The organism is Serratia sp. 4542, from assembly GCF_016805595.1.
Lineage (GTDB): Bacteria > Pseudomonadota > Gammaproteobacteria > Enterobacterales > Enterobacteriaceae > Serratia > Serratia nevei.
Genome location: NZ_RXKV01000010.1, coordinates 229,321 through 457,979, shown reverse-complemented (window position 1 = coordinate 457,979; position 228,659 = coordinate 229,321). Strand labels below are relative to the sequence as shown.

The 228,659-nt window shown below is 60.3% G+C and carries 215 protein-coding genes and 4 pseudogenes (1 of these 219 running past the window's edge); 101 read left to right on the top strand and 118 right to left on the bottom strand.

The annotated features are described in order from the left end of the window. Positions 1-33 precede the first annotated feature (33 nt). From astD to EKL15_RS14350, 3 genes are read right to left on the bottom strand one after another with little or no spacing between them, the layout of a single operon-like run. A complete protein-coding gene (astD, locus tag EKL15_RS14360) occupies positions 34-1,506 on the bottom strand; it encodes a succinylglutamate-semialdehyde dehydrogenase (RefSeq protein WP_203090074.1) in 1,473 nt (490 codons plus the stop codon). Beyond that, complete coding sequence (gene astA / locus EKL15_RS14355; protein WP_038877029.1) at positions 1,506-2,540, bottom strand: arginine N-succinyltransferase; 1,035 nt, start codon at positions 2,538-2,540, stop codon at positions 1,506-1,508. The genes astD and astA overlap by 1 nt, the downstream gene beginning before the upstream one ends. Positions 2,541-2,592: 52 nt before the next feature. Beyond that, positions 2,593-3,807, bottom strand: coding sequence for an aspartate aminotransferase family protein (locus EKL15_RS14350; RefSeq protein WP_070914693.1), 1,215 nt, complete (start codon positions 3,805-3,807; stop codon positions 2,593-2,595). 665 nt (positions 3,808-4,472) lie between these two features. Here EKL15_RS14350 and EKL15_RS14345 point away from each other — a divergent pair. Then, complete coding sequence (locus EKL15_RS14345; RefSeq protein WP_203089839.1) at positions 4,473-5,447, top strand: alpha/beta hydrolase; 975 nt, start codon at positions 4,473-4,475, stop codon at positions 5,445-5,447. A 2-nt stretch (positions 5,448-5,449) separates the two neighbouring features. On the opposite strand, the gene EKL15_RS14340 is transcribed toward EKL15_RS14345, so the two are convergent. The 6 genes from EKL15_RS14340 to EKL15_RS14315 form a co-directional block, all read right to left on the bottom strand. Further along, a complete protein-coding gene (locus EKL15_RS14340) occupies positions 5,450-6,418 on the bottom strand; it encodes an ABC transporter ATP-binding protein (protein WP_060424011.1) in 969 nt (322 codons plus the stop codon). Further along, positions 6,408-7,394 (bottom strand): ABC transporter ATP-binding protein, encoded by a 987-nt coding sequence (locus EKL15_RS14335; protein WP_203089836.1) that lies wholly within the window; start codon positions 7,392-7,394, stop codon positions 6,408-6,410. The genes EKL15_RS14340 and EKL15_RS14335 overlap by 11 nt, the downstream gene beginning before the upstream one ends. Beyond that, positions 7,391-8,341, bottom strand: coding sequence for an oligopeptide ABC transporter permease (gene opp4C / locus EKL15_RS14330; RefSeq protein ID WP_203089833.1), 951 nt, complete (start codon positions 8,339-8,341; stop codon positions 7,391-7,393). Before opp4C ends, EKL15_RS14335 begins: the two co-directional genes overlap by 4 nt. A 4-nt stretch (positions 8,342-8,345) precedes the next feature. Beyond that, complete coding sequence (locus EKL15_RS14325; protein ID WP_048234726.1) at positions 8,346-9,302, bottom strand: ABC transporter permease; 957 nt, start codon at positions 9,300-9,302, stop codon at positions 8,346-8,348. A 48-nt stretch (positions 9,303-9,350) separates the two neighbouring features. Next, the gene (locus tag EKL15_RS14320) at positions 9,351-11,006 is read right to left on the bottom strand and encodes an ABC transporter substrate-binding protein (protein WP_238423719.1); all 1,656 of its coding nucleotides are present in this window, start codon (positions 11,004-11,006) and stop codon (positions 9,351-9,353) included. A gap of 187 nt (positions 11,007-11,193) precedes the next feature. Beyond that, positions 11,194-12,612: a PLP-dependent aminotransferase family protein gene (locus tag EKL15_RS14315; RefSeq protein ID WP_060424120.1), complete on the bottom strand. Its 1,419-nt coding sequence runs from the start codon at positions 12,610-12,612 to the stop codon at positions 11,194-11,196. Between the two features lie 144 nt (positions 12,613-12,756). Here EKL15_RS14315 and EKL15_RS14310 point away from each other — a divergent pair, with 144 nt between their 5' ends. From EKL15_RS14310 to EKL15_RS14300, 3 genes are read left to right on the top strand one after another with little or no spacing between them, the layout of a single operon-like run. After that, positions 12,757-14,157 (top strand): cytochrome ubiquinol oxidase subunit I, encoded by a 1,401-nt coding sequence (locus EKL15_RS14310; protein WP_004934615.1) that lies wholly within the window; start codon positions 12,757-12,759, stop codon positions 14,155-14,157. 2 nt (positions 14,158-14,159) lie between these two features. Next, entirely contained in the window at positions 14,160-15,167 is a 1,008-nt protein-coding gene (gene cydB, locus EKL15_RS14305) for a cytochrome d ubiquinol oxidase subunit II (protein ID WP_049202081.1), read from the top strand. Positions 15,168-15,181: 14 nt separating this feature from the next. Continuing rightward, positions 15,182-15,334, top strand: a complete 153-nt coding sequence (locus tag EKL15_RS14300) for a DUF2474 domain-containing protein (RefSeq protein WP_071605360.1) — start codon at positions 15,182-15,184, stop codon at positions 15,332-15,334. Between the two features lie 9 nt (positions 15,335-15,343). Here the strand turns inward: EKL15_RS14300 and EKL15_RS14295 are convergent, their stop codons facing one another. From EKL15_RS14295 to EKL15_RS14165, 27 genes are all read right to left on the bottom strand, one after another. Beyond that, the gene (locus EKL15_RS14295; protein ID WP_060424021.1) at positions 15,344-15,610 is read right to left on the bottom strand and encodes a hypothetical protein; all 267 of its coding nucleotides are present in this window, start codon (positions 15,608-15,610) and stop codon (positions 15,344-15,346) included. Beyond that, positions 15,607-15,831, bottom strand: coding sequence for a hypothetical protein (locus EKL15_RS14290; protein WP_004934623.1), 225 nt, complete (start codon positions 15,829-15,831; stop codon positions 15,607-15,609). The genes EKL15_RS14295 and EKL15_RS14290 overlap by 4 nt, the downstream gene beginning before the upstream one ends. Positions 15,832-15,937: 106 nt before the next feature. Beyond that, positions 15,938-17,023 (bottom strand): acyl-CoA desaturase, encoded by a 1,086-nt coding sequence (locus EKL15_RS14285; protein ID WP_100395662.1) that lies wholly within the window; start codon positions 17,021-17,023, stop codon positions 15,938-15,940. Continuing rightward, a complete protein-coding gene (locus EKL15_RS14280; protein WP_203089830.1) occupies positions 17,020-18,102 on the bottom strand; it encodes an acyl-CoA desaturase in 1,083 nt (360 codons plus the stop codon). The genes EKL15_RS14285 and EKL15_RS14280 overlap by 4 nt, the downstream gene beginning before the upstream one ends. Then, a complete protein-coding gene (locus EKL15_RS14275) occupies positions 18,095-19,228 on the bottom strand; it encodes a sterol desaturase family protein (protein WP_100395661.1) in 1,134 nt (377 codons plus the stop codon). The genes EKL15_RS14280 and EKL15_RS14275 overlap by 8 nt, the downstream gene beginning before the upstream one ends. Then, entirely contained in the window at positions 19,225-19,842 is a 618-nt protein-coding gene (locus EKL15_RS14270; RefSeq protein WP_084827675.1) for a phosphatase PAP2 family protein, read from the bottom strand. Before EKL15_RS14270 ends, EKL15_RS14275 begins: the two co-directional genes overlap by 4 nt. Further along, complete coding sequence (locus EKL15_RS14265; RefSeq protein ID WP_203089827.1) at positions 19,839-21,125, bottom strand: F390 synthetase-related protein; 1,287 nt, start codon at positions 21,123-21,125, stop codon at positions 19,839-19,841. The genes EKL15_RS14270 and EKL15_RS14265 overlap by 4 nt, the downstream gene beginning before the upstream one ends. After that, positions 21,122-21,928: an MBL fold metallo-hydrolase gene (locus EKL15_RS14260; protein ID WP_100395659.1), complete on the bottom strand. Its 807-nt coding sequence runs from the start codon at positions 21,926-21,928 to the stop codon at positions 21,122-21,124. Before EKL15_RS14260 ends, EKL15_RS14265 begins: the two co-directional genes overlap by 4 nt. Next, on the bottom strand, positions 21,921-22,937 hold the full coding sequence (locus tag EKL15_RS14255; protein WP_060439745.1) for an NAD(P)-dependent oxidoreductase: 1,017 nt from the start codon (positions 22,935-22,937) through the stop codon (positions 21,921-21,923). Before EKL15_RS14255 ends, EKL15_RS14260 begins: the two co-directional genes overlap by 8 nt. Then, on the bottom strand, positions 22,934-23,941 hold the full coding sequence (locus EKL15_RS14250) for a 3-oxoacyl-[acyl-carrier-protein] synthase III C-terminal domain-containing protein (RefSeq protein WP_074026772.1): 1,008 nt from the start codon (positions 23,939-23,941) through the stop codon (positions 22,934-22,936). Before EKL15_RS14250 ends, EKL15_RS14255 begins: the two co-directional genes overlap by 4 nt. Before the next feature lie 273 nt (positions 23,942-24,214). Then, the gene (gene narI / locus EKL15_RS14245) at positions 24,215-24,892 is read right to left on the bottom strand and encodes a respiratory nitrate reductase subunit gamma (protein WP_049194698.1); all 678 of its coding nucleotides are present in this window, start codon (positions 24,890-24,892) and stop codon (positions 24,215-24,217) included. A gap of 2 nt (positions 24,893-24,894) precedes the next feature. After that, positions 24,895-25,617 carry a nitrate reductase molybdenum cofactor assembly chaperone gene (gene narJ / locus EKL15_RS14240; protein ID WP_060439744.1) on the bottom strand — a complete coding sequence of 241 codons (723 nt, stop codon included), beginning with the start codon at positions 25,615-25,617 and terminating at the stop codon, positions 24,895-24,897. Continuing rightward, the gene (gene narH / locus EKL15_RS14235; protein WP_100395656.1) at positions 25,614-27,158 is read right to left on the bottom strand and encodes a nitrate reductase subunit beta; all 1,545 of its coding nucleotides are present in this window, start codon (positions 27,156-27,158) and stop codon (positions 25,614-25,616) included. Before narH ends, narJ begins: the two co-directional genes overlap by 4 nt. Beyond that, positions 27,155-30,916 (bottom strand): nitrate reductase subunit alpha, encoded by a 3,762-nt coding sequence (locus EKL15_RS14230; protein WP_203089824.1) that lies wholly within the window; start codon positions 30,914-30,916, stop codon positions 27,155-27,157. The genes narH and EKL15_RS14230 overlap by 4 nt, the downstream gene beginning before the upstream one ends. A gap of 292 nt (positions 30,917-31,208) precedes the next feature. After that, positions 31,209-33,068, bottom strand: coding sequence for a carbohydrate binding domain-containing protein (locus tag EKL15_RS14225; protein ID WP_100395847.1), 1,860 nt, complete (start codon positions 33,066-33,068; stop codon positions 31,209-31,211). 11 nt (positions 33,069-33,079) lie between these two features. Continuing rightward, on the bottom strand, positions 33,080-33,823 hold the full coding sequence (locus EKL15_RS14220) for a glycosyltransferase family 2 protein (RefSeq protein ID WP_060424048.1): 744 nt from the start codon (positions 33,821-33,823) through the stop codon (positions 33,080-33,082). A 7-nt stretch (positions 33,824-33,830) separates the two neighbouring features. Beyond that, on the bottom strand, positions 33,831-34,886 hold the full coding sequence (locus EKL15_RS14215; protein ID WP_060424051.1) for a glycosyltransferase family 4 protein: 1,056 nt from the start codon (positions 34,884-34,886) through the stop codon (positions 33,831-33,833). Position 34,887: 1 nt separating this feature from the next. Further along, positions 34,888-35,793: a glycosyltransferase family A protein gene (locus tag EKL15_RS14210; RefSeq protein ID WP_038876980.1), complete on the bottom strand. Its 906-nt coding sequence runs from the start codon at positions 35,791-35,793 to the stop codon at positions 34,888-34,890. A gap of 3 nt (positions 35,794-35,796) precedes the next feature. Further along, positions 35,797-36,951, bottom strand: a complete 1,155-nt coding sequence (locus EKL15_RS14205; RefSeq protein WP_100395654.1) for a hypothetical protein — start codon at positions 36,949-36,951, stop codon at positions 35,797-35,799. Positions 36,952-36,957: 6 nt separating this feature from the next. Further along, the gene (locus EKL15_RS14200; protein WP_060440674.1) at positions 36,958-37,806 is read right to left on the bottom strand and encodes an ATP-grasp fold amidoligase family protein; all 849 of its coding nucleotides are present in this window, start codon (positions 37,804-37,806) and stop codon (positions 36,958-36,960) included. Then, positions 37,787-39,085 carry a flippase gene (locus tag EKL15_RS14195; protein ID WP_038876976.1) on the bottom strand — a complete coding sequence of 433 codons (1,299 nt, stop codon included), beginning with the start codon at positions 39,083-39,085 and terminating at the stop codon, positions 37,787-37,789. The genes EKL15_RS14200 and EKL15_RS14195 overlap by 20 nt, the downstream gene beginning before the upstream one ends. Positions 39,086-39,089: 4 nt before the next feature. Next, positions 39,090-41,270 (bottom strand): polysaccharide biosynthesis tyrosine autokinase, encoded by a 2,181-nt coding sequence (locus EKL15_RS14190; RefSeq protein ID WP_089186089.1) that lies wholly within the window; start codon positions 41,268-41,270, stop codon positions 39,090-39,092. A gap of 27 nt (positions 41,271-41,297) precedes the next feature. Then, positions 41,298-42,431: a polysaccharide export protein gene (locus tag EKL15_RS14185; RefSeq protein ID WP_060424060.1), complete on the bottom strand. Its 1,134-nt coding sequence runs from the start codon at positions 42,429-42,431 to the stop codon at positions 41,298-41,300. A gap of 45 nt (positions 42,432-42,476) precedes the next feature. Then, entirely contained in the window at positions 42,477-43,526 is a 1,050-nt protein-coding gene (wecA, locus tag EKL15_RS14180) for a UDP-N-acetylglucosamine--undecaprenyl-phosphate N-acetylglucosaminephosphotransferase (RefSeq protein WP_060424063.1), read from the bottom strand. A gap of 174 nt (positions 43,527-43,700) precedes the next feature. Then, positions 43,701-44,663, bottom strand: a complete 963-nt coding sequence (locus tag EKL15_RS14175; protein WP_060424066.1) for an NAD(P)-dependent oxidoreductase — start codon at positions 44,661-44,663, stop codon at positions 43,701-43,703. Between the two features lie 181 nt (positions 44,664-44,844). After that, positions 44,845-45,744, bottom strand: coding sequence for a transcriptional regulator (locus EKL15_RS14170; protein ID WP_060424069.1), 900 nt, complete (start codon positions 45,742-45,744; stop codon positions 44,845-44,847). Between the two features lie 773 nt (positions 45,745-46,517). Continuing rightward, entirely contained in the window at positions 46,518-47,912 is a 1,395-nt protein-coding gene (locus EKL15_RS14165; protein WP_060424071.1) for a NarK family nitrate/nitrite MFS transporter, read from the bottom strand. 351 nt (positions 47,913-48,263) lie between these two features. Here EKL15_RS14165 and narX point away from each other — a divergent pair, with 351 nt between their 5' ends. Both narX and narL read left to right on the top strand, forming a co-directional pair. Further along, positions 48,264-50,048, top strand: a complete 1,785-nt coding sequence (gene narX / locus EKL15_RS14160; protein WP_047730492.1) for a nitrate/nitrite two-component system sensor histidine kinase NarX — start codon at positions 48,264-48,266, stop codon at positions 50,046-50,048. Between the two features lie 10 nt (positions 50,049-50,058). Beyond that, the gene (gene narL / locus EKL15_RS14155) at positions 50,059-50,709 is read left to right on the top strand and encodes a two-component system response regulator NarL (RefSeq protein WP_016927346.1); all 651 of its coding nucleotides are present in this window, start codon (positions 50,059-50,061) and stop codon (positions 50,707-50,709) included. On the opposite strand, the gene EKL15_RS14150 is transcribed toward narL, so the two are convergent. After that, positions 50,706-52,217 (bottom strand): YchO/YchP family invasin, encoded by a 1,512-nt coding sequence (locus tag EKL15_RS14150; RefSeq protein ID WP_203089821.1) that lies wholly within the window; start codon positions 52,215-52,217, stop codon positions 50,706-50,708. The genes narL and EKL15_RS14150 overlap by 4 nt on opposite strands. Positions 52,218-52,642: 425 nt before the next feature. On the opposite strand from EKL15_RS14150, the gene EKL15_RS14145 reads away from it, so the two are divergent. After that, positions 52,643-53,311 (top strand): A24 family peptidase, encoded by a 669-nt coding sequence (locus EKL15_RS14145; RefSeq protein ID WP_197826964.1) that lies wholly within the window; start codon positions 52,643-52,645, stop codon positions 53,309-53,311. Here EKL15_RS14145 and EKL15_RS14140 read toward each other — a convergent pair. The 7 genes from EKL15_RS14140 to EKL15_RS14110 all read right to left on the bottom strand — a co-directional run bounded on the left by EKL15_RS14140 (position 53,308) and on the right by EKL15_RS14110 (position 61,845). Then, complete coding sequence (locus tag EKL15_RS14140; RefSeq protein ID WP_100395650.1) at positions 53,308-54,918, bottom strand: hypothetical protein; 1,611 nt, start codon at positions 54,916-54,918, stop codon at positions 53,308-53,310. The two genes, EKL15_RS14145 and EKL15_RS14140, sit on opposite strands and share 4 nt — an antisense overlap. 230 nt (positions 54,919-55,148) lie before the next feature. Then, positions 55,149-56,723 (bottom strand): ABC transporter substrate-binding protein, encoded by a 1,575-nt coding sequence (locus EKL15_RS14135; RefSeq protein WP_100395649.1) that lies wholly within the window; start codon positions 56,721-56,723, stop codon positions 55,149-55,151. Positions 56,724-56,855: 132 nt separating this feature from the next. Beyond that, the gene (locus EKL15_RS14130; RefSeq protein WP_070914674.1) at positions 56,856-57,527 is read right to left on the bottom strand and encodes an ABC transporter ATP-binding protein; all 672 of its coding nucleotides are present in this window, start codon (positions 57,525-57,527) and stop codon (positions 56,856-56,858) included. Beyond that, positions 57,524-58,366 (bottom strand): ABC transporter ATP-binding protein, encoded by an 843-nt coding sequence (locus EKL15_RS14125; protein ID WP_060439734.1) that lies wholly within the window; start codon positions 58,364-58,366, stop codon positions 57,524-57,526. The genes EKL15_RS14130 and EKL15_RS14125 overlap by 4 nt, the downstream gene beginning before the upstream one ends. After that, entirely contained in the window at positions 58,356-59,225 is an 870-nt protein-coding gene (locus tag EKL15_RS14120; protein ID WP_100395648.1) for an ABC transporter permease, read from the bottom strand. The genes EKL15_RS14125 and EKL15_RS14120 overlap by 11 nt, the downstream gene beginning before the upstream one ends. Then, positions 59,222-60,277: an ABC transporter permease gene (locus EKL15_RS14115; protein WP_060439732.1), complete on the bottom strand. Its 1,056-nt coding sequence runs from the start codon at positions 60,275-60,277 to the stop codon at positions 59,222-59,224. Before EKL15_RS14115 ends, EKL15_RS14120 begins: the two co-directional genes overlap by 4 nt. Beyond that, a complete protein-coding gene (locus EKL15_RS14110; protein ID WP_049271726.1) occupies positions 60,277-61,845 on the bottom strand; it encodes an ABC transporter substrate-binding protein in 1,569 nt (522 codons plus the stop codon). The genes EKL15_RS14115 and EKL15_RS14110 overlap by 1 nt, the downstream gene beginning before the upstream one ends. Before the next feature lie 279 nt (positions 61,846-62,124). On the opposite strand from EKL15_RS14110, the gene EKL15_RS14105 reads away from it, so the two are divergent. Then, complete coding sequence (locus EKL15_RS14105; protein WP_100395647.1) at positions 62,125-62,772, top strand: hypothetical protein; 648 nt, start codon at positions 62,125-62,127, stop codon at positions 62,770-62,772. After that, positions 62,762-62,953: a hypothetical protein gene (locus EKL15_RS14100; RefSeq protein ID WP_033634949.1), complete on the top strand. Its 192-nt coding sequence runs from the start codon at positions 62,762-62,764 to the stop codon at positions 62,951-62,953. Before EKL15_RS14105 ends, EKL15_RS14100 begins: the two co-directional genes overlap by 11 nt. A 42-nt stretch (positions 62,954-62,995) precedes the next feature. Here EKL15_RS14100 and cbl read toward each other — a convergent pair whose 3' ends face one another. The 3 genes from cbl to chaB form a co-directional block, all read right to left on the bottom strand. Then, positions 62,996-63,949, bottom strand: coding sequence for an HTH-type transcriptional regulator Cbl (cbl, locus tag EKL15_RS14095; RefSeq protein ID WP_100395646.1), 954 nt, complete (start codon positions 63,947-63,949; stop codon positions 62,996-62,998). A gap of 302 nt (positions 63,950-64,251) precedes the next feature. Next, a complete protein-coding gene (locus EKL15_RS14090) occupies positions 64,252-64,947 on the bottom strand; it encodes a gamma-glutamylcyclotransferase (RefSeq protein ID WP_049202018.1) in 696 nt (231 codons plus the stop codon). Between the two features lie 249 nt (positions 64,948-65,196). Beyond that, a complete protein-coding gene (chaB, locus tag EKL15_RS14085) occupies positions 65,197-65,424 on the bottom strand; it encodes a putative cation transport regulator ChaB (RefSeq protein ID WP_049202016.1) in 228 nt (75 codons plus the stop codon). A 130-nt stretch (positions 65,425-65,554) separates the two neighbouring features. On the opposite strand from chaB, the gene EKL15_RS14080 reads away from it, so the two are divergent. Beyond that, positions 65,555-66,373: a siderophore-interacting protein gene (locus EKL15_RS14080; protein WP_203089817.1), complete on the top strand. Its 819-nt coding sequence runs from the start codon at positions 65,555-65,557 to the stop codon at positions 66,371-66,373. Positions 66,374-66,667: 294 nt separating this feature from the next. Then, positions 66,668-67,771, top strand: coding sequence for a sodium-potassium/proton antiporter ChaA (gene chaA / locus EKL15_RS14075; protein WP_060424093.1), 1,104 nt, complete (start codon positions 66,668-66,670; stop codon positions 67,769-67,771). 36 nt (positions 67,772-67,807) lie between these two features. On the opposite strand, the gene lpxO is transcribed toward chaA, so the two are convergent. The 6 genes from lpxO to putP all read right to left on the bottom strand — a co-directional run bounded on the left by lpxO (position 67,808) and on the right by putP (position 75,493). After that, positions 67,808-68,710, bottom strand: a complete 903-nt coding sequence (lpxO, locus tag EKL15_RS14070; protein WP_025303230.1) for a lipid A hydroxylase LpxO — start codon at positions 68,708-68,710, stop codon at positions 67,808-67,810. Between the two features lie 234 nt (positions 68,711-68,944). Further along, positions 68,945-69,733, bottom strand: coding sequence for a phosphate starvation-inducible protein PhoH (gene phoH / locus EKL15_RS14065; RefSeq protein WP_015378226.1), 789 nt, complete (start codon positions 69,731-69,733; stop codon positions 68,945-68,947). A 718-nt stretch (positions 69,734-70,451) separates the two neighbouring features. Continuing rightward, positions 70,452-71,750: an iron uptake transporter deferrochelatase/peroxidase subunit gene (efeB, locus tag EKL15_RS14060; protein ID WP_100395645.1), complete on the bottom strand. Its 1,299-nt coding sequence runs from the start codon at positions 71,748-71,750 to the stop codon at positions 70,452-70,454. Between the two features lie 11 nt (positions 71,751-71,761). Next, on the bottom strand, positions 71,762-72,898 hold the full coding sequence (gene efeO, locus EKL15_RS14055) for an iron uptake system protein EfeO (protein WP_100395644.1): 1,137 nt from the start codon (positions 72,896-72,898) through the stop codon (positions 71,762-71,764). Positions 72,899-72,918: 20 nt separating this feature from the next. Then, positions 72,919-73,764, bottom strand: coding sequence for an iron uptake transporter permease EfeU (gene efeU, locus EKL15_RS14050; RefSeq protein ID WP_060423658.1), 846 nt, complete (start codon positions 73,762-73,764; stop codon positions 72,919-72,921). 244 nt (positions 73,765-74,008) lie between these two features. Beyond that, on the bottom strand, positions 74,009-75,493 hold the full coding sequence (gene putP, locus EKL15_RS14045) for a sodium/proline symporter PutP (RefSeq protein WP_203089814.1): 1,485 nt from the start codon (positions 75,491-75,493) through the stop codon (positions 74,009-74,011). 571 nt (positions 75,494-76,064) lie between these two features. Between putP and putA the strand changes: the two genes are divergently transcribed. Next, positions 76,065-80,036, top strand: a complete 3,972-nt coding sequence (gene putA, locus EKL15_RS14040; RefSeq protein WP_055312424.1) for a trifunctional transcriptional regulator/proline dehydrogenase/L-glutamate gamma-semialdehyde dehydrogenase — start codon at positions 76,065-76,067, stop codon at positions 80,034-80,036. Between the two features lie 211 nt (positions 80,037-80,247). Beyond that, positions 80,248-80,343: pseudogene (locus tag EKL15_RS24685) on the top strand (type II toxin-antitoxin system HicB family antitoxin); the annotation flags it as partial. 29 nt (positions 80,344-80,372) lie between these two features. Here the strand turns inward: EKL15_RS24685 and tcyN are convergent. The 7 genes from tcyN to EKL15_RS14005 all read right to left on the bottom strand — a co-directional run bounded on the left by tcyN (position 80,373) and on the right by EKL15_RS14005 (position 86,530). Beyond that, positions 80,373-81,125, bottom strand: a complete 753-nt coding sequence (tcyN, locus tag EKL15_RS14035; RefSeq protein WP_060424097.1) for an L-cystine ABC transporter ATP-binding protein TcyN — start codon at positions 81,123-81,125, stop codon at positions 80,373-80,375. Between the two features lie 3 nt (positions 81,126-81,128). Then, positions 81,129-81,791: a cystine ABC transporter permease gene (gene tcyL / locus EKL15_RS14030; protein WP_025303237.1), complete on the bottom strand. Its 663-nt coding sequence runs from the start codon at positions 81,789-81,791 to the stop codon at positions 81,129-81,131. After that, positions 81,791-82,591: a cystine ABC transporter substrate-binding protein gene (gene tcyJ, locus EKL15_RS14025; protein WP_100395643.1), complete on the bottom strand. Its 801-nt coding sequence runs from the start codon at positions 82,589-82,591 to the stop codon at positions 81,791-81,793. Before tcyJ ends, tcyL begins: the two co-directional genes overlap by 1 nt. Before the next feature lie 115 nt (positions 82,592-82,706). Continuing rightward, positions 82,707-83,699 (bottom strand): D-cysteine desulfhydrase, encoded by a 993-nt coding sequence (locus tag EKL15_RS14020; RefSeq protein WP_025303239.1) that lies wholly within the window; start codon positions 83,697-83,699, stop codon positions 82,707-82,709. A gap of 125 nt (positions 83,700-83,824) precedes the next feature. Further along, entirely contained in the window at positions 83,825-84,334 is a 510-nt protein-coding gene (gene fliZ / locus EKL15_RS14015; protein WP_025303240.1) for a flagella biosynthesis regulatory protein FliZ, read from the bottom strand. A gap of 55 nt (positions 84,335-84,389) precedes the next feature. Next, positions 84,390-85,112: an RNA polymerase sigma factor FliA gene (locus tag EKL15_RS14010; RefSeq protein ID WP_004934752.1), complete on the bottom strand. Its 723-nt coding sequence runs from the start codon at positions 85,110-85,112 to the stop codon at positions 84,390-84,392. Positions 85,113-85,294: 182 nt separating this feature from the next. Beyond that, positions 85,295-86,530 (bottom strand): flagellin FliC, encoded by a 1,236-nt coding sequence (locus tag EKL15_RS14005; RefSeq protein ID WP_060420830.1) that lies wholly within the window; start codon positions 86,528-86,530, stop codon positions 85,295-85,297. Between the two features lie 281 nt (positions 86,531-86,811). Between EKL15_RS14005 and fliD the strand changes: the two genes are divergently transcribed. The 4 genes from fliD (at position 86,812) to EKL15_RS13985 (ending at position 90,207) form a co-directional block, all read left to right on the top strand. Then, on the top strand, positions 86,812-88,227 hold the full coding sequence (fliD, locus tag EKL15_RS14000) for a flagellar filament capping protein FliD (protein WP_187322516.1): 1,416 nt from the start codon (positions 86,812-86,814) through the stop codon (positions 88,225-88,227). Between the two features lie 32 nt (positions 88,228-88,259). Next, entirely contained in the window at positions 88,260-88,670 is a 411-nt protein-coding gene (fliS, locus tag EKL15_RS13995; RefSeq protein ID WP_038876901.1) for a flagellar export chaperone FliS, read from the top strand. Beyond that, entirely contained in the window at positions 88,670-89,038 is a 369-nt protein-coding gene (gene fliT / locus EKL15_RS13990) for a flagella biosynthesis regulatory protein FliT (protein ID WP_038876898.1), read from the top strand. The genes fliS and fliT overlap by 1 nt, the downstream gene beginning before the upstream one ends. Positions 89,039-89,346: 308 nt before the next feature. After that, positions 89,347-90,207 (top strand): helix-turn-helix transcriptional regulator, encoded by an 861-nt coding sequence (locus EKL15_RS13985; protein WP_060420825.1) that lies wholly within the window; start codon positions 89,347-89,349, stop codon positions 90,205-90,207. A 478-nt stretch (positions 90,208-90,685) separates the two neighbouring features. Here the strand turns inward: EKL15_RS13985 and EKL15_RS13980 are convergent, their stop codons facing one another. Further along, positions 90,686-91,615, bottom strand: a complete 930-nt coding sequence (locus tag EKL15_RS13980; RefSeq protein ID WP_197808697.1) for a LysR family transcriptional regulator — start codon at positions 91,613-91,615, stop codon at positions 90,686-90,688. A 129-nt stretch (positions 91,616-91,744) separates the two neighbouring features. Between EKL15_RS13980 and EKL15_RS13975 the strand changes: the two genes are divergently transcribed. Next, positions 91,745-92,344, top strand: coding sequence for an FMN-dependent NADH-azoreductase (locus EKL15_RS13975; RefSeq protein ID WP_087763073.1), 600 nt, complete (start codon positions 91,745-91,747; stop codon positions 92,342-92,344). Between the two features lie 117 nt (positions 92,345-92,461). Here the strand turns inward: EKL15_RS13975 and fliE are convergent, their stop codons facing one another. After that, positions 92,462-92,776 carry a flagellar hook-basal body complex protein FliE gene (gene fliE / locus EKL15_RS13970; RefSeq protein ID WP_060440673.1) on the bottom strand — a complete coding sequence of 105 codons (315 nt, stop codon included), beginning with the start codon at positions 92,774-92,776 and terminating at the stop codon, positions 92,462-92,464. 314 nt (positions 92,777-93,090) lie between these two features. Here fliE and fliF point away from each other — a divergent pair, with 314 nt between their 5' ends. From fliF to sra, 14 genes are all read left to right on the top strand, one after another. Continuing rightward, positions 93,091-94,797, top strand: coding sequence for a flagellar basal-body MS-ring/collar protein FliF (gene fliF, locus EKL15_RS13965; RefSeq protein ID WP_203089811.1), 1,707 nt, complete (start codon positions 93,091-93,093; stop codon positions 94,795-94,797). Further along, a complete protein-coding gene (gene fliG / locus EKL15_RS13960; protein ID WP_060420814.1) occupies positions 94,794-95,786 on the top strand; it encodes a flagellar motor switch protein FliG in 993 nt (330 codons plus the stop codon). Before fliF ends, fliG begins: the two co-directional genes overlap by 4 nt. After that, a complete protein-coding gene (fliH, locus tag EKL15_RS13955; RefSeq protein WP_038876881.1) occupies positions 95,779-96,483 on the top strand; it encodes a flagellar assembly protein FliH in 705 nt (234 codons plus the stop codon). Before fliG ends, fliH begins: the two co-directional genes overlap by 8 nt. Then, positions 96,483-97,844: a flagellar protein export ATPase FliI gene (gene fliI, locus EKL15_RS13950; protein WP_203089808.1), complete on the top strand. Its 1,362-nt coding sequence runs from the start codon at positions 96,483-96,485 to the stop codon at positions 97,842-97,844. The genes fliH and fliI overlap by 1 nt, the downstream gene beginning before the upstream one ends. Before the next feature lie 21 nt (positions 97,845-97,865). Next, the gene (fliJ, locus tag EKL15_RS13945; protein WP_033647768.1) at positions 97,866-98,312 is read left to right on the top strand and encodes a flagellar export protein FliJ; all 447 of its coding nucleotides are present in this window, start codon (positions 97,866-97,868) and stop codon (positions 98,310-98,312) included. Beyond that, positions 98,309-99,541, top strand: a complete 1,233-nt coding sequence (locus EKL15_RS13940) for a flagellar hook-length control protein FliK (protein WP_100395640.1) — start codon at positions 98,309-98,311, stop codon at positions 99,539-99,541. The genes fliJ and EKL15_RS13940 overlap by 4 nt, the downstream gene beginning before the upstream one ends. A gap of 165 nt (positions 99,542-99,706) precedes the next feature. Next, complete coding sequence (gene fliL / locus EKL15_RS13935; protein ID WP_004934797.1) at positions 99,707-100,192, top strand: flagellar basal body-associated protein FliL; 486 nt, start codon at positions 99,707-99,709, stop codon at positions 100,190-100,192. 5 nt (positions 100,193-100,197) lie between these two features. Continuing rightward, complete coding sequence (gene fliM, locus EKL15_RS13930; RefSeq protein WP_025303254.1) at positions 100,198-101,202, top strand: flagellar motor switch protein FliM; 1,005 nt, start codon at positions 100,198-100,200, stop codon at positions 101,200-101,202. Further along, entirely contained in the window at positions 101,195-101,611 is a 417-nt protein-coding gene (gene fliN, locus EKL15_RS13925) for a flagellar motor switch protein FliN (protein ID WP_038876868.1), read from the top strand. Before fliM ends, fliN begins: the two co-directional genes overlap by 8 nt. Continuing rightward, positions 101,611-102,015: a flagellar biosynthetic protein FliO gene (gene fliO / locus EKL15_RS13920; RefSeq protein WP_060425879.1), complete on the top strand. Its 405-nt coding sequence runs from the start codon at positions 101,611-101,613 to the stop codon at positions 102,013-102,015. Before fliN ends, fliO begins: the two co-directional genes overlap by 1 nt. After that, positions 102,012-102,773 (top strand): flagellar type III secretion system pore protein FliP, encoded by a 762-nt coding sequence (fliP, locus tag EKL15_RS13915; protein ID WP_100395639.1) that lies wholly within the window; start codon positions 102,012-102,014, stop codon positions 102,771-102,773. Before fliO ends, fliP begins: the two co-directional genes overlap by 4 nt. A 22-nt stretch (positions 102,774-102,795) precedes the next feature. Beyond that, on the top strand, positions 102,796-103,065 hold the full coding sequence (gene fliQ, locus EKL15_RS13910) for a flagellar biosynthesis protein FliQ (RefSeq protein ID WP_004934803.1): 270 nt from the start codon (positions 102,796-102,798) through the stop codon (positions 103,063-103,065). A gap of 2 nt (positions 103,066-103,067) precedes the next feature. Continuing rightward, positions 103,068-103,850 (top strand): flagellar biosynthetic protein FliR, encoded by a 783-nt coding sequence (fliR, locus tag EKL15_RS13905; RefSeq protein ID WP_033632754.1) that lies wholly within the window; start codon positions 103,068-103,070, stop codon positions 103,848-103,850. A gap of 360 nt (positions 103,851-104,210) precedes the next feature. After that, entirely contained in the window at positions 104,211-104,345 is a 135-nt protein-coding gene (gene sra, locus EKL15_RS13900; protein WP_087763075.1) for a stationary-phase-induced ribosome-associated protein, read from the top strand. A gap of 272 nt (positions 104,346-104,617) precedes the next feature. Here sra and flgL read toward each other — a convergent pair whose 3' ends face one another. Both flgL and flgK read right to left on the bottom strand, forming a co-directional pair. After that, a complete protein-coding gene (gene flgL / locus EKL15_RS13895; RefSeq protein WP_060420803.1) occupies positions 104,618-105,577 on the bottom strand; it encodes a flagellar hook-associated protein FlgL in 960 nt (319 codons plus the stop codon). 59 nt (positions 105,578-105,636) lie between these two features. Further along, a complete protein-coding gene (gene flgK, locus EKL15_RS13890; protein WP_070914637.1) occupies positions 105,637-107,286 on the bottom strand; it encodes a flagellar hook-associated protein FlgK in 1,650 nt (549 codons plus the stop codon). Between flgK and EKL15_RS13885 the strand changes: the two genes are divergently transcribed. Then, positions 107,279-107,563, top strand: a complete 285-nt coding sequence (locus EKL15_RS13885; RefSeq protein ID WP_038876852.1) for a hypothetical protein — start codon at positions 107,279-107,281, stop codon at positions 107,561-107,563. The genes flgK and EKL15_RS13885 overlap by 8 nt on opposite strands. A 7-nt stretch (positions 107,564-107,570) precedes the next feature. On the opposite strand, the gene flgJ is transcribed toward EKL15_RS13885, so the two are convergent. The 9 genes from flgJ to flgB form a co-directional block, all read right to left on the bottom strand. Continuing rightward, a complete protein-coding gene (flgJ, locus tag EKL15_RS13880; protein WP_049200258.1) occupies positions 107,571-108,515 on the bottom strand; it encodes a flagellar assembly peptidoglycan hydrolase FlgJ in 945 nt (314 codons plus the stop codon). Next, on the bottom strand, positions 108,515-109,615 hold the full coding sequence (locus EKL15_RS13875) for a flagellar basal body P-ring protein FlgI (protein WP_004934816.1): 1,101 nt from the start codon (positions 109,613-109,615) through the stop codon (positions 108,515-108,517). The genes flgJ and EKL15_RS13875 overlap by 1 nt, the downstream gene beginning before the upstream one ends. Before the next feature lie 10 nt (positions 109,616-109,625). Beyond that, positions 109,626-110,327: a flagellar basal body L-ring protein FlgH gene (gene flgH, locus EKL15_RS13870; protein WP_004934817.1), complete on the bottom strand. Its 702-nt coding sequence runs from the start codon at positions 110,325-110,327 to the stop codon at positions 109,626-109,628. A gap of 83 nt (positions 110,328-110,410) precedes the next feature. Beyond that, positions 110,411-111,193 (bottom strand): flagellar basal-body rod protein FlgG, encoded by a 783-nt coding sequence (gene flgG, locus EKL15_RS13865; protein WP_004934819.1) that lies wholly within the window; start codon positions 111,191-111,193, stop codon positions 110,411-110,413. A gap of 18 nt (positions 111,194-111,211) precedes the next feature. Then, complete coding sequence (locus EKL15_RS13860) at positions 111,212-111,967, bottom strand: flagellar basal body rod protein FlgF (RefSeq protein WP_060420794.1); 756 nt, start codon at positions 111,965-111,967, stop codon at positions 111,212-111,214. A gap of 12 nt (positions 111,968-111,979) precedes the next feature. Further along, positions 111,980-113,203, bottom strand: coding sequence for a flagellar hook protein FlgE (gene flgE, locus EKL15_RS13855; protein WP_004934822.1), 1,224 nt, complete (start codon positions 113,201-113,203; stop codon positions 111,980-111,982). A gap of 54 nt (positions 113,204-113,257) precedes the next feature. After that, positions 113,258-113,935 carry a flagellar hook assembly protein FlgD gene (flgD, locus tag EKL15_RS13850; protein ID WP_016927297.1) on the bottom strand — a complete coding sequence of 226 codons (678 nt, stop codon included), beginning with the start codon at positions 113,933-113,935 and terminating at the stop codon, positions 113,258-113,260. 12 nt (positions 113,936-113,947) lie between these two features. Further along, positions 113,948-114,352 (bottom strand): flagellar basal body rod protein FlgC, encoded by a 405-nt coding sequence (gene flgC / locus EKL15_RS13845; protein ID WP_004934826.1) that lies wholly within the window; start codon positions 114,350-114,352, stop codon positions 113,948-113,950. Positions 114,353-114,357: 5 nt separating this feature from the next. Next, positions 114,358-114,771, bottom strand: a complete 414-nt coding sequence (gene flgB, locus EKL15_RS13840) for a flagellar basal body rod protein FlgB (protein ID WP_033634995.1) — start codon at positions 114,769-114,771, stop codon at positions 114,358-114,360. 160 nt (positions 114,772-114,931) lie between these two features. Between flgB and flgA the strand changes: the two genes are divergently transcribed. The 5 genes from flgA to EKL15_RS13815 all read left to right on the top strand — a co-directional run bounded on the left by flgA (position 114,932) and on the right by EKL15_RS13815 (position 117,401). Beyond that, a complete protein-coding gene (gene flgA / locus EKL15_RS13835) occupies positions 114,932-115,585 on the top strand; it encodes a flagellar basal body P-ring formation chaperone FlgA (RefSeq protein ID WP_060420907.1) in 654 nt (217 codons plus the stop codon). A gap of 129 nt (positions 115,586-115,714) precedes the next feature. Next, positions 115,715-116,026, top strand: a complete 312-nt coding sequence (flgM, locus tag EKL15_RS13830; RefSeq protein WP_019452957.1) for a flagellar biosynthesis anti-sigma factor FlgM — start codon at positions 115,715-115,717, stop codon at positions 116,024-116,026. Between the two features lie 40 nt (positions 116,027-116,066). Further along, a complete protein-coding gene (locus EKL15_RS13825) occupies positions 116,067-116,501 on the top strand; it encodes a flagella synthesis protein FlgN (RefSeq protein WP_033634998.1) in 435 nt (144 codons plus the stop codon). Positions 116,502-116,730: 229 nt separating this feature from the next. Then, entirely contained in the window at positions 116,731-117,102 is a 372-nt protein-coding gene (locus EKL15_RS13820) for a type II toxin-antitoxin system RelE/ParE family toxin (protein WP_033647787.1), read from the top strand. Next, positions 117,099-117,401, top strand: coding sequence for a DNA-binding transcriptional regulator (locus EKL15_RS13815; RefSeq protein WP_038876832.1), 303 nt, complete (start codon positions 117,099-117,101; stop codon positions 117,399-117,401). Before EKL15_RS13820 ends, EKL15_RS13815 begins: the two co-directional genes overlap by 4 nt. A 2-nt stretch (positions 117,402-117,403) precedes the next feature. Here the strand turns inward: EKL15_RS13815 and EKL15_RS13810 are convergent, their stop codons facing one another. The 17 genes from EKL15_RS13810 to flhD all read right to left on the bottom strand — a co-directional run bounded on the left by EKL15_RS13810 (position 117,404) and on the right by flhD (position 134,176). Continuing rightward, entirely contained in the window at positions 117,404-117,808 is a 405-nt protein-coding gene (locus tag EKL15_RS13810) for a flagellar protein FlhE (RefSeq protein ID WP_060420791.1), read from the bottom strand. After that, on the bottom strand, positions 117,808-119,886 hold the full coding sequence (flhA, locus tag EKL15_RS13805; RefSeq protein WP_038876828.1) for a flagellar biosynthesis protein FlhA: 2,079 nt from the start codon (positions 119,884-119,886) through the stop codon (positions 117,808-117,810). The genes EKL15_RS13810 and flhA overlap by 1 nt, the downstream gene beginning before the upstream one ends. Continuing rightward, on the bottom strand, positions 119,879-121,030 hold the full coding sequence (gene flhB / locus EKL15_RS13800; protein ID WP_047730459.1) for a flagellar biosynthesis protein FlhB: 1,152 nt from the start codon (positions 121,028-121,030) through the stop codon (positions 119,879-119,881). Before flhB ends, flhA begins: the two co-directional genes overlap by 8 nt. A 126-nt stretch (positions 121,031-121,156) precedes the next feature. After that, positions 121,157-121,555: a type II toxin-antitoxin system VapC family toxin gene (locus tag EKL15_RS13795; RefSeq protein WP_033640020.1), complete on the bottom strand. Its 399-nt coding sequence runs from the start codon at positions 121,553-121,555 to the stop codon at positions 121,157-121,159. Then, positions 121,555-121,788, bottom strand: a complete 234-nt coding sequence (vapB, locus tag EKL15_RS13790) for a type II toxin-antitoxin system VapB family antitoxin (RefSeq protein ID WP_084827643.1) — start codon at positions 121,786-121,788, stop codon at positions 121,555-121,557. Before vapB ends, EKL15_RS13795 begins: the two co-directional genes overlap by 1 nt. 125 nt (positions 121,789-121,913) lie before the next feature. Continuing rightward, complete coding sequence (gene cheZ, locus EKL15_RS13785) at positions 121,914-122,558, bottom strand: protein phosphatase CheZ (protein ID WP_004934858.1); 645 nt, start codon at positions 122,556-122,558, stop codon at positions 121,914-121,916. 10 nt (positions 122,559-122,568) lie between these two features. Continuing rightward, positions 122,569-122,958 carry a chemotaxis response regulator CheY gene (gene cheY / locus EKL15_RS13780; protein WP_004934862.1) on the bottom strand — a complete coding sequence of 130 codons (390 nt, stop codon included), beginning with the start codon at positions 122,956-122,958 and terminating at the stop codon, positions 122,569-122,571. A 102-nt stretch (positions 122,959-123,060) separates the two neighbouring features. Next, positions 123,061-124,110: a chemotaxis response regulator protein-glutamate methylesterase gene (locus EKL15_RS13775; protein ID WP_015378262.1), complete on the bottom strand. Its 1,050-nt coding sequence runs from the start codon at positions 124,108-124,110 to the stop codon at positions 123,061-123,063. Then, entirely contained in the window at positions 124,110-124,982 is an 873-nt protein-coding gene (gene cheR, locus EKL15_RS13770; protein WP_025159837.1) for a protein-glutamate O-methyltransferase CheR, read from the bottom strand. Before cheR ends, EKL15_RS13775 begins: the two co-directional genes overlap by 1 nt. Positions 124,983-125,019: 37 nt before the next feature. Further along, positions 125,020-126,636: a methyl-accepting chemotaxis protein gene (locus EKL15_RS13765; protein WP_047730456.1), complete on the bottom strand. Its 1,617-nt coding sequence runs from the start codon at positions 126,634-126,636 to the stop codon at positions 125,020-125,022. 76 nt (positions 126,637-126,712) lie between these two features. Continuing rightward, positions 126,713-128,383: a methyl-accepting chemotaxis protein gene (locus EKL15_RS13760; RefSeq protein WP_070914636.1), complete on the bottom strand. Its 1,671-nt coding sequence runs from the start codon at positions 128,381-128,383 to the stop codon at positions 126,713-126,715. A gap of 195 nt (positions 128,384-128,578) precedes the next feature. Beyond that, positions 128,579-129,079 carry a chemotaxis protein CheW gene (cheW, locus tag EKL15_RS13755; RefSeq protein ID WP_025303271.1) on the bottom strand — a complete coding sequence of 167 codons (501 nt, stop codon included), beginning with the start codon at positions 129,077-129,079 and terminating at the stop codon, positions 128,579-128,581. 32 nt (positions 129,080-129,111) lie between these two features. Next, on the bottom strand, positions 129,112-131,133 hold the full coding sequence (cheA, locus tag EKL15_RS13750) for a chemotaxis protein CheA (RefSeq protein WP_100395637.1): 2,022 nt from the start codon (positions 131,131-131,133) through the stop codon (positions 129,112-129,114). Continuing rightward, positions 131,130-132,209, bottom strand: a complete 1,080-nt coding sequence (gene motB / locus EKL15_RS13745; RefSeq protein WP_100395636.1) for a flagellar motor protein MotB — start codon at positions 132,207-132,209, stop codon at positions 131,130-131,132. The genes cheA and motB overlap by 4 nt, the downstream gene beginning before the upstream one ends. After that, positions 132,206-133,096: a flagellar motor stator protein MotA gene (gene motA / locus EKL15_RS13740; RefSeq protein WP_015378266.1), complete on the bottom strand. Its 891-nt coding sequence runs from the start codon at positions 133,094-133,096 to the stop codon at positions 132,206-132,208. Before motA ends, motB begins: the two co-directional genes overlap by 4 nt. A 145-nt stretch (positions 133,097-133,241) precedes the next feature. Beyond that, the gene (gene flhC / locus EKL15_RS13735; RefSeq protein ID WP_019452971.1) at positions 133,242-133,826 is read right to left on the bottom strand and encodes a flagellar transcriptional regulator FlhC; all 585 of its coding nucleotides are present in this window, start codon (positions 133,824-133,826) and stop codon (positions 133,242-133,244) included. Then, on the bottom strand, positions 133,826-134,176 hold the full coding sequence (gene flhD, locus EKL15_RS13730) for a flagellar transcriptional regulator FlhD (RefSeq protein ID WP_033643537.1): 351 nt from the start codon (positions 134,174-134,176) through the stop codon (positions 133,826-133,828). Before flhD ends, flhC begins: the two co-directional genes overlap by 1 nt. Before the next feature lie 1,348 nt (positions 134,177-135,524). On the opposite strand from flhD, the gene ydgT reads away from it, so the two are divergent. The 3 genes from ydgT to EKL15_RS13715 all read left to right on the top strand — a co-directional run bounded on the left by ydgT (position 135,525) and on the right by EKL15_RS13715 (position 137,474). Beyond that, complete coding sequence (gene ydgT, locus EKL15_RS13725; RefSeq protein ID WP_004934895.1) at positions 135,525-135,740, top strand: transcription modulator YdgT; 216 nt, start codon at positions 135,525-135,527, stop codon at positions 135,738-135,740. A 197-nt stretch (positions 135,741-135,937) separates the two neighbouring features. Then, positions 135,938-136,357 carry a universal stress protein UspC gene (gene uspC / locus EKL15_RS13720; RefSeq protein ID WP_060420775.1) on the top strand — a complete coding sequence of 140 codons (420 nt, stop codon included), beginning with the start codon at positions 135,938-135,940 and terminating at the stop codon, positions 136,355-136,357. 85 nt (positions 136,358-136,442) lie between these two features. Further along, on the top strand, positions 136,443-137,474 hold the full coding sequence (locus tag EKL15_RS13715) for an NADP-dependent oxidoreductase (protein ID WP_060420772.1): 1,032 nt from the start codon (positions 136,443-136,445) through the stop codon (positions 137,472-137,474). A 34-nt stretch (positions 137,475-137,508) separates the two neighbouring features. Here the strand turns inward: EKL15_RS13715 and pcp are convergent, their stop codons facing one another. Then, positions 137,509-138,156 carry a pyroglutamyl-peptidase I gene (gene pcp / locus EKL15_RS13710; protein WP_060420769.1) on the bottom strand — a complete coding sequence of 216 codons (648 nt, stop codon included), beginning with the start codon at positions 138,154-138,156 and terminating at the stop codon, positions 137,509-137,511. 97 nt (positions 138,157-138,253) lie between these two features. On the opposite strand from pcp, the gene EKL15_RS13705 reads away from it, so the two are divergent. From EKL15_RS13705 to EKL15_RS13540, 34 genes are all read left to right on the top strand, one after another. After that, positions 138,254-139,186 carry a LysR family transcriptional regulator gene (locus EKL15_RS13705; RefSeq protein ID WP_100395635.1) on the top strand — a complete coding sequence of 311 codons (933 nt, stop codon included), beginning with the start codon at positions 138,254-138,256 and terminating at the stop codon, positions 139,184-139,186. 512 nt (positions 139,187-139,698) lie between these two features. After that, on the top strand, positions 139,699-142,071 hold the full coding sequence (locus EKL15_RS13700; protein ID WP_232734393.1) for a type VI secretion system Vgr family protein: 2,373 nt from the start codon (positions 139,699-139,701) through the stop codon (positions 142,069-142,071). 12 nt (positions 142,072-142,083) lie between these two features. Then, positions 142,084-142,569, top strand: a complete 486-nt coding sequence (locus tag EKL15_RS13695) for a hypothetical protein (RefSeq protein WP_100395634.1) — start codon at positions 142,084-142,086, stop codon at positions 142,567-142,569. Positions 142,570-142,767: 198 nt separating this feature from the next. Continuing rightward, positions 142,768-145,296 (top strand): DUF2169 domain-containing protein, encoded by a 2,529-nt coding sequence (locus EKL15_RS13690; protein WP_203089805.1) that lies wholly within the window; start codon positions 142,768-142,770, stop codon positions 145,294-145,296. Then, positions 145,293-146,360 carry a pentapeptide repeat-containing protein gene (locus EKL15_RS13685; protein WP_060439706.1) on the top strand — a complete coding sequence of 356 codons (1,068 nt, stop codon included), beginning with the start codon at positions 145,293-145,295 and terminating at the stop codon, positions 146,358-146,360. The genes EKL15_RS13690 and EKL15_RS13685 overlap by 4 nt, the downstream gene beginning before the upstream one ends. A 30-nt stretch (positions 146,361-146,390) precedes the next feature. Then, a complete protein-coding gene (locus tag EKL15_RS13680) occupies positions 146,391-147,026 on the top strand; it encodes a DUF3540 domain-containing protein (RefSeq protein ID WP_060420752.1) in 636 nt (211 codons plus the stop codon). A gap of 16 nt (positions 147,027-147,042) precedes the next feature. Next, on the top strand, positions 147,043-147,435 hold the full coding sequence (locus EKL15_RS13675) for a DUF4150 domain-containing protein (protein WP_004934933.1): 393 nt from the start codon (positions 147,043-147,045) through the stop codon (positions 147,433-147,435). Positions 147,436-147,482: 47 nt separating this feature from the next. Continuing rightward, the gene (gene tagV / locus EKL15_RS13670) at positions 147,483-147,983 is read left to right on the top strand and encodes a type VI secretion system accessory protein TagV (protein WP_019452982.1); all 501 of its coding nucleotides are present in this window, start codon (positions 147,483-147,485) and stop codon (positions 147,981-147,983) included. Positions 147,984-148,012: 29 nt separating this feature from the next. Further along, positions 148,013-148,543, top strand: a complete 531-nt coding sequence (tssJ, locus tag EKL15_RS13665; protein ID WP_060439705.1) for a type VI secretion system lipoprotein TssJ — start codon at positions 148,013-148,015, stop codon at positions 148,541-148,543. Positions 148,544-148,583: 40 nt separating this feature from the next. After that, entirely contained in the window at positions 148,584-149,930 is a 1,347-nt protein-coding gene (gene tssK / locus EKL15_RS13660) for a type VI secretion system baseplate subunit TssK (RefSeq protein ID WP_033638522.1), read from the top strand. Positions 149,931-149,951: 21 nt separating this feature from the next. Then, positions 149,952-151,154 (top strand): DotU family type VI secretion system protein, encoded by a 1,203-nt coding sequence (locus tag EKL15_RS13655; RefSeq protein WP_077791459.1) that lies wholly within the window; start codon positions 149,952-149,954, stop codon positions 151,152-151,154. Further along, positions 151,154-154,789, top strand: coding sequence for a type VI secretion system membrane subunit TssM (tssM, locus tag EKL15_RS13650; protein WP_197785812.1), 3,636 nt, complete (start codon positions 151,154-151,156; stop codon positions 154,787-154,789). The genes EKL15_RS13655 and tssM overlap by 1 nt, the downstream gene beginning before the upstream one ends. A gap of 18 nt (positions 154,790-154,807) precedes the next feature. After that, entirely contained in the window at positions 154,808-155,527 is a 720-nt protein-coding gene (tagF, locus tag EKL15_RS13645; RefSeq protein WP_038876781.1) for a type VI secretion system-associated protein TagF, read from the top strand. Positions 155,528-155,550: 23 nt separating this feature from the next. Continuing rightward, a complete protein-coding gene (gene tssA / locus EKL15_RS13640; protein ID WP_060420740.1) occupies positions 155,551-156,582 on the top strand; it encodes a type VI secretion system protein TssA in 1,032 nt (343 codons plus the stop codon). A 121-nt stretch (positions 156,583-156,703) separates the two neighbouring features. Then, complete coding sequence (gene tssB / locus EKL15_RS13635) at positions 156,704-157,240, top strand: type VI secretion system contractile sheath small subunit (RefSeq protein WP_047730442.1); 537 nt, start codon at positions 156,704-156,706, stop codon at positions 157,238-157,240. A 3-nt stretch (positions 157,241-157,243) separates the two neighbouring features. Beyond that, complete coding sequence (gene tssC / locus EKL15_RS13630) at positions 157,244-158,749, top strand: type VI secretion system contractile sheath large subunit (RefSeq protein WP_019452990.1); 1,506 nt, start codon at positions 157,244-157,246, stop codon at positions 158,747-158,749. Between the two features lie 67 nt (positions 158,750-158,816). After that, complete coding sequence (locus EKL15_RS13625) at positions 158,817-159,200, top strand: Rap1a/Tai family immunity protein (protein WP_025303292.1); 384 nt, start codon at positions 158,817-158,819, stop codon at positions 159,198-159,200. Continuing rightward, the gene (locus EKL15_RS13620) at positions 159,197-159,688 is read left to right on the top strand and encodes a T6SS effector amidase Tae4 family protein (protein WP_060420731.1); all 492 of its coding nucleotides are present in this window, start codon (positions 159,197-159,199) and stop codon (positions 159,686-159,688) included. The genes EKL15_RS13625 and EKL15_RS13620 overlap by 4 nt, the downstream gene beginning before the upstream one ends. A 26-nt stretch (positions 159,689-159,714) precedes the next feature. Beyond that, positions 159,715-160,143, top strand: a complete 429-nt coding sequence (locus tag EKL15_RS13615) for a T6SS amidase immunity protein Tai4 family protein (protein ID WP_060420904.1) — start codon at positions 159,715-159,717, stop codon at positions 160,141-160,143. A 195-nt stretch (positions 160,144-160,338) separates the two neighbouring features. Then, positions 160,339-160,821: a type VI secretion system tube protein Hcp gene (locus tag EKL15_RS13610; protein WP_038876771.1), complete on the top strand. Its 483-nt coding sequence runs from the start codon at positions 160,339-160,341 to the stop codon at positions 160,819-160,821. A gap of 60 nt (positions 160,822-160,881) precedes the next feature. Then, positions 160,882-161,367: a type VI secretion system amidase effector protein Tae4 gene (locus EKL15_RS13605; RefSeq protein ID WP_072265414.1), complete on the top strand. Its 486-nt coding sequence runs from the start codon at positions 160,882-160,884 to the stop codon at positions 161,365-161,367. Then, complete coding sequence (locus EKL15_RS13600) at positions 161,364-161,723, top strand: T6SS amidase immunity protein Tai4 family protein (RefSeq protein ID WP_060420730.1); 360 nt, start codon at positions 161,364-161,366, stop codon at positions 161,721-161,723. The genes EKL15_RS13605 and EKL15_RS13600 overlap by 4 nt, the downstream gene beginning before the upstream one ends. A gap of 105 nt (positions 161,724-161,828) precedes the next feature. Further along, on the top strand, positions 161,829-162,341 hold the full coding sequence (locus EKL15_RS13595; protein WP_230201186.1) for a T6SS amidase immunity protein Tai4 family protein: 513 nt from the start codon (positions 161,829-161,831) through the stop codon (positions 162,339-162,341). Positions 162,342-162,359: 18 nt separating this feature from the next. After that, positions 162,360-162,707, top strand: a complete 348-nt coding sequence (locus tag EKL15_RS13590; RefSeq protein ID WP_238423716.1) for a T6SS amidase immunity protein Tai4 family protein — start codon at positions 162,360-162,362, stop codon at positions 162,705-162,707. 243 nt (positions 162,708-162,950) lie between these two features. Further along, entirely contained in the window at positions 162,951-164,687 is a 1,737-nt protein-coding gene (gene tagH, locus EKL15_RS13585; RefSeq protein WP_100395629.1) for a type VI secretion system-associated FHA domain protein TagH, read from the top strand. Continuing rightward, positions 164,687-165,460 carry a PP2C family serine/threonine-protein phosphatase gene (locus EKL15_RS13580; protein ID WP_038876757.1) on the top strand — a complete coding sequence of 258 codons (774 nt, stop codon included), beginning with the start codon at positions 164,687-164,689 and terminating at the stop codon, positions 165,458-165,460. Before tagH ends, EKL15_RS13580 begins: the two co-directional genes overlap by 1 nt. A 28-nt stretch (positions 165,461-165,488) precedes the next feature. Further along, positions 165,489-166,475, top strand: a complete 987-nt coding sequence (locus EKL15_RS13575; RefSeq protein WP_084827629.1) for a type VI secretion system-associated protein — start codon at positions 165,489-165,491, stop codon at positions 166,473-166,475. Between the two features lie 15 nt (positions 166,476-166,490). Next, the gene (locus EKL15_RS13570; RefSeq protein ID WP_072271002.1) at positions 166,491-167,312 is read left to right on the top strand and encodes a type VI secretion system accessory protein TagJ; all 822 of its coding nucleotides are present in this window, start codon (positions 166,491-166,493) and stop codon (positions 167,310-167,312) included. 2 nt (positions 167,313-167,314) lie between these two features. Next, positions 167,315-167,890, top strand: a complete 576-nt coding sequence (locus tag EKL15_RS13565; protein WP_038876749.1) for a type VI secretion system baseplate subunit TssE — start codon at positions 167,315-167,317, stop codon at positions 167,888-167,890. Positions 167,891-167,894: 4 nt separating this feature from the next. Next, positions 167,895-169,781, top strand: a complete 1,887-nt coding sequence (tssF, locus tag EKL15_RS13560; protein ID WP_203089802.1) for a type VI secretion system baseplate subunit TssF — start codon at positions 167,895-167,897, stop codon at positions 169,779-169,781. Then, positions 169,778-170,848, top strand: a complete 1,071-nt coding sequence (tssG, locus tag EKL15_RS13555; protein ID WP_048234377.1) for a type VI secretion system baseplate subunit TssG — start codon at positions 169,778-169,780, stop codon at positions 170,846-170,848. The genes tssF and tssG overlap by 4 nt, the downstream gene beginning before the upstream one ends. Positions 170,849-170,904: 56 nt before the next feature. Then, the gene (gene tssH / locus EKL15_RS13550) at positions 170,905-173,559 is read left to right on the top strand and encodes a type VI secretion system ATPase TssH (protein WP_203089792.1); all 2,655 of its coding nucleotides are present in this window, start codon (positions 170,905-170,907) and stop codon (positions 173,557-173,559) included. A gap of 49 nt (positions 173,560-173,608) precedes the next feature. After that, positions 173,609-175,054 carry a serine/threonine protein kinase gene (locus EKL15_RS13545; protein WP_203089776.1) on the top strand — a complete coding sequence of 482 codons (1,446 nt, stop codon included), beginning with the start codon at positions 173,609-173,611 and terminating at the stop codon, positions 175,052-175,054. A gap of 143 nt (positions 175,055-175,197) precedes the next feature. Further along, positions 175,198-177,126 carry a type VI secretion system Vgr family protein gene (locus EKL15_RS13540; protein WP_060439699.1) on the top strand — a complete coding sequence of 643 codons (1,929 nt, stop codon included), beginning with the start codon at positions 175,198-175,200 and terminating at the stop codon, positions 177,124-177,126. Positions 177,127-177,323: 197 nt separating this feature from the next. Here the strand turns inward: EKL15_RS13540 and sbmC are convergent, their stop codons facing one another. The 5 genes from sbmC to rclC form a co-directional block, all read right to left on the bottom strand. Continuing rightward, a complete protein-coding gene (gene sbmC, locus EKL15_RS13535; RefSeq protein ID WP_060420699.1) occupies positions 177,324-177,791 on the bottom strand; it encodes a DNA gyrase inhibitor SbmC in 468 nt (155 codons plus the stop codon). A 23-nt stretch (positions 177,792-177,814) separates the two neighbouring features. Next, positions 177,815-178,657, bottom strand: a complete 843-nt coding sequence (gene kynA / locus EKL15_RS13530) for a tryptophan 2,3-dioxygenase (RefSeq protein WP_025303311.1) — start codon at positions 178,655-178,657, stop codon at positions 177,815-177,817. 147 nt (positions 178,658-178,804) lie between these two features. Then, a complete protein-coding gene (gene rclA, locus EKL15_RS13525) occupies positions 178,805-180,142 on the bottom strand; it encodes a reactive chlorine resistance oxidoreductase RclA (RefSeq protein WP_102984473.1) in 1,338 nt (445 codons plus the stop codon). Positions 180,143-180,179: 37 nt separating this feature from the next. Next, a complete protein-coding gene (locus tag EKL15_RS13520) occupies positions 180,180-180,635 on the bottom strand; it encodes a DUF302 domain-containing protein (RefSeq protein ID WP_141959568.1) in 456 nt (151 codons plus the stop codon). Next, positions 180,632-181,204: a reactive chlorine resistance membrane protein RclC gene (gene rclC, locus EKL15_RS13515; protein ID WP_089186115.1), complete on the bottom strand. Its 573-nt coding sequence runs from the start codon at positions 181,202-181,204 to the stop codon at positions 180,632-180,634. The genes EKL15_RS13520 and rclC overlap by 4 nt, the downstream gene beginning before the upstream one ends. 137 nt (positions 181,205-181,341) lie before the next feature. Here rclC and EKL15_RS13510 point away from each other — a divergent pair, with 137 nt between their 5' ends. From EKL15_RS13510 to EKL15_RS13490, 5 genes are all read left to right on the top strand, one after another. Then, on the top strand, positions 181,342-182,217 hold the full coding sequence (locus EKL15_RS13510; RefSeq protein WP_159318139.1) for a cupin domain-containing protein: 876 nt from the start codon (positions 181,342-181,344) through the stop codon (positions 182,215-182,217). Between the two features lie 159 nt (positions 182,218-182,376). Then, positions 182,377-183,414, top strand: coding sequence for a LacI family DNA-binding transcriptional regulator (locus tag EKL15_RS13505; RefSeq protein ID WP_060420687.1), 1,038 nt, complete (start codon positions 182,377-182,379; stop codon positions 183,412-183,414). Positions 183,415-183,684: 270 nt separating this feature from the next. Beyond that, positions 183,685-184,920, top strand: a complete 1,236-nt coding sequence (locus EKL15_RS13500) for an MFS transporter (RefSeq protein ID WP_170310536.1) — start codon at positions 183,685-183,687, stop codon at positions 184,918-184,920. A gap of 20 nt (positions 184,921-184,940) precedes the next feature. After that, positions 184,941-185,702, top strand: coding sequence for an SDR family NAD(P)-dependent oxidoreductase (locus tag EKL15_RS13495; protein WP_060420684.1), 762 nt, complete (start codon positions 184,941-184,943; stop codon positions 185,700-185,702). 49 nt (positions 185,703-185,751) lie between these two features. Beyond that, complete coding sequence (locus EKL15_RS13490) at positions 185,752-186,168, top strand: RbsD/FucU domain-containing protein (protein ID WP_060420681.1); 417 nt, start codon at positions 185,752-185,754, stop codon at positions 186,166-186,168. An 8-nt stretch (positions 186,169-186,176) separates the two neighbouring features. Here the strand turns inward: EKL15_RS13490 and umuC are convergent, their stop codons facing one another. The 7 genes and pseudogenes from umuC to EKL15_RS24830 all read right to left on the bottom strand — a co-directional run. Beyond that, complete coding sequence (gene umuC, locus EKL15_RS13485; RefSeq protein ID WP_060439694.1) at positions 186,177-187,463, bottom strand: translesion error-prone DNA polymerase V subunit UmuC; 1,287 nt, start codon at positions 187,461-187,463, stop codon at positions 186,177-186,179. A gap of 180 nt (positions 187,464-187,643) precedes the next feature. Further along, positions 187,644-188,354, bottom strand: a complete 711-nt coding sequence (locus tag EKL15_RS13480) for an energy transducer TonB (RefSeq protein ID WP_203089760.1) — start codon at positions 188,352-188,354, stop codon at positions 187,644-187,646. Between the two features lie 270 nt (positions 188,355-188,624). Further along, positions 188,625-189,542 (bottom strand): FecR domain-containing protein, encoded by a 918-nt coding sequence (locus tag EKL15_RS13475; protein WP_100395622.1) that lies wholly within the window; start codon positions 189,540-189,542, stop codon positions 188,625-188,627. A gap of 17 nt (positions 189,543-189,559) precedes the next feature. Next, the gene (locus tag EKL15_RS13470) at positions 189,560-190,072 is read right to left on the bottom strand and encodes a sigma-70 family RNA polymerase sigma factor (RefSeq protein WP_047571520.1); all 513 of its coding nucleotides are present in this window, start codon (positions 190,070-190,072) and stop codon (positions 189,560-189,562) included. Positions 190,073-190,239: 167 nt separating this feature from the next. After that, positions 190,240-192,777 carry a TonB-dependent hemoglobin/transferrin/lactoferrin family receptor gene (locus EKL15_RS13465; protein WP_370592993.1) on the bottom strand — a complete coding sequence of 846 codons (2,538 nt, stop codon included), beginning with the start codon at positions 192,775-192,777 and terminating at the stop codon, positions 190,240-190,242. Positions 192,778-192,872: 95 nt separating this feature from the next. Continuing rightward, positions 192,873-193,307, bottom strand: a complete 435-nt coding sequence (umuD, locus tag EKL15_RS13460) for a translesion error-prone DNA polymerase V autoproteolytic subunit (RefSeq protein WP_203089756.1) — start codon at positions 193,305-193,307, stop codon at positions 192,873-192,875. A gap of 188 nt (positions 193,308-193,495) precedes the next feature. Beyond that, positions 193,496-193,675, bottom strand: a pseudogene (locus EKL15_RS24830) (hypothetical protein); the annotation flags it as partial. A gap of 49 nt (positions 193,676-193,724) precedes the next feature. On the opposite strand from EKL15_RS24830, the pseudogene EKL15_RS24680 reads away from it, so the two are divergent. Then, positions 193,725-193,920, top strand: a pseudogene (locus tag EKL15_RS24680) (HTH domain-containing protein); the annotation flags it as partial. Positions 193,921-193,978: 58 nt separating this feature from the next. On the opposite strand, the gene EKL15_RS13455 reads toward EKL15_RS24680, so the two are convergent. The 3 genes and pseudogenes from EKL15_RS13455 to EKL15_RS13440 form a co-directional block, all read right to left on the bottom strand. After that, positions 193,979-194,350, bottom strand: coding sequence for a hypothetical protein (locus tag EKL15_RS13455; RefSeq protein ID WP_126171699.1), 372 nt, complete (start codon positions 194,348-194,350; stop codon positions 193,979-193,981). 213 nt (positions 194,351-194,563) lie between these two features. After that, positions 194,564-194,755, bottom strand: a pseudogene (locus EKL15_RS13445) (DNA polymerase V); the annotation flags it as partial. A gap of 224 nt (positions 194,756-194,979) precedes the next feature. Next, positions 194,980-195,930 carry an alpha/beta hydrolase gene (locus tag EKL15_RS13440; protein WP_203089753.1) on the bottom strand — a complete coding sequence of 317 codons (951 nt, stop codon included), beginning with the start codon at positions 195,928-195,930 and terminating at the stop codon, positions 194,980-194,982. An 80-nt stretch (positions 195,931-196,010) separates the two neighbouring features. Between EKL15_RS13440 and EKL15_RS13435 the strand changes: the two genes are divergently transcribed. From EKL15_RS13435 to EKL15_RS13400, 8 genes are all read left to right on the top strand, one after another. After that, complete coding sequence (locus tag EKL15_RS13435) at positions 196,011-196,643, top strand: TetR/AcrR family transcriptional regulator (protein WP_060420660.1); 633 nt, start codon at positions 196,011-196,013, stop codon at positions 196,641-196,643. Positions 196,644-196,765: 122 nt separating this feature from the next. Beyond that, positions 196,766-197,608: a formate dehydrogenase accessory sulfurtransferase FdhD gene (gene fdhD / locus EKL15_RS13430; protein WP_060420657.1), complete on the top strand. Its 843-nt coding sequence runs from the start codon at positions 196,766-196,768 to the stop codon at positions 197,606-197,608. Positions 197,609-197,665: 57 nt separating this feature from the next. Continuing rightward, a complete protein-coding gene (locus tag EKL15_RS13425) occupies positions 197,666-198,583 on the top strand; it encodes a bestrophin family protein (protein WP_060420654.1) in 918 nt (305 codons plus the stop codon). 34 nt (positions 198,584-198,617) lie between these two features. Beyond that, positions 198,618-199,580, top strand: a complete 963-nt coding sequence (locus EKL15_RS13420; protein WP_047730421.1) for a Dyp-type peroxidase — start codon at positions 198,618-198,620, stop codon at positions 199,578-199,580. 72 nt (positions 199,581-199,652) lie between these two features. Then, positions 199,653-200,762: a YbdK family carboxylate-amine ligase gene (locus EKL15_RS13415; protein ID WP_203089750.1), complete on the top strand. Its 1,110-nt coding sequence runs from the start codon at positions 199,653-199,655 to the stop codon at positions 200,760-200,762. 95 nt (positions 200,763-200,857) lie between these two features. Continuing rightward, complete coding sequence (locus tag EKL15_RS13410; RefSeq protein WP_019453520.1) at positions 200,858-201,037, top strand: hypothetical protein; 180 nt, start codon at positions 200,858-200,860, stop codon at positions 201,035-201,037. Between the two features lie 206 nt (positions 201,038-201,243). Further along, positions 201,244-201,840 carry a hypothetical protein gene (locus EKL15_RS13405; RefSeq protein WP_087763101.1) on the top strand — a complete coding sequence of 199 codons (597 nt, stop codon included), beginning with the start codon at positions 201,244-201,246 and terminating at the stop codon, positions 201,838-201,840. Positions 201,841-201,842: 2 nt separating this feature from the next. Next, the gene (locus EKL15_RS13400) at positions 201,843-202,616 is read left to right on the top strand and encodes a DUF3307 domain-containing protein (RefSeq protein ID WP_060420642.1); all 774 of its coding nucleotides are present in this window, start codon (positions 201,843-201,845) and stop codon (positions 202,614-202,616) included. 48 nt (positions 202,617-202,664) lie between these two features. On the opposite strand, the gene mgtA is transcribed toward EKL15_RS13400, so the two are convergent. Together mgtA and EKL15_RS13390 are read right to left on the bottom strand one after the other, a co-directional pair. Continuing rightward, positions 202,665-205,364: a magnesium-translocating P-type ATPase gene (mgtA, locus tag EKL15_RS13395; RefSeq protein WP_060439685.1), complete on the bottom strand. Its 2,700-nt coding sequence runs from the start codon at positions 205,362-205,364 to the stop codon at positions 202,665-202,667. A gap of 243 nt (positions 205,365-205,607) precedes the next feature. Next, entirely contained in the window at positions 205,608-206,306 is a 699-nt protein-coding gene (locus EKL15_RS13390) for an MgtC family protein (protein ID WP_025303346.1), read from the bottom strand. A gap of 501 nt (positions 206,307-206,807) precedes the next feature. Here EKL15_RS13390 and EKL15_RS13385 point away from each other — a divergent pair. Together EKL15_RS13385 and EKL15_RS13380 are read left to right on the top strand one after the other, a co-directional pair. Then, a complete protein-coding gene (locus tag EKL15_RS13385) occupies positions 206,808-208,991 on the top strand; it encodes a glycoside hydrolase (protein WP_203089747.1) in 2,184 nt (727 codons plus the stop codon). A 61-nt stretch (positions 208,992-209,052) separates the two neighbouring features. After that, the gene (locus tag EKL15_RS13380) at positions 209,053-210,438 is read left to right on the top strand and encodes a CoA transferase (RefSeq protein WP_203089744.1); all 1,386 of its coding nucleotides are present in this window, start codon (positions 209,053-209,055) and stop codon (positions 210,436-210,438) included. On the opposite strand, the gene EKL15_RS13375 is transcribed toward EKL15_RS13380, so the two are convergent. Continuing rightward, positions 210,435-211,310, bottom strand: a complete 876-nt coding sequence (locus tag EKL15_RS13375; protein ID WP_089186122.1) for a LysR substrate-binding domain-containing protein — start codon at positions 211,308-211,310, stop codon at positions 210,435-210,437. The two genes, EKL15_RS13380 and EKL15_RS13375, sit on opposite strands and share 4 nt — an antisense overlap. Positions 211,311-211,411: 101 nt before the next feature. Here EKL15_RS13375 and EKL15_RS13370 point away from each other — a divergent pair, with 101 nt between their 5' ends. Further along, on the top strand, positions 211,412-212,827 hold the full coding sequence (locus EKL15_RS13370; protein ID WP_147839787.1) for a pyridoxal-dependent decarboxylase: 1,416 nt from the start codon (positions 211,412-211,414) through the stop codon (positions 212,825-212,827). A gap of 11 nt (positions 212,828-212,838) precedes the next feature. Here EKL15_RS13370 and EKL15_RS13365 read toward each other — a convergent pair whose 3' ends face one another. After that, positions 212,839-213,480 carry a GNAT family N-acetyltransferase gene (locus tag EKL15_RS13365; protein WP_147840038.1) on the bottom strand — a complete coding sequence of 214 codons (642 nt, stop codon included), beginning with the start codon at positions 213,478-213,480 and terminating at the stop codon, positions 212,839-212,841. A gap of 794 nt (positions 213,481-214,274) precedes the next feature. Here EKL15_RS13365 and rcsA point away from each other — a divergent pair. Next, a complete protein-coding gene (rcsA, locus tag EKL15_RS13360; protein ID WP_033635078.1) occupies positions 214,275-214,904 on the top strand; it encodes a transcriptional regulator RcsA in 630 nt (209 codons plus the stop codon). Between the two features lie 219 nt (positions 214,905-215,123). On the opposite strand, the gene dsrB is transcribed toward rcsA, so the two are convergent. Together dsrB and cspE are read right to left on the bottom strand one after the other, a co-directional pair. Next, positions 215,124-215,324 (bottom strand): protein DsrB, encoded by a 201-nt coding sequence (dsrB, locus tag EKL15_RS13355; protein WP_038877309.1) that lies wholly within the window; start codon positions 215,322-215,324, stop codon positions 215,124-215,126. 320 nt (positions 215,325-215,644) lie between these two features. Continuing rightward, positions 215,645-215,857, bottom strand: coding sequence for a transcription antiterminator/RNA stability regulator CspE (gene cspE / locus EKL15_RS13350; protein ID WP_049201327.1), 213 nt, complete (start codon positions 215,855-215,857; stop codon positions 215,645-215,647). Between the two features lie 378 nt (positions 215,858-216,235). On the opposite strand from cspE, the gene EKL15_RS13345 reads away from it, so the two are divergent. The 3 genes from EKL15_RS13345 (at position 216,236) to EKL15_RS13335 (ending at position 218,494) form a co-directional block, all read left to right on the top strand. Next, positions 216,236-216,613, top strand: a complete 378-nt coding sequence (locus EKL15_RS13345) for a hypothetical protein (protein ID WP_060420619.1) — start codon at positions 216,236-216,238, stop codon at positions 216,611-216,613. Positions 216,614-217,122: 509 nt separating this feature from the next. Further along, the gene (locus tag EKL15_RS13340; RefSeq protein WP_004935132.1) at positions 217,123-217,332 is read left to right on the top strand and encodes a hypothetical protein; all 210 of its coding nucleotides are present in this window, start codon (positions 217,123-217,125) and stop codon (positions 217,330-217,332) included. A gap of 154 nt (positions 217,333-217,486) precedes the next feature. Continuing rightward, positions 217,487-218,494, top strand: a complete 1,008-nt coding sequence (locus EKL15_RS13335) for an NAD(P)H-quinone oxidoreductase (protein ID WP_070914609.1) — start codon at positions 217,487-217,489, stop codon at positions 218,492-218,494. Positions 218,495-218,538: 44 nt separating this feature from the next. Here EKL15_RS13335 and EKL15_RS13330 read toward each other — a convergent pair whose 3' ends face one another. Then, positions 218,539-219,591 carry an SDR family oxidoreductase gene (locus tag EKL15_RS13330; protein ID WP_203089741.1) on the bottom strand — a complete coding sequence of 351 codons (1,053 nt, stop codon included), beginning with the start codon at positions 219,589-219,591 and terminating at the stop codon, positions 218,539-218,541. A 110-nt stretch (positions 219,592-219,701) separates the two neighbouring features. On the opposite strand from EKL15_RS13330, the gene EKL15_RS13325 reads away from it, so the two are divergent. Beyond that, a complete protein-coding gene (locus EKL15_RS13325; protein WP_084827612.1) occupies positions 219,702-220,634 on the top strand; it encodes a LysR family transcriptional regulator in 933 nt (310 codons plus the stop codon). A 3-nt stretch (positions 220,635-220,637) separates the two neighbouring features. Here EKL15_RS13325 and EKL15_RS13320 read toward each other — a convergent pair whose 3' ends face one another. The 3 genes from EKL15_RS13320 to EKL15_RS13310 form a co-directional block, all read right to left on the bottom strand. Continuing rightward, positions 220,638-221,030 (bottom strand): YidB family protein, encoded by a 393-nt coding sequence (locus tag EKL15_RS13320; RefSeq protein WP_049201337.1) that lies wholly within the window; start codon positions 221,028-221,030, stop codon positions 220,638-220,640. Positions 221,031-221,125: 95 nt separating this feature from the next. Continuing rightward, positions 221,126-221,374, bottom strand: coding sequence for a GlsB/YeaQ/YmgE family stress response membrane protein (locus tag EKL15_RS13315; RefSeq protein ID WP_019453501.1), 249 nt, complete (start codon positions 221,372-221,374; stop codon positions 221,126-221,128). A 14-nt stretch (positions 221,375-221,388) separates the two neighbouring features. Then, positions 221,389-221,586, bottom strand: a complete 198-nt coding sequence (locus EKL15_RS13310; protein WP_033635087.1) for a YqjD family protein — start codon at positions 221,584-221,586, stop codon at positions 221,389-221,391. Between the two features lie 627 nt (positions 221,587-222,213). Here EKL15_RS13310 and EKL15_RS13305 point away from each other — a divergent pair. Next, the gene (locus tag EKL15_RS13305; RefSeq protein ID WP_060420607.1) at positions 222,214-223,134 is read left to right on the top strand and encodes a Kdo(2)-lipid IV(A) acyltransferase; all 921 of its coding nucleotides are present in this window, start codon (positions 222,214-222,216) and stop codon (positions 223,132-223,134) included. 177 nt (positions 223,135-223,311) lie between these two features. After that, on the top strand, positions 223,312-223,731 hold the full coding sequence (locus EKL15_RS13300; protein ID WP_047730371.1) for a VOC family protein: 420 nt from the start codon (positions 223,312-223,314) through the stop codon (positions 223,729-223,731). Positions 223,732-223,746: 15 nt separating this feature from the next. Here the strand turns inward: EKL15_RS13300 and EKL15_RS13295 are convergent, their stop codons facing one another. Next, positions 223,747-223,941, bottom strand: coding sequence for a hypothetical protein (locus EKL15_RS13295; RefSeq protein ID WP_060420604.1), 195 nt, complete (start codon positions 223,939-223,941; stop codon positions 223,747-223,749). 161 nt (positions 223,942-224,102) lie between these two features. Between EKL15_RS13295 and EKL15_RS13290 the strand changes: the two genes are divergently transcribed. Beyond that, entirely contained in the window at positions 224,103-225,656 is a 1,554-nt protein-coding gene (locus tag EKL15_RS13290; RefSeq protein ID WP_100395611.1) for a sensor domain-containing diguanylate cyclase, read from the top strand. A 494-nt stretch (positions 225,657-226,150) separates the two neighbouring features. Then, on the top strand, positions 226,151-227,044 hold the full coding sequence (locus EKL15_RS13285; RefSeq protein WP_169318554.1) for a Kdo hydroxylase family protein: 894 nt from the start codon (positions 226,151-226,153) through the stop codon (positions 227,042-227,044). 43 nt (positions 227,045-227,087) lie between these two features. On the opposite strand, the gene paaZ is transcribed toward EKL15_RS13285, so the two are convergent. Beyond that, positions 227,088-228,659, bottom strand: partial view of a phenylacetic acid degradation bifunctional protein PaaZ gene (gene paaZ / locus EKL15_RS13280; protein ID WP_038872147.1) — the 3' portion only. It continues 495 nt past the right edge of the window; 1,572 of the gene's 2,067 nt are visible here — the last part of the coding sequence; its start codon lies beyond the right edge, outside the window; its stop codon occupies positions 227,088-227,090.

Sequence of the window (228,659 nt, the reverse complement as noted above, 5' to 3'; positions counted from 1 at the left end):
CGTGCGGCGACGCCGGCGCGCCGCCGCAGACGATTAACGGAACGCCAAGCCCGGCGAGAGCGTCGTCGGCAGCGACAGGCTTTCACTTTCCAGCGAAGCCATCGGCCAGGCGCAATAGTCCGCCGCATAGAAGGCGCTTGGGCGATGGTTGCCGGAGGCCCCCACGCCACCGAACGGCGCCGCGCTGGACGCCCCGGTCAGCGGCTTGTTCCAGTTGACGATGCCGGCGCGCGCTTCCAGCAGCAATCGCTCGAACAGCTCGCGCTGCGGCGATACCAGCCCCACCGACAGGCCGTAGCGCGTCCGGTTGGCCAGCTGCAGCGCCTCGTCGAAATCGCGGTAACGCACGATGGTGGTCAACGGCCCGAAATACTCTTCGTCCGGTACGCCGGCCACGCCGGTCAGATCGACGATGCCCGGGCTGAGCAGCGAGCTGCCCGGCTCCAGCAGGCGCATGGTCAGCAGCGATTTGCCGCCTAGCGCCAGCAAGTGCTGCTGCGCTTTCAGCATGTTTTCCGCTGCGGCTGCCGACACCACCCCGCCCATGAACGGCTGCGGTTCGGCATCCCAGCGGCCGACCCGCAGTTCGCCCGCCACCTGGACCAGACGCGCGATAAAGGCATCGCCTTCGGCCCCCTGCTTCACCAGAATACGGCGTGAACAGGTGCAGCGTTGGCCGGCGGAGATAAACGCCGATTGGATAGCCAGGTTGACCGCCGCATCGCGATCGTCGAAAGCGTCGACGATCAGCGCGTTGTTGCCGCCCATCTCCAGCGCCAGGATCTTCTCCGGCTGCCCCGCCAGTTGGCGATGCAGGTGATAGCCGGTGCCGGCGCTGCCGGTGAACAGCAGGCCGTCGATATCCGCGCTGGCCGCCAGCGCTTCGCCGGTCTCGCGGCCGCCTTGCACCAGGTTGATCACCCCGTCCGGCAGACCGGCCTGCAGCCACAGCTTGAGGGTCTCCTCGGCGGTCAGGGGCGTCAGCTCGCTCGGTTTGAATACCACGCAGTTACCGGCCAACAGCGCCGGCACGATATGGCCGTTCGGCAGATGGCCGGGGAAGTTGTAAGGCCCGAACACCGCCAGCACGCCGTGCGGACGATGGCGCAGCACCGAAGCGCCGTCGGCCATCGCCGTCTGGCTAAAGCCGGTGCGCGTCTGATAGGCCTGCAGCGAAATGCCCACCTTGCCGATCATCGCCTGAATTTCGGTCAGCGTTTCCCAGCGCGGTTTGCCGGTCTCGCGGCTGATGGTTTCCGCCAGCGACTGCTTGTGTTCTTCCAGCAAGGCGGCGAAGCGTTTTACCAGCTGTTCACGCTGCTCGAACGGCGTACGTGCCCAGGCCGGGAACGCGGCACGCGCGGCTTCGCAGGCGGCGGCAACGTCATCGCCGTCGGCGGCGTTGGCTCGCCACAGCGGCTGGTTGCCGACCGGATCGGCTTTGCCGAACTCGGCGCCGCGGCCCTGCCGCCAGACGCCGTTAATCAACAGTGCTGGATGGGACATCATGCTTTCTCCTGTGCAATAAGGGGGAGCACCCGCACCGGGCTGCCCTGCTCGACGCCCAGCGCCGCGGCGGTGGCGGCGTTGATATGCAGGCGGTCGTCATACAGATCGGCATTGACCAACAGTGCGCGGTAGTTCTGATAGTTGTCGTTGGCCACCAGATGCACCGGCGCATCGGCGCGCATCGGCGTGTCATCCAGCACCACTTTCACCAGGCGGCTCTGCTTCACCGCGCGGATGTGGTCGATTTCGGCTTCCAGCGTCGGGCCACCGTCGAAGATATCGACGTAGCCCTGATAGCTCAGGCCTTCCGCCTCCAGCAAGCGGCGCGCCGGCAGGGTTTGCGGGTGCACCTCGCCGATCACCTTCTGCGCGTCTTCGGCCAGGAAATCGACATACAGCGGATGTTTCGGCATCAGCTCGGCGATAAACGCCTTCTGCCCGGTGCCGCTCAGGTAGTCCGCCTTGGCAAACTCGATGGAGAAGAAATGGTGGCCGACGCTCTCCCAGAACGGCGAACGGCCGTTTTCATCGGAGAAACCGCGCATCTCGGCGATCAGGCGCCGTGAGAAGCGCTCGCGGAACGCGGCAATAAACAGGAAACGCACCTTCGACAGCAGCTTGCCGTTCTCGCCGTGACGATAATCCGGATCGAGGAACAGCGTGCACAGCTCCGAATGGCCGGTATGGTCGTTGCTGAGGAACAGCGTCGGCACCGATTTATAGACGTTCAGCTGTTTGGAAGCGTGCACCTGCGTGCCGACGCGGAAGCTGTACCAGGGTTCCGCCAGGCCGACGGCCACTTCGATCGCACAGACACCCACCGCCTGCCGGCGCTCGCTGTCCTCCAACACGAACAAATAACACTGATCACTTTGCGGAAGTTCGCCTTGCCAGGTTTTTAACGCCCGCTCAATGCGTGCCGACAGGGTATCTTCATTTTGCGGCAGTGAAGTGAGACCGATGCCGGATTTACCGGCAAGCGTCAGTAAATCCGCCAGATCGCGACGCTCTATAGGGCGAATAATCATCATAATGCGAACCTCTTCTGAATCAGGCTGCGCCGGTGAAGGCGCAGCCCGCTGATTAGCTGCAAATGCGCGCCACGGCGCGCGCGAATCGCGCCAGCCCCTCTTTCACATCCTGCTCAGGGATGATCAGCGACGGCGTGAAACGCACCACGTCCGGGCCGGCGATCAGCGCGATAACGCCTTCTTCATTGGCCAGCTGGGTGATCTGCTTCGCTTTGCCGGCATAGTCTTTCGTCAATTGGCAGCCGATCAGCAAACCGCCGCCGCGAATCTCGGCGAAAATCGGATACTGGCGGTTGATGTCGTTCAACCCGTCGATAAACCACTGGTGACGCTGTTTGACGCCTTCCAGCACTTCCGGGGTGTTGATGATGGAGAACACCGCCCCCGCCACCGCCGTCGCCAGCGGGTTGCCGCCGTAGGTCGTGCCGTGGGTGCCGACGCCCAGCGTTTTCGCCAGCGCATCGGTGGTCAGCATGGCGCCGATCGGGAAGCCGCCGCCCAGCGCTTTGGCCGTGGTCAGCACATCAGGCACCACGCCGTACTGCATGTAGGCATACAGGTGGCCGGTGCGGCCGACGCCGGTCTGCACTTCGTCGAAGATCAGCAGCGCATTATGGCGATCGCACAGTTCACGCAGCCCCTGCAGGAAACTGGCTTCCGCCGGCAGCACGCCGCCTTCGCCCTGGATAGGCTCGACGATCACCGCACAGGTGCGATCGTTGATAAGCTCGGCCGCCGCGGCCAGATCGTTATACGGCGTATGGGTGATGCCGCCTGGCAGCGGTGCAAAGTCCTGCGAATATTTTGGCTGGCCACCGGCGGACACCGTAAACAGCGTACGGCCGTGGAACGCGTTGTTGAACGCCACAATCTGATCTTTACCGGCGCCGTGCTGGTCGTGCGCATGCTTGCGCGCCAGTTTCAGCGCCGCTTCGTTGGCTTCGGCGCCCGAGTTACAGAAGAACACCTTGTCGGCGAAGGTGGCGTCGATCAGCTTTTTGGCCAGGCGCAGCACCGGTTCGTTGGTATAGCCATTGCCCAGATGCCACAGTTTGCCCGCCTGCTCCACCAGCGCCGCCTTGACCGCTGGGTGCGCATGCCCCAACGCGTTAACCGCAATGCCGCCGGCGAAATCGATGTAAGACTTACCCTGCTGATCCCACACCTGCGATCCTTCTCCCCGCACCAGAATAAAATCGGCAGGGGCATAAACCGGGACCATCCAGTCATCGAAAGACTGGCGGGTAACTGCGATTGGCTGTTCCATAGTGACCTCATAATCTCAGCAAAGGCTGAATTTTGACTGTAAGGACCGCTCACGCCCGGCTAGGCCGCCACAATGCAAAAAAACCGTTGTTCAAAACCGACTTTCCCGGCGGAGAAAATGCTGTCCCTTACCGCTGATTTAGAAACAAATCTGTTACATAAAATCGGTTTTTCACTATTTATGGCGTATATCCGGTCCCTGAGCGGGGAGTAAATGTTAACGAGCAGTTAAAATACATGTCGTTTGATAAAGAGTGTAGAGCAGCTATCGTGCCAAAACGGGTTTTTTGCCGGATTTTGCTATTTTTTACGTTAAAACAACGGCTTATAGTGAATATTTATTCATTTTCTATGCATTGGTAATGCATAAATTAAAAAATAAGGCCTAAAATCATCATTGCGCGCGAAATCCTATTCAATTACGAAAAACTTCAGGATTTCTGATCGGGCTCGCAAAAATAATTTCCCCCCCTTTGCTCGCTATCACACTTTTTGCCCCCATCGGGTGCAGCGGTGCGCCAAAATCGTGCAACGCGGCAGCGACGCAGAGATCTCCTCCGCCATGCTCCCGCAACAGGGCCGCGCTGACCGTGGCTCCTGCTTTGTGCGCCAGCGTCTACACTGTGATCCTGACCGCCCCTTCTCTTCTGCGCACAAGGAGTCACCATGCCCAAGAAAACCGTCGATCTCAGCCAGCCGCACGCCCAGCACAACATCCGCGCGTTTCTCGACGCGCTGAATGCCGGCGGCGGTAAACCCATGGAACAGATGAAGCCCAAAGAGGCGCGCAGGGTCTTGGAGGACGCGCAGCGCAGCGTCGAGGTGCCGCTGCGCGAGGTCGAGATCAGCGAGAAAACCATTCACGTAGAAGGTCAGGATATTCTGTTGCAGCTGGTGCGGCCGGCCAGGGTCAAAGAGGCGTTGCCGGTATTCATGTTCTTTCACGGCGGTGGCTGGGTGCTGGGCGATTTCCCCACCCATGAACGGCTGGTGCGCGATCTGGTGCACAGCTCAGGCGCGGCGGCGGTGTTCGTCAACTATCCCCGTTCACCGGAGGTGCGCTACCCTGAGGCGATCAACCTGGCTTACGCCGCCACCGAATGGGTGGCCGAGTACGGCGAGAAGATCAACGTCGACGGTTCGCGGCTGGCGGTGGTCGGCAACAGCGCCGGCGGCAATATGGCGACGGTGGTCAGCCTGATGGCCAAAGAGAAAGGCATACCGGCGCTGCGTTGCCAGATCCTGCTGTGGCCCGTCACCCGCGCCCAGTTTGATACCGACTCCTATCATCAGTTCGCCGAAGGCCATTTCCTGACTCGCAACATGATGAAGTGGTTTTGGGACAGTTACGCGCCCGATAAGGCGCAGCGCAAAGACATCTACGCCTCGCCGCTCAACGCTACGCCGGAACAGCTGCGGGGTTTGCCGCCGGCGCTGGTGCAAACCGCCGAGCTGGACGTGCTGCGCGATGAGGGCGAAGCCTACGCGCGTCTGCTCGATGCCGCCGGCGTCGAGGTCACCTCCACCCGCTATAACGGGCTGATCCACGACTACGGCCTGTTGAATCCGCTCGCCCACGTCCCGGCGGTGCATTCGGCGATCCACCAGGCCGGGCGCGCGTTGAAGCACTACCTGTCCTGACGCTAGCCGACCACATGGCACGCCACCTGATGACCGGGCGCCACGCTGCGCAGGCGCGGCGCCTGTTCACGGCACTGCGCCGTGGCCTGCGGGCAGCGCGGATGAAAACGGCAGCCGTGCGGCGGGTTGGCGGGATTGGGCGGCTCGCCGCTTGCTGCCCGCGGCAGCGAGCGATGCACATCCAGCGTCGGCACCGCCGCCAGCAAGGCCTGCGTGTAGGGATGCAGCGGCCGGCGAAATAACGCATCGCGGTCGGCACTCTCGACGATCTGCCCCAGGTACATCACCGCCACGTCCTGACACAGGTGCTCTACCACGCCGAGATCGTGCGAAATAAACAGCAGCGTCACCCCCTGCCGTTCCTGCAAATCGGAAAACAGATTGATGATCTGCGCCTGAATCGACACGTCGAGCGCCGATATCGGTTCGTCGGCGACGATAAACTCCGGCTGCAGGATCAGCGCGCGCGCGATGCCGATGCGCTGGCGCTGGCCACCGGAAAACTCATGCGGAAACCGCCCGTAATGCTGTGGAGACAGCCCGCAGATCGACAGGGTATCGAGCACTCGCTCGCGCAGTTCCGCCTTGCTCGCCAGGCCGTGCTGCAACAGCGCTTCGCCGATGGCGTCGCCCACGCGCAGGCGCGGATTCAGCGAGCTGTACGGATCCTGAAACACCAGCTGCATTTTCGGCCGCAGGGCGCGCAACGCCTCTTTGCTCAGGCTATCCAACGCCTGCCCTTTGAACATCACCTCGCCGGCGGTTTTGTCGTGCAGGCCGAGCAGCGTGCGGCCAACGGTGGTTTTGCCGCTGCCGGACTCGCCCACCAGCCCGAAAATGCGGCCCTTGCGAATGCTGAAGCTGACGTCGTCCACCGCCTTCAGCTGGCCGGTGGTTCGCCCGAACAGCCCGTCGCGCAGCGGGAAATATTTCTTTAATCCTTTCACTTCCACCAGAGGTTCAATCGACATGCGAGCGCCCTCCCGCGTTGAGGAAACAGGCGGACTGGCGCTGCGGTGTGCCGTACAGCGGCGGAATGCCATCGCGGCAGCGAGCGGAGGCCTGCGCACAGCGCTCGGCAAACGCACAGTGTTCAGGCAAGCGCGCCAGATCCGGCACCTGGCCGGGAATGGAATACAGACGGCGGAGCCGCTGGCCCGGCACCGGCCGCGAGGCGATCAGCCCCTGAGTATAAGGATGCCGCGGCTCGGCCAACACTTCCCGGGTCGTGCCCTGCTCGACGACGCGCCCGGCGTACATCACCGCCAGCCGGTCCGTCATCTGGGCGATCACCCCGAGATCGTGGGTGATCAAGATCATCGCCATGTTGTGTCGCCGGCTCTGCTCGCGCAGCAACGCCAGGATCTGCGCCTGTACCGTGACGTCGAGCGCCGTGGTCGGCTCATCGGCGATCAGCAGCGCCGGGCGGCATCCGATCGCCATGGCGATCATCACGCGCTGCAGCATGCCACCGGACAGTTGATGCGGGTAGCAGCGCATCAGCGCCTCCGCGCGCGCCAACCCCACTTCCGTCAAGAGTTGAATCGCCTGACCCCAGGCCGCTTTCGGCGACAGGGCCAGGTGGCGAATCAGCGGCTCCACCAGCTGTTCGCCGAGGGTCAACACCGGATTGAGCGCGCTCATTGGCTCCTGAAAGATCATCGCCAGCCGGTTGCCGCGCAGATCGGCCATCTTTGATGCCCGTAGCGACAGCAGGTTCTGCCCTTCAAAGCGAATTTCACCGCCGTCTACCTGCGCCAACGGCTGCGGCAGCAGCCCCATCAGCGCCATGGCGGTCACGCTTTTGCCGCAGCCCGACTCGCCGACGATCCCCAGCGTTTGCCCGGCCTGCAGCTCCAGGCTGACCTGCTGCACCGCCCGCACCGGCCCTTGCTCTCCCTGAAACGACACCGACAGTCGATCGAACGCCACCAGCGGTTGGCTCATCGTGTTACCCCGTTCATTTTCGGATCGAGCGCGTCCCGCAGACCGTCGCCCAAGATATTGATCGCCACCACGGTGACGAAGATCGCCAGCCCCGGCGGCATCCACAGCCAGGGGCGGCGCTGAAAGTCGATCAGGCTGTTGGCGGCATCCATCATGTTGCCCCACGATGGCGTCGGCGGCACCACGCCCAGCCCGAGGTAGCTCAACGCCGATTCGCTGAGAATGGCGTTAGCCACCGCCATGGTGGCCACCACCACCAAAATCGGCACGGTGTTGGGCAGCAGATGGCCGAACAGACGCCGCCGGGTGGAGAACCCCAGCACCTCGGTGGCCAGCATGAAATCCCGCTCGCGCAGCGACAGGATCTGGCCGCGCACCAGCCGCGCCAGCGACGGCCAGCCCAGCAGGCTCAGCATGATCATCACCATGTAGATGCGGTAGTCCGGCGAGACGTCGAGCTCGGTCAGCATCGCCCCCATGATGATCAGCAGCGGCAGGCCGGGAATGGTCATCAGCAGATCGGCGAAGCGCATGATCAGCCTGTCCGCCACGCCGCCCAAATAACCGGCGAGCGCCCCCAGCACATAGCCCAGCGTCACCGACAGCAGCATCGACACCAGGCCGATGGTCAGCGATATCCGCCCCGCCAGCAGCAGCCGGGTGCAGATATCGCGGCCGAGAAAGTCGGTGCCCAACCAGTGCGCGCCGCTCGGCGCCTGATTGATATTCAGCACATCGCCGGCGTCGTCGCGCCACGGCGACAGCGACGGCCCAATCAGGCACAGCAACACCAACAGCACCAGCAACGCCAGCGAGATCATCGCCGGCCGGTGGCGACGCAGACGTCGCCAGGCCTGCGCGGCGGGCGGCGGCGACAGTTGCGCCAGCGCGGGCAGCTGGGCCTGACGCCAGCGGCGGCGACGGCCGAAAAACAACGTAGCCAACATAGCGTTACCTCAAACGAATGCGCGGGTCGGCATAGGCGTACAGAATGTCCGCCAGCAGATTGCCGAGAATGGTCAGGGCCGCCAGAAACAGCGTGAACCCCATCAATACCGGGTAATCACGCGCCGCCAACGAGTCGATATGGATATGTCCGGCGCCCGGCCAGTTGAAGATTTTTTCGGTGATCAGCGCGCCGGAGAACAATCCCGGCAGCTCGAACCCCAGCAGGGTGACGATCGGCAACAGCGCATTGCGCAGCGCGTGTTTGAGGATCACCGTTTTCTCCCTGAGCCCCTTGGCGCGCGCGGTGCGGATATAGTCCATGCGGATCACGTCCAGCATGCTGGCGCGGAAATAGCGCGTCAGGCTGCCGGCCTGCAGCATCACCAGCGCCAGCACCGGCAGCAGCAGGTGCGCCGCCACCTCCAGCGCCCAGGCCAGCCCGCTCGCTTCGCTGCCGGTGCGCAGCATGCCGCCCGCCGGCAGCCAGTGCAGATCGACGGCGAACCATTTGATCAGCAGCAGACACAGGAAGAACGTCGGAAACGACATGGCGGCGAACACCGCCACGGTGATCAGATGATCGAACAGCGAATAGGGTTTCATCGCCGAGATCACCCCCACCGCCAGCGCAATGCCCCAATACAGCACCATCGCCACCGCCGCCAGCAGGAACGAGTTCCAGATGTATTGGTTCAGCAGCGTGCTGACCGGGATCTGATACTGCAGCGAAAAACCGAGATCGCCCTGCAACAGCCGGCCGAGCCAGTGCAGGTAGCGGCTGAACAACGGCTGATCCAACCCGTACAGCGCCCGCAGCTCGGCGGCGCGTTGCGCGGTCAGGTTGATATTGCCGTCGATAAAGTCGCCGGGCGCCAGGGCGAAGATGCAAAAAATCAGCAAGGAAGCCAACAACAGCATCGGGATAGTCTGCAACAGACGGCGCAGGATAAAGTTTCTCATCGCGATTTCCATCGCCGCCGCCCGGAGTGGCGCGGCGGCGTCAGGGCGTTACGGCGCCGGTTTGACGTTCGGCAGGCTGCCGACTAATCCGTTATAGATATCCGGTTTAAAGCCGGTGACGCGCGCGCTGCTGGCGCTCAAAATCTCGCGATTGCCGAGCAGGATCACCGGCGGATCGTCCGCCAGCGCCTGATACAGCTGGTGGTACAGCGGCTTACGCTGGGCGATATCCAGCGTGGCGTTGGCCCTGGCGATCAGCGTGTCTACCTGCGGGTTGTGATAACCGGTCTCGCTCTCGCGACTGATGAAATCGCGCACGCCGTCATGCGGATCGTTCAGCGTACTGGTGCTGAGGGACGCCAGGTCATAGTTGCCCGCCTTGCGCTGCGCCAGCAGCGCGTTGAAGTCCAATACCTGCGGTTTCAGCACCACGCCGAGCCGGCGGTAGTTGTCCTTGGCGATCGGCACCAGCGCGTCATTGATCAGCTTTTTGGTCACCAGCAGCGTCAGCTCCAGCTTTTTACCGTCTTTTTGCCGAATGCCGTCCGCGCCCACTCGCCAACCGGCCTCGTCCAACAGCTTCCCGGCCTTGTCGAGATCGTAAGCGTAGGGATTGATGCCGTTCGCATCATAGGCCCAGGAGATCGGCGAGATCGGCTGGTTGGCGACCTTGCCGTAACCCTGGTACACCACGGCGATCAGCCTTTGCCGATCCAGGCCGTAGATCAGCGCCTGGCGCACCCGTTTGTCCTGCAGCGCCGGGCGCTTGAGATTAAAGTCGATGCGGCTGTAATCGCTTGAGCTGTAGAGGTTGATATTGGCGAAGCCGAGCAGCTTGAGCTGTTCGATATCGTCCGGCTTGGCGGTAAAGGCGTCGTAGTCGGTCTCACCGGTCTGGAACAGCTGGAAGTTGGTGGCCGGGTTGGTGACGCGGTAGATAAAGCGCGCCATCGGCGGCGCACCGAGATAGAAGTTCGGGTTGGCGTGGAAGCGGATCTCCTGCCCCGGCACGTACTTGTCGTAAATATAGGGGCCGTTGCCGAGCGGCTTGCCGTTGAAGGCGCGCACGCCGTCGAGCTTGCCGCGCTGATAGTCTTTGCCGTAGTAAGCCCGCGACAGCACCGGGCCGCCGATCAGTTGCAGCGTAGTGGCGCCCGGTTGGGTGGTGACGATCTGAATGGTGCGATCGTCGATCACCTTCAGGCCGCTGATGCCGGCGGCGGTGCCGTTTTTATACTCGGCGCCACCCTGGATGTGCGCCGGCGTGATGTCGGTGTCGCCGTCATAGGCCGGATCGTGCAGCAGCGTCAGGGTAAAGGCGATATCGTCGGCCTTCAGCGGCGAGCCGTCGCTGTAGACCAGATTCGGCCGCAGCTTGATGGTGTAGGTCAGATTATCGGGGCTGACCTGCCAGGACTCCGCCAATCGCCCTTCCGGCTTGCCCTGGCTGTCCAGGCCGATCAGGCGGCTGAAGATCACGTCGGTCACGTTCTCGTCCCAGCCGTTGGTGAACAGATACGGGTTGAAAATCCCCTGCGGCTCCGAGATGCCCGCCACCACGGTGTCTTTACGCAGCTTGGCGGCGGCCGGCACCCGAGCAGCGTCGCTGGCCGGCGTGATGCCTTCGGCCAGCGTTTCCGCCTGCACGCCGGCGCTCAGCCCCAGCGCGCAGACCAGCGCCAGCGGCGTCAGCCGATAGCGCAACAGTTTGTTTAGCCTATTTTTTATTCCACTCACCCACTGCCCCTCGTCTTCCCGTTGATAAAAATGTGACAAAATTTATCGCAGAGTAATGGGCGGCTGGAGGGCTGTCTAACAACGAAACCGGCATTCCATTGCCGAAAAAAGCATTATGAATTTTTCTGGGGCGAAGCGCCGTGCAAAATGCGATTCAGCCTGCCGCCGCCAGCCCCCGAATAAGTTTGGCTAAGGTTTTGATCGCCTCTTCAAACCGATCGTTCCATTCAAAAGAGGCGTTGAGGCGGAAGCAGTGGTTGAAATGGTCGCCGGTCGTAAACATGCGCCCTGGCGCGATGCTGATCCCCCGGGAAAGGGCCTGCCGGTACAGTTCCATCGACGACAGCGCCGGATCCAGCTCCAGCCACAGGAAGTATCCGCCGTCGGGCTGGCTGACCTTCACTGTCGGCGGGAAATGGTGGGCAATCGCCTGACGCATCGCGCTTTGGCGCTGGGCCAGCAGCCGCCGCAGCCGCCGCAGATGGGTATCGTAGCCGCCGTGCAGCAGATAATCCGCCAGCGCCATTTGGGTCGGCACGCTGGTGGAAACGGTGCTCATCAGCTGCAAACGCTGGATCTGCTGCGCATAACGCCCCGCCGCCACCCAGCCGACGCGAAAGCCCGGCGCCAGGCATTTGGAAAACGACGAGCAATGCAGGATCTGGCCGCCGCTGTCGAGCGCCTTGGCCGGCAGCGGCCGTTCCGCGCTGAAGTACAGCTCACCGTAAACGTCATCTTCAATCAGCGAAATCTGTCGGTCGCGCAACAGCGCCACCAGACGCTGCTTGTTGGCCTCCGGCAGGGTGGCGCCCTGCGGGTTCTGGAAGTGGGTCATCAGCCAGCAGGCTTTGATCGGATACTGTTCCACCGCCTGCTGCAGCGCGTCCAGATCGATGCCGTCCTGCGGATGGGTGGCGATCGCCACCGCCTTTAACCGCAGCCGTTCCAGCGCCTGCAGCGCGCCGTAAAACGCCGGCGACTCGATCGCCACATAGTCGCCCGGCTGGGTCACCGCCTGCAGGCTGAGGCTGAGCGACTCCATCGCCCCGGCGGTGATGACGATTTCGTCCGGCGCGACCTGCATGCCGCTCAGCGCATAGCGTTGGGCGATGTGCCGCCGCAGCGCGTCGTTGCCCGGCGGCAGGTTGGCCAGCGAACTGTGCGGCGTGAACTTGCGCGCTACGCTGCTCAGCGCCCGCGCCAGCTTCGGCTGGGCGAACAGCGTGGCGTCGGGAAAGGCCGAACCGAAAGGCACGATATCCGGATCCTTGCAGGCCTGCAGCACGTCGAAAATAAAGGCGTTGATGTCCACCTGCTCGCTCAGCAACAGCTTCTCGCCGCGCGAAGGCTGGGGCAGCGGCTGCGGACGCGCCGCCACGTAGTAGCCCGACTGCGGCCGGGCGACGATCCACCCCTGGCTCTCCAGCAGTTGGTAAGACTGCACCACCGTCATCAGGCTCAACCCGGCGCGCTTGCCGCTCTCGCGCAGCGAAGGCAGCTTGTCGCCCGCCCGCCACACCCGGTTCTGGATCTGTTCTCTAATCTGCTGCGCAAGCTGCTCGTATCGGGTCATAACCATTAACTGTTATATGAAAAAGTAAAATAACTGTCACTATTATAGTTACTGTACTCCGTGCTTAACTTAACGCCAAGTATTTCACATAAAAATGACAGCTATACTCAAGAGGTTAATTTATGTTCAACCCTAGGAGGCGCCATGCTGGGTCTTGATGCACTGGAACTCGCCAGAATACAGTTCGCCTTCACCGTGTCTTTCCATATCATCTTCCCCGCCATCACCATCGGTTTAGCCAGCTATCTGGCGGTGCTGGAAGGGTTATGGTTGAAAACGCACAATGAAGCCTACCGCGAGCTTTACCATTTCTGGTCAAAGATTTTCGCCGTTAACTTCGGCATGGGTGTGGTGTCCGGGCTGGTGATGGCCTATCAGTTCGGCACCAACTGGAGCTTCTTCTCCGAGTTCGCCGGCAGCATTACCGGGCCGCTGCTGACCTATGAAGTGCTGACCGCCTTCTTCCTCGAAGCCGGTTTCCTCGGCGTGATGCTGTTCGGCTGGAACCGCGTCGGCCCCGGCCTGCACTTCTTCGCCACCTGTATGGTGGCGCTCGGCACGCTGATCTCCACCTTCTGGATCCTGGCCTCCAACAGCTGGATGCAGACGCCGCAGGGGCATGAAATCATCAACGGCCAGGTGGTGCCGGTCGACTGGCTGAAGGTGATCTTCAACCCGTCCTTCCCGTACCGCCTGCTGCACATGTCCACCGCCGCCTTCCTCTCCTCGGCGTTCTTCGTCGGCGCCTCCGCCGCCTGGCACCTGCTGCGCGGCCGCGATACCCCGGCGATGCGCAAGATGCTGTCGATGGCGATGTGGATGGCGCTGATCGTCGCGCCGGTGCAGGCGCTGATCGGCGATGCGCACGGCCTGAATACGCTGAAACACCAGCCGGCGAAGATCGCCGCCATTGAAGGCCACTGGGAAAACCCGCCGGGCGAAGCCACGCCGCTGATCCTGGTCGGTTGGCCGGACATGCAGCGCGAAGAGACCCGCTTCAAGCTGGAAGTGCCGTACCTCGGCAGCCTGATCCTGACCCACAGCCTGACCGAACAGGTGCCGGCGCTCAAATCCTTCCCGCCGGAAGATCGCCCCAACTCCACCGTAGTGTTCTGGTCGTTCCGCATCATGGTCGGGCTGGGCATGCTGATGATTCTGGCCGGGGTGTGGAGCCTGTGGCTGCGCTGGCGCGGCGGGCTGTATCAGTCGCGTCCGTTCCTGTACTTCATTCTGTGGATGGGCCCTTCCGGATTGCTGGCGCTGCTGGCGGGCTGGTTCACCACCGAGATCGGCCGCCAGCCGTGGGTGGTGTACGGCCTGCTGCGCACCAAGGACGCGGTCTCCGCGCACGGCGACCTGCACATGAGCATCAGCCTGCTGGCGTTCATCATCGTCTACTGCTCGGTGTTCGGCGTGGGGTATTCCTACATGATGCGCCTGATCCGCAAAGGGCCGCAGCCGCATGAACACCAAGAAGACAATACCGAGGGCCGCCCGGCACGTCCGCTTTCCGCGGTCAACGACACTCTGGACGACAGGAGCTGAACATGGGCATCGATCTTCCGCTGATTTGGTTTGTGATCATCGTGTTCAGCACCATGATGTACGTGGTGATGGACGGTTTTGACTTGGGCATCGGCATCCTGTTTCCGTGGGTGAAAGAGAGCGGCGACCGCGATCTGATGATGAACACCGTCGCCCCGGTGTGGGACGGCAATGAAACCTGGCTGGTACTGGGCGGCGCGGCGCTGTTCGGCGCCTTCCCGCTGGCCTACTCGGTGATCCTCGACGCGCTGGCGATCCCGCTGACGCTGATGCTGATCGGGCTGATTTTCCGCGGCGTGGCCTTCGAGTTTCGCTTCAAGGCGAAGCCGGAGAAACGCCATATCTGGGACAAGGCGTTCATCTGGGGCTCAATCTTCGCCACCTTCAGCCAGGGTGTGGTGGTAGGCGCCGTGATCAACGGCTTCCCGGTCGAAGGCCGCACCTACGCCGGCGGCGCGCTGGACTGGCTGACGCCGTTTGCGCTGTTCTGCGGGCTGGGGCTGGTGGTGACCTACGCCCTGCTCGGCTGTACCTGGCTGGTGATGAAAACCGCCGGTGACTTGCAGGCGCGCATGTATCACCTGGCGACGCCGCTGCTGGCGATCCTGTTGCTGGTGCTGGCCGCGGTCAGTATTTGGACGCCGATCGCGCATCCGGAAATCGCCGCCCGCTGGTTTACGCTGCCGAACCTGTTCTGGCTGCTGCCGGTGCCGGTGCTGGTGCTGCTCAGCGCCTGGGGGATTCAACGCGGGGTGAAACGCGGCGCGCACTACTCGCCGTTCATGCTGACGCTGCTGCTGGTATTTCTCGGCCTGAGCGGGCTTGGCATCAGCATCTGGCCGCACCTGATCCCGCCGGCCATCAGCCTGTGGGACGCCGCCGCCCCGCCGCAGAGCCTCGGCTTTATGCTGGTAGGCGCGCTGTTCATCATCCCGATCATTCTGGTCTACACCTTCTGGAGCTACTACGTGTTCCGCGGCAAGATCAGCCATGAACACGGCTATCACTGAGAAGGGAGGACGCTATGCAAGATAAAACGGCAACCGCCGCGCCGGCGCCCTGGTGGAAACGCATCGGTTGGCTGGTGATCATCTGGAGCGCCAGCGTGCTGGGGCTGTTCGTGGTCGCCTCGCTGTTCCGCCTGCTGATGACCGCGGCGGGCATGAAGTCGCATTGACGCGGCGCCTTATCTGGCCGCGCTGTTGGGAAAGTAGAAGGATACCACCAGCGTGACCAGCGGCAAGGCGCCGATCTTCACCAGTTCGAACGCTTGCCTCAGTGCTTCATTTTTGTCCCAATACGCGTGGGCGGCGAATACGCCCACGCTAACCGCGAATATCCCGCACAGCACCTGGCGCGCCAGGCGCAGCCGCTCCATTTCGTCGAAGACCAGCGAAGGATCCAAATACAACCTTTCAGCATCGAGCTGCGGGCGCTCATTTTGCGGCTTCATGGAAAAATCCCCACCACCACGGCGACTGCCTCCAGCCCCTCGTCGCTTTCACGCACGATACCGAGGCGGGAACCATCCTGTTTCATCCACTCACGGTCGGCAATCGTCATTAAAGCAAACGCCAGCCGTATGACGTCGGTTTTGGCCATCCCGTGACGCCGGGCAATATCGTTCAAACTGTCGTCGATTTCATTGGATAACCGAATCGGCAAGCTGCGCATAGTCCACCTCCTGTGGCCGTTGATTCACAGGGGGAAAGTCTACTGGAAGGGCACATATCGTTCAATTAGTGAACTGCGTAACGCCTCGCACAATCCACATGCAACGCTAATGCGGTTTGCGCCCCATCGCGCTGAGGAAGCGCTGCTGCAGGCGCAACAGCTCCTCCAGCTCCAGCAGGCGGTAATCGATGCCGAAACGCGGCGCCACCTCGCCGATGATGCGGCTCAGCGCCGGGTAATGGCGGTGGCTCCAGTGCGGGAACAGATGATGCGTCAAATGCAGGTTCGCCCCGCCGAGCCAGTATCCCAGCCAGCGCGGCCGGGTCAGCCAGTCGAAGGTCGTGGCGAACACATGGTGATACCAGCCGTGCGGCATCGCACCCTGCGCCGGCGCCTGATAAAAATTGGCTTTGGCCCAGTGGGTGCCGATGATCAACATTACGAACAGCAATGAAGAAAGCATCTGGCTCAGCAAATAGACCAGCAGAATTTGCCCGATGCCGATGGCCGGCGGCAGCAGCCAGCACGGGATCGCCAGCGCCAGCAGCAGGTGCGCCGCCTTGCCCGCCAGAAATCCGCACCAGCCGCGCACGCCCTGCTGCGCCATGCGCGCCGCCACGCGGGTGCGGCCCGCCCGGTCCAGCCAGTCGAACAGCCAGATGTAGTACGGGAACGTCAGCGCCGCCACCAGCGGCCAATAGTAACGCTGGGCGCGCATAATGGGCCGCCAGCGCTGGAACGGCGTTTGCCGCAGCACGCCATTGGCGTCGATGTCAGGGTCGTAATGTTCGATATTGTTATGGGCATGGTGAAACAACACGTGGCGCACGCGCCAGCAGTCGGGATCCAGCCCCAGCGGGACGCTCACCAGGGCGTTCAGCCAGCGGTTGGCCCAGGGCCGACGGAAAAACGCGTTATGCGAGGCGTCGTGCACCACGTTCACCGTCAGGAACATGCCAATAAAGATAAAGCCGAAATAACAGGCGAAAAACGCCCAGCCGTTTTGCTGCTGCAGGCTCAACCCGTAACACAGGCCGCACAGCACCAACAGCAGCGCCACCTTCGCCAGCATGCCGCCGTCGGCGAAGCGGTGATCGCCGTTGGCCGCCAAATAGTGCTGGGCGGCCTGCATCAGCGCGCGATGTAGCCCGCCGTCATCGCGCCGATAGGCTAACGGGCGCAGCGGTTTCATGGCTGCCCCATAAGGCGCAAGAAGCGCTGTTGCTGCGCCAGCAGTTCGCGATAGCCGATGCAGCGATATGCCATGCCGTGCCGCTGAGCCACTTCCGCCACCGCGGCGGCCAGTGCCGGATAGTGGCGGTGATTCCAGCCGGGAAACAGGTGGTGGGTGAGGTGATAGTTCAGCCCGCCGGTCAGGTGTTCCAGCCAGCGCGGCTCAGGCTGCCAATCGCAGGCGGTGGCGAAATTGTGCCGGTACCAACCGTGCGGCATGCTGTCGCCCGCCGGCGCCGGGTAAAACTCGGTCTGCGCCCAGTGGGTGCCCAGCAGCAGGAACACCACCAGCAGCGAGGCAAACATCTGGCTGAGCGCGTAAGCCAACAGCACCCAGCCCCAACCGATGCCGTGCAGATGGCACAGGATCAGCGGCACCACCAGCACCAGCGCCACATGGAGCAATTTGCACAGCACGAACAGCGCCCAACCGCCGCGCCCCGCCAGCACGCGTTTTTCCCGCAGCGGCGTTTTATTGAGCCGATCGGACCAATCGAAAATCCACGCGATGTAGGGTAGCGAGAGCGCGGCGATCAGCGGCCAGTACAGATGCTGATAGCGCATATGCGGCCGCCAGCGCTGGAACGGCGTCTGGCGGAAAAAGCCGTTCTCTTCGGTGTCCAGATCGTAGTGTTCGACGTTGGCGTAAACGTGGTGGTAATCCACGTGCCGCGTGCGCCAATAGTCCGGATCGACGCCCAGCGGCAGCGTCACCAACCGCCCCACCAGGCGATTGGCCCAGGGCGCGCGCAAGAAGGCGTTATGCGAAGCATCGTGATTGACGTTGACGTTGAGCAGCATGCCCATGGCCACGAACAGGAAATAGCAGAGGAAAAACGCCCAGGGCTGATGCTGCATCAGGCTCAGGGCATAAAACCCGACGCACAGCGCCAGCAACAGCGTGGCCTTGGCCAGCCGCGCGGTATCGGCATAGCGATGATCGCCCGTCAGGCAGGCGTGCGCCGCGCGCTTGAGATCGCGGTGAAACGCCTGCTCGCCATCGGGGGGGAAACGCAGCGGCGGTAATGAGTCAGCCATGCGGTTCCTCCACGGCGGCCGGTGCGGCCACTCGCCCCCAGCCCAGCGCCACGCAGAGGGCATGCAGCGCCACGGCGGCCATGGCGATATGCCAATAGCGCTGCGGCCAGCCAAGATAGCCGATAAACAGCAGCGGCATGCCCAGCGCGATCAGCAGCCAGACGGCGCTCGCCCACGGCCGCCCTTCCGTCATGCCGCCCAGCGCCACCGAGCCCAACGCCAGCAGCACCAGCAGCGCCATTTGCGGCCAGCTGATGTCGCCGTAACCGTAACCGTATTGGTAGACGTAACCGACCACCAGCGAGAACAACAGCATGGCGCCGCTGAAGACGCTGAACGCCGAACGGCGGTCGCGCGGCCGGCCCGGCGCCGGGCGCCAGGCCAGACGGAAATAGCGCAGGAACGGCAGATTACTCGCCCAAAATGGGTTGGCAGACGGCCGATCGCCGCTGACGCCGTAGCTGAACGGCGTGGTCGGTAACGCCGGGCAGAACGTGCCGAACAGCTTGTCCCAAAAGATAAAGCTGCCGCCGAAGTTCTTATTGGAATACGCCATGTCCTTGACGTGGTGTACCCGGTGGTGCGCCGGCGTGACCAGGATTTTTTCCAGCACGCCCAGCTTCGGCGTCAGCGCATTGTGGTTAAACAGCTGAATGCTGTAGTGAAAAATCGACACCGTGACGAACACCGACAGCGGCACGCCCGCCAGCGCCAGCAGCAAAAAGAACGGGATCGACGTCAACGACGAATACCAGGAGTTGCGCACCCCCAGCGACAGGTTGAAGTGCTCCCCCTGGTGGTGCACCACGTGTACCGCCCACAGCACGCGGAAGCGGTGGTGCAGGCGATGCAGCCAGTAGAAACCGAAGTCCCACGCCAGCAGGGCGAACAGCCACATCAGCAGCGGCGGCCAGGCGTCCAGCAGCCCCAGGCTGAAATGCGCGGCCACGTAGCCGTAACAGGTGATCTCCAGCCCGCGGAACAGCCACAGCATAATATGGCCGGAGTTCAGGTTGAACACCAGATCGTGCCAGTTGACCGGCTCACGGCGCCCCCACTGCAGCGCCACCGCCTCGGCCACCACGATGAACAGCATGAACACTATCGGCAACGCCAGATCGCTCATCCTACTTCTCCTTTAACCACGCGCCGGCGTAGGGCCTCTATGCGCAGGGCCAGCCAGCCGGCGAACAGCGCCAGCAGCGCACCGCCGGCCAGATCGACAAACAAATGGCGGCGCAGCTGCAGGATGGAGAACGCGATCGCCACGCCCCACAGCATCCACAGCGCCGTCCGCACTTTGCGCTCGCCGTCGCTCAGCGCCCACACCGCCAGCACCGTCAGCGCCATGTGCAACGACGGCAGGCAGTTTTGCGGCGAATCCACCTGCGTTAACGCCGCCAGCAGCTGCGCGCTGAGCCCAACGCCCTCGTTCTGCGGATAGGCCATGGTGGTCGGCCACAGCAGGTAAACTGCCCCGGCGCCCAGCGCCGTCAGCTGCATCGCCAGCGTCAGCCATTTGATTCGCTGCAGCGGCGCCAGCAAATAGCCCGCCGGGACGATGAGGAAGAACGACAGATAGAGCCAAATGGCCGCCGGATTAAACGGGATCGCCCGGTCAAGCGCCGATGGCGGCAGCAGGGTTCCCGCCCCCTGCAGGCGATCGGTCAGGCTATACACCACCCCGACCGTCCCCCAGCCGAGCAACATGTGCCCTAGCCTGAACAGCATCTTTTTCATGCTTCCTCCGCCTGGCGCACGATGCGTCGCCGCTTGCGATCGAACTGCGGTAACACCGCCTGCTCCGTCAACCGCCATTCGAGCCGATCGGTGGCGATGCCCTGGCGAGCGAACAGCGCGATCAGCTGCGCCTGGCAGTGCGCCAACGCCGCCGGGCTGCAATCGGCGATCAGCTCCAGCCGGTGCTCGCCGCGCTGGATCAGGCGGTAATCACTGGTCAGCGGCAACGCATTGGCGATCGTCCGGCTGCAGGCATCGGCGAACACCGCCTGCGGCTGGCGCTGCGCATCGGGTAACATCAGCTGATCGTCGCGCCGCCCTTCGATACGCGCAATCGCCCGCGTCGGTTGCCCGCACGGGCAGGGTTCCTTGCGCAGCACCAGCACATCGTCCAGCCGATAACGCACGATCGGCTGCGTGCTGCGGGTGAAATCAGTGATCAGCGGCGTAAAACGCTGCTCGTCGATCCACTGCGGTTCGATATGCAAAAACTCTTCGTTCAGATGCAGCGTGCCGTGCGCGCAGGTGGCGGCAAGAAACCCCTCGGTGGCCTGATACACTTCGCCGACCGCCGGAAACACCTGCATCAGCAGGCGGCGATCCTGCTCTTCCAACACCTCGGCGACCGAGATCGCTTTTTTGACCGGCAGCTTCACCTGCCCGGCCAGCACCGCCAGCGCCAGGGCACGCAGCACCTGCGCCGGGGCCACGATGATGCTGGGCGCCTGCCGTTCCAGTGCGGGCAGATGCTCGCTGAACGGCGCGAGCAGATCGTAAAACGCCAGGCTCAGCCAACGGTTGTTTACGCTGTGATAGAGATTATTGTCCGCCCGCAGAAACAGGGCGACGCGCTCGCCGGCCAACAGCCCGTCCGGCAGCATCTTCGCCAGCATGCCACCGGCCCACACCTGCTGTTCGCGCGGGCTGACGACAAACACGCCGCGCTGCCCGGAGGTGCCAGACGACAACCCGACGCTGTAGCGCCCGATCTTCGGCGTGAAATCGCGATCCGCCTCGCTGCGCTGCGCGCAGGCCAGCACCGCCTCTCGGCTCAGCCCGGCGGTATTCATCCGGTCAAACTGCGCCATCATCAGCGCCTTGTCCATCTGCGGCCATTCGGCGAACGGGCGGCGGCTGAAGCGCTGAAAATAGGGGCTCTTGCTCAGCACCCGGCGGGCAAAGCCCGCGAGCTGCCGGGCCTGATGCGCCTCCAGCGCCGCACGATCGCCAAAGCGCAGGCGCCGGGCGCGGAAATAGTGCCACAAGGTCATGAAGGGGATCACAGGTCCCCCTCGTGGCACAGCAAAATGTTAACCTGGCCGCCCGCCCACAGCTGGTTGAGCCGTTCCAGCGTGCGGGTGTACGCCGCCGCATCGTCCATCACCAGATTGGCCAGGCGCGAAGGCCCGCGCAGCATCTGGTAGCTCTGCGGCGACCAGGCGGCGTCGCTGGCCAACAGCGTCCAGCCGGCGTCGGTGAGAATAAAGGCGCCGATATGGCCGGCCGCATGCCCCGGCAGCGGCACCAGCACGATCTGCCCCTCGCTGCCCGGCAGCGCGTAACCGCGATCGAACGGCGCCAGCAGCGCGGGCAACGCCACCGAGGGAAAAGCCTCCATAAACTGCAGACGACTCTCGAAATCCGCCGGGATCAGGCCGGGAATAAAGGCGCGCTTGAGTGCTGCGAAACCGCGCAGCCCACGGGTTTGCTGCCAGCCTTCGCCGGAGCAAATAAAGTCGAGGTGGCTGAAATCCTGCAGCCCGGCGATGTGATCCGCGTGAAAATGCGAGACGATCAGCGCCTGGATGTCGCCTTCGGCGTAACCGGCTTCGCGCAGCTGATGCGCCAACGACTCGGCGGGATCGAAATAGACCGGCGTCATGCGGCGGTAAAGGCTGAATACCCCCGACTGCGTGTGCTGCTGAAAATAATGCGCGTAGCCGGTATCCCACAGCCAGCGGCGCTGCCCCACCTCCAGCAGATAGGCGCGTGCCGGGAATTTACACACCCGGAACCCGGCGCCGCGCAGCGCCATGCAGCCGATATGCGTGCAATAGCCCACTTCAAATACGGTGACCTTAGCCATGCGGTATGCCTCCTTGCTGCCGCAGCCACTCGCCGGTCAGGCGGATCCCCTCCTCCATCGAGTAACGCGGCCGATAGCCCAGCTCTTCGATCGCGAGGGTCTGGCTCAGAGTCATGTCAAAATGCACCGCCGCCACGCTGTAGCGCGTCAGCAGCGGTTCCTTGCCGCTCAGGCTTGCCCACAACTCCATGCCGCCGGCCAGCGCCTGCAGCAGCGGATACGGCACGGCCTGCAGCCGGTAACGCAGCCCCAGCTCCTGGCGCAGCAGCGCATCCAGCATCTCCGCCAGCCGCTGCGGTTGGTGGTTGGTGATGTTGTACACGGCGCCGGACGGCAATCCGCGTTGCCGGCTGGCCAGCTCCATGGCGTGCACCACGTTGGGAGCAAAGGTCAGATCCAGCAACGCCTGCCCGCCGCCGGGCAGCCGCAGCACGCCGCGATCGCGTTCGAGCTGTTGCAACAGCCGCGGCACGATCACCCGATCGTGCGGGCCAAATAGGCCGCGCGGCCGCAGAATAATATAGGTGGTTTGCGGGTAGATCTTCGCCTGCGCCAACAGCCGCTGCTCGGCGGCGTGCTTGCTGGCGGCATAGTGGTTGGCGAAGCGCCGGGCGCGATAACCCTCATCAAGATCGTAATGCGGCTGAAAATCGAAGTAGATTGCCGGCGTGGAGATATGCACGAAGCGCCGCACGCCGCAGCGCCCGGCCGCCTCCGCCAGCTTGTCCGTCGCTGCGGCGTTGATGCGGTGAAACTCCGCTTTGCTGCCCCAGGGCGATGACTTGGCCGCACAGTGCCACACCCACTCGCAGTCGGTCACCAGCTCCCGGCACTGCTGCGGCGTGGCCTGCGCCAGATCGAGCGAGTAAAATTCGGCGCCCAGCTGGCGCAACGCTTCGCCGGCCCGCTCATCGCGGCCGGTGGCGCGCACCTGATGCCCGGCCTCCAGCAACCACTCCGCCGCGTTGCGCCCCAGCCCGCTGGTCGCCCCGGTCACCAGCACCCTCATGGCAGCAACACCATGCCGGCCAGCGCCAGCCCGGCGGCGGTGCCGATCAGCATCACCGGCTGGCCGGGGTTGAAGCGCCCGGTGGTCACGGCGGCATGCAGCGCGGTCGGGATAGACGCCGCCACCTGGTTGCCGTGATGGCGGTAGATGTCCACCAGCGCCTCGCTGGAGACGTGCAGCCGTTTGCGCATATGTTCGAGCGACAAATGGCTGGCCTGGTGCGGCACCACGGTGGCGATCTGCCCCAGGGTCAAGCCGCTGGCGCTCAGCAGCCGGTCGAGGTAGTCCTCAATCAGCGCCGACGCCTGACGGAACAGCGGCTTGCCCTGCATATGAAACAGGAAGTCTTGCTCGCACATGCCGGCGCGCGGGTTGCGGCGCGTGCCGCCGGCGCGGATCTCGCACAGTTCGCTGCCGGCGGGATAGGTTTCCACCAGGCTGGCGAGGATGCCGCTGGCGCCGTCGCCGCGCTCCACGATGGCGCAGGCGGCGCCGTCGCCGAAGATCAGCGACGACTCTTCGTGCTGCCAGTCGATGCCGCGCGAAGCGAGATCCGCCGAGACGATGGCGATACGCCGATACGTCCCGGCGTTCAACAGCCCCGCCGCCACCTGCAGCGCAGAGATAAAGCTGACGCAGCTGCTGTTGATGTCGAAGCCCGGCGTACCCGGTGCCAGCCCGGCAACCTTGAGAATATGCGCGGCGGTGCACGGCAGCGCCTGCACCGCTATCGCCGAGGCGGAGATCAAAAGGTCAATGGAGGCTGCCGGAATGGCGCTGCGGGCCAGCGCGTCTTGCAGCGCGGCGGCGGCGAGATCGGCCTGGCTGGCATCGTCGGCGGCGTGATAGCGGTAAACGATGCCCGAGCGTTTTTCAACGTAGCCGGCCGGTTTCCCCAGGCGGGCATCGAGCGTAGAGGAGGCCACGCGGTTGGGCGGCAACGCGGCCCCGGTGGCAATGATTTTCAGAGGCAACAGCTCGGGTGAGCGACATTGTGTGGTCATTATTGTTATTGATTAACCTGACTATCCATAAAGCGATTCTCCCGCACGGCGCAAAGGCTATGCGGATCATCCCCGGTTTTTATGTCCCAAAAGGCCTTTCATCAAGGCGGTATCTCTTGTTATCAGCTGGTGCGGGCCGACGTCCGTCGGCGGAAGCATAAGCGTAACATTACTGAGATATTCAGTTTACGGCAAGGCGGCGAGAATGAGCAGACGGCAGGGGAATTATCGGAATAGCGCCGCCGCTGGCGATCGGCGGCGGCGGGGTCAGGCTCAGCGGCGGTTGCGCACCAGCTGGTAACGGCGGGTCAGATACTCTACCGGCGCACTCCAGATATGCACCAGGCGGCAGAACGGGAACAGCACGAACAGCGTCATGCCCAGCACCATGTGCAGCTTGAAGATAATCGCCACGCCTTCCAGGTGCGCAGAGGCGCCGGCGTGGAAGGTCACCACCGCCTGCGCCCAGGCCACCAGCTTCATCATTTCGCTGCCGTCCATATGCTGGGCGGAGAACGGAATGGTCAGCAGGCCGAGGCACACCTGCACCACCAGCAACGTCAGGATCATGATGTCGGCGAAGCTGCTGGTGGCGCGCACCCGCGGGTTGGTCAACCGGCGCTTCAGCAACAGCGCGCCGCCGATCAGCGTCATCAGGCCGCAGGCGCCGCCGGCGATCATCGCCAGCTTCTGCTTCACGTCGATCGGCAGGAAGGCCTCATACATCCAGTGCGGCGTCAGCATGCCGAGGAAGTGGCCCACGAAGATGCCGATAATACCGATGTGAAACAGGTTGGACGCCAGCCGCATGCCCTTTTTATCCAGCATCTGGCTGGAGCCGGCGCGCCAGCTGTACTGCCCGTAGTCGTAACGCAACCAGCTGCCGATCAGGAATACCGCGCCGGCCAGATAAGGGTAGATATCGAAGAAGAACTGATTCAAAAATTGCATGATTAGCGTCCTTTGGTTCCGGTTAACGCATCCGTCAGGTCCAGATACTGTGGTGCCACCGCGCCGGCGAAGCGCCGCTGGTGCGCCGTCTGCTGGGCGGAGGCGCAGCCCTGTTCGCCGAGAAACTTGACCTGCTCCTCTTCCCACACCGCATCCAGCGCCTGCGGCGTATCGTCACGTGCCTCTTGCGCCACCTGGGGCTCCAGCGTCTGGGCCTGCACCTCGCTGCCGGACAGCGCCAGCAGCAGATCGAACAGCACCGCATACGGGCTTTCACGCTGTTGCAGGCGCGCGCCCAGCAGCGCCAGGATTGGCGCGATGTCCTGCAGCCCTTCACGCGCCTGCGCCGCACTGCGGCTGGCCAGATACTCCAGATACAGCGGCAGGAAATCCGGCAGCTCGCGGCTGTCGATCTCCAGCCCGGCGGCGCGGTACTGCGCCATCAGGTCAACCATCGCCTGGCCGCGATCGCGCGACTCGCCGTGCACGTGCTCAAACAGCAGCAGCGAGGTGGCGCGGCCGCGATCGAACAGCTCGCAATAGTCGGCCTGCACGTCCAGCAGCGGGCGGGCGCACAGGCGGCGGATAAACAGAATCAGCTGCGCGCTGTGGTGCAGATCCAGCTCGCTGGCCGGCTCCAGCGCTTCGATGAGCGCCTGCTGATGGTCAAACAGGACCTGCTCCGGGTAATCCAGCAGGCGGGCGATCACTTTCAGGCTGATCATGAGGCATCCTCCGGCCGCGCGGTTTTCGCGGTCACGTCGATGGCGTCGATACGGCGGCTGTTGAACAGGTTGAACTTGCCGTCGCTGCCGTGGCAGCCGTCGCCGAAGCTGAAACCGCAGCCTTTGCTTTCCGGGAAGGCTTCGCGCGCCAGCTCGCGGTGGCTCGACGGCACCACGAAGCGATCTTCATAGTTGGCGATCGCCAGGTAGCGGTACATCTCCTGCGCCTGCGCTTCGCTCAACCCAACCTGCTCCAGCGCGCTGGTGTCCACCACGCCGTCGACGGTTTCCGCCCGCTTGTAGTGGCGCATCGCCAGCATGCGCTTCAGCGCCAGCAGCACCGGTTCGGTATCGCCGACGGTCAGCAGGTTCGCCAGATACTGCACCGGAATGCGCAGGCTCTCGACGTCCGGCAACACGCCGCTGTGCGCCAGCTCGCCGGCGTCGGCGGCGGACTGAATCGGCGACAACGGCGGCACGTACCACACCATCGGCAGCGTGCGGTATTCCGGGTGCAGCGGCAGCGCCAGCTTCCAGTCCATCGCCATTTTGTACACCGGCGACTGCTGGGCGGCTTCAATGACGCCCTGCGGCACGCCGTCCGCCAGCGCCTGAGCAATCACCTTCGGATCATGCGGATCGAGGAAGATATCGAGCTGGCTCTGGTACAGATCCTTGTCATTCTCCACCGCCGCCGCCTGCTCGATGCGGTCGGCATCGTACAGCAGCACGCCGAGGTAGCGAATGCGGCCGACGCAGGTCTCCGAACACACCGTCGGCTGCCCGGCTTCGATGCGCGGGTAGCAGAAGATGCACTTCTCGGACTTGCCGCTCTTCCAGTTGAAGTAGATTTTCTTGTACGGACAGCCGGTCAGGCACATGCGCCAGCCGCGGCACTTGTCCTGGTCGATCAGCACAATGCCGTCTTCGCCGCGCTTGTAGATCGCCCCGCTCGGGCAGGTGGCGACGCAGGCCGGGTTGAGGCAGTGTTCGCACAGGCGCGGCAGGTACATCATGAAGGTGTTTTCGAACTGGCCGTACATCGCCTTCTGCAGGTTGTCGAAATTCTTGTCCTGCGAGCGTTTTTCGAACTCCCCGCCGAGGATCTCCTCCCAGTTAGGGCCGCTTTCGATCTTGTTCATGCGCTGGCCGGTGATCAGCGAGCGCGGGCGAGCCACCGGCTGGTGCTTGCCCTGTTTGGCGGTATGCAGATGCTGGTAGTCGTAATCGAACGGCTCGTAGTAGTCGTCCAGCGCCGGCACGTCCGGGTTGGCGAAGATTTTCGCCAGCACGCCGACGCGGTTGCCCATGCGCGGTTCCAGCTTGCCGTTGATTTTACGTATCCAGCCGCCCTTCCATTTTTCCTGATCTTCCCAGGCGTGCGGATACCCGACGCCGGGCTTGCTTTCCACGTTATTGAACCAGGCGTATTCCATACCTTCACGGCTGGTCCAGACGTTTTTGCAGGTGACCGAACAGGTGTGGCAACCGATGCACTTGTCCAGATTCAGCACCATGCCGACTTGCGAACGAATTTTCATTTGCTGTTCTCCTGCTGACTGCCCTGCGCGTAGTCGTTGCCTTCGTCGTCCAACCAATCAATGCGGTTCATCTTGCGCACCACCACGAACTCGTCGCGGTTGGAGCCGACGGTGCCGTAGTAGTTGAAGCCGTAGGCCAGCTGCGCATAGCCGCCGATCATGTGGGTCGGCTTCGGACAGGCGCGGGTCACCGAGTTGTGGATGCCGCCACGCTGGCGGGTGATCTCCGAACCCGGCAGATTCACAATGCGCTCCTGCGCGTGGTACATCATGGTCATACCGGCCGGGATACGCTGGCTGACCACCGCGCGCGCCGTCAGCGCGCCGTTGGCGTTGAAGGCCTCGATCCAGTCGTTGTCCGCGATGCCCAGATCTTTGGCGTCGTCTTCGCTCAGCCAGACGATCGGGCCGCCGCGCGACAGCGTCAGCATCAACAGGTTGTCGCTGTAGGTGGAGTGAATGCCCCACTTCTGGTGCGGCGTCAGGAAGTTCAGCGCCTTCTCCTTGTTGCCGTTCGGCTTGCTGTTGAGCAACGGCTGCGCGGCGCGAGTGTCGATCGGCGGCCGGTATACCAGCAGGCTTTCACCGAAGGCGCGCATCCACTCGTGGTCCTGATACAGCTGTTGACGGCCGCTGATAGTGCGCCACGGGATCAGCTCGTGCACGTTGGTGTAACAGGCGTTGTAGGAAACGTGTTCGTCTTCCAGACCGGACCAGGTCGGGCTGGAGATGATTTTGCGCGGCTGCGCCTGAATGTCGCGGAAGCGAATTTTCTCGTCTTCCTTGTTCAGCGCCAGATGCCGGTGATCGCGGCCGGTGACGTTGCTCAGCGCCTCCCAGGCTTTTACCGCCACCTGGCCGTTGGTTTCCGGCGCCAGCGACAGGATCACTTCCGCCGCGTCTATTGCGCTCTCAATCTTCGGCCGCCCCGCCGCCGGGCCGTCGGCCTTGACGTAGTTAAGCTGCTTGAGGAAGTCGACCTCGGCTTGGGTGTTCCAGCTGATGCCCTTGCCGCCGTTGCCCAGTTTGTCCAGCAGCGGCCCCAGCGAGGTGAAGCGCTCGTAGGTGGCCGGGTAATCGCGTTCAACCGCGATGATGTGCGGCGCAGTTTTGCCCGGGATCAGATCGCACTCGCCTTTCTTCCAGTCCTGCACGCCGTAAGGCTGCGCCAGTTCGGCGGCGGAATCGTGCTGGATAGGCAGGGTCACCACGTCGGTTTCCTGACCCAGATGGCCGACGCACACCTCGGAGAAGGCCTTGGCGATGCCCTTGTAGATCTCCCAGTCGCTCTTCGAATCCCAGGCCGGATCGACCGCCGCCGACAGCGGATGGATGAACGGGTGCATGTCGGAGGTGTTCATGTCGTCTTTTTCGTACCAGGTGGCGGTCGGCAGCACCACGTCGGAGTACAGGCAGGTGCTCGACATGCGGAAATCGAGCGTCACCACCAGATCCAGCTTGCCTTCGCCGCCCTGCTCGCGCCATTCCACTTCCTGCGGCTTCACGCCGCCCTGCTGGCCGAGATCTTTCCCCTGAATGCCGTTTTCGGTGCCCAACAGGTATTTGAGCATGTACTCATGGCCCTTGCCGGAGGAGCCCAGCAGGTTGGAGCGCCAGACAAACAGGTTGCGCGGGAAGTTCTGCGGATTGTCCGGCTGCTCGGCGGCGAAGCCCAGCGTGCCGTTTTTCAGGCTATCGACGGTGAACTCGACCGGCGACTGACCGGCCGCACGGGCCTGCTCCGCCAGGCGCAGCGGGTTGGTGCCCAGCTGCGGCGCCGACGGCAGCCAGCCCATGCGCTCGGCGCGCACGTTGAAGTCGATCAGGCTGCCGCCGAAGCGCGACTTGTCCGCCAGCGGCGACAGCAGCTCGTCGGTGCCGACGGTTTCATAGCGCCATTGGCTGGAATGGTTGTAGAAGAACGAGGTGCTGTTCATGTGGCGCGGCGGGCGCTGCCAGTCGAGGCCGAACGCCAGCGGCAGCCAGCCGGTTTGCGGCCGCAGTTTTTCCTGGCCGACGTAGTGCGCCCAGCCGCCGCCGCTCTGGCCGACGCAACCGCAGAAGATCAGCATATTGATCAGGCCGCGGTAGGTCATGTCCATGTGGTACCAGTGGTTGACGCCGGCGCCGACGATGATCATCGAACGGCCGTGGGTCTTCTCGGCGTTTTCCGCGAACTCGCGGGCAATGCGAATGATGTTGTGACGCGACACGCCGGTGATCTGCTCGGCCCAGGCCGGGCTGTAGGCCTTGACCTCGTCATAGTCGGCGGCGCAGTTGGCGTCGCCCAGCCCGCGTTCCAAACCGTAATTGGCAAGCTGCAGGTCATACACGCTGGTCACCAGCGCTTCGCTGCCGTCCGCCAGCTGCAGGCGTTTCACCGGCAGCTTGTGCAGCAGGATCTCGTCCAGCGCCACGCTGTTGAAATGCTCGCTGTCCGCGCCGCCGAAGTACGGGAAGCCCACCTCGGCCACGTCGTCATGCATGCCCAACAGGCTGAGCTGCAGCTCGATTTCCTGTTGCGACTTGCCCTCGCGCTGTTCCAGGTTCCACTTGCCCTTCTCGCCCCAGCGGAAGCCGATGGAGCCCTGCGGCGCCACCAGATCGCCGCTGCGGCTGTCGATAGCGACGGTTTTCCACTCGGGGTTGTTTTCCTGGCCCAGCCCGCCCACCAGATCGGCGGCGCGCAGCAGGCGGCCGGCGGCGTAATGGCCGCCTTCACGCGCTTCCAGCAGCACCAGCATCGGCATATCGGTATAGCGGCGCACGTAGTCGCGGAAGTAGCCGACTTCGCGATCGAGATGGAACTCTTTCAGCATCACGTGGCCCATCGCCAGCGCCATCGCGCTGTCGGTGCCCTGCTTCGGATTCAGCCAGTGGTCGCACAGCTTGGCGACTTCAGCGTAGTCCGGCGTCACCGCCACGGTTTTGGTGCCCTTGTAACGCACTTCGGTAAAGAAGTGGGCGTCCGGGGTGCGCGTCTGCGGCACGTTGGAGCCCCAGGCGATAATGTAGGAGGAGTTGTACCAGTCGGCGGATTCCGGCACGTCGGTCTGCTCGCCCCAGGTCATCGGCGAGGCCGGCGGCAGATCGCAATACCAGTCGTAGAAGCTCAGGCAGGCACCGCCGATCAGCGACAGGTAGCGGGCGCCGGCGGCGTAGGACACCATCGACATCGCCGGGATCGGCGAGAAGCCGATGATACGGTCCGGACCGAAGGTTTTGGCGGTATAGACGTTGGCGGCGGCGATCAGTTCATTGACCTCCTGCCAGCTGGAGCGGACGAAGCCGCCGCGGCCGCGCGCCACCTTGTAGCTTTTGGCTTTTTCCGCATCGCCGACGATAGAGCCCCAGGCCGCGACCGGATCGCTGTGCTGCGCTTTCGCCTCGCGCCACAGCTTGAGCAGACGCTTGCGCATCAGCGGGTATTTCAGCCGGTTGGCGCTGTACAGGTACCAGGAGTAGCTGGCGCCGCGCGGGCAGCCGCGCGGTTCATGGTTGGGCAGATCGGGCCGGGTGCGCGGGTAGTCGGTTTGCTGGGTTTCCCAGGTCACTAGGCCATTCTTCACGTAGATCTTCCAACTGCAGGAACCGGTACAGTTCACGCCGTGGGTGGAACGCACCACTTTGTCGTGCTGCCAACGGCTGCGATAGCCGTCTTCCCAGTCGCGGTTGGTGTTCAAGGTCTGGCCGTGCTCGCCAGAAAAAGGCTCCGCCAACTGCTTGAAATAGCGGAAACGGTCTAAAAATTTGCTCATCCGGAATGCTCCTGAAGGCTCTTGTCGTTATAAGAAGACATGCTCAATCTGCCGCCAGCCTACTGACGGCCAACCGGCAGCAAATTGATTGCGATCAAGAGAAAGCGGGAGGCGACGCGCGTATCGGGTGAGAAATACCACCAAAGTATAGGTGTGGGAGGTGATGTTAATCGGTTGAATTTAAATGAATAAAATAGACTGTCATGACAAAGACTGGCGGAAGGGAGGCAAGGCGGGGTATTTGGGGGTAGGACGCGGGAGAGACCTCCCGCGTGACGTTCACTCGACGCATTCAGCGCTGGAGCCACAGCGTCGCGGTGCCCACGGCGGGCAACGCCAGCGCGATCTCCGCCCCCCCATCCTGCTGCCGCCAGCCCGCCGGAAGGCGCAACCGGGTGCTTCCCTCTCGATAGTAAGGATTGGCTACCAGCAGCAAGGCGCGATCGCCCAGAATAAACATCCGCGCCGGCATTTGCGGATCGCTTCCCGCCAGCGGCGTCGATTTTCCCGTCAGCAGATAAGGGGTGAAAGCGGCGATTTGCTGCGACACGGCAGCCACACCGCGCCAGGTGGCGTCAAACTCCCGTTGGTCGAAGCGGCCGGTTTTGCGCTTGTAAAACAGATCGGTATAGGAATAAAACAACAGCCCCTTGGCGCCGCCGATCAACGCCTGCCAGGCCTGGTTGCGGATTTCCGCCTCTGACGGCGGATGTGGCTTACGGCGGGCGTCATAAGCGGCGTGATCCATGATTTGCATCACCACCCAGGCCCCGCGCGACTGGCGGGCGGCCTGCACCGTGAGTTCGGTATAACGCGTGGTGCGCGTCAGATCGCTATCGTTCCCCACCGGGTATGGGTCGGTCGCCAAAATGTCGCTGCTGTTGAAGTGAGCGTCCAACTCCCCGGTTTTGTTCAACACCTGGAAGGTGGGGTGATCGCCGTCAAGCTGCTTTATTTGCAGGTTTTTTTCCTCGATCTTATCGAGATATTCCGGCCCCAGCTCATCGTTGATATACCAGGCGAGCAGGTTGGGCTGAGAGCGCAAGCGCTGCACGTACCAGGCCGTCAGCGCCGCGTAATCGCCACCGCGCGCGGGCGGCGCGAAGCGGCTGCCGCGGTACTGATCTTTGACGGAGTAAATCACCAGCAGCCCGCGCTGGCGTGCGTTGCGGAAAAAGGCGTAAGGATCTTTCTTCTCCCCATAATCATAATTCAGCACCGTGTTGAATCCCGCCGATGCGATGCGCGCCAAATGCTCATCGGTAGCCACGTTGGCGTAAATACCCAACGGGAAAAGCCGTTGACCACCGCGTACGGTAAAGCCTTCGCTGTCGATCGCCACTTTGGCCGCAGGCTGCCCGACGCGAAAAGACAGCTCGCTGCCCTGTGCCGACTGGGATTGCTGCCCGGTGACCTGCTGACGCAGGCGGTATTCCCCCTGGGCCAGGCCGGTCGGCAGTGGGTATTCGATCCGGCGCTGCCCTTCAACCTGATAACGGTCGCGGCTACGGTGAACAACCTGCCCCTCAGCATTGAGCAATTCGCTGTCGACTTGCAAACGCTGCGGCTGCGGAGTGACCAACAGCGTGTCGACCTTCCCCTGCGCCGACGCGCCGAGCTGATACAACGCCGGCGTAGACGCTCGAGCACACGCATAGGCGTCGTCAAACCAGGCGGTACCGGTGCTCCCCTTGCGCAGATAGACGCCAAAAGTGACTCGCGCCGCCTGCGGCGGCACGGTATAGCTGGCGCTCACCTGCCGCCAGCCGCTGTCGCCGGTCACCCCTGCCGGATAGCTGCCTTCCAGAAAGCGCCCCTGCGCATCGAAGCTCTGCAGATAAACCCCGGCACCGCCGTCGCGGCTTTGCCCGCGTACGCCATGGGTCTTGAGCCAGACGCCGAAATCGATCGTCTGCCCGGGCGCAACCCGCAGCATCTGACTGAAGGTGCGGTACTGCGCGGCATCTGCATTGTCATAACGCAGACTGCCACGGCCGCTGTGTGCATCGCCGTCGGCCTGTGCGCCCTGCGCACGCCAGCCGCTAAGCCCCTGCTCAAAGCCGGGGTTGGCCAACAGATTGGGTTGGCAGCTTTGCGCCAGAGCCGAAGCGCTCCACCAGGCGCAACAGCCCAGAGCCGCCATCTGATACATCCCCTTCATGGTCATTTCCTTTTCACCACGGCGTTGAACAGATAAGTGGCGAACAGATAGCAGGATTTCTGGTAAGACAGCCCCAAATGCTGACGGTAAATCCGCCATTGCCAGTCCGCGGCGCGGATTTTGTTGCCCGACAGCGAATGGGTAGACAATCGGTAACAGGCCAGCGGTTCGGGAATGCAGTAGGCCAGGCCGTTACGCGCCTTCTGCAGCACCGCCAGCCACATCAAATAGTCCTCATGACCCACTTTTTGCTGATACACCTTACCGATGCGCTTCTGGTTGTAGATGCCGGTGAGATTGCCGATCCAGTTGCTTTTCAACATGTCCTGATAGCCAATAAGCTCATCCGCACCCCGGGTGTTTTTGATCAACTTCAGGTCGTCTTCGAAGGTGTAATAATGGGAACACACCACGTCGTAGCGGCGGGTTTGCAAAATGCTCGCCTGGCGCGACAGCTTGTTGGGGAGCCATACGTCATCGCTGTCGCAGAAGGCGATATAGTCGCCCTTCGCCGCCTCAATGCCGATGTTGCGCGTTTCCGCCACGCCCTGGTTATGCTCATTGCGTATGTAGGTGAGGCGATCGTGGATAAACGGCCGCACCACCTCAGCAGTATCGTCGGTGGACGCATCATCGATCACATACAGGTGATAATCGGTAAATCGCTGATTCAGCACGCCTAGAATCGACTCTTTAATAGAGTGCGCCGCATTGTAGGCCGGCATTATCACGGATATCTTTTCCATTCTGTCCTCACTCGGTGAGCTGTTGCCACTCGGGATAAATACGTTCGGGAGAAAAACGACGGGACTTCTCTAACGCGGCGAGAGAAAAGTGCTCGCGCAAACCCGGATCGAGCATCAGTTTGATCACCCCTTCGCTGAAGGCGGCGGCGTCGTCATCGGGCACCAGATAGCCGTTGACGCCATCGTCTATCAACTCGGCCGGGCCGGTCTTGCAGTCGTAGGCCACCAGCGGCAGGCCGAAACTCATGGCTTCGATCAGCACCATCGGCAACCCTTCATAGCGAGAAGTCATCAGATACAGGCTGGCTTGGCGATAATAGGCCGCCACGTCGGCGGTGGCCGGCAGCAGGTTCACCTGCCGCTCCAACCCGGCGTCTTCAATCTGCCGCCGCAATGCGTCGCGCTCCGGACCGTCGCCAATAATCAGCAGCCGCCAATCCGGCGCCTGCGCCGCCACTCCTCGCCACAACGCGATCAGACGATCGAAGCCTTTCTGATTGCTCAATCGCCCCACCGCCAGCGCCACTTTTTTCTGCAGCGTCGGTGTCGGCGCCTGCGTGCCGAACGGTGAAACGTTCTCGATCACCCGGCATTTTCCGGCCCCCACCCAGCGAGCGATGGCGTCGCTATCTTGCCGCGTCAGGAAAATCACGCGGTCACACAGCCGGTAAACCAGCAACTTCAACCACTTAAATACGCGCGGGTACTGGTGAAAGCTGACGTGTTCACTCAACAGCAGCCGGCTGCGGGCACAGAACAAACGCAGAAAAGGCGTCATCACCACCGACAGTTTCCCCATGGAAACGGTAATGATCACATCCGCGCGTTCACGCCGCAGGGCCATCGCCAGCCGCCATGGCCAGAACAGCGAATCGCCGCCGCCGCAGCGCAGCCGGACGTCGTTCGCCAGCGGAAAGAAGCTCCGCTCGCCAAACAGCGAAAACAGCGCCACCTCGTAGCCCGGCAGACGCGCCAGCGCATTGGCCAAACCGCTGGCGACCCGTTCAGTTCCGCCCTTGCCCGCTATATTTTCGATAACGATGATTACCTTGCGTGGTTGCATATCATCTCCTGAATCCCTGGCGCACATTGCGCAGCAGCCGGCCGCCAACCGAGAACAACCCCAACCGCGCCAGACAATCGCCATACCATTTGATCATCTTGAACTTGCCGCTCAGGCTGCGCCGCACGATGCGCGACGAGTAATAATTGAACGCCTGGGCGTTCTCCGAATACAGCGAGGCCAGCAGGTGCTTGCAGGCGAATCCGCTGATATGGCGATCGCTGGGGCTGAGGAAGGTATTGATAAAGCGATCGCTGGCCTCCAGATTAAGCTTCGCCGTCATGCGCCCGTAGCGCCCTACGTCGAGAAACACCCCTCCGCCGGCGTCGTGCGCCACATGCGCGCCCAAATTGGTGGCATTGACCAAAAAGCCCCAATCCTGATGCTTATTGAGGAACTCGGGAAATAAAAAGCGGCGATCGCTTTTTTTACGTATGCTGATGGTGGATGAACGAATATCGCCCATTTCCAGAAAAAGAAAATCTTCGCCGGAAGAACCGGATTTGTAGTGGAAGTTGAAGTCACGTACCGAATCGCCGCTCACCTCCGCATAGTTACCGAAGATAATATCAATATGGCGATCTTCATGTTTATTCATACGGCGGATAATATAGTTGGTTGTGAAGTAATCATCGGAATCGAGAAAAAACACGATCTCCGATTGCGCCAACTTGATGCCTAAGTTACGCGATACCGCCGCATTGCTCTTCTTTTTTTTCTCGTGCAGCATCACATTGCTATTGGTTGCTGCTATCTGGCGAATATATTTAATATCATCCTCGTCAGAGCAATCATCAACCAAAATCACCTGATAGTCGAACCCCTGGCAAGCGTTAAAAACCCGCTTCAGAGTTTTAGGCAGATAGCGTGCACTATTGTAAATAGGGATCACGATCGAGAAATCCATTTCTTAACCCTCTAATTTAGAATTTATCATTTCTTTTCCACGGCAAAGCAACAATAACGACACGTTAAATACCGGGACCAAAAAATAGGTTTCCGTCAACGTTGTTAACAGGAAAACCACCACCACCCAGCGCATGAACCGACTCAGCTTGCGCATGTTACCCAACAGGTGAAAATAACAGAAAAGCATGACGACAGAGGCGAGGCCACCGGCCGAATAAAACATGGCAATGAAGAAGAAATCGACGGGTTTATAAGGTTCTATATTCATGCCGAACAGCGGGTTGGGTAGCCCCACCGCCTGAAACATCTGCCAGGAGAACCAGACTCGCCCGGTCAACGCCTGGTTCAAGAGGACATCCAATGCCGGATTGCTGCCCCAGAGCATAACGCTGGCGAATTGAAAGCCGACAATAACCAACGTCAGCACGATGCAGACTTTTCTATTGGGGGCGACACGCAGCAGCGGCGCCAGCCAAAACAGCAATAACATCAACAACGCCAGCATAAAACAGGTGCGAGAATAGGAATACATCAGCACCGGGAGAATTAACGCCGACACCGCCAACGACGCGATATTTTTCATTCCACGCATTAGTTTCGCATGGTCGATCAGGCACAGCAGCGTGGCGAACAAGGCAAAAGAATAATACGCCAGGGTATTCGGGTTATCGAAACCCAGCGTTAATCTGTTGCCGTAACGTTCATCAAGATAAACAAACCCATTGGTGTAAAAGCTATAGGGAATGACCATCAGCAACCCTGCCACCACAAAGGCGATGGCAAACATTTCAGCGCCACGTCCCATGTCTATGCGGCGAAATAAAATGATCACGGCCGTGCTGAATACCGCGCCAAACAGATAATCCCCATGCCCGGTGGCAATATTAACCAGAAACAACAGAGCCAAAAAAACCGCAACCGCTTTTTCCGCCAGCGTAGCGATAAAAAATGCATAACCGACATAGAGCAACATCAGGCCATTAAGCCCCATCACGGTTTTATTAATCAGCTCGCTGTTGAACGATCCCGAGGTCAGGAAGGTTTTCACGAAAAACATCAGCAGAAAGGTCAATACGATGGATTGATTGACTAAATCCCGCGACTGATTATAACCGGCGTTGGCATGCATTTGAAAATTGGAGGCGACTCTTTGCATAAGTGTTTACTCAGTAAAATAACTGCCCCATTCCTGCTCAATGTTTTTCGGCATCAGCTTGCTTAACCCCGCGCCAGGCGTAAACGTCAACTCACCGAAATACACCTTCTCGCCGACCTGGTAGAAATCCACGCGGACATAAGAGAACTGCTGCGCTGTCTGGCGAGCCAAACGCGTCATTTCGTCCAGCCGCGTAGGGCGCGGCATCGGTTCGTCGGCATTCGGCAAGCTGATACGGATTTCGGTGCGGTTCCAGTCGATATCGAAAATATCGCGCCGATGAGTGCCGAAACGCTGATAGTCCACCTGGATGAACATGCGAATTTCATGATTGTCGTTAAAACAATGAAACTTGATATCGTTCGGCACCTGCTCGCCATCCAGCAACAGGCGCTCCACCATGATGCAGGGTTCGATATCCAGATAATGCTTTTCGCGACTCTGCTCGTAAAAGTTGCTGCGCATCCACGCGTTGCTGAGATCGTACAACTCCGCGTAGCTCACCTGCTGCTTGTCGAACACCAACCGGTTATAACCGCTGCCATGGTTGGCCTTCAGCACGAAGGCGTTGGGCAATTGCCTGAACATGTCGTAGCTGAGCTCAGTGCCATGCGCATACAGCTCCACCAGATACTCCTCGCCCCACAGACCGGCGATAAATTCACGTACCTTGAACTTGTCCGACAAGGTGGTGTAGATGCTGCGCGGATAAATTTTGCGACGCATGATCTTTTCGCTGAAGCCGGTCGGTTTTGACAGGTGCGGCAGCTTCTTGAAATAGAGCGCGTATTTAACCTGATGGTGCCAGGCATCGGGCAGGCGTTTGGAAATGTTTTTAACCAGGATGTTTAACATGTTCTCTCCTTAATTTGCTGACAAGACGCGGCAAGCAGTAAAAACAGGTCAGCTGCAGTCGGGTAATTTTTCCGCCACGGAATAAACTGTTCAGCACGAAGAACGAAATGAATTCCGCCAGCAGCGTAGACACCGCCGCACCGATCAGGCCGTAGCGCGGGATCAGCAGCAGATTCATCACCACGTTCGCCACGGCCACCAACGGCATCTTGATGGCGATAAAGCGATAGCCGGCGAACAGTACGATGCTGCGGTACGAAACCGTCCCCATGACCGAGAACAGCGAGGTCAGCGTACAAATGGCCAGGATGCTGGCGGCCGGTTGGAAAGCGGCACCGTACAGCAGCGCAATGGCCGGGTGGGCGAACCACCACAGGCCCAGCAACACCGGCAACGACAGGCCCAAGACCACCAGATAAAGCACCCGGATACGGTATTCCTGCTCCAACGGATCGCGACAGCTGGCAATGCCCGGCATCAACGAGGTGATCAGCGCCATCGGCACGAACACCCAGCCTTGGCTGAGGGTGGTGGCGGCACTGAACCAGCCTACCGCCTGCTCGCCGACCAGATTGCCCAGCATGATTTGATCGATGCGGGTATAGATCACTATCGACAGGCTGGAGATGGCCAGCGGCAGGCCCACCTTGAGCAAATAACGGCCATAGCGCCCGGCCTGGCGCGGCGTAACCCGCGGCGAGGCCGCAGCTTCGCCACGGAATAACCAGAGGCGCGCCAGGTAAGGGACGGCGCTGCTGAGGATGTAGGGCACCGCGAACCACACCAGCGGCAGCGCGGCGCTCACCAGCGCCAGCCGCAGCCCGATCGACAGCAGCAGCGCCAGGTTGTTGATCAGCGTATTGCGTTTCGACTGCAGGCGGGCATCGTAATAAATCTTGTACACGTCCTGAATCGAGAAATAGGCGCTGACAAGCAGCAACAGCGTCATCAGTTGGCTGGCGGGCGATTGGCTGAAATAGCTCCATGTCAGTATCGGCAGCGTCACCGCCAGGAACAGCCAACGGCGCAGGCGTATTGACGCCAGCATCAGGCGAATGCCGCTTGGTTGTCGGCGGGCGACGCGGTTGAAAATGATGCTGTCGGCGCCCAACTGTACCAGTGGCACCACGATGGCAATCGTCGCCAACAGATAGTTGAGCGCGCCAAACTGCGCGGGCCCCAGATAGCGCGCAACGTAAATGGAGACGAAGATGCCGGACAGGCTGAGCGAAACGCGTTCGAGCATCAGCCACAGGGCATTGGTGATAATGGCCTTCACCCGCTTATTCCCCTGCCTGCGGGCTATCTTCCCGATGGCTTGGGTAGGCGAAGTTGTAGTAGCTCATGTCGGTTGACGCCTTCTTCACCATGCCGTTGAGGATCACGCCCTTGATCCCCACCCCATTCTGTTCGAAACGGCGCATGCTGGTTTCGATCTGCTTGACGGTGTTGACCTCAAAACGCACCACCAGCAGCGAGGTGCCGGCGTGATTGCCGACGATCGCCGCATCCGTCACCGCCAGAATCGGCGGCGTATCGATCAGCACCAGATCGTAGTTTTGCCCGGCCCAGCGCAGAAAATCGGCGAAACGGCGATGCATCAACAGTTCGGACGGGTTCGGCGGCACCTGGCCGCGCGGCACGAAGTCCAGATTGGCGATGGCGGTTTTCCGCACCGCCTGTTCCGCCATCACGTTGCCCACCAGCAGATCGGACAGGCCCTGATGCCCGTCATCCGCCAGCCAGCGGTGCAGGAAGCCTTTGCGCATATCGGCGTCGATCAACAGCACCCGCTGCCCGGCCTGCGCCACCACCACCGCCAGGTTGGTACTGGTAAAGCTCTTGCCGCTTTCCGGGCTGGCACCGGAGACCATCAGAATGTTGTTCTTGGCCTCCATCATGGCGAAATGCAGGCTGGTGCGCAGGCTGCGGATCGCTTCCACCGACAGATCCGTCGGTTCGGCCACCGCCAGGATCGGCAAGCGCCGGCCGCCGGATTTAGGCAGCAAATGACGCTGTTCGCGGTTGCGCTTCACCTGCCACGGCGACAGCGGCACGGTGGCGTAGACGTTGATGCCCCGTCTCTCCAGGGTGTCGATATCATTGATGCCACGATGGAAAGCCGCGCGCAACAGCACGACCGAGGCGGCGCCCGCCGCGCCCAGCAGCAGCGCCAGCAGCACGATCAACGCCTTTTGCGGCTTGATCGGTCGGATAGCGGTTTCCGCCTCGTCGATGATGCGAACGTTGCCCACCGTGCCGGCCTTGCTGATGCTCAGCTCCTGCTGCTTGTTCATCAGCTGCATGTAAACCTGTTGATCCACCTGCACGTCGCGGGTGAGGCGCAGGATCTCCTGCTGCATTTTCGGCAGCGTCTGCACCTGTTTACCCAGCCGCGCCTTTTCCGCCTCCAGCGTGGCGCGCTTTTCCAGCAGCGCCCGGTAAGCCGGGTGTACACGGGTATAGAGCTTGGAGATCTCCGCTTCCTTGAAGGTCAGCTCGTTGAGCTGGGCCTCAAGCTGCACCTGAGTATCCAGCACCGATTTGGCTTCCAGCGACAGATCCACCGAGTCGTTTTGCTGGCGGAATTGATTGAGCTGAGTTTCGGCGTTGTTCAATGAGGTTTGCGTTTGCGGCAGCTGCTCTTGCAGGAACGCCAGCATACGCTGCGTCTCTTCCGTTTTGCGATCCACGTTCTGCTGCAGATAGTTGTCGGTGATGTTCTTCAGCATCGCCTCGGCATTCTGCGGATCTTCGCTCGGCAGCGTAAAGGTCATGATGCCGCTGTCCTTGCCACCCGGCACCACGTCCAGGTATTTACGCAGATCGTCCACCGCTTTTTGACGCGCGACTTTGACCACGGTAAAGCTGGCGCCCGGCGCCGCGTCCAGCGCCGAGACGGTCATGTTCCAACCGCCCTGCGCCACCGGCTGCCCGACCACACCGCTGAACAGTTTGTCGCCGTCATGGCTCAATTCGTAATGCTGTCCGTCGCGCACCGTCAGCGTCAGCGTTTCGTCCAGCATGTCCTCCGGCGTCGTCAGCGTGGCAATGTCCAGGACCGGCGGCTTTTCGCCGCTCAGCCGGGCAAAGCCTTTGCCGAACACCGGGAAATAGTCTGGGCTGACGCGCACCGTCAGACCGAGGGCGTCCACCGTTTTGCCCAGCACGTAGCGTGACTTGACCAGCGTCACCTCATCCTCCGTCGCCGAACTTTGCCCCATCGAGCTGTCCAGCGTTTCACGCAGCAGCGAATCGCCGGACAGCTGCTTCTCCACCTGCACCACCGCCGTGGCCTGGTATACCGGGGTGGCCAGCAGGGCGTAGGCAACACCCAGCACGCCGGCCAAACCGGTCACGGCGGCGATCCGCCAACGGTTATCCCACAGCGGCCCGATCAGGCGCTCCCACTCCAGCTTTTCATCTTGTTCGGCCACCATCACGGACAGCGCATTGTTTTTCATCTTCTGTTCCTTATTCACCCTGCGGAGTTACCAGTTGCGCACGCGCAAGGTAGCCTCGCTGAGATCGTTAAAGCTGCTGATGGTCGGCACCAGCTGGCTGATCAAACGGTTCCAGCGCGCGACCGGCGCCGCAGTGACGTACACGACGTCGTAAGGTTCCAGCTGAAATTCAGCGCCCATCGCCAGCGCGCTGGCATCGGAGAGATCGAACTGATACAGCGTCGCCAGCCGCTGCGGCGTTTTACCGCCGCTCGGCCGGATCACGAATACCCCGGTCGCATCCGCCACCGTCTGGCTGATCCCTTCGGAAGATCCGAGGGCTTCAGTCAGGGTCATGCCGCTGCGATCCATCTTCAGCGTCGCTTGCTTACCCACCTCGCCCATCACGAACACTTTCAGTTCGTCATTGCGCGGGATGTAGAGGATGTCGCCCGGCTGCAGCAGCGCGTTCTGGCTGATGTCGCCGCGCTGCATCAGCGCCTGCAGCGAGATAGCCCGCTCCTTGCCCTGATGGGTCAGCACCACGTTGCGCCAGTCGGCGTTGTCCGTCAGGCCGCCGGCAGCGTTGATCGCGTCCAGGATGGTCAACGGCACGTTGGTGATCGCCTGTTGGCCGGAGGTTTTCACTTCGCCGGTCACGTAAGCCTTCTGCGAGCGGAAAGCGGCGATGCTGACGTCCACCTGCGGGCTTTCCACATACTGCGCCAGACGGCCGGCAATCAGGCTGCGCACTTCGGTGACGGTCTTGCCCACCACCGCCACGCGCCCGATATAGGGATAAAAGATCGTGCCATCCGCATGCACCCAGTTGCCGGTGTCGCTGGCGCTGCGGTACTGCCCGGCCGGCGTGGTCAACTCGGGGTGATCCCAAACCGTGACGTTCAACACGTCGCCGACGCCGATGCGGTATTGATAACTCTGCAACCGCTGATCCAGCGCCGGGTTCGGCCGGGCGACCGGTTCTACGCGCCGCATTTTCTGCAGCAGCATCGGCGACATGCGATAGACCTGTACCTGGTTATTCAAATCGAAATCGTCGTCCTGCTGCACGACGATGGCTTTTCCACTGGTCGGTAAATGCGAGCCGGGGACCACCGTACAACCGCTCAACAGCGCGGAGGTGCAGACCAACGGCATCAAAAGGGCCAAATGAAGATTCATGGAGGTACCGTGATAGACGGGCTGCTGCCGCAGCCCGTGAGAGGATTATCGGCCAACGCTGGGGTTGTCGCGGAGTACCGTTGCCTGGCGCGGTTCACGCAGCATGGCGAAATAACCGCAGAAACAGAGCAGAAACGCCACCAGCATCAGGCTTTCCTGCAGCTTCAACACTTCGCTGCAAATGCCGACGCAGGCCAGCGTCACCGCCAGCATGGTGCTCATTGCCAGCGCCTGGCGCGCATTGAGCCCGCGGCGCATCAAAATATGGTGTAAGTGATCGCGGCCCGCTTTGAAGGGGCTTTGGCGGCGCAACAGGCGGCGCACCATCACGGTCACCATGTCCATCAGGGGAATGGCGATCAACCACAGCGCGGTGACCGGGCGCATCACCGACTGCGGCCCCTGCGTCGCCAGCAACACCAGCCACAGCACGCTGAAGCCGATCACCATGCTGCCGGCGTCTCCCATAAAGATCTTGTTGCGCGCACCGAACAGGCTCAGGTTAAACAGCAGATAAGCCGCCAGCGCGACGATCAGACCCAGACACCACAGCGCCAGGTCTTCCCGGCCGCCCAATCCGAACAGGATGGCCAACGCCACGAAGGTGACGCAGGACAAGGCGCCCAGCTGCCCATCGATGCCATCGACCATGTTGTAGGCGTTGATCGCCCCCCAGACCGCCAGCGGCGTAAGCAGCAGCGCGCCATAACCGAGCATCACTTCCTGATGGCCCCAGACATAGCCCAGCGAGGAAAGCTGCATCCCTGCCGCCAGCATCATCGCCAGCGCGATCCCTCCCTGCACCATGACGCGCGGCGCCACGGGCAGATCAAAGCGGTCATCCAGTACGCCCAACACCACCAGCGCCGTGACGCACAACAGATAGACGGCGCTGTCGGGCAGCCAGGCGGGTTGCCACAGCGTCATCAGCGTCAGCGTCAGGTACACGGCGATGCCGCCGACCAGCGGAATATGCCCCAGATGTTGCTTGCGCGCATTGGGCTTATCCACCAACCCCACCACCAAAGCGGCCCGACGGGCAATAAGCACCCAGGCGACCGCCAGCACAAATATCACGCTCAGTTGATATAACATCGTTCCTCCAGCGAATAAGCACGCTACCGCCCTTGAGTTACAGCTCCCAATGCGCTATTAACAAAAACAAAATTGATCCTGCCAGGATATAAGTCAGCATGAATTAATCCTGAAAAATGCAGATTTATCCGCTTGTCGGCGGAAATAGGTAAATAACGCCAGCGTGCGGTTAAGTTATCTCTCAGAAAACTCATGCTTAATGGTTCTTTCGATTGCCGAATCAAGTTCTACCGGCGCCACGAAATTATTCCGCACACTACTTTTAAATTGCGTTCTGGCGCAGAATTTCTGCACTCTTACGCGGCTGATTGGGAATTTTTTGCGACTTATTTTACTGACAACATCCAAGGCGGTTGCGCCGCATATGCCTACGGCATAGGGAATGCGAATCGTCTTATTTTCTCTGCCCAGCGAAGAGGAAATAACGTCGACCAACTGATTCATCGTAAAGTCCGGTTTATCGACGTAGTTGCTGACCTGATACGTTGACTGTTGATCCAGCGCATGTTCCAGCCGCGCGGCAATATTTTCAACGTAGGCCATCGACTTCATATTATTACCGCTGCCAATCATCACGAATCGGCCGCTGGCGATCTGGCGGAACAGGTTATACACGTTGCCGCGGTTGCCTTCCCCGAAAACCACCGTCGGGCGGATGATGGTCAATTTGTTTGCGCTATCCGCCTTGCGCCAGGCTTCATAAACATATTCCGCTTCGAGCTTGGATTTGCCGTAATGGTTGAAGGGCTCGAAACGCCCCCCTTCATCGGTTTCCTGTTCAACGAACCCGTAAACGGCAACCGAGGAGGTGAAAATGATTTGGCGAATATTCAATGCGGAGGCGGTCATGCAGACATGGCGTGCGCCTTCGACATTGACCTGATAATAGAGCGAAATAGGATCGACATTGTCCTGATGTTCCGCCGCCAGATTAATGATGGCATCACAGCCCGCCAGCGGTTCTTGCAAGGTCTGGGGCTGCGTCACATCGCCATACTGATAGAGCGCCGGAAAATGTGCGCTGGGTTGCTTGTCAACGATGACCAACGTCAGGTCGTCGCGCTCACTGAGACGTTTCGCCAGGCGTGTTCCGATAAAACCGGAACCCCCGATAATAGCTACTTTACGCTTATCCATAATTTGTCACTCAGCAGGTTTCTCATTATTCCTGTCACCGCAATGGAAACAGGGCGCTAATATGCGTTAGGTAATGAGTTCCAGACTGGACAAATCGAACCTGGCTTTCAAATAACAAATAATGAAATAAAAGATTTCATCAAATGTAAAATTATCGCTAAAGATAAAACCTCATTCAGCGTTAATTTTTAACATCGTAAGCAACTTGATATTGCAAGGTTTTATTCGGCAATATGAGATTAATCCGACCTTTACCCGGCGTAGAAGAAGTCTCATATTTTACCGGCAATTTAAGCTGCCCTTGCTTAGGGTCGACGCATTCGATGGTCGCCTGATCCATGCTCTCGCCCTGGTACAGGCAGAACAGGGTTTGCGGGCTGTTGGTATGGGGATTATTCAGCGTCAGCGTCAACACAACGCGCGTGTTGTTCTGAATATCATTGATCACCGGCGGGCGAGTTTGGTTACCGAGCACATATGAAAAATGTGAAATAACCAGCAACGAAGCGAATACCGTCAGGTATTTCACTACGCGGCTGGCAGGCATGCTGAAAAAGCGACGCACTGCCGCCGGCTTCTTTTCCTGCACCGGTGCTTTGGCTGATTCCATCGTTGCGACAGGCGCAGCAACAAGGGGCGATTTACGCGGCTTATCTATTTTCTCTTCGTTGATTTCAGGCGATTCACTTTCATTTTCGGAAAGTTCCGCTTGAATATCAGCGCCAATATCATTGCCGTCATTTAATATATCGTCGTCAGCGTAGTCCTCATCTTCGGATATAAAGTGAAAAACGGCTTGATTTTCCACCTTGTAACCCAAACGAGGAATGGTTCTGATAAGCGTATGTTCCGCGTCGCTAATTTTCTGACGAATAGATTTAATTGTTTGATTTATGGTTGAATCTGAACAATACGTTCCTTTCCAGATATTCTCTATAATTTCCGTTCGGGTAACCAGTTCTGGTGATCTGGCGACAAGCAGCGAAAGAATTTGATACTCCTTCCAACGCAGACGGAATTTCTCCCCGGCAGGAGTCAGAACATCGAGATTCCTAATCTTTATTCTTTTATCAAGATTCACTTTTAATTTCCTTAGCGTGCCTGTCCTGCACACTTTGTATAGAAATATCAAAAAATGTTCAAGAAATTAAATGTAAACTCAACAGGTTGCATCCATTGGATATTGGCTTTTATAAAAATTTTCTGATTTCATTTTTTACATTAGGCCTGATTAAGGATGTTATGTTTATCCAAACGACTCTTTTTCCCTGTTGGCAACATGGATTTCTTTCATGATTACCGTAAAATTCAAACTAGCACCTCATTGATTTTAAAAGAAAAAGCCAGCAGTGTTGTTTGATTGTTAATCGAATAAAATTGTGAAATTTCATTCCGCCACGTGAATTCATCCTGTTTTTCCACCTAATCTGATTGCCAGATAGACTACAAAAAGCCGGAAAAAACAGAATGAGAGTTGTCTGATTTAACCCCAGTGTTCATTCCAGTGGATGGGCGCAGCATCTAAGACAAAACCCTATAGATGATCTTATAACAATCGCACTAATTATGCCTCACCCTCCCGGAAATTTCATTTAACCTGCGGGAAAGGCATTAATGATTTAATGCAGGAATACTCTCAATAAAAAGAAAAAACCGTGCAAATAATATAATCCGTTTACGCGAAAGCATTCTGACATTGAGAGATAGTGCTATAAAAAAAGAAAAAAACGGTAATCGGGGATGAGAATTTTACCTAAAGACAGAAAATTTCACTGAGGAGGAGAGGAGAGATGACTCGGAATGAACGAAATATCCCTCCCCTGTCGGGAAGGGATAGAGAAAGCCGTTTGATACTCAGGCCTTTTTCTTGCGGCCATACACCGCCCAGGTGATCACCACGCACAGGATATAAAACACCAGGAACACTTTCATCGCCCCCGCCGGCGAACCGGTCATCGCCAGCGAAGTGCCGAACGCCTGGGGAATGAAGAAACCGCCGGCCGCGCCAATCGCCGAGATAAAGCCTAATGCGGCGGCAGAATCCGTCACCGCTTCACGCTGCGCGCTTTCATCGCTGCCGCCGGCCGCTTTGACGCGATCGACAGTGATTTTACGGAAAATGACGGCAATCATTTGGAAAGTCGAGCCGCTGCCCAGCCCCGCGGTGAGGAACAGCACCATAAAGATGCCGTAGAAGGCGATGAACGAACCGCCCTCCCCCGCACTCGGCAAGGTCAGGAACAACAGCGCGGCGAAAACGGCCATAACCACAAAGTTGATCAACGTCACCCGCACGCCGCCGAAGCGGTCAGACAGCGCACCGCCAACCGGTCGCGCCAGCGCCCCAAGGAACGGCCCGAAGAACGCGTAATGCAGGATCACCACGTCCGGGAACTGCGTCTTCGACAGCATGGCGAAGCCGGCGGAGAAACCGATGAAAGATCCGAAGGTCGCGAGGTACAGCAAACTCAGCATCCACAAATGCCCGCGCTTGAGCACCGGCAGTTGCTGACGTAACGATGCCTTGGCCGCCGCCAGATCGTTCATGCCGAACCAGGCCGCCAGCGTGGCCACCAGCAGGAACGGCACCCAGATCCAGGCGGCGTTTTCCAGCCACAGCTGGCCTCCCTCGGCCTGATTTTGCGCCGTGCCGCCAAACAGGCCGAACAGGCTGAAAGAGATCGCCAGCGGCGCGACCAGCTGCATAACGCTGACGCCCAGATTTCCCAACCCGCCATTAAGCCCCAACGCACCGCCCTGACGCGCTTTCGGGAAGAAGAAGCTGATGTTGGCCATGCTGGAGGCAAAGTTGGCTCCGGCGAAGCCACACAGCAGGGAAATGATGACGAACACGCTGTACGGCGTGCTGCTGTCCTGTACCGCGAATCCCAACCACAGGCACGGCACCAGCAGGAAACAGGTGCTGATGGCGGTCCAGCGGCGGCCGCCAAACAGCGGGATCACGAATGAATACGGCACGCGTAAAATGGCGCCCGAAACCGACGGCAGCGCCGTCAGGAGGAACAGCTGGTCGGTGGTGAAATTGAAGCCCACCTTGTTCAGGTTGACCGCGACGGCGCTGAACAGCATCCAGACGCAGAAGGCCAGCAGCAGACAGGGAATGGAAATCCACAGGTTGCGGGTGGCGATACGATGGCCACGCTGCTGCCAAAAGGCGCTGTCTTCAGGACGCCAGTCCTGAATCAGCGCACCGGTTTTCTTTGATGAAGGCGTTGCAAGTTGCGACATAAAAACCTCAGACACGGGGGATCATTCCGCACACCCTAGGGGGCAGCCCCGGCGGCAAAGTTGATGTATATCAACCCGAATGCAAGTAGTTGGCGCCGCAAATAGCGCCCTCATCCCCTTAGGGGTACGCCACAATTAAAAATTAAATCAATTAAAATCAATGCATTGAAAATAAAACCTGCATCGCTTTCATCGTCCTGCCCCCCCGCCGGAAACTAATGGGTACTTCATTCGAGGTATGGGGTTATGCTCAGGGATAATCAAAAATACGGCTGAATCGTTACTTGTTTACCCCCGTCGCCGCCTTCGCCCCTGAGCCTCAGCGGCGCCAAACGCCAGGAATCCGCGCTTATGAAACGCCTGTTGGCCCCGCTTTCGATCGTGAATCAGGTCGCCCTGCTGATGTTGCTGTCGGGCATTCTGGGCGTGGCCGGCATGGGGATTTCCGCCTGGATGTCGCAGAGCATTCAGGGCAATGCGCACGCCATCAACAAGGCCGGATCGCTGCGTATGCAAAGCTACCGGCTGCTGGCGCAGGTGCCGCTCGATGAGCGGCATGAAACGTTGATCCGCGAACTGGAGCGCGACGAAAACAGCCCCGACCTGCAGCGTTCGGTGGAACAGGAAGGGCTGACGCAACCTTTCGACGCCCTGCGCGACTATTGGCAGCAGACCCTGCAACCCCGCCTGCGCAGCGCGCAGCGCCCGGCCGATGCCGCGCCGCAGGTGGCGCACTTCGTGCAGCTGCTGGATAAGCTGGTCTCGGATATCGACAGGCAAACCGAGCGCCGCCTGCTGATGGTGACGCTGGTGCAGGCCGGCTTCATCGCACTGACCCTGCTGCTGCTGATCGGCACCACCTGCTACCTGCGCCGCCGGTTGCTGCATCCGTGGCGACAGCTGGTGGAGATGGCGTTGGCGGTGGGCCGCGGCGACTTTAGCCGCCGCTTCGCGCAGCGCGGCCACCAGGATGAAATGGCGTCGCTCGGCGGCGCGTTGAACACCATGTCCGACGAGCTGTCGGCCACCTACAGCGGGCTGGAGCAGCGCGTGGCCGAGAAGACCGCCGACCTGCAGCAGAAAAATCAGGTGCTGAGCTTCCTCTATCGCGCCAGCCGCCTGCTGCACGCCAGCGAACCGCTGTGCAGTCGCCTGACGCCGCTGCTCAATCAACTGCAAACCCTGACGCCGCTGCGCGCCATTCAGGTACGGCTGTATGAAAACGACAGCCGGGAACCGCTGCTGCAGCTGAGCGGCAACCAGCCGCTGCGGCCGGAGCATTGCCATAATCCGGTGTGCAGCGCCTGCCTGAACGACAGCGACCGCCAGCATCCCGACAACCCGTCGCTGAGCTGGAGCCTGAGCGACAAGCTCGGCGACTACGGCGTGATCGTGGCGCAACATGCGCCGCAACAGCCGCTGAACGATGAGCACCGCCAGTTGATCAACACCCTGGTGGAGCAGTTGACCAGCGTGCTGGCCATCGAGCGTCAGGTCGACCACCAGCAGCAGCTGATGCTGATGGAAGAACGGGCGGCGATCGCCCGCGAGCTGCATGACTCTATCGCCCAATCGCTCTCCTGCCTGAAAATGCAGATCGCCTGCCTGCAGATGCAGGGCGAAACGCTCTCGTCCGCCAGTCAGGCGCTGGTGCAGCAGATGCGCGAAGAGCTGAACGGCGCCTATCGCCAGCTGCGCGAGCTGCTGACCACCTTCCGCCTGCAGCTGACCGAGCCGGGCCTGCTGGCGGCGTTGCAATCGACGGTCGCGGAGTTCAATCCCAAACTGGGCCTGACCATCCATCTCGATTACCAACTGGGGCCGCGCACGGTGCCCGCCTACCAGGCCATTCACCTGCTGCAGATCGCCCGCGAGGCGCTCAGTAATATCCTTAAGCACGCCGCCGCCAGCCAGGTGAGCATTCAGGTCATCAATAAACGGGGCGAAGTGACCCTGAGCGTATGCGACAACGGACGCGGCCTGCCTGCCGAGACGTCTCGCCCCGACCATTACGGCTTGATCATCATGCGCGATCGCGCCAAGAGCCTGCACGGCCGCTGCGACATTTTACCGCGCAGCGGCGGCGGCACCGAGGTGCGAGTCAGCTTCACGCCGGATAACCACGCCATCGACTAACGGAGACACCATGACGACAGAAACCGCCGCCACAATTTTACTGATCGACGACCACCCGATGCTGCGTAACGGCGTAAAACAGCTGATTGGCATGGACGCTCGCCTGCAGGTCATCGCCGAAGCCAGCAACGGTGAACAAGGGGTCACGCTGGCGGAACAGCACGATCCGGATCTGATCCTGCTCGATCTGAACATGCCCGGCATCAACGGGCTGGAAACGCTGGATCGCCTGCGCCAGACCGACCTGTCAGGGCGCGTCGTGGTGTTCAGCGTGTCCAACCATGAAGACGACGTCGTCAGCGCGCTCAAGCGCGGCGCCGACGGTTACTTGTTGAAAGACATGGAGCCGGAGGATCTGCTGAAGGCGCTGCATCAGGCCGCGGCCGGGCAGATGGTGCTCAGCGAGACGCTGACGCCGATCCTCGCCGCCAGCCTGCGGGAAAACCGCCCCAGCGCCGATCGCGATATTCAGCAATTGACGCCGCGCGAGCGAGATATCCTGAAGCTGATCGCTCAGGGGCTGCCGAACAAGCTGATCGCCCGCCGCCTGACCATCACCGAAAGCACCGTCAAGGTACACGTCAAACACCTGCTGAAGAAGATGAAGCTAAAATCCCGCGTCGAGGCGGCCGTGTGGGTGCTGCAGGGTAAAAACGGTTAATCGCCGCCGTACAGCGGCCCGGTTTGCGCCGGAATGGGCGGCGGCGTCAGGGTTTTGATCGGCGGCAGGCCCGCGTCTTCCCCGGAGGTCGCGGTCAGCGGCGGCGCCACTTTCAGCGCTATCCAGTTCGAGGTCACGCGCTGCTGTTTATCGTCCTCCAGCGTGACCGCCAGCCGGTAGCTGTTGACGGCGTCCGGCGCGTCGTCCCACGCCGGCACGATCGCCGTCCAGCCCTGCGGATCGTTGGCGTTGTGCGGCGGCGTCAGGCTCAGCGCCTGCGTATCCCCCTGCCAACTGACATGAGAAATCCCGTTCAACGCCTTGATTTCCAGCACCAGCGGCACGGTTTCTCCCGCCTGCAGGCTCCACGGCGGCGTGGCCAGGAACACCTGCAACGTCTTGCGCTGGCGGAACTCCAGCACCGGCACGTTCTTGCGTTCGATAGGATCGTAACGGCTGCCGCGCAGCGACTTGGCCTGCGCCACATACTCCGGCGAAATCTGCTTCACCAGCGGCACTCCGAGCCGATAGCTCAACGCCAATTCAACCTGCTCCTGGCTCTGCCCGCCCGCGCCAATCTTGTGCAACGCCTTCATCGTCACCAGCGGTACCGGGGTGTAATTGAGCCCCAGCTGCATGGCGCGCGGATCGCTTTGCTTTTTGCCGCTGCCGAACAGATCGACATTGTCGCCCAGGTACTGCTCATAGCTGAGCGAACCGCCGATCTGGCGGTAAAACGGCAGGTAGCCTTGCGTCGTGATGTCGTAACCGCGTGCCGGGCGGCTGAAAAACACCCCATCGCCGGGCTGCTGCGACAGCGCCGACAGCGGGTAGTAATAGTTGGTGGAGAAACGCAGGTAGTCTCCCCAGGCTTCCGCACCGACGCTGCCACGATTGCGCTGCCGGGCGAAATCGCTGTCTAGCGCCGTATTGTATCCCAGCAGCCAGTCGCCGACGATCCAGCGCTGCCCCAGCGCAAAATTGCCCAGCGCCCCAGCGCTTTGCTGCAGCCAGCCGATCTGGCTGTAGGTCAGCAATCCGTCGACGTCGTACAGCGGGCTGAATAACTGCCCGTTGCTGCCGGTAAAGTCCCCCTCCCCGGTCATTTTCAACGATAGCCGCGCGGTGCCCAGTGGCGACAACAGTTCCTGCGCCTGTTGCTGCAGCGTGTCGGCCGCCTGGCCCAGCAAATAATCCTCGGCGCGGCTGCGCATCTGCTGACGTGAAACGTTGTTCAGATCTTTCTCGCCGAGCTGTTTGGCCATCTCGGCCCACTGTTTTTCACGCGCGGCGTCGTCGGGCGCACCGCCCAGATCCGGCAAGTTCTCGGCCGGATCCGCAGCTTGCTGTTTGGAAGAAATAACGGCGTCCGGCGCCGGTGGGGATTCGGCGCACACGGGCACCATGCCGGCCAGCCACATCAGCGGCCCAGCCAGCCAGGCCGCCTGGCGACGGCGCCAAAATCGTTTTTGGGTCTTGATAAATCCTGTCTGAATCACGTCTGTCATGACACCGTTGGCTTCTCTCCCTCCTGGATCGCGCCAACCCACTGCTTGGCTATCGCCTTTCCCGCGACAGATCTGAAAAACCTTACGTCCCGGCCTGGCGGGGACGCCTCTCCCTTAAAGCCTAACGGCTTGGCGAACAGAAACAATAGGATAAACCCCAATCGGCCAGAGTGACGCCGTCACATCACACCATTGACTTGCCCCCCTCCGAGCGCAGGTGAATTCACACTCTTTTAGCGCCGATTTTGCCGATAAAACGTGCAGTAACGCTGCGAGCCGACACGTAGCGGCTTGTTTTGCCATGCAATACGTAAGGCCGTGCTGCGCGCAACCGCGCATATCCCGCAGGCCGCCGCATTTCACCCCGGTGAAATACGCATTTTGCCGTTATTTTAAACATCTTTTTCACGACTGACGGAACCCTGATGTTTCTTTCCTCACTGTGGCACGTGCTGTTTTTCACCGCGCTGCTGTCGGCCAGCCTGCTCGCCTTCTCACTTATCACCCGGCTGGAGCGAACGGTAGCCGTACGCGCCAACCTACCGAGATTGCGCCGCCGCAGCCTGCTGTTGACGGCCCTGGGATTGGCGTTGGCGACGCTGCCTTTCGACCTTTCGGCAGCGCACCGGCTGTGGTTGCCACCGGCTGCGGCGCTGCTGATCGCCCTGGCCTGGCTCGACGGGCGCCACCGATGGCTGCCGGACCGGCTAACCCAGCCGCTGCTGTGGGGCGGGCTGCTGTGCAACCTTGACGCCCGCTGGGCACCGCTGGATGATGCGGTTATCGGTGCGGCAGCCGGCTACGGGGCGCTGTGGCTGCTCAACGCGCTTTATCGGCAGGTGCGGCGGCGTAACGGCATCGGCCAGGGCGATTTCAAACTGTTGGCGGCGCTGGGCGCCTGGCTCGGTTGGACGACGTTGCCGCTGTTGGTCTGCCTGGCGGCGGCGTTCGGGTTAGGCCTGGCGGCGGCGCGCGGCCGGCACCCGCGCCGCGGCTGGCGAACGCCGCAACCTTTCGGTATCGCCTTGGCGGCGGCCGGCTGGCTGCAGCTCTTGATGGGCGCCGACCAAAGCGCGCTGACGTTGTTCGGTTAGGTCTTCAGCGCCTCGATCAGCCGATTGAGTAATCCGGCCACTTCTGCCGTGCTGGCCGTTGTCGGATTGGCCAGTGGCTGGACCGCCGTGAGCCTCGTCGTGGATAACATCTCGTCGCTACGGATTTCCAACGCATCGGAGGGGCGCGCGCTCAACGAAACGCCGTCCGGCCGCCAGTAACTGCCGCGCGTAGTCTGCACCTGATAACTGCCAAAGCCGAAATCCTTCTCGACGCGATAATATATTTCGCAGCTCAACGGCCCGGTGCGCCGCAACATAAAGGCGCTTTTCGCGCTATAGCTGCCTCTATTGACGACAAAGGCGGTCGCCTGCGAAGACAGGTCGAACGTGATATATAAATCGCACGCCAGCACCTTGGTGCTTACGCCCTGCTGAAGCGTAATGTGCGTTGTGGGTTGCCGATCCGGCGCGGTCAGGGTGCCTAACAAAGTCCACGATGGCTGTTTCGAGATATTGCGCGGCAAATGATTGCTGGTGGAGGAAGGGGCAATAGCCCGCTCACCCAGACTGTACATCGCTTCGACCCCGCTTAAAAACGACGTAACGTCGACGGTGCTTTTGCCGGCTACCGGGACGCCGCCGTTATAGACGTTACTGAAGGTTACCTCGGTATTGTTGTTGCAGGCGGCGATCGCCACCGGGAAAGGCGTTTTCGAACCGCTGTAAAGATTCAACTGACCGATATCCCAACGGGATTCGTTGATGAACCGGCACAGCACGCCCCCGCTCTCCACGTTCTGCGCGTCCTGGATATTGATATTGCCTATCGTGCCCTGGGCAAAGTTGGTGGACAGCACGCTGACACTGGCGGCGCGCTGCGTATTGCGGTTCTCGCAGCCCAATGAATTGATCGTGCCGTTAAAATCTTTGAAATAGTAGATATCGCCGATGCAGTCATCCGCGGCCAACGAGCCGACCGTAGAGTAAAACCCTGAAATTCTGAACGCGGTGCCTTTGGCGCGAGCGGCGTAGAGCCCGTCGATAAAATTGGTGGTGCCGGACTTGTTCATCCACAGCACCCCATCGCCCGGGCGATTGGCGTTAGCTTCCATCTGCACGTTCACCAGCCAGTTAATGAACATGTCGCCCGACACAAACAGCGAATAACCGCCAACCTTGGTGTAGATGTCACGGATATCAAACTTCGTCATATTGAGATCGCTGAACCATACGCCGTGGGTATCGTCTGCGCCGGTATCATCCCGCAACGTCAAGCCGTGCAGCGTCAGATTGGCGAAGCCTTTCACCACGATCACCGCTTTCTTGGTTTCGCCTTGTTCATTGGTATAGCTGCTGTCTGCGGTCTTGACGATTTTGGTCGCCCGCCCCAATCCGACCACCCGCAAACCGATGCCGCCGTAGATGTCCGTTGTCGTCTGAATGAGTACGTGCCCGGCGACCGTATACACCCGTTTGCCCAGGGATAACGTACCGCCGGCTTGCAGCGCCGCCGCCGCCGCTTTGTTGATCGCCGGCCCCCAGTTGCTTCCGTCGCTGTCCTGATAAAACTGTTCCGGCGTCACAACCTCGCCGGTGGCGAGCAAGGTTGCTGCGCACTCCACTGAAGCGTTTCCGTTATTGTCCATAATCTCTCCTGACGTGATGTGTTCGCATCATTGCGAACGACCGCGCTGAAAGGCGTAAACAACGCCGCCTTTCAGCGCCAATCTATCACCGCCACATGAGCACGTTATGAAATTTCATTTTATTTCACCTTGATACAACCTCTCGCGCTTCGCGGTTGCAACAGCAGGCGATTTCACACGCTGTCGGCCTTTGGCGCGCCAGAAGCCCGGCCAGGCGCGCGGCGCGGTCGCTACTTACTCACCCGGTCCAGATACAGCATGCTGTTGGCGATATCCACCCGGGCATCTTCAACGTTGTCCCGCAATGCCACCAGCGTTTGCCCCTGCAGAGCCACCACATAAGGTGAACTGACCTGCAGTTCACGTTGCAACGTGACGTAACGTGCGCTGCGCGCGGCGCTGTTGCCCTCCGCGGCCGCGGCACGCGTTTCCGCGCTGATGGCGGGAATGCCCCACTGGGTGCGCCAGGCCAGGGTTTTCGGCCCACCGGGCACGTTGTAGGCAAAGGCGCTGGCGTTGGTGTTTGGATCCAGGTAGTCGGCGCCCCAGTAGGTGAAGATTGCCTGAAAATCGCGGCCGCGCATCTTGCCCCACAGATCGCTCTCCACCACCGGCTGGATATCCAGCCGCAGCCCGGCCTGCGCAAAGCTGGCCTGCAACGCCTGCGCGATGTCGGTATACGGCGGCTGGTTGATGACGATCAGACTGATACGCGTCCCTTCGGCGATGCCGGCCTCGCGCAGGATCTGTCTGGCTTTGTCCACGTCGAGCCTAAACGGCCGATCGTCGAGCGCCCCGTCCAATCCCTGCGGCAAGAAGGCCTGATGCACCCGATATTGCCCTTTCAACAGCTGCTCGGCGATGCTCTGATAATCCACCAGCCAGCGCGCCGCCTGCCACAGTGCCGGATTGCCCAGCGCCGGGTTGTCTTTGCTGCCGGTGTTGAAACCGAGGTAATAGACCCGGGGCGCATCGGCCTGCTCGATGCGTACGCCCGGCACATTGCGCAGCGAGTCGAACTGATCGGCCCCCAGATCGTAGGCCACGTCGGCATCCCCTTTCAGCAGCAACAAACGGCGGGTGCCGGCGTCGCTGACGTTCTTGAACAACACCGTTTTCAGTCTGGCCGGCGACGGCGCAAAGTCGTTGCGGCCGAACAGCAGCGCCTCGTGCGGCACATAGTTGTTTACCCGATACGGGCCGCCGCCGGCGGAATGGCTGCGCAGCCAGGCATTGCCGTAGTCCCCCTGCTGCGCGTGCTCGTTCAGCAGCTTCTCATCCACGATCGAGGCCACGTTCGCCGTCAGCAGCCTCAGCGCCAGCTCGCTGCCGATGTTGGCGGGCCAACGGAGCTGCACCTGGTTATCTCCCACCTTCTTCAGCTGCTGTTCAACGTTATCCGGCGTCCAGCCAAACTCGCCGAGAATAAACGACGGCGCCTTGTTCAGCTTCACCGCGCGGACCAGCGAGAAAATGACGTCTTCGGGCCGCAGCGGATTGCCGGAAGCGAAGCGTTGCTGCGGTTTCAGGGTAAAGGTCAGGCTGCGGCCATCGGTGCCCGCTTGCCAACTGCCTGCGGCGTCCGGCGCCAGCTTTTGCGGCGCGGCGCGATCCGGCGCCACCAGGCGCTGATAAAGGTTGACCAGATTGGCCGAGCTGACGGTTTCAAAACTCTCCGCCGGATCGAGGCTGATAATGCCCTCCAGAGAACTGACCACCACCAAGGTATCCTGCGGGGTGGCGGCCTGCGTACCGAAAGCGGCCGCCAGCGCGCCATACAATAAAGTTGGGATTAACCGTTTCATCGATACACTCTCCACAATCACGCGGTTGCGCTGTTTGTCGAGTGTAGGGGGTAAGAATTAACGGAAGAACGACGATAAATTGCTTTATTTATTACCAAGATGGATATGCCCGCCGCGTTGGCGGGCATAGGTTCAAACGATGATGCGGCCGTGCGCCATCGCCACCGAACGATCGCACATGTGGTCAATCACGTCCGCATCGTGGCTGACCAGCACCATAGTCAGATCGCCCGCCTGTTTCAGCTCGTTGAGCAGGTTGAGGATCTCCGCCTGCACCGACATGTCCAACGCCGAAGTCGGTTCATCCAGCAACAGCAGCTTCGGCCGCAGCAACAATGCGCGCACGATCGCCACGCGCTGCCGCTGGCCGCCCGACAGCTGATGCGGGTAGCGATCCAGCAGGCGCGGATCCAACCCCACCTGGCGAAAGCCCGCGCTGATTTTACGTTCGATGTCGCTTTCCTTCAGCAGCTTGAGCGGCTCCGACAGCGTACGCAAAAGCCGGTGTTTGGGGTGTAGCGAAGCATAGGGATCTTGAAACACCATTTGCACCTCGCGCCGCAGTTCGCCGGTAAACGCCTGCCCCGGCTGCAGCCGCCGCCCCAGCAACTCAAAGTTGCCCTGCCAGCTGCCGTTCAGCCCGGCCAGCACCCACAGCAAAGAGGACTTGCCGCAGCCGGAAGGCCCAACCAGCCCGAAACACTCGCCCGATTCGATGCGCAGGTTAACCTCATGCACCACGGTGCGCAGTTCGTAGCCCTGGCGGTGACTGACGCTCAGGTTCTCCAGTGCAATCACGCTCATTTCAACGTCTCCAACAGCGCGCGATCCAGCACCGGCAGCGGTTTGCCGCGCGTCTCGCGGCTCGGCCGACACGCCCACAGCGTGCGGGTATAAGGGTGCGTGGCCTGCGCCAGCTCTGCCGCCGGCAGCTGATCCAACAGCTCACCTTTGTACATCACCAGTACCCGCTCGCAGTGGTGCGCCACCTGCTGCAAATCGTGGCTGATCAGGATCAGCCCCATATTGCGTTGCGCCACCAGATTGTCTATCAGCTGCAGCACCTGATCACGCATCTGGTGATCCAGCGCCGAAGTCGGTTCGTCGGCAATCAACAACTGCGGATCGTTGATCAGCGCAATGGCCAGCATCACCCGCTGCCCCATGCCGCCGGAGAGCTGATGCGGATAGCGGCGGCACAGCGCCGCCGGATCGGGCAAGCCCACCGCCGCCAGCATCTCCAGCACTTTTTCACGCCGCTCGGCGCGACTCAGCTTTGCATGCAGCACCAGCGGCTCCTCCACCTGACGGCCGATCGGCTGATTGGGATTCAGCGCATGCTTGGGATCTTGCATCACCATCGCCACCCGGTCGCCGCGCAGCCGGCTCCACTGGCGCTCGCTCAGGCGCGTTAAGTCTTCACCGCCCAACGTCAGGCGCTGCGCCTGCAGCTGTAACGGCGGCGGCAATAGCCCCATCAGCGCACGCGCGGTCAACGACTTGCCGGAGCCGGACTCACCGACCAGCGCCAGCCGCTCCCGCCCCATGCTGAACGAAATATTCTTCACCAGCGCCACCGGCTGTAGCCCCGGCACGCCGATCGCCAGGCGTTCGACGTTCAATAAGGTGTTATCAGTGCCCATGACGAGGATCCATTTTGTCGCGCAGGCCATCGCCCAGCAGGTTAAACGCCAGGCTGGCGAACAGGATCGCCCCGCCCGGCGCGGCGGCGACCCACCATTGGTCGAAAATCACTTTACTGCCTTCGGCCACCATCGAGCCCCATTCGGCGGTCGGCGGCGCGACGCCCATGCCGAGGAACCCCAGACCGGCAGCGGACAGGATGATGCCCCCCAGACTCAGCGCCGCGCGCACCACCGCGCTCGGCAGGCATAAAGGCAAAATGTGGCCGACCATCAGCCGCAGCCCGTTGATGCCCTGCATGCGCGCCGCCGCCAGATAGTCGCTGCGGCGCAGCGCCAGGGTTTCGGCCCGCGCCTGGCGGGCAAAAGCCGGCCAGCTGGTCAATGCCAGCGCCAGCGCGCCGTTCATCAGCCCCGGCCCCATGACCGCCACAAACGCCAGCGCGATCACCAGGCTCGGCAGCGACAGGAAAATGTCGGTCAGGCGCATCAAAACGCGCTCTACCCAGCCGCCGAGATAACCGGCGCCAATGCCGACCAGCAGGCCGATGGGTATGGTCAACACCAGAATCAGCGACACCAGAATCAGCGTCGGCCGCGCGCCGTAAATCACGCGGGAGAGCAAATCGCGGCCGAAGCCGTCGGTGCCCAGCCAATGTGCGGCGGAAGGCGGCAATAGCCGCAGCTCGATATGCTGCAGATTGGGATCGAAAGGCGCCAGCCACGGGGCCAGCAGCGCGGTGACGATCAAAATCGCCACCAGTGCCGCGCCCAGCGTCAGCGTTGTCAGGCGCTGACCGCGGCGGTAACCGACGGCCGGCTCGCTTTGCGGTTCGTGTTCAGAGAGATATTGGCTCATCGGGTTCGCGGATCCACTAAATAGGTCAAGGCGTCGGCCAGCGCATTCAACAGCACGAAACAGGTGCCGATCAGCAACGTGGCGCCGAGGATCGCCGGCGTGTCAGCAGCAAACAGCGCCGAGGTCAGATAACGCCCGACGCCGGGCCAGGCGAACACCGTTTCGGTCAATACCGCCCCTTCCAGCAGGCTGGCATAGGAGAGAGACAGTACGGTGATCAGCGTGCCCAGTACGTTGGGAAACACATGGCGCAGCAGAATGCGCAGGCGCCCGGCCCCCTTGGAACGCGCCAGCGTCACGTATTCCTTGTTGCACTCTTCCAGCATCGCCGCGCGCAGCAATCGGGTAATGCCCGCCATCGACAGCAGCGCCAACGCCACGACCGGCAGCCACAGGTGGCCGATGGCGTTGTAGAACATTTCGCGATCGCCGGACAGCCAGCTGTCGATCAACACGAAACCGCTGCGCGGCTCCATGCTGTACAAGTAGATGTCGTCGAGCCGCCCCGGTCCCGCCGACCAGTGCAGCGTGGCATAGAACAGCAGCAGCCCGAGCAGGCTCAGCCAGAAAATCGGCACCGAATAACCGATCAGCGACAGCAGACGCGCCGCGTTATCCAGCCAGCTGCCCGGCCTGAGCACCGCCAGAAACGCCAGCGTAATGCCGCCGAGGGCGCCGAGGATAATGGCGCAGGTGGCCAGCTCCACCGTCGCCGGGAAGGTACGCAGCAGATCGCTCAACACCGGCTGGGCGGTGATGCGCGAAATGCCCAAATCGCCGTGCGCCAGGTGCACCAGATAACGCCAAAACTGCATCGGTAACGGCTGATCCAATCCCAGCTCGTGCCGCACCTGCGCATAGGTGGCTTCACTGGCGTGATCGCCCGCCACCTGCAGCGCCGGATCGATCGGCGCCAGGTGCGACAGCATGAAGGTGAACAGCAGCAGGCCAAGCAACGTCAGCGCCAGCGACAGCGCGCCGCCGAGCAGCCGCCCGCCCCAGCGCCAATACCGCCGGGCCGCCCCGGCGCTGGCGGACAGTTCAGCGGCCATTACTTGCTGACCTTGCTGTAGAATACCATGTCAGGGTTGATGCCCTGCACATAACCCTTGAGGTTGTCACGCACCGCGATCAGGCTGCGCGCCTGCAGGCCGATGACGAATGGCGAGCTTTGCTGCACCTGTTTTTGCAGTTGCTGGTAGTCGGCCACCCGTTTGGCGGTGTCGTTTTCCGCGGTGGCGGCCAGCGTCAGCTTGCTCAGCGCCGGGATCTGCCAGTTGGCGCGCCAGGCCAGCGTCTTGCTGCCGTCTTCCGGGTTGTAGGCGAAGGCTGCGGCATTGGTGTTAGGGTCGAAATAATCCGGCCCCCAGGAGGTCAGCGTCGCATCGTAGTTAAGCGCTTTCACCTTGGTAGAGACCTGCGAACTGATGCCCGGCACCAGTTCCACCTTCACGCCGCCCTGGGCAAAGCTGGCCTGCAGCGCCTGGGCGATATCCAGGTACGGCGGCTGGTTGTTGACGTCCAGACGGAAACTGACGTTGCTGAGCCCCGCTTTGGCCAGTATCTCTTTGGCTTTTTGCGGATTGAAGCTGTACGGCTGATCCTTGAGCGCCCCCAGATAACCGTCCGGCAGGAATGCCTGATGGCTCTGGAACTGCCCTTTCAGCAGATCGTCGGCGATGCCTTTGTAATCGAACAGCCAGCGCGCCGCCTCCCAGAACGCCGGATTGCCGAGCGCCGGTGACGCCTTGGCGTTGAACTGCAGGAAATAAAGCGAAGCGTAAGGAATCGCCAGGGGTTTGACGCCCGGCTTGCCCTTTAAGGCCGCCATCTGGTCTGCCCCCAGGTTGCGCGCGATATCGGCATCGCCCTGCTCGATCAGCAAGCGGCGCGCGGCCGGATCGGGCACGTTTTTGATCAGGATGGTTTTCAGCGTCGGCGCCCCTTCCGGCGAGCCTGGGTTGGCGTCCAGCACCACCACTTCGTGCGGCACATAGGTGCGGATTTTATAAGGGCCGCTGCCGGCGGAGTGGCTGTTCAACCATTGGTGCCCCAGATCGTCGCCCTGCTGGTGCGCCAGCGCCTCTTTGGCGTCGACGATCGACGATACCGGCGCCGACAGCAGGCTGAGCACGAAGGCCGGGCTGACGTTTTCACTCCAGCTGATTTTTACCTGGTGGTCATCCACCTTGCTCAGGTGTTGCTCCACGTTCTTCGCGTTCCAGCCCAGCTGCGTCAGGATAAACGACGGCTCCAGATTCAGTTTCACCACCCGCGAAAGCGAAAAGATAACGTCTTCCGGCCGCAGCGGATTGCCACTGGCGAACCTGGCGTCCGGGCGCAGGCTGAAAGTCAGGCTGCGATTGTCGGCGCCGGCCTGCCAGCTGCTGGCCAATGTCGGTTTCAGATCGATAGGGTTGTGCGGATCGGACTGGATCAGACGCTGATACAGGCTGTTGAACGACTGCACCGTGGTCAACTCAAATCCCTGGGCCGGGTCAAAGCTGACCACGTCATCGATAGACTGCGCGATCACCAGCGTGTTGGCCGGCGTCGCCGCCTGCGCGTTAACGCTGGCCGCCACGGCTAAAAACAGCAAAGAAGGAACGAGCGCTTTCATCTGAAACTCTCCAAGCAGATGGAATTTATAATAATTTCGCGAGTGTATGCGAGCACGATCGGCAGCTGAAGGTACTTAAATCACTATAGATATTCTTTTTATGTATATAGATGGGGTTTTGATTATTAGAGAGAGTATTGCACGCCAGATCGCACTCTCACGGCACCTGGCCGCAATGGATAACTGTCTTTGCGGCGCAGTTCGCAGCGGTGAAACGCGGGGTTTGAGCCTGTTTCATTGGGTGATTAACGTGAGCTCGGTCACCCAAGGGACGGGAAAATGGAAAACCATCCACCAGAAAATGGCGTCTCACACCGGCATGAGAGAGCGATAGAGCAAACACTGGCAGACATGAACAGCGTCCTGCTTGAGTCGGATCTGTTTATGACTCGTCTGACGGTACAAGACCGGCGCTGGCAAAAAGGCAGAAAAAACGGGCATACGTTAAATTGGCGCTCTCTTTTTAAATATCATGCCCAAACGCCGATGAGTTTCGCTTTCGTCTATCGGCAAATGGCCAGCCCGCTGAGCCGCGCCGGCTTTTGCCTGTGCCGTTATCTCCAGGCAGAGAACGTTATCGAACTTGTCGCGTTGGAGAATTTCTCCCTGCGTGAAGCGCAACATCCCCTGAAAGGCAATATGCTGCGCAACTGCTTGCAGGTGCTGTATCTGTATGGCCTGAACCTGCAAGAGCAGAGGCTGACGCCGGTGCCTCCGCCGGACATACTTATCAGCCACGCAATCAATCACCGCGTGTTGGCGCTGTATACTCGTCAGGCCGCCTTTGAAGTAATACCCGGTACCATGACATGTAAAACCAGCTTCAACGCACTGAAAAAGTACATACAATCGCTGGAAAAGTACGGGGCCAAATGTGATAAGGTGCGTATAAATAACGAGCAGAAAGGAAGCCAAAATGGAAAATAAGGATCTGACCGACCCTACGCTCTCCATTCAAGAGCAAAAACGCATCGCCATCGAAATTTTGCGCCAACACCATCGCTGGGAGATGGCCAACCCGCGTCCGCCTGAAGAACTCCCGGAATGGGAAGCCATCGGCCCGTTCAGAAAAAGTAAACGTCACCTGATCGAACGTACCGACGACTAATCCCCCTTCCCTGTGGCTATCCGGCGGGGCCCAGCTGTCCGACTAAATCTGGTAGTCAATCACCGCATCCAGCTGCGACGAGAAGACCTTGTCCTTGATTTCGGTCAGCGACAGCGTCGGGTTGCACAGCTGGATAAAACGCCAGGCATAGTTGCGCTGCAGCTGACTGCGTTTCAGGCCCAGCCATACCGTATTGGGTTCAAACAGGTGCTCGGCGTTGAGGCTCACCAACCCGCGATCGCGCTCTTTTTCATACGACATGTCCGCCAGCACACCCACGCCCAACCCCAGCTCGACGTAAGTTTTAATCACGTCGGAATCCTGCGCACTGAGCGCGATGTCCGGCGTCAGGCCCGCCGCTTTGAACGCCGCATCCAGCTTCGCGCGCCCGGTAATGCCCTGACGGTAAGTGATCAGCGGCAAGGTACTGAGCATCTCCAGCGTCACCTGCGGCTGACGCGTCAACTCGTGCCCTTCCGGCACCAGAATGGTGTGATGCCAGCGATAGTAAGGGAACGCCGCCAGCGATTCGTCGCTCATCAGCCGTTCGCTGGCGATGCCGATATCGGCTTCGCCGGCGGCCAGCATCGAGACGATCTCCTCCGGGCTGCCCTGATTGAGCACCACCCGCACCCGCGGGTAAAACGCGCGAAACTCTTTGATGACCCCCGGCAGGCTGTAGCGCGCCTGGGTATGCGTCGTCGCGATATGCAGCTGCCCCGAATCGTTGCTACTGAAGACGTCCGCCAGGCGACGGATGTTATTGGCGTCGTTGAGAATGCGTTCCGCTACCACCAGCAGCTCTTTGCCGGGTTCGGTCATGCCCAGCAGCCGCTTGCCGCGACGAATGAATATTTCAATGCCCAGCTCTTCTTCCAGCTCGCGAATATGCCGGCTGACGCCGGACTGCGAAGTAAATAAGGTATTGGCGACCTCGGTCAGGTTGTAGTTGCAGCGCGCCGATTCGCGAATAATTTTTAATTGTTGAAAGTTCATCCCCGTCTCCCTGTTTCTTGCGGTAGCGTTTTCCATATTGATACGGAGTCCTGCGGGGCTGAACAAATAAGAAATAGCCTTTAGTTATGCAATTTAATACTAAGTGAATTATTTATCGTTACTCTTGGGGGATGACGACGGGGGAAAATGATGAATGGCTTTAAAAATAACGAGATAAATAACCACACAAAGAAAGCGCCTTGGATAATCATGCAGAATAAAGTTATTAAATAGAGGTATTAGATATATGAAAAAGGGCTCAGCGTGCTGAGCCCTTCACTGTTTGCCACCCTGCCAACGCCTCAGGCCGTGGCCTCCGCCCCGAAAGCGCCGGGCCGGTTCTGCTGCAACCATTGCTGTACATAGCGCACCAGATCGCCGATGCAATCATCCTGCATGCCGTGGTGCTTCAGCTCGTTATCCAGCGCAAACAGGTATTGCGCGTTGGTGCCCAGCGGGCCGCTGGCGCTGGCGATCAATGGCGCGATCACCTGGTGGCTGGTGTCTGCTTCAAACAGCGGGTGCTGCGCGTTCATCACGAACACCAGCGCAGTGACAACCTCACCGCCCTCAAGCTGCAGCTCACACCAGGTCGGCACGTAGCAATCGGTGATCATTTCGCGCTTCCACAGCAGCTCCAGCTCTTCGCGCAGCTTGCTTTCCGGCAGACGGAAAGCCAATCCGGTGGTCTGGCCGCCCTCTTTCAGCGCCAGCATGCGCCCCGGCTGATGCAGCGTGCCGCGCCCGGCGGTCAAGCGCATGCAGAACGCCCGGTGCCAGCCCTGCAGCATGGCAGGCCGCACTTCTTCCGATTCAAAAACCGGGTTCCACATCAGCGAACCGTAACCGAATACCCAAACCGGGCTGTGATCCGGCCGGCGCGATAACGTGCAATCCAACGAGGCTGCGCGCTGTTCAGGCGTCAGCAACAGCGACTCCTCAATAGCGCCGAATGCGGTTTTGCAATCCGCTTTTTGCAGAAAATCTCGCGTTAACACTGTTACAACCTCCCGGGAATACGATTTCTCGTCCTCCCTCGCCACTACTGAACCTTTGCAATTTTATTTTTAGGTGCGGAATTTTATTAATTCAATAACCGCGCCGATTAATAATGAACATATTCTTTTCCCGCCGCGCAATCAAGTTGCAAAGCGGTGTTAACGTGGAAAAGTATTTGTACTGAGCAGCAATAATATTAATTGCCGGGTTAGCATAACGTCTGCGCGATTTTATCAGGCCATAAAGCGTTACTTTTTGTGCCAACGCTCATCGTCGCCCTTGCGATAGCTTTGCTTGACCGCCGCCCAGGCCACCTTGTGCGCCGTCTCCTCCCGGCTGTCGTCACCGCGTCGGTCTTCAGGATCCCGGTATTGTTGCCAGGCGCTGTTGAACGCTTCTTTATAGATCGCCTGAGCATGGGCCGGCAGCACATGCTTCACATTGTCCGGCAAGTCGTTCGTGTCTTGGTATGGCATCACGTCCTCCCGTGCGTATTCCGTGAACCTTAAGCCTAGCTCACACGCCGTTGCGCCTCAATGAGCAAACAATTCTCATTATCAAACGGCATGATATACTCACCGCCAAACGAACTATAAGGAGATCCCCGTGACTACCGAAGCCCCTCGCTCACGCGCCCCCTACCTGATCGCCGTCAGCGCCGTACAGGACATTACGCCGCACCTGCGCCGCATCACCTTTACCGCACCCGTTCTGCGCTACTACCCGGCCAACGCCGCCGCTGCGCACATCAAGGTCTTTTTGCCGCTCGCCGGCCAAACCCAGCCGGATCTGCCGACGCTGACCGAAAACGGCCCCCGCTGGGCGGCGGACGCCGTGCGCCCGATCGTGCGTACCTATTCCATTCGCGCCGTGCGCCCGGAACAGGCGGAGGTGGACATCGAGTTCGCGATCCACGATCACCAGGGCCCGGCGGTCGACTTTGCGCGCCAGGCGAAGGCCGGCGATAAAATCGGCATCAGCAACCCGGGTGGCCCCAAACCGATGTTGCCGGCGGCCGATTTCTACTGCCTGGCGGGCGATCCCTCCTCACTGCCTGCGCTGGCCGCGCTGCTGGAGAATCTGCCGCCGCACAGCGCCGGGCGCGCTTTCGTCCGCGTCGACAGCACCGCCGACGTGATTGATCTGAGAAAACCGGCCGGCGTTGAGGTGAATTGGATCGTTGGCGGCACGGAGAATACCAACGACCTGATCGCCCGTTTCCGCGCACAATCCCTGCCGCAGGGCGAAACGCACTTCTGGCTCGCCGGTGAAGATCGCCTGGTGGTAGAACTGCGCCGTTACCTGCGCCGTGAACGTCAATGCGATCGTAATCGTCTTTATGCCGTACCTTACTGGCGTGAGGGGCTAAATGAAGAGGGTTACCACAATAAACGGCATGAAATCATGGATAATATTGACGACTAATGGCTGTATTTTCCTTTATTAACCGCATGCTAAATAAGTAAACACGACTTTTCTCATATCTAACGTTAAAAATTGGCGTTATTGCGTAAAAGTAAGTAAATAAAACCGCACCCCGTGCGGTTTTTTTGTTACCCTGATCACATAAAGCAAGCAATTGCTTTCTCAGATAAAAACAACATCACACCGGCGCCGTGGGTGTATCCTAATATAAAATACCTACTGGAAACGCAGAGTTGCCGCATCACGGCGACCGGCGCTGACGGGCTACGCTGTTTGAGAAGGAGTGCCACCCTCATGAAGTCGCAACACGATCCTGGCCGATCCACCAAATCTCGCCACACCGAATACTCGCTGATCTTCCCCATCGCCGCGCTGGTGGTGTTGAATCTGTGGAGCAGCACCACTTACTTTCCGCTGATCGTCGGCATCAATATTCTCGCGCTGGTGGGGATCCTCAGCAGCGCCTTCAGCGTGGTGCGCCACGCCGACGTGCTCGCCCACCGTTTGGGGGAACCCTACGGCTCGCTGATCCTCAGCCTGTCGGTGGTAATCCTCGAGGTCAGCCTGATCTCGGCGCTGATGGCCACCGGCGACGCCGCGCCGGCGCTGATGCGCGACACGCTGTATTCCATCATCATGATCGTTTCCGCCGGCCTGGTCGGTTTCGCGCTGCTGCTCGGCGGGCGCAAGTTCGCCACCCAGTACGTCAACCTGGGCGGCATCAAACAGTATCTGATGGCAATTTTCCCGCTGGCGGTGATCGTGCTGGTGTTCCCGAGCGCGCTGCCGGGCGGTAACTTCAGCACCGGGCAGGCGCTGTTGGTGGCGCTGATCTCCGCCGCCATGTATGGCGTGTTCCTGGTGATCCAGACCAAAACCCACCAGAGCCTGTTCGTGTATGAGCATGAAGACGACGATGGCGACCCGCATCACGGCAAGCCCTCTTCGCACAGCAGCGCCTGGCATGCCGCCTGGCTCGTCGTGCACCTGATCGCGGTTATCGCCGTCACCAAGTTCAACGCCAATCCGCTGGAAGGCCTGCTGACCAAGATGAATGCGCCGGCGCAGTTCACCGGTTTCCTGGTGGCGCTGCTGATCCTGTCGCCTGAAGGGTTGGGCGCGCTGCGCGCCGTGTTGAACAATCAGGTGCAACGCGCCATGAACCTGTTCTTCGGTTCGGTGTTGGCGACCATCTCCCTGACGGTACCGGCGGTCACCATCATCGCCACCCTAACCGGGCAGACGCTGATCTTCGGGCTGCAAACGCCGCATATCGTGGTGATGTTGACGGTGTTGCTGCTGTGCCAGTTGTCGTTCTCGACCGGCCGCACCAACGTGCTGAACGGTACCGCCCACCTGGCGCTGTTCGCCGCCTACATGATGACTATCTTCGCCTGATCAAAAAGGGGCGCACACCGTGCGCCCCTGTCTTCGTTATACCGAGAAGAATATCGCCGCGGCGATCCCCCCGAACAAAATCCACTTGATGATGTAATAACCGGTGCGGTTCCAGGCCTTCAGGCGTTTCCCCACCCGGCGTATCGCATAGATGTATTTGAACATCTTGTTGACGCCGCCGGTGCGATCGCCCTCTTCGTTCGGCGCGGTGGCGGCGCTCATCAGATTGCGCCCCAGCCAGTGGTTCACCGCCTGCGCCCAGCGGTAGCGCATCGGCCGTTCGATGTCGCAGAACAGGATCAGACGATTCTGCCCGCTCTGATTTTCCGCGTAGTGCAGGTAAGTTTCATCGAACATCACGCCTTCACCGTCGCGCCAGCTGTAGCGCTCGCCGTCCACCTCGATGAAGCAGCGGTCATCGTTGGGGGTAATCAGCCCCAGGTGATAACGCAGCGAACCGGCGTAAGGATCGCGGTGGCGCGGCAAACGGCTGCCGTCCGGCAGTTCGGCGAACATCGCCGCCTTGACCGAAGGCAGGCTGCGCAGCAGTTCCGTGGTCTGCGGGCACAGGGTCATGGCGGAAGGATGGCTGTCCTCATACCATTTCAGATAAAAGCGTTTCCAGCCGGTCTTGAAGAACGAGTTGAACCCGGCGTCGTTGAACTGATCGGACGCTTTGATCTGCTGGATCTCCATCAGCTTCTGTCCTTCGTCGCGGATGGTTTCCCAATTCTCCCGCAGTACCGCCAGCTCAGGGAACTGCTCCGGCTTCAGGTACGGCGTGGTCGGCACGCGGGAAAACAGGTACATAAAGACGTTCAGCGGTGCGGTAAAGGTGGAATGGTCAGACAGCTGTCGCCACACGTTGTAGCGAACCCGCCCGCGGTAATGCACATAGACGACGCATAAAATAAGCAAAATCAGAATGATATATTTCATGTTTGAATCGCATCAAGGAACTCACGCTCAATGCGCCGCGCGGCGCACACCCCAGATAGTGTCCTTTTGGCGGCGCACGCAAGTTGCGCGCCAATCTGGAACCCATTAATCATTAACGCTAACTCAACGAAAATCTATACAAAAAACCACAATAATTTACACAAAGGTTAAACGAGAGGGGAAATTGCGGAGATAAAAAAGGCCGCCGAAGCGGCCTTTCCATTAGCGGATAGGTTAACTGTAAGCGTTGAGCGTGCGCTGGCACAAAGCAGAGCGCACGCAGTCCTGTTTCTCAAAGCGGATAACGCCGATCATCTCGTCCTCTTCGAAACGCTCCAGCGCGTCGCTGAGGCCGGATTTCACGCCGCGCGGCAAGTCGCACTGGGTCACGTCGCCGTTGACGATAACCGTCACGTTTTCGCCCAGGCGGGTCAGGAACATTTTCATCTGGCTGGCGGTCACGTTCTGGGCTTCATCCAGGATAACGACCGCATTTTCGAAGGTGCGTCCACGCATATAAGCGAACGGCGCAATCTCTACCTTGCCGATTTCCGGGCGCAGGCAGTACTGCATAAAGGAAGAGCCTAAACGGCGCACCAGAATGTCATACACCGGGCGGAAATAAGGCGCGAATTTCTCGGAGATATCACCCGGCAAGAAGCCAAGGTCTTCATCCGCCTGTAAAACAGGACGGGTAACGATAATCCGATCCACCTCTTTATGGATCAGCGCCTCCGCCGCCTTGGCGGCGCTGATGAATGTTTTGCCACAGCCGGCTTCGCCGGTGGCGAAGATCAGCTGCTTATTCTCTATGGCTGATAAGTAATGACCCTGAGCTTCGGTTCTAGCCTCGATGGGTGAGCTATCGCGCTTGTCTCGCGCCATGCCGATAGACTCGACTCCCCCCATTTGCACCAGCGAGGTCACAGACTCTTCTTCCAGCTGGCGATGACTACGAGCGTCACGACGAATAACGCGTTTCGCTTCACGACGTGCTTTGATCACTGCTTTCTGTCTACCCATAGTGGCACCTTACAGTTTGTTTCACCTACCGCAACGGCCAGGCCGCGCGATTATGTTTCACACACGTATTAGGTTTTGGCCTCCTCCGAGCCAATAAGAGCCAAGGGACAAGGTGAATCGACGGCAACGCTTAAGCGCCGTGTCTTCACGGGACAACGCGGACTGCATTAAAAAACGTGGAGTAAAAAGTGATGAGGTTCGATAGCGATAAGAGTGCGGGGTTGCCGGTAAAAGAGAGTCGGAGAGAGAACCCTCGTTACAACGAGAAATCAGGGGAGATGTGTTATTTTTTCTTTCCAGCCCAACCAAGGACTTTAACATTAGCGATCCCCGCAGTGATATTTACAGCTTCAAGCTGTGCACCGTGTGAAAACTACCGCCAGATGATTACAGTATAATGACATTCAATCCTGCCGCGTTACTAAAATGTAAAAAAATTTTATATCTTTTGTTTTCAGTTAGCGCAAAAACACTATATCACGCTCGGCGCGTCATTCCAGAAAAATTTTTATCCTATTAATATCAATTAATTATAATTAAAAGCCGCGAATGACACTTTAGTTTCTCGATTAAAATTTGCACACCCCAAAGTCGGCGGGCCCTTCAGATTTTTTAATCCGCAGGCGACGGATTGAATTGAACTCCGTCGCTTAATGTCCCGCACAATAGGCAAGCCAACGTAAAACGAGGCGGAAGATCCCGCCTCGTCATTGCGTGCTCAGGCCTTGAGCAGGCCGCTGGCCAAATAGTCGCCGCCCTCTTTCACACCCGGCAATACGAAGAAGTATCCGCCGCCGATCGGCTTGATGTATTCTTCCAGCGCTTCGCCGTTGAGCCTTTTTTGCACCGTCAGGAATCCTTTTTCCAGATCGGCCTGATAGCAGACGAACAGCAGCCCCATTTCCAGCTGCCCGGCATTGGAAACGCCAAGGGAATAGCTGTAGCCACGCCGCAACATCAAATTGCTTTGGCTTTCCGGCGTGCGGGGGTTAGCCAACCGGATGTGCGCGTCCATCGGGATCACCTTGCCGTCGGGATCGTTCGCGTAGTTCGGCTCGTCATGTTCATGCTTCATGCCGAGCGGCGCGCCGCTGTGCTTTTCGCGGCCGAAAATGGTTTCCTGCTCCTGCAGCGGCGTGCGATCCCAAAACTCCACGCGGAAGCGAATAATACGCGCCGCCTGGTAGCTGCCGCCCGCCGTCCACGCCGGCTCGCCGACGTTGTCGCCGACCCACACCACCTTATCCATCAGCGGTTTGTCGTCGGTTTTCGGGTTGGCGGTGCCGTCTTTGAAGCCCAGCAGGTTGATCGGCGTCTCTTTGCCTTTGCTGCGCGCCGCATGCGCGGAGATAAACCCTTCGCGCTTCCAGCGCACGCTGAGCAGATCCGGCGAATGCTTGATGATGTCGCGCAGTGCGTGGATCACCGTTTCATTGGTGTTGGCGCAGATCTGCAGCAGCAGATCGCCGTGGCAAAGCCCGGCGTCCAGCGCATCGTTGGGGAAGCGGGTCATTTTCTGCAACCGCAGCGGCTTTTGCGCCTGCAGGCCAAAGCGTTCGTCGAACAGCGATGCGCCGATCGAGACGGTGATGGTCAGGTTGTCCGGGTAAATCTCCGGCCCCATGATCCCCGAATCGAGCGGCGGCAATTTGGCGTCCACCTCCGGCGCCTTGCCGCCGTGGGTCAGGAACGCGATGCGGTCGGTCAACAGCCGGAACAGGCGCTCCAGATCCGCTTTGCTGGTCGCCAGCACGTCGAACGCCACCAGCATCATCGCCGCCTGTTGCGGGGTCAGCACCCCGGCCTGATGGCGGCCATAAAACGGCTGTTTCTGCCAGCGCTCATCCTGCGGCGCCGCCAACGGCTCCGCCGCTTTGTCCGCCGCCTGCACCAGGCGGCTGCCGCCCAGCGCCAGCGCGCTCAGCCCCAGCCCCTGCAGCAAACGGCGGCGTGAAGGGGATGCCGCCTCCTGAGAGTGCGGGTGAGGCCCGTTATTCGGGCCTGCCTTGTTGCTCATAACCTTATGCCTCAGTCCAGACCCAATACGCCGCGCAGTTGGGAAAGGTCTTCCGCCAGCGTGGTGATCGGCCCTTTCAACGCATTGCGGTCGGCATCGGTCAGCTTCTCATAGGACTCATACCCCTCTTTGGTTTGGTACTTCGCCAAAATGGTGTCGACGGTTTTGAAGTTGGCGTCGATCTTGTCCAGCAGCGGCTTGTTGGCCTTGACCAACAGCGGGCGCAGCAGGTTGACGATCTTCTGCGCGCCGTCGACGTTGGCCTGGAAATCCCACAGGTCGGTGCGGCTGTAACGGTCTTCTTCACCGCTGATCTTGCTGGCCGCCACTTCTTCGATCAGCCCGGCTGCGCCGCCCACCACCTTGCTCGGCGGGAAGGTCAGTTCACTCACGCGCTTTTGCAGCTCTACGGTGTCGTGGTACAGGCGATCGGCATATTTGCCCATGTCTTTGGTGGAGTTGTCGGCAAACAGCGCCTTCTCCAGACGGTGGAAGCCGGTGAAGTTCGGATCCGCCGATTTCTTCTCGTAGTCGTCCTCACGGGCGTCAATGCTGCCGTCCAGATCGGAGAACAGCTCGGCGATCGGCTCGATGCGTTCATAATGCTGGCGGGTCGGCGCGTACAGCTTGCGCGCTTGCTCCACGTTGCCGGCCTTCACCGCGTCGGTGAACAGCTTGGTCTGTTTCACCAGCCCATCGACTTCTTTGATGACGTAGACTTTGTATTCGGCGATCGGGCCAACCAAGTCCAGCGCGTTCAGCTTGCCGTCGGTGGTGCCGTTGGCCGCTGCGGTCACGATCAATTTGCCTTTCGGATTGCTCAGCAGCCCGCAGGTCATGTCATATTCGCCCGCTTCCAGCGTGGCGGTCATTTTCTGGGTAAAGCCCGGCGCGATGTTCTCGCGCTCTTCCACCACCATCACCCCTTTCAGGATTTCCCATTCGACGTTTTTCTGGCTGGTGTTGTGCACCACAAACTGCGTCTTGCCGGCCGGGACCGTCAGCTGCATCGGTTCGCACTGCTTGTCGTTAACCGTAACCTTGACCTGCGGCACGTCCGCCGCCAAGGCGTCGATGCTCAGCGCAAACGCCGGGATAGCCAGTAATGCTGCGTGCAACGCCTTGCGGCGAAATAACGGAGTAGACATACGAGATTCCCTATTAAACATTAATGATTGATTTTACGTTGCGCCGGGGCCGCTGCCGGCTCCGCGCGCTGCGGCAGGAAAAAGAAAATCAGCGCCGGGATCAGATACAGGAAGTAGACCGCCACTTCGCTGACCGTCGGCGCTTCCTGATAACCGAGAATGCCTTCCAGCAGGGTGCCGAACAGCGAATGGGTCGACAGGGTGCTGCTGAAATCGAAGGCGATGTCCTGGAAGTGATTCCATAGACCGGCTTCGTGGAAGGCGCGGATCGCCCCGGCGGCCAGGCCGGCGGCGACGAACAGAATGAACAGGCTGGTCCATTTGAAGAATTTGGCCAGGTGCAGCTTCACCCCGCCCCAATAAATCATCATGCCCAGCACGATGGCGGCCACCAGGCCGAGCACCGCGCCGATCGGCGCCGCGGCGCCCACGTCTTGCTGGAACGCCGCCAACAGGAAGAACACCGACTCCAGCCCTTCGCGCGCCACGGCGAAGAACACCATCGCCACCAGCGCCCACCCCTGCCCTTTACCGGCGCTGAGCGCCTGATCGATCGCCCCTTCCAGATGCACCTTGACCGACTTGGACACCTTACGCATCCAGAACACCATATAGGTGAGGATCACCACCGCCACCACCGCCACGATGCCCTCGAACAGCTCCTGCTGTTTCTGTGGGAACTCGCCGGTGGTTTCATTGATGAAGATACCGAGCGCCAGACACAGCGCCGCAGCGACAATCACGCCGATCCACACCGCGCCCAGCCATTGGCTGCGCTGCGTGCGCTTCAGGTAGCTGGCGATCAGGCTGACGATCAGCGCGGCCTCCAGCCCCTCACGGAACATGATAAGAAAGGGAACGAACATAAATAATCACCCCTGAAAAGACCGCGGCGGCAGAGACGGTGCTTGCGAAATGAGCCGCGGCGACTATGTAAAGAAACGTAAAAACCAACGAGAGTGATTATCATTCTGCCAAGAATAAATACAAGAGGCATGACGGTGATTTTTTCTAATCAAATGTCGCCAGGTGTTACAGCCGGATGACGGCGATCGGCAGGCAAAAAAAGGGGCGCTCTGCGCGCCCCTTACCGACTGACATCGAACGGCGTTACACCGTTTTGTACTCGGCTTCCGCCTGATCGAAACGCTCGGTCACGGTGGTGGAAGGCTGGCGGCCCATCAGGCTCACCACCACGATGGCAAGGCAACCCAGGATGAAGCCCGGGATGATTTCATACAGCCCCAGCCATTCGTACTGTTTCCAGACGATCACCGTCACCGCACCGACCAGCATACCGGCCAGCGCGCCGTTGCGGGTCATGCGCGACCACATCACCGAAATCAGCACCACCGGACCGAAGGCGGCGCCGAAACCGGCCCAGGCGTAGCTCACCAGGCCCAGCACGCGGTTCTCCGGGTTGGCCGCCAGCGCGATGGCGATCAACGCCACCACCAGCACCATCACGCGGCCGACCCACACCAGCTCGCGCTGGCTGGCGCCTTTACGCAGGAACGCCTTGTACAGGTCTTCGGTGATCGCGCTGGAGCACACCAGCAGCTGGCAGCTCAGGGTACTCATGACCGCCGCCAGAATCGCCGACAGCAGCACGCCTGCTACCCATGGGTTGAACAGCAGCATCGCCAGTTCGATGAACACGCGTTCCCCGTTCTGCGACACGTTACCGGCTTGATCCGGGTTGTTGGCGAAGTAAGCAATACCGAAGAAACCGACGGCGATGGTGCCGGCCAGGCACAGGATCATCCAGGTCATGCTGATGCGACGCGCGCTGCGGATGGTGCGGTGAGAATCCGCCGCCATGAAACGCGCCAGGATGTGCGGCTGGCCGAAGTAGCCCAGGCCCCACCCCAGCAGCGACAGGATGGCGACGAAGTTCAGCCCTTTCAGCATGTCGAGGTTGGCCGGGTTCTGCGCCTGGATCACCAGCATCGAGGTATCGATGCCGCCGACGGCGAAGATCACGATCACCGGCGTCAGGATCAGCGCGAAAATCATCAGGCTGGCCTGCACGGTGTCGGTCCAGCTTACCGCCAGGAAACCGCCGATAAAGGTATAGAGGATGGTCGCCGCGGCGCCGGCCCACAGGGCGGTTTCGTAGCTCATGCCGAAGGTGCTTTCGAACAGGCGCGCGCCGGCTACGATGCCGGAGGCGCAGTAAATGGTGAAGAACACCAGGATGACGATGGCCGAGATCACGCGCAGCAGCTTGCTGTTGTCTTCAAAGCGGCTGGTGAAATAATCCGGCAGCGTCAGGGCGTTGTTGTTGGCTTCGGTATGTACGCGCAGCCTTCCTGCCACCAGCTTCCAGTTCAGGTAAGCGCCGATGGTCAGGCCGATGGCGATCCAGCTTTCGGAGATGCCGGAGAGGAAGATGGCGCCCGGCAGGCCCATCAGCAACCAGCCGCTCATGTCGGAAGCGCCGGCGGACAGCGCGGTCACCACGCTGCCCAAACTGCGGCCGCCGAGAATATAGTCATCAAAGTTGTTGGTTGCCCGGTAGGCAAGCAGGCCGATCAGCACCATCCCGAAAATGTACACCAGGAAGGTCACCAGCATAGGTGTGCTCATTGTCATTTAATTCTCCACTTTCATTATTATTCGCGTTTCGCTCCGGCCAAGCCGGCGCCGGTAAACCCACGCGCAATGCATTTCACTGGCCGCCGCACCGGAACGTGGCGCAGCCTGCGAGCAAGTGCAGGTAAAATAGTTTCTGCCCGTAATTGTTGACCGTCGGTTATCCTAGATGAGCCTTTCATCAACCAACAAGATATTTAACAACAAAGTTACACAAAGTTTACCCTGCGTCACATTTACCGGGCTCAAAGGTTGCACTCACGACAAGCAAAATGAGTTGCACCTGGTTATTACCCTTATATACCGCAAGGTAAAGCGTCTGCGGCAGCATAAACCCCGCCGCATTCGCTCAATAACGCAACATTCGTGCCAACTGGCCATGTTAAAAAATCGATGAAACTCACACTTCGCTCATCAGCCTGATTTAACAAGGTTGCACAAAGTTGCAACATGCAGGATATTGTCTGCATTCTTGACACCACACATCTCACGAACCTATCCCAACAGGCTTTCCGGCCTGCTGTTTGTCTAGCCTGATGGGATAGGTTCTAAACACAGGAGTTGGATTGGCATGGGCACTACCACAATGGGCGTGAAACTCGACGAGGCAACACGCGACCGGATCAAGAGCGCCGCACAGCGCATCGATCGCACGCCGCACTGGCTCATCAAGCAGGCCATCTTTAATTACCTCGAGCGTCTCGAGAGCGGTTCCGATATTCCTGAAATTCCAGCGCTGGCCGCTGCGGGCCAGCCTGAAGCGGACGACATTATGCCGCAAGCGCAGGAAGAGTCACACCAGCCATTCCTCGATTTTGCCGAACAAATTCTGCCGCAGTCGGTTACCCGCGCCGCCATCACCGCCGCCTATCGTCGCCCGGAGACCGAAGCGGTGCCGATGTTGCTCGAACAGGCGCGATTACCCGCCGATCTTGCACAGGCCACTCACAAAATGGCCTATGGTATCGCCGAGAAGTTGCGTAACCAAAAAAGTGCAAACGGCCGCGCCGGCATGGTGCAAGGCCTGCTGCAAGAGTTCTCCCTCTCTTCGCAGGAAGGCGTGGCGCTGATGTGCCTGGCGGAAGCGCTGCTGCGCATTCCGGACAAACCGACCCGCGATGCCCTGATCCGCGACAAGATCAGCAACGGCAACTGGCACTCGCACCTCGGGCGCAGCCCGTCGCTGTTCGTCAACGCCGCGACCTGGGGCCTGCTGTTCACCGGCAAGCTGGTGTCCACGCATAACGAAGCCAATCTGTCCCGTTCGCTGAACCGCATTATCGGCAAGAGCGGCGAACCGCTGATCCGCAAAGGCGTGGACATGGCGATGCGCCTGATGGGCGAACAGTTCGTGACCGGCGAAACCATCGCCGAAGCGCTGGCCAACGCGCGCAAGCTCGAGGAAAAAGGCTTCCGCTACTCCTACGACATGCTGGGCGAAGCCGCCCTGACCGAAGCCGACGCGCAGGCCTACCTGGTTTCCTACCAGCAGGCGATCCACGCCATCGGCAAAGCCTCCAACGGCCGCGGCATCTATGAAGGCCCCGGCATCTCCATCAAGCTGTCCGCCCTGCACCCGCGCTACAGCCGCGCGCAGTACGAACGCGTCATGGAAGAGCTCTACCCGCGCCTGCTGTCGCTGACCCTGCAGGCACGCCAGTACGATATCGGCATCAACATCGATGCCGAAGAGGCCGACCGCCTGGAGATCTCGCTCGATCTGCTGGAGAAGCTGTGCTTCGAACCGCAGCTGGCCGGCTGGAATGGCATCGGCTTCGTGATCCAGGCCTACCAAAAACGCTGTCCGTTCGCCATCGACGCGGTGATCGACATGGCGCAACGCAGCCGCCGTCGCCTGATGATCCGTCTGGTGAAGGGCGCCTACTGGGACAGCGAAATCAAACGCGCCCAGATGGACGGCCTGGAAGGCTACCCGGTCTACACTCGCAAGGTCTATACCGACGTTTCCTACCTGGCCTGCGCCCGCAAGCTGCTGTCGGTGCCGAACCTGATTTATCCGCAGTTCGCGACCCACAACGCCCATACCCTGAGCGCCATCTATCATCTGGCCGGCAACAACTACTACCCTGGCCAGTATGAGTTCCAGTGCCTGCACGGCATGGGTGAGCCGCTGTACGAGCAGGTGGTGGGTAAAGTGGCCGACGGCAAACTGAACCGCCCTTGCCGCATCTATGCGCCGGTCGGCACCCATGAAACGCTGCTGGCATACCTGGTGCGCCGCCTGCTGGAAAACGGCGCCAATACCTCGTTCGTCAACCGCATCGCCGATGCCACCCTGCCGCTCGACGAGCTGGTGGCCGATCCGGTCAGCGCCGTGGAAGCGCTGGCAGCCAGCGAAGGCCAGATTGGCCTGCCGCATCCGCGCATTCCGCTGCCGCGCGAGCTGTACGGCGAGAAACGCACTAACTCCAGCGGTCTGGATCTGTCCAACGAACAGCGTCTGGCCTCGCTCTCCAGCGCCCTGCTCACCAGCGCCAGCCATCCGTGGCGCGCGGAACCGATCATCGACGCCGAATTGGATCAGGGCGTGGAGCAACCGGTGATTAACCCGGCCGAGCCGGGCGATGTGGTCGGCTATGTGCGTGAAGCCACCGAAGGCGAAGTCAGCCGTGCGCTCGACGCCGCCGCGGCCGCCGGCCCAATCTGGTTCGCTACGCCGCCGACGGAGCGCGCCGCGATCCTCGAACGCGCCGCCGAGCTGATGGAGAGCCAGCTGCAAAGCCTGCTGGGCATTCTGGTGCGTGAAGCGGGTAAAACCTTCAACAACGCCATCGCCGAAGTGCGCGAAGCGGTGGACTTCCTGCACTACTACGCCGGCCAGGTGCGCGACGATTTCGCCAACGACAGCCACCGTCCGCTGGGCCCAGTGGTCTGCATCAGCCCGTGGAACTTCCCGCTGGCGATCTTCACCGGCCAAATCGCCGCGGCGCTGGCGGCGGGCAACAGCGTGCTGGCCAAACCGGCCGAGCAAACGCCGCTGGTCGCCGCGCAGGCGGTGCGCATCCTGCTGGAAGCCGGCATTCCGCAAGGCGTGCTGCAGCTGCTGCCGGGCCAGGGTGAAACCGTCGGCTCAACGCTGGTCAACGATGCCCGCGTCCGCGGCGTGATGTTTACCGGTTCCACCGACGTCGCCGGCATTCTGCAGCGCAGCATCGCCGGTCGCCTGGATCCGCAAGGCCGTCCGACGCCGCTGATCGCCGAAACCGGCGGCCTGAACGCCATGATCGTCGACTCTTCGGCCCTGACCGAACAAGTCGTCACCGACGTGGTGGCCTCCGCCTTCGACAGCGCCGGCCAGCGCTGCTCCGCGCTGCGTATCCTGTGCATTCAGGAAGACGTGGCCGAGCACACGCTGCAAATGCTGCGCGGCGCGATGGCCGAATGCCGCATGGGTAACCCGGAGCGCCTGTCTACCGACGTAGGCCCGGTGATCGACGCCGAAGCCAAAACCGGCATCGAACGCCACATCCAGGCGATGCGCGCCAAAGGCCGCAAGGTGTACCAGGCCGCCAAAGGCAGCGCGCAGGATGAGAAAGAGTGGGCGCGCGGCACCTTCATCAAACCGACGCTGATCGAACTCGACAGCTTCGACGAGCTGCAAAAAGAGATCTTTGGCCCGGTGCTGCACGTGGTGCGCTTCCAGCGCAACAATCTGGACGCGCTGGTCGATCAGATCAACGCCGCCGGTTATGGCCTGACGCTGGGCATTCACACCCGTATCGATGAAACCATCGCCCGGGTGACCGAACGCGCCAAGGTCGGCAACCTGTACGTCAACCGTAACATGGTTGGCGCGGTGGTCGGCGTGCAGCCGTTCGGCGGCGAAGGCCTGTCGGGCACCGGCCCGAAAGCCGGCGGCCCGCTGTACCTGTACCGTCTGCTGGCTAACCGTCCGGACGACGCGCTGCAGCGTACGCTGCACCGTCAGGACGACGAGCGCCCGATGGAAGCCACCGCGCGGCCGCAGCTGTTGGGCGCGCTGCAATCGCTGGAGAAATGGGCGGTCACCAGCCAACACGGCGAACTGGCGGCATTGGCGCAGCGCTATGCGGAGCTGGGCCAGGGCGGCACCGTACGTCCGCTGCCGGGCCCGACCGGCGAGCGCAATACCTATGCCCTGCTGCCGCGTGAACGCGTGCTGTGCCTGGCGGATAACGAAGCCGACGCGCTGATCCAGTTGGCCGCCGTGCTGGCGGTCGGCAGCAGCGCGCTGTGGCCGGAAGCGGAACTGCAGCGCAATCTGTTCCGCCGCTTGCCGAACGATGTGCAGGCGCGCATCGCCTTCAGCAAAGACTGGCAGCAGGACAAGGTCGAGTTCGACGCCGCCATCTACCACGGCGATGCCGACCAGCTGCGCACCCTGTGCGAGCAGATCGCGCAGCGCGGCGGCGCCATCGTCTCGGTGCAGGGCTTCGCTCACGGTGAAACCAACATCCTGTTGGAACGCCTGCTGATCGAGCGTTCGCTGAGCGTCAACACCGCCGCCGCCGGCGGTAACGCCAGCCTGATGACCATCGGTTAACGCATCGTCAAGGCGGCCATGCATGGCCGCCTGATTGGCTCACCGCTACGCAAACCCTGCACGTGTGCAGGGTTTTTTATTGCCCGCAGCCCGGTCAGCCGTTAGCGTCTTGCTATCCTGGCATGAGGATGCGGCGCCTCATGGGCGATAACAACAGGGTGAACTCAGAACGAATTAGTCTGCTTGCAAACCGTGGCAGAACGCTACTCGTCGCATTGACTCTCGGGTTCGGCAACATCCGGGATACGGTAGCCGCAGCGGATTTCTCGCCGCCGCCGCGCGAAACGCATTGTTGAAAAAGGAGTGAATGCGAACGGGGGAAGCTCCCCCGCCGTCTTATTGATTCAAGAATTTGTCGAGGAATTGCTGGGTACGCTGGTGCTGCGGGTTGGCGAACAGCGCTTTGGCCGGGCCCTGTTCAACGATGCGGCCGTGGTCCATAAAGATAACCCGGTCCGCCACGTCGCGGGCAAAACTCATCTCATGGGTGACGATCACCATGGTGCGTTTCTCTTCCGCCAGTGAGCGCATGGTATTGAGCACTTCCCCCACCAGCTCGGGATCGAGCGCCGACGTCGGCTCATCGAACAGAATCACCTCCGGCTGCATCGCCAGCGCGCGCGCAATAGCCACCCGCTGCTGTTGGCCACCGGACAGCCGCCGCGGATAAGCCTGCTCCTTGCCGCTTAGTCCCACCTTGGCCAGCAACGCGCGAGCGCGCTGTTCCGCGCTGGCCTTCGCCTCGCCCTTGACGACCACCGGCCCTTCGATGATGTTTTCCAACACCGAACGGTGCGGGAACAGGTTGAAGTTCTGGAACACGAAACCGACCTGCTGGCGCAGCGCTCGTACCTGATTTTTCTGTTTGCTCAGCGGCTTGCTGCCGTCGATCAGGATATCGCCGACGCGAATGGTGCCGGAATCCGGCTCCTCCAGCAGGTTAATGCAGCGCAATAAGGTGGTTTTCCCCGAGCCGCTCGGCCCGATGATCGCCACCACTTCGCCGGCGTCCACCGCCAGATCGATCCCATGCAGTACCGTCTGACCCTTGAACTGCTTGGTCAATTGCTTAACTTCAATGGCACTCATGCGCTACTCCTGATCCTGGCGATTAACGTGGGCTTCCAGACGGTTTTGCAGCGCGGAAAGCAGGGTCGCCATCACCCAGTAAATCAGCGATGCCGCCAGGTACATGGTGAACACTTCCAGCGTGCGCGAGGTGATCAGCTGCGCCTGACGGAACAGTTCCGGCACCTGAATGGTGGCGGCCAGCGAGGTGTCTTTCACCAGGCCGATGAAGCTGTTGCCCAGCGGCGGCAAGGCGGTGCGCGCCGCCTGCGGCAGGATCACTCGGCGCAGGGTTTGCCAACGGGTCATGCCGATGCTGGCGGCGGCTTCCCACTGCCCTTTGTCGATCGACGAAATCGCCGCACGCAGCGTTTCCGAGGTGTAGGCGGCGGTATTGAGCGACAGGCCAATCAGCGCCGCCGGGAAAGGATCGAACTCGATGCCGAACTGCGGCAGACCGTAATAGATCATAAACAGCTGGGCGATCAACGGCGTACCGCGGAACAGCGACACGTAGATACGCGACAACCACGACAGCGGCCACAGCGGCGAAAGGCGCATCAGCGCCAGCAGAAAACCGAGCAGCAACCCCAACGCCATGCCGCCCAGGCTGAGCTGAAGCGTCAGTATTGCGCCCTTCAATAAAAATGGCGCTGAATCCAGCGCCAGTTGAATACTTTCGTGCATTATTTAGTTACGTCCGCGCCAAACCATTTCTCGGAGATCTTCGCCATCGTGCCGTCTTTTTGCATCTCGGCGATCGCCTGGTCAATCGCGGCCAGCAGCTCTGGGTTGTTCTTGCGCAGCGCCACGCCGGACTCCTGACGAGAGAACGCCGGGCCGGCTACCGCCAAGGTATCGCCGGTTTTCTTCACCAGATCCAGCGCCGCCAGGCGATCCACCAGAATGGCGTTGATGCGGCCAACGCGCAGATCCTGATACTTGGTCGGGTCGTCGTCGTAGGTACGCACGTCCACGCCCTGCACATTCGCGCGCAGCCATTGCTCATAGTTGGTGCCCAGGCCAACGCCGACCTTCTTGCCCTTCAGGTCTTCCGGCTTGGTGATGGTGCCTTCGTTGCCTTTTTTCACCAGCGCCTGAATACCGGAAACGGTGTAAGGGGTGGAGAAGTCATATTTCTTCTTGCGCTCATCGGAGAGCGTCACCTGGTTGATGACCACGTCGATGCGCTTCGAATCCAGCGAAGCCAGCATGCCGTCCCACTTGGTCGGGTTCAGCTTGGCCTTCACGCCCAGATGTTCCGCCAGCGCGTTGGCGAAATCCACTTCGAAACCGGTCAGCTTGCCGTCTTCCCCCTGGAAGCTGAACGGCGGATAGGTGCCTTCCAGGCCGACGATCAGCGTGCCGCGCTGCTTCACCTGCTGCAGCAGATTGTCGGCAGCGTAGGCTTGGGTCGCCAAACCGGCGGCCAACGCGACGCCCACCACGCCCAACAGCCATTGACGACGAACTTTTGCAAACATCATAAACACCCCTGTGTGTTATTTATCTTTTTTGATATCAGCACTTTAACAGTGCGACCGCCCGCATAAAGGAATATAACTTTATAAATATAGTTCAAAATGGAATAACAAGCGGTGTTTACACCTGTGGATGGTAGGCGAACAGCGCCGGCGCGCCGCCGGTGTGAACGAACAGAATAGGGCCTTCATCGCGGAAGCGCCGCTGGGCGATGCCGTCGATCAAACCGGCCATCGCTTTGCCGGTGTACACCGGATCCAGCAATACGCCTTCTTGCTGCGCCAGCAGCTGCACCGCCGCCATGCCCTCTTCGTTCGGCATGCCGTATTGCGGCGCGAAGTAATCGTCCCACAGCGCGATCGGCGCCAGTTCGTCGATATTCAGCGAACAGGCCAGAGCTTTCTGGATCTGCTCCACTTTCGGCAGCTGATCGATCACGGTACGCGAGACGGTCACGCCGATCAGTTCGGTTTCCGGCAGCAGCTGCTGCAGCCCCACCGCCAGCCCGGCGTGGGTGCCGGCGCTGCCGGACGCCACCACCACCGAACTGAACGCCACGTTGCTGCGTTGGCTCTGCTCGGCGATTTCCAATGCGCACTGTACGTATCCCAGCGCGCCCAGGGCATTGGAACCGCCCACCGGCACCACGTAAGGCCGGAAGCCCTGCGCCTCAAGGCGCGTCGCCAGCTCCGCCAGCTGCTGCTGCGGATCGTGCAGCGCTTCGCACATCACCACCTCGGCGTTGAACAGGCCGAGCAACAGGCGGTTGCCGTTGGTCAGGTAGTTTTCCGCGCGGGTATCGATAGGGTTTTCCAGTAGCGCGACGCAGTGCAGGCCCAGTTTCGCCGCCACCGCCGCCGTCTGGCGCACGTGGTTGGATTGAATGGCGCCGGCGGTGACCAGCGTATCGGCACCTTGACGCAGCGCGTCGGCGGCCAAAAACTCAAGCTTTCTCAGTTTGTTGCCGCCCATGGCCATAGGAGTGACATCGTCACGTTTAAGGTAGATTTCGCGGCCGAGGTAATCGGAGAGACGGGACAGCTTTTCGAGCGGTGTGGCGGTGCCAACCAGATCCAGACGCGGAAATTGCGCCAGTTGTTGTTGCAGGTTCACTACTTCCCCCCAGGGAATCGAATATCAACATCTGATAACCGATAGATTTAGCAGATGTGAACTGAATAATCATCCTTTATCACGGGGGAAACAGCAGGCCCCGGCCCAGCGGCCGGGGAAAAGTCTCAGTAGCTGCGCTGCCAGGCGAGATACTGATCGTATTTGCGCAGCGCAATGCGGTAGTTGTTGTGCGCCGCGGTAGGCAGATCGTCGATGATGCGCTGATGGCTGGCGCTGCTGGCGAATTTATCCGCCGGGTAGTTGCGCGCCACCAGCATTTCGTCCAGCCGGCGCAGCCGCACCACATACTCGCGGATGGTGCTGTGGCTCATCTCGGTCTGCTCGAACAGATACTGTTTGAACGCCATGATGTCGAAATAGCTCGGGTGGCTGTTGCAGGAGATCTCGCTGCAGAAGCGGCACAGCGCGGTCAGCTCGTGCTGCACGTTTTGCCAGACCGCATCGTCGATCGGCTGATCCATGCGCGCGATGGCTTCTTTATTGATAATCTTGCCGCGAAACACCAGCGCCATGCGGTCCAACAGTTTGCCACACTGGGAGCAATGGGTCTGGCTGTGCTTGTAGTCTTTCAGGTAACGGCTAAGCGGCCGTTTCTTCAACAGTATTCCTGGCATAAAGGGCAGTCCGATTGTCGCATGAGTCATCGAGTTGAGGGGCGGTGGGCCGCCGTCAGGTATCGTTCGCCAGCCGCGCGCGCAGCCGTTTGATCGCCTGACTGTGCAGTTGGCTGACGCGGGATTCCCCGACGTCCAGCACGGCGCCGATCTCTTTGAGATTCAACTCTTCCTGGTAATACAGCGTCAGCACCATTTTTTCGCGCTCCGGCAACGCCTCGATGGCGTCGATCACCCGCTGGCGCAGGCTGCCTTCCAACAGGTGATGCAGCGGGTTGGCCTCTTCATGCCCTTCCAGCATCGGTTCCGCGTTCTCGCCATGCTCTTCGCGCCATTCGTCGTAGGAGAAAAGCTGGCTGTTATTGGTGTCCAACAGAATTTGACGGTACTCATCCAGCGAGATATTCAGCGTCTGCGCCACTTCCGTCTCGCTCGCCGGGCGGCCGTAACGCTGTTCCAGTTGCCGCATCACCTGCGCGACCTCGCGCGCATGGCGCCGCACGCTGCGCGGCACCCAGTCGCGGCTGCGCAGCTCGTCGAGCATCGCGCCGCGAATGCGTTGCACCGCATAGGTGGTAAAGGCGGTTCCTTGTAGGGCGTCATAACGCTCAACGGCGTTCAATAGCCCGATTCCCCCGGCCTGCAGCAAGTCGTCAAGCTCCACGCTGGCGGGCAGCCTGACCTGCAGGCGCAACGCCTCGTGGCGCACTAACGGGACGTAGCGCAGCCAGAGAGAATTTTTGTCCATCACGCCTTCGGCGGTATACAGATCGCTCACTATGTCTTAAACCTGCGGATAAGAGAGTCAGCGCTATTATGCGTAGGGGGCGGAATGCCAATCGGCTGAACAGTCGCACAAAACGGGCTTTATTTGCGCCATGTAATAACCGCGCGGTGCGCGAGCATAAAAAAACCCCGCCGAAGCGGGGTTTCTTTGCGACAGTTAATCGGGAGAGACGATTAACGCAGCAGGGACAGCACGTTCTGAGTAGACTGGTTAGCCTGTGCCAGAACAGAGGTGCCAGCCTGTTGCAGGATGTTGGCACGGCTCATGTTGGACACTTCGGTCGCGTAGTCAGCATCCTGGATACGGGACTGAGAAGCGGACAGGTTGTTAACGGTGCTGTTCAGGTTGTTGATAACAGAATCGAAACGGTTCTGTACCGCACCCAGGGAAGAACGCAGGGAGTCAACCTGAGACAGCGCTTTGTCCAGGGTTGCCAGCGGGTCGGCAGTTTTTGGCTCGGTGGACTGCTCAGCGCCCTTGGTCACTTTACCGGCTGCGTCTACGGTCGCCTTGAAGTATTTGGCATCGGCACCGGTACCTTCCTGGATCACGTAAGATTTGCCGTTGTCGTAAGAGCGCAGGTTAGCCGCATCAGGACCGGTAGGAGCCACTTCTTTCTCAATGCTGGTTACCGCAGTGCCGCCGGTTGGTTTAGTGGCTTCTTTGGTGCCAACGGATTTCAGGTCGCCGGTCGCTTTATCGAAAGTTGCTTTGTAGTAGTCGCCATCGGCGTTGATAGCGAATACATCGTCACCAACTTTCTCATAGCTGGCAATATCTTTACCACCGGCTTGAACGGTACCGGTGTTGATTGCCACGCTGGTGCCGGTTTTCACGGTAGCAGGTGCAGCGGCAGCTACTTTGGTTTTATCAATGCCATCGGCCACGCTGAACTTTTCCAGACCCAGAGTTTTAGCATTGATGTCTTTCAGTTCGATATCGATGGTTTCGCCGTCGTTCGCGCCAACCTGGATGGTCAGTTTCTGATCTGCGCTCAGTACTTTCACGCCGTTGAAATCAGTCTGCTCGGAGATGCGGTTGATTTCAGACAGACGCTGAGAGATCTCGTCCTGGATGGACTGCAGGTCGCTGGAAGAGTTGGAACCGTTCTGAGACTGTACGGTCAGACGACGGATGTTCTGCAGGTTGTCGTTAACTTCGTTCAGTGCGCCTTCAGTGGTCTGCGCCAGGGAGATACCGTCGTTGGCGTTGCGAGAAGCCTGAGTCAGACCCTTGATGTTCGCGGTGAAACGGTTGGAGATAGCCTGACCCGCAGCATCGTCTTTCGCGCTGTTGATACGCAGACCGGAAGACAGACGCTCAATCGCAGTACCCAGAGAAGACTGAGATTTGTTCAGGTTGTTCTGCGCCATCAGCGACAGGCTGTTAGTGTTAATTACTTGTGCCATTGTTTGCTTTCCTTACGAGTCAGTTGCGTTCTTCGCAACACAGTTAAAAGGTTCGGGCTTGTTTGCCCACGGCGTCAACCACCGTCCCCTCAGGTATCGGCCCTCCCCTAACAACCTTTAGCAATTTTTTAAAATTTTTTGCGCCAGGGGCAATGGCAGAAATAACGCGGTTTTTCCCTCCTCTATTGCGCCATCGTTTTTTTGTTTTTTTCGGTAAACTTTTTCATCACTGGGCCGATAACGCGTAAAGCGAATAAAGTCATTACCAAGGAGAAACACGAATGGCATCGATCAGTTCATTAGGCATCGGCTCAGGACTCGACCTTAACGGTTTGCTCGACAAGCTGACCAAAGCGGAACAACAGCGCCTGACGCCGTACACCACCCAGCAGACCAGCTACAACGCCCAGCTAACCGCTTACGGCACGCTGAAAGGCGCACTGGAGAAGTTTGACAATCTGAGCAAAGATCTGGCCAAGCCAGAGTTCTTCAACAACACCACCGCCACCAAGCACGATCAGTTTACCGTGACCACCACCGACAAGTCGGTACCGGGCAACTATTCGATTGAGGTCTTGAAACTGGCACAGCCGCAAACGCTGACCACTCAGACGCCGATCGCCGACCAGCAGGCCAAGCTGGGCACGCCGGGCAGCAGCGATCGTTCCATATCTATTACGGCAGGCAACCCGCCGAAAGAGACCAAGATCCCGCTCGGTGACGATCAGACCTCGCTGGTCGAGATGCGCGACGCCATCAACAAATCGAAATCCGGCGTTACCGCCAGCATCATGCGCGTCGGCGACAATGACTATCAACTGGCATTGAGCTCCACCACGCCCGGCGAAAAAAACACCATTGCGGTGCAGGTCAATAACGACGACAAGCTCGGCGCCATCCTCAACTACGATCCTAAAAAACCGCCGAAAGATGGCAGCACCGCGATGAAACAAACCGTGCCCGGGCAGGATGCGGAAATTATCGTCAACGGCACGAAAATCAAACGCAGCACCAACTCGATCGCCGATGCCTTGCAGGGCGTAACGCTCGACCTGAAAACCACCACCAAGTCCGGCGAACCGCAAAACCTAGTGATCGGCATCGACAAGAGCGGCAGCGCCGACAAGATTAAAGAGTGGGTGGATAACTACAACTCGCTGCTGGACACCTTTAATTCGCTGACCAAATACACGCCGGTCAAAAGCGGTGAAGCGCAGAATGCCAAGAACGGTGCGCTGCTGGGTGACAACACCCTGCGCGGTATCCAGTCCTCGATCAAAAGCGCCCTCAGCTCGGCGCAGGACAACCCGGAGTTGAAAGGCCTGGGCAACCTCGGCATCACCACCAACGTCAAAACCGGCAAGCTGGAAATCGACAGCACCAAGCTGAACAAAGCCATCGACGAAAAACCGGACCAGGTCGCCAACTTCTTCGCAGGTAACGGCAAAGACACCGGTATGGCCACCCAGATCCACAACGATATCCAAAGTTACATCAAGGCCGGCGGCATCATCGAGAACTCGACCAAGAGCATCAATACCAACCTCGATCGCCTGAACATCCAGATCACCACGGTCACGGCCAGCATTCAGAACACCATCGACCGCTATAAGCAGCAGTTCGTTCAGTTGGATACCATGATGTCCAAATTGAGCAGCACGGGTAACTATTTACAACAGCAATTCTCGGCAAAGTGATCCCTTAACCAGGCAACAGGTAAAGAAACAACATGTATAACAGAAGCGGCACTCAGGCCTATGCACAGGTCAGTCTGGAAAGCGGCGCCATGAGCGCCAGCCCGCACCAGTTAATCGTGATGTTGTTCGACGGGGCGCTCAGCGCCCTGCTTCGCGCACGCATCCTGATGAACCAGGGCGATATCGCCGGCAAAGGCCTGGCGCTGTCCAAAGCCATCAACATCATCGACAACGGCCTGAAAGGCGGTCTGGACCCTCAGCAGGGCGGCGAGATCGCCGAAAACCTGGCGGCGTTGTACGACTACATGAAGCGTCGGTTAATGCAGGCCAATCTGCATAACGACGAGGCGGCGATCGCCGAAGTGGTCAAGCTGCTGGAGAACATCGCCGACGCCTGGCGCCAGATCGGCCCCAACTACCAACCTTCGCAGGACGCCGTGTAATGGAACGTCAACAGCAGCTGTTAGCCGCTTATCAACAAATTTACAGCCTGAGCAGCCAGATGATCGCGCTGGCGCAAACCGGGCGCTGGGAAGAGCTCGTCGAACTCGAATTCGCCTACGTGACGGCGGTGGAAAAAACCGCCGCCTTTACCGGGCAAGCCGGCCCGTCTATGGCCTTGCAAGAGATGCTGCGCAATAAGCTGCAACAGATCCTCGACAACGAAACCGAGCTCAAGCGTCTGCTGCAGCAACGCATGGATGAGTTGAAAACGCTGATCGAGCAGTCCACGCGCCAGAACGTGGTCAACAATACCTACGGCCAATTTCATGACCGCGCGCTGTTGCTGGGGGAACCACAGGTCCGATAAGATCGACAATACTGACGAAAATGGATTAAATAGCACCATGCGCTATTACTCTCGGGTTACGTTAGGATATTAATCTATGGCATTTGAATTATTCAGTTTATGGGTAATTGGTAAAATGCGCGCTTCGAGCCTGGCTCTCACTTTAATGGATAAGCATCATCCCGACACGGACGTTTTCTGTTCAGCAGGAAATTGATTTTTGATAGATAAAACACGCCGCTGTGTTTCACAGCCCATGGAAAAATGTTGCTCCAACGCGGATCAAAGCGTAAAGATATTCCCAGATAATGGCTGCGAAATGAATATCGATGGAACGTACAATTAATCTCTGTCCAGGAATTGGTGCCTCAGCGCACATCGTTCAGCATACTGAATTATTATTCCCTTCAGTCTATTTTGAGCAACCACATCTGTATCTGATACAACAAGGCCATAAGCGCGTACGCTGGCAACAACACGAAGTGGTGGCTCATCCCGGCGAGCTGTTGATTATCGACGGGGGACAAACGGTGGATATTATTAACGGCCCCTCCGAAGAGGGCGTGTTCAGCTGTCAGTTGTTGACCTGCGACCCTCTGCTGCTCACTCTTCAGCCTCCGGCCGAGGAAACGCCGGCGCCGATGCCGTTCGACGCCGTCCTGGCGCTGCGCAATCTGCCCTGCGCCCTGAAGCACAGCTTTGAGACCACCAGCCTGGCGCTGGCGCTCCGGCAGCGTTTTCCCACCATCATCGTGCGGCACAAAATGCTGGAAATTCTGCTGTGGCTGGCCCAGTTCGGCATTCGCTTCATCCACAACGAAGCCAAAGACCTGACGCAGCGCGTGCGCCGCTGCCTGGCAACCGATCCGCACAGCATTTGGACCGCAGCCAAAGTCGCGGAGAGCCTGTCGATGAGTGAAGTGATGCTGCGCCGCAAACTGTCGATGGAAAATACCGCGTTGCGCAACCTGATGATCGACGTGCGCATGAGCAGTGCGCTGGCCCTGCTGCAATCCACCGACTGGCCGATATCCGCCATCGCACAACATGTCGGCTATGAAAGCGCGTCGCGTTTCGCCGAACGTTTTCGCAAGCGCTTCGGCTTTGCCCCCACCGCCATTCGCGGCCACCAAAGGATTATGGAACCTGGCCCCCTGGGGGCCGAAGCGATAGCCGCCGGAGAAACATAAATAGACGCGCAACAAAATGGCTTTATTTAGCACAGGTTCCTAACAGTTGTCACAACGCTGAGATAGGCTACGCAACGTCGAACCGCCGAAGAGCAAATTAAACGATGCGTAATGAAAAGCGATTATTTTCTCTGGCAATAATGTTGTTGGGGCTGTGGCTTTTAGCATTGCTGTATGAAGAAGACATGATGCGCTTACTTGCCGCACAATAAAATGGCCAGGCTTTTATCGCCTGGTCAGACTTCAGTCCAGTTTAACCAGAATGCCAATTAATACGGCGAGTACCGTCAGCATTAAAATACTGATCAGACGCCATCTGGATTCGCTTTTCGTGCTCATTGACCTGCCTCGAATAATAACCCTACTAATCAGGCCATAATAAACGGTCACCTGGGCATTCAATAAGCCTGACAGCGCCGTTTTCGTCCCTCTATTCGTTACATTAGCGCCCATTCCCTGTCAGTTGCGGCTCCGGCCCTTAGCGTTGTGATACCAACGGCGCCACAAGCGCCAATTTCCCCGGCAGCTCCGCCACCAGTTTGTCCACCGCCAGTCGCACCTTGAGCGGCTGATAAGGCATATAGGGCCATACCACATTCACCGGAAAACTGAGGCTGGACTCACCGCGCATGATCTCCACCAACGTCCCCGCCGCCAGCCGATCGCGGACCAGCCACTCCGGCAGCCAGGCAATACCGGCACCGGCGGAAACGGCATCGACGATCCCCTGCATGTCATCCATCATCATCTTGGCCGGTGGCCTGAACGATTGCAGCTCGCCGTTTTCGCCGCGAAGTTGCCAGGGCAACACCGCCCCCGCGTGCAGATACCCCACCGCCTGATGTCGGCTTAACGCGTCCACCGTGCTCGGTTCTCCGCTGCGCCGCAGGTAGTCGGGCGAAGCGCACAGGAGCATGCCGTGTTCACCCAGGCGCCGGGCAACCAGACTGCCGCTGTCCGCCAGCTCGCCGATGCGTACCGCCAGATCGAACCCCTCATCGATCAGATCGATCCTGCGGTCGCTGAACGAGATTTCCAGCGTCAACAACGGATGCTCATTCGCCAGCGCCGTCAGCAAGGGGGCGATGCACAGGTGGCCGAACAACACCGGCACCGAGACCCTGAGCCGGCCGCTGACCTGCATCTTGCCGCTGTCCAGCTGATTTTCCGCCGCCTGTATGTTCGCCAACGCCTGCCGGCAGTGCTCGTAGTACAGCGCCCCTTCATCCGTCAGGCTCAGGCTGCGCGTAGTGCGCATAAATAACATCACGCCGAGCCGCGCCTCCAGCCGCGACACGATTTTGCTGACCGCGGAGCGCGTCAGATGCAGTTTTTCTGCGGCGGCGGCAAAACTGCCGCCTTCCGCCACGGCGACAAAAGCCGGCAGCGCGCTGAGATCGCTTTTCATTTTACCGTTTCCAAATTGGAATCAATTAAGTGAAAACCTATCACCACTGGTGAACATAAAGCAATGATAACCTGCAGTCATTCCGGAATTCCCGGTGAAAACCACAGATGATCGTCAGAGGACAACCACATGAAAAAAATACTGGTGCTCAAATCCAGCATTATGGGAAACGACTCGCAGACCAATAACCTGATTGACCGCTATCTGGCGGAACGTCGGGCCAAAGGGCACGAAGATAAGATCGTCGAGCACGATCTGACGGCGTTGGATCTGCCGGTATTGGACGGCGAGCTGTTCAGTGCGCTGCGCGGCGCGGAAAACACCAGTCCACGCGCGCAAGCGGCGGTGGCGCTGTCCGATCGGCTGATTGCCGAACTGAAAGGGAGCGATCTGCTGCTGGTCGGGGCGCCAATGTACAACCTCAACGTACCGACCCAGCTGAAAAACTGGTTCGATCTGGTGGCCCGCGCCCGGGTAACGTTCAACTATACCGCCACCTACCCGGTCGGGTTGGTCGAGGGCGTCAATGCACTGGTATTCAGCTCACGCGGCGGCGTACACGCCGGCCAGCCGACCGACGCCGTGACGCCCTACCTGCGGTCGGTGCTGGGGCTGATGGGGATCGGCGACGTGCAATTTATCTATGCCGAAGGGCTGGATATGAAACCGCACGGCCTCGCGCAGGGACTGGCGAACGCCCACGAACGGATTGCAGAATTGGCGGACTGAGGCCTTTTCGATGTTGCTGACTCTGTTTGTCATCGGCCCTTTTGCCCTCCTGTTAGCCGTCGAGATCCGTCGCTTTTGGCGACGGACCCGGCTCTGACAGGTGGCACAGACCGAACGTCACACCGGCATATTCATAATATCTTGGTAGGCCGCCACCAGCTTGTTGCGCACCTGCACGCCCAGTTGCAAAGAGACCGACGATTTCTGCAGATCGACCATCACATCGTTCAGGCTGATGCCCGGCACGCCCAGTTCAAAATCCTGCGCCTGCTTGCGCGCCGTTTGCTGGGTCTCGCTGATCTTGCCGAGCGCCGCGGTCAGTTCGCTGGCGAAGCTGACGCCCTGTGGCACCGCATTCTGCCCCATTTTGCCAGCCTGAACCGCCATGGTCTGCATCTGCTGCAGTACCCCTTCAATGCCCTGAATCGCCATCTGGTCCTCAATCATCTCGTCTCGCCGGGTGACGTTTCACCCTGCACTTCTCCAATGATGCACACCCTAGCACAGCGTTTTCAGAGCTAAAGCGGCTAATTAACTGCAAAAAACCCGGCTTATCGGGCAATCAGAATCGTCTGATAAGGCGAATAATGGCCTGCCCAGAAATGGGAGCGCCGCTATTTAGAAGATATGTGTATCAGGGAGTCTGTTTTGTCACACAACGCTAACCATACCGTTCATCAGCCTGGCAGGGAGCTGCTCAGCGGCCCGTACGGGATCGTGAGCGCCATTGAAGGACGAGACCTAAAATGAGTGCTTCGATAACCGCCGGCGAAAGCCGCGACAACGGCCTGCAGGCCATCTGGAATCGTCTGCGCGCCAACCCGAAAATTCCGTTGCTGGTCGCCGCTTCCGCCGCGATCGCGATCGTCGTCGCGCTGCTGTTGTGGGTGAAAAGTCCCGACTACCGCGTGCTGTACAGCAATCTGAACGACCGCGACGGTGGCGCCATCGTCACCCAGCTGACGCAGATGAATATCCCTTACCGCTTTGCCGAGAATGGCGCAGCGCTGCTGATCCCGGCGGAAAAGGTACATGAAACCCGCCTGCGCCTAGCACAGCAAGGGCTGCCGAAAGGCGGCGCCGTCGGCTTCGAACTGCTGGATCAGGAAAAATTCGGCATCAGCCAGTTCAGCGAGCAGATCAACTATCAGCGTGCCCTCGAGGGCGAGCTGTCGCGCACTATCGAATCGCTGGGGCCGGTGCAAAACGCCCGCGTTCACCTGGCGCTGCCTAAACCTTCGCTGTTCGTGCGCGAACAAAAATCCCCTTCCGCGTCGGTAACGCTGACCCTGCAACCCGGCCGTGCGCTGGACGATGGCCAGATCAACGCCATCGTTTATATGGTGTCGAGCAGCGTCGCCGGCCTGCCGCCGGGCAACGTGACCGTGGTCGATCAGGCTGGCCGTCTGCTGACGCAGTCCGACGGCACCGGGCGCGATCTCAACGCCTCGCAGCTGAAATACGCCAACGAAGTGGAAAACGGCTTCCAGCGCCGTATTGAGGCGATCCTCGCCCCGGTGGTCGGCAGCGCCAACGTGCGCGCGCAGGTCACGGCGCAGATCGACTTCGCCACTCGCGAACAAACCGATGAACAGTACCAACCTAACCAACAGCCTGACAAAGCCGCTATCCGCTCTCAGCAAACCAGCCTGAGCGAGCAGATCGGCGGGCCACAGGTAGGCGGCGTGCCGGGCGCACTGTCCAATCAGCCAAGCGCGCCGGCCACGGCGCCGATTGAGACCGCCAAGCCGGCCACCGCCGCAGGCAACAATGCCAACGCCAACGCCACCGCGCAAAACGCCGCGACCACCCGCAGCGCGGCGGCCAGCGGCGTACCGCAAAATACCCGTCGCGACGCGACCACCAACTACGAGCTCGACCGCACCATTCGCCATACCCAGCAAAAAGCCGGCACCGTGCAGCGTTTGTCGGTCGCCGTGGTCGTCAACTATCTGGGCACCGATAAAGACGGCAAACCGCAGCCGATGAGCAAAGAGCAGCTGGCGCAGATCGAAGCGCTGGTGCGTGAAGCGATGGGCTACTCCAGCAGCCGTGGCGATACCCTGAACGTGGTCAACACGCCGTTTACCGACAGTCAGGTGACCGGTGGCGAACTGCCGTTCTGGCAAAGCCAGTCGTTTATCGATCGTCTGATCGACGCGGGCCGCTATCTGCTGGTGCTGCTGGTGGCCTGGCTGCTGTGGCGCAAACTGGTGCGGCCGCAGCTGCAACAGCGCCAGGCGGCGCAACAGGCCGCCGTCGCCGCCTCCAACGCCCCTGCCGCCAAACCGGTCGACAGCAGCAAACCGAGCAACGAGGAGCTGGCGCAGCGTCGTAAATCGCAGCAACGCGTCAGCGCAGAAGTCCAGAGCCAGCGGATCCGCGATCTGGCTGACAAAGACCCACGCGTGGTCGCTCTGGTAATCCGCCAATGGATGAGTAACGAGATATGAGCCTGACCGGAACCGACAAAAGCGCCATCCTGCTGATGACGCTGGGTGAAGATCGCGCGGCGGAGGTGTTCAAACACCTCTCCTCGCGCGAAGTACAGCTGCTGAGCGGCACCATGGCCGGCATGAGCCAGGTTTCGCACAAACAGCTCGGCGAAGTACTGACCGAGTTTGAAGACGACGCCGAGCAATACGCGGCGCTGAGCGTCAACGCCAGCGACTACCTGCGTTCGGTGCTGGTCAAAGCGCTGGGCGAAGAGCGCGCCGCCAGCCTGCTGGAAGACATTCTCGAATCGCGCGAGACCACCACCGGCATGGAAACGCTCAACTTTATGGAGCCGCAGAGCGCTGCCGATCTGATCCGCGACGAACACCCGCAGATCATCGCCACCATTCTGGTGCACCTCAAACGCGGCCAGGCGGCAGATATCCTGGCCCTGTTCGACGAACGCCTGCGCAACGACGTGATGCTGCGTATCGCCACCTTCGGCGGCGTACAGCCGGCGGCGTTGGCGGAGTTGACCGAAGTGCTGAACAATCTGCTCGACGGCCAGAACCTCAAGCGCAGCAAAATGGGCGGGGTGCGCACCGCCGCCGAGATCATCAACCTGATGAAAACCCAGCAGGAAGAAGCGGTCATCGACGCGATGCGCGAATACGACGGCGAGCTGGCGCAGAAGATCATCGACGAGATGTTCCTGTTCGAAAACCTGGTGGAGGTCGACGATCGCAGTATCCAACGCCTGCTGCAGGAAGTGGAAGGCGAGTCGCTGCTGATTGCGTTGAAAGGCGCCGAGCAGCCGCTGCGCGAGAAGTTCCTCAAGAACATGTCGCAACGCGCCGCCGACATCCTGCGCGACGATCTGGCCAACCGTGGGCCGGTGCGCATGTCGCAGGTGGAGAACGAGCAGAAAGCCATTCTGCTGGTGGTAAGACGCCTGGCGGAAAGCGGCGAAATGATCATCGGCGGCGGCGAGGACACCTATGTCTGATCGCATTAACACCCTGCCCTGGCAGCCCTGGTCGCTCAACGATTTGGGCGAACAGAAACCGGCTGTCGAACTGCCGCAGTTGCCGGATCTCGAACTTGACGATCCGTCGCCGGACGCACAGGCCGAATTGCAGCAGCAGTTGGCGACGCTGCGCCTGCAGGCGGAGCAACAGGGCCAGCAGTTGGGCTATGCCGACGGCCAGCAAAAAGGCTATGAGGCCGGTTTTCAGTCCGGACTGGAGGAAGGCCGCCAGCAAGGGCTGCTGGAAGCGCAGCAGCAGCAGCAGCCGCTGACCGCCCACTGGCAGCAGCTGGTCACCGAATTCCAGCACACGCTGGACGCGCTCGACAGCGTGATCGCTTCGCGGCTGATGCAGCTGGCGCTGACCGCCGCCAAACAGGTGCTGGGCCAGCCGCCGGTATGCGACGGCACCGCCCTGCTGGCGCAGATCCAACAGCTGATCCAACAGGAACCGATGTTCAACGGCAAGCCGCAGCTGCGGGTGCACCCGGACGACTACCCGCGCGTCGAGCAGCAGCTGGGGGTCACCCTCAGCCTGCACGGCTGGCGCCTGCTGGCGGACGGCGAGCTGCACCCGGGCGGCTGCAAGGTCAGCGCCGAGGAAGGCGATCTCGACGCCAGCCTGGCGACGCGCTGGCATGAACTGTGCCGCCTGGCGGCACCGGGAGAAGTCTGATGACCGCGCGTCTCGGCCGCTGGCTGAGCTCTCTGGATACGCTGGAAAAACGCATCGCGCGCGCGCCGACGGTCCGCCGCTATGGTCGCCTGACCCGTGCGACCGGGCTGGTGCTGGAGGCTACCGGCCTGCAGCTGCCGCTCGGCGCGACCTGCCTCATCGAACGGCACGACGCCGGTGAGGTGCAGGAAGTGGAAAGCGAAGTGGTCGGCTTCAACGGCCAGCGGCTGTTCCTGATGCCGTTGGAAGAAGTGGAAGGCATCGTGCCGGGCGCGCGGGTTTACGCCCGCATCGCGCCGGAAGGCCAAAGCGCCGGCAAACAGCTGCCGCTCGGCCCGGCCCTGTTGGGACGGGTACTGGACGGCAGCGCCAAACCGCTCGACGGCCTGCCTTCACCGGAAACCGGTTACCGCGCGCCGCTGATCACCGCGCCGTTCAACCCCTTGCAGCGCACGCCGATCGAGCAGGTGCTGGACGTGGGGGTGCGCACCATCAACGGCCTGCTGACCGTCGGCCGCGGCCAGCGTATGGGCCTGTTCGCCGGCTCCGGCGTCGGCAAGAGCGTACTGCTCGGCATGATTGCCCGTTATACCCAGGCGGATGTGATCGTCGTTGGCCTGATCGGCGAGCGTGGCCGCGAGGTCAAAGACTTTATCGAGAACATTCTCGGCGCCGAAGGCCGGGCGCGCTCGGTGGTGATCGCCGCGCCGGCGGACGTGTCGCCGCTGCTGCGCATGCAGGGGGCGGCCTACGCCACCCGCATCGCCGAAGATTTCCGCGATCGCGGGCAGCATGTATTGCTGATCATGGATTCCCTCACCCGCTACGCCATGGCGCAGCGTGAGATCGCCCTGGCCATCGGCGAGCCGCCGGCGACCAAAGGCTATCCGCCTTCGGTCTTCGCCAAGCTGCCTGCGCTGGTGGAACGCGCGGGCAACGGCATCAGCGGCGGCGGTTCCATCACCGCCTTCTACACCGTGTTGACCGAAGGGGACGATCAGCAAGACCCGATCGCCGACTCGGCGCGCGCAATTCTCGATGGCCACGTGGTGCTGTCCCGGCGCCTGGCGGAAGCCGGCCACTACCCGGCGATCGACATCGAAGCGTCAATCAGCCGCGCCATGACGTCGCTGATCGACGAAGAGCATTACCGCCGGGTGCGCACCTTCAAACAGATGCTGGCCAGCTATCAGCGCAACCGCGATCTGATCAGCGTCGGTGCCTACGCGGCGGGCAGCGATCCGTTGCTGGACAAAGCGATGACGCTGTATCCGCAGATGGAAGCTTACCTGCAACAGGGCATCTTTGAACGCAGCGGCTATGATGAAGCCTGTCAACAGCTGCAGCAGTTGATTGTTTAACGTCACCAGAGGCGCACAGCGATGAAATCACAATCCCCCCTGATTACCCTGCGAGATCTGGCGCAGGATGCGGTGGAACAGGCCGCGCAACAGCTGGGCCAGGTACGGCAGGCGCAGCAGGCGGCAGAGCAGCAGCTGTCGATGCTGCTCAACTATCAGGACGAATACCGCCAGAAGCTGAATCATACGCTCTGCGACGGCATGGACAGCTCACGCTGGCAAAACTACCAGCAGTTTATCGGCACGCTGGAACAGGCCATCGACCAACACCGCCAGCAGCTGCTGCAGTGGGGGCAGAAAGTGGATCATGCGGTGAAGCAATGGCAAGACAAACAACAGCGGCTGAACGCTTTCGAGACCCTGCATACCCGCGCTCTGACGGCGGAGCAGCAGCAGGAGAACAAACGGGATCAAAAACTGATGGATGAGTTCGCTCAACGCAGTGCACAAAGGAATATCAACCCATGAATCTGAACGCCCTGCCCGGCCTGGCCTTACCCGGCGACGCCGGCGGCCTGGCCGAACTGACGTCGGCGCTGGATGAGAGCCAGCTGTCGTCCGCTTTCGCCCAGCTGCTCGGCGCCCGTTTCGCGCCCGCCGCCGACGGCAAACAGCCGCCGGTCGCGCTGAGCGCGGACGAAGAACGCGCCCCGGCCCTGAGCCGCAACCAGCTCAATCAACTGCTGGCCACCTTCGGCGAGCGCGGCGGCCTGCTGCCGGGCCAGACGGCCTCAGCCGACGCGCTTTCACCTGAGGGCGCCGAGGACGAAGCGCCCGCCGCCGGCGACAAACCGGCGCAGCCGCCGATCGCCGCCGCCAAAGAGCTGGATGCCGCAACGCTGCAGGCGCTGTACGCCATGCTGCCGGCCGCGATCGTCGCCCAGGCGCAACCGGCCGAAGGCCAACGTTCGCTGCCGGTGGATAGCGCTGACGAAGCGACTGCGCTGCAGCCCGGCAATGGCCTGCTGAACATCGCGGCGGCCGGTGATAAAACCGCCGCGCGTTCCTCGGCATCCCCCGCTCCCTCGCTAACAGGGGCGAAAACGTCGGCTACCGACGGCGATAATGCCAAGGCGGCGCTCCCGCAACCGACCAACGGCGAACGTGCAAGCACCGCACAGCCGCTGCCGGCGAGCGATGCACAGCAGCCACCGACGCTCAACCACGCCGTCGCCCTGGCCGCCGCCAGCCCAACGCAAACGGCCGCTCCTGCCAGCGCACTGGTGACCGCACCGCCTGCGCCGCAGCTCAACGCGCAGCTGGGCAGCCCGGAGTGGCAGCAGGCGTTGAACCAACAGGTGCTGATGTTCCACCGCAACGGCCAGCAGAGCGCCGAGCTGCGCCTGCACCCGCAGGAACTGGGCGCCTTGCAGATCACGCTGAAACTGGACGATCAGCAGGCGCAGCTGCACATCGCCTCCGCTCACGGTCAGGTGCGTGCGGCGGTGGAAGCGGCGATGCCGCAGCTGCGGCACGCGCTGGCGGAGAGCGGTATCAACCTGGGGCAGAGCAGCGTGGGCGGCGAGTCCACCCCGCAATGGCAGCAGCAGGCGCAACAGCAGGCTTCCAACGGCCAGGGGCGTTCCAGCTATGCTGAACATCATGGCGGTGACGGCGCAGCCGCCGAGGGCGTCAGCGCACCGGCGGCGCTGCAGCGTATGGCCAGCGCGGTCAACGGCGTCGATATTTTCGCCTAAGCCGCCGCAAACGCCCAAGCTGGCACCCATTTGCGCGTCTATTCAGGCTATTGCACGCCGCAATAGACGCGATAATACCTTTACATGTCATGCGTGCGGCCTTGCCGCGCGCTATGCCCGCCGCCTCGCCGGCCGCGGGTGGAACAACAGGAATTAGATTTCGCTATGTCTCAGAACTCCCTTCCGGCAGCACCGAAACGCCCCCTTCTGGTCATCCTGCTGGTCTTGATCAGCGTCGTCGCCTGTGGCGCCGCGGGCTACAGCTGGTGGCTGCTGCAACAGCATAAAAACGGCGCCGAACCGGCCGCCGCCAAACAGCAACCGCCGGCCGCGCCGGTGTTCATGCCGCTCGACACCTTTACCGTCAACCTGGTGACGCCGGACAACAACCCGGATCGCGTGCTGTACATCGGCCTCACGCTGCGTCTGCCGGACGAAAGTACCCGCCGCCAGCTGAACGATTTTCTGCCGGAAGTGCGCAGCCGTCTGCTGATGCTGCTCTCCCGTCAGGAAGCGAGCCAGCTGGCCAATGAACAAGGGAAGCAACAGTTGGTGGCGCAGATTAAGGACGTGCTCAGCCCGCCGCTGGTTAAGGGACAACCGAAGCAGGTGGTCAGCGACGTGCTGTTCACCGCCTTCATACTGCGGTAATCACTATGGGCGATAGCATTCTTTCACAGGCAGAGATCGACGCCTTGCTCAACGGCGACAGCGCGGGTGATGAACCCGAAGCGATAGTCGGCAAAGAGAGCGAGGTCAAGCCTTACGATCCGAACACCCAGCGCCGCGTGGTGCGCGAGCGTCTGCACGCGCTGGAAATCATCAACGAACGTTTTGCCCGGCAGTTCCGCATGGGGTTGTTCAACCTGCTGCGCCGCAGCCCGGACATTACCGTCGGCCCGATCAAAATCCAGCCGTATCACGAGTTCGCCCGCAACCTGCCGGTGCCGACCAACCTGAACCTGGTGCATCTGAACCCGCTGCGCGGCACCGCCCTGTTCGTGTTCGCGCCGAGCCTGGTGTTCATCGCCGTCGATAACCTGTTCGGCGGCGACGGCCGCTTCCCGACCAAGGTCGAAGGCCGCGAGTTCACCCCGACCGAACAGCGGGTGATCAAGCGCATGCTGCGCCTGGCGCTGGACGCCTACGGCGACGCCTGGAGCGCCATCTACAAGATCGACGTAGAGTACGTGCGCGCCGAAATGCAGGTGAAGTTCACCAACATCACCACCTCGCCGAACGACATCGTGGTCACCACGCCGTTCCAGGTGGAGATCGGCGCGCTGACCGGCGAGTTCAACATCTGCATTCCGTTCGCGATGATCGAACCGCTGCGCGAGCTGTTGACCAACCCGCCGCTGGAAAATTCGCGGCAGGAAGACAGCCACTGGCGCGAAACCCTGGTGAAGCAGGTGCAACACTCCGAACTGGAGCTGATCGCCAACTTCGTCGATATCCCGATGCGGCTGTCGAAAGTCCTGAAGCTGCAGCCGGGCGATGTATTACCGATAGACAAGCCGGAACGCCTGATCGCCCATGTGGACGGCGTACCGGTTCTGACCAGCCAATACGGCACGTTGAACGGGCAATATGCCCTGCGTGTTGAACATTTGATTAACCCTATTTTGAATGCTCTGAGTGAGGAACAGCCCAATGAGTGATCCTAAGCAACCGTCTGGCGAAGGAAAGGAATCCGTAGACGATCTGTGGGCTGATGCGTTTAATGAGCAGCAGTCGACAGAGAAATCCGGCGCGAGCACCGAAGGGGTGTTCAAGTCGCTGGAAGCTCAGGATGCGCTCGGCAGCCTGCAGGATATCGACCTGATCCTGGATATTCCGGTCAAGCTGACCGTGGAACTGGGGCGTACCAAGATGACCATCAAAGAGCTGCTGCGCCTGTCGCAAGGCTCGGTGGTGGCGCTGGACGGCCTGGCCGGCGAGCCGCTGGACATTCTGATCAACGGTTACCTGATCGCACAAGGTGAAGTGGTGGTGGTGGCCGACAAGTTCGGCGTGCGCATCACCGACATCATCACCCCGTCCGAACGCATGCGTCGACTGAGCCGCTGATGACCGTCGCGGCGCCCGTTACCGTCCAAAGTACCCAACAACCCGCCGCGCCGGCCTTGCCGGCCGGTTCGGTGTTGATGCAGGTCAGCAGCGCGCTCGGCGGCATTCTGCTGCTGATCCTGCTGGCCGGTTGGCTGTTCCGCCGGCTGGGCTTCGCCCCGCAGGCGCGCAACAACAAGCTGCTCAACCTGCGCGCCAGTTGCCAGGTCGGGCAGCGCGAGCGCGTGGTGGTGGTGGAAGTCGACGATACCTTGCTGGTACTGGGCGTCACCGCCCAGCAGATCACCCCGCTGCACACCCTGCCCGCCCCGCCGAAAGACGAGGGTGCGGCCGATGCGGCGACGCCGGCGGACTTCCGCCAACTGATGCAAAAAGTTCTGAAACGCCCGGAAAAATCGGCATGACCTCGACTCTTCATACCCTCGTCCGCCGTCCGGCGGTTTGGCTCTCTGCCGCCCTGCTGTTCATCAGCCCGGCGGCTTTGGCGCAACTGCCGGGGCTGATCAGTCAGCCGCTGGCCAACGGCGGCCAAAGCTGGTCGCTGCCGGTGCAGACGCTGGTGCTGTTGACCTCGCTGACCTTCCTGCCCGCCATGCTGCTGATGATGACCAGCTTTACCCGCATCATCATCGTGCTCGGGCTGCTGCGCAACGCGCTGGGCACCCCGTCGGCGCCGCCGAATCAGGTGATGCTGGGGCTGGCATTGTTCCTGACCTTCTTCATCATGTCGCCGGTGTTCGACAAGGTCTATCAGGACGCCTACCTGCCGTTCAGCCAGGACAAGATCGGGCTGGAGGTCGCGCTGGATAAAGGCGCGCAGCCGCTGCGCGAATTCATGCTGCGCCAAACGCGCGAAACCGATCTCGCGCTGTACGCCAGGCTGGCCAATCAGCCGCCGCTGGCCGGCCCGGAGGCGGTGCCGATGCGCATCCTGCTGCCCGCCTACGTCACCAGCGAACTGAAAACCGCCTTCCAGATCGGCTTTACGGTGTTCATTCCGTTCCTGATTATCGACCTGGTGGTCGCCAGCGTGCTGATGGCGCTGGGGATGATGATGGTACCGCCGGCCACCATCTCGCTGCCGTTCAAGCTGATGCTGTTCGTGCTGGTCGATGGCTGGCAGCTGCTGCTCGGCTCGCTGGCGCAGAGCTTCTATTCGTAACCCCCCGATCGGAGAACGCGAGATGACACCTGAATCGGTTATGGCGCTCGGCACCGAGGCGATGAAAGTGGCGCTGGCGCTGGCCGCGCCGCTGCTGCTGGCGGCGCTGATCAGCGGCCTGGTGGTCAGCCTGCTGCAGGCCGCTACCCAGATCAACGAAATGACGCTGTCGTTCATCCCCAAAATTCTGGCGGTGGTGGCCACCATCATCATCGCCGGCCCCTGGATGTTGAACCTGCTGCTGGACTACATGCGCACCCTGTTCAGCAACCTGCCCACCCTGATCGGCTAACCGTGCTCACCTTCGACAGCGCCCAGCTCACCGTCTGGCTCAGCCACTATTTTTGGCCGCTGCTGCGCATTCTGGCGCTGATAAGCACCGCGCCGATATTCAGCGAAAAGCAAATCAGCAAAAAGGTCAAAATCGGCCTTGGCGGGCTGATCGTCATCCTGATCGCGCCGACGCTGCCCGCCAGCAATATCCCGATCTTCTCCGCCGCCGGCCTGTGGCTGGCGATTCAACAGATTCTGATCGGCGTGGCGCTGGGATTGACCATGCAGTTCGCCTTCGCGGCGGTGCGCCTGGCGGGCGAAGTGATCGGCATGCAGATGGGTCTGTCGTTCGCCACCTTCTTCGATCCCAGCGGCGGCCCGAACATGCCGGTGCTGGCGCGCCTGCTCAACCTGCTGGCGATGCTGCTGTTCCTCAGCTTCGACGGCCATCTGTGGCTGATTTCGCTGCTGGCGGACAGCTTCCACACCCTGCCTATCCAGACGCAGCCGCTGAACGGCAACGGCTTCCTGGTGCTGACCCAGGTCGGCTCGCTGATCTTCATCAACGGCATGATGCTGGCGCTGCCGCTGATCTGCCTGCTGTTAACGCTGAACATGGCGCTCGGCTTGCTCAACCGCATGACGCCGCAACTGTCGGTCTTCGTGATCGGCTTCCCGGTCACCATGACCTTCGGCATCATGACGCTGGGCATGATGATGCCGATGTTAGCCCCGTTCTGCGAGCATCTGTTCGGTGAAATCTTCGATCGGCTGGCGGCGGTGATCGGCGGCATGACCTTCTAAGCCCCTGCGCAGCCCCTTCCTTCCCCCCGTTTTCGCCTGAGACAAAATGGCAATAAAAACGCTTTCTTGGGACAAAAGCCTGAGAAACGTCTTTTATCCGGATTAAGGTTCAAATGTCTCCGGTGGCTTGAATAAATAAAACCCCGACCTAGAATAGACCCGGTAACAAAAAAAATATCGCCTTGCACCTCCTTATTTTTCGCAGCGATAAAGTACGTTTATCTCGAGTAAAAAATAAGAATAACGCAGTCACGCATTGTTAAATGCGCGACAGATAACTTACACCCAGAATAAATGCGTCCGGCAGCCTGCCGGCTGCAGGGCGCAGCATCGACCTTTGCTAACCACAGGAGCGAGATCATGATTAAAGCGAAAAGCAACCGCAAAGCACGTCGGTTATTCGGTTTGACCCACTGGAAAAGCAACAAGTTTAGAGTTTCTTTTACCGAGACGGCCGACGGCGGAAAATGGAAAGTAGAGAAGAAAAAGAAATAGCACCGCTATTTATCGTCAGGGAAATAATATCCATCGCGATTTTTCCGCCACTGATTTCAATCATGCCGTTGCGCATTAAACAGGGGTGACAATCGTATTATTTCTTCCCTGATGAAAAAAAGGCGCGTCACTCAGTCAGTAGTGGGAGAACGAGTGACGCGCCAAACGAGTGCGCCCGGTTTCAAGAAGCCTTCCTCCCCGCGGGGCGGAGAGGACGTTTTCTAAGCGCACTAAAGGGAAACCCGTCGCGGTCAGGCAACGGGGTCTTGCTCTTAACGATTCATCTGGAACAGCGACATGCCCTGCATATCGCTGAAGGTTTTATACGACGCCTGCAGCGCCGCCTGCTGCATAAAGTAAGACGAAATAGACTCGGCCAGATCGGCATCCGTCAACGCGCTCATCTGGACCTGGTTGGTCATGTCGCGCTCTTTGCCGATGCTGTCCAGCTGATCCATCTCCTGCAGCTGGCTGCCCAGCTCGGCGCGCACGCTCAGCACGTTGTTGTATGAGTTGTCCAGGCCGCGGTTGGCTTTCGCCAGCGCATCGTTCACCTGCTGCTTGGTGGCCTCATCGGCGCCCTGCAGCGGGGTTTTCAGCGCGTTCAGCGCGATATCGATACTCTCGAATACGTTGCTGACCGGCGCGCTGCCGTCCGGCTCAGGCTTCGGGTTGCTGGTCAACGACATGAACACCGCGTTGCCGGTATGGCCGATGGTCATGGTGCGGTTGGCGTCCACTTTCTGCTGAACCGTCTTGTCGCCGCCCTGATAGCTGACGGTGCCACCGTTGTCGACGAACGGCGCCTTGTCGTTCACGTATCCGCCGAACATATAGCGGCCGTTGCCGTCGGTGCTGTTGGCCTGGTTCAGCAGCTGATCTTTCAGCCCCTGCAGCTGGGTGGCCAACGACTGGCGGTCGTTATCGCTTTCGGTGCCGCCGGCGCTGACGATCAGCGCCTTCATGTCCGCGATGGTGGACGTCGCGCCGGCCAAGACCGTTTCTTCCATCGACACGCTTTGGCGAGCGAAAGTCCGCGCCAGCGTGTATTGGCTGTTTTCCGCCTGCGACTGCGACAACATCACCGCGCGCGACGCCGCCAGCGGATCGTCGGACGGGTTGATCACCCGCTTGCCCGAGGAAAGCTGCTCGGCGGCCTTCATGAACAGCGACTGGTTGCCCGTGATGCCGTTCATGTTCTGTTGGTACATCATGCTGGTGCTCATGCGCATGCTGTGGGTTCCTTACTCTGAGCGACCGGCGCCGTTATCGGCGCCGGTTAACAATGAAATCAACGAATATTCAGCAGCGCGTCGAACAGCGAGCTGGCGGTCTGGATCACCTGCGCGTTGGCCATGTAGTACTGCTGGAAACGCAGCAGCTCGCCGTACTCTTCGTCAAGGTTAACGCCGGACATCGACTGCTGTTGCTCGCCCAGCTGGGTCACGATCTTGGCCTGCGAAGTGGCGATGGCCTTGGCGGCAGCGGTCTGGTTACCGACGCCGCTGACGATGCCGGCGTAAGCGCCGCTCAAGGTCGCCTTGCCGTCCACCAGGTTTTTGGTCTGCAGATCCAGCAGCTTCTTGGCGTTTTCGTTATCGCCGCGGCCGCTGTCGTCTTTACCGGCGGCGGCGATCTTGGACGAATCGGTGATGGCCACTTTCAGGTTGCCCGCCACGTCGCTGACCGGCTTCACGGTGAAGCTGTCTTTAGCCTGCGCATTGCCGTCGATGCTCACTTCCAGCCCATCGAAGTTCAGCGTCGGTTTGCCATCGGCGCTGGTGCCCGGCGTGGCGTTGACTTTCACGTTGTCCGGCAGGCGGCTGACCTGCCAGTTGCTGCCGTCGAACTCGACGCGATAATCGTTGGCCTTCACCTTGCCGGTGTCGGTGTAAGCGACCGACAGCGACGCGTCGCCGGTGTTGCGGGTGTTATCCACCACCCGGCCGCCGCTGAAGCTGAAGAAGTCGCCGCCTGCGTCGCCGTTCAGGTCGAAACCGGCGCGATGCTGCTGGTTAAAGCTGTCCGCCATCGCCAACGCCAACTGGCCCAGCTGATTGCGCACGCCGTCCAGCGTCTCGCTGCGGAATTTCAGCACGCCGCTCAGGCTGCCGCTGGTGATCTGGCCTTCCGGCACTTCGCTGGCGCCATTGCCGCGGTTATAACCGATGGTCAGGCGGGAAGGATCGCTGCTGGAAGGCATCGCCTCCACCTGATAAGTGTTGCTGCCCTGCACCAGGGTCAAACCGTTGGCGAAGGAGACGGTATAAGCGTCGCCATCCTGCTGCGTGACCTGCACGCCCACCAGCTGATTCAACTCGGTAACCAGCTGATCGCGCTGATCCAGCAACGCATTCGGCTCGCCGCCGGCGCTGCCGCGCAAACGGGTGATCTCGTCGTTCAGCTTGGCGATCTGTTGGCCGTAGCTGTTGATCTGCTGCGCCGTATCGCTGATCTGCTGATTGACGCCGTTGTCCATGTCGCGCAGGAATTTGTCGGTGTTGTTGAACTGGTTCACCAGGCCATTGGCCTTGCCCAGCACCGTCTGGCGCGCGGCGTCGTCACCGGCGTTGCTCACCAGGTTCTGCAGGTTGGTGAAGAAATCCTGCATGTTGGTCGACAGCGGGTTGGTTTTGCTCGCCAGCAGGTTGTCTATCTGCGAAATCTTCTCGTAATAGGCGTTTTGCGCCCCGAAGGCGCTTTGCGCACCGCGCAACTGGTTGGTGATGAACTGGTTGTACTCGCGGTTGACGCTGGTGACGGTCACACCGTTGCCGATAAAGCCGCTCATGGTGGCCATGCCGCCGTTCTGCGCCAGGATCGCGGTCTGGCGGTTATAGCCCGCCACGTTGTAGTTGGAGATGTTGTTGCTGACGGTACTGAGCGCCACCTGAGCCGCATTCAGCCCGCTCATCGCGGTATTGATTAAGCTATTGGACATCGGAATTCCTTATGCTGCGGCGCCGGTGGCCCACAGGGTTCTAATTGAGCTGCTGAGCCTGTTCGCTCAGCCTGTCTCGGTTATCGGCAAAAATGAGAAGAACTTGAGGAAAAAAAGCGGCAATGCGGTCAGCATCCAGCCAGCCTTCATTACCGCCTATCCCCTCAATAATTGGCGTCGCAGCAAGGCGACAAGCAAGGGCGTCCCCGGGAGCCTGGTTAAGCCAAGTGACCGGGGCGAACTTGTGCAGTCAACGCCGCTGCGGCGTCAAGCCTGACGGGGATTTAGAACAAATCTTTCAGATCGTGGGTATACGCTTTGACCGCCTGTTCCCCTGCGTTCTTCATCTGCTGAATCACGCTGACCAGTTTGCTGGCGTACTGCGGGTCGGTGGCGTAGCCGGCGCGTTGCAGCGCATGCGCCGCCTGCTCCGGGCTGCGCGCGGCGGCCACGTCGGCGTAGCGCGGGTTGTTGGTCAGCAGCTTGACGTAATCGGCGATCGCCTCGACGTACGAGCCGTAGACGCGGAACTTCGCCTTCACCTTCTTCGCCGCGCCCTGTTCGAACTCGGTGGTGGTGATCTCCGTCACCGGCCCGTTCCAGCTCCCGCCGGCCTTGATGCCGAACAGGTTGTAGCTCGGCGTGCCGTCCGAGGTCGGGATCTCGCGCTGCCCCCAACCGGACTCCAGCGCCGCCTGCGCGACGATCAGCTGATGCGGAATGCCGCTCTGCTGGCTGGCGACCTTCGCCGGTATCGACAGGCGAGCGACGAAGTTGCCGTTGTTGAGCGACAGCGGCGCGGCGGCCGGTGGGGCTTTCGGCATCGCGCGGCGCACCATCTGCTCCAGCGCCTGGTTCGGCAGCGTTTGCAGCACCTCGTTGTCCAGCGCCATCGGCGACAGGCCCGCCGTTTCACTCGGCACAGTATTGGCGTTGCTCATCTGCTTGACCATCATGTCGGCCAGCCCCAGCCCTTTTTGCGACATCTGCTGGGCGATTTGCTGGTCGTACATCGAGGTATAGAGCCGCGTTTGATCGCTGCTCAATACCCCATCCTGCGGCAAGGCAGAGCGCATGCTTTTCAGCATCATCTGCACGAACATGCCTTCTACCTGCTGGGCCACCTGCTTGAGGTTGCCCTGCGGGTCGGCCGCCGCATCGCGCTTCAGACCGTTCAGCGCCTGGGCGTCATAGGCCGCGCCCGACATCGCCATCAGATCGCCGGCCATCAGATGATTTCCAGTTTGGCGCGCAGGCAGCCGGCGCTCTGCATCGCCTGCAGGATCGACATCAGATCGATCGGCGTGGCACCCAGCGCGTTCAGCGCGCGGATCACGTTGTTCAGGTTGGCGCTGGCGTTCACCTTCTGCAGCGATCCGCCCTGCTGTTGCACCGAGATCTGGGTGTTTGGCGTCACCACCGTCTGGCCGCCGCCGAACGGCGTCGTCGGTTGGCTGACGGTGTTCTGCCGATCGACCACCACCGACAGGTTGCCCTGGGCGACGGCGCAAGAGTCGAGGATCACATCGCGGTTCATCACCACCGAACCGGTGCGCGAGTTGATGATCACTTTGGCATCCATCGCCCCGACGTTGACGGTGATGTTTTGAATCTCCGCCAGGAAGCGCACCTGAGAGCTGTTGCCCTGCGGCACCAGCACCTGGATCGTGCGGGCGTCGAGCGGCGTCGCGGTGCCGCCGCCGCGTTGGCGGTTGATGGCGTCGCTGATCTGCTGCGCCAGCGTGAAATCTTCGTCGTTCAGCTGCAGGTTGAGAACGCCGCCGCTGCCGAAGGTGGTCGGCAGCTCGCGCTCGATGGTGGCGCCGTTGCTGATGCGCCCGCCCGCCAGCTGGTTGACCTGCACGCTGCTGCCGCCGGCCGCCGCACCCGCGCCGCCGACCAGCACGTTGCCCTGCGCCAGCGCATAAACCTGGTTATCCACGCCTTTGAGCGGCGTCATCAGCAGGGTGCCGCCACGCAGGCTCTTGGCGTTGCCCATCGAAGAAACCACCACGTCGATGTTCTGCCCGGCGCGCGAGAACGGCGGCAGTTTGGCGGTTACCATCACCGCCGCCACGTTTTTCAGCTGCATGTTGGTGCCTGGCGGCACGGTGATGCCCAGCTGCGACAGCATGTTGCTCAGGCTTTGGGTGGTAAACGGCGTCTGCATGGTCTGGTCGCCGGAGCCGTCCAGCCCCACCACCAGGCCGTAGCCGATCAGGGCGTTGTCTCGCACGCCCTGCACCGTCACCAGATCGCGGATGCGCTCCGCCGCCGCCGGCAAGCACACCAGCCCGACGCACAGCGCGATAAACCATTTTTTCAGCATCAGTCAATCCTTAGAACGGTGAAACATTTAAGAAGAAGCGCTGCAGCCAGCCCATGGTCTGCGCTTCGTTGATATAGCCATTGCCGACGTATTCGATACGTGCGTCCGCCACCTGCGTCGAGGTCACCGAGTTGTTGCCGCTGATGGTGCGCGGATTGACGACGCCGGAGAAACGGATGAATTCCGTGCCCTGGTTGATGGCGATCTGCTTTTCCCCTACCACGTGCAGGTTGCCGTTGGCCAGCACCTGGTTGACCGTCACCGTAATGGTGCCGTTGAAGGTGTTGTTGGCGTTGGCGCCGCCCTTGCCGCCGAAGGTGCTGTCGCCGGAAATGTCCATATCGGCGCGCGCATTGCCCAACAGGCCGTCGAGGTAACGCGGCGAGGTGGCGACGCCGAACTTGCTGGCGCCGTTGCGGCTGGCGTTGGCAGAGGAGCTCTTGCTGGCGCTGACGTTTTCCTGCAGCACGATGGTCAGGGTGTCGCCGACGTTGCGCGGACGGCGGTCTTCGAACAGCGGCTGGTAGCCGTAGTTCATCGGCTGCACCGTCTGGAAGATCGAGCCGTTCGGCATCGGCGCGCTGGCCGGCGCGGGCTGCGCCGTGGTCGCGCCGTCCACCAGCGGTTTGTGCGGGATATAGGCGCAGCCGCTCAGCGTCAGCATCACCATTCCCGCCAGCCAGCGTTGTCCCTGCCGCGGCAGGATTGCCATCGAATATGTGGTTACCACGGGTATCGCCTTTGTTTCACGAAAGAGAATGACGGGCGCGGCAAGCCGGGCCCGTCAATGACAGATTACAGTTGCGTCAGCTTTTGCAGCATCTGATCGGAAGTCGATACCGCTTTGCTGTTGATCTCGTACGCGCGCTGAGTCTGGATCATGTTGACCAGCTCTTCCGCCACGTTGACGTTGGAGGTTTCCACGTAGCCCTGATACAGCAAACCGGCGCCGTTCAGCCCCGGGGTGCTCTCGTTCGGCGCGCCCGAGCTTTCGGTTTCCTGATACAGGTTCTCGCCCACGCTCTCCAGACCGCTGTCGTTGACAAACGTGGTCAGCGTCAGTTGGCCTACCTGCTGGGCGGCGGTTTGCCCCTGCTGGGTGACGCTGACGATGCCGTCGCGGCCGACGGTGATGGACAACGCGTTAGCCGGAATGGTGATCGCCGGCTGCACCTGGAAACCGCTGGAGGTCACCAGCTGGCCGTTCTGATCGATCTGGAACGACCCGTCGCGGGTATAGGCCTGAGTGCCGTCCGGCAGCATCACCTGGAAGAAACCCTGCCCTTTGATGGCGACGTCTTTACTGTTGTTGGTCTGCGACAGGTTGCCCTGGCTGTGCAGACGCTCGGTCGCCACCGGACGCACGCCGGTGCCGATCTGCAGGCCGGAAGGCAGCGTGGTCTGCTCGGAGGACTGCGCCCCCGGCTGACGCATGGTCTGGTACAGCAGATCTTCAAATACCGCACGCTGGCGTTTGAAGCCGTTGGTGCTGACGTTCGCCAGGTTGTTGGCGATCACGTCCATGTTGGTCTGCTGCGCGTCCAGACCGGTTTTGGCAATCCATAAGGATGGAATCATCGGTTATTTCCTTGCTGCTTAACTCATTGAGAGCAGTGAGTTGGCACGCTGTTCGTTTTCATCCACGCTGTGGATGACCTTCATTTGCATTTCAAAGCGGCGGGCGTTGGCGATCATGTCGACCATGGTTTCCACCGGCTTGACGTTGCTGCCTTCCAGCACGCCCGGCATCACCCGCACCAGCGGATCGTTTTGCAACTGATTGCCGCGCTGCTGTTGGGTTTCCGGCGTCAGGCGGAACAGCCCGTCGTCACCGCGCATCACTTCGCGCGCATCGGCTTTCACCAGCTTCAGGCGGCCAATCTGCGCGATGGTGTTCGGCGGATCGCCGGCGTTCAGCGCCGAAATGGTGCCGTCGGCCGCGATGGTGATCTCCGCCGACGGCGGCACCTCGATCGGGCCGCCGTCGCCCATCACCGGCAGCCCCTGCACCGTCAACTGCCCGGTGGAGGAGATCTGAATGTTGCCGTTGCGGGTATAGGCTTCACCGCCACCCGGCAGGCTCACCGCCAGGAAACCGTCCTGCTGCAGCGCCACGTCCAGCGGACGCGACGTGTAGTTCAGCGCCCCCTGGCTCATGTCGGCGCCCGGCGTCGACGCGGTCACCAAGGTGCGCGTCGCCATACTCGGCCCGTCGACCGGTACCGCGCGCAACGCGGCGAGCTGGGCGCGAAAGCCCGGCGTCGACGCATTGGCCAGGTTGTTGGCGGTGATGGACTGCTGTTCCAGCGTTTGGCGCGCCGCGCCCATCGCGGTATAAATCGCGTGATCCATGACTCGGCCCTATTAGCGCAGGCTAACCAGCGTCTGCAGGATGGAGTCCTGCGTCTTGATGGTCTGGGCGTTGGACTGGTAGTTACGCTGTGCGACGATCATGTTCACCAGCTCCTGGCTCAGATCGACGTTGGAAGACTCCAGCGCGCCGCTGGTCAGCTTACCGAAGCCGCCGCCGCCCGACAGACCGACGCGCGGCTGGCCGGATGCACCGGTTTCCTGCCACACATTATCGCCCTGCGACGCCAGCCCTTCCGGGTTGGAGAAGTTGGCCATGACGATCTGGCCCAGCACCTGGGTCTGCTGGTTGGAGTAGATGCCCACGACGGTGCCGTCGTTGTTGATTTGGAAGTTGGTGTATTCACCGGCGGCATAGCCGTCCTGCGCCACTTTGCTCACCGAGTCGCTGCCCACGTTCTGCTGCATGCTGCCGGCAAAGCTCAGGGTGAAGTTTTGCGCCGGTGCGCCGTCTTTGGCGGTCATCGGGATCACCATGCTGAACTCGCCCGGCGCGCCGTTGGTGCTGGTGGTTTTCACCAGGTTGCCGCTGGTGCTGAACTCCATGGTGCCGGCGTTCACTGGCGCTGCGCTGCCGTCCTGGGTATAGACCTGCCACTTGTTGTCTTCCGTCTTCACGAAGTAGGCGTTGATGTTGTGCGCGTTACCCAGCGAGTCGTAGGCGGTGATGGTGTTGACGTAGTTGTAGCTGTCCTGTTTGGTCGGATCGAACGTCTTGTTCTCCGGAACTTTATGGGTGGACTTCAGGTTGGTTACCATCTCACCGGAGGTAGACGCCTTGGCGTTCATCATGCCTTCAGGAATGCTCAGCGGCACCGGGTTGGCACCCTGCTGGATGGTCGGCGGGGAACCGGCCGCCGGGTAACCGGTCAGCTGCAGGCCCTGCATGTTGGTCAGATTGCGGTTCTCGTCCAGCTTGAACTGGCCGTTGCGGGTATAGAAGATACCGCCGTCTTTATCCTGCATGCGGAAGAAGCCGTTGCCGTTGATGGCCACATCCAGCGCACGGCTGGTGCCGGTGGTGGTGCCGCCCTTGAAGTTCTGGGTGATGCCGGACACTTTAACGCCCAGCCCAACCTGCGAACCGGCGAACATGTCGGCGAAGGACACGCTGCCGGATTTGAAGCCCGCGGTCGCGGAGTTGGCGATGTTGTTACCGATCACGTCCAGGTTGGTTGCTGCCGCGTTCAAGCCGCTGACTGCCTGAGAAAAGGCCATGTTATTCTCCGAATAGTGGTCAGGCTATCGTCCGATTGAGCCTGATGCTTAGGGTTATAAGATCTGTCGCACGTCTTCCAGGGTGGCGTTGCCCGCCAGGCCGAGATCCAGCTTGGCGCCGTTGCCGTCGCGGATCACGCCGTTCACCAGCCCGAAGTGCAGGCTACGCGCCACCAACTGTTCACCGTTGCCTTTGGCGTTAATCGCCACTTTGTAGGCGCCGTCTGGCGCGGTGGAGCCGTCGTCCAGCGAACCGTCCCAGGTGAAGGCGTGTACGCCGGCGGTCAGGCCGCCGATTTCGATGGTGCGCACCACCTGCCCGCTGGCGTTGGTGATGGTGGCGGTCACCTGATCGGCGGCGCGCTCCAGTTCCACGCCGAACGGCGTGGTGCTGACCTTGCCATCCTTGCTGCCGACCAGAATGTTGTTGCCCGGCACCATCACGCCATGACCGATCAGCGCCGTCGCCTGCAGCGACTGGTTGCTGTTGATCTGGCCGGAGATCGAGCCCAGCGTGGTGTTGAGTTTTTCGATGCCCTGAACGGTGTTGATTTGCGCCAGCTGCGAGGTCAGCTCGTTGTTCTGCATCGGATTGGTCGGATCCTGGTTTTTCAACTGCGCCACCAGCAGCGTCAGGAAGCTGTTGTGCAGATCCTGGCTGTTGGTATTTTTGCTGTTGTTACCGATGACGGTGTTGTCCAACGACTCGTTAGTGGTTGCGGCAATAGCCATGGGAACCTCCGGTTACTGACCCAGCGTCAGGGTTTTCATCATCATCGACTTGGTGGTGTTGAGCACCTCGACGTTGGCCTGGTAGCTGCGGGAAGCGGAGATGGTGTTGACCATTTCCCCCACGACGTCGACGTTCGGCATGCGCACGTAGCCCTTGGCGTCCGCCAGCGGGTTGCCCGGCTGGTACACCAGACGCTCGGGCGCCGGATCGTCCACCACCTGGGCGACGCGCACGCCGCCGGTCGGCTGCCCGGGCGCCGCCGCGACCTGGAACACCACCTGCTTGGCGCGGTAAGGCTCGCCGTCCGGGCCGGTCACGCTGTCGGCGTTGGCCATGTTGCTGGCGCTGACGTTCATGCGCTGGGATTGCGCCGATAACGCCGAGCCGGAGATATCAAAAATGTTCAGTAAAGACATGCGCCTTATCCTTGTTGCAGCACGGACATCATCCCTTTGATCTGCCCGTTGAGCAGCGTCAGGTCGGTCTGATATTTCAGGCTGTTATCGGCAAAGTTGGTGCGTTCGCGATCCATGTCCACCGTGTTGCCGTCCATCGACGGCTGGTCCGGTACCCGGTACAACAGATCGAGCTGCGGCGGCTGCAGGGTTTGCGCCGGGATGTGGCGCGCCGCCGTCAGGTTCAGCGACATGCCGTTGCCGTTGACGCGCCCTTGTTCCAGCACTTTGTTCAATTGGCTGGCGAAATCGATATCCCGCGCCTGATAACCCGGTGTGTCTGCGTTGGCGATGTTGGCGGCCAGAATTTCCTGCCGCTGGGCGCGCAAGTTCAGCGCCTCTTGGCCAAAGCGCAGAGCCGCGTCCAGTTTGTCGAGCATGCTCCCTCCGCGAGGTTAGAATTTGGAGTCGACAGGATAAACGTCCCCAGCGCCACCCTATCGCGGGAATAGACGCAAAATGGGGCGCTATTTATCTGCTTAGCCTGCGCGCGCTGCGGGTACACTTACGCGTATCCCGATGAAGCTTGAGAAGATGACGATGAAAGGTAAAATGCTGCTGCTTATCGGCCTGCTGTGCAGTCTGAACGCGCGCGCCGACGATCTGGCGACGCAAATCGAAAGCTTCATCAAAGGCAAGTTCACCGGCGAGCCGGTACAGGTGAAAGTGCGGGTGCGCACGCCGCCGGCCCAATGGCCCGCCTGCGAACTGCCCCAGCTGTCGCTGCCGCCCAACGCGCGGATCGGCGGCAACGTCAGCATTTCGGCGCGCTGTGGCCAGGAGCGGCGTTTTATCCAGACGCAGGTGCAGGTGTTCGGCCGCTATCTGGTTTCGGCGCGCGGCATCAGCGCCGGCAGCCGGTTGACCGCGGCGGATCTGGCGTTGAAGGAAGGCCGGCTCGATACCCTGCCGCCGCGCGCGCTGACCGAAGCGGGCAAAGCGTTAGGCGCCGTCAGCCTGCGCAATATCAGCCCCGGCCAACCGCTGACCCTCGCCATGCTGCGCCGCGCCTGGATTATCAAAGCCGGGCAACCGGTACAGGTCACCGCGCAGGGCGAAGGGTTCAACATCAGCGGTGCGGGCAAGGCGATGAACAACGCCGCCGCCGAAGACAGCGTGCGCGTGCGCATGGCGTCCGGGCAGATCGTCAGCGGCGTGGTCGGGGACGACGGCGCGATTCGCATTACGTTATAAAAAAGTAAAGGTTCCGCAAACCTTGCCGATAAGACAAATCAAGCAGCATTTTATTGGCCACCAGGGCCGCAAAACTTTCATTGCAGCGTCGTCGCCCCCGAGCGGTCACGGCGTAAACGGAGATGGACCATGAGTATCGATCGCACCCAGCGGTTACAGCCGGTTTCCACTGTGCAACCGCGTGAAACCCCGGCCGACAACCCGCTCCAACCGCGTAAGGCCGCCGTGGCCGAAACGGCCGTCAGCGGCACGCAGGTCAAACTGAGCGAGGCGCAGGCGCGCCTGATGCAGCCGGGCACCCAGGATATCGATATGGGCCGGGTCGAGGCCATCAAGCAGGCGATCCGCAACGGCGAACTGAAGATGGACGCCGGCAAAATCGCCGACGCGCTGCTGCAAGACGCGCAGAGCGACATTCAATGGATCGCCGGGCGCGACTGACGGCGCGGCGGCGAGTAGCGGTAAAGGATAAGTCATCACTATGGAAAACCTGGCACAACTGCTGGATAAACTGTTGGAAACGCTGCAGGCGCTCAATGGCGTGCTGGAGGAAGAGCACGACTTGCTGTGTTCCGGCCAGTTGCCCGGCGTGGCGCTGCAGCGCGTAACCGATGCCAAAAGCCAACTGCTGGCGACGGTCGCCTACCTTGAACAACAGCGTCTGGGGCAGGAAAAAGCCTGCGGGCAACGCGCGCCCTACGCCAGCCATGCGCCCTTGGCCGATCGCTGGCAACGCGTTCAGCTGCTGAGCCAAACGCTGCGCGAGAAGAATCAGCACAATGGCCTGCTGCTCAATCAGCAGATCGACCATAACGCTCAGGCGCTGGCGATCCTCAGCAAGAACAACAAATCGCTGTATGGCCCGGACGGCCAGTCGCACGCCGGCAGCCTGCTCGGCAGAAAAATCGGCGTCTAACCCCCTGATTTCGCCCGGTGTGCGCACCACCGGGCGCGGGTTTACCCGGCTATGCGCGCCCTCTCGCATTTTCTTCTTATCGCTTTCTGAATTCCCTTAACGTTATGCGCCAGGCTGCGCAGAACGGATATTTGCCTGTTCCTCATCACTCCCTCTTTCGTCATCTTAGCTCGGTCGTTAAACATCTTGATCTATACCCACTAAGGGTATATTTTCACACGGAGAGTGAATGACCGACATTTATCTCACAAAAGCCTTCCAGACATTTGCCGGCGACGAACGCATCAGTGACGCCACGATAGTGAAAGCGGCGCGAGAGATGCAAAATCAGTTGTACGACGCCAATCTCGGTGGTTGCGTTTACAAAAAACGCATCGCCCGGATGGGGAGTGGAAAACGGCGCGGGTATCGGGTATTAATCGCAACGGCAGATGAAGGCAGGATCTTTTTCATGTATGGCTTTGCCAAAAACGAAAGAGACAACATCAATCAGGATGAGTTAATTTCCTGGCGGCATTTGGCGGCGCTGTATCTGGATTATTCACCATTCAGACTGTATCAGCTGGTCAACTGCGGGGAATTAATAAGGTTACAACTATGAGCAAGATGCTGAAATCGATCCACCAGGAAGTTCAGGGCCTGCACCGCGCCGGTTTCGTCGACGACGTGACCATGCGCACCTTCGACATGCTGTGTCTGCGGCCGGTGAAACAGTTCGGGCCGGCCGAGATCCGCGCGCTGCGCGAACGGGAAAACGTCAGTCAGCCGGTGTTTGCGCTGTATCTCAACGTCAGTAAAAAGGCGGTACAAAAATGGGAGCGCGGCGAAGCGCAACCGAACTCCGCCGCAATGAAGCTGCTGTCACTGGTGGAACGCAACGGCCTGCAAATTCTGGCCTGACCCTACTGATAATTGACGATGACCTGATTGCCAATCACGCGCAGCGGCGGATTCAACCCGCCTTGCGACTGCACGTAATAGACAAAGCGCAATTCCGCATTGGCCGGTTCGCCCTGCAAACCGTTGCTGCTGCCGCTGCCGCCGCCGAGCGGAATGCAGCGGTTCACCGTACACAGCTGGGCCTGCAGCCCGACCGGCTCCGGCCCCAGTAAACGGTAGCGCCAGCTGACGCTGGTGATGCGCGCATTGGCATCCGGCAACGCGTTCGGCGGCCGCAAACCGGCGGACTCATCGCGCATGCCGCCCTGTTCCAACGTCACGCCCCCCCCTTCGGCCACCCAGGAACCGGACACCGCACCGGCGGTTAACGGCGCCAGCAAACACAACACGAACAGACAGCGTTTCATCAGGCGGCTCCAATGGTCGACGTCATGCGAATCTGGCGATCGTCGTTGATTTCGAGGTTGGACAACACCACGATCTGCGGCAGGCTGCGGCGCAGGAAGCGCGCCAGCAAGGCCCGCAGCGCATGGTTGACCAGCAGCACCGGCGGCGCGCTGAGCATCTCTTGCCGCTGCAGCGCCTGGCGCGCCTGATCCAGTAGGCGATCGGCCAGCCCCGGTTCCAGGCCGCCACCGCCCTGCAACGCCTGCAACAACAGGCGCTCCAGTTGGGTATCCAAACCGATGACCTGAATCTCGCCGTTGCCCGGGAACCACTGCTGCGTGATCGCCCTGCCCAGCGCTACCCGCACCACGGTGGTCAGCTCATAAGGATCGCTTTGCGCCGGAGCATGCTCCGCCAGCGTTTCGACGATGGTGCGCATATCGCGGATAGAAACACGCTCGGCCAGCAGGTTTTGCAGCACCTTGTGCAGCGTGGTCAGTGATACCACACCCGGCACGAAGTCTTCGGTCAGTTTCGGCATCTCCTGCGACACGCGATCCAGCAACTGTTGGGTTTCCTGGCGGCCAAACAGCTCGCTGGCGAACTGGCCGATCAGGTGATTGAGGTGCGTCGCCACTACGGTGCTGGCTTCCACCACGGTAAAGCCCTGGATCTGCGCCTGCTCGCGCAAGGCGCTGTCGATCCACACCGCCTCGAGCCCAAAGGCCGGATCGACGGTTTTGTCTCCCGCCAGCTCACCCACGGCATTGCCGGGGTTGATCGCCAGCCAGCGGCCCGGCTGCGCTTCACCGCTGCCGATCTCGACGCCTTTCATCAGGATGCGGTAGCTGGCAGGCGGCAGTTCCAGGTTGTCGCGAATGTGTACCACCGGCGGCAGATACCCCATGTCCTGCGCGAATTTCTTGCGAATACCGCGGATACGCCCCAGCAGCTCACCGTTTTGTTGAAAATCGACCATCGGAATCAACCGATAGCCTACTTCCATCCCCAGCGGATCCTCCAACTGCACGTCGGCCCAGCTGGCTTCGGCGGCCTGCGGGTTGTCCGGCATCACCGGCGCCTCCACCGCTTTCGGTGCCTGTTGTTCACGGCCGCGCAGCCACCAGGCCAGGCCCAGCAAAGCGGCGGTAAACAGCAGGAACACCAGGTTCGGCATGCCCGGCACCAGGCCCAACAGCCCCAGTACCCCGGCGCTCAGCAGCATCACGCGCGGATTGTTGAACAGCTGGCCCACCATCTGCTCGCCGACGTCCTGATCGGTCGCGACGCGAGTGACGATAACGCCGGCGGCGGTAGAGATCACCAACGCCGGGATCTGCGCCACCAGGCCGTCGCCGATGGTCAGCAGCGTATAGCTTTCCGCTGCCGCCCCCAGCTCCATGCCGTGTTGCACCACGCCGACCAACAGGCCGCCGACCACGTTCAGCACCATGATCATCAGGCCGGCGATGGCGTCGCCGCGCACGAATTTACTGGCACCGTCCATCGAGCCGTAGAAATCGGCCTCCTGGGTGACTTCGGCGCGGCGTTTCTTCGCTTCGTCCTCGCCGATCAATCCGGCGTTCAGATCGGCGTCGATCGCCATCTGTTTACCCGGCATGCCGTCCAGGACAAAACGCGCGCCCACTTCGGCGATACGCCCGGCCCCCTTGGTGATGACCATGAAGTTGATCAACACCAGGATGATGAACACCACGATACCGATGGCGAAGTTGCCGCCCACCAGGAAGTGCCCGAAGGCCTCCACCACGCGGCCGGCGGCGGCGGAACCGGTGTGCCCCTCCAGCAAGATGATGCGCGTGGACGCGACGTTGAGCGACAAACGCAGCAGCGTGGAGAACAGCAGAATGGTCGGGAAGGCGGCGAATTCGAGCGTGCGCTGGGTGAACATCGCCACCAGCAGCACCATGATCGACAGCGCGATGTTGAAGGTAAACAGCAGGTCGAGGATAAACGCCGGCAACGGCAGCACCATCATCGACAGGATCAACAGGATCAACACCGGGCCGGCCAACACCTGCCACTGCGTATCTTTAAAATTGCCCGGCAAACGAAGCAGGGAGGCCAAATTAGCCATCAGAGTCACTCTCTCTTGCAAAATCCAGTGCTTCCGGCACCGGTAAACGTTCAGGTTTTTTCGGGATCAGGCCGCCCTCGCGCCGCCAGCGGCGCAGTTGGTACACCCAGGCCAGCACTTCGGCGACCGCGGCATACAGGGTGGCCGGAATATGTTGTCCAATCTCGCTGTGTCGATACAGCGCACGCGCCAGCGGCGGCGCTTCCAGCATCGGGATGCGGTGCTCCGCACCGAGTTCGCGAATGCGCAAGGCGATTTCGCCGGCCCCCTTGGCCAGCACTTTCGGCGCACTCATTTTTTTGTCGTTGTACTGCAACGCGACGGCGTAGTGCGTCGGGTTGGTGACGATCACGTCCGCCTTGGGCACATCGGCCATCATGCGGCGCCGGGCGATCGCCCGCTGCTGCTGGCGAATACGTCCCTTAACGTGCGGGTCCCCTTCCTGGTCTTTGAATTCGTCGCGAATATCCTGCTTGGTCATCTTCAGCTTTTTGAAGTGGCTCCACAGCTGGTAGAACACGTCGAACGCCACCATCGGCGTCAATCCCAGCACCACCAGAAAACCGCAGAACAGAATCATCTGCAGCGCATTGCCCAACGCGTCGAGCGGCTGCTGGGTCATCAGATGCAGCATTGCCGCCCAGTTATGCCAGAGATAGAGGCCTGTCACCCAGCCGACCAGCGTCGCTTTCAGGATCCCTTTCAGCAGCTCGGCCAGCACCTGGCTGGAAAAGATGCGCTTCAACCCGGACAACGGGTTCAGCCGTTTCAAATCGAATTTGATCGACTTGCCGCTGAACAGAATGCCCCCCAACAGCATCGGCGCGGCGAGCGCCACCAGCACCAGCCCCGCCATGATTGGCAACAGCGCCAGTACGGCCTGGCGCAGCAACATGCCCAGCTGGCGCAGCATCTGTTTATCGTTGCTGACCATGCCATGGTCGAAGTTCAGCCCCTGCGTGAGCATCGCCGCCAGCTGTTGCGCCATGTTGCTGCCGGACATCAGGATGATCGCGAGGCCCGAGAGCAGCATCAGTACCGAGGTCAGTTCGCGGGAACGCGGGATCTGGCCGTCTTCACGCGCCTTTTCCAGCCTGTGGGGCGTGGGGGCCTCGCTTTTTTCCAGATCGCTGTCTTCAGCCACGAAACGCCGTTCCTGTGTCGAGAGGGTAAAGAATGGCGGTCAGCATGCCAAAAAATTGGCGATGTCATTGACGGAACAACGGGGGAAAAGGCGGGTTATTTAGGGGATGAGACCATCAGGGAGAGGTTACAACCAATTTTCCAGCCGCAAACCCTCAACGCGCTCAAATTCGCGTCGATTATTGGTCACCAGGATCAATCCTTCGCTGCGCGCATGGCCGGCGATATGTAGATCGTTTACGCCAATAGGCGTTCCCTGGCGTTCCAGCGCAGCGCGGATGTTGCCGTAGTGCGATGCTGCTTTGGCGCTGTAATCGAGAATGTCCAATCGGGAGACAAAATCCTCAACGACTCTGGCGTTCACCGCTGGGCGAGCGCTTTTCTCCACCCCGTGAACCAATTCGCCATAGGTGATCGACGAAATGACCATTTTACCTGCATAGCGATTGAATGCCTCCAGCACTTCCAGCGGGCGGCGCTTAATGACATAGATAACAATGTTGGTGTCCAGCATATGGCTGAACATCAAAAATCTTCCCGCTCGCGCTGGTGCTGCCCGGCACGTTCATTGAGGAAATCATCGCTCACCTCATTTTCCGCAGAGAAGAAGCTATCCCAGGTATTCTCCAGGGGGGCAAGAATGCGCTCTTTGCCCACTACGCGGACGGTCACTTTAGAAACGGTATCAGGGAAACGCACCTCTGCAGGCAAGCGTACAGCCTGTGTCCGATTATTGGTAAAGACAGAACCTAACGTCATGGCGACCTCCTTTAACTGGAGTACAAATTATAACCGCCATGATGTATATAGCAATGCTATATACATTAATCTTTGCGGGACACCGCGCAACTTTCGGGGCGCGCCGTCGCGCGCCCCGAAAAGCCTCAGAAACCGAGGCTGTCGAGCAGATCGTCGACCTGCGCCTGGTTGGCGATCACGCCGACGCCGTTCTGGTCGAGCTGCGGGCCGTTCAGCAGGCTGTCGTTCGGCCGTTTTTCCTTCACCGGCTGCTCCGGCATGTTTTCCATCAGCACCATCAGCAGCTGCTTTTCGATCTCCTGCACCACGTCCATCATGCGCTTGATCACCTGGCCGGTCAGATCCTGGAAGTCCTGCGCCATCATGATTTCCAGCAGTTGGGCATTGGTGAAGGCCGTATGGCCCGGCACCTGATCCAGATACTGGCGCGTGTCGTTAACCAGAGAACGCGCGTCGTCCAGTTCGATGGGGTTGGCGAACCACTCGTCCCAGCGCCCTTTCAACGCGTTTGCGCCGGATTCCAGCTCCGCCTGGCGCGGTTGCGCCGCCTCCACGCAGTTCAACGCCCGTTCCGCCGCCTGCGCCGTCATGGTTACGACATAGTCAAGACGGTCGCGCGCATCCGGGATCGCCTCTGCCGCCTGGGCGATCGCCTGATCGAGCCCCAGTTCGCGCATGCTGTCGCGCAGCATTCGGGTCAGTTGGCCGATGCGGGAGATGATCTCTCCCGCGGTCGCTGCATCGCTGGCAGGCATTGGAATGTCTCTCATCGCCCTCTCCTTACATGCCCAATTTTTCAAAAATCTTGTTGAGCTTTTCTTCCAGCGTTGCCGCCGTAAAAGGTTTCACTACATAACCGCTGGCGCCGGCCTGCGCCGCCGCGATGATATTTTCTTTCTTGGCTTCCGCCGTCACCATCAGTACCGGCATCGCGGCCAGCGCGCTATCGGCGCGGATGGTTTGCAGCAGCTCCAGCCCGTCCATGTTCGGCATGTTCCAGTCGGACACCACAAAGTCGAAACCGCCGGCGCGCAGCTTGTTCAGCGCATCCGCGCCGTCTTCAGCTTCTTCGACGTTGTTGAAGCCCAGCTCTTTGAGCAAATTTCTGACGATGCGGCGCATGGTGGAGAAATCGTCCACAACCAGAAATCTGAGGTTCTTGTCTGCCATTGTTACTCCTGAAATAGTTAACCGTTTAATGATGCAAAACCGCAGGCCGCCGCGCGGCGAACCTGGGTCATATCGCCGCCGGGAAGACCCTGCGGACTAAAATCAAATGCGCAATGCCTGGCCGCCGGCGATCTGCGCCAGCATGCGCTGGCTCATCCTGTCCAGCTCGACCACTTCGCTGACGCCGCCGCTGGCGATCGCCTCGCGCGGCATGCCGAACACCACGCAGCTCGCCTCGTTCTGCGCCAGGGTATAGGCCCCGGCGCGGTGCATCTCCAGCATCCCCGCCGCTCCGTCGTTGCCCATCCCGGTGAGGATCACGCCCACCGCATTGCGGCCGGCATATTGCGCCACCGAGCGGAACAACACGTCGACCGAGGGGCGATGGCGGTTGACCGCCGGGCCGTCATGCAGCTTCACCTGATAGTTGGCGCCGCTGCGCGTCAGCTCCAGGTGACGATCCCCCGGAGCGATGTAGGCGTGGCCCGGCAGTACGCGCTCGCCGTCCTCCGCTTCTTTCACCGTGATCTGGCACAGCTTGTTCAGCCGCTCGGCGAACGAACGGGTGAAACCCGGCGGCATGTGCTGGGTGATCAGCAGCGCCGGGCTGGTTGCCGGCAACGGCTGCAGCACCTGGCGGATCGCTTCGGTGCCGCCGGTGGAAGCGCCGATGGCGATCAGTTTTTCACTGCTCAGCAGCGGCGCATGGCTGAGGATCGCCGGCGCCGGGCTGCTGGAACGCTGCGGCAGGCGTGCTCTGGCGGCGGTACGGATCTTCTCGGCAATCAGCTCGCTGTAGGCCAACATGCCCTCGCGAATGCCGAGCTGCGGTTTGGTCACGAAGTCCACCGCGCCCAGTTCCAGCGCGCGCAGCGTGATTTCCGAGCCTTTGCCGGTCAGCGAAGAGACCATCACCACCGGCATCGGCCGCAGGCGCATCAGCTTCTCGAGGAAATCCAGCCCGTCCATGCGCGGCATCTCGACGTCCAGCGTCAGCACCTGAGGATTAAATTTTTTGATCAGATCGCGCGCCACCAACGGATCCGGCGCGGTCGCCACCATCTCCATGTCGGCGTGGCCGTTCACGATTTCCGTCATCAGCTGGCGCATCAGTGCCGAATCGTCTACGCATAACACTCTGATTTTACTCATTACCTCTCCTTGGTCAGCCCATACACGGTCTGCCCACGCAAGTAGAAATCCCGGCTGATCTGGCTGAAATTCTCGGAGTGGCCGGCAAACATCAGCCCCCCCGGCTTAAGCAAGGGAACGAAGCGGCGCAGGATGCGCTCCTGCGTCGCCTTATCGAAATAGATCATGACGTTGCGGCAAAAAATGGCGTCGAATTGCCCCGGCAGCGCCCACTCCGGCGCCAGCAGGTTCAGCGGCTGAAAGTTCACCCGCGCCGCCAGCTCCGGCCGCACGCGCACCAGCCCCTGATGCGGCCCGGTGCCGCGCAGAAAATAGCGCTGCATTTGGGTCGGCGTCAGGGTGCGCAGATCTTCCTGGCGGTAAACGCCCGCCTCCGCTTTTTCCAGCACCTGCGTATCGATATCGCTGGCCCAAACCTGGCAACTGCCGGCCCGTTGGCCCAATGCATCGCTCAGCGTGATGGCGATCGAATACGGTTCTTCGCCGGTCGAGGCCGCGGTGCTCCAGACGCTGTAGCCGTTCGGCCGCGAGCGCGCGTGCTCCGCCAGGATCGGGAAGTGATGCGCCTCGCGGAAAAAGGCCGTCAGGTTGGTGGTCAGCGCGTTGATAAACGCCTGCCACTCCGCGCTGTTCGGGTCGCTTTCCAGCAGCGCCAGGTAGTCGCCGAAATCGTGCAATCCCAACAGCCGCAAACGGCGCACCAGGCGGTTGTAAACCATCTCGCGCTTATGCTCCGCCAGCACAATGCCGGCGCGTTGATAAATCAACTGGCTGATACGGCGAAAATGCACGTCCGACAGCGGCAGGCGCTGCACCATTTGCGTCAACATCGACGCAGTATCCCGGTTAGAAGTTGACGGCGCCTGTTTCATGCCACCTCACCGGGGAAAAACGTGCTGCTTATGCGGTTTAACAATCTTGGGCTTCCTTTACCACGGGTGAAACTGCGTTGTTGCTGTTACCTGGCGCGACGAAGTTATCGTCCGCCAGACGGAATACCGCGACCGCGTCGGCCAGGGTAATGGCCTGCTCTTCCAGCGCGGTGGCGGCTGAAGCGGACTCTTCCACCAGCGCGGCGTTCTGCTGGGTGACCTGATCCATCTGGGTCACCGCCTGCGTCACCTGCTCGATGCCGCGGCTCTGTTCATCCGAAGCCGACGCGATCTCGCCCATGATGTCGGTCACGCGGGTCACCGAACGCACGATGTCCTGCATGGTGGCGCCGGAGTTTTCCACCAGCACCGAGCCGTGTTTGACGCGGCTGACCGATTCGTCGATCAGCACCTTGATCTCTTTCGCCGCCTGCGCGCTGCGGCTCGCCAGGTTGCGCACTTCGCCGGCGACCACGGCGAAACCGCGCCCCTGTTCACCGGCGCGCGCCGCTTCCACCGCCGCATTGAGCGCCAGAATGTTGGTCTGGAAAGCGATGCCGTCAATCACGCTGGTGATGGCGCCGATTTTCTGCGAACTGTTGGCGATATCGTGCATGGTGGTCACCACGTCGCCGGCCAGTTCGCCGCCCTTGGCCGCGGTGGCCGAGGCGTCGCGCGCCAGCTGAGAGGCCTGCCGCGCATTGTCGGCGTTCTGTTTCACCGTGGCGGTCAGCTGTTCCATGCTGGCGGCGGTTTCTTCCAGCGAAGCGGCCTGCTGCTCGGTGCGGGAAGAGAGATCGTTATTGCCTTCGGATATCTCCTGCAGGCCGATCAGAATCGACTCCGCCCCGTCGCGCACGGCGCCGACGGTGCCGATCAGCGACTGCTGCGTGCGTTGCAGGCTGGCGAACAGCATGCTGATTTCATTGCGGCCATACACCTGAATCGGCGTCGCCAAATCGCCGGCGGCGATGCGTTCAAAGTGGCTGCGGATTTGGTTCAGCGGCTGCACCAGCATGGTACGCAACCACCACATGGCGCTGCCGGTCACCACGATCAGCATCAAGACCGCCCCTGCCAGCATCAGGCCCGCCAGCGTGAAGGAGAACTGGTTGGCGTCTCTGGCTTCGCTGATGTCGCCGTTGACCAGCTGCAGGTACTGCACGAAGTCGGCCTCGAACAGGTCTTGGGTTTTCTGCGTCGGCTGATCCATAAATGCCTGCAGCTCCCCCTTCTCCAGGAAGCCGATCAGCTCGCGCAGCGCGCCGCGCAGCCGCTCGTAGCTGGCCTTGGTCGTTGCCGTCTGCTGACTCTGTTGCTCACTGCTGCGCTCAACCGCCATGAACTGATTGAAATAGAGATCGGCCTTCTGCAGCGAACTGCGGGCGCTGCTCATCAATTCGTTCACCTGCTCCTGCGGCAGTTTCAGCGCCGCGCGGGTGCCGGCGCGGTTCAGCGTATTGCGCGCCTGCAACAGCGACACCCAGCTCAGGCTGAGCGAATCGCGCTGCTGGCTGCCGAGGGTGATGATGTCGAGGTTGTGGTTATCGGAGCGAAACGCGGAATACGACAGGCCGCTGCTGGCCAACTGCAGAACGCAGAAGGTCATCAACAACAGGAACAAGCTGGTAGAGATACGGATTCGGTTAAACACTGTGAACCTCCTTGCAGCCGGCCGGCGACCGGCCTACGTAGGGAAAAGGGCCTCTGCGAGAGAGGCCCGATACCGGTCAGAACGTTTCCCAGTTATCCTGCAGATCGCTGGCGTTCATTTTCTTATGATTGATTACCGGTGTTACCGTCGCCTTGCTGGTGGCAGGCGCTTTAAACTCTTCCTGGCCTTCCGACCTCAGGCGGAATACCGCCACCGACTGGGTCAGCATGCTGGCCTGTTCTTCCAGCGCTGCCGCCGCCGAGGCGGATTCTTCCACCAACGAGGCGTTCTGCTGGGTCACGCGGTCCATTTCCGCTACCGCCTGGCCAACCTGATCGATACCGCGGCTCTGTTCGTCAGAAGCCGACGCGATTTCGCCCATGATGTCGGTCACGCGGGTAACGGCATTGACGATATCGCCCATGGTTTCGCCGGCGCTTTCCACCAGCACGGAGCCCATATCAACGCGGCTGACCGAGTCTTCGATCAGGCCTTTGATCTCTTTCGCCGCCTGCGCGCTGCGCTGCGCCAGGTTGCGCACTTCACCGGCCACCACCGCGAAGCCGCGGCCCTGCTCACCGGCGCGCGCCGCTTCCACCGCGGCGTTCAACGCCAGGATGTTGGTCTGGAAGGCGATGCCGTCGATCACGCCGGTGATATCGGCGATTTTCTGCGAGCTGCCGGCGATGTCGTGCATGGTCTGCACCACGTTGGCCACGACCTTGCCGCCTTTCTGCGCGGTTTCGGAGGCGCTCAGCGCCAGCTGTGAAGCCTGACGGGCGTTTTCGGCGTTCTGTTTCACCGTCGCGGTCAGCTGTTCCATGCTGGCGGCGGTCTCTTCCAGCGAAGCGGCCTGCTGCTCGGTGCGGGAGGAGAGATCGTTGTTGCCCGCGGCGATTTCCGACGCGCCGCTGTAGATGGCGTCCGCGCCCTGACGCACGCCGCTGACGGTTTCGATCAGCTCGCTTTGCATGTGTTTCAGGCTGGCCGCCAGCACGCCCATTTCGTTGCGGCTGGTGACGACGATCTGCTGAGTCAGGTCGCCGGCGGCGATCTGTTTGATGTGGTCAATCATGCGGTTCAGCGGGCGCACCAGGATATGATGGATGCCGGTCCAGGCCAGTACGATCACCGCCAGCACCACCACCAGAACCACGATCAGCGTCCAAATGGCCGAGTTGTAGGAGCTGTTGCTGCCGTCGACCGCGATTTGATACAGCTTGCCGTTTTGCTCCAGATAAACGTTGTAGCTCTGCTCAAAGTTGTCCTGGTAGCTCTGCGTAGGCTGATCGAAGAAAGCGTTAATCTTGCCTTCGCCCAGCAGTTGGATCAGTTCGGAGAGCGCGCCGTACAGAATGTCGTACTGTTGCTTAACGCGCTCTGCCGACTGGGGATCCTGACGCGGATCCTGAGGGATTTTTTCGTAAGCGGCATAGTGTCTTTCCGCCTCGGCCAGCTCTTCTTTCGCTTTGCCCAGCAGTTCATCAATGGTGGCGCCGCTGCCGATCTTATTGGTATCCATCATGTAGCGAATACCGGCACGGTTCAGGGAGTTGCGCGCCTGCAGCAGGTCAACGCGGCTTTCACTCAGCTGCAGCTGCTGCTGGCGGATAGTTTGCAGGACGGTAAAGTTTTCCTTATCGCTTTTCAGCGAGGAGAAAAAGAGTCCGCCCGAAATCAACTGCAAGGCGCCAAACAGCACCAACACCAGCAACAGGCTGGTGACCACCTTCATACGATTTAACATGATTTCCCTTGTTGAAGCCCGCGCAGACAGGCTCTGATGACGTTGAATGTGAGAGTTATCGGCGCCGTGCGGCAAAACTTTATGCGGGAAAGTAACTATTTTTAGTGGGGGTTCCGGGCTCGGTCGGCGGCGTCGCGACAGGTCAGGAAGAGTGATGGATGAAGGGGGCAGCGCCCTGCCCCCTCGGGTCATGAATCAGACGCTTTTCGCCACGCTGTCGACCAGCGACATCTCTTCGCTGCTCAGCAGCTTTTCGATATCCACCAGGATCAGCATGCGCTCGCCCAGCGAACCGAGACCGGTGAGGTATTCGGTCGCCAGCGTCACCGCGAACTCCGGCGCCGGGCGGATCTGCTCGGCGGTCAGCGACAGCACGTCGGAAACGCCGTCGACCACGATGCCCACCACGCGCTGGCCAAAGTTCAGCACGATCACCACGGTGTTTTCATCGTAAGACACGCTTTGCTGCGAGAATTTCACCCGCAGATCGATGATCGGGACGATCACGCCGCGCAGGTTAGTGACGCCCTTGATGAACGCCGGCGTGTTGGCGATACGGGTCACCTGGTCGTAGCCGCGAATTTCCTGCACCTTGAGGATATCGATGCCGTACTCCTCGTTGCCCAGGGTAAAAATCAGAAACTCTTGCCCTACCGTTTCGCCAGCCAATTTGCTGACGGCTGCCAATCCTGCCATATCATTCACCTTTTAAATCAATAAACTCATTATTATGCGGCGGCGTCCGTCAGACGCTTTTCACGGTTCAAGGTTTGCAACGCCGAGACATCGACGATCAAGGCCACGCTGCCGTCGCCCAAAATGGTCGCGGCGGAGATGCCCGGCACTTTGCGGTAGTTGCTTTCCAGATTCTTCACCACCACCTGATGTTGGCCAATCAGCTGATCCACCAGCAACGCATAGCGGCGGCCGGCGCTTTGCAGGATAACGACGATGCCCTGCGTGGCGTCGGTTTTGGCGCCTTCCACTTCAAATACCCGATACAGCTCCACCAGCGGCAGATATTCGCCGCGCACCTGCAGCACGCGTTCGCCGCCGGCCAGCGGATGCAGATCTTCTGCCTGCGGCTGCAGCGATTCCATTACCGCATTCAGCGGCAGGATAAAGACTTCGTCGTTCACCTTGACCGACATGCCGTCGAGGATCGCCAGCGTCAGCGGCAGCAGGATGCGGATGGTGGTGCCTTTACCGGCCTGCGAACGGATCTCGACGTGGCCGCCCATCTCCTGAATATTCCGTTTCACCACGTCCATCCCGACGCCGCGGCCGGAAACGTCGGTCACCTGCTCGGCGGTGGAGAAGCCCGGTGCGAAGATCAGCATGCCGACCTCTTCATCGCTCATGCTGTCGCTCACCGCCAGCCCTTGCGACGCGGCCTTGGCGAGAATTTTTTCGCGGTTCAGGCCCGCGCCGTCATCGATAACCTCAATGCAGATGTTGCCGCCCTGGTGTTCGGCCGACAACACCAGATTGCCCACCGCCGACTTGCCGGCGGCGATGCGGGTGCCCGGCTCTTCGATACCGTGATCGAGGCTGTTGCGCACCAGGTGCGTCAACGGATCGATAATGCGTTCGATCAGGCTCTTGTCCAGTTCGGTGGAACTGCCCTGCAGCGTCAGCTCCACCTGCTTGTTCAGCTTGCCGGCCAGATCGCGCACCAGGCGCGGATAGCGGCTGAAGACATATTCCATCGGCATCATGCGGATCGACATCACCGACTCCTGCAGATCGCGCGCGTTACGCTCCAGTTGGCTCATGCTGTTCAGCAAATCGCCGTGGTTCACCGGATCGAGCGTGCCGGAGCGCTGCGCCAGCATCGACTGGGTGATCACCAGCTCGCCCACCAGGTTGATCAGCTGATCCACCTTTTCCACCGCCACGCGAATGCTGGTGGACTCGCTCGCCTTGGCGCGCGCTTTCGGCGCTTCCGCCGGAGCGGCGGCCGGTTTGGCGGCAGGCGGCGCGGCGTTCGCGACCGGCGCAGGTGCAGCTTCCGGCGCGGCGACCGCTGCCGGTAAGCTCGCTTCTGCAACGGCCGGTTCGCTCTGCGTCGGCGTCGAGAAGCTGATTTGTTCCGGCTCCAGCACGAAGCACAGCACGGCGCTGATGTCGTCTTCGCTGGCGGAGGTGAGCAACGTCACGTCCAGACTGTGTTCCGTCTGATGAGGGTCTTTAACCTCGCCGAGGTTGCCCAGCTCTTCCAACATCAAGGGGATTTCACTGGCTTTCAGCCCGTTCAGGCTGATGCGCATGCCGCCTTCGATCGCCGCCGGCGCAGCCGCCGGCTTCACGACAGGCTGCTGAACGGCCGGTTGAGCCGCAGGCGCCTCCTGCTGCTGTTGCGCCTCCAACGCCAGCTGGCGCAGCGCCTGGCAAATGTATTCAAAGCTTTCGGCATCAGGCTGTTGCGAGGTTTTATAGGCGTCCAGTTGCTCCTGCATAATGTCTTTGGTTTCCAGAAACAGGTTGATAATCTCGGTGCTCAGGCTCATTTCCTGGCGTCTTGCACCGTCCAGCAGGTTCTCCAGCAGGTGGGTCGTTTCCTGCAGCACCGAAAAGCCAAAGGTCGCCGCACCGCCCTTGATCGAGTGCGCCGCGCGGAAGATGGCGTTTAACGGCTCGATATCGGGGGCCAGCGGATCCAGCTCCAGCAGGTGTTGCTCCATGTCGGCCAGCAACTCGTCCGCCTCATCAAAGAAGGTCTGATAAAAATCGCTAATGTCCATGCTCACGGGGTCACCTCTGGCTGTGAGTCGCGGTTAGTCGGTGCGGGTGCGGCCGCCGGTTGTTCCGGCGCTTGGCCGGCCGGGGCTATCGCCGGGGATGCCTGCGATTGAGCGACAGGGTCCGCCGCCGGCGGCAGCGTCGCTTGATCGGTCGGCGTTACCGCCTGGGGTTCCGGCGTTTGGCTGGCCGGCGCAGTCGCCGACGGCGCCAACTGCTTCAGGCTAGCCGGCTGGGCGATATCCATCGCGTTGCTTTCGGCATTTTCGTGTTCGATGCCTTCTTGCGTTTGCTTATTCAGCACCAGCACGGTGATGCGACGGTTAATCGCGTCATCGGCACCGTGCTGTTTCAAGCTCATGGTGGCCGCCATGCCCACCACCCGCAGCACTTTGCCTTCCGCCAGGCCGCCGGCGATCAGCTCGCGCCGGGAGGCGTTGGCGCGATCGGCCGACAGTTCCCAGTTGCTGTAGCCGCGCTCGCCGGTGGCGTAAGGGATATCATCAGTGTGGCCGGACAGGCTGATCTTGTTCGGCAGGTCGTTAAGGATCGGCGCTATCGCCCGCAGAATATCGCGCATGTAGCTCTCGACCTGCGCGCTGCCGGTTTTGAACATCGGCCGGTTCTGACTATCGATAATCTGGATGCGCAGCCCTTCGTCCATCATGTTGATCAACAGATGCGGACGCAGCGCCTTCAGGCGCGGGTCGGACTCAATCAATTCGTCCAACTTTTCGCGCAGCTTGTTCAGGCGCAGCTCTTCGGCGCGCGAGTCCGGCGAGTCGACCTGCTTTCTCACCAGGCCGTGCTGCTGGGTAGGATCGTCGCCGCCGCCCGGGATCGGGCTGCTTTCGGAACTGCTCTTGTCGCCGCTGGTCAGGGCGACCTTGAGCGGCGTGCGGAAATATTCGGCGATTTGCGTCAGCTCCTGCGGGCTGGCGATCGCCAGCAGCCACATCACCAGGAAGAACGCCATCATCGCCGTCATAAAGTCGGCATAAGCGATCTTCCAGGAGCCGCCGTGATGGGCGGCATGATGCGACTTGCGCTTTCTGACCAGAACGACCGGATGATTCTGTTTCATGCTTCTTCTTCTTCCGTCGCCTGCTGCGCCGGCGCTTTCACGCGGCGCACGTGTTCTTCCAGTTCAACGAAAGAAGGACGTTCGGTGGTGTACAGCGTTTTACGGCCAAACTCGACGGCGATCTGCGGCGCGTAACCGTTCAGGCTCGACAGCAGCGTGACCTTGATGCACTGCATCATCTTGACGTTTTCGGCGCTCTTCTGGCGCAGCAACGTGGCCAGCGGCGAGATAAAGCCGTAGGCCAGCAAAATGCCGAGGAAAGTACCGACCATGGCGTTAGCGATCAGCGCGCCCAGTTCCGCTGCCGGCCGATCGGCCGAAGCCAGGGCGTGCACCACCCCCATCACCGCCGCGACGATACCGAACGCCGGCAAGGAGTCGCCCACCATCGCCAGGCTGCCGGCGGGCACTTCACTTTCCTGTTCGTAGGTTTCGATCTCTTCGTCCATCAGCGCTTCGATCTCGAACGCATTCATATTGCCGCTCACCATCAGCCGTAAATAGTCGGTAATGAACTCCACCAGGGTGTTATCGGCAAGGATGCGCGGATAATTAGAGAAAATTTCACTTTCTTGTGGATTATCGATGTCGAACTCGAGCGACAGCATGCCTTGCTGACGCGATTTGGCCAGCAGGCGGAACAACAGCGCCATCAGATCCATGTACAGATCTTTGTTGTATTTGGAACGGCGCATCAGCCGCGGCAGCGCGCGCAGCGTAGCCTTGATCGCCTTGCCGTTGTTGCCGACGATGAAAGCGCCGACCCCCGCCCCGCCGATAATCAGAAACTCCGCCGGTTGATATAACGCACCGAGATGACCGCCCACGATCAGGTAGCCGCCAAACACCGCACCCAATACCACGAGATAACCCAAAATAACTAGCACACGCATTCCTTAAATTAACAATGTGGATGGAAGGTGGGGCAAACGCGCCCTGGCGCGACAGACCAGGCTGCGTGTCTGGGGGCGGCATGCCGCCCCTGCGTATCACACGTCGGTATTCATTGCCGAGAGCCGGCAATGTGGCGGCTCAAATGGCGCGTTTGACCTGCTCGTCCAGCAGTTGAGGAATAATATCGGCCAGTTGCGGCGAAAGTTTACGTCTTTTTACGGCGCGGGATGGGGGTTGGCATAAACTGCAGATGAAACCGTTCAGCGGCTGGTGCGCGTGGGTGATAAATGCGCCGCCACAGCAGCTGCAGGCGGAAAGCTGCAGCATGCCGCTGTCGACGAAACGCACCAGCGTCCAGGCTCGGGTCAGCGCCAGCAGCGGCGCATCGCCGGCCTGCTGGGGGCACTGCTCCAGATAGAGGCGATAGGCTTTAATCACCGCTTCCACCCCGCTGCACTGCCCGCTTTTCATCAGAAACAGGTAGGCGTTGTAAAACATCGACGAGTGAATATTCTGTTCCCAGGTCATAAACCAGTCGGTTGAGAACGGCAACATCCCTTTTGGCGGCGGGCTACCGCGCAACTCCTTATAAAGTTTAATCAAGCGCCCGCGGCTGAGCTGGGTTTCGCTCTCCAGCATCTGCAAACGGGCTCCCAGTGAAATCAGCTCCATGGCGAGCTGAATGTCCTTGGCTTCTTGAACAATACTTTTCTCAACCATCATCAGGCTCTTTTCTTCGTCGGGCTAGCGTCTTTACTCGATAGCTCTTGCAGTAAATGGCTTGATAGCAAAATGCCGGTATGGATTTGTTGCAGATCGTCGACGCGCGACTCTTTGGTCAGGCGTTCGATGGTCTGGTGATCGTTAAAGCGGAAGTGGCAAACCAGCTGGTTGGTCTCGGCCAGTTTGACCATTTGCGGTAAAGTCAGCTGCGCCAACGCGTCGGCCATGGTTTCATCGATACCAAGGCGGAACATCGCGGACGCTTTTTCATCGTTGATCAAACGCTGTGCTAAAAGTAAATATGACAAATTGATGTCATAAATATGCTTAAGTAATTCAGACGTACCCATATTCCCCATCCCGACAGACTATGTTTAAAAACATACGCTGGGTGATAAATTTTATCGCCCGTGACCTGGGTTGTTTCCCAAAGTTGGCAAATTAATCTCTCAAAAACGACTGCTATAATTTTCGCCAATCGCTAAATTCGACCACTGTTCAGTATTTGCTACGAGCGTAAACCAACGTGTATGGATGTACAGCATTCTGCTTCGATAGTGTTTAGTCACCATGAAACTATTTTTACAAATTTAATAAGATTATTCCTAAAGCAGCGCAACTCTACCCCCGAACCATTAGCACACACAATGTAAGTGAGAGGCAATTTTAAATACAATGTGACATAGATCACAAAAATAAAAAATATTTAAGCCAAATACCCCCAAATGCGTACATTTATTGACCACCATTTTGCTCACAAAACAGACACAGGTAAAAAAAAGTCTTAAAAACAATGTTTATCAGCCAAAAAATTATCTTTTTTAGATCAATTCGAACAAAAGCATCACCAAACCAAAATAACAGAACAAAAATCTGCATGTAGCCGACAAACTCAGCATAAATAACCAGTTAAGCCGCTAAAAAATATCCAAGCTGAAAAATAACCGCTGTAAACTATAAGGTTATTAGCTATCAGATTTGACTTAAGCCCCCCGCTTGAGGCTGTTCTAATTTTCAACATCAGGTGATTAAGGCTTATCAATGATTCGCTGGCGTAGTGAACAAGCAAACAGACGTAACGATATGTTTCCGTATCAGCACGGCGAAAGAATGGTCTTTTTACGTTAAATCACCCCTAAAACGGCATATCGGCAGCACACCCTAAAACTTTAATGCTTTTTTATTTCTTTTCTGTCGCCGTTATAATTATTCCGCAGGTGAATAGATTATTAACCCGCCCCCGTTTCCATCCTTTCATTGCGATAAAATAAAACGCAGTTTTGTTTTACTCCCCCCAATCTTCAGCGTCAGGGAGGTGAAACCTCAACGCAAGCGGCAATGACAAACACCGCGTAATGCCGTTGCGCCTCTTAGGGCGGGTGAAAAAAACGCCGCAAAAGCGACAGCGCGAACTGGCGCGCAGCAGGAACAGCGGCGCTTCTGCCGTCATCCGCGCAGCCTCGCCCTGAGACTTTCCCTATTTCTTCATTTATCAGCAGGATGAGATTGCTGATGACGCACTTGCATATTATGATTTATCGAAGCGCCGCCGCAGGCGACGCCTCATTATTACCCAGTGCAATTTATCTACTTGAAATGATTTTTGTCAGGTCGTACATCACTGCCTCGGCGGCGTCGCCGTGAGCCGCTGATGTGTTATTCACCCGGCTTTAACTATTAACAGGCTATATTTTAATCATGACCGATACGCTCGAATATTTGCTGACATTCCGTAAATGCTCCTCTTTGGACAGCCTGGAAAAGGTGTACGACAAACTGAACTATTCCATTGAAAATGATACAGAAATGAGCAACATGTACCGCGCCGCCGACCACCGTCGCGCCGAGCTGGTTGCCGGTAAATTGTTCGATCTGGGCAAGGTGCCGAAAACGCTGTGGGCGCAGGTGCTTTAATTCAGCGAAATTACGTGCGGCAACGGTTTTATCTTTTATTGCTATATAACCGGGCAAACGCCGCTTTTATTGCCGCGCGTGATGCGAAACACATTTATTACGCCCATCAGGTTCTACCCTTTATCCGAGCGCAGCATGTTCTCTAAGGCCACCGACGCGGCAGCCTGAAACACGGCGGAAACAACAAGGAGTGGGATATGGGGTATCAAAACGTTCTGGTCACCGTCGCCGTCGCGCCTGACAGCCACCGCCTGGTGGAAAAGGCCGTCTCTATCGTCCGCCCCTACGCCGGCAACATCACCCTGTTAAGCACCCTCGCCAACCCGGAAATGTACAACAATTTCGCCGGGCCGATGCTGGGCGATTTGCGCACGCTGATGGAGGAGGAAACCCGGCTGTTTATGGAAGAGCTGCGTCAACGCGCCGGTTACCCGATTGCTGATATGCTGATCGTGCACGGCGAACTGGGTGACAGCCTGGAATACGCCAGCCGCAGCAGGCCGTTCGACCTGCTGCTGTGCGGCAATCACCGCGACGGCATGATGAACAAAGTCTCCTGTTCCGCCGCCCGCTTCATCAATATCAGCCATATTGACGTACTGATCGTCCCGCTCTAAGGCTAAGCACATTCGGTAACGTTGCCTTGCCGCCCCTGAACTAGGCTTAACGAACCTTGTTTGTCGCAATGCAAAGGAGCTCTCGATGTCCCCTTCTCAACAGAACCGCCGCTTCCTGCTGGCCTCGCGCCCCCACGGCGAACCGACGGCGGCGAACTTTCGTCTCGACACCGTCCCCGTGCCGCAGCCCGGCGCGGGACAGCTGTTGTTGCGTACCGTTTATCTGTCGCTGGATCCTTATATGCGCGGGCGCATGAGCGATGCCCCTTCTTATGCGCCGCCGGTCGAGATCGGTCAGGTGATGGTGGGTGGCACGGTCTCGCGCGTGGCGGTCTCACAGCATCCCGACTTCAACGTCGGCGATTGGGTGCTGGGTTATGACGGCTGGCAGGATTATGCCCTGTCCGACGGCAGCGGCCTGCGCAACCTCGGCCCGCACCTGCCGCACCCTTCCCGCCTGCTGGGCGTGCTGGGCATGCCAGGGTTTACCGCTTACATGGGGTTACTCGATATCGGCCAACCGCAGGCGGGTGAAACGCTGGTGGTGGCCGCCGCCAGCGGGGCAGTCGGTTCGGTGGTCGGCCAAATCGGGAAGCTGAAAGGCTGCCGCGTTGTCGGCGTTGCCGGCGGAGCGGAAAAGTGCCGCTATGTGGTGGAAGAATTGGGTTTCGACGCCTGCATCGATCACCGCGCGCCCGACTTTGCCGAGCAATTGGCCGCTGCCTGCCCGCAGGGCATCGACATCTATTATGAAAACGTCGGCGGTGCGGTGTTCGACGCTGTGTTGCCGCTGTTGAACGCCAAAGCCCGCATTCCGGTCTGCGGCATCATTGCCCATTACAATGCCACCGGATTACCCGCCGGGCCGGACCGTTTGCCGCTGCTGGAGGGGCTGATCCTGCGTAAACGCATTCGTATGCAAGGCTTTATCATCTTCGACGACTACGGCTCTCGCTTTGATGAGTTCCTGCAACAGATGAGCAGTTGGGTCGAGCAGGGGAAAATCAAGTTCCGCGAGGACATCGTCGACGGGCTGGAACAGGCGCCGCAGGCGTTTATCGGTCTGCTGCAGGGCAAGAACTTCGGCAAACTGGTGATCCGCGTCGCCGACGAGTAACCGGTAACAGGGCGTGGTACACCACGCCCTGCTTTTAATGCACGGCACCGTCGCCGAATCGCGCATCCTCCTCTACCGTCAGCGTCACCTGCACGATAGTGCGCACCGCTTCCACCATCGTCGCCAGCGCCATACTCGGCTTGCCCGGATGCGCCGCCGCCAGTGTGTGGCTGTACGGAATATGCACGAATCCCCCCCTGACCTTCGCGTGCTGCGTCTCCAGATAGTGCCGCAGACCGTAAAAGATATGGTTGCAGTTATAAGTGCCTGCCGTATAAGACACCCCCGCCGGGATCCCCTGCCGGCGCAGCTGCTGCACCGCGGCCTTGACGGGCAGCGTACTGAAATAGCCCACTGGCCCGCCGGCGACTACCGGTACGTCGATCGGCTGCTTACCGGCATTGTCGGGAATGCGGGCATCGATCAGATTGATGGCCACCCGTTCCAGCGATATCTCGGCACGGCCTCCGGCCAGCCCCAGACAAATCACCGCCAGCGGCTGCAATGCCTCGATCGCAGCGATCAACTGCAGATTGGCCTGGCCCAATACGCAGGGCAGCTCGAGCACCGCGATCTCCGCGCCGGCGATCTGCTCACCGGCCAATGCCTGCGCGACCTGCCAGGAAGGGTTCACCGCGTCACCATCGAACGGCTCAATGCCGGTAACCAAGACTTTGTTCATCATTTCTCCTGACTGAAGGCCAAATTCGTGTGCTACCAGCCTAGAGAACGCAGTATGATTCTGGAAATGGATTATCTGTATATAGAGTATTCATAAAATGAATTTAGCCAACGTCGATCTCAACTTGCTGGTGGTGTTCGAGGCGTTGTATCAGACGCGCAACGTGACCGCCGCAGGCCGGCGTCTCAACCGCGCCCAGCCCTCCGTCAGCAATGCCTTGGCGCGGCTGCGCACGCTGCTGAACGATCCGCTGTTTGTTCGCAGTGGCGGCGGCATGGCGCCCACGCCGCGCGCCCATCAGCTTATGCCGCAGATACGGCAGGTGCTTGAACAGATCCACCTGGCATTGGCACCCCCTGCCCGTTTCGATCCGGCCACCGCCGGGCAACGGCGCTTTACGCTGGCGGCCGGCGACTATGCCGATATCTTACTGTTGCCCGCCATCATCAGCCGGTTGCGTCAGACAGCGCCCGGCATTGATATTCGCGTTTCGCGCTTGGATCGTCACAATATTTACCGGCAGCTGGATCTTGGCGAGGTGGACATCGCGCTGGGAGGGCATCTTTCCGGTACGGAAAGCCACTATGTGCGCACGTTGTTTGAAGAGCATCTGGTGTGCATCGCCAGCCGTTCGCACCCACAGCTGGCGGATGGCCGCTGGGATCTGGCGCGCTATCTCAGCCTGCCGCACGGGCTGTACGCACCGGCCGACGACGGCTCTGCCAGAGGATTGGTCGACCGTCGCCTGGCGGAAATCGGCGGCCAGCGGCGCGTCGCCGTAACCTTTTCGCATATTGTCGCTCTGCCGGCCGTGGTCGCCGACAGCGATCTGATCGCCACCCTGGCCGCCAGCGTGGCTCGACGCTTTTCCGATCCGCAACGCGTACGTTTTCTCCCGCTGCCCGACGAGTTGGCCATCGCCCCCTTTCCCATTGAACTGATCGCCGGCCGGCAGGTGCAACGCGACCCGGCCTTAATCTGGCTCTGCGAACTGATCGGCCAAATTCCCTTCAATTTCTGCCCGGCTTAACGCCGGCACTCGCTGCATTTTCAATCGTTCAAACCCGCACCTCAGGCCCCGTCGCTGGGCCTTTTTTCGCCCACCAAATAGGAATCATCCGAATTCACATTCGACAAATTTATATATTTGATCATCTTTAACTGGCAAATGGTAAGGATAAAAAACAGTCAGTGACTTTTTTTACGAAAAAAAAGAGTTGTTTTATAAACACGTTGGTTTAAGTGTTACAGATTTACTTTTTGGTATTACCAATTTCCCAATAATTTGAGATAAAAAATGATCTGCTCGCATCTATATGTTTTAGATAATAAAAATCAAGATCGTGAGCAAGTTAACGAATTGAGCATTGATCCACAAGGCTATTTTGCAAATGCAGAGCTCTATTGTAGACTGCACAAATCGTGCCTTTGTGTAAACTTTGTTAAATCTTTCGTCAGTTCCTGTCTCAATTCGTGACAGATACGCCATCGGGATCGCGCGTCAACTCTCGTGCGGTAGCTATGCCTAAACCGGGGAATAGTATGGATCGCCTTATCATTGCGCACACGCCTTTGCCCGCCCATCAGCTGTTGTTCCGAAGCCTTTCCGGTGAGGAAAAACTGGCCGGGCTGTTCGAATTCGACGTCGAGCTGCTCAGCCCCGACAATCGGCTCGATCTGAAAGCACTGCTGGGACAAAAAATCACGCTGGAGCTGCGGGGCAATCCGTTGGCGCCGCGTTATCTCAACGGCAATATCACGCGCATGACGCTCTCCGGAAGAGAAGCCGGCGGCAACCGTTACTATATCTACCGCGCCGTGCTGCGCCCCACGCTGTGGTATCTGACGCAAAACCGCGACTTTCGCATCTACCAGGAAAAGACCGTTCCCGACATCCTGACTCAGGTGCTGGGGCAGTATCAGGTGAAAATCGATAATCGCCTGAGCTACGACTACCGCATCTGGGGATACTGCGTGCAGTACCAGGAGAGCGATTTCGACTTCATCAGCCGCCTGATGGAACACGAAGGCATCTATTACTATTTCACGCACCAGCAAGACGGCCATACGCTGGTGCTGGCTGATGCGCCGTCGGCACATCAGGAACTCGCCGGCTACGCCAGCATTCCCTATCAGCTCGCGGAAGGCGGCCTGGTGGAAAATAAAGACAGCATCAACAGCTGGAGCGTCTCGGACGCCATTACGCCCAGCCTGTATAGCCTGGACGACTACGATTTTCGCAAACCGCGCGCGCGGTTGCTGGAGGCCCGGCAGAATCCCGCCTCGTTCGCGCAGGACAAAGCCGAGGTGTTCGACTGGCCCGGGCGTTATACCGATCACGCCCACGGCCAGTTTTACGTCAAGGTTCGCCAGCAGGAGTTCGAAGCGCAGCATGAACAGATGAGCGGCGAAGGCAGTTCGCAGGGCATTGCCCCCGGCTACCGTTTCCAACTGACCCAGGCGCCGCGCACGGAAGACAACCAGGCCTACCTGGTCGTCAGCGCGCATTACTTCATGCAGGAAAACAGCTACGCCAGCAATGATAACGACGCCGGCGAGCAACGTACCGAATTTCAGGTCGTCCCGGCGGGCATCAACTGGCGCCCCGCGCGCACCACGCCCTGGCCGAAAACCCATGGCCCGCAAACCGCCGAAGTGGTTGGCCCGGAAGGCGAAAGCATCTGGACCGATAAATATGGCCGGGTGAAACTCAAGTTCCGTTGGGATCGCCACGGCAACGGCAATGAAACCAGCTCCTGCTGGGTGCGCGTCTCCAGCGCCTGGGCCGGCTGGAAATACGGCGGGATCCAGATCCCGCGCGTGGGTGAGGAAGTGGTGGTCGACTTTATCAACGGCGATCCGGATCGCCCGATCATCACCGGCCGCGTTTACAACGAAGACAGCATGCCACCGTGGGATCTGCCCGGCGACGCCACCAAAATGGGCTTTATGAGCCGCAGCAAAGGCGGCGGCACCGACAACGCCAGCTTCCTGTTCCTGGAAGACGCGCCCGGCAACGAATCTTTCGACATGCACGCCGAACGCAACATGAACATGACGGTGGAAAACAACAAGAACGTCAATATTGACGGCAATCGTTTCACCCGCATCGGCAAAACGCAGGACCACCAGGTTATCGGCAATGCCACTTTCCTGTTCGGCTCAATGCGTAATACCACCGTTACCGGACCTGAAACCGCCACGTTCAACAGCGGACAACAGGTAGGTATTAAAGCCGGGCGTCAGTTCACCATTCACGACGGCGGCGATAACGTCAACATTACTGGCGATCAGACTATTCTGCTGAAGGGCAATCGCCACCATACGATTGAAAACAAGCAGACCCAACTGATTAAGCAAGGCCAGGACACCACCATTGAGCAGTATGGCCAGTCCACGAAAATCGAAACCGGCGACAAGAAGCTGGAGATAACCAGCGGGAACCAGAGCACCAAATTGGCGGCCGGCGACAAGAGCCTCGATATCACCGGCAACCTGACCTCTACCGTCAGCGGCGAAGAAACGCGCTCTCAGAATAAATTAACCGTCACCACCGCCACAGACTACGTGCAGAAAGCGTCGAAGATTAAGATCGCCACCGTCGATGGCGAAGGCCCCAGCGGTTCGGATATTTACATCCACGGCAACAAGGTGACGGTAAAAAGCGACAGTGAGCACATTATCATCCGCCCCAAGAACATGACCTGGACTAAGTGGCTGGATGTCGGCATCAAGACTGGCGCGGCATTCTCCATTACCGGCGGCTTGACCGTCGATGTTAAAACCGCCGCGGTAGTGAAGTTCGAACCCCAGTTCATCTTGTATAAAAAAGGTCCGGAAGCCGATTTCAACGATCTGAAAATGACTTATTGTTCCATTAGGCTCGCGATTGCGATCCTGACATCCATTTCATAAGGAAGCGTCACGATGGGTTCGTTTATTGACTTTGCGACACAGGATAGTCTCTGGGGAAAAGTCGTCTTTACCCTGTTCGGCATTTTGGTTGGCGGCGTACTCATCGCCGCAATTTGCAAAAATATTTTGCCGACAAATAAACCACTGTCTTTCCCTGCACGTCTGCTCATCTTTGTCGTGCTGATGTTGGCACTTCTGAAATACAACCAGTACGTGATGTCGGCGGTGAATTACCCCGCAGAGCTGATCGGTTTCCTTATCCTGCCCGGTTTCCTGATGGTTTACTTGGGCGTAACCTCTCCCGGCGGCGGGCTGTCGCAGATGGGAGAACTGGGATGCTTCGCTCTGCTCGCCGCACTGCTGGTGCTGGCATCCGCCGTGGTCGGTTTCTTTGCGCCCTATCACCTGGAAAGCGGTGTTCAATTTACAGCCAAGGCAATCGCTGCCGCACTATCCGTCGCAACAGTCCTGTTGGTACGCAGGGGTCTTTCCATATAACTATTTATAATTAATAGCATTTATATCTTATCCGTCGTTTCGATTGGGGGAACGTTAGCGTCCCCTGAACCAAACTTTGGGTGAATATTTTCATCTGATGTGACTTTGCCTGATATCCAATAAAGCGAAAAACGGGATTGTTTTTGTGCGGGGCAACATGTTGCCCCGCAGGTATCTACCGGAAGCCTTGCACACACAATGAAAGTCGTAAAACCTTTGCGTCTGAGCACGCTTCATCGCCCCTACCGTTGGCAGGGGGAAAATTACCTTGGCGTCTCCGTTTTGGCATTAGCCGATATGGGGGCATCCCCACGTCTGCGTCCCGAGCCTGAACTATGGCAGCTCGCCAGCGAAGAGCTGGCACTGAGCGGGGGCGTGCTCGATCTCGCCTTCCCCAAAGCCTGCGCAGAATTTCTTGCCACCGGCTACGCCTATACCCATCATCAAGCTGATAAAACGGCTTGTGCGGTTAAAATCCAACTGGATACGCTGGAGAAAACGCTGGTGGTCTTCGGCGATCGTCACTGGATCAATGACCGCCCCTCATCCCCACTCCCCTTTGATGAAATGCGTCTGGATTGGAGCCGCGCTTTCGGCGGCCCACAATGGGTTGAAAACCCGCACGGCCTTGGCGCTAACCCAGAAACATGTCCACGGGGTTCTCGCTGCCCTCTCCCCAATATCGAACCCCTGCACAATCGACTGAGCTCGCCGCGCCAGACGCCGCTCCCCGTCAGCTTTGACGCGCTGGACATCAATTGGCCGCGCCGCTTCAGTCGCATAGGCAAAAAATATGACGCCAACTGGCTGCAACATGAATTCCCAGGGTTGGCCAGCGATACTGACTGGCGCCTGTTTAATATGGCGGATAACGATCAACAGTGGCCACAGCGCGACGCACTTCCGAGCGGTGCCACCTATCGCATTTGGAACATGCACCCGCAGATCCCCTGTCAACACGGACAGCTACCCGCATGGGTAGCCCGTTGTTTTATCAATCGTCTGCGGCACGGTGAGCCTGAGCTCGAAGAGATCGCCATGCGGCACACGACGGTCTGGTTCTTTCCACATCGCCAACAGATGCTGTTGATTTATCACGGCAGCGCACGCATTGACGAAGACGACGCCGCTGACGTTCTGCACCTTATGCCGGCGTTAGAGCTGTCTGGGGCCACTCGTTCTGCCAATCATTATCGCAAAGTGTTGCGCCAACGCAGCGATACCGAGAAAGGCGGTTTATTCGCTTTTCGCGAGAAAGAACTGGTACCTGAATCAGCTATCGGCCCCTGGCTGGATACGGAGCAATCGACGGAAGAAAGCCCGGCGGTACGCAACCTCACTCGCTATCAGCGACACCTGCAGCAACACTATCGCGATCGCCGGCTCTCGGAAGGCCAGGACATCGATGAAGCGCTTCCCCCTACGGAACGTCCCGCATTGGATGAATTGCCCGACTATGTCGAACGTCTTGAACAAGAAGCCGAGCAAAGACAGCAGGTCCTGTATGACGAACTGCGAGCCCAAGGGGTTGATCCGCAAAGCGTCGCCGAGCCGCCGTTAAGCAGTGGGCATGAAAACTTCCAGCAGATGCGGGATCTGCTTTACCAACACAGCGATCCTGCCGATCGCCGCCGTCTGGAAGAACAGGAACAGGCGCTGTACCAGGCCTACCTGATGACCGCACAATCGCAAGGTCCAGCGCCACGCCTGAGCGGCGACTTAGCAACGATAATACGTAACCGCGCGATGGCCACCCAACGCGGCGATAAAAACTTCAGCGGTATCGATCTGACCGGCGCCGATCTTTCCGGATTGGATCTCACCGGCGCAGACTTCAGCCGTTGTTTGCTGGAAAACGCCAATTTCAGCGGTTGCCGCCTCGATCATGCCAATTTTGAACAGGCGATGTTGGCACGTGCAGACTTCACCGACGCCCGCTTGCAAGGGGTTAACCTCAATTACGCCTCGCTGGCATTGGCCCACTGTGTGAACGCTGACTTTTCTCGCGCAACCCTGGTGGAAACCAATATTCAGGAAACGCTGTTCAGAAACTGCAATTTCACGGGAAGCAGACTGGAGCAGTTGGCGGGATACCGCACCTTTATGACGCAGTGTGATTTCTCTCAGGCCACACTCTCTGTGATCACGATGATGGCTTTAACACTGAGCCAGCTGAAATTTCACCGAGCCAAGCTGGAGAAGGTGACGTTCATTCGCTGCCAACTCGAAGGATTCGACTTCAGCCATGCTCGGCTCGATACCTGTTCGTTGGTCGAAACCCGTGCGGAAGGCTGCTCTTTTCAGGGTGCCAGGCTGCAAACATGCTCTTTTGTCGCACAAAGCGCGATGCCAGGAGCAAACTTCAGCGAAGCGACGCTCAAGCAATGCAATTTGCGTCAGTTACCGCTACATCAGGCCTGTTTCCGTCTTGCACGGATTGATAACAGCGACTTTTCCGAGGCCCAGCTCACCGCCGCCAACCTGCAGAAAGCGAACGGCAATGGCAGCTTGTTCATCCGCTGCGACTTCAGCAACGCCGATCTGTCGAATGCCAGTTTTGTCAGCGCAGTGATGCAAAAAAGCCTGTTCAGCGGTGCCGACTTGCGCGGCGCGAATTTGTTCCGGGCCGACCTGTCGCAGTCGCGGATCGACGGTTCAACAAAAATTGAAGGTGCTTATACCCGGCAAACGAAAACGCTGCCTCGCACCGCTCAGGAGAAAGTATGACGCTTGAAGCAGAAAGCGTTCGGCAGCAAATAGAGCGCGGTGAACCTCTGCAGGAATGTGATATCAGCCATTTGGATCTGCGCGGCTGGGATTTGTCCGGCATGATTTTTTCACGAGTAAACCTGCAAGGCATAGATTTCAGCGGATGCAATCTGCAGGAGGCCACCTTCAGCGAATGCTGTCTGGATCAGTGCTGTTTCGCCCGGCAAACCTTGCACCAGACCACCTTCAATCAATGCGCCCTGGCGGGTGCCAACTTCACGGAATGCCGACTGGAGCAAAGCATTTTCAATGAATGCCGGTTGAACGACGCCAGTTTCAAACAGACCGTGCTCGACCAAACGCAGTTTATGCGCTGCCCGCTCGAACGCAGTGACTTTTGCGCGTCTATTCAGGATCGCGTGACTTTCTACGAAACGGCATTGTTGCAGGTTAATCTGGCTCAAAGTCAGTTGACGCTTGTCACTTTTTTTCGCCTTGACCTACGTACGACTGAATTAAAAAACTGTTTTTTCGACCGCGTCACGTTTTTCGAATGTGACCATCGCGGCAAAAGTTACGCCGGGCAGCGCCTGATCGCCTGCCAGTTTACCGATAACCAATTGGACGACGTCGACTTCAGCCAGGCGACGCTGCGCCAGAGCAATTTCAAGGGCGCTTCGCTGCGGCGTGCCAACCTGACGGGCGTGCAAGCGCAGCAGTCGCTGTGGCTGGAGGCCAATTTGACTCAGGCGCAGTGCCTCAGCGGGCAGTTCGATCAGGCGATCTTCAGCGAAGCGACGCTGGATGCCGCCAACTTCAGCCAGGCGCGCCTGTATCAATGCGTGTTCCAGCGCAGCCGTGCGGCACGCTGTGATTTCAGCGACAGCGACCTGACCTACGCCGATTTCTGTTATGCCGACATCGGCGCCGCCGATTTCCGGCGCGCGCGCTTTATGCGCACCCGCATGCACCGCGCCCACCAGCAGCAAACGCGCTGGGGCGATCGCAGCGGAATTCTCGAGCGCGACGAAGAACTGTACGCCGCCGAAACCTGGAGCGCACAGCGCCAGAGCCGAATCTGAATGCATTGACCACTTCACGAGGGGATCACCATGAGCGTTGCCAACACAACTCGCGCCGTCAACATCGCACCGCCCCAGCAGGCCGCCGGCCAGGTCGTCAACCTGTTGCCGGACGGCAGCCTGGTGGTGGAGTGCGAAGGCCGCGGCTGGCATTGCCGCCGGGCGGCGAGCTGCCTGCTGACGCCGGCCCTCGGCGATAACGTGCTGGTCGCCGGCTGCGGCCACCAGCTGTGGGCGATCGCCGTTCTCGAACGTGCGGAGCCGCAAAGCGCAGCGCGGCTCTGCGTCACAGGCGATCTGCAAATTGAAACGCCGAGCGGTTCACTGTCGCTGCACAGCGCGCAGGCGCTAAAGCTGAGCGGCGACGCCATGACGCTGCAGGCCAACAGCGGCGACTGCCACGTCGACAAGATGAAATACAGCGGCGAGGAACTGTCGGCCTTCGTCAGTATCAGCCGCCTGGTCGGCAAGCGCTGCGAGTCGCTGTGGCATTCGGTCAGCCAGATCAGCCATTCGCTGTTCCGTAAAGTGCGCCAAACCGAGCACGTGCGCGCCGGGCAGCTGGATTATCAGGCGGAAGACTACGCCCGCATTCATGCCCGCAACACGCTCATTACCTCAAAAGACATCACCAAGCTGGATTCGGAACAAATCCACGTCGGATAACCTGCGGAGGCCTTTTATGTTTGCCAACAGCCAAATGATCGGCGTGGACCTGGCGTTTCCCGACGTCTGTCTGACGCCAAGCCCGGCGCCGGTGCCCGTGCCCTACCCGGATATCGCCCTGGCGCCGACCGCCATCCCGAACGCGTTCAACATTCTGTTCGTCGGCACCCCGGCGCACAACATGGCGACGGTGACGCCGCTGACCAACGGCGACAACCCCGGCGTGGCCACCGGCGTCGCTTCCGGGACGGTGATGGGGCCGTCCCGCCACCTGACCGGCGCCTTTACCGTATTGCTCAAAGGCACCCCGGCCACCCGGCTGACCAGCCTCAGCCTGCAGAATTCCACCAACGCGCTCGGCATGCGCATCGTGCCGAGCCAATTAAAAGTGTTGCTGCTTGCGCCCTGATGACGGCGCCTTATTACACAGCCATTCAATCAAGAAAAGAGGACATTGTGAAAACACGGATTACCCTGACGCTGTTGACCGCCCTGACGCTTGCCGGTTGTTCCACCCCGCCGCCACCGCCGCCGGCGCTCAATAACGACGCTATCGTCAGCAGTGAAGTCAACGGCGTCACGCTGCAGCACCGCGCCGCGGTGAGCGCGCCGAAGCAGTTCAAACCGATCGGTGAGGAGTACCGCAGCCTGTACGCCGCCAGCATCATGAGCAGCCCGAATTATACCGGCACCGCCGTCGGCAGCCTGGACAACGCCGCCGCGTTCTACGCGCTGGGCGAAGTGGAAAACAACTGGCTGGCGATCTCCGCCATCCGCGGTGGCGATCTGGTGGGGTATATCCAGGCCAACGCCGGCGTACCGGAAGCGCGCTACAAATCGACGCTGCGCAAAGATCTGCCGCGCCGCGCACGCGCCGCCAAACAGGACTGCGTCAAAGTCGGCGGCGACAGCAAGGCGTGTAAAAACGCCGGTTCAGCTACCTGGATCCTCCAGTAGTCAGCACGCCTGCGGGCGACGAGATTCCCATGATGACGACTCCTATCGCTTCCCGCTGGTGCGGGATGCTGTTTCTGCTGCTGGGCGCGTTGGCGCTCGGCGGCTGCATGTCTTCCGCCAAAAGCGTGCCGTCGCGTTACAGCCTGGTGTTCGATGCCGATCGCCAGGTCAACGCCGCCGCCGGCGCGCAACCGGCGCCGATCAAAATCCGCGTGCTGCTGCTGCGTTCGGATGCGGAATTTATGGATGCCGACTTCTTCAGTCTGCAAAACGACGCCAAAAGCGTGCTCGGCAACAGCCTGCTGGACAGCGATCAGTTCTTCCTGACGCCGGGCCAGACCGGCAAGAAGCTCGGCGGGCAAAGCGCGTTGGATGCGCGCTACATCGGCGTAATCGCCGAGTATCAAAATCTGGACGGCAAGACCTGGCGCATTTCACTGCCGCTGCCGGAACCCACCGAAACCAATTTCTACAAGGTATGGCAATTCTCGCCGGATGAGCTGGAAGCGCATATCGTCGCGGGCGTGAATGGCCTGCGCCCCGTAAAAAAGGTCGACTGACCTACCGCTGCGCTGAAGCGAAGTAACTATAGGTGTGATGATGAAAGATGCTCATAAGGTTGTCTGGACTGAGGGAATGTTTTTGCGCCCTCACCATTTCCAGCAGGCGGAAAACTATCTCGAAGGCTATATGCGCAACTGGGGCCAGGCCCACAGCGGCTGTTTCTGGGGGTTTCTGACCCTGGATCTGGACCAAACGCTGCTGCGCCAGGGCAAGATTGCGCTCAACGCCGCCAGCGGCATCATGCCGGACGGCACGCCGTTTCGCTTCGCCGGCGCCCAGCAGGCACCCGCGCCGCTGACCATCGCCGAAAACAAGACCGGTGAAAACGTGGTGCTGGCCCTGCCGACCTATCGCGCGGGACGTGAAGACGTGATCTTTCAGGAAAGTCCGGAGGCGCTGGCGCGCTATCTGGCTTACGAGAACGAAGTCGACGATCTCAACGCCGTCTCGGTGGGCAGCGCGGCGCTGCAGTTCGGCCGCCTGCGCCTGCGGCTGATGCTGGAGAGCGAACTCAACGCCGAATGGACCGCGCTCGGCGTGACCCGCGTGCTGGAAAAACGCGGCGACAACAGCCTGCGTCTCGATACCGCGCAGATCCCGCCGATGCTGAACTGCCAGGGCAACCCGGTACTGAAAACCTTCATCAACGATCTGCAGGGCCTGCTGCAACAGCGCAGCCAGCAGATGAGCCAGCGCCTGCTGCAGCCGGGCCGCGGCGGCAGTTCCGAAATGGTCGATTTCATGCTGCTGCAGCTGATCAACCGCCATCTTGGTCAGGTGAGCCACGCCTACCACCTCGACCATCTGCACCCGGAGCGTCTGTTCGCCGATTGGCTGCAGTTCGCCACCGAGCTCGCCAGCTTCTCGGCGCAGCGCACCCCGGAAGGGCGCCTGCCGGTGTATGACCACGACAACCTGGCGCTGTGCTTCGGCAAGCTGATGCTGTTGCTGCGTCAGGGGCTGTCGGTGGTGCTGGAAGACAACGCCATTCAGCTGACGCTGGTCGAACGCTCCCACGGGCTGAACGTCGCCACCGTGCAGGACGCCAAAATGATGCGCGATTTCGGCTTCGTGCTGGCGGTGCGCGCCGACGTGGCCGCAGAGGTGTTGCTGACCCATTTCCCGGCGCAGATGAAGATCGCACCGGTCACGCGCATCCGCGATTTGGTGCAGCTGCAGCTGCCGGGCATCGGTTTGCGCACCATGCCCGCCGCGCCGCGCCAGATCCCCTATCACGCCGGCTACACCTACTTCGAGCTGGAAAAAGGCGGCGACCTGTGGAAACAGATGGAAAAATCCAGCGCCTTCGCCCTGCACCTGGCCGGCGAATTCCCGGGGCTGGACATGGAATTTTGGGCGATTCGCAGCCATACGGACCGGTAACCTATGACTCAGGAAAATAGCATGGCACCGGCGGCCAATCCGCTGGTGGACGCCGCCAACCCGCTGCTGAACGCCATTTCGCAGATCCGCCAGTCGGCCACGCACGCCAACCCGGCGCAGCTGCGCCAACAGCTGATCGACGAAATGCGCCGCTTCGAGATCCGCGGCCAACGCGCCAACCTGCCGTACGAAGTGATCATCGGCGCGCGTTATTGCCTGTGCACCGCGCTGGATGAAGCGGCGGCGCTGACCCCGTGGGGCAGCAACAGCGTGTGGTCCGGCAGCGGGCTGCTGGTGACCTTTCATAACGAAACCTGGGGCGGCGAGAAGTTTTTCCAGCTGCTGGCCAAGCTGTCGCAAAGCCCGCGCGAGCACATCAACCTGCTGGAGCTGATCAATTATTGCCTGTTGCTGGGCTTTGAAGGCCGCTACCGGGTGATGGAAAACGGCCGCTCGCAGCTGGAAACCATGAAGCAGCGCCTGCTGCAGCTGATCCGGTCGGTGCGCGGCGGTTATGCCCCGCCGCTGTCGCCTCATGCGCTGGATCTGCCGGTGCAACAGAAGCTGTGGCGCCCGCTGGTGCCGCTGTGGGCCTGCGTGGCGTTGACCGGCTTCCTGGCTTCGCTGCTGTTCATCGCCCTCAACTGGCGGCTGGGCGACAACACCAGCCCGGTGCTGGCGGCGATTTACCAAACCAATCTGCCGCAGGTGGCGATCGGTAACCCGGCACCGGCCGCGCCGCCGACGCTGAGCCTGAAAAGTTTCCTGCGCAAAGAGATCGCCGAAGGGCTGGTGGTGGTGCGCGACGAAGCGCAGCAAAGCGTGGTGATCCTCAAAGGCGACGGGCTGTTCGACTCCGCCGCCACCACGGTGCGCGCCAACTATATTCCGGTCATCGACCGCATCGCCGCCGCCATGAACGGCGTCAGCGGCAAGATCTTGGTCACCGGCTACAGCGACAACGTGCCGATCCGCAGCGCCCGTTTCGCCTCCAACTGGGAGCTGTCGCTGGCGCGCGCCGAAGCGGTCAGCGCCCGCTTGCAAAAGCACCTCACCAACCCGCAGCGGGTCAAGGCCGAGGGCCGCGGCGAAAGCAACCCCGTCGCGCCGAACGATAACAAAGTGAACCGCGCGTTGAACCGCCGGGTAGAAATTACGCTGTTGGTCGCCCCGGAAAATACCCAGGCGGAAATCAACGGCTTGCCGCAAGGAACCGGAAAGTAATGCTCAGTACGTTATTCTCCATCATCACCAGCCGCCTGCTGTGGGGCTTTGTCGGCATCACCGCGCTGGCGTTCATCATCTGGATGATCGGCCCGCTGGTGGCCATCGGCGACTATCGCCCGCTGGAGCCGGAACTCAACCGCCAGATCGCCATCGGCGTTATCTACCTGATCTGGTTCCTGTGCCGCCTGATCCCGCGCCTCTACAGCGCCTGGTTCAACAGTCGCCTGCTGAGCAACCTGCGCGCCGCCGAAGCGGTGCCGGCGGAAGACGGCAAGCCCGAGATCAAACAAGACGATCAGCTGGCTCAGCGCTTCGACGAAGCGGCGCAGCTGCTGAAAAAGGCGCGCTTCGCACCGGGCCAAGGCGACGGCAAACATCGCTGGATGACCCGCTTCAGCCGCCAATATCTGTACCAGTTGCCGTGGTATGTGATCATCGGCGCGCCCGGCGCCGGTAAAACCACCGCGCTGGTCAACTCCGGCCTGCACTTCCCGCTGGCGGATCGCTTCGGCAAATCCGCGCTGCGCGGCGTGGGCGGCACCCGCAACTGCGACTGGTGGTTTACCAACGACGCCGTGCTGCTCGACACCGCCGGCCGCTACACCACGCAGGAAAGCCAGCGCGAAGAAGACGCCGGCGAATGGCAAAGCTTCGTCGCACTATTGAAAAAATACCGTACCCGTCAGCCGATCAACGGCGTGATGGTGACCATCAGCGTCGCCGATCTGCTGAGCGACAGCGCCGAAGCGCGCGCCGCCCAGGCCAGCGCGCTGCGCAAACGCCTGATCGAACTGCACGAGCAGTTGGGCATTCACTTCCCGGTCTACGTGCTGGTGACCAAAACCGACCTGCTCAACGGCTTTATGGCCTACTTCGGCAGCTTCGACAAAGCACAGCGCGACCAGATCTGGGGGTTCACCTTCCCTTACGAGCGCTCGCGGCAGCCGGACTTCAATCTGAACGCCGCTTTCGAACAGCAATACGCCCTGCTGCAACAGCGGCTGGACGCGGCGCTGCCGGATACGCTGCTGATGGAGCACGACGCGCGCCAGCGCGCCGAAAGCTACCTGTTCCCGCAGGAGTTCGCTGCCCTGCGCCCGCTGCTCAGTCAATACTTGGAACAGGTGTTCGCCACCTCCAGTTTTGAAACCCGCTTTACCCCGCGCGGCATCTATTTCACCAGCGGCACGCAGGAAGGCCTGCCGTTCGACCGGGTGATGGGCGAGCTGAACCGTTACCTGCAGCTGCCGACGGCAAACTCAGGGGCGCAGGCCAACGCGGCCTGGGACAGCGTGGGCCAGGAAGCGCCGATCCCGGCGGCCAAAGGCCAAAGCTTCTTCCTGAAAGAGACGCTGGAATCGGTGGTCTTCCAGGAATCCGGGCTGGCGGGCAGCAACCGCTGGTGGGAATACCGCAATCGCGCCCTGCACTGGGCGGGTTACATCGCGCTGGCGGTGATCCTGGCGGTGCTGGCGATGCTCTGGTTCACCAGCTACGGCAACAACAAGGCCTATCTGGCGGAAGTGGCCGCCAAGGTGCCCGGCGTCGAGCGCCAGGGGCAAAACCTGACGCAGTTGGGTAACGGCGACATGTTCTCGCTGCTGCCGTTCCTCAATAGCCTGCTGCACCTGCCGGACAGCCAGAACTTTTCGCTGGACGATCCGCCGTTCACCTACCGCATGGGGCTGTTCCGCGGCGATCAGGTGGGCGACGCCGGCAATGCGCTGTACCAAAAAGCGCTGAAAGAGCTGCTGCTGCCGCAGGTGGCGCAACAGATCGCCACTACGCTGCGCAACGACAACCACGGCGATGCGGACTTCAGCTACGAAGCGCTGAAGGCCTATCAGATGCTGTATCTGCCAAAGCAGTACGACGGCAAATTCCTGCGCGCCTGGGTGATGCTTAACCTGCAGCGCAACCTGCCGCAGGGCAGCACGCAGAAACAGCTGCAGCAGATCGAATGGCACCTGAGCCAACTGCTGGATACGCAGATCCAGGCCTCGCCTTACGCCAAAGACGAACCGCTGGTGGCGCAGGCGCAGGCCGCCATCAATCGGGCGCCGCTGTCGCAGCGCGTCTATGGCCGCCTCAAACGTCTGCTGCTGAAACAGACCGACATCAAGCCGGTCAGCCTGGTCGATTTGGCCGGCCCGCAAACCGAGCTGGCGTTCAGCCGCAAAAGCGGCAAACCGGTCACCGACGGCGTGCCGGGCCTGTTCACCTCACAAGGGTACTGGAAAGCGTTCAGCGACAATATCGACCCGGTGACCGACACGCTGCGCAAGGAAGACGTCTGGGTGTTGAACAGCCAGGCGCCGGAGCAGAAGAGCGCCGATTTGACCAAGACCATCCGCCAGCTGTACATGCAGGACTTCATCAGCGCCTGGGATGCGCTGCTGGGAGATATCCAGCTGGCCAACATCGGCAACCTGACCCAGCGCATCAGCAGCGCGCGGCTACTCTCCGGCAACCCGTCGCCGATGCGTAACCTGCTGGTCAACGTCAGCAAAAACGTCACCCTGCGCGACGAGAAAAGCGACGCCGATTCCCGTTCGCTGCTGGCCAAAACCGAAGACAGGCTGAATCAAAACGCCAACCGCACGCTGGAAGCGCTGTTCACCAACCGGCCGGCCAACGCCGACGGCGATGTGTCGGCCCAGCCGGAACAGCTGGTGATGGCGCACTTCGCGCCGCTGCTGGAGCTGGCGCAAAGCCAGGGCGAAGGCAATAAGGCGATCCCTTTCGACAGCGTGCTGAAGCAGGTCGATGAGCTGTACAGCTATCTGACGGCGGTACAGGGCGCGGCCAACAGCGGCATGTCGGCACCGCCGAGCGACATCATCCCGCGTCTGCAGGCCGAATCCGGCCGCTTGCCGGTGCCGTTCAAACAGATGCTGCTGTCGCTGGCGATCGGCGCCAGCAGCGACACCCAGCGTAAAGAGATGGAGAACGTGAAAAAGCGCATCAGCTTCGAGGTCGGCAGCTTCTGCCGCCAGGCGATCGCCGGCCGTTATCCGCTGGTGGCCCGGGCGCGCCAGGACGTGACGCCGGACGATCTGGCGCGCATGTTCGCGCCGAACAGCGGGCTGATGGACAGTTTCTTCCGCGACAATCTGCAGGGCAAGGTCGACACCACCCGCGCCAACTGGCGCTTTACTCCCGGCGTGGACGGCAAGACGCTGCCCGGCGGCGAAGGCATCCTGCGTTCGTTCCAGCAGGCGCAGCGCATCCGCGACGCCTTCTTCGCCAACGGTACCGCGACGCCCTCGTACCGCGTGACCGTGCGGCCGGTGCGGATGGATAACGACATCCTCAACCTGACGCTGGATATCGACGGCCAACTGTTCAAATACAGCCATGGCCCTCAGGTACCGCTGGTGGTCAGCTGGCCGGGCACCCGCAATACCAACCAGGTGCATTTGCAGCTGGCGCTGGCCAACGGCACCACCGCCAGCCTGGTGACCAGCGGGCCATGGGCGCTGAACCGCCTGGTGGACATGGCGCAATCCTCGGGCACCGGCGGCCTCGGCCGCCAGGCGACGTTCAATCTCGACGGCCATCGCGTCACGCTGGAGTTCACGCCCAACAGCATCCGTAATCCGTTCCAACTGCCGGCCTTCTCGTGCCCGTAGCCCCGAAAGGACATGATCATGAGCACTGATTCAAGCGCCCCGACGAGCCTCGGCTGGTACGGCAAACTTCCTTCCGCCGGCGATTTTCTGCAGCGCCGCCTGCCCGATCCGGTGGTCAACAACTGGGCCCACTGGTTCCATAACGGGCTGGTGAATTTGCAGCGCGATGCGCAGGGGCCAAACGGCCACCCGTTCAGCAACGCACCGGTGTGGAACTTCGTGATCCCCGCCACGCTCGGCAGCCCGTACGTGCAGATGGGCTGCCTGTTGCCGGCGCGCGATCGCGTCGGGCGGCGCTACCCGATCTGCGCGCTGCGCCTGTTCAGCCTGCAAGAATGGCGCCCGCAACAGCTGAACATGGCGGCGAGCTGGTACCAGCAGCTCGGCCATACCCTGCTGAACGGCGTGCGCAACGGCTTCTCCGCCGAACAGATCGACCGCACGCTGCAGGCAATCCCGGCGCTGCCCAGCCCGCCGGCGGAAGCGGATTCCGAGATATTGTCGATTATCGGTTTTCAGCATCCGGACGTGCCGGGTCTCGGCTGGCAACAGGCCGCCGACTGTTTCGATCCGGCGCAGTACACCAGCTTCTGGTGGACCAATCAGGCCGACGGACACCCGCTCTACACCCACGTGCACAGCGGCAACCTCACCGTGCAGCTGTTTTCACTGCTGTTCGAGCCCAACGGCTGGGCACGCCCCGGCCGCGGCGGCCAGTACCCGCAAATGTTTGATTAACATCGTTCGTTGAAGGAAATTCTATGGCTATCGACACCGATACCCTGCTGGCCCCGGTTGACGCGGACAATCCCTGCGGCGACAACCTGGAATACGACGCCGACTTTCTGGCAATGGCGCGCGCCGCCACCGGCAAGGCCGAACAGCAGTTCGGCAGCACCATCATTCCGGAAGAAGCGCCGGATTGGGTGCAGGTCGAACGCCTCGCGACCTCGCTGCTGGCGCGCACCAAAGACCTGCGCGTCATGCTGTATCTCACCCGCGCCTGGACCCAGCTGCGCGGGTTGCCGGGCTACGCCGACGGGCTGACGCTGATCCACCAGTCGATACTCCGTTACTGGGATGCTCTGCAACCGGCATTGGAGTTCGACGGCGAAGCCGACCCGCTGTTTCGCATCAATGCGTTGGCCGACCTCGGCGACAAAGCCGCGCTGGCCGCCAGCGTGCGCACCGCGCCGCTGCTGAAAAGCGCTGCCGGTGAAATCTCGCTGCGCGATGCCGGCGCCCTGCTCGACGGCAGCAAGCAAGAGTGCCCCAACTTTCCCGGCGGCCGCGCACGGTTGCAGGATGAGCTGGCGCAGCAGGGCCGCCCCGAAGGCGCACTGGTGACGCACATCGCCCACACCCTGGGCGCCATCCGCAGTGAAGTGACCCGCCATCTGGGGGAAAGCGCCCTGCCGGAAATGGGCGCGCTGACCAAGGTATTTTCTCTGGTGGCGCTCGCCGGCCAGAGCGATGCCCCGGCCGCCGCCGAACCCGACGCCCCGCCGGAAACCGCCGCCCAGCAACAACCGGCTGCGATGCAAAACGCCACGGCACCGCTGAACTGGCGCAGCGCGCAGATCCAGTCGCGCGACGACGCCCAGCTGATGCTGGACAAGGTGAAAAACTATTTTCGTCTTCATGAGCCGAGCCACCCGGCGCCGCTGATGATCGATCGGGTCCAGCGGCTGATTACGTTGGACTTTATGCAAATCGTCCGCGATTTGGCGCCCGATGGGCTTAACCAACTGGAGACCATTCTCGGTCGCCCCGACCACGAGGAGAACAGCTAGCCGCCGACCTTTGTTCTCTTGACGCATCCGATACCGTCTGCCCCGGCGCAGACCCGAATCAGAACCTGACTCTCCCAGCCGGACGAGGCGCGTTCCCAATCGCCATTAGATGGAGTAAATCATGTCAAACTCGAAATCCCGCAGCGGGCAGAAATTTATCGCCCGCAACCGCGCGCCGCGCGTACAGATTGAATACGATGTCGAAATTTATGGCGCAGAGCGCAAAATCCAGCTGCCGTTCGTGATGGGCGTGATGGCGGATCTGGTGGGGAAAGCGGTCGATCCGCAAGCCAGCGTGGAAGAACGCAAGTTCATGGAGATCGACGTCGACAACTTCGACGAGCGCATGAAATCGCTGAAGCCGCGCGTCGCTTATCAGGTCGATAACACCCTGACCGGCGAAGGCAAGCTGAACATCGATCTGACCTTCGAAAGCATGGAAGACTTCTCCCCTGCCGCTATCGCCCGCAAGGTCGACTCGCTGGGCAATCTGCTGGACGCCCGCACCCAGCTTTCCAACCTGCTGTCTTATATGGACGGTAAGAACGGCGCCGAAGAGCTGATCTCCAAGATCCTGCAAAACCCGGCGCTGCTGCAATCCCTGACCGACGCGCCGAAGCCGGCGGTTAACGACGACAACAACGAGCGTGAGGATTAATCGATGAGCAACTCGCCTCAGCAACAAAATGCGTTGCAGACCACCGAGACTTTTTCCAGCGATGAATTCAGCGCGCTGCTGAACAAAGAGTTCCGGCCGAAGACCGATCAGGCCAAAGAAGCGGTCGAGAACGCGGTGAAAACCCTGGCGCAACAGGCGCTGGAAAACACCGTCACCGTTTCTTCCGACGCCTACCGCACCATCCAGGCGCTGATCGCGGAAATCGACGAAAAGCTGTCGCAGCAGATCAACCAGATCATTCACCACGACGACTTCCAGAAGCTGGAAGGCGCCTGGCACGGCCTGCATTATCTGGTCAACAACTCCGAAACCGACGAGATGCTGAAGATCCGCTTTATGAGCATTTCCAAACAGGAGCTGGGCCGCACGCTGAAGCGCTATAAAGGCGTGGGCTGGGACCAGAGCCCGATCTTCAAGAAAGTCTACGAAGAAGAGTATGGCCAGTTCGGCGGCGAGCCGTTCGGCTGCCTGGTGGGCGACTACTACTTCGATCACAGCCCGCAGGACGTGGAGCTGCTGGGCGAAATGGCCAAGATCGGTGCCGCCTCGCATTGCCCGTTCATCGCCGGCACCGCGCCGAGCGTGATGCAGATGGAGTCCTGGCAGGAGCTGTCCAACCCGCGCGATCTGACCAAGATTTTCCAGAACACCGAGTACGCCGCCTGGCGCAGCCTGCGCGAGTCGGAAGACGCGCGCTACCTGGGCCTGGTGATGCCGCGTTTCCTGGCGCGCCTGCCCTACGGCATCCGCACCAACCCGGTGGACGAGTTTGACTTTGAAGAAGAAACCGACGGCGCGACCCACGGCAATTACACCTGGACCAACGCCGCCTACGCCATGGCCGCCAACATCAACCGTTCGTTCAAAGAGTTCGGCTGGTGCACCGCCATTCGCGGGGTGGAATCCGGCGGCGCGGTGGAAAACCTGCCGTGCCACACCTTCCCGAGCGACGACGGCGGCGTGGACATGAAGTGCCCGACCGAGATCGCCATCAGCGATCGCCGCGAAGCCGAGCTGGCCAAAAACGGCTTTATGCCGCTGGTGCACCGCAAAAACTCCGACTTCGCCGCCTTTATCGGCGCGCAGTCGCTGCAGAAGCCGGCGGAATACTACGATGCCGACGCCTCCGCCAACGCCCAGCTTTCCGCGCGCCTGCCGTACCTGTTCGCCTGCTGCCGCTTCGCGCACTACCTGAAGTGCATCGTGCGCGACAAAATTGGCTCCTTCCGCGAGCGCGATGACATGGAACGCTGGCTGAACGACTGGATCATGAACTACGTGGACGGCGATCCGGCCAACTCCTCGCAGGAAACCAAGTCGCGCAAACCGCTGGCTGCGGCGGAAGTGCAGGTGGAAGAGATCGAAGACAACCCGGGCTATTACAGCGCCAAGTTCTTCCTGCGCCCGCACTACCAGCTGGAAGGCCTGACCGTCTCCCTGCGCCTGGTGTCGAAGCTGCCTTCGCTGAAGCAAAACGACGCGTCCTGATGGACTGAAGTCAGGCCGCGAGAGTGCGGCCTGGCTGATACATCAACCTCATCACAGGGAAAGAAAGATGAAGACAAAACGGTTTTATCTGGCATCGCTGTTGGCTGTCGTCTGCTCGCTCTCCGCCGCGCCGCCAGCTTTCGCAGAGCAGACATCGATAGCGCACTTGACGTCCGATGATGTCAATCTGCCAGGCAGCGACTTTTTCCGTTTCTATCGCAGTGCAGATAAACAGGAAAAAGAGAAAGCGCGGATTTATTTGCTGGGCGTGCTGGACGCGACGGAAGGAAAAAGCTGGTGCCAATACAGCCAGCTACAAACCGTCACTCTGCAGGAGTTTGTGTTCGAATTCTTTAATAAACTTCCCGCTGCGCGCCTGCACGAAAGGGCTGCCCCCCTGATTGAAGAGGCTCTGGCGACTCGCTTCCCCTGCAAAGGAGGCAAAGCATGAAACCTTTATATCGTCAGCTAAAAAGCAGCCATTACTCCTCTGATTACTCTAGCCCGGGATATTTGGCAGCAGAAGCCGTTTACGCCGAGATTGGTTATGAGCTTGATACGCTTCTAAAGCAAAACCCTGGTTATGCCAATACCTGTGCCGTCCGCATGAGCCTGGCGCTGTTGAAAGCCGGCATCAGCTTCAAAGGCCGTCTGCCAATCAAAAAAGGCACCTATAAGGGTAAAACGATTGAGCCTGGAGCCAAACTGCTGGCCGATCAGTTGCATCGCTCCAGTAGTTTTGGCAAAGCCAACATTTTCTTTAATGCTCCAGATGCAGAGAAGGGTATCGGCAATAAAAAAGGCGTCGTGTTCTTCAATAAAATAACCAACTATGATGGCGGACACATTGATCTTATCGAACCAGAAAACTCGCTATTGACCTGCCATTCCCATTGCTATTTTAACTGCAAAGAAGTCTGGTTTTGGGAATTAAGCTAGTGTTCCATCGGCTGACCAGTAAAAGCATGAGATTTGGTTTAACTGCATGCTTGCTTATCGCCTCATTAAGGTTGCAAGCAGCGCCAAATCAGGATCCTGTGGCATTTATCAAACAGCTGCCTTATCACCAGGTCGTAAAAGAACTGGCATTGTCTCGCTGCCTGGCACAGGTCTCCGATTCGGATAAGGCATTCTCTCTTGATGCAGCCAGAACGGCGAATGCGATGAGAGAATGGATGCCATTCGACATCGAATCAGGTGATGAGAAAATCAATGTTCTCATCGGAAAATATAAATCCAGAATCAATGAGTTTCACAGTGAAACTAAAGACAGGAGTCAAGGCGTCACCTTGAACTGTCTGCGGTTGTACCATAGTTCTGAATTGGACAAGCTTTCCCGACAGCTCATTGCAGGCAATCCAGATCGCACGTGGAATCAAGATAACGCGAAATAATTAAGCATTGAGCCATTAGCACTTAATAGTGGCTCGGTAACCCGTACCGATAGTTTTCGGTATTTAAGAAGGTGCATGGCACAAGGATATAAATTGGTAATGCATTACCACACTTGCAATTCCTGCTGCTATTACCTGAGTTTTTCAACGTAACGTTAATACTACTGTTAACCCTTAATAAAGAGTGAAGAAACTATGGCTATTGATATGTTCCTGAAAGTTGAAGGTGCCAGCGGCGAATCCAAAGATTCGAATCACAAAGGCTGGACCGACATTACTTCTTTCTCCTGGGGCGCTTCTCAACCGGGCAATATGGGCGTTGGCGGCGGCGGTGGCGCCGGCAAAGTGTGCTTCAACGATCTGCACGTCAACGCGCTGATCGACAAGTCAACCCCGGCCTTGCTGAAACACTGCTCAAGCGGCAAACACCTGACCAAGATTGAGCTGTCGGTTTGTAAGGCGGGTGGTAGCCAGGTTGAATACGCAAAAATCACCCTGGAAGACGTGCTGGTCACCGCCGTACAGTACACCGGTGCAGGCGGCGAAGATACCGTGGGCGTCACCTACTCCTTCCAGGCGGCGAAAGTGAAACAGCAATACTGGGAGCAGAGCGACAAAGGCGGCAAAGGCGCCGAAAGCAGCGCAGGTTGGAACATCAAAGAAAACCGCGAAGCTTAATCTGCATGCCCCCCCGGTTACGGCCGGGGGTTCATAACATGGATACAATGGAGAGTCAGGATGAAAAAACCTCTATTTGGGCCCGCATGGATTCGTTTTTCTGAAGTCAATATCAATGTAAAAAAAGTGGGTGCATTGATTGGTGGAAAAGTAGAAAGCAATATTGAGAACGGTATTTTTGAAAATGCTTGTCCTATTCGAATGAGTTATGTACTCAACTATACAGGCATACCAATTCCCTCTAACTCCGGTTATGCGACTGTGTCTGGTAAGGATAAAAAATGGTATCTTTATCGTGTTAACGATATGATTCTCTTTTTAGAAAAGAACTTCGGCAAGCCTGATATCACGGTGAAATCCCCTACACCAGTTAAATTTTCAGGTAAAAAAGGGATAATGGTTATACAAGGAAATGGCTGGCGAAATGCCAGAGGACATGTCACATTATGGAACGGTGACATTTGCTCTGACTCTTGTCATTTCATGGGGGATCCTGAGAATGGATCTTTTGTTCCTGAAGTCGCATCACTTTGGATATTAAAATGAAGACTACCCACATAGCCCTTGCTCTTCTTCTCGTTTCCCCTATGCTGCTTGCGGAAGATATAAAAATAGAAAACTTACCTCAAAGCGAAATTTATGAAAATTGGCTGGTTAGCCGCTGTATTGGGAAGTCTACTGACTCAGAAAAAACCAAGCAAGATGCTTTCCGTTCCGCTTCCGCCTATTTAGAATTCAGTAAACTCCCCATGGATGCATTCGAACAAGGCGAAAAACTGGCTGAACAGTACGCAAATAAAAATAGTCAAGGCTCAGTTAAAGGAAGTTATCATACTTTAGATTGCCTTTCGCTTCAGAGTTCCAGTGAGGCTAAAGCCATCTTCAAACGTTACTCTAATTAATAATTAATATTGTAGGTTGCAATTTTATAAAATCATCAACTTAAGCAAATTAGAGTTTTATTAATTATTTTCACTGGGTATTAGCCATCAAGCATTGAGATACTCATGCGCTGGTTATCTATTACTCTGCACAAACCATACGGATTTTGGAGTGTTGAGATGAAAAGAATCCTTATCTCCTTTTTTTGTCTATATGCCACTTGCGCTATAGCGCAGAAAAATCAAGAAGAGTCGATTGAAAAGTGGCCGCCGCAAGCGGCATACAGAAGCTATTTGCAAAACTACAAGGATATTGCTCTAACCTACTGCATTTCCGTCGCTTATAAGACATCACCAGAAGCCAGCAAAGATGCAATTGCCTCATCGAATGGAATCGATGCTTGGTCATACTATGCAATTCGTGATGAAGAATCCCCTATAATTGCACTGACAAAGCAGTACTTGCAAAAGAATTACAATGCTAAGGACGGAAAAAGCCGCTTAGACTTAATGAAGTGCATGGATATGTACCATAGTGAAGATCTTGACAAACTCGCGAAAGACTATGTACAGAGCCCTAATGATAATTGGGTGAAAGACAATCCGGTTAGAGTGAATGAAAAACCGTCTCGGAAATAACCAGTGAAAAGAATCTTACTGGCTGTGGCCATAGCCGTAACGTTGAACTCTAATGCAGCAACAAAAATTGACTACTCCCCTGCCGAATACCTCAAAAACTACGCGCTTAGCGTTTGTATCGCCGAGGGGTACTCAGCAAAAGAAGTCAAAAACGATGCCGCCGCCACCGCCAGGGGTTACATGGAGTTCGGCGATTATTCTCTGGAAGCGCATACCGCTGTCAGGGCGCTGGCAAAAGAATTTCTGGCAAAGCACTATGACAGCATGTCTGGGGAGCCGATGACGATGGCAAAGTGCATCGATCTTGTACATAGCCAAGCGTTGCAAGCCATCATCAAGAAGTACCAAGGGAAAGACGACAACTGATATCAGAATTAGTTATGAGAGAGCCGTTACCCTTGAGATGTTCAACGGAATTTCATTTCACCTTCTTATTCCATAATTCTTTCAATTAATAACAAAAGCATTTCGTAAAATTAAGACTACAACAAGCCTTAGTGAACGAGTTAAGAAACAACTTAACGGCTTGCCAAAATATCCGCCAATTTTGGCAAGCCAAAGATCGAATCATTAATTATTGCACTACCTCCTAATCAGCAGGAATGCCTTATGCGATTTTCCATTGTAAAAAATAAAAGCGGCCAGGTTCCGCCGCAGAGCAGTTGCGATTTTCTGCCGCCGGGCGGCACCATCGGCCGCAGCGTGGACAACAACCTGGTGCTGCCGGACGAAGAGCGCGCCATTTCCCGCCTGCAGGCGATCGTGCATATTTCCGCTGACGGCGAATGCCGCATCACCAACCGCGGCAACGTTACCCGCGTGCTGCTGAACGACATTCCGCTGGAACGTGGCCGCCAGGTTGAACTGCAGGACGGCGACGTGCTCGGCATCGACGATTACCAGATTGAAGTCAGCGCGCTGCACCAGCACGCCGCGCCACAGGCTCAACCGATGGCCAAGGCCGCCGCCGTTGCCGCTGCTGCGGCCCCAACAGCCGCCGCCAAAGAAAAATCCGCCGCGCCCATCCCCAACGAAATCTGGGACAGCCTGGTGGAAGAATTTACCCCGAATGCGCCGGCCGCCGTCACGCCGCCGCCGGTCGCCAATCCTGGCAACCACCCGCTGCTGGATACCCCCGCTCGCGAGCTGAACCCGGCCGATCCGCTGGCACAGCTGGCGGGCGATGTCGATCTGCGCCAGCTGCAGCAGCAGCAAACCGATCCGGCGGCGCTGTTCAACACCGACACCACCTTTGAGCGCGAACACATCCTGGCCGATACCACCCCCAGCGCGCTGCTGGCGGAGCAGGCTGCGCCAGCGCGGCCGGCAACCCCGGCTCAGAATGCGCAGCAACCGGAGCAAGAGCTGGATCCGCTGGCGCTGTTCGGCGGTTCATCCGCTCCCGCGTCGCCCGAGACGCTAAACAGCAACGATCCGCTGGGGCTGCTGATGGGCGGCGCCGTGCCGCTGGCTCAGCCGGACGAGCCGGTACAGCCGCCCGCGCCGCCGTCTTCGCCTCCGATCGCCGCACAACCGCAAGCGCCACGCCCAGAGCCGACGCCGCCACCCGTGCAGACGCCTGAGCCACAGCCCCAACCCGTGCCGCAGTTCAACCAGCAGGAACCGCCTGCGCAACCGCCGCGCCCGCGCCAGGGCAACCGCCTTGGCATCGATCCGGTCGCCTACCAGTCCGCTCAACGGCAGCACGCCGCCGCGCCGAATGGCGACACCTTAGAGGGGCCGCTGCTGACGGCGCTGTTGCAAGGCATCGGCCTCGACGATCTGCAGCCGCAGCCGCACTTCGACGAACGGCAGATCCGCCAGGCCGGCCGCCTGCTGAGCCTGTTCTCGCAGGGCACCGTCGCCCTGCTTTCATCCCGCTCGATCCTCAAGCGCGGCGTGAAGGCCGAGATGACCATGATCCTCGACGAGGCCAACAACCCGTTCAAGCTGCTGCCTTCGGGCAAAACGGTGCTGATGCAGATGTTCGGCAGCCAGATGCCGGGCTTTATGCCTCCGGAGCAGGCGGTGCGCGATGCGCTGATCGACCTGCAGGCGCACCAACTGGGGATGATCGCCGGCATCCGCGCCATCATCGCCGCCATGCTGCAGTCGTTCAACCCGGAGCGCCTCGAAGAGGAAGCGCGCAAGGAAGGCGTGGCGCCGCGTCTGTCGCTGCCCGCTAACCGCAAGGCTGCGCTGTGGGACTACTTCGTGAAGAACTATCAGCAAACCTCCGGCGAAATCGAGGACGATTTCCACACCCTGTTCGGCGAAGCCTTCCTGCACGCCTATGACGTTGAAGTGAATCAATACAAAGACTCACAGACCAAACCGGACGCGTAATGAATATCACCATAGCCTCTACCTCCAACCAGGGCGGCCGCGCCTCCAACCAGGATCAGACCGGCGAGGTGCTCGGCAACCGCGCCGCCTGCTTCGTGGTGTGCGACGGCATCGCCGGCTTTCCGGGCGGCGATATCGCCGCCAAACTGGCGCGCGACACCATTTTGCATAACTTCGACGGCGAAAAGCACCTGAACGCCCAAAGCATTCGCCAGCACATTACGCGCGCCAACGCCGCCATCCACCAGCAGCAGCGACAGTCGGACGAATACAGCAAGATGGGCACCACGCTGGTCAGCCTGTTTATCGATCGTGATTACCAGCTGGCCTACTGGGCGCACGCCGGCGACAGCCGCCTGTACCTGTTCCGCCGCGGCTACCTGCATGCCGTCACCACCGACCACAGCCTGATCCAGCAGATGCAGGACGCCGGCTATCAGACCAACGGCATCAACAGCAACCTGCTGTATTTCGCGCTGGGGCTGAACGAAGAGCGCGACGCCACCTACAGCGACGTGCTGCAGCTGGAAGACGGCGACGTTTTCCTGCTGTGCACCGACGGCTTCTGGCACAGCTTCAGCCAGGCCGAACTGGAACAGTCGCTGCACATGGTCAACTCCCCCAGCGAGTGGATCGCCCTGATGCAGCAGGCATGGAAGAAAAACAATAACAGCGATAACTACAGCGCTATCGCCGTCTGGATTGGCTCACCGCAGGAAACCACCCTGCTGCATTCGCTGGCGGATGCGGAACGGTTTCTGAGCCGCGACTGAGCAGCGCACATTCACAGCAAGGTTCACTATGAAATATTGGATGCCGGGGCTCGTCGCCCTGATGGCGGTACCGACCGCGCAGGCGATGAACTATCGCCTGGTTTACTCCCCCAGCCAGAAGCTGGAAGTGTTTATCGATGACGTCAAAAACAGCAATCCCGAAAGCTGGTGCGGCAAGAGCATCCCGCTGCGCATCGTCTCGGCGCAAAGCCAAGACCCGGCGGTGCTGAACGACTTTCTGCCGCGCGTCGGCAATCTGTTGGAAAAACAGTGCCCGAAAGCCGGCCACCTGCCCTGGACGCTGACCGACAAGCGCGGTGAAAAGCTGGCCAGCGGCGAAGCCGCCAAAGCGCGCGGCTGGAAACCGGTGGTCAAACAGGAGGCCGTCGAGCAGCCGGAAACCCCGCCGCAGCCGGCGATCCCTGCGGCGGTAGCCGTGACCTCTCCGCAGGCGGACACCGCGCCGCCTCAGCGTTTCAACCTGCCGCAGGGCTGCCACTTCCGCACCTTCTGGCATGACGACGCCAACGGCGGCGCGCTGTTCATTCCCGCCGGCGACGCGCTGCGCTGCGGCGAGGACGGCTGGCTGCAGGGCAGCGGCGCAGTCACGCTGCAACAGGGCGGCCAAACCCTCTCGCCGACGTTGTGGTTCCTGCAGGGCTATCCGCTGGCGCAGATTAACGGCGGCGATCGCCCGCTGACCGTCGTCAGCGCCAACGCCCAACGGCTGGTTCTGGGCGGTAACCCGCAGGCGCCGGGCAGCTTCCTGCTGCTGAGCTTCGAACCGAAGCTGCACGCCTGGGCGTTCAACGGCGAAGCGATCGTTGAAATGCCGCGCGTCGATGCCGCCGACGAGAACAAGGTCAAACAGCGCCTGCAGCAGGCGCAAACCGCCTGGCAACCGCTGCTGAGCGCCCCCGCTCCGCTGACCTTCAAGCTGGTGGAAAAGCTGGCCGCAGACCGGGTCGATCCCGCCAGCGGCAGCTACCTGTCGGTTAACGGCGCCACTCACTGATCATAAGGAAAGCCTGTGAAATCATTAGCAAGCATGTTGCAAGGCCAGTCGATCGGCGCGGCCATCACCGCCGTCGAAAACGAGATCAAGGGAAAACCGGCGGATGCCGACCTGCGCGCCGCGCTGGTGCAACTGCTGTGCCTGAGCGGCAACTGGACGCGCGCCAACGCGCAGCTGAAATCCTGGCAGGCGCTGAAACCGATCGCCCAACCGACCACGCTGCTGCTGATGCAGTCGGTCAACGCCGAGCTGCAACGCCAGGCGGTGTTCGCCGGCACGGCCGCGCCGGCGCTGCTGCGGCAGGATCAGCCCTGGCTGAAACTGATGGTGCAGGCGCTGCATCAGGATGCGCAAGGCGCAGCCGAACAGGCCCAGGCGCTGCGTGACGAAGCGCTGGAGGCCGCCCCGGCCGGCGCCGGGCGGTTAACGCTGGCCGAAGGCGACCAAGAACGGCAGCTGAGTTTCGACTGGCTGACCGACGGTGACGGCCGCCTCGGGCCGGTGTGCGAGCTGGCGCTGAACGGCGTTTACTACTGGCTGCCGTTTGCCGACATCGCCGCGATCCAGTTCCAGGCGCCGCAGAGCGCCATCGATCTGGTGTGGAGCCACGCGCTGGTGCGCCTCACCGACGGCCGCGAACAGGTGTGCCAACTGCCCGCCCGTTATCCGCTGGCCGAAGGCAGCGACGACGCGCTGCTGCTCGGCAAACGCACCGAATGGCAACCGCTGGGCGACGGCACCCACTATGCGGGGCTGGGCCTGAAAACCTGGCTCAGCGAAAGCGACGAATTCCCGCTGCACAGCCTGCGGCAGCTGAGCTTCGACGCGAGCGCCTGAACATGAACGATAAGCGCCCACCCCACTACGACGGCGGCGATCTGCGCCGCCAGGGCTATCGCTATCGTCAGGACAGCGAGCGCCTGACGTCGCGCGACAAAATGCAGCCGGTGCTGCTCGACATGCTGACCGACGACGAACCGCAGAAAAAGCAGGAAGCACAGGTGCGCAACCTGGTGTCGCACAGCGAGCTGCGCCGCCGGGTGCTGCGCGATCTGCAGTGGCTGTTCAACTGCGTCAACAGCGAATCCAATCTGGATCTCGGCGACTTTCCGCAGGTGCGGCGCTCCACCCTGAATTACGGCATCGCCTCGCTGGCGGGCAAGCGCATGTCGGATATCGAATGGCTCGACATTCAGCGCGCGCTGACCGAGTCCATTCTCCATTTCGAACCGCGCATTTTGCCCGAGGGGCTGCAGGTGCGCTGCATCTCGGACACCGGCTCGCTGGAGCTGCACAACGTGCTGTCGATCGAAATCAAGGGCCGCCTGTGGTGCGTGCCCTATCCGCTGGAGTTTCTGTTCCGTACCGACGTGGATCTGGAAAACGGCCACTTCGATCTGAAAGACATAGGGTAAGGCGATGGACAGTAAACTGTTAGACTATTACAACCGCGAGCTGGCCTATCTGCGTGAGATGGGCGCCGAGTTCGCCGAACAGTACCCGAAGGTCGCGGGCCGTCTCGGCATGCGCGGCATCGACGTGGCGGATCCCTATATCGAGCGCCTGATGGAGGGCTTCGCCTTCCTCACCTCGCGCGTGCAGCTGAAAATGGACGCCGAGTTCCCGCGCTTTTCTCAGCGCTTGCTGGAGATCATCTACCCCAATTACCTGTCGCCGACGCCGTCGATGGCGATCGCCGAGCTGCAGCCGGACAGCAGCAAAGGCGACATCAGCAACGGCTTCGTGGTGCCGCGCGGCACCATGATGGACAGCCAGACGCTGAAGAAAAGCGGCATCACCTGCAGCTATACCACCGCCCATGACGTCACGCTGCAGCCGGTGCGCATCGCCGGCGTCGAGCTGGGCGGCATTCCGGCCGATATCCCGCTGGCCTCGCTGGGGCTGCAGCACAGCGGCTGCGTCAGCGCGCTGCGCATTCGTCTCGAGTGCTACGAAAGCGTGACGCTCAACAACCTGCGGCTTGATCAGCTGATGTTTTACCTGGCCGGGCCGGACATGCAGGCGCAGCAGCTGCTGGAACTGCTGATGCAGCACAGCGTCGGGCTTGTCTGCCAAACGGTGGAGGCGCAGCCACAGCGGCGCACGCTGGCGCTGGACGGGTTGCGGCAGGAGGGCTTCGCCGCCGATCAGGCGCTGCTGCCCAACGACCTGCGCAACTTCGAAGGCTACCGGCTGCTGCAGGAATATTTCGCCTTCCCGGCACGCTTCCAGTTCTTCAGCGTCAACGGCCTGCGCCCGCTGCTGCAAAGCGTGCGCGAAGGGAAAAAGGCGCTGCGCCAGTTCGAGATCGTGGTGCTGCTGGATCGGCACGACGCCGCGCTGGAACGGGTGGTCGACGCCGCCCATTTGGCGCTGCACTGCACGCCGGTGATCAACCTGTTTCCGAAGGTCGCCGAACGCATCGCGATCAACGAAAAAAACCACGAATACCATCTGGTGGTCGACAATATCCGGCCGCTGGATTACGAAGTATTCTCGGTGCAGCGGCTCGGCGGCAGCGCCAGCGAAAAACGCTACGAGCAAGAGTTTCGGCCGTTTTACAGCACCCTGAGCGCGGACGACGGCAACTATGGCGCCTACTTCTCGCTGCGGCGCGAACAGCGCACGCTGTCGGAGCACGCCCGCCGCTACGGCACCCGCACCGGCTATGCCGGTTCGGAAGTGTTCGTGTCGCTGGTGGACGAGCGGCAATCGCCGTGGCACAGCGATCTGAAATACCTCACCGCCGACGTGCTGTGCACCAGCCGCGACCTGCCGTTGATGCTGCTGCAACAGGATCAGGGCAACTTCGTGATGCCCGACTCGATCCCGATCAAGCAGGTCTCGCTGCGCAAAGGCCCCACTCCGCCGCGCCCGGCGCTGGCCGAAGGCATGATCACCTGGCGGCTGATCAGCCAGCTGCAGCTGAACTACCTCAGCATGATGGACGGCGATCCGGAACAGGGCGCCGCCAGCCTGCGCCAGCTGATGGGGCTGTACGGCAACCTGAGCGAACCGGCGATCGCCAAACAGATCCAGGGCGTGCGCCACTGCAACCTGCGGCCGGTCTATCGGCGAGTGCCGGAGCCGGGCCCCATCGTGTTCGCACGCGGCATCGCCATCGATCTGACGGTCGATGAGCAGGCGTTCTCCGGCAACAGCCCTTACCTGCTCGGCAGCGTGCTGGAGCGCCTGTTCTCGCGCCTGGTGGCGATGAACACCTTCACCGAGATGACGCTCTCCAGCCAGCAGCGCGGCGAAATCGCCCACTGGCAGGCGCGCATGGGCAAAAGGACGCTGATATGAGCGCGGAGATGATTGCCACCGAACTGGCGCCGCCGCAGATCAACGCGCTGTATCGCCTGCCGGACGACTTCTGGCCGCGGCTGCGCAGCGCGCCTTACAAGCACGATCTGTTTCAGCTGCTGCGCCGTATCGACGCCCAGGGCGGCCAACCCTACCTGCTGGGGCGCGCGCCGCTGCCGCGTCACGAGATGCTGCGCCTGGGCCAGGAGCCGTCGCTGTCGTTCGCGCCCTCCACGCTGGCGCAGGTGGCGCCGCGCGCCAACAGCCCGCTGCACGACGTCTCGATCTTCAGCTTCGGCCTGTTCGGCCCCAACGGGCCGCTGCCGCTGCACCTGACCGAATACGTGCGCGAACGGGTGTACCACCATCAGGACACCACCCTGCTGGCGTTCACCAATCTGTTCCATCACCGGCTGACGCTGCTGTTTTACCGCGCCTGGGCCGACGCGCAGCCGACGGTGTCGCTGGATCGCCCGGACAACCGGCGCTTCGACGAATACCTGTCGAGCCTGATAGGCATCGGCCAGCCGGCGCAGCAGGAACGCGACAGCATCAACGCCCACGCCAAACATTTTATGGCCGGTCATCTGATTCGCCACAGCCGCGATCCGGAAGGCCTGAGCAAGATTTTGCAGCAGTATTTCAAGGTGCCGGTGCGCATCGTCGAAAACGTGCCGCACTGGCTGCGGGTGGAACCGCGCGAGCAGGCGCGGCTCAAGGCCGGGCGCGGTGCGCCGCGGCTCGGCGAGTCGGCCTTTCTCGGCATCGCGGTGCGCGATATTCAGCACAAATTCCGCATCGAGCTGGGGCCGATGCCGCAGCGGGACTATGACCGCTTCCTGCCCGGCGCCGACCTGTGCCGGCAGCTGCGCGACTGGGTGCGCCAATACCTGGGCATCGAGTTCGTCTGGGAAGTCCGTCTGATCCTGGCGAAGGAACAGGCGCACGGCCTCCAGCTCGGCGGCGCGCAGCGATTGGGCCTGAGCAGCTGGCTGGCCGACGATCGGCGGCAACGCGATCTCGACGATCTGATCTTCAGCCCTGAACCGCTGGAAAATCCGTTCTGACCCTATTTCGGCCGGCGCCCTGCGGCGCCAGGCCACTCTGAGACCTGAGGAAAACCATGTCTGAAATCAGCCGCTCGGTATTATTTGGCAAACTGGATAGCCTGTTATTCACCTCTCTGGAAAGTGCGACGGCGTTTTGCAAGCTGCGCGGTAACCCCTACGTCGAACTGGCGCACTGGCTGCATCAGCTGATGCAATCGCCGGACGGCGATCTGCAGCAGATCGTCCGCCACTTCGCGCTGGACGAGGCGCAGCTAGCGCGCGACATCGTCGAGGCGCTCGACCGCCTGCCGCGCGGCGCCAGCGCCATCTCCGATCTGTCCGAGCACATCGACAGCGCGGTAGAACGCGCCTGGGTCTATGGCTCATTGAAATTCGGCGCGGCGCGCATTCGCGGCGGCCACCTGCTGCTCGGCATCCTGAAAACCTACAGCCTGCGCCATCTGCTGAAGGCCATTTCCCCGCAGTTCGAGCGCATCAACGCCGATCTGTTGATGGAACAGTTCGCCGCCATCACCGCCCACTCGGCGGAAAACGCCCAGGATGCGCCGGCGGAAAGCAGCGCCGAGAACGTATCCGGCGCGCCGCGCAGCGGTGAAAGCGTGCTGGCGCAGTATGCCCAGGACCTGACCGCCAAAGCGCGCAACGGCGAGATCGATCCGGTGGCCGGCCGCGACGAAGAGATCCGGCAAATCATCGATATCCTGATGCGCCGCCGCCAGAACAACCCGCTGCTGACCGGCGAGGCCGGCGTCGGGAAAACCGCGGTGGTGGAAGGCCTGGCACTGCGCATCGTGGCCGGCGACGTGCCGCCGCAGCTGCGCGACGTGAAGCTGTGCCTGCTGGACATCGGCATGCTGCAGGCCGGCGCCGGCGTCAAAGGCGAGTTTGAAAAACGGCTGCAGGCGGTGATCGACGAAGTGCAGTCCAGCCCGACGCCGATCATCCTGTTTATCGACGAGATTCACACCCTGATCGGCGCCGGCGGCGCCCAGGGCACCGGCGACGCCGCCAACCTGCTGAAACCGGCGCTGGCGCGCGGCCAGCTGCGCACCCTCGGCGCCACCACCTGGTCGGAATACAAGAAATACATCGAGAAGGATCCGGCGCTCACCCGCCGTTTCCAGGTGGTGCAGGTACACGAGCCGAGCGAAGACAAGGCGCTGCTGATGCTGCGCAGCACCGTCAGCCCACTGGAGCAACACCACCGCGTGCTGCTGCTGGATGAAGCGGTAGACGCCGCGGTGCGGCTGTCGCATCGCTATATTCCGGCCCGCCAGCTGCCGGACAAGGCGGTGGCGCTGCTGGATACCGCCTGCGCGCGCGTGGCGGTCAGCCAACACGCCGAGCCTGCCCAGGTCGAAGACTGCCGCCACCGCATCGATGCGCTGCAGATAGAGTGGGATATCGCCCGCCGCGAGGCCAAGGTGGGCATCGGCGATCCCCTGCGCCCGCAGGAGATTGAAACCCAGCTGACCGCGCTACGCCAGGAGCTGGAACAGCTGACCGACCGCTGGCAGCAGGAGCTGGCGCTGATCCAAGAGATCATCACACGGCGCGCCCAGCTGCACCGGCAGGAAGAAGAGTCTACTGAAGAAGAGACACAGGCGCGCCCTGACGCCGACGCGCTGCGCGCCCAGCTGGGCGAACTGCAGCAGCAGCTGAGCGCGCTGCAGGGTGAAGCGCCGCTGATCTTCGCCGCCGTCGACGCCAACATCGTGGCGGCGGTAGTGGCCGACTGGACCGGCATCCCGCTGGGCCGCATGGTGAAAAACGAGATTGAGGCGGTGCTGCAACTCTCCGACACCCTGAACCAGCGCGTGATCGGCCAACGCCATGCGCTGGATCTGATCGCCCGCCGGGTGCGCACTTCGCGGGCGCGGCTGGACGATCCCAACAAGCCGGTCGGGGTGTTCCTGCTGGCCGGGCCGTCCGGCGTCGGCAAGACCGAAACCGCGCTGGCGCTGGCGGAAACCCTGTACGGCGGCGAGCAGAACGTCATCACCATCAACATGAGCGAATTCCAGGAGTCGCACACCGTTTCGACGCTGAAAGGCGCGCCCCCCGGCTATGTCGGCTACGGCGAAGGCGGCGTGCTGACCGAGGCGGTGCGCCGCCGCCCATACAGCGTGGTGCTGTTGGACGAAATCGAGAAGGCGCACCCGGACGTGCATGAAATCTTCTTCCAGGTGTTCGACAAGGGCTGGATGGAGGACGGCGAAGGCCGCCATATCGATTTCCGCAACACCATCATCATCCTGACCTCCAACGTCGGCACCGAGCTGATCGCCGGGCTGTGCAGCGATCCGGAGCTGCTGCCGGAGCCGGAAGCGCTGAGCGGCGCGCTGCGCCAGCCGCTGCTGTCGGTGTTCCCGGCCGCCTTGCTCGGCCGCCTGCTGGTGGTGCCGTATTACCCGCTGACCGACGCCACGCTGGGCAACATCGTGCGCCTGCAGCTGGGGCGCATCCAGCGTCGCCTGGCGGAGAATCACGACATCGTCTGCACCTTCGACGACGCGGTCATCGAGCAGATCGTCAGCCGCTGCACCGAGGTGGAGTCCGGCGGCCGCATGGTCGACGCCATCCTGACCAACACCCTGCTGCCGCAGATCAGCCACACCCTGCTGACCGGCAGCGCCAACGACCAGCGCTATCGCCAGCTGCATATCGCGCTGCAGAACCACGAATTCATTTGTCAATTTCAGGCATAACGCCGCGGCCGCCGAGACGGCGGCCCTTTGAACACAGAGAGTCATCACTATGTCGGGAACCGGGATAACCAAACCGAATTCGAACAGCCTGCCGAGCGGCTATCGATTCAACGAATTCGAGATCCAGGAAGCGATCGGCGAAGGCGGCTTCGGCATCGTCTACCGCGCCTACGATCACCAACTGGAACGCACCATCGCCATCAAAGAGTACATGCCGACCTCGCTGGCGAAACGCAACGACGATCTCAGCATCGGGCTGCGCGGCGAGCGCTTCGGCAAAACCTTCCAGGCCGGGTTAAACAGCTTTATTCAGGAGGCGCGCCTGCTGGCCCGCTTCTCGCACCCCGGCCTGCTGCACGTGCTGCGCTTCTGGGAAGAGAACGGCACCGCCTACATGGGCACCCAGTTCTACAGCGGCACCACGCTGAAGAACCTGCAGGCGCAGCAGCCGGAGAAAATCGACGAGGCGTGGATCCGTCGGCTGCTGCCGCCGCTGTTCAGCGCCATCAACACCATCCATCAGGAAGGTTACCTGCACCGCGACATCTCGCTGGATAACATCCAAATTCAGGAGAGCCAGCTGCCGGTGCTGCTGGACTTCGGGTCGGCGCGCAAAGAGATCGGCAACCTGTCGGACGAAACGGAGATCATGCTGAAGCCGGGCTTCGCACCGATCGAGCAGTACACCGAGAACAGCGACGGCGAACAGGGACCCTGGACCGATATCTACGCGCTGGGCGCCGTGCTGCACACGCTGATCGTCGGTTCGCCGCCGCCGGTCAGCGTGGTGCGCAGCATCGAAGACAGCTACCAGCCGCTGGCCGAGCGTCGCCCCGTCGGTTACTCGCCGGAACTGCTACGCACCGTCGACCGCGCGCTGGCGCTGAAGCCGGAAGACCGTCCGCAGACCATCGATGAAATGGCCGAGCTGTTGCAGCTGCCGATCGCCGATGAAAACGAAATCGTCAGCACCCCGGCCGCCGCGCCAGAGAACCTGCTGGTGGCCGCCAACCCGGCTGCCGCCGCAGCAGCCGCCGGCGCCGTTACCGCGCGCAGCACCCAATTCTCGCGGCCGATGATGGCCGGCGCCGGCGTCGCGGCGCTGCTGGTGATCGGCACCGTCGCCTGGCTGAGCGGCGGCAAAGACGATGCCCAGGCCGTAGCGCAAAATACCGAGGCGTCACCGGCGCAGAAAACCCTGACGGAGCAGCCGAGCGCGCCGCAAACCGCGCCATCTGCGCCGGTGGAACCAGAAAAGGCGGCGCCGCCACCGCAGCCGGTGGCGCTGGTGTACTTCAAACTGCAGCCGGGCGAACAGGTCAGCCTCGACGGCAAGCCGCAGCAGGTAACGCCGGGCGAAAACGGCTTCGCCAGCCTGAATCTGGCGCCGGGACGTTATCAGCTGGAGATCCGCCACAACGATCGGCTCCGCCGGCAGCAACTCAGTATCGACACCGCCGGCACCTGGCTGGTCAATCCGGCCACCGCCGGTTAATTCCGTTCTGAAGCCCCGCCGCGGCGGGGTTTCACCTATTTCATGAGACTGACGCACCGCTGCCCACCCTCATTGGCCGCGCGGCAAGGCCGCTGCAACGCTGGGGTAAGCAGAACACGACGTCAATCACAGAGGACGTTCTCATGTTGGATCGCATTATTGCGCACACGCCGCTGGGCCAGGAGCAGCTGCTGTTCCGCTCACTGGACGGCATCGAAGCGCTTTCCACCCCTTTCGACTTCTCTATTGAACTGCTGAGCACCGACGCGCGGCTCGATCGCAAAGCGCTGCTCGGCCAACCGCTGACGCTGGAGATCCCGACTCAGGGCTTTCTCAGCGCCCCGCGCTACCTGAACGGCAAGATCACCGCCATCGCCGTCAGCAGCGAAGAGATCGGCGGCACCCGCTACGCGGTGTATAGCCTGCACGTGCAGCCGGATCTGTGGCCGATGACCAAGGACCGCAACTTCCGCATCTTCCAGGAACAGACGGTGCCGCAGATCGTCAAGACCCTGTTGGCGGAGCACAACGTGCAGCTGGAAGATCAGCTGACCGGCGACTATCGCCTGTGGGGCTACTGCGTGCAGTACAACGAAAGCAGCTTCAACTTCATCAGCCGCCTGATGGAGCTGGAGGGCATCTATTACTATTTCAAACACGAGATGGGCAAACACACGCTGGTGCTCGGGGATGCGCCCCACCACCACCAGCCCTATCCCGGCTACGAGATGATCCCCTATCACCTGACGCCGTCCGGTGGCAGCACCAGCGAGGAAGGCATCAGCCAATGGACGTTGTCCGATCGCGTCACGCCGGGCATCTACAGCCTGGACGACTACGATTTCCGCAAGCCGAACGCCTGGCTGTTCCAGGCGCGGCAAAACCCGGTCTCGCCGACGCCGGGGCAGATTGACGTCTACGACTGGCCGGGCCGCTACACCGAGCATCAGCAGGGGGAGTTCTACGCCCGCGTGCGCCAGGAAGCCTGGCAGGCCGAACATCAGCAGATCCGGGGCACCGCCACCGCGCTGGGCATCGCTCCCGGCAGCACCTTTACGCTGTATAACGCCCCGCACGCCGACGACAACCGCGAGTACCTGACGCTGCAGGCCAACTACCATCTGAAAGAGAACCGCTATGCCAGCGGCGACGATCAAAGCAGCGAACACCGTATCGACTTCGTCGTGCTGCCGGCGGACGTGCCCTGGCACCCGCCGCAGCAGGCCACCTGGCCGAAAACCCACGGGCCGCAGACCGCACGGGTGGTCGGCCCGGCCGGCGAATCGATTTGGACCGACAAATACGGCCGCATCAAGGTGAAATTCCACTGGGACCGCTTCGGGCCGAAGGACGACGGCAGCTCTTGCTGGGTGCGCGTCTCCAGCGCCTGGGCCGGCCAGGGCTACGGCGGCGTGCAGATCCCGCGCGTCAACGACGAAGTGGTGGTGGACTTTATCAACGGCGATCCCGATCGGCCGATCGTCACCGGGCGCGTTTATAACGAAGCCAGCATGCCGCCGTGGGCGCTGCCGGCCGCCGCCACCCAGATGGGCTTTATGAGCCGCACCAAGGACGGCACCGCCGACAACGCCAACGCCCTGCGCTTCGAAGACAAGGCCGGCGCCGAACAGGTGTGGATCCAGGCGGAACGCAACATGGACACCCAGGTCAAAAACGATGAGAGCCACACCATCGATAACGACCACACCCACCTGGTGGGCGGCAACCAGATCAAACGGGTGGTGCTCAATCAGGCCACCGGTGTCAAAGGCGATGCCTCCGCGCTGACCGGCAAAACCCGCAGCGACGCCGTGGTTAACGCCTTTACCCTCGGCTCCGGCGAATCGCTGCGGCTGGAGTGTGGCGAAAGCGTGATCGAGCTGCTGGCGAACGGCCAAATCAACATCACCGGCACCAGCTTCAATATCACGGTGAAAGAGGACGGAGAGATCAATACCGGCGGCCAGCTGGATCTCAACCAGCCCGGCGGCGCCGCACGCACCGCCGCACCGGGCGGCGGCCATCAGGCGGCGATCCAGAGCGCCGTCGATCAGCTGTTCCCTAAAGAGTAGCCAAGTGGTACGCCGGGAAAGCCGGTTAACGCAGCCTCTCGGGCGGCGGCAGCGGCGCCGGCTAAACCGGCTGCCGCTGTAACCCCTTTTGGCAACGAGGTGAATGAGCTGGCGGCAAAGTCACCGACGTTGAGTCAAAACAACGGGCTGAATCTGTACCGTTCATCGATTCAGCCTTCCTTCGCATCACCCCACCCTCACCACTTCTTCACCGTCTGGTAAATATCGAGGTCGAAATAGCCGTCGGCTTCGCAGTCGTTGAGATAGTGTTCGTAGCTCACCCCCTCAACCGGCTGGTAGCCGCTGGCCGGCAGCAGCTTCTGATAGAACTCGCCCCACACCCGCTCGAAGTCGCCATCGCTGATGCGCACGTGGTAAACCGCATACTGCCCGGCGGGCAGCGTCTGCACGGTCACGCCCTCGCTGCCTGCCGGCAGCGCGAAATCGTCCGCCACGCTTATCACTACGTCGGCACGCAGCTTTTCCGGCGCCACTTCCGCCGGATCGTCCCAATACAGTACCAGCCATTTGCCGAACGGCACGCCGTGGCGCTGCCGCCATGCCAGCAGTTGCTGCGAGCCCTGCGGGATCGTCTGCGGATACGGCCCCACGACTCTGACCCCCACCACCTTCTCCGCCGCCTTATCGATAATCCTCACGCTCATCGCCCTTATCCTCCCACATTATTTCAGGCGCCAATTTCGGTGCGCACGTCCAGCAACTCGGGGAAAAAGGTCAGGTCCAACGCCTTTTTCAGGAAGCTGACGCCGCTGGAACCGCCGGTGCCCGACTTAAAGCCGATGATCCGCTCCACCGTTTTCATATGGCGGAAGCGCCACAGGTGGAAGCTCTCTTCGATATCCACCAGCTTCTCCGCCATTTCATAGGCTTCCCAGTAGGTTTGCGGGTTGTCGTAGATCACTTTGAACGCCGGCAGCAGATCCGGGTTGCGCTGGTAGGGCTGCGTCCAGTCGCGCTCGAGGCACTCCTGCGGGATCGGCAGGCCGTGGCGCGCCAGGTACAGCAAGTATTCGTCGTACAGGCTCGGCGCTTCGAGGATCGCCTTCAGCGCCGCGTGTTTTTCCGCATCGCTGCTGAACACCGCCAGCATCGCCGCATTCTTGTTGCCGAGCAGGAACTCGATCGAGCGGTATTGATGCGACTGGAAGCCCGACGAGCTGCCCAGCACGTCGCGAAACTCGACGTATTCCGACGGCGTCAGCGTTTCCAGCACCGCCCACTGTTCGAACAGCAGCCGTTGGATCTGTTTGACGCGCGCAAGGATTTTGAAGCAGTGGCTGAGTTTGTCCTGCTGCACCAGCCGCACCGCCGCTTGCAGCTCGTGCAGCATCAGCTTCATCCACAGTTCGGAGGTTTGGTGCTGTATCACGAACAGCATTTCGTCATGATGCGGCGGGTTGGAGAGCGGGTGCTGGCAGTCCAGCAGCGAGTCCAGGCACAGGTAGTCGCCGTAGCTCATGCGTTTGGAAAAATCGGTGACAATCGCGCTTTCTAATTCCCGTTTGTTCATCTGTGATCTCCGTTGCGCCCAGCGCCCCATCGGCCTGGAACGTGCCGCAAAGAGAAAACAATAGTACAGAACCCGCCGCCCCGAAGGGCGATAAACGAGAGGTGCTTCGCAGATCTCACTCATCTGCGCCGCCCCTCTCGCCCCGCTTTACCCTATCAACCCAAACAGATCGTTGAGCGACTCGCTCATGGTCGGATGGGTAAACAGCTGATCGCGCAGCCGGGTATAGGGCAGCCCGGCGTCCATCGCCGTTTTGACGATGTTGATCATCTCGTGGGCATCGCGGCACAGCAGCGCCACGCCGAGGATCTGGCCGGTCTGCGCATCGACCACCGCCTTCAGCAGGCCGCGCGTGTCGCCCAACACGCGGGCGCGCGGGATCGCCGCCGCCGGCAGCGTGGCGACCTTAATGTCGCGCCCCTGCTGCCGGGCCTGATCTTCGCTGAGGCCGATGCGCGAGAAGCTGGGTGTGATGAACACCGAGTAAGGCACTGCGCCGCGATCGGCCGTGCTGCGTTTACCCGCGCCGAACAGGCTGTCGCGCACAATGCGGAAATCGTCCAGCGAGATATAGGTAAACTGCGGCCCGCCGTTGACGTCCCCCAGCGCCCAGATATGCGGCACGCTGCTGCGCAGCTGCGCATCCACCCGCACGGCCCCACGCTCATCCGTCTCAACTCCGGCGCGCGCCAGCTGCAAACCGGCGGTGTTCGGCACGCGCCCGGCCGCCACCAGCAGCGCATCGAACGACTGCACGCCGCCCTGATGCACCACCTCAACGCCCCCTTCCACATCGCGCACCTGCTTCACGCCGGCGTTAAACGTGAAGCTCACCCCGGCGTCGCTCAGGATTTGCTGTATCGCCTGCGCCATATCGCGGTCTTCCCGGCCGAGCAACGCGCCCGCCTCTTCGAATACCGTTACGGCGCTGCCGAACTGCGCGAACATCGAAGCGAACTCCAGCCCGATATAACCGCCGCCGATAATGCCCAACCGCGCGGGCCGCTGCGTCAACTGCAGCAGGCCGGTGCTGTCGTAACTCCGCTGCGAACGATCCAACCCGTCGATCGCCGGCCAGCGGCTGACGGCCCCGGTGTTGATGAAGATGCGCTCGCCGCTCAGCACCTGCGTTCCCGCCGCACCCTGCACGCTGATGCGGTGCGGATCGATAAACTCCGCCCGTCCGTCGATCACCGTGACCGGTTCAAGCCCCGCCAGGTTTTGATAGTTTTTCTCCCGCAGCAGGCCGGTCACCTGCCGCTTGCGCGCCATCGCCTGGCTGAACGCCTGTTCGCCCGGCCCGTGAAGCTCGGCATCGTGCACCAGCGTTTTGGTCGGGATGCAGCCGATGTTGATGCAGGTGCCGCCATACATCTGCGCCGACGCCTCCACCATCGCCACGCACCATCCCTGCCCGGCCAGAAAGGCCGCCAGCGTTTTGCCGGCCTTGCCAAAACCGATGATAATCGCCTGATAATCGTACATTGTGTCGCCTCGTCTCGTGATGTTTATCGCCGTTCTATCAGCGTATTGCGGCCTCAACTAACCGCTCCAGCGGCCTCAGCGCCGCGATCTGTCGTTCGTCGGCCCCGGCGCTCCGTTTCAGACTTTCCGCCGGGTGGTAGCTGACCTGCGTTTTGCCCCGCTCGTCTTGCGCAATCAGCACCCTGAACGGCAGATCCAGCGCCAACGCCGGCCGCGCCAGCATCAGCGGCGTGCCCGCCAGCGGGTTGCCCAGCACCAGCACCGTGGTGGGCGGCATCGTCAGATGATGCTCACGCGCCGCTCTCGCGTGATCGAACTCGGCAAACAGCGTCACGCCCTTCTGCTCGGCCGTGCTGATAATGCGCTGACGCGTTTCCTGATAAGCGTAGGCGCTCTCTACCGTTCGGGTTTCTTGCCCCTTTGTCCCCTCCGCCACTGCAGAACAGGCCAGCAGCATCAGGCTGCCGGCCACGGCCCGGTTCATGACGCTCATGCGACCTTCCCCCGCCACTGTTTCTCGAGCACACTGCGCGCCGAATCCGCCATGATCATCACCGCACCCGCCAGCATCAGCGTGTCCTTCAGCACCAGGCGCCCGGCGCCGGAGAGATAAGGGAAGCCGTGATGCGCATCGCCCAGCGCGGGCACCCAGGCCTCCGGGGTGGTGATCAAAAAGGTCAGCGTCACCAGCGGCGTGCAAAAGGAGAGCATGCCGCCCAACAGCCCCAGCCATTTGGAGAACGGGTTGGCGAGCACCAGCAGCGCGATCGCCACCTCCACCACGCCCAGGCCGTTGGAGAAGCCATAGGTATTGTTGGCCTGCTGCCAGGCGCGGGCGGCGAGGTTCAGTTCGCCTTCGTGCGTCAGGTGCGCCTGATAGTCCTGCGGCATGTCATAGAAAAACGACATCAGCGGGCTGTTGGCGACGAACGGCGTGATGCTGTCCGCTTCGTAAGGGATGAATTTGAGCAGGCCAATCCATAAGAAGACGATGGCGATGCTGAGGCGAATCAGCGTTAATCCCAGCTTGTCGCCCTTGCTCAGAAAGAATAGTATTTTCATTACCGGCTCCATGTCATTGATAACTCATGCATCGCAGCGGCGCCCTCCGCATCGCTGCACTATCGAACCGATCTTAGTGCTTCGCATTACGCCGGCCCATTGCCGAAACAATCAGCTTCTTAGCCAGGAGTCTCAAAATGGATCCGCTCAGCCAACTGTTGATGCTTAACGACATGCGCGGTTACGTGGCGCGTGATTGCCATTTCAGCGGCGAGTGGCGCTCGCCGCATGCCGCCGGGGAGTGGAGTCAGATCCGCTGGCACATGGTGCTGGCGGGCAGCTGTCGGCTGGAGATCCCCGGCGGCCGCCCGGTACCGCTGGAGCAAGGCAGCCTGCTGTTCTTGCCGCACAACTCCGCCCATCGCCTGCTGCCGGAGGGGGCCGACAGCGCCACGCACCTGCTGTGCGGCGTGCAAATCTTGCCGCACAGCGCATCGCCGCTGCTGGCGAGCCTGCCGGAATGTTTGCTGTTCAACAGCCGCCAACAGGGGCAGTTGACGCTGCTGCAGGCGACCGGCCAGCTGCTGAGCGATGAGTTCAGCCAACAGGGCCAGGGGCACAACGCCATTGTCAGCCAGACCATGGCGCTGCTGTTCGCGCTGGCGATCCGCGCCTGGCTGGCCCAGCCGAATCAGAGCGGCAATCTGGTCGCCGCGTTGCTGCATCCGCAGTTGGGCAACGTGGTTGAACAGATGCTGCGCCGCCCGCAACACCCCTGGACGCTGGTGGAACTGAGCGAACGGGCCCATATGTCGCGCGCCAACTTCGCCCGCGTCTTTCGTCAGGTCACGCAGCAAACGCCGCTGCAGGCCCTCACCGCCATCCGCATGCAGCTGGCGGCCCGGCTGCTGGCGCGCCAGGCGTTGCCGCTGAGCCGTATCGCCGAACAGGCCGGCTACTCGTCGGAGGTGGCGCTGCATAAAGCCTTCACCCGCCACTTCGGCCTGACGCCGGGAAAATTCCGCCAGCAGGCCGCCGAGACACCGCCGGACATGTGCCCCATCTCGGCATAACCTCCCGCCCCGCCTTACTGTTTAGTAAACAACGTGGCCGCCGCCTGACGATTCTCACAAATGCGCGATCCCATGCGCGCGGTGCCCCGGTTGTGGCTTGCCTGCGGCCGGCTTCCCTTATAGATTGCAGGCTAACGGCAGGCAGCAAGGTATCGGCAAATGGCAAATATTCGTGATGTCGCACGGTTGGCCGGCGTGTCCATCAGCAGCGTGTCGAACCTGCTGAATAACCGCAGCCACCAGATGAGCGCGCAGACCCGTGAGCGCATCGAACAAGCGATGGCGACCCTGGGATACCGGCCGGCCCGGGCGGCGGCGGTGCCCGCACCGCAGGCCAAGATCATCGGCCTGCTGCTGCCGTCGATCGTCAACCCGAGCTTTTCGGCGCTGGCGCATGCGATCGACGGTGCGGCGCGGGCTCACCGCTACCGCGTCTTGCTCGGCAACGCCTACCGCCAGGAACAGGAAGAGGCCGCGTTTATCGACGATATGTTCCTGCATGGCGTGCGCGGCATCATCGTGGCGGCGAGCGACATTCGCCAGACTCATTTTGTCCGGGCCGCCGAGCGGGGCATGAAGATCGTCAGCTACGACAATCCGTTTCCCGAACGGGCAGCCATCGATACCCCGCTGTTCGACAGCGTATCGATGGACAATGTCGCCGCCGGGCGCCTGGCCGCGCAGCACCTGCTCGAACGCGGTTGCCGACACATCGTGTTCGCCACCGAAGCGACGCTCACCGTCGGGCGCAGCCACAAAATCGACGGTTTTCTAAGTGCGCTGGGGCACAGCCTGAGCGAACGCCAACGGGTGATCGAAGGCAAAGCCAACAGCGCCTACGGCGACACGGAAATGTTTGAATTGGGGCTGACGCTGGCGCCGCGCGTGCTCGCGCTGACGCCGCGCCCGGACGGTATCGTGGCGATTAACGATGCGCTGGGCATCGGGCTGATGGTGGGGGTGCGCGCCGCCGGCGTCCAGGTACCCGCAGACATCTCGGTGATCGGCATCGATAATATCGCGCTGGCCGGCCTGGCCGAACCGGGGCTGACGTCCGTCAGGCCGCCGCTGGCGGAGATGGCGCAGCTGATGGTCGAGCGCCTGATCGGCCGCATCAACAATGATGCGCAACCGCCCGGCGAGTTTCTCTTCCCGCCGACGGTCATCAGCCGGCGCTCGGTCAAAGCCGCCGGCTAACTGAAATAACAGCGTCTTCCCAGGCGATGCGCAGCGGCATCGTCCGGATCGGTGTCAGCCAAAAACAAAGGAAAAGGCCGTCGCGCTTAAGGGATGCCCGCGCCTCAATGAATCAGCGTCGTGCCGTTATTTAACGTTCAGCTCAGGGTTATGGGCCGGGCCTCTATTATTCCGATTAACCACATTGGAAATATCAAAATGAAAATAAGCAAGCCGCAGGATATTGAACGCAGCGCTATCAGGAAATTGACGCTGCATATTGTCCCCCTCATGATTTTATTGTATTTCCTGGCCTTTCTCGATCGCAATAACATGGCCTACGCCGCCAAAGCGCTGGAAGATAACCTGGGCCTGACCGCCTCGGCCTTCGGCTTCGCCTCCGGGATTTTCTTTATCGGGTATTTTCTGTTTGAAATACCCAGCAACGCCGGCACCATTAAATTCGGCCCGCGCATCTGGTTCGCCAGAATATTAATTTCCTGGGGCATCTTCGCGACCCTGCTCGGCTTTGTACGCACGCCGCTGGAGCTGTATATCTGCCGTTTTATGCTGGGCGTGTGCGAAGCCGGATTCTTTCCCTCGGTGGTGTATTACTTCACGGTGTTCTTCCCGGAAAAATACCGCACCAAAATTCTCGGCATGTTCATCATCGTCCAGCCGCTGTCCAACGCCGTCGGCTCGCCGATTTCCGGCTTTATTCTCAATATTCAGCATGATTGGTTCGGGTTCGCTCCCTGGCAGCTGCTGTTTATCCTCGAAGGGCTGCCGCCGATCGTCATCGGCCTGCTGATCCCGTTCCTGATCAAGAACTCGCCCAAGGACGTCGGCTATCTGAACGTGGAGGAAAAGGCCTGGCTGATGAGCAACGCCGGCCGCTCCAAATCCGGCTCTAAAATCACGCTGGGCGACTTCCTGAAAGGGATTAAAAACAAGAAATACCTGCTCTACGCACTGCTCAACTTCGGCATGGTGTGCGGCATTTATGGCTTCGGCACCTGGCTGCCGTCGATCATTACCGCCCTTTCCGGCAGCGATATCTTCCGCGTTAGCCTGCTGGCGCTCATTCCCTACGGACTGGCCGCGCTGCTGGTGTACCCGTGGAGCCTGTGGGCCAGCAAAACCAAAAAGCTTGGCGTGTTCGCCGGCCTCAGCATGGTGGTCGCCGCTATCGGCCTGATGGGGGCGGTAACGTTTTTTAAATACGATCCGCTCGTCGCGCTGTCGTTCCTGTGCATCGCCGCCATCGGCATCTACACCGCCGTACCGCCGTTTTTATCCATGCCCGCCAACATTTCCACCGGCGCAGCCGCGGCCGCCGGGCTGGCGGTGGTCAGCTGCATCGGCAATATCGGCGGCTTCGTCGCGCCTTATGCGGTGGGCGTATTGAACGATCTGACCGGCAGCAGCGCGCCGGGGCTGTTTTTCCTGGCCTCGTGCCTGCTGGCCACCGGGTTGATCTGCATTTTCTACTGCGCGAAACAGCGTGAAGGCGTCATCAATGCTTAACGAACAATAAGGAGTCAATCATGGGCGATCTTGCAGGCAAAAAGGTCTTTATCACCGGGGCGGAACAGGGCATCGGCCGCGCCACCGCAGAGCGGTTGATCAAGGCCGGTTGCGACATCTATTTTCACTATCACAGCGACGAAAGCGGCCCCAAAGCGCTGGTGGCGCTGGCCCATTCATTGGGGCAAAAGGCCGCTTACGGCTACGCCGATCTCATCGATACCGACGAAACGCTGCGCTGCGTCTCGGCCGGCGCCGAGTTTCTCGGCGGCATCGACATTCTGGTCAATAACGTCGGCGGCATCGTCGGGCGCAAATGGTTGGGCGAGATCGAGCGCGCCTTTTGGCAAACCGTAATCGACGTGAACATGACCACCATGCTGAACGTGACCCAGAGCGCGCTGCCGTTCCTGAAGGCGGCAAACGGCGCCAGTATCGTCAACCTGGCCTCGCAGGCCGGCCGCGCCGGCGGGCACTCCGGCTCGCTGGTCTATTCCGCCACCAAGGGTGCGGTGCTCACCTGGACGCGCTCGTTGGCAGCGGAGCTGGGTGAATACGGCATCCGGGTGAACGCGGTGGCGCCCGGCCTGATCCTCGGCACCCGTTTCCATAATCGCCACACCACCCAAGCATCGGCGGAGGAAACCGTTCGCGCCATTCCGCTGGGCCGCGCAGGCACGCCGGACGACGTGGCGCGTGCCATCGCCTTCCTGGCGGCGGAATACGACGGCTTCATCTCCGGCGCCACCCTCGACATCAACGGCGGCATCTACCGCATGTAGTTCAACCGCGGGCGGCACGGCTGCCGCCCTCTCATTCAGGAATCGCTTTATGATCAAATCCGCCATCACCCACCCGCCGCTGCTCGCCGCGCTGGCGCAATGCGGGCATAAAACTCAGGTGCTGATCGCCGACGGCAACTACGCCTGCGTGACCCACGCGCCGAAAGACGCCACCGTGGTCTATCTGAACCTGGCGCCCGGCACGCTCGCCGCCCCGCCAATCCTGGAAAAACTGCTGGCCTGCATCAACGTGGAAAGCGCCACGCTGATGGCCTGCCCGCCGGACTTCACCAACACCATCGAAGCCGAATACCGACAGCTGCTGCCGGCGCATTGCCCGGTAGAACACCTGCCGCGTGAGGATTTTTATGCGGCGGTCAAATCGGATCGGACGCTGCTGGTGATCGCCTCCGGCGAACAGCGCCGCTTCGCCAACCTGCTGCTGACGGTGGCGCCGGTGGTGTGACACGCGAATTATTTTTCGTCTGAAAACGTCCCCAACCGCACCACCGGAATGTCCGCCAAGCGGGTGGTGTAGGCCGGCGACAGCATGTCGCGCTTCATTTGCCACGGCTTGACGATCCCCTGCCCGGCGAACCACACGCGCCCACGCCCCTCCTGATTCAGGCGATCGAGGGTCGCCATCAGCCGCTCGCTGTTGCGGCGCGGCGGGCAGTCGTCGAACAGATCGATCTGCGCCATGGCGGCGGCGCTGAAATCCCCCAGCACCACGCCGCCCTTCAGGTAACGCCGTCCTTCCTGCCAGATGCTTTCCAGCGCACGCACCGCCATGGCGATGATGTCGCGGCTGTCGTTGCTCGGCGTTTGCAGCCGGGCGGTGCCCATATTGCTGTAATACCCCTCGCCTGCCGAATGCGGGCTGGTTTTGATAAACACCGACACGTTGCGGCAGTAGCGCTTTTCCTGCCGCAGCTTTTCGGCGGCGCGTTCGGCATAGCTGCAGATCGCCTCGCGCATGTGCGGGTAGTGCGTCAGCCGCTGGCCGAACGAACGGGAGCAGATGATCTGCTCTTTGGCGGCCGCCTCATCTTCCCACCGCAGGCACGATTCGCCGCGCAGCTCGCGTATCGTACGCTCCAGCACCACGCTGAAGGTTTTACGCGCCAGCCGGGTATCGCAGTCCGCCAGCTGCAGCGCGGTATGAATGCCCATCGCCTGCAGCTGGCGAGTCAGGCGGCGGCCCACGCCCCACACCTCTTCCACCGGGATCAACGCCAGCAGCCTGCGCTGGCGCGCCGGATCGGATAAATCCACCACGCCGCCGGTGCCGCGCCATTTCTTGGCGGCGAAGTTGGCCAGTTTGGCCAGCGTTTTGCTCGGCGCAATGCCGACCCCGACCGTCAAATGCAGCTCGCGCCGGATGCGATCGCGCACCCGCTGGCCGAACGGCTCCAGCGCTTCGCAATGCGCCACGCCGTCCAGCCGCAGAAAGGCTTCGTCCAGCGAGTAGATCTCCACCGCCGGCGCCATCTCTTCCAGCGTGTCCATCACCCGGCGGGACATGTCGGCGTACAGCGCGTAGTTGGAGGAGAACACCGCGACGTTGCGGCGGCGCATCTCCTCTTTGATTTTGAAATAAGGCGCGCCCATCGGCACGCCCAGCGCCTTCGCCTCGGCGCTGCGGGCGATCACGCAGCCGTCGTTGTTGGACAGCACGATCACCGGCCGCCCGCGCAGATCGGGCCGAAAGATGGTCTCGCAGGAGGCATAGAAGCTGTTGACGTCTACCAGGGCGAACATGGTTGCCGACCTTTCATCGTCAGTGGGTTGTTATTCATAACGGCACCAGATTACTGTTTATACATACAGTATTTGTATTTTTCTGGCGACGATCAAGTAGAAACCACCCCATCGCTGCTATCCGTTTGATGCGCTTTGGCTTTTAACTCAGCCTCCGTTTACCTGGAGCCGAGTTTTTCATTAATGGCGAACTTCACGCAGATCGAAACGAATCGGAATGGTCACGCTGAATTCCGCCTGCCCCGCTGCGATCTCGTTGCCGGGTGCGGGCAGTGGAGAAGCGCGCTGCGGTAACTGAAGCGCCTCCCGGTCGAGCGAAGCAACCCTACTCGATCGCAATAGCTTCACACCCAGCACGTTCCCCTGTCGATCCAACGTCACGGCAACCTGAACAATACCCTGGCGCTGCTGGCGTACCGCCAGAGCCGGGTAGCGTTTGAAACGGCTCAAATGCGCCAACAGCAGGCCGCTCCAGACCGAGGCATCCTGGCTCGGCTGCGACGCCACGCTGGTTTGCGGTGCGGCAACACGCTTTCCATCCAGAGACGGCGGCGCGCTGGTGCTTGATGCTATTGAGCTTGCAGACGCTATTTTTTCCTGTTCCTCCTGCCTTGGGCGCGGCGGTTCCGTTTTCGGTCTGATGGGATCGTTCCGTTGTCCTTTAGCCTTGCTCTGCCGCTCCGTCGCACGCGGCGCATGAATCAGCGGAGGCATCGCCGCCTCCGGTTCCCGATTGGCCTGCCGTTGCGCCACCGCCTGCACCTGGCGCACGCCGGTCGGCATCGGCTCTGCGTTGGGGGTCGATTCCGCCTGCTCGGCAACCATCATCAACACCATCGGTTGCGCCGCGGGCAGCAACGGTGGCGCCAGGTGATAACCAAGGCCAAGCAACAACGCACCATGCAGACCCAACGCCAACACATTGGCGGTAGCCCAGCGCAATCGCCCGCCTGTAGGCGGTAAAGATAAATCGGCAGGTAATACGTTGTGATTCAACATGGAAAACGATACTCAGGTTAAGCGTGAAACCGACCAACGTACGCAACGGTCACGACGGTCGGGGCATGTCAGAAAAGTCGTTTAGGCACGCGGTACCGGGCAGGGAAAGAGAAAAAACAGGCCAATCCAGAAGGAAAAATACAAATAGCAGAGTAAAAAACTTTAGGATACGGTGATGAAGTATTTTGACAGCATATTTATCCTAACCGGCAGCGCACCGGGCAGAGCCGCAATGACGCGCTCGGGGTCAGCCAGCGGAAACGCGCCGGAGAGCCGCAGGCCGGCGACCTCCGGCCGGCAGCGAATAACGCCCTGACGATAACGCCCCAGCTCCATCAGGAAGTCGTCCAACCGCATGTTGTCGGCCAACAGCATGCCTTGCCGCCAACCGGGCTCTTGCGTCACACGATACGGCTCGCCAATGCCTTGCCAGCTTAATCTGCCGCCCTGACCGGCGTTGAGCACCGCGTTCCGATGCGCCGGCGACAGGATCGTGACTCGGCCAAGATAAACGGCGATATCACTGTAGGTTTCCCACAGGCGAACGCTGAAGCGAGCAGCCTGCGCCACGATCTCGCCCTGCGGCAGCCTCACCGTCAACGCGCCGCTTTCCGGCGGCAGATTCACCATCATTTCGCCTTCCAGCAATGCGGCCTGCTGACGGCTGACGTTGACCGCCGTTTGCGTGTTCAGCATCAACTGCGCGCCATCCGCCAACGCGACGGTTTGCTGCTCCCCCACCGCCGTGCGGTAATCCGCCAGCCAGGGGCGCCATGGCAGCGCGCCAGAACCGATGCCAACCGACCCCACCACGCCGATGGCCGCCAGGCTTCTCAGCAACCGACGGCGCTGTGGGTTTGGCAACTGCGACAGACTACGCTGCGCCGCCGCCCCGTTAAGCAGAGAAAAACGGGATGAAAACGCGGCGATATGCCGCCAGGCGCGTTCATTTTCCGGTTTCGCCTGATACCAACGCCGCCAGTTTTCCCTATCCGCGTCGCTTGCCTCTTCCGACATCAGCTGGGTTAACCAGGCGGCGGCCTCACGCGCGCTCTGCCGATCGATATCCGATTCCATCATGGGTTCCGCACTTGCCGTTACGCCGCCAATGCAAAGAAACAGTGCAAATTGGCACGCTGCAGATATTGTTTCACCGAGCTGCTCGACACCCGCAAACGTTCAGCGATGTCGCAATAACGCATGCCCTGCAGGTGCGCCAACAGGAAGGCCTCGCGGACGTGCGCCGGCAATCCGTCCAACGCCTGATCCAACTGTTCGAGCATTTCGAGGGTTTGTTGACGGACTTCCGGCGAGGGTGCCTCGATCGCCGGCAGCTCGCTCAAGGCCTGCAGATAGCTCTCTTCGATTGTTTTACGCCGGTAATAATTCGCCACCAGCCGGCGCGCCACGGTCGCCAGGAAGGGGCGTGGTTGCCGAATGGCAAGCAACTGCGGGCTCAGTAAAATACTGATGAACGTATCCTGCGCCAGGTCTTCGGCGTGATGCGCGCACCCGACCTTCTGTCTCAGCCAATGGCATAGCCAACTGTGGTGCTCAAGGTAAAGCTGTTGAGCAAACCCGTTGGCTGCCGCGGCCTCTTTCCTTGCCATTCGGTGACACCAATTGATAATGAGATTGAAAATGATAATTATTATTATTTTAAAATTGTAACTTCTGTGTCAAGCGATTGCTGATGATTTATAAACGGCGAAAAAGTAGGGAAATACGGGAGAGAAAACGTGAAAAGGGGCCGAAATGGCCCCTGTCAGCAGGATATTCAGAAACGTTGACTAACGCTAAACTTGATGTTGCGCCCTACGCCGGACACCGATTCGCCCAGGTAAGGGTAATAATCACGGTTGAACAGGTTGTCCACCGCGACGCGAGCTTCGAAGCCCTGCAAACCGCTGGGCTGCCACGAGGCGAACAGGCCGTGCAATGCATAACCCGAGGTTTTCGGCAGCGCCCAGACAACGGCCATCGGATCGCCGTCGGCCGGTGAACGATCCTGTTTACGCACAAAATCGCCGGTCCAGCCGAAGGCCATGTCCCACTGCGGCACTTTCATGCCCAGCATCGCGTGTGCCGTAACGGGTGGAATTTCGGCAATCCAGGTTTCGCTGCCCCACGGATCGCGTGGTGAAGCGTCGCGTTTGCCGCGAATCGAGGAGAACGACAGGCTGCCGAACAGGCTTTCGCTGTCATAAAACGATTCGAGCTCCACGCCCTCAATGGTATAGCCCGGCAAGTTGCGATAGTTCGACAACGGTTGCCCACATTGGCCACCGTGCCGTGCGGCGTCGCACACTACGCCGCGACGATAGAAAATCTCGTCCTTGCCGCGATTGCGGAACAGCGTAGTGCGGATCTGCAGGCTGTCTCTCGCCATCAACACATCGTTGAAGTCCAGCACCGCGCCGAGACGAACGCCCGTCATGCGTTCCACCTGCAGGCCGCGGCTGGTGCCGGGCACGCTGGAAGCGGCGTATTGCACTTCGTACTGTTCGTCAATCACCGGGGCGCGCCAGGTGCGGCTGACGTCGGCAAACAGGGACAGATTCGACGTCGCTTTCCACATCACGCCCAAATGCGGCGACCAGCCGGTATAGGTCACGCTGCTGTAATCATGGCCCACGAGCGGATCGCTGTCGTTATAGCGCGGAGCTCGGTTGGGTTGCCCGGTGTTGGTCACGTGATCGTAACGCACGCCCGGCGTCACGGTCAGGCTGCCGAAGCTGACCGCATCCTGCAGATAAACGCTGCGGGTTTCCTGTTCGCCCGCCGGCATGTAATACGGCTGGAAATAGCCGTAGTTGTAACTGGCGTTTTTCACCTGTGATGGGTAATACATCAGGGTATCCCGCTGATGTTTATGCCAACGCGCGCCGAGCAACAGCTTGTGTTCCAGCGGCCCGCTGGCGAAACGGCTTTCATTGCTGACGTCAAACTGCCGATCGGTATAGTTCACCCAGCTTTCATTGCCCAACGTACCGAGATAGCTGAACTTTGAAGCGGAATCCGGCCGCTTGTCATGCTGCTCTGTCTTCGAATAGGCGTAAGACAGCGTCAGATTCAGCAACGGCTGCGCTTCCGGCGCCAGATTCCATTTCACCGAGTAATTGGTGTCTGTCTGGTCGCGATACACCAGAATGCGGCGCCACGCTTCTTCCCGGCCATATTTATCGATATCCGCCTGGCTGGGCGCGGCGATATCGTCCCGCTTGGCGGCAAAAGGCTGCCAGCCATCGGAATCGGAGCGCATCGCCGACAGCGTCAGCGTTTGCGCCTCGCTCAGATAAATATTGGTTTTTAACAGGTAGGAAGCCTGATCGTTGGCGGAATAGGCAAAGCGCGTGCCGTCCGGCCGCTTCAGGTTGCCGCCGTCACGCTTGCTCATGTAGATCAAACCGTCGGCAAATCCTTCCGGCGTACGGCCGTACAACGCGCCGCTGTAAATGCCCTGGCGATCGTTGGTGTGGTAGCTGTACTTCAGCAAGCCGCCAAAATCTTCGCCCGGCAGCAGCATATCCCCGGCATCTTTGGTCTCCAGCGTAATGGTCCCGCCAAAGCCGCCATTGCCGTTCAACAGATTGTGCGGCCCCTTATCGACCTCAACCTTTTTCAGCAGTTCGGGTTCGATGAATACCGAACCCTGCCGATATTTCTCAAATCCCTTCGGCGCCCCGTCCAGCACCACCTTCACATCTTCCATGTCGCCCATGCCCCAGATATTCAGGCTTTGGCCGCCCGGGCGCGGCGATCCCGCCATCCCTACGCCGGGCAAGCGATCAAGCAAACTGGCGATGTTATCGGCCTGTACGCGTTCGATGTCTTCTTTATCCAGTACCGAACGGCCGGCGGCGACGCTGTCGGACAAACCGCCGACCACCGACAGTTCCGGTATCGTCAAAGGCTGAACCGGCCCGGCGTCGACCAACCGATATCCCTGTGCGGTTTGCTGAGCGCGCAATCCGCTGCCCGCCAACAGCGTATTGAACGCGTCGGTGAGGCGATAATGTCCCTGCAGGCCCGCGGTGCTTTTTCCACGCGTCTGTTCGGGCGTGAAAATCACTATCACGCCGGCCTTAGCGGCCGCCGTCTGCAAGGCAGGCGCCAGATCACCGGCGGGAATGGCGAAGGAAAGGATAGCGGGCTGTTCGACCGCCGAGGGTGGTGCCGACGCACCGGGCGCCGCCATCGCGGAGGTGAGCATGCCCGATAGTGCGCATCCTATCCCGATAGCGACGCGTTTCCCGGTCATGCGTTTGGCTGATGTGAACGTACGCCCTGCGCCGTTCTTGTTTTTTATGGCCATGAAGGATTCCCCTGAGTGTATTGAACTGGAAACTCAGTAGAGAGGTCACGCCAACGAAAAGATCGGGCAGAAAAAAATGAAAAAAAGGACCGAAGTCACCGCGCCGCGTAGACGATAAAAGTCACCACGCCGAAGATCTCCAGCTGCGCCTCATCGTCGAACACGATCGGCGCGTAGGCGGGATTCATCGGCAACAGCCGCACGTCGGGGTGGCGCTGCAGCTTTTTGACGGTGAATTCCCCGTCCACCGCGGCGATCACGATATTGCCGTGCTCCGGCGTCAGGGCGCTGTCGACGATCAGCATATCGCCATCCTGGATATTGCCGTCGATCATCGACTCGCCGCTGGCGCGCACGAAATAGGTGGCGTTGGGGTGCCGTACCAGCAGCTTGCCGATATCCAGCCTGCTCTCGACATAGTCCTGCGCCGGGGAAGGAAAGCCGCAGGCCACGCGATCGGCAAACAGCGGTAACGTCAGGGGTTCACCTGGTGAAAAAGCATACAACCTTGAATTGCTCAGCATAATCATAACCAAACTGTATATTTATACAGTTAAGCATAAACAAAACGCGAACGCGTGCAACCCCCAATCCCCCTGCGGATCGCGCTTTCCCGCGTAATATAATAATTTTCTGAGTGATTTTTCCTGCAGCTTTTGGCGTTCTTCGCGTGTGTTTACACACATGATACCCACCAAAACTGTGGATAATGCGGCACTCAGACCGTTGGCGTATCGATGGGCAGGATGAGTGAGGGATTGTCATTGCGAACGGCGCCGACGGCGGGCGATACCGGTTGCCAGACGAAATCCTCTGCCTGCAGGCTGTACACGTCAGCCTGCATTTGACCAGAGGGCGGGACTAAGCGGGTGTCGAGCCAGTCGCGCGCGGCCGTCGGTCTCTGCTGCGTACAGCGCCGCAAAGAACAGCGGCAGGCCTTGCCTCACGGGAGGAACGACGGACGGCCTTACAAAAATGACGCCAATAAAATTGCGACTGGCAATGGCATCAATGGGACGGCCAGAGACGAAAGTCAGTACGTTATGCCAGGAGCTTGGGATAACCCGACAAACGCTGTACCGCCACATTTCCCCTGATGGTCCACTGCGAGCTGACGGTATAAAGCTGCTCAACCGGGGATAATTTTAGCGGACGGAAAAATCTGGAGTTCCGGCGTAGAACCCCGAATAAGGAATAATCCTTAATTCATTTCAGGATTATTAATTCCATCTAAAACCTCTCGGCAATATTCTTTTTTATAGGCTTCATCATTACTTAATGACTTAACCAAAAAATCAGCATTTTTCCAACCATTATCCCAATGCGTATCGAATCCTGACTGTTCATACTTTAATGTTCTAGTTAATGAGTCTTTTATTTGTTTTTTATATTTATCAATTTTCTCATTGGTTGCCCCACAAACATCATGTGCAACACGAGCATTTGAGCCAGAAAAACCTATTGCTGAAATTGCCATCGCTTCGTTTGATTTGTCGAAATCATTCGCATATGCCACAGCATTAGATAAAGCGAATATGACAAGAGCAGGTATGGTTTTTTTGTATGAAATCATCTTTTACCTCTAACTCATTGATTGTTCATGGGGTCAGTTTGGATATCGAAAATTATTGTACATTAAGGCTGCTTTTTAATCAGTCTCAACTTCTTTAGAGAAGGCCTGAATGCGACAAACTTGGGAAGTACTGTAGCCTGTCGCGTCTGCTGTTTCTCGGATGCTCAGTTTCTTAATCTGTCGGTAGTGCCTGATCCATCCTGCACGCTCCATCTCGCCGCTGGCGCGCACGAAGTAGGTGCCGTTGGGGTGCCGCACCAGCAGCTTGCCGATATCCAGCCTGCTCTCGACATAGTCCTGCGCCGGGGAAGGAAAGCCGCAGGCCACGCGATCGGCAAACAGCGGTAACGTCAGGGGGTCACCTGGTGAAAAAGCATACAACCTTGAATTGCTCAGCATAATCATAACCAAACTGTATATTTACACAGTAAGACATAAACAAAATGCGAACGCGTGCAACCCCCTATCCCCCTGCGGATCGCGCTTTCCCGCGTAATATAATAATTTTCTGAGCGATTTTTTTTTACGCCTGCTAAGCGTTTCACCGCCCCTTGCACACACGTTATCCACCAAAACTGTGGATAACCTGGCGGGGCCACGGCGGCGCCTTCGGAGGATGCGCTATCGCCCTACTGCGCCGCTGCGGCGATGCAAAAACGGTATACCGCTTCAACCATCTGATCGAGGCCCGGTTGCTCGAGGGGATAATGCCCGGCGTTCTCGAGCATCACGGTGCTCACTGGTACCCGCCGAACGTGGCGGAGGAACAGTTCGCTCAGGTGCAACGGCGTCCAGCGATCCTGCGCCGGCTGCGTCAGCAGGATCGGGCAAACGTCGAAATCTTCCGGCTCAATGGCAGGCGCGTACGCCGCGTACGAGGCTAAAAAGCGCATCGTCACCCAGGCCCCCGCCGACGTGTCGTCCGCCAGACATGCCTTAAGCGCCGCCTTGTCATTGACCAGCGCATGCATCTTGCTCGCCAATGCCATCGGCATCGCCATCCCGGCCAGCGGCGTAGCGGCCACCAGCCGCGCCAGGGGAATGCCCAGGCGGCTCATCATTCGATTCAACGCCGTCTCGTCGCGCACCTGTTGTTCACGCTGATCGAGAAACGTCATGCCGACAATGCCTTTCACCTGCCGGTTCAGCGCTGCCACATGATAGGTCTCCATCCCACCGGCGCTCAGGCCGTACAGCACAATGGGGCGCGCATCCCTCGCCCGTTCCGCGTCGATCAGATCGCTGCCAATCTGCACCCAGTCGTCGTAGCGCACGCGCCGCCGTTGCCCGCCCGTCTGCGTCATGCCATATCCCGGCATGTCTACGGCGATCGTCTCTATTCCCCGGTGCGCCAGCGGCGCCCCCAGGATGGTCGACATCTGCCGACCGTTGGTACCGACGCCATGAAACAGGATCACCTTCACCGGCGCCTCGGGGCGACGGTAGCAATCGAGATGGATGCGATACTGCCGCCAGGGCCACCACGTCTCTGTCGGTTCTTCCCCCGGCTGCAGCCGGAAGCTTTCCGGCAGGAATCGCTGAATGTCCTGCCAGTGAGATTGATTGGCGTAATTACCCATACGAAACCTCTCGTGATACTTGGTTGCCGGGATGAAAATCCGTATAATCCAACAAATGTCGGATTAATAAAATACAACTTATGTCGGAAAAAGCGATGCCGCAAGTAAAAAAAAATGCGCGCGTGCCAGTTCAGGAACGCGCAGCGGCGCGCATGGCCAAAGTGCTGAGCGCCGCCGAACAGATGCTCGCCACCCTTGGGCCGGAAAAAACCTCCATTCCCGCCCTGGCGGAAGCGGCCGAAGTGCCGCGCGCCGCGATTTACCCGTTCTTCCCGGACAAGTACGCGCTGTTTTCGCATCTGGCTCAGACCCATATGGAGCAACTGACGCAGGCGCTGCGCGCGTCGGGGCTCGAGACCGCCGGCAGCTTGCAGGATTGGGTGGATGCCGCCGTGTTGGCCACGGCCCGCTACTACAATGCCCATCCTGCGGCGAGCGTCTTGCTGCTGCGCGGTGCGTTCGCCGAACCCGAAAACCAGGCTCACGCCGCCAAAAACCTGACGATCGGCGAGATGTTCCGGGCAAAAGTGCGAGACCTGCCCGAACTCGAGACGCTGCCGTCGGAGCCCGACGTCGTTCTGATCGCCATAGAATTGGCGTTTGCCTGCATGAAATATGGTTACGCGCGGGAAGGCACCGTCTCTGCGGCCATTTGCCGCGAAGCGACGCGGGCGGTCATCGCCTATCTAGGCCAGTGGCGCACCGCGCCGTAAAGCAATGGCAGAGGTGCCCCGTTTCGCCCTGTTCAAGGGCGCCATCTATGATAAAATCCAGTATCACTCATCAGACTCTACTCTGACGCCGGCGCAGTATCCGCCGGCGCCGCGAAACCATCATGAACAAGCATTTGATTCTCGACGAACCCGGCGATGCCGATTCGGCCTGCCTGTCGCGCCACGCGGTCTGGCAGCGCAACGATCTGGCTCAGGCGCAACAGGATTGGCTGGCGGAAGAAGTGCCGGTCGCCCTGGTGTACAACGGCATTTCCCACGTGGTGATGATGGCGACGCCGAAAGATCTGGCGGCCTTCGCCATCGGTTTTTCGCTGTCCGAAGGCATCATTGCCTCCCCCGACGATATCTACGACATTCGCCAACAGCCGGCCTGCAACGGCATTGAAGTGCATGTGGAACTCTCGAGCCGCCGCTTTATGCAGCTGAAAGAGAAGCGCCGCAGCCTGGCCGGCCGCACCGGCTGCGGCGTCTGCGGGGTGGAGCAGCTGCAGGAGGTCGCCCAACCCATCGCGCCGCTGCCCTTCACGCAACGCTTCGATTTGGCCCTGCTCGACCGGGCGTTGGCGCAGCTGCAGGAGGTGCAAACGGTGGGAAAACTGACCGGCTGCACCCACGCGGCGGCCTGGATCCAGCCGGACGGCGCACTCAGCGGCGGGTGTGAAGACGTCGGCCGCCACGTGGCGCTCGACAAACTGCTGGGCTACCGCAGCCAACAGGCGTGGCTACAGGGGGCGGCGCTGGTGTCGAGCCGCGCCAGCTATGAAATGGTGCAAAAATCCGCCATGTGCGGCGTCGAGATCCTGTTCGCCGTTTCCGCCGCCACCCGCCTGGCGGTCGAGGTGGCCGAGCGCAGCAACCTGACGCTGGTGGGCTTCAGCAAGCCGGGGCGCGCTACTGTCTATACGCATCCGCAGCGGCTCTGGCAATCGACGCCGGCGGCCTAACGCCGCCGGACAAGAATCGACTATTCTCAATAGCAGAACACCAGGAAGCCCCACGTCATGATCATTCGCCCGAACCAGAACTGGTTTATTCGCCTGTTCGCCTGGCACGGTTCCGTGCTGTCAAAGATCACCTTTCGTCTGTCGCTGAACGTACTGATGTCGATAGTGGCGGTGATCAGCTATCAATGGTACGAGCAGCTCGGCGTACATTTAACCATCGCGCCGTTCAGCCTGCTGGGTATCGCCATCGCCATTTTTCTCGGCTTTCGCAATAACGCCGGCTACAGCCGCTTTGTCGAAGCGCGCAACCTGTGGGGCTCGCTGCTGATTACCGAGCGATCCCTGCTGCGCCAGATCAAAAGCCTGCTGCCGGACGAACCGGCGGTGCATCAGAAGGTCGCCAAGCTGCTGATCGCCTTCAGCTGGAGCCTGAAGCATCAGCTGCGCGCCACCGATCCGACCGCCGATCTGTACCACAACCTCACCAGCAAAGAGCTGGCGGAAGTGATCGCCAGCCCGATGCCGACCAACCGCATCCTGCTGATGCTGGGCCAGGAGATCGGCAAGCTGCGCCGCCAGGGGCTGCTGAGCGACATCACCTTCGAGCTGCTCGACAACAAGCTGAGCGAACTGTCCCATGCCCTCGGCGGCTGCGAACGGCTCGCCAGCACGCCGGTGCCGTTCGCCTATACCCTGATCCTGCAGCGCACCGTTTACCTGTTCTGCAGCCTGTTGCCTTTTGCCCTGGTGACCGACCTGCATTACATGACACCGTTTGTTTCGGTGTTCATTTCCTATACCTTCTTATCCTGGGACTCACTGGCCGAAGAGCTGGAGGATCCGTTCGGCGTATCGGCCAACCATCTGCCGTTAAACGCCATCTGCAACACCATCGAGCGTAACCTGCTGGAAATGAACGACCAAAGCCCGCTGCCGCCGCCGATGAAACCCGACGAGCACTTTAATTTGATTTGACCTATTTCACCCGAACACACTGGAGCCGAATGCAATGAATGCAAATAACCACCCGCCGCAAGCCGTATTCACGCCGGTGACGCGCCATGCCATCTTCATCGTCGCCACCCTGTCGCCCGTTCCCGCCCATCTGGCGGCGGTGCGCGCCTGGTGCGGCGACATCGCCGCAGTGGTGCGCTCGGTCGGCAAACGCGCGCCGGCGGGCAACCTCACCTGCGTCTGCGGCTTCGGCTCCGAAGCCTGGGATACGCTGTTTGGCGCGCCGCGCCCTCGCCAGCTGCATCCGTTCAGCCCGATCGGCAGCGGGGAACGCGTCGCCGTCGCCACGCCCGGCGATATCCTGCTGCATATCCGCGCCGATGAAATGGATCTGTGTTTCGAACTGGCCTCGCAGCTGGTCGGCAAGCTCGGCGACGCCGTGACGGTCATTGAAGAGGTGCACGGCTTCCGTTACTTCGATCAGCGCGCCATGATCGGCTTCGTCGACGGTACGGAGAACCCGGAGGGGCACGAAGCCTTCGACTACACGGTGATCGGCGACGAAGACGCGGCGTTCAGCGGCGGCAGCTATGTGCTGGTGCAAAAATACCTGCATGATATGCAGGGCTGGAACTCGCTTAGCGTGGAAACGCAGGAGAAGATCATCGGCCGCCATAAGCAGTCCAACATCGAGCTGGATGAAGCGGTCAAACCGTCGTCATCGCACAGTTCGCTGACCACCATCACCGACGAGCAAGGCAACGAGGTGAAAATTCTGCGCGACAACATGCCGTTCGGCCGCCCCGGCCTGCGCGAATTCGGCACCTACTTTATCGGCTATGCGCGCTCCCCGCAGCCGATCGAGCAGATGCTGGAAAACATGTTTATCGGCCGCCCAGCCGGCAACTACGATCGGCTGCTCGATTTTAGCCACGCGGTGACCGGCACCCTGTTCTTCGTGCCTTCCGCTCCGCTGCTGGAAGCGCTGGCCGACCGCAGCGGCGCCGAACTGCATTAAGCCCTCCTTCTGCGGCAAAGCCTCCCCCCGCGACTTATACTGAATTAACGTTGCGTATTGGGGGGAGGCACCATGCCGCTCACATTCAAACGTTCGCAAAGGCTCTCCATCGGCACCGAAATAGAGCTGCAGCTGGTCGATGACGAGCGCTACGATCTCACCGATCGGGCCGATCGGGTGGTCAGCGCGGTCGGCGATCGCCGGCGCGTCAAACATGAGCTCACCAAATCGATGGTGGAGCTGAACAGTTCGGTGCATCGCGATCTCGATGAGCTGCACGCCGAGCTGCGCACCCTGACGGATACCGTCCGGCGCAGCGCACAGCGCCTGGGCTGCGACGTCTGCGGCGGCGGCCGCCATCTCAGCAACGACTGGCGCAAACAGGTCATCAGCGACAGCGCGCGCTACAGGCAGTTGGCCAGCCGCTTTGGCTATCTCTCCAAGCTGGCCTGCGTGTTCGGCCAACATATTCACCTCGGCGTCAACGACGGGGACGAGGCAATGTACCTGTGCCATGCGCTGACGCCCTATTTTCCGCAGCTGATCGCGCTCAGCGCTTCGTCGCCGCTGTATCAGGGCGTCGACACGCACTTTGCCAGCTCCCGTTTCAGCGCCCAGAATTCCTTCCCCAACTACGGATGCCTGGAACACATCTACAGCTGGCGCGAATTCAACGCCTACTACGAACGGCTGAACGCCGCCGGCGTGATTGAAAGCGTCAAGGATATTTACTGGGATGCGCGGCCGAAACCGGAGCTGGGTACGGTGGAGATCCGCATCTGCGATACGCCGCTGCGCCTCGCGCACGCCGTGCTGCTGGTCGGTTACTGCCGTCTGCTGGCTGATTTTCTGTTGCGGCGCCGGACGCCGATCGCGCCGGAATACGATGCCTTCACCCATTACAACAAGATCAACGCCTATCGCAGCGGTTTCGCCGCCGAATACGTCGATCCCGCGACGCTGCGCCGCAGCAGCCTGACCGCCCACATCCTTCACACGCTCGAAGCGCTGAGCGGTTGCGCCGAACGGCAGGAGGATCGGGCCGTGCTGCAGGCGGTCGAGCGCCATGTCCGCCAGGGCATTAGCGATTCGGAGCATATCCGTCAGATGTTGCACAACGGCCTGCCGCAGGCTCAGGTGATCAAGCGCCTGTGCGACGAGCTGTTGCAGCCGGCAAGTTAAGTTTCAGCTATCGATTCCATACGCTAAAGCCACTGTTCATTATGTGCTCTTTCGCTACAATCGTGAGCACTGACATTCACCGTATCGAGGACACCATGTACAACTTCTCCCGCTATCAGGCAAAAGAACTGGCGCTGGCTTACATGAGCGGCAAAAAACACGATCTGTCGCCGCAAGAGTTTTTGCAACAGCTGAAAAGCAGCGAACGTTCGTTTGAGCACCTGCTGAAACACGGCAGCGAAATGCCGCGTGAGGTGCTGGTTAAAAGCTTCTGAACGGCCGGTCGCCGGCCACTTTTCCTCTACGCCGCCGGTGGCGAGCCTGACAGGCCCGCGCATTCCCGGCCATTCATCCCCCACTCTGCCTCGTTTCGTCTTCACAGGCGAAAACCTGATAAATTCGCATCCACAGGCGAATTATTGACATATTCGCATCCAGGTGCGAATTTATAGTCATCCCTCTGCAAACAACGGAACACGCCATGCCGACGCCAATCAGCGTTATCAGCGGCGATCTGGTCGATTCTCGCCGGTCAGACACCGTCAACTACCTCAATGGGCTGCATAGCCTGCTCGATCGGCTACGGCGCGACGGGCGGCTGCATCAGGTGGAAATCTTTCGCGGCGATGCCTTCCAGGCGCAGGCCGCCCCGGAGGACGGGCTGCTGCTGGCGGTGTACATTCGCCTCGCGCTGCGGGCGATGGGTGCCACGCACTGGGATGCGCGCATCGCCATCGGGCTGGGTAGCCAACGGCCCGACGCCACCGGTTACGGCAGCGCCTTTATCAATTCCGGCAGCGCGCTGGACGCCATGGCAAAAAATTGCCGGCTGGCTCTGAAAACCGACAACGATCGGACAAACGCCATTGTCAGCGATCTGCTGCCGATGTTAGATCATGTGATTGGCCGCCTGTCACAGGCCGAAGCGCGCATCGTTCAGGCGAGAATGTTCGCCGACAGCGGCGCCGCCGTGGCGGACCAGCTGCAGAAAGCCGCCTCCACGGTCTCCGCCGCGCTGAAACGCGCGGCCTACGAGGAAATCATGCGGTTTATTCACGCCATTAACAGGATCGTCTGACTATGGATCTGACCTATGCGCCCTTGCTGGCCTGGCTGTTGCTCGTCCATCTGCTGGCGGATTTTCCGCTGCAGCCGCTGAGTTGGGTGGAAGATAAAATCCAACATCGCGCACGTTCACGTTTTCTGGTGTTGCACGCGTTGCTGCACGGGGTGCTGGCCGCCTGGGTGGTGGCCGGTTTCGGCCTGCTGCACGGCGGGCTTTCCTCATTTCAGGTGCTGGCCAGCCTGCTGGTCATCGCCGTCAGCCACTACCTGATCGATCTGCTGAAAGTCACCGCGATGAGCCGCCTGAGCCCGGCCCGCAGTTTCCTGCTCGATCAGGGATTGCATCTGGCGGTGATCGCCTTGCTGTGGCTGGGGCTGACGCCGAACGCCGGTGAACTGCTCGCTGCGCTGGGGCGGCAACTGGGGCGTTGGCAAACCGGCCTGGTGCTGGTGGCCTACAGTCTGATTTATCTGCCGATGAGCCTGCTGATCGGGCAGCTGCTGGCGCGCTGGACGCCGCAAATGCCGCCTTCGGCCAAGGCCGACAACGACTCGCTGCTGCGCGCGGGCAAACAGATTGGCTATCTGGAGAGAACGCTGATCCTGACCTTTGTGTTGCTGGGGCAAATCCCGGCGATCGGTTTTTTGCTGGCGGCCAAATCTATCTTTCGTTTCGGCGATCTGCGCCAGAGCGACGATAAGATGCGCACCGAGTATGTGCTGCTCGGCACGCTGTTTTCCTTCACGCTGACCATCATGCTCGGCCTGCTGGTCAACAAACTGCTGTAGGGGTGCGGGGGCGAAGAATTTCGCCCCCGAAGTGAACGCCGAGGCGGCTTAGAGCCACTCGCCGAAGCGGCGGATATAGAAACGCTTCATCAACTGCGCGACCACGCAGTAGCTGACCAGCGTAGCGGCCAACCACGGGAAGTATTCCCACGGCAGCGGCTGCAGGCCAACCAGGGCGCCGAGCGGCGAGAATGGAATGTAGATGCCGAGCGCCATCACCAACCCGGTGGTCAGCAACACCGGCAGCGCCGCGGTGCTCTGAATGAACGGGATCTTCTGGGTGCGCAGCATATGCACCACCAGCGTTTGCGACAGCAGCCCCTCAATGAACCAGCCGGACTGGAACAGCGCCTGGTGTTCCACGCTGTTGGCGGCGAACACGTACCACATCAGCGCATACGTCGTGATATCGAAGATTGACGAGGTCGGCCCAATCCACAGCATAAAGCGCCCGATGTTTTTGGAGTCCCACTTGCGCGGCTTGCGCAGGAACTCTTTATCCATCTTGTCCCACGGCAGCGACAGCTGGGAAATGTCGTACATCAGGTTTTGAATCAACAGATGGATCGCCAGCATCGGCAGGAACGGGATGAAGGCGCTGGCCACCAGCACCGAGAACACGTTGCCGAAGTTGGAGCTGGCGGTCATGTTCAGGTACTTGATGATATTGCCGAAGGTCTCGCGCCCTTTGATCACCCCCTCTTCCAGCACCATCAGGTTCTTTTCCAACAGGATGATGTCCGCCGACTCCTTGGCGATATCGGTGCCAGTGTCGACCGAAATGCCGACGTCGGCGTCGCGCAGCGCCGGCGCATCGTTGATGCCGTCGCCGAGGAAGCCGACGGTATGGCCGTTGGCCTGCAGCATTTTCAGCACCCGCGATTTTTGCAGCGGCGTCAGTTTGGTGAAGACCGTGCGCTGCTCCACTTCGCGCGCCAGTTCTTCGTCATCCATCTGTTCAATTCGCAGCCCGGAGAGCGGTTCACCCGGTTCCAGCCCAACGTCGCGGCAAATCTTGCAGGTGATCACCGGGTTGTCGCCGGTCAGCACCTTCACCGTCACGCCGTTTTCCTGCAGCGCGGCGATCGCCTGCTGCGCGCTCTCCTTCGGCGGATCGAGGAAGGTCAGCAGCCCTTGCACCACCATGTCGCGCTCGTCGGCCACGCTCAGCGGGTCGGCCGGGCGTTGCGCATCCAGCTCGCGCGTCGCCAGCACCAGCACGCGGAAACCGTCTTCGTTATACTCGCGGGCCAGCGCCTGCAGCGCCGCACGGCGCGCGTCGTCCAGTTCCAGCGTCTTGTCGCCTTCACGCACGTGAGTGGCGATCTCGAGCATCTCCTCTACCGCGCCCTTACAGATCAGCTGCTGCTTGCCATTCTCATCCGCCACCACGATCGACAGACGGCGGCGCACGAAATCGAACGGCAGCTCATCCACCTTGCTGAAACGGCCCAGGGCTTCGATCCCCGGTTTGCCGCGACCGAAACGGATCACCGCCTGATCCATCAGGTTCTTCATGCCGCTCTGATGGAAGCTGTTCAGCCAGGCCAGGTGCAGCACCTCGTTATCCCTGGCGCCATTGACGTCGATATGGTGCTCGAGAATGATACGGTCCTGGGTCAGGGTGCCGGTCTTGTCGGTGCAGAGCACGTCCATGGCGCCGAAGTTCTGAATGGCGTTCAGGCGCTTCACCACCACCTTGCGGCGCGACATGGCGATCGCCCCTTTCGCCAGGTTGGAGCTAACGATCATCGGCAGCATTTCCGGCGTCAGGCCGACCGCCACCGCCAGTGCGAACAGCGCCGCCTCGCTCCAGTCGCCTTTGGTGAAGCCGTTGATCAGCAACACCACCGGCACCATCACCAGCATGAAGCGAATCAGCAACCAGCTGACGCTGTTCACCCCGCGATCGAACGCGGTTTGCGCCCGCGAACCGACGATCGACTTGGCCAGCGAGCCGAAGTAAGTGCGTCCGCCGGTCGCCACCACCACCGCCGTGGCGGTGCCGCTGGCGACGTTGGTGCCCATCAGGCAGATATTGGAGAGCTCAAGCAGCGCGTTCTCGCTGGATACCTCCCCGTCGCTCGACTTCTGCGCCACGTTGCCCATCGCATCGTATTTCTCGATGGGGATCGCTTCGCCGGTCAAAATCGCCTGGCTGATGAACAGATCGCGCGAGGCGATAAGACGCACGTCGGCCGGCACCATGTCACCGGCGGAGAGCTGAATGATATCCCCCGGCACCAGTTCGCGGATCGGCACTTCCAGCGTCAGCGGATGCGCGCTGTAGCTGCTGCGGCGCAGCACCGTGGCGGTGGTGCGCACCATAGACTTCAACGCTTCCGCCGCTTTGTTGGTGCGGTATTCCTGCCAAAAACGCAGCAGCCCGCTCAACGTGACCATGGTCAGAATGATAATAACGCCGGTGAGTTCAGTTTCTTCACCGCTCTGGCGCGGCAGCCAATAATCGGTAAAGAAACTGATCGCAGCCAGCACCATCAGCACGAAGATAAATGGGTTGTTAAAGGCCTTGATCAGCTGAATCAAAGCATGCGGCGCCTTGTCGTGGGCGACCTGGTTGGCGCCGAACTGCTCCAGCCGCTCATCGGCGTCGTCCTGGGTCAAGCCGTTGCGGTTGCACTTAAGGTTCGCCAGCGTTTGGGCGATGCTGTTGGTCGCCTCTTGCGCAATGGCGTAGGTCACCGCGTCTTTATCACGGCGACGCGTTCTTTCATTAATCTGAGTCATAACGCTATTCTCTTATTTTCGTTCTGCGCACAGAGATATCCCGCCCGATAAACAGGTGACTGTGCGCAGAGTGGAATTTTTTAATTAGCGTGACTGAATAGCGTGATTACCCTGTCAGCCACGCAGAAATCATTTCCCTTCCGGGGTCATCGTCCATAACGCCTCCTTAATGTCCCGCGTTATTCAGGCGTGCCTGAATAAACCTGAACATATAATCAAGTTAGTAAATATTTATATAATTAATCAGACCGGTAATTCAGACGCGACGCGCCAGCGAACGGCACTCACGCTTTTTTCCAGGCTGACGCGGCAGACAATACCCTCAATTTCTTTTTGCGCAGCCGGCGTAGCGGTAATTTCCGCGCACACTTCCAATTGCCCCGGGCTGGAAATATCGGCGCTGCGCAAGGACTGCAGCCGCAAGGCGACGCCGTTCAGCGCCTGCAGAATCAGGGTGCGCACCAGAATTTCATCCTGTTCGCCGCAGGTCACCTGAATGCGATAGCACAGTTCCAGATCGGTCGCCTGCTGATGCGGCTGCAGGTTGATGCGCTGCGCGGCTTCGCGCAGCAGGATATTGGCGCACAGGATCACCAGCGTGGCGACCACCGCATCCCAATGCTGGCCCAGGCCGCACAGGACGCCGATCCCCGCCGAACACCACAGCGTGGCGGCGGTGTTGAGGCCGCGAATGTTCAGCCCTTCCCGCATGATAACGCCGGCGCCGAGGAAGCCGATACCCGAGACAATCTGCGCGGCCACGCGGCCGGCGCTGGCCGGATCGGTGGACATGGAGCTGAGAATAAAGACCGCCGCGCCGGTCGCTACCAGCGCATTGGTGCGCAGGCCGGCCATACGTTGGCGCCACTGGCGCTCGGCGCCAATCACCGCGCCCAGGCACATTGCCAGCAATAAATTTAAAACGAAAGGAGTCATAGCCATGACTGTCCCCTTAATTAACCGCAGGAGATAAAATCATGTGCTGTTTAGCACACGCAAAGTCGCGCCGAAAATAAATCAGCGAATCAGCGTGCTGTGCCTGGAGGGAAAAGGCTGTGGCTGCAGAATACCATAATAACGTCCAACTCAATTCACCTGAAACCGCCAGGCCTCAGGACACGTTTTTTATTCGGGTATGCACAGCTCAGGAATAACTGGAGAGGGGTGCTGCCCGCCGATAACGGCAAGCAACAAATCAGAAGAGAATTGGTCAGCTTGCCTTATTTGTTTTATTACAACTACAACTGTCCAATTGGGTTTCTCCACCGAAATTTTGGCTGAGTATAGTGACGTCAGGTAATGAAGTAAAGGTTAATTTATTAAACGAAAAATAAACTGGAATACCGCGATCATATTTCGATGTCACAAATAGGCAGCGACAACGTTGGGCGCCAGTGCGCTTATCGGTAAACTGTCCTCCTTCATCTTTCAAGGACGCCCCCGATGAAACACCGGCTTTCCCCGCTCGCGCTCGCGCTGCTCGTCAGCTTTCCCGCCGATGCCCTGCTGCTGCAGCAAGGCGACGCGCAGTTTGAACTCGATCCCGCCACGCTGCGCGTTACCGCCGGCGCTGTGCCGGTCAATCTGGCGCAGCCCGCGCAACAGGTGGCGGATCTCACTGCGTCGCCACAACGCGCCAGCTGGCGCTGGCCGCAGAGCGCAATCAACATTAGCGCCAGGCTGGAGGACGGCGATCTGCGCCTGAGCTTCAGCAGCGACCGGCCACAGCTTCTGAACTGGTACCGCCTGCCGCCGCAGGCGGAAACGCTGTTGCTGCCGATCGGCGAAGGCAGCCGCATTCCGCTCGACGACGCGGTCTGGCGCCATTACCTGACGGCGGAAATGACGCCGCTGGATACCAACTGGGATCTGAAGCTGCCGCTGTGGAGCCAGCAATACCAGGGCAAGGTCTACAGCTGGCTGATGTTGACGCCGTTCAGCAACCGGGTCACCTTCGCCGCCGCGCAGGAAAAGCTGGAGATGCGCGCCGGGCATCAGTTCAACCGCTTCAACCAACAGCAGGCATTCGAGGTGCTGCTGCACGTCGGCGACACCCCGCTGTCCGGCGCCCGCCGCTACCGCGACTATTTGCAACAAAGCGGCCAGTTCAGCAGCCTGCGCGAGAAGATAAAGCAGGCGCCCGAAGGCGAAAAGCTGATCGGTGCCACCCATGTCTACCTGTGGGGCGACAAACTGCTGGCGGCGGAAGACGTCAAAGATTGGCCGGGGTTGCTGCACTACCTTGCCTCTCCGGCCGCCGCCGGGCTGCGGCAACAAATGGATGCCGAGAGCAGAAAGCTCCTGCTGCAGTTGGCGGGCAAAACACCGGAGAGCTGGCAGCAACAGCCCCTGATCGACGGCATCAACCAGGCGTTGACGGCGCAAATTCCGCTGGGCGCCACGCCGGATGACGCCGATTTTCTGCAGGCACAGCAGCGCCAGGCCGCTGCGGTGCGGGAGCGGGCACAGCAAGAGCTGGGGCGTTGGTTAACCCCGGCGGACCGTTGGGGGCAAGGGCTGGCCAAACCGGTGATCGATGCGCTGCGCCAGGCGGGTTTGCCGCGCCTGTGGTTGGGCACCGATAACTGGACCGCCGCCTTCCTGCACCCGCAGGCGGTAACCGCCGCCAAAGCGGCCGGCTATCTGATCGCCAGCTACGACTCCTACGATACCGCCATTCCACGCGGCGTGAACGACAGCTGGCTCACCGCGCAACTGCCGACGACGCTGCGGGAAACCTGCGCCATCGTGCGCGCCGACGGCAGCAAGAAACCCGGCTTCGGCAAACAGGGTTACTACCTCAATCCGGGCTGCGTCCTGCCCTATTCTCAACAGCGCATGCGCGAGTTGGTGCAACTGGCCGGGTTGAACAGCCTGTTTCTCGACGTGGACGGCACCGGCATGGTCTCCGACGACTATCAGCCCGACCACCCGACCGGCGCGGCGCAAATGGCCGAAGCGCGCAACGCCAGGCTGGCCTGGTTCAGTGCCACCCTTAAGCTGCCGCTCGGCTCGGAGGACGGCAATGCGGTGACCGCCCGCAGCCTGATGTTCGCCCACGGCATGGAAACCTGGGGATTCGGCTGGGGCGATAAACAGATGAATCAGGATAAATCCTCGCCCTATTATCTCGGCGCCTGGTGGCCCAACGCCCAACCGGCATTTTTCTTCCGCCCCGCCAAGGTGAAACAGCCCTACCGCACCGTCGAATTCGATCCGCGTTACCGCCTGCCTCTGTACCAGGCCGTTTTCCACGATGCGATCGTCAGCAGCCACCACTGGAATTACGATAACCTGAAGTTCAGCGACGTTCAGACCACCCGCAGTCTGCTCAGCCAGCTGTACAACACTGCGCCGATGTTCCATCTGAGCCGCACCACCCTGACGGCCCGCCTGCCGGCGATCAAACGCGCCGACGCCGCCTTCCGGCCGCTGCATCAGGCCCTGTGGGACAAAGCGCTGACCGACTTCCGCTGGCTCGATCGGGACGGCTGGGTGCAACAGACGACGTTTAGCGACGGGTCGACGCTGACCGCCAACTTCAGCGCGCAGCCGTTCGCCGGCGTAGCGGCCCACAGCCTGCGCGCCAAGCTGGCCGACGGCCGCACGTTCGACGTTGCGCCTTAGCAAGGTCGCCGGCGGTGGGCTACGCTAGGCTATATTTCCGACGACCCGCAAGGAGTGGCCGATGACGCCTCTGATCCACACTCTGCTCGACGAGATTTGGCAAAGCCTCGGGCAGCGCCCCGCGCCCTGCGACCGGTTAACCGTAAGCGGTACCGGTGCATTGCCTTCGGCTTTTCCCGTCACCGAATTGGCTACCGCCGCCTGGAGCGCCGCCGGTTTGGCCTGCGCCGACTTGCTTCGCCGCAAGGCAGCCGAGGCGCCGCAGGTCTGGGTCGATCAACGCCTGGCCTCGCTCTGGTTTGGCTGGACGCTGCGTCCTCTGGGTTGGACGCTGCCTGCGGTCTGGGACGCCCTGGCCGGCGACTACGAGACAGCAGACGGCTGGATACGCCTGCATACCAATGCGCCGCACCATCGGCGGGCGGTGGAACAGGTGCTGGGCCCTGCATCGGACAAAGGCACGCTGGCGGCGCGCGTGCTGAGCTGGAAAAAGAGCGAGCTGGAGCAAGCAGTGATCGAAGCCGGCGGCTGTGCGGCCCAAATGCGCTCGGCGGCCGCGTGGCGGCAACATATTCAGGGCAAGAGCGTGGCGCTCGAACCCTTGATCCACACCTCGCTGCAGCCGGAAGCGCCGCCGCCGGGTTGGGCGCTGCCCATCGCCCGGCCGCTGCACGGCGTGCGGGTGCTGGATCTGACGCGTATTCTCGCCGGGCCGATCGCCACCCGTTTTCTCGCCGGTTTAGGTGCCGACGTGCTGCGCATCGATCCTTACGGTTGGGATGAGCCCGGCGTCGAGCACGAGGTGATGCTGGGCAAGCGCAGCGCACGCCTCAACCTGACCAATGCGCACGATCGCCATACGTTTGAACATCTGCTGAGAAACACCGACGTGATCGTACATGGCTACCGTGCCGGGGCGCTGGAGAAGTTGGGCTATGGCGCGGAGGAAAGACGCGCGCTGGCGCCGGGCCTGATCGACGTCTGTCTGAATGCCTACGGCTGGAGCGGGCCGTGGCGCACCCGGCGCGGTTTTGACAGCCTGGTGCAGATGAGCTGCGGGTTGGCGGAGGCGGGCATGGTTTGGCGCAGCGCCAGTTTGCCGGTGCCGCTGCCGGTACAGGCTCTGGACCACGCCACCGGCTATTTGATGGCGGCGGCGGTGCTGACCGGTATGGCGCAGCGCCTGAGCCGCGGCACCGGCTACCACGCAAGGCTGTCGCTGGCGCGCACGGCGCAACTGCTGCTGGCGCATCCCTATCCGGCGCATTATCGGCCGCAAGCCCTGACGCCGGCCGGCCCCGCCGACGAAAACCCGGAAACGGAACTGACCGACTGGGGCGCCGCACAACGTCTGCGCGCCCCGTTAAGCCTGCAGGGCACGGCGCTGCAATGGGCGCTGCCAGCGACCGCGCTCGGCACCTCGCAGCCGGCTTGGCTGCGCCGTTAAATAGCCGCCAACTGTTGCTGCAGCCACTGCAGCAACCGCAAGACCGCCGGCGTCAACCCGGCGGTCTGCGGCCACACCAGATAAACGTCGTCATCGCTCAGGCGACAGGGCGCGGCCAGCGCCACCAGCCTCCCGGCGGCGATCGCATCCTGCACCAGCAACTTTTTCGCCAGCGCGATGCCAAACCCCTGCTCGGCCGCGCGAATCAACAATCCGGCATCGTTGAACAACGCCTGTTGCCGCCCGCACAGCGAGCGCCCTTGCGTATTGAACCAGGCGCGCCAGGGGCTGACGTCGTGCTCCAGCAAGGGAACATCGCCGCCGTTCTCGAATGCCGTTCCCCATTGCCGCGCCATGTCCGGCGAGGCGACCGGCAGCACATCGCCCGACGCGATGCGCTGTGCCTGCAGTCCCGCCCACTGACCGTTACCGATGCGGATCGCCGCATCGAATCCGCGCTGCGACAGATCCTGCAATGTCAGCGATGCATCGATATCCAGCGCAATATCGGCGCAGGCTTCATGGAAGGCCGGCAGGCGCGGCAACAGCCAGTAATGGGCAAAAGACGGCAGCACGCTGATACGCAGCGTCTGGCTTGCCGCGGCGCGCCGGGCGCGGGCAACGCCCTGCTGCAGCGCCTGCAGCGCCGGCTCTACCGCCGCCAGCATCTCTTTCCCGGCCGCATTCAGACGCACACCGCGCCCGCGCCGTTCAAACAGCGAATAGCCGACCGCCTGCTCCAGCAGCTGGATTTGCTGGCTGACCGCACCATGCGTCAAATGCACCTGCTGCGCCGTGGCGCGCAAATTCTCCAACCTGGCGGCGATAACGAAGGTCGGCAAGACATGCAGGGGAAGGCGTTCACTCATCACTGGTTAGCCGGATTATCCAAAAAGGTTATTTTTCATCGATTTTGGCCCGCAGGCAACTGTTCTATGTTTATGCCATCTATCCCTGATGCTTCGGAGCCGCCATGCACCCACGTTTACAACAGGATCTTACACAGTTTCCGCAGATCCTCGACCACACCCGCCAGTTGGCGGAAGATTTTCTGGCCGGGCTGCAGCAGCGATCGGTCTGCCCACCGCTCGCGCAACAGCAGCTGCAACCCGGTGACGATCGGCTGGCGGAAAACGGTGAAGGCGCCCTGGCGGCGCTGGATGACTTTTGGCAGCGTTATCAGGCGGGCATTTCCGCCAGCGCCGGCCCGCGTTATTTCGGCTTCGTCACCGGCGGTGGCACCCCGGCGGCGGTCGCGGCGGACTGGCTGGTTAGCGTGACAGACCAAAATAGCCAGCTCAGCCATGATACGATCGCCGCGGCGATCGAACTGGCCGCCGTGACGCAGTTGAAATCCCTGCTGGGCCTGCCGGAAGCGTTCAGCGGCAGCCTGGTCAGCGGTGCCACCATGGCCAATTTCGCCGGGCTGGCCATTGGCCGGCAGTGGCTGGGCCAACAGCACGGCGTGGATATTGCCCAACGGGGCCTGGCGGCGCTGGGGCCCATCCGGGTGCTGGCGGCCAATCCGCACGCCAGCAGCGTAAAGGCGCTCAGCATGCTCGGCATCGGCCGCGACGCGCTGACGACCGTCGCCAGCCTGCCGGAGTCTGAGGCCATGGATATGGCGGCGCTGGAGCGGCAGCTCGCCGCCGGCGCTGGCCGCCCCACGTTGGTGCTGGCCAGCGCCGGCACGGTCAACACCGTCGCCTTCGACGATCTGCCGCGTCTGCTGGCGCTGCGGGAGCGTTATCCGTTTTGGCTGCATGTCGATGCAGCCTTCGGGGGCGTGGCGGCCTGTTCGCCGCTGTATGCACCACGACTCGCAGGCTGGCAACAGGCGGACTCCATCACCGTCGATGCGCACAAATGGCTGAACGTGCCTTATGACAGCGCGATCCAATTTACCCGCCACCTGGATCTGCAGATGCAGGTATTTCAGAACCATTCGGCCTACCTGGAAGCGCCGACGCCGCGGCCGGACAACTATCTGCATTTGACGCCGGAAAATTCGCGGCGCTTTCGCGCCCTGCCGCTCTGGCTGACGCTGAAAGCCTATGGCCGCAGCGGCATACGGGATATCGTCGAGCGCAACGTCCGATTGGCGCAGGCGCTGGGCGCGGCGTTAGCGGCCGACGACGGTTTCCATTTGCTGGCGCCGGTGAATTTGAACGTGGTGTGCTTCGCGCTCAGCCGCCCGCAGGGCGACAGCGAAGCGGCGCGCGATCGCTTTCTCGAGCGCCTTAACCGGCACGGCGTGGTGCGTTGCACCCCAACGACCTATAGCCATCAGCCGGGGATCCGCGCCGCGCTGGTCAACTGGATGACGGAGGAACGGGACATCCGGCTGGCGCTGGACTCGCTGCGCCACTGTCTGCCAGAGACGGCCTAAGGCGCGCGGCGCTATTCGAGTTGGAAGGCCTGCAAACGCCGCGCTTGCCGCCCGTCATCGCTGATGTTATCCGGCGACAGCCAGGCGGCAAAGGCGGCGTGTCGCGCCGGCCATTCCGCGTCGATGATCGACAGCCAATCGGTGTCGCGCGTGCGCCCTTTGACGACAACCGCCTGGCGGAAAGTGCCTTCGTACCGGAACCCCAAACGCTCGGCGGCCTGGCGCGAAGGCAAATTGAGGCTATCGCACTTCCATTCGCAGCGCCGATAGCCAAGATCGTCAAACAGATGCCGCAGCATCAGGAAAATCGCCTCGCTGCCCAGCGCGCTGCGCCTCATCAGCGGCGACCAGTTGATGGTGCCCAGTTCGGCCACGCCGTTGCCGGGATCGATGCGCAAAAAAGCGCAGGTGCCCACGGCGCGCCCGTTCGCCTGATCGACCACTACCATCGTGTTCCTGTCAGCGCTGGACGCCTGAGCCTGGAGGTAACGCTGAAAATCCTCGCACGTCTGCGGCCGTTCCCAAAACAGATAGGTCCAGTCTCGGTCGTCCTCGGCGGTTTGGTAAGCCCGATAGAGCTCATCCCCCCAGCGCTCAAGGCTAAGGGGTTCAAGGCGGCAAAACCGCCCTTGCAGCAACCTGTGCCCGGGCAGGCCTGCCGGCTGCCAATGAGGAAGGGCATCGCCTATTGGCTGCCCATACTGATTCTGTCTCACTGCGACATCCTGCTTTTGAAAGGTGGAAAGGCAAGTTAAAACCAACGCGGGCCGGAGACAACTCCGACCTGCCCCCCGCCCCGCTGGCGCGGGCAACAGGATGATAGTTTAGAAAAACAACTCAATCACTGTTAAATATTCACCAAAATTATTTCAATCAAAATAAATATCCAGATAACTCATTGTAAAACGGTGATTTATAGCAACAATTAAGCTACACATTTCAGCCACAACGTTAACTTTTGTTGGTTGTTATGATAAAAAAAGAAGTGATTATCATTAACAGGTGAGGAAGGGTATGATTCAACTTAATGATTTTTATCATTAAAAAAACAAAGAAACCAAAAGAACACTTTTTAAGCGCTCAAAAAACGCACTGAAAAACTTCAAAAAGCCAACACATGAATTTTTTTTAAGACTTTTCCTAGCAAACTAAAATTTTGTTTCGTGACATGATGAACAGAATCTCGGCAAGCAATGTCAGCAAGCGCGGGCGCCAAGCGCAAGTCAGGCCGATCGCGTCAACGCCGAGCGGGCAGCAAATCTCGCTGACTTAAGCCAAACTTATAGATTCATGTGATTAATAAGTTTAGTATGAAAATATCATTGAGTGCCGTCGTGTTTATTGATAGAACACTGGCTACACTGAATTATTGCTCCATTTTGCCTTTCGGCTTTTCAGGCTTTTTCTCATATTACCGCAGTAAAACGGATTTAAGTGGGGGTGCGATATGCCAACGATCATCATGGATTCATGTAGCTATACCAGATTGGGATTAACCGACTATCTGACTTCGCATGGCGTGAAAAAACGCCATATTAATGCCATCGAGGATATTGACAGCCTGCATGAAAAATGCAGCAAGTTGAATCCGAGCCTGGTGTTTATTAACGAGGACTGCTTCATCCACGAAGCAAACGCCACCGAGCGAATAAAACGGGTGATTTCACTGCACCCGGATACGTTATTCTTCATCTTCATGGCTATTACCAATGTACATTTCGACGATTATTTATATGTTCGCAAGAACGTCATCATATCGTCAAAATCCATCAAACCAGAGACTATGAATCAGCTACTTAGTCACTATCTCGAGAGAACGTCCCTACGGGCGGAGAAGTCCTCTCTGGACCAAACGCCGGTAACGCTGAGCCAGACCGAATCGAACATGTTACGCATGTGGATGTCCGGTCAAGGCACCATCCAGATATCAGACCAGATGCAAATAAAGGCCAAAACGGTCTCCTCCCACAAGGGAAACATCAAGCGGAAAATAAAGACGCACAACAAGCAGATCATTTACCACGTTGTTCGTTTGACCGATACGCTGACCAGTGGAATATTTGTCAATAGCCGTTGAGCCGCAGAGAATGCCCCCACTCTGTTTTGTCGACCGTTAAATATCCGGGGATAAAGTCACCGGGATATCGGATACTGGAACCACCAAAAGAATACCTGCTGCGCTATCCCCCCGCTAGCGCAGCGGGTATTTTTTTGCCGGCGATAAAAAAAATCTTACCGTAATGAAATAATCTCAAAATGGACAATTTCATTAGCAAATTAATGAGATTAACCGACGTTACTGCCCATGCTCGCGACATGGCTCCACAAACGTCCCGTCACGGCTGTCGATTTCATTAAAAAACCATACGCCCGCCGGATAGTCTTCAAGAGAAACCAGATACATAGTCCCTTCGTTGAATACCTCTACGGCCAGAATGACGCCCTCGCGCCGCGGGCCGCCGTCTGTTTTTACCGTCACTCGATCGTTAACCTGCATACCGTTCCCCATCATTTGCGATTGGCATCAGTGTATGACAAAACCCAGGGGGAAGGACACCGCCCCGCACCAATCCGGCCTCGCTCTCAGCGTAGCCGCCGCCCGGATTTTCACTTTCTTAACGGTTTGGCCGCAGAATCTTAAGCCGGCCTCGCGTAGCCTGTCTTCAGGCGTTTCCCCCCCAGAGAAGCGCTCGCAAATGAAGAAGTAACAAGGAACTTTTGCCCGCAGACTTGCGGGCTTTTTTTTGCGCACCGCCGAATTGCAGGCATAAAAAAACCCGCCGCGGCGGGTTTTTTTCAATCAGCGGTAGACGCCAATTAGATAGCGGTAACGTTAGCCGCAGATGGACCTTTCGCACCGTTCTCGATAGAGAACTGTACGTTCTGGCCTTCAGCCAGGGTCTTGAAGCCTTGATCCTGGATAGCAGAGAAGTGTACGAATACATCTTTGCTGCCGTCTGCTGGGGTGATGAAACCAAAACCTTTAGCTTCGTTGAACCACTTCACTTGACCTTTGATCAGGTTAGACATGTCTATCTTCCTTCAATAATAAATGTAAGCCGCTATGGGCGATATAGCCGGTCATCAGTTACTTATGGAGGCACTGGAAAGGAAATTCGTCAGAGAAGGGCTATCCGGGATAACGCTTTTAATTTGAACTACTTTACTCAAAATGTCGTGCATAAATAGGTCTGTACCACAGGCCGGTAAGCATTAACTCACGAGCGGGCGGCAATAGCAACTCTTTTCGCCTCGTCGTGCCGTTTACCTCGGCTAAACGCACAGGATTTGACCCTGTTTGTCGACGCTATCGCCGAGCGTCTTCTCCTTACCGGCCAAGACAAATGATAGTAATTATCGTTACGCTGTTTTATAGTTGCACAAAGAAATCATTCAGGGAGATTCACCATGCCGAGATGGCTCACATTACCGGCCGCCAGCGTTACCGCCCTGCTGGCCTTTGCCGCTTGCAGCGCCCCGCTGGGCGCGCTGGAGCTGAATTATCAGCCCCCAGAGCCCAGCGTTTCCCCGCCCCCAAAACCGGTGGCTCCGCCGGGGCCGACCCCCAAGGCGGCGAAACCGCCGATTACCTGGGCAGAGGCACGCGACAAGAACGGTTTTCGCGTCGATATCGAATGCGATCATCCAGGCTGCAGCAAGCCGCGCGCCAAACCTTATCCCGCCTATGAAGGCCCGGTGAAGAAAACCGATCGCCGCCGCCAATCCGATCCTTACTCCACCAATCAGGATCCCGATTACAACATTCAGTTGGGCTATGAGTGGTAGCGGCGCTTTCGGAGTAATACCTATATCAGCCGCCCTCACCGCTGCATAAAATAGCGCCAGTTCACCACTCCTCCTGGTGTTGAACACAACAAGCTGTGTTGCAAATCTTTATGCGCCTCCCTATAGGCGCTTTTTTTTGCTCCTCCCTCATGCCCGTTTCCCGATTACAGATTGCTCTCATTGCCCCGTAAAGTGATGAATGTCACAAATACGCCTCCTTGCCATTCTTATTCGGAGGTGATGTTCATGGCCACAGGATCCCTTGCCCTCTTGGCTGCCTTGGCCGGCATTGCGGGCTATTCGCTCTATAAACACTTCAAATCTCAGAAGAAAAGTACATTCGTTCGCCCGCACGATCGGTAATCGATAACGTGTTTACACCGCGAAGGCGCGGCACGCCGCACGCCGCGCCTTCGTGGACCGTCATGTTTTCATCACAAAATTGTCACAATATGGCCATATGATGATTCGCGATTATCCGCTCTGGCTTAACACCAAGGATTTCGCCCATGACCATAATTAAAGCTGCAAACCATCAGGAAGCAGAAAAGCTCATCCGCGCCGGCACAGCCAAGAAAATCGAACTGGCCTACGATATCGGCAGCGATGACTTCTTCCAGCTTGCCAGCCTGTGGTGCGATAAAGGCGCCAAGATCTCCAAAGGGAAAGAACACTTTATCGTCTCGTTAAAAGGGTTCCGCATCCCCCCTAACGATTGATATCCAGCCGCCCATCGCGGCGGCGTCCTCCCTTCCTCGCAAAACCGCTCTATTCGACCACGCGCACCTCATTCGATTTCGCTAAGCTAACAGCAGACTTTATTGCGGGCGTTCCGCCTGGATAACCACGTCCGCCACGATGAGGAGAATGAGCATGTCAACAAATGCAGCGCAGCCCGGCACGATGAAAGCCATTGAGATCAGCCAACCGGGTGCTCCCGAGGTTCTGGTCGTCACCGAACGCCCGGTGCCCGTCCCGCAAGCGGGCGAACTCCTGGTGAAAATCGCCGCCGCCGGCGTTAACCGCCCCGACGTGCTGCAGCGTCAGGGGAACTATGCGCCACCGCCCGGCGCTTCGGATATCCCCGGCCTGGAAATCGCCGGCGAAGTCGTCGCCATCGGTGAAGGCGTGACCCACTTCGCGCTCGGCGATCGGGTTTGCGCCCTCATCGCCGGCGGCGGCTATGCCGAATACTGCACCGTGCATGAAAGCAATGCGCTGCCGGTGCCGGCGGGCCTGAGCCTGACCGAGGCCGCCGCGCTGCCGGAAACCTTCTTTACCGTCTGGGTCAACGTGTTCCAGCGCGGCCACCTCAAAGCCGGCGAAACCGTGTTGATCCACGGTGGCACCTCCGGCATCGGCACGGTCGCCACCATGCTGGCAAAAGCCTTCTGCGCGCAGGTGATCACCACCGTTGGCTCCGAAGAGAAGCGCCAGGCCAGCCTGGCGCTGGGCGCCGACGTGGCGATTAACTACCGCAGCGAAGATTTTGTCGCACGCACCAAAGACGCCACCGACGGCAAAGGCGCCGACGTGATCGTCGATCTGATCGCCGGCGACTATCTGGCCAAGAACTATCAGGCCGCGGCGATGGAAGGCCGCATCGTACAAATCGGCACGCAAAATGGCGTGGTAAAAGAGCTCAATCTGATGCCGCTGCTGTTGAAACGCCTGACCCATACCGGTTCAACGCTGCGCTCACGCAGCGTCGCGGACAAAGCGCAGATTGCCGCCGATCTGCACGAGAAGGTTTGGCCGCTGCTGGAGCGCGGCGTGCTGAAGCCGCAAATTTTTAGAACCTTCCCGCTCGAGCAGGCCGCCGCCGCGCATGCGCTGATGGAGTCCAGCGAGCACATCGGCAAGATCATGTTGACGTTCTGAAACCGTTCCCCGCAGCCTGCGCTGCGGGGAAACCGATGCCGCGCTCAGGGAATGATGCCGCGGCGGCGGAACTCATCGAACAGCGAGAAAAACATGGCTTCGGTTTCGACAAACTGATCGAAACCGAAACGCCGCGCCTTGCTGCCGTCCGCGAACATGTCATAGTCCCAGGAAAAGACGAAGTCGGCGAAACGCCAGCCGGCCACCGCGCGATAGTCCGGTTCGGTCAATTGGTGCCGTTGCACCAGCTCTCGCCACAGCATCGCTTTGTCCGCCATCATGCTCTCCAACGGCATCGGCAGCGGCGGCGCGCATTCCAGCCCGAAGTAAGCGGCGATTTTTGGCCACATCTCGCTCCAGCGAAACAGATCGCCATTGTTGATATTAAACGCCTGATTGGCCGCCGCCGGTTCGGTCGCCGCCCAGAGCGTGGCGCGCGCCAACAGCCCGGCATCGGTCATTTCCAGCAGGCTGTGGTAAGCGCCCGGTTTGCCGGGGAAACGCAACGGCAGCCCAAGCGCTTTACTGATCGACGCGTAAACCGCGATGCTTAACGCCAGGTTCATCGGATTGCCGAGGGAGAAGCCCCCCACCACGCTCGGACGAATGGCGCTCCAGTGCCAACGTTTGCCAGCCTGACGCTGCGTCAGATACTGCTGTTGTGCCACGTTAAACTCCGGCGGCATATGCCCGGCGTCGCTTTCGCGCGCCGGTGTTTTAAACGGCCCCAAATGGGCGCCATACACCTTGTAGCCCTGCATCAGGCTGATATGCTCCAGCGCCGGCGCGATCGGCTCCAGCCCCTCGACGACGTGTTGCAACATCTGCAGATTGGGCGCCACCAGGCCCGCCCAATCCGGCGCATCCTGATAGGCGGCATAGAAGACGTGGCTAATCGCGCTCAGCGGCCGCAGCGCGTCGCGCGTTGCCTCCGCATCCAGCAGATCCATCTGCAGGTGGCGCACACCAGGCGCTGGTTCTCCGCCCCGGCGCGAGACACCCACCACGGGCCAGCCCTGACCGGTCAGTTCCTCAATCAATCGGCGCCCTATTACGCCATTGGCGCCGATCACTAACGCCTGTCGCTTTGCGTTCATCTTGTCACTCCTCGGGTTGTCGATGCCCCGAGTGTTATTGATTAGCACTGCTTGCGGTAGACGAGAACCTCCACTAACACTAATAAGAAAAACCTATAGGCAAGATCGACATGGATAAGCTGAACGCAATGAAAACCTTTATGCGGGTGGCGGAGCTGGGCAGCCTGTCGGCCGCCGCTCGCGATCTGCGCTTGACGCAGCCAGCGGTCAGTCAGCAAATCGCCGGTCTGGAGCAGGAACTGGGCGCGCAGTTGCTGTTTCGCAGCACCCGGGCAGTCTCCCTGACCGAGGCCGGCAGCGGTTATTATCAACGCCTCAAAGCGATTCTGGCGGCGGTCGACGAAGCGGAAGAGGCGCTGCACGGCCAGCGCCACCGGCTGCAGGGCAACCTGCGCCTCCACGCACCGACCGGATTCGGCCAGCGGCACGTCACGCCGCTGGCCATCGCTTTCCAGCAGCGCCATCCGGACCTCACCATCGAGCTGCTGCTGGACGATCGGCGCGCCGACGTGATCGGCGAAGGCATCGACGTGGCGCTACGCTTCGGCGAACTGCACGCGCCCGGCATGGTGGCGAAACGGCTGGGCGAACTGCAACGCCTGCTGGTGGCGTCACCGGCGTATCTGGCAGAGCATGGCGCGCCACGCTCGCCGGCGGAGCTGGCAAAACATGCGCACATTCGCTACAGCGGATTGAACGACGGGGATACGCTCACCCTGATCGGCCCGCACGGCCCCGAAATAGTGGCGCTGCGGCCCACGTTCCGCGCCAACAATACGCTATCGCTGCTGACGGCCATCGAGGCAGGGCTTGGTATCGGCGGCGCTCAGCGGCCGTTGATCGGCGAGCAGCTGGCGACAGGGGCGCTGGTGCCCGTATTGCCGGAATACCGCTATCCGCCCATGGCGCTGCACGCGGTCTATCCCGCATTACGATTTATTCCGGAGAAAGTGCGCGCCTGGGTGGCGCATCTGCAACAGGCGTTGACGGCGATCGAGGGAATTAGCGGAGTGAATGCCCCCGGCCAGACGCCGGGAGCATAAGCCTTATTTGAACAGTTTGCCGACCATGTCGCCCAGTTCGTTGCTGTCTTGCTGCACTTCGCCATTTGGCGAAGCGGCATCCGCGACCGTTGGCAAGAACTGTGCAATGGTGCTGGAGGCCTGAGCCGGATCGACACCCAGCTTTTCAGCCAGCTGATTAATCGCATCGCTACCCAACGCCTGCTGTACGTGATCGCCGGTAATCGGTTGGTTTTCGCCATTGCCGAGCCAGGAGCCGACGATATCGCCGAACTGCCCCTGACGAAACTTGTCCAAAATGGCCTGCAGGCCACCTTGTTGCTCAACCCACTGCATAATGGCGATGTAATCGATGCCTTTGCCACCGTTGGCGCCGCCGCCCAGAATGTTACCCAATACGCTATCGAACAGACCCATGATATTCCCCTTTCAGCCGATACGGCCCGCGCCGCACCGCCGGATTGATTTCACGAAAAAGGGCCGCCGCGGCGACCCTGTTGAGCAACGGCTGCTTAGCCTTTGATCTTCCTGTAGACAAAAAGTACCACCAGGGCACCGATTACCGCCACCACAAAGCTGCCCAGGTTAAAGCCGTCAACGCGACCCATACCGAAGAAGGTGCTGATATAGCCGCCGACCACGGCGCCCACGACCCCCAGTACCACGGTCATAATAAACCCGCCGCCGTCTTTGCCCGGCATAATCCATTTGGCCAGGATACCGGCGATTAAACCAAAAATGATCCAGGAAATGATGCCCATCTTTACTCTCCCTATTACCTTTTGCCTAACAGAAATCCTATTACCAGGCCCACGACGGCGCCGGCGCCTATCCCCGCCCAAGGATTATCCTTGATGCAGGCACATGATTGCTCGAGCGCCGCTTTTACACCGCTGCGCACTTCGCAGGCGGTGGTTTTCACGTAGTCGCTCGGTTGCTCAACACCGTTTAGATCGTCATTTTCATATGACATGTCAAATCCTTACAGACCAACCCTCTGAGAATTGCGTCACATGTTTCACGCCCGGCACCGCCCGCCCCGCGATCTTGCTCCGGGCAATCTGCCCGCTGCCGCTCAATGCAGGGCTTACGGCGACAAACGCACAACTTCACACTATGACTATAGTAAAAAATCAGCGGTTTACCCATTTCCGTCCGTCTGAATTTCACCGTACAAAAAACGATCTAATTTCATCCTGCTGTCATCTCGACAGACTAAACTTTAAACAAATCTCCGGGAGGAAACGCCCATGTTCAATGCCCCGTTCATCCTGATTCTCGCACTGCTGTACGCGCTGGCCGCCGTTTGGGACGGTTCCGCCGCGTTACTGTTTCTCTAAGGTTACATAGCGGTTGTCACTTTTGCGATGCGCTTAATTGTGTCTTTATTTTTCAATTGCGTCAGCCGGTTGAAATAGCGGTAAATATCCTCCTTTTCCTCGGTAAAAATCCTAACTTGCCCCGTTATCCGTGCGTTGCTAAATAAAGCGCAAAAAAAAGCATTAATGGAAAACCCTATTTAGCACCAAATGTTCTATCATTCGCCGTATAACAATTTGGGTTAAGGTCCCATTGGGAAAGAAAAGGAAGAACAGGAAAAATGCTTTCAAACCAACGCTTTGAGCGCGAATTCTTGCGCCCTCGTTATTGGTTGCTGTGGATAGGGCTGGGAATGCTCTATCTCTTGGTGTTACTGCCCTACCCGCTCATATATCGGCTTGGACACGGCCTCGGCAGAATAGCCATGCGCCTGATGAAACGCCGGGTAAAAATAGCGCGCCGCAATTTAGCACTCTGCTTCCCCGCAATGCCCGCCGCCGAGCGCGAGGCGCTGATCGTCAAAAATTTTGAGTCCGTCGGCATGGGCCTGTTCGAAGTCGGCATGGCCTGGTTCTGGCCCGACTGGCGCATCGCCCGCTGGTTCAAGGTGAGCGGCATGGAAAACATGCAGCTGGCACGCCAGGACGGCAAAGGCGTTCTGCTGATCGGTCTGCATTTCCTGACGCTGGAACTGGGCGCGCGCATTTTCGGCATGCAAAATCCCGGCATCGGCGTGCATCGCCCGCATAACAACAAGCTGATGGAGTGGGTCCAGACCCGCGGCCGGCTGCGCTCGAATAAGTTCATGATCGATCGTAAAGATATCAAAGGCATGATCCGCAACCTGAAACAGGGGGAAATCCTGTGGTACGCGCCGGATCACGATTACGGCCCGCAAAGCAGCGTGTTCGCGCCGTTCTTCGCCGTTGAAAACGCCGCCACGACAACCGGTACCTTTATCCTGGCGCGCATGGGGCGGCCGTCGATCGTGCCTTTCGTGCCGCGCCGGCTGCCGCATGCGCAGGGCTATGAGCTGATCGTACAGCCGCCGCTGAAGGACTTCCCGCTGGACGATGAAACGCGCGCGGCGGCCATGATGAACCGCGTGGTGGAAGAACAGGTGCTGCTGGCACCCGATCAGTACATGTGGCTGCACCGCCGGTTTAAAACCCGTCCGCCCGGCGAACCTTCGCTGTATTAACGCCCTCGTGCCTTCGCCCGCCACACCGCTGGCGAAGGCGCGCTCGCCTCGCACAAGCATTCTTCGCCAAGGGAACTACACTAATAAGTCACCGACGGCAACCATTGCCGCCAGCAACCATTTCTTCCTGCCCGTGGGCCGGTCGTTGCCTGTCGGGCCACAACCGAGGTCAATGTCATGCTGGTACAACCCTATCTGTTTTTCAGCGGTAACTGTGAGCAAGCGATTAACTTCTACGTGCAGCAGTTGAATGCCAAAATTGAAATGGTCATGCGTTACAAAGATATGCCCGAAGAGGCTCGGCAAGGCGGGCCACAGGACGTCAACCCGGAGGCGATCATGCATGCGCGCCTGCTGATCGGCGACGGCGTGCTGATGGCCTCCGACGGCTGTCCGCAGGACGACAGCGGCGGCGCTTCCCATAAAGGCTTCTCGCTGTCGCTGAACCCCAGCGATGCGGAGCAAGGGCGCAAGCTGTTCGATAATCTGGCGCAGGGCGGCCAGGTGACGATGCCTTACCAAGCCACCTTTTGGGCCAAAGGCTTCGGCATGCTGACCGATAAATTTGGCGTCAACTGGATGATCAACGTCGAATAACCCGCCATGGCGCCGCTAGCTATAGCGGTGCCAGTCATACGCCGCCTTGGCGAACAGCACGAACAGCAGCGTCAACAGCACCAACCCCAACCGCCAATAGGGCGACCGGCGCCGACGCCAGGCAAAGAACATCATCACCGCCAGCGCCCCCAGCGTAAGGGGGTAATACACCGCCAGCGTCAGTAAAGCGATAATGATGTAATCCGACATTGACTCTCCCACTCCGTCTTGTCCGCACCGCCGCAGAGGCAGATTGCGGCATGCCTTTCTCCGTATCGCCTCGTTAAGGGCTAGAGGTCTGGCGCATTTATGCATAAAATATAGGATTGCTCTTAACTCAAATTGAATAGTAATCAAACCACAAGGGTGACATGACTCAGCAGCAACCCATACAGGATGCCGTGCCGCCGCGCAGCGTTAAAAGCTCCCCATTATTATTTCAGGCCGGCGTGTTTGTCATCATCGTTGCCGCCACGCTGATCCTCTTTAACAGCTGGCAAATCTGGAACGCGCACCAGCGCGATCTGCGCAGCGCCGAGCATGAATCCGCCAACCTCGCCCGCTCGCTGGCGCAGCACGCCGACGATACCTTCATGCAGGTGGACGGCAATCTGCTCGATCTGACCGAACGTCTCCAGAACGACGGGCTGGGCCCATCGCAGCTGACGCGGCTGCAGCGCGTCATGCAGACGCAGGTCGGCAATCTGCCGCAGCTGCATGGGCTGTTTATCTACGATGCGCGCGGCCGCTGGCTGGCGACCTCCTCGGGCAAGTTCATCAAGAACGCCAACAACGCCGATCGTGATTACTTCAAATACCATCAAAACCGCGACGGCGGCGGTCTGTACATCGGCAAGGTGATCCGCAGCCGCACTAGCGGCGATCTGATCATCCCCGTATCACGGCGCTTCAACAGCCCGGATGGCAGCTTTGGCGGCGTGGTGCTGGCGACGCTGTACGTCGATTATTTCCGCCAGTTTTACGACAGCTTCGCCCTCAACACCGACGCCTCGTTGAACCTGCTGCTGGCGGACGGCACCATCCTTTACCGTCGCCCTTACTCAGCGGCCTCGATCGGTAAAAACATCGCCAAGGGCGTGTTGTTCAGCGAAATTTTACCGCATTCGGAGTTCGGCAACGCCACCATCACCTCGCTGTACGACAAAGTGGAGCGCATCTACGGCTATTCGCGGGTCAATCGCTTTCCGCTGGTGATCGCCGCCGGGCTGTCGAAGCGCGACGCGCTGGCGGACTGGCGCACCGACGCCGGCCTGTTTGCCGCCGGCGGCCTCTCCCTGCTGATGATCCTGTTGGCGATGGGCATGGTGCTGCTGCGACAAATCAAGCACAGCATGCAAACCGAAGCCGAGCTGATGCGCACCCGCGATCAGCTGACCAGCATCAACCAGATGCTCGAAGAGTTGGCGCTGCTGGACGGCCTGACCGGTCTGGCCAATCGCCGCCAGTTTGATATCGCGCTGAAGAACGAGCTGGCGCGGGCTTCGCGCAACTACCGCAGCGTGGCGCTGCTGATGCTGGATATCGACTACTTCAAGCAGTACAACGACAGCTATGGCCACGTCGCCGGCGACCAGTGCCTGCAGCAAATCGGCCAAACGCTGAAGGGGCTGGCGTGCCGCAGCAACGACATTCTGGCGCGCTACGGCGGCGAAGAGATGGGGATTATCCTGCCGGATACCGACGTGCAGGGCGCGCTGATTTTCGCCGAACGCGTCATCCAGGCGGTGCGAGATCTGAAAATTCCGCATCAGGGCAACCCGCACGGCATCGTTACCATCAGCATCGGCATCTGCGCCAAAGTGCCGCATATGTACAACGATACGCCGATCAGCTTTATCAATGAGGCGGACAGTGCGCTGTATCAGGCCAAGAAAAAAGGCAAAAACTGCATTTACGGCGCTTAAGCAATCATCGGGTCACCAAAATTTGGCGGCCCGATTTATTCACCCGGCAAAAATGAAATAGTTTCCCTCCGCAACATTATTTCACCGACGCGCCCCGCTCTCTGAATGAAATAACGCCAATAAATAAGCAGGATATTTATTTCTAATATAATTCAATAAGATAAAAAATACGCCGTTCAACAACCCATTCGTGCCATTTTTGATTATTCGTGCCTACGCCAGGCCCCGTTTAGCCCCCGTTTACTTTTTATTGGCGTTGCCGGTGATACTCTTATCAGGACTATTCTATATATCAGGAAGCCATCGCACGCTTCGGCGCACTGCGCCCTGCTGATACATCCATAATAGAACCCGCAAATTTCACGTTGCAATTGGGCGACCGGCGCAAAAATTTCTGGCGTCGCTCCAGCCAGCCACTGCGCAAGCCAGTGCAGCCAACCACGCGGCAACCTGAAAGACGGGAATAAAGCGATATAGATTTGCAAGGAGATCTCATGCCTACTGGCGATATTACGCGTGAACGGGCCGTTCTGACGCTGCCGTTGCGACAATGGGCGGCGCAAGAAGCGTCCAGCGCGGTCAGCGAACTGGAACAGGGCAAGGTGCTGTTTCTGCCCGATCTGGCCTTCACCCTGTCTGAGCAGGAAATGCCGCTGCTGGATCCGGCGTTGGTCGATCCGAAGCGCAAGAACATCAGCTATCAGCCGCTGTCCGGCAAGCTGACCGGCGTCGCCGTCGCGGAACGCCGGCAGCAGGTTCAGCAACTGCTGGAGCGCTATTACCAATCGTGCCGTCAGCTGATCGCCGGGCTGTTGCCCGAGTATCAGGAGGCGCTGCACCACCCAACCGGCAGCCTGCGTTTGCATCCGGTCTCCGCCTGGCGCGCCAATAGCTCCTGGCGCAAAGACGACAGCCGGCTGCACGTCGACGCTTTCCCGTCGCGCCCGAACTACGGCGAACGCATTCTGCGCATTTTCACCAACATCAATCCGCACGGTGAACATCGCCAATGGCGGGTCGGCGAGCCGTTCCCTGAGCTGGCGGAACGCTTTATGCCGCGTCTGGCTCGCTATTCGGCGTTAAGCAGCTGGCTGCAGCACCAGGTGCGCATCACCAAAACCCGCCGCAGCCATTATGACCACCTGATGCTGCAGTTGCATGACGCCATGAAGGCCGATGGCGATTATCAGCAGCGTGGCCCACAGCTGGCGCTGGCGTTCCCGCCGGGCAGCAGCTGGATTTGCTTCTCGGACCAAACGCCGCACGCCGCGATGGGCGGCCAGTTTATGCTGGAACAGACCTTCCTGCTGCCGGTGAATAAAATGCAGGATCCGCAGCGTTCACCGCTGAAAGTGTTGGAACAGCTGCGCGGCCAGCCGTTGATCTGACTGATTTGCCGCCGTCGGCGTTACCGGCGGCGGCAAACGCGCATCACGCCTCGAAATCCCCCTGTTGGCGCGCCACCAGCGTCAGAATGCTGTACAGCGCCACCGGCTGCTGTTCCTGATTCAACACCTGCACATCCCACACCACTACGCCGTGCGGGCGATCTTCGGCGGTTTTCTGCGGCTTGCGGATTTTCTTTTTGCAGGTCAACCGCACCTGAATGGTATCGCCGATCTTCACCGGCTCGATAAAGCGCAGATTCTCCATGCCGTAGTTGGCGATCACCGGCCCGACGGCGGCGTCAACAAACAGCCCGGCCGCGGCGGACACCACAAAGTAACCGTGCGCCACCCGTTCGCCGAACAGCGAGTCGGCGGCGCCGATCTTGTCCATGTGCGCGTAGAAATGGTCGCCGCTCAGGCAGGCGAAGTTGACGATATCCGCTTCGGTCACGGTGCGGCGCGCGGTCAACAGGCTGTCGCCCAGCTGCAGCTGCTCGAAGTATTTCCGGAACGGATGCACCGGATGCTCGACGACTGGCGCGCCGCGCACCCATTCGCCGCCGATGGCCGCCAGCATCGCCGGGCTGCCCTGGATCGCCGTGCGCTGCATATAGTGCTTCACCGCGCGCAGCCCGCCCAGCTCTTCACCGCCGCCGGCGCGCCCCGGGCCGCCGTGCACCAGCATCGGCAACGGCGAACCGTGGCCGGTGGACTCCGCCGCCGCCTGCTCATCCAAAATCAACATGCGGCCGTGGGCGCAGGCCGCCGCGCGAATGAAGCGCTTGGCCAATGCCGGATCGGCAGTCACCAGCGATCCCGCCAGGCTGCCCTGCCCCAGCAACGCCAACGCGATCGCCTGCTCGGTATCCGCATACGGCATCAGCGTCGCCACCGGGCCGAAGGCCTCCGTGCCGTGCACCGCCTGATGGGTAAGCGGATCGGCGCAATACAGCAGGGTCGGCGGATAAAACGCCCCGCCGCGCGCACCGTCGCCCAGAACTTCCAGCTTATCCAGCGCCGCGCCGCAAAGCGGTTCGCAGCCGTTGCGCAGCAGGAAATCCACCTTGCTTTGCACATCATCACGCTGCTCGTGGCTGACCAACGCCCCCATGCGCACCTGTTCCAGCTGCGGATCGCCCACCGTCACCCCCGCCAGGCGCTGCAACAAGGCCTGACGCACGGCCGCCACCTGCGCCGCCGGCACGATGATGCGGCGGATCGCGGTGCATTTCTGCCCCGCCTTGGCGGTCATTTCACGGCACACTTCTTTGATGAACAGCGCAAACTCCGGCATCTCCGGCGTCACGTCTTCCGCCAGCACGCAACAGTTGAGCGAATCCGCCTCCATGGTGAACGCGATCGATTTCTCCAGCAGGCGCGGGTGTGCCCGCAGCCGCTGTCCGGTCTGCGCCGAACCGGTGAAAGTCACCGCATCCTGGTAATCCAGGTGCGCAAACATGTCGCCGACGCCGCCGCAAACCAGCTGCAGCGCCCCTTCCGGCACCAGCCCGCTGTCGACGATCAGCCTGACCATCGCCTGCGTCAGCTGCGCGGTAGCGGTGGCCGGCTTGATGATGGCCGGCATGCCCGCCAGCCAGGTCGGCGCCAGTTTTTC

What these genes read in the sequence shown, in the direction of transcription:
- astD (WP_203090074.1), bottom strand. Translation starts at nt 1,506, where the DNA reads ATGTCCCATCCAGCACTGTTGATTAACGGCGTCTGGCGGCAGGGCCGC.
- astA (WP_038877029.1), bottom strand. Translation starts at nt 2,540, where the DNA reads ATGATGATTATTCGCCCTATAGAGCGTCGCGATCTGGCGGATTTACTG.
- EKL15_RS14350 (WP_070914693.1), bottom strand. Translation starts at nt 3,807, where the DNA reads ATGGAACAGCCAATCGCAGTTACCCGCCAGTCTTTCGATGACTGGATG.
- EKL15_RS14345 (WP_203089839.1), top strand. Translation starts at nt 4,473, where the DNA reads ATGCCCAAGAAAACCGTCGATCTCAGCCAGCCGCACGCCCAGCACAAC.
- EKL15_RS14340 (WP_060424011.1), bottom strand. Translation starts at nt 6,418, where the DNA reads ATGTCGATTGAACCTCTGGTGGAAGTGAAAGGATTAAAGAAATATTTC.
- EKL15_RS14335 (WP_203089836.1), bottom strand. Translation starts at nt 7,394, where the DNA reads ATGAGCCAACCGCTGGTGGCGTTCGATCGACTGTCGGTGTCGTTTCAG.
- opp4C (WP_203089833.1), bottom strand. Translation starts at nt 8,341, where the DNA reads ATGTTGGCTACGTTGTTTTTCGGCCGTCGCCGCCGCTGGCGTCAGGCC.
- EKL15_RS14325 (WP_048234726.1), bottom strand. Translation starts at nt 9,302, where the DNA reads ATGAGAAACTTTATCCTGCGCCGTCTGTTGCAGACTATCCCGATGCTG.
- EKL15_RS14315 (WP_060424120.1), bottom strand. Translation starts at nt 12,612, where the DNA reads ATGACCCGATACGAGCAGCTTGCGCAGCAGATTAGAGAACAGATCCAG.
- EKL15_RS14310 (WP_004934615.1), top strand. Translation starts at nt 12,757, where the DNA reads ATGCTGGGTCTTGATGCACTGGAACTCGCCAGAATACAGTTCGCCTTC.
- cydB (WP_049202081.1), top strand. Translation starts at nt 14,160, where the DNA reads ATGGGCATCGATCTTCCGCTGATTTGGTTTGTGATCATCGTGTTCAGC.
- EKL15_RS14300 (WP_071605360.1), top strand. Translation starts at nt 15,182, where the DNA reads ATGCAAGATAAAACGGCAACCGCCGCGCCGGCGCCCTGGTGGAAACGC.
- EKL15_RS14295 (WP_060424021.1), bottom strand. Translation starts at nt 15,610, where the DNA reads ATGAAGCCGCAAAATGAGCGCCCGCAGCTCGATGCTGAAAGGTTGTAT.
- EKL15_RS14290 (WP_004934623.1), bottom strand. Translation starts at nt 15,831, where the DNA reads ATGCGCAGCTTGCCGATTCGGTTATCCAATGAAATCGACGACAGTTTG.
- EKL15_RS14285 (WP_100395662.1), bottom strand. Translation starts at nt 17,023, where the DNA reads ATGAAACCGCTGCGCCCGTTAGCCTATCGGCGCGATGACGGCGGGCTA.
- EKL15_RS14280 (WP_203089830.1), bottom strand. Translation starts at nt 18,102, where the DNA reads ATGGCTGACTCATTACCGCCGCTGCGTTTCCCCCCCGATGGCGAGCAG.
- EKL15_RS14275 (WP_100395661.1), bottom strand. Translation starts at nt 19,228, where the DNA reads ATGAGCGATCTGGCGTTGCCGATAGTGTTCATGCTGTTCATCGTGGTG.
- EKL15_RS14270 (WP_084827675.1), bottom strand. Translation starts at nt 19,842, where the DNA reads ATGAAAAAGATGCTGTTCAGGCTAGGGCACATGTTGCTCGGCTGGGGG.
- EKL15_RS14260 (WP_100395659.1), bottom strand. Translation starts at nt 21,928, where the DNA reads ATGGCTAAGGTCACCGTATTTGAAGTGGGCTATTGCACGCATATCGGC.
- EKL15_RS14255 (WP_060439745.1), bottom strand. Translation starts at nt 22,937, where the DNA reads ATGAGGGTGCTGGTGACCGGGGCGACCAGCGGGCTGGGGCGCAACGCG.
- EKL15_RS14250 (WP_074026772.1), bottom strand. Translation starts at nt 23,941, where the DNA reads ATGACCACACAATGTCGCTCACCCGAGCTGTTGCCTCTGAAAATCATT.
- narI (WP_049194698.1), bottom strand. Translation starts at nt 24,892, where the DNA reads ATGCAATTTTTGAATCAGTTCTTCTTCGATATCTACCCTTATCTGGCC.
- narJ (WP_060439744.1), bottom strand. Translation starts at nt 25,617, where the DNA reads ATGATCAGCCTGAAAGTGATCGCCCGCCTGCTGGATTACCCGGAGCAG.
- narH (WP_100395656.1), bottom strand. Translation starts at nt 27,158, where the DNA reads ATGAAAATTCGTTCGCAAGTCGGCATGGTGCTGAATCTGGACAAGTGC.
- EKL15_RS14230 (WP_203089824.1), bottom strand. Translation starts at nt 30,916, where the DNA reads ATGAGCAAATTTTTAGACCGTTTCCGCTATTTCAAGCAGTTGGCGGAG.
- EKL15_RS14225 (WP_100395847.1), bottom strand. Translation starts at nt 33,068, where the DNA reads ATGTATCAGATGGCGGCTCTGGGCTGTTGCGCCTGGTGGAGCGCTTCG.
- EKL15_RS14220 (WP_060424048.1), bottom strand. Translation starts at nt 33,823, where the DNA reads ATGGAAAAGATATCCGTGATAATGCCGGCCTACAATGCGGCGCACTCT.
- EKL15_RS14215 (WP_060424051.1), bottom strand. Translation starts at nt 34,886, where the DNA reads ATGCAACCACGCAAGGTAATCATCGTTATCGAAAATATAGCGGGCAAG.
- EKL15_RS14210 (WP_038876980.1), bottom strand. Translation starts at nt 35,793, where the DNA reads ATGGATTTCTCGATCGTGATCCCTATTTACAATAGTGCACGCTATCTG.
- EKL15_RS14205 (WP_100395654.1), bottom strand. Translation starts at nt 36,951, where the DNA reads ATGCAAAGAGTCGCCTCCAATTTTCAAATGCATGCCAACGCCGGTTAT.
- EKL15_RS14200 (WP_060440674.1), bottom strand. Translation starts at nt 37,806, where the DNA reads ATGTTAAACATCCTGGTTAAAAACATTTCCAAACGCCTGCCCGATGCC.
- EKL15_RS14190 (WP_089186089.1), bottom strand. Translation starts at nt 41,270, where the DNA reads ATGAAAAACAATGCGCTGTCCGTGATGGTGGCCGAACAAGATGAAAAG.
- EKL15_RS14185 (WP_060424060.1), bottom strand. Translation starts at nt 42,431, where the DNA reads ATGAATCTTCATTTGGCCCTTTTGATGCCGTTGGTCTGCACCTCCGCG.
- wecA (WP_060424063.1), bottom strand. Translation starts at nt 43,526, where the DNA reads ATGTTATATCAACTGAGCGTGATATTTGTGCTGGCGGTCGCCTGGGTG.
- EKL15_RS14175 (WP_060424066.1), bottom strand. Translation starts at nt 44,663, where the DNA reads ATGGATAAGCGTAAAGTAGCTATTATCGGGGGTTCCGGTTTTATCGGA.
- EKL15_RS14165 (WP_060424071.1), bottom strand. Translation starts at nt 47,912, where the DNA reads ATGTCGCAACTTGCAACGCCTTCATCAAAGAAAACCGGTGCGCTGATT.
- narX (WP_047730492.1), top strand. Translation starts at nt 48,264, where the DNA reads ATGAAACGCCTGTTGGCCCCGCTTTCGATCGTGAATCAGGTCGCCCTG.
- narL (WP_016927346.1), top strand. Translation starts at nt 50,059, where the DNA reads ATGACGACAGAAACCGCCGCCACAATTTTACTGATCGACGACCACCCG.
- EKL15_RS14150 (WP_203089821.1), bottom strand. Translation starts at nt 52,217, where the DNA reads ATGACAGACGTGATTCAGACAGGATTTATCAAGACCCAAAAACGATTT.
- EKL15_RS14145 (WP_197826964.1), top strand. Translation starts at nt 52,643, where the DNA reads ATGTTTCTTTCCTCACTGTGGCACGTGCTGTTTTTCACCGCGCTGCTG.
- EKL15_RS14140 (WP_100395650.1), bottom strand. Translation starts at nt 54,918, where the DNA reads ATGGACAATAACGGAAACGCTTCAGTGGAGTGCGCAGCAACCTTGCTC.
- EKL15_RS14135 (WP_100395649.1), bottom strand. Translation starts at nt 56,723, where the DNA reads ATGAAACGGTTAATCCCAACTTTATTGTATGGCGCGCTGGCGGCCGCT.
- EKL15_RS14130 (WP_070914674.1), bottom strand. Translation starts at nt 57,527, where the DNA reads ATGAGCGTGATTGCACTGGAGAACCTGAGCGTCAGTCACCGCCAGGGC.
- EKL15_RS14125 (WP_060439734.1), bottom strand. Translation starts at nt 58,366, where the DNA reads ATGGGCACTGATAACACCTTATTGAACGTCGAACGCCTGGCGATCGGC.
- EKL15_RS14120 (WP_100395648.1), bottom strand. Translation starts at nt 59,225, where the DNA reads ATGAGCCAATATCTCTCTGAACACGAACCGCAAAGCGAGCCGGCCGTC.
- EKL15_RS14115 (WP_060439732.1), bottom strand. Translation starts at nt 60,277, where the DNA reads ATGGCCGCTGAACTGTCCGCCAGCGCCGGGGCGGCCCGGCGGTATTGG.
- EKL15_RS14110 (WP_049271726.1), bottom strand. Translation starts at nt 61,845, where the DNA reads ATGAAAGCGCTCGTTCCTTCTTTGCTGTTTTTAGCCGTGGCGGCCAGC.
- EKL15_RS14105 (WP_100395647.1), top strand. Translation starts at nt 62,125, where the DNA reads ATGGAAAACCATCCACCAGAAAATGGCGTCTCACACCGGCATGAGAGA.
- EKL15_RS14100 (WP_033634949.1), top strand. Translation starts at nt 62,762, where the DNA reads ATGGAAAATAAGGATCTGACCGACCCTACGCTCTCCATTCAAGAGCAA.
- cbl (WP_100395646.1), bottom strand. Translation starts at nt 63,949, where the DNA reads ATGAACTTTCAACAATTAAAAATTATTCGCGAATCGGCGCGCTGCAAC.
- chaB (WP_049202016.1), bottom strand. Translation starts at nt 65,424, where the DNA reads ATGCCATACCAAGACACGAACGACTTGCCGGACAATGTGAAGCATGTG.
- chaA (WP_060424093.1), top strand. Translation starts at nt 66,668, where the DNA reads ATGAAGTCGCAACACGATCCTGGCCGATCCACCAAATCTCGCCACACC.
- lpxO (WP_025303230.1), bottom strand. Translation starts at nt 68,710, where the DNA reads ATGAAATATATCATTCTGATTTTGCTTATTTTATGCGTCGTCTATGTG.
- phoH (WP_015378226.1), bottom strand. Translation starts at nt 69,733, where the DNA reads ATGGGTAGACAGAAAGCAGTGATCAAAGCACGTCGTGAAGCGAAACGC.
- efeB (WP_100395645.1), bottom strand. Translation starts at nt 71,750, where the DNA reads ATGAGCAACAAGGCAGGCCCGAATAACGGGCCTCACCCGCACTCTCAG.
- efeO (WP_100395644.1), bottom strand. Translation starts at nt 72,898, where the DNA reads ATGTCTACTCCGTTATTTCGCCGCAAGGCGTTGCACGCAGCATTACTG.
- efeU (WP_060423658.1), bottom strand. Translation starts at nt 73,764, where the DNA reads ATGTTCGTTCCCTTTCTTATCATGTTCCGTGAGGGGCTGGAGGCCGCG.
- putP (WP_203089814.1), bottom strand. Translation starts at nt 75,493, where the DNA reads ATGACAATGAGCACACCTATGCTGGTGACCTTCCTGGTGTACATTTTC.
- putA (WP_055312424.1), top strand. Translation starts at nt 76,065, where the DNA reads ATGGGCACTACCACAATGGGCGTGAAACTCGACGAGGCAACACGCGAC.
- tcyN (WP_060424097.1), bottom strand. Translation starts at nt 81,125, where the DNA reads ATGAGTGCCATTGAAGTTAAGCAATTGACCAAGCAGTTCAAGGGTCAG.
- tcyL (WP_025303237.1), bottom strand. Translation starts at nt 81,791, where the DNA reads ATGCACGAAAGTATTCAACTGGCGCTGGATTCAGCGCCATTTTTATTG.
- tcyJ (WP_100395643.1), bottom strand. Translation starts at nt 82,591, where the DNA reads ATGATGTTTGCAAAAGTTCGTCGTCAATGGCTGTTGGGCGTGGTGGGC.
- fliZ (WP_025303240.1), bottom strand. Translation starts at nt 84,334, where the DNA reads ATGCCAGGAATACTGTTGAAGAAACGGCCGCTTAGCCGTTACCTGAAA.
- EKL15_RS14005 (WP_060420830.1), bottom strand. Translation starts at nt 86,530, where the DNA reads ATGGCACAAGTAATTAACACTAACAGCCTGTCGCTGATGGCGCAGAAC.
- fliD (WP_187322516.1), top strand. Translation starts at nt 86,812, where the DNA reads ATGGCATCGATCAGTTCATTAGGCATCGGCTCAGGACTCGACCTTAAC.
- fliS (WP_038876901.1), top strand. Translation starts at nt 88,260, where the DNA reads ATGTATAACAGAAGCGGCACTCAGGCCTATGCACAGGTCAGTCTGGAA.
- fliT (WP_038876898.1), top strand. Translation starts at nt 88,670, where the DNA reads ATGGAACGTCAACAGCAGCTGTTAGCCGCTTATCAACAAATTTACAGC.
- EKL15_RS13985 (WP_060420825.1), top strand. Translation starts at nt 89,347, where the DNA reads ATGGAACGTACAATTAATCTCTGTCCAGGAATTGGTGCCTCAGCGCAC.
- EKL15_RS13980 (WP_197808697.1), bottom strand. Translation starts at nt 91,615, where the DNA reads ATGAAAAGCGATCTCAGCGCGCTGCCGGCTTTTGTCGCCGTGGCGGAA.
- EKL15_RS13975 (WP_087763073.1), top strand. Translation starts at nt 91,745, where the DNA reads ATGAAAAAAATACTGGTGCTCAAATCCAGCATTATGGGAAACGACTCG.
- fliE (WP_060440673.1), bottom strand. Translation starts at nt 92,776, where the DNA reads ATGGCGATTCAGGGCATTGAAGGGGTACTGCAGCAGATGCAGACCATG.
- fliF (WP_203089811.1), top strand. Translation starts at nt 93,091, where the DNA reads ATGAGTGCTTCGATAACCGCCGGCGAAAGCCGCGACAACGGCCTGCAG.
- fliG (WP_060420814.1), top strand. Translation starts at nt 94,794, where the DNA reads ATGAGCCTGACCGGAACCGACAAAAGCGCCATCCTGCTGATGACGCTG.
- fliH (WP_038876881.1), top strand. Translation starts at nt 95,779, where the DNA reads ATGTCTGATCGCATTAACACCCTGCCCTGGCAGCCCTGGTCGCTCAAC.
- fliI (WP_203089808.1), top strand. Translation starts at nt 96,483, where the DNA reads ATGACCGCGCGTCTCGGCCGCTGGCTGAGCTCTCTGGATACGCTGGAA.
- fliJ (WP_033647768.1), top strand. Translation starts at nt 97,866, where the DNA reads ATGAAATCACAATCCCCCCTGATTACCCTGCGAGATCTGGCGCAGGAT.
- EKL15_RS13940 (WP_100395640.1), top strand. Translation starts at nt 98,309, where the DNA reads ATGAATCTGAACGCCCTGCCCGGCCTGGCCTTACCCGGCGACGCCGGC.
- fliL (WP_004934797.1), top strand. Translation starts at nt 99,707, where the DNA reads ATGTCTCAGAACTCCCTTCCGGCAGCACCGAAACGCCCCCTTCTGGTC.
- fliM (WP_025303254.1), top strand. Translation starts at nt 100,198, where the DNA reads ATGGGCGATAGCATTCTTTCACAGGCAGAGATCGACGCCTTGCTCAAC.
- fliN (WP_038876868.1), top strand. Translation starts at nt 101,195, where the DNA reads ATGAGTGATCCTAAGCAACCGTCTGGCGAAGGAAAGGAATCCGTAGAC.
- fliO (WP_060425879.1), top strand. Translation starts at nt 101,611, where the DNA reads ATGACCGTCGCGGCGCCCGTTACCGTCCAAAGTACCCAACAACCCGCC.
- fliP (WP_100395639.1), top strand. Translation starts at nt 102,012, where the DNA reads ATGACCTCGACTCTTCATACCCTCGTCCGCCGTCCGGCGGTTTGGCTC.
- fliQ (WP_004934803.1), top strand. Translation starts at nt 102,796, where the DNA reads ATGACACCTGAATCGGTTATGGCGCTCGGCACCGAGGCGATGAAAGTG.
- sra (WP_087763075.1), top strand. Translation starts at nt 104,211, where the DNA reads ATGATTAAAGCGAAAAGCAACCGCAAAGCACGTCGGTTATTCGGTTTG.
- flgL (WP_060420803.1), bottom strand. Translation starts at nt 105,577, where the DNA reads ATGCGCATGAGCACCAGCATGATGTACCAACAGAACATGAACGGCATC.
- flgK (WP_070914637.1), bottom strand. Translation starts at nt 107,286, where the DNA reads ATGTCCAATAGCTTAATCAATACCGCGATGAGCGGGCTGAATGCGGCT.
- flgJ (WP_049200258.1), bottom strand. Translation starts at nt 108,515, where the DNA reads ATGGCCGGCGATCTGATGGCGATGTCGGGCGCGGCCTATGACGCCCAG.
- EKL15_RS13875 (WP_004934816.1), bottom strand. Translation starts at nt 109,615, where the DNA reads ATGCTGAAAAAATGGTTTATCGCGCTGTGCGTCGGGCTGGTGTGCTTG.
- flgH (WP_004934817.1), bottom strand. Translation starts at nt 110,327, where the DNA reads ATGGCAATCCTGCCGCGGCAGGGACAACGCTGGCTGGCGGGAATGGTG.
- flgG (WP_004934819.1), bottom strand. Translation starts at nt 111,193, where the DNA reads ATGATTCCATCCTTATGGATTGCCAAAACCGGTCTGGACGCGCAGCAG.
- EKL15_RS13860 (WP_060420794.1), bottom strand. Translation starts at nt 111,967, where the DNA reads ATGGATCACGCGATTTATACCGCGATGGGCGCGGCGCGCCAAACGCTG.
- flgE (WP_004934822.1), bottom strand. Translation starts at nt 113,203, where the DNA reads ATGGCCTTTTCTCAGGCAGTCAGCGGCTTGAACGCGGCAGCAACCAAC.
- flgD (WP_016927297.1), bottom strand. Translation starts at nt 113,935, where the DNA reads ATGGCTATTGCCGCAACCACTAACGAGTCGTTGGACAACACCGTCATC.
- flgC (WP_004934826.1), bottom strand. Translation starts at nt 114,352, where the DNA reads ATGTCTTTACTGAACATTTTTGATATCTCCGGCTCGGCGTTATCGGCG.
- flgB (WP_033634995.1), bottom strand. Translation starts at nt 114,771, where the DNA reads ATGCTCGACAAACTGGACGCGGCTCTGCGCTTTGGCCAAGAGGCGCTG.
- flgA (WP_060420907.1), top strand. Translation starts at nt 114,932, where the DNA reads ATGAAAGGTAAAATGCTGCTGCTTATCGGCCTGCTGTGCAGTCTGAAC.
- flgM (WP_019452957.1), top strand. Translation starts at nt 115,715, where the DNA reads ATGAGTATCGATCGCACCCAGCGGTTACAGCCGGTTTCCACTGTGCAA.
- EKL15_RS13825 (WP_033634998.1), top strand. Translation starts at nt 116,067, where the DNA reads ATGGAAAACCTGGCACAACTGCTGGATAAACTGTTGGAAACGCTGCAG.
- EKL15_RS13820 (WP_033647787.1), top strand. Translation starts at nt 116,731, where the DNA reads ATGACCGACATTTATCTCACAAAAGCCTTCCAGACATTTGCCGGCGAC.
- EKL15_RS13815 (WP_038876832.1), top strand. Translation starts at nt 117,099, where the DNA reads ATGAGCAAGATGCTGAAATCGATCCACCAGGAAGTTCAGGGCCTGCAC.
- EKL15_RS13810 (WP_060420791.1), bottom strand. Translation starts at nt 117,808, where the DNA reads ATGAAACGCTGTCTGTTCGTGTTGTGTTTGCTGGCGCCGTTAACCGCC.
- flhA (WP_038876828.1), bottom strand. Translation starts at nt 119,886, where the DNA reads ATGGCTAATTTGGCCTCCCTGCTTCGTTTGCCGGGCAATTTTAAAGAT.
- EKL15_RS13795 (WP_033640020.1), bottom strand. Translation starts at nt 121,555, where the DNA reads ATGTTCAGCCATATGCTGGACACCAACATTGTTATCTATGTCATTAAG.
- vapB (WP_084827643.1), bottom strand. Translation starts at nt 121,788, where the DNA reads ATGACGTTAGGTTCTGTCTTTACCAATAATCGGACACAGGCTGTACGC.
- cheZ (WP_004934858.1), bottom strand. Translation starts at nt 122,558, where the DNA reads ATGAGAGACATTCCAATGCCTGCCAGCGATGCAGCGACCGCGGGAGAG.
- cheY (WP_004934862.1), bottom strand. Translation starts at nt 122,958, where the DNA reads ATGGCAGACAAGAACCTCAGATTTCTGGTTGTGGACGATTTCTCCACC.
- EKL15_RS13775 (WP_015378262.1), bottom strand. Translation starts at nt 124,110, where the DNA reads ATGAGTAAAATCAGAGTGTTATGCGTAGACGATTCGGCACTGATGCGC.
- cheR (WP_025159837.1), bottom strand. Translation starts at nt 124,982, where the DNA reads ATGAAACAGGCGCCGTCAACTTCTAACCGGGATACTGCGTCGATGTTG.
- EKL15_RS13760 (WP_070914636.1), bottom strand. Translation starts at nt 128,383, where the DNA reads ATGTTAAATCGTATGAAGGTGGTCACCAGCCTGTTGCTGGTGTTGGTG.
- cheW (WP_025303271.1), bottom strand. Translation starts at nt 129,079, where the DNA reads ATGGCAGGATTGGCAGCCGTCAGCAAATTGGCTGGCGAAACGGTAGGG.
- motB (WP_100395636.1), bottom strand. Translation starts at nt 132,209, where the DNA reads ATGAAACAGAATCATCCGGTCGTTCTGGTCAGAAAGCGCAAGTCGCAT.
- flhC (WP_019452971.1), bottom strand. Translation starts at nt 133,826, where the DNA reads ATGATGGTTGAGAAAAGTATTGTTCAAGAAGCCAAGGACATTCAGCTC.
- flhD (WP_033643537.1), bottom strand. Translation starts at nt 134,176, where the DNA reads ATGGGTACGTCTGAATTACTTAAGCATATTTATGACATCAATTTGTCA.
- ydgT (WP_004934895.1), top strand. Translation starts at nt 135,525, where the DNA reads ATGACCGATACGCTCGAATATTTGCTGACATTCCGTAAATGCTCCTCT.
- uspC (WP_060420775.1), top strand. Translation starts at nt 135,938, where the DNA reads ATGGGGTATCAAAACGTTCTGGTCACCGTCGCCGTCGCGCCTGACAGC.
- EKL15_RS13715 (WP_060420772.1), top strand. Translation starts at nt 136,443, where the DNA reads ATGTCCCCTTCTCAACAGAACCGCCGCTTCCTGCTGGCCTCGCGCCCC.
- pcp (WP_060420769.1), bottom strand. Translation starts at nt 138,156, where the DNA reads ATGAACAAAGTCTTGGTTACCGGCATTGAGCCGTTCGATGGTGACGCG.
- EKL15_RS13705 (WP_100395635.1), top strand. Translation starts at nt 138,254, where the DNA reads ATGAATTTAGCCAACGTCGATCTCAACTTGCTGGTGGTGTTCGAGGCG.
- EKL15_RS13700 (WP_232734393.1), top strand. Translation starts at nt 139,699, where the DNA reads ATGGATCGCCTTATCATTGCGCACACGCCTTTGCCCGCCCATCAGCTG.
- EKL15_RS13695 (WP_100395634.1), top strand. Translation starts at nt 142,084, where the DNA reads ATGGGTTCGTTTATTGACTTTGCGACACAGGATAGTCTCTGGGGAAAA.
- EKL15_RS13690 (WP_203089805.1), top strand. Translation starts at nt 142,768, where the DNA reads ATGAAAGTCGTAAAACCTTTGCGTCTGAGCACGCTTCATCGCCCCTAC.
- EKL15_RS13685 (WP_060439706.1), top strand. Translation starts at nt 145,293, where the DNA reads ATGACGCTTGAAGCAGAAAGCGTTCGGCAGCAAATAGAGCGCGGTGAA.
- EKL15_RS13680 (WP_060420752.1), top strand. Translation starts at nt 146,391, where the DNA reads ATGAGCGTTGCCAACACAACTCGCGCCGTCAACATCGCACCGCCCCAG.
- EKL15_RS13675 (WP_004934933.1), top strand. Translation starts at nt 147,043, where the DNA reads ATGTTTGCCAACAGCCAAATGATCGGCGTGGACCTGGCGTTTCCCGAC.
- tssJ (WP_060439705.1), top strand. Translation starts at nt 148,013, where the DNA reads ATGATGACGACTCCTATCGCTTCCCGCTGGTGCGGGATGCTGTTTCTG.
- tssK (WP_033638522.1), top strand. Translation starts at nt 148,584, where the DNA reads ATGAAAGATGCTCATAAGGTTGTCTGGACTGAGGGAATGTTTTTGCGC.
- EKL15_RS13655 (WP_077791459.1), top strand. Translation starts at nt 149,952, where the DNA reads ATGGCACCGGCGGCCAATCCGCTGGTGGACGCCGCCAACCCGCTGCTG.
- tssM (WP_197785812.1), top strand. Translation starts at nt 151,154, where the DNA reads ATGCTCAGTACGTTATTCTCCATCATCACCAGCCGCCTGCTGTGGGGC.
- tagF (WP_038876781.1), top strand. Translation starts at nt 154,808, where the DNA reads ATGAGCACTGATTCAAGCGCCCCGACGAGCCTCGGCTGGTACGGCAAA.
- tssA (WP_060420740.1), top strand. Translation starts at nt 155,551, where the DNA reads ATGGCTATCGACACCGATACCCTGCTGGCCCCGGTTGACGCGGACAAT.
- tssB (WP_047730442.1), top strand. Translation starts at nt 156,704, where the DNA reads ATGTCAAACTCGAAATCCCGCAGCGGGCAGAAATTTATCGCCCGCAAC.
- tssC (WP_019452990.1), top strand. Translation starts at nt 157,244, where the DNA reads ATGAGCAACTCGCCTCAGCAACAAAATGCGTTGCAGACCACCGAGACT.
- EKL15_RS13625 (WP_025303292.1), top strand. Translation starts at nt 158,817, where the DNA reads ATGAAGACAAAACGGTTTTATCTGGCATCGCTGTTGGCTGTCGTCTGC.
- EKL15_RS13620 (WP_060420731.1), top strand. Translation starts at nt 159,197, where the DNA reads ATGAAACCTTTATATCGTCAGCTAAAAAGCAGCCATTACTCCTCTGAT.
- EKL15_RS13615 (WP_060420904.1), top strand. Translation starts at nt 159,715, where the DNA reads ATGAGATTTGGTTTAACTGCATGCTTGCTTATCGCCTCATTAAGGTTG.
- EKL15_RS13610 (WP_038876771.1), top strand. Translation starts at nt 160,339, where the DNA reads ATGGCTATTGATATGTTCCTGAAAGTTGAAGGTGCCAGCGGCGAATCC.
- EKL15_RS13605 (WP_072265414.1), top strand. Translation starts at nt 160,882, where the DNA reads ATGAAAAAACCTCTATTTGGGCCCGCATGGATTCGTTTTTCTGAAGTC.
- EKL15_RS13600 (WP_060420730.1), top strand. Translation starts at nt 161,364, where the DNA reads ATGAAGACTACCCACATAGCCCTTGCTCTTCTTCTCGTTTCCCCTATG.
- EKL15_RS13595 (WP_230201186.1), top strand. Translation starts at nt 161,829, where the DNA reads ATGCGCTGGTTATCTATTACTCTGCACAAACCATACGGATTTTGGAGT.
- tagH (WP_100395629.1), top strand. Translation starts at nt 162,951, where the DNA reads ATGCGATTTTCCATTGTAAAAAATAAAAGCGGCCAGGTTCCGCCGCAG.
- EKL15_RS13580 (WP_038876757.1), top strand. Translation starts at nt 164,687, where the DNA reads ATGAATATCACCATAGCCTCTACCTCCAACCAGGGCGGCCGCGCCTCC.
- EKL15_RS13575 (WP_084827629.1), top strand. Translation starts at nt 165,489, where the DNA reads ATGAAATATTGGATGCCGGGGCTCGTCGCCCTGATGGCGGTACCGACC.
- EKL15_RS13565 (WP_038876749.1), top strand. Translation starts at nt 167,315, where the DNA reads ATGAACGATAAGCGCCCACCCCACTACGACGGCGGCGATCTGCGCCGC.
- tssF (WP_203089802.1), top strand. Translation starts at nt 167,895, where the DNA reads ATGGACAGTAAACTGTTAGACTATTACAACCGCGAGCTGGCCTATCTG.
- tssG (WP_048234377.1), top strand. Translation starts at nt 169,778, where the DNA reads ATGAGCGCGGAGATGATTGCCACCGAACTGGCGCCGCCGCAGATCAAC.
- tssH (WP_203089792.1), top strand. Translation starts at nt 170,905, where the DNA reads ATGTCTGAAATCAGCCGCTCGGTATTATTTGGCAAACTGGATAGCCTG.
- EKL15_RS13545 (WP_203089776.1), top strand. Translation starts at nt 173,609, where the DNA reads ATGTCGGGAACCGGGATAACCAAACCGAATTCGAACAGCCTGCCGAGC.
- EKL15_RS13540 (WP_060439699.1), top strand. Translation starts at nt 175,198, where the DNA reads ATGTTGGATCGCATTATTGCGCACACGCCGCTGGGCCAGGAGCAGCTG.
- sbmC (WP_060420699.1), bottom strand. Translation starts at nt 177,791, where the DNA reads ATGAGCGTGAGGATTATCGATAAGGCGGCGGAGAAGGTGGTGGGGGTC.
- kynA (WP_025303311.1), bottom strand. Translation starts at nt 178,657, where the DNA reads ATGAACAAACGGGAATTAGAAAGCGCGATTGTCACCGATTTTTCCAAA.
- rclA (WP_102984473.1), bottom strand. Translation starts at nt 180,142, where the DNA reads ATGTACGATTATCAGGCGATTATCATCGGTTTTGGCAAGGCCGGCAAA.
- EKL15_RS13520 (WP_141959568.1), bottom strand. Translation starts at nt 180,635, where the DNA reads ATGAGCGTCATGAACCGGGCCGTGGCCGGCAGCCTGATGCTGCTGGCC.
- rclC (WP_089186115.1), bottom strand. Translation starts at nt 181,204, where the DNA reads ATGAAAATACTATTCTTTCTGAGCAAGGGCGACAAGCTGGGATTAACG.
- EKL15_RS13510 (WP_159318139.1), top strand. Translation starts at nt 181,342, where the DNA reads ATGGATCCGCTCAGCCAACTGTTGATGCTTAACGACATGCGCGGTTAC.
- EKL15_RS13505 (WP_060420687.1), top strand. Translation starts at nt 182,377, where the DNA reads ATGGCAAATATTCGTGATGTCGCACGGTTGGCCGGCGTGTCCATCAGC.
- EKL15_RS13500 (WP_170310536.1), top strand. Translation starts at nt 183,685, where the DNA reads ATGATTTTATTGTATTTCCTGGCCTTTCTCGATCGCAATAACATGGCC.
- EKL15_RS13495 (WP_060420684.1), top strand. Translation starts at nt 184,941, where the DNA reads ATGGGCGATCTTGCAGGCAAAAAGGTCTTTATCACCGGGGCGGAACAG.
- EKL15_RS13490 (WP_060420681.1), top strand. Translation starts at nt 185,752, where the DNA reads ATGATCAAATCCGCCATCACCCACCCGCCGCTGCTCGCCGCGCTGGCG.
- umuC (WP_060439694.1), bottom strand. Translation starts at nt 187,463, where the DNA reads ATGTTCGCCCTGGTAGACGTCAACAGCTTCTATGCCTCCTGCGAGACC.
- EKL15_RS13475 (WP_100395622.1), bottom strand. Translation starts at nt 189,542, where the DNA reads ATGATGGAATCGGATATCGATCGGCAGAGCGCGCGTGAGGCCGCCGCC.
- EKL15_RS13470 (WP_047571520.1), bottom strand. Translation starts at nt 190,072, where the DNA reads ATGGCAAGGAAAGAGGCCGCGGCAGCCAACGGGTTTGCTCAACAGCTT.
- EKL15_RS13465 (WP_370592993.1), bottom strand. Translation starts at nt 192,777, where the DNA reads ATGGCCATAAAAAACAAGAACGGCGCAGGGCGTACGTTCACATCAGCC.
- umuD (WP_203089756.1), bottom strand. Translation starts at nt 193,307, where the DNA reads ATGATTATGCTGAGCAATTCAAGGTTGTATGCTTTTTCACCAGGTGAA.
- EKL15_RS13455 (WP_126171699.1), bottom strand. Translation starts at nt 194,350, where the DNA reads ATGATTTCATACAAAAAAACCATACCTGCTCTTGTCATATTCGCTTTA.
- EKL15_RS13440 (WP_203089753.1), bottom strand. Translation starts at nt 195,930, where the DNA reads ATGGGTAATTACGCCAATCAATCTCACTGGCAGGACATTCAGCGATTC.
- EKL15_RS13435 (WP_060420660.1), top strand. Translation starts at nt 196,011, where the DNA reads ATGTCGGAAAAAGCGATGCCGCAAGTAAAAAAAAATGCGCGCGTGCCA.
- fdhD (WP_060420657.1), top strand. Translation starts at nt 196,766, where the DNA reads ATGAACAAGCATTTGATTCTCGACGAACCCGGCGATGCCGATTCGGCC.
- EKL15_RS13425 (WP_060420654.1), top strand. Translation starts at nt 197,666, where the DNA reads ATGATCATTCGCCCGAACCAGAACTGGTTTATTCGCCTGTTCGCCTGG.
- EKL15_RS13420 (WP_047730421.1), top strand. Translation starts at nt 198,618, where the DNA reads ATGAATGCAAATAACCACCCGCCGCAAGCCGTATTCACGCCGGTGACG.
- EKL15_RS13415 (WP_203089750.1), top strand. Translation starts at nt 199,653, where the DNA reads ATGCCGCTCACATTCAAACGTTCGCAAAGGCTCTCCATCGGCACCGAA.
- EKL15_RS13410 (WP_019453520.1), top strand. Translation starts at nt 200,858, where the DNA reads ATGTACAACTTCTCCCGCTATCAGGCAAAAGAACTGGCGCTGGCTTAC.
- EKL15_RS13405 (WP_087763101.1), top strand. Translation starts at nt 201,244, where the DNA reads ATGCCGACGCCAATCAGCGTTATCAGCGGCGATCTGGTCGATTCTCGC.
- EKL15_RS13400 (WP_060420642.1), top strand. Translation starts at nt 201,843, where the DNA reads ATGGATCTGACCTATGCGCCCTTGCTGGCCTGGCTGTTGCTCGTCCAT.
- mgtA (WP_060439685.1), bottom strand. Translation starts at nt 205,364, where the DNA reads ATGACTCAGATTAATGAAAGAACGCGTCGCCGTGATAAAGACGCGGTG.
- EKL15_RS13390 (WP_025303346.1), bottom strand. Translation starts at nt 206,306, where the DNA reads ATGGCTATGACTCCTTTCGTTTTAAATTTATTGCTGGCAATGTGCCTG.
- EKL15_RS13385 (WP_203089747.1), top strand. Translation starts at nt 206,808, where the DNA reads ATGAAACACCGGCTTTCCCCGCTCGCGCTCGCGCTGCTCGTCAGCTTT.
- EKL15_RS13380 (WP_203089744.1), top strand. Translation starts at nt 209,053, where the DNA reads ATGACGCCTCTGATCCACACTCTGCTCGACGAGATTTGGCAAAGCCTC.
- EKL15_RS13370 (WP_147839787.1), top strand. Translation starts at nt 211,412, where the DNA reads ATGCACCCACGTTTACAACAGGATCTTACACAGTTTCCGCAGATCCTC.
- rcsA (WP_033635078.1), top strand. Translation starts at nt 214,275, where the DNA reads ATGCCAACGATCATCATGGATTCATGTAGCTATACCAGATTGGGATTA.
- dsrB (WP_038877309.1), bottom strand. Translation starts at nt 215,324, where the DNA reads ATGCAGGTTAACGATCGAGTGACGGTAAAAACAGACGGCGGCCCGCGG.
- cspE (WP_049201327.1), bottom strand. Translation starts at nt 215,857, where the DNA reads ATGTCTAACCTGATCAAAGGTCAAGTGAAGTGGTTCAACGAAGCTAAA.
- EKL15_RS13345 (WP_060420619.1), top strand. Translation starts at nt 216,236, where the DNA reads ATGCCGAGATGGCTCACATTACCGGCCGCCAGCGTTACCGCCCTGCTG.
- EKL15_RS13340 (WP_004935132.1), top strand. Translation starts at nt 217,123, where the DNA reads ATGACCATAATTAAAGCTGCAAACCATCAGGAAGCAGAAAAGCTCATC.
- EKL15_RS13335 (WP_070914609.1), top strand. Translation starts at nt 217,487, where the DNA reads ATGTCAACAAATGCAGCGCAGCCCGGCACGATGAAAGCCATTGAGATC.
- EKL15_RS13330 (WP_203089741.1), bottom strand. Translation starts at nt 219,591, where the DNA reads ATGAACGCAAAGCGACAGGCGTTAGTGATCGGCGCCAATGGCGTAATA.
- EKL15_RS13325 (WP_084827612.1), top strand. Translation starts at nt 219,702, where the DNA reads ATGGATAAGCTGAACGCAATGAAAACCTTTATGCGGGTGGCGGAGCTG.
- EKL15_RS13320 (WP_049201337.1), bottom strand. Translation starts at nt 221,030, where the DNA reads ATGGGTCTGTTCGATAGCGTATTGGGTAACATTCTGGGCGGCGGCGCC.
- EKL15_RS13315 (WP_019453501.1), bottom strand. Translation starts at nt 221,374, where the DNA reads ATGGGCATCATTTCCTGGATCATTTTTGGTTTAATCGCCGGTATCCTG.
- EKL15_RS13310 (WP_033635087.1), bottom strand. Translation starts at nt 221,586, where the DNA reads ATGTCATATGAAAATGACGATCTAAACGGTGTTGAGCAACCGAGCGAC.
- EKL15_RS13305 (WP_060420607.1), top strand. Translation starts at nt 222,214, where the DNA reads ATGCTTTCAAACCAACGCTTTGAGCGCGAATTCTTGCGCCCTCGTTAT.
- EKL15_RS13300 (WP_047730371.1), top strand. Translation starts at nt 223,312, where the DNA reads ATGCTGGTACAACCCTATCTGTTTTTCAGCGGTAACTGTGAGCAAGCG.
- EKL15_RS13295 (WP_060420604.1), bottom strand. Translation starts at nt 223,941, where the DNA reads ATGTCGGATTACATCATTATCGCTTTACTGACGCTGGCGGTGTATTAC.
- EKL15_RS13290 (WP_100395611.1), top strand. Translation starts at nt 224,103, where the DNA reads ATGACTCAGCAGCAACCCATACAGGATGCCGTGCCGCCGCGCAGCGTT.
- EKL15_RS13285 (WP_169318554.1), top strand. Translation starts at nt 226,151, where the DNA reads ATGCCTACTGGCGATATTACGCGTGAACGGGCCGTTCTGACGCTGCCG.